General features: G+C 67.3%; 168 protein-coding genes, 1 tRNA gene, 2 pseudogenes and 1 riboswitch. Of the genes and pseudogenes, 97 read left to right on the top strand and 74 right to left on the bottom strand.

Annotated elements, in window-relative coordinates:
* The 7 genes and pseudogenes from RU01_RS16470 to RU01_RS16440 all read left to right on the top strand — a co-directional run.
* A pseudogene (locus RU01_RS16470) lies at positions 1-230 on the top strand (redoxin domain-containing protein); the annotation flags it as partial.
* 35 nt (positions 231-265) lie between these two features.
* Positions 266-967 carry a methylamine dehydrogenase light chain gene (locus RU01_RS16465; protein WP_042575613.1) on the top strand — a complete coding sequence of 234 codons (702 nt, stop codon included), beginning with the start codon at positions 266-268 and terminating at the stop codon, positions 965-967.
* Positions 964-2,274 (top strand): hypothetical protein, encoded by a 1,311-nt coding sequence (locus RU01_RS16460; RefSeq protein WP_042575612.1) that lies wholly within the window; start codon positions 964-966, stop codon positions 2,272-2,274. Before RU01_RS16465 ends, RU01_RS16460 begins: the two co-directional genes overlap by 4 nt.
* Positions 2,271-3,860 carry a multicopper oxidase family protein gene (locus RU01_RS16455; protein ID WP_042575611.1) on the top strand — a complete coding sequence of 530 codons (1,590 nt, stop codon included), beginning with the start codon at positions 2,271-2,273 and terminating at the stop codon, positions 3,858-3,860. Before RU01_RS16460 ends, RU01_RS16455 begins: the two co-directional genes overlap by 4 nt.
* Before the next feature lie 11 nt (positions 3,861-3,871).
* Positions 3,872-4,213, top strand: coding sequence for a cupredoxin domain-containing protein (locus RU01_RS16450; RefSeq protein WP_042575664.1), 342 nt, complete (start codon positions 3,872-3,874; stop codon positions 4,211-4,213).
* Complete coding sequence (locus RU01_RS16445; RefSeq protein WP_042575610.1) at positions 4,210-4,518, top strand: biphenyl 2,3-dioxygenase; 309 nt, start codon at positions 4,210-4,212, stop codon at positions 4,516-4,518. The genes RU01_RS16450 and RU01_RS16445 overlap by 4 nt, the downstream gene beginning before the upstream one ends.
* Positions 4,519-4,542: 24 nt before the next feature.
* On the top strand, positions 4,543-5,379 hold the full coding sequence (locus RU01_RS16440; protein ID WP_042575609.1) for a hypothetical protein: 837 nt from the start codon (positions 4,543-4,545) through the stop codon (positions 5,377-5,379).
* A 39-nt stretch (positions 5,380-5,418) separates the two neighbouring features.
* Here the strand turns inward: RU01_RS16440 and RU01_RS16435 are convergent, their stop codons facing one another.
* The 7 genes from RU01_RS16435 to RU01_RS16405 form a co-directional block, all read right to left on the bottom strand.
* A complete protein-coding gene (locus RU01_RS16435) occupies positions 5,419-5,844 on the bottom strand; it encodes a DUF4262 domain-containing protein (RefSeq protein WP_197074795.1) in 426 nt (141 codons plus the stop codon).
* Positions 5,845-6,034: 190 nt separating this feature from the next.
* Positions 6,035-6,796, bottom strand: coding sequence for an HpcH/HpaI aldolase family protein (locus RU01_RS16430; RefSeq protein ID WP_042575607.1), 762 nt, complete (start codon positions 6,794-6,796; stop codon positions 6,035-6,037).
* Positions 6,797-6,805: 9 nt separating this feature from the next.
* Complete coding sequence (locus RU01_RS16425; RefSeq protein ID WP_231568746.1) at positions 6,806-7,768, bottom strand: aldo/keto reductase; 963 nt, start codon at positions 7,766-7,768, stop codon at positions 6,806-6,808.
* Positions 7,765-8,598 carry an ATP-binding cassette domain-containing protein gene (locus RU01_RS16420; protein ID WP_042575662.1) on the bottom strand — a complete coding sequence of 278 codons (834 nt, stop codon included), beginning with the start codon at positions 8,596-8,598 and terminating at the stop codon, positions 7,765-7,767. Before RU01_RS16420 ends, RU01_RS16425 begins: the two co-directional genes overlap by 4 nt.
* Positions 8,595-9,422 carry an ABC transporter ATP-binding protein gene (locus RU01_RS16415; protein ID WP_052493323.1) on the bottom strand — a complete coding sequence of 276 codons (828 nt, stop codon included), beginning with the start codon at positions 9,420-9,422 and terminating at the stop codon, positions 8,595-8,597. Before RU01_RS16415 ends, RU01_RS16420 begins: the two co-directional genes overlap by 4 nt.
* 1 nt (position 9,423) lies before the next feature.
* Entirely contained in the window at positions 9,424-10,365 is a 942-nt protein-coding gene (locus RU01_RS16410; RefSeq protein ID WP_042575606.1) for an ABC transporter permease, read from the bottom strand.
* On the bottom strand, positions 10,366-11,400 hold the full coding sequence (locus RU01_RS16405) for an ABC transporter permease (protein ID WP_231568745.1): 1,035 nt from the start codon (positions 11,398-11,400) through the stop codon (positions 10,366-10,368).
* Between the two features lie 242 nt (positions 11,401-11,642).
* On the opposite strand from RU01_RS16405, the gene RU01_RS16400 reads away from it, so the two are divergent.
* The 5 genes from RU01_RS16400 (at position 11,643) to RU01_RS16380 (ending at position 18,106) form a co-directional block, all read left to right on the top strand.
* Positions 11,643-13,220: an ABC transporter substrate-binding protein gene (locus RU01_RS16400; protein WP_042575605.1), complete on the top strand. Its 1,578-nt coding sequence runs from the start codon at positions 11,643-11,645 to the stop codon at positions 13,218-13,220.
* A gap of 14 nt (positions 13,221-13,234) precedes the next feature.
* The gene (locus RU01_RS16395; protein WP_042575661.1) at positions 13,235-14,416 is read left to right on the top strand and encodes a sialidase family protein; all 1,182 of its coding nucleotides are present in this window, start codon (positions 13,235-13,237) and stop codon (positions 14,414-14,416) included.
* On the top strand, positions 14,404-15,087 hold the full coding sequence (locus RU01_RS16390) for an SDR family NAD(P)-dependent oxidoreductase (protein WP_042575604.1): 684 nt from the start codon (positions 14,404-14,406) through the stop codon (positions 15,085-15,087). Before RU01_RS16395 ends, RU01_RS16390 begins: the two co-directional genes overlap by 13 nt.
* Positions 15,088-15,163: 76 nt before the next feature.
* Positions 15,164-17,329, top strand: coding sequence for a 4-hydroxythreonine-4-phosphate dehydrogenase PdxA (gene pdxA / locus RU01_RS16385; protein ID WP_042575660.1), 2,166 nt, complete (start codon positions 15,164-15,166; stop codon positions 17,327-17,329).
* A gap of 9 nt (positions 17,330-17,338) precedes the next feature.
* The gene (locus RU01_RS16380; RefSeq protein ID WP_042575603.1) at positions 17,339-18,106 is read left to right on the top strand and encodes a DeoR/GlpR family DNA-binding transcription regulator; all 768 of its coding nucleotides are present in this window, start codon (positions 17,339-17,341) and stop codon (positions 18,104-18,106) included.
* An 83-nt stretch (positions 18,107-18,189) separates the two neighbouring features.
* Here the strand turns inward: RU01_RS16380 and RU01_RS16375 are convergent, their stop codons facing one another.
* The 4 genes from RU01_RS16375 to RU01_RS16360 all read right to left on the bottom strand — a co-directional run bounded on the left by RU01_RS16375 (position 18,190) and on the right by RU01_RS16360 (position 21,429).
* Entirely contained in the window at positions 18,190-18,432 is a 243-nt protein-coding gene (locus RU01_RS16375; protein WP_042575659.1) for a response regulator transcription factor, read from the bottom strand.
* Positions 18,433-18,578: 146 nt separating this feature from the next.
* Positions 18,579-19,595 carry a hypothetical protein gene (locus tag RU01_RS16370; RefSeq protein WP_156148957.1) on the bottom strand — a complete coding sequence of 339 codons (1,017 nt, stop codon included), beginning with the start codon at positions 19,593-19,595 and terminating at the stop codon, positions 18,579-18,581.
* The gene (locus tag RU01_RS16365) at positions 19,592-20,809 is read right to left on the bottom strand and encodes a sensor histidine kinase (protein WP_082043176.1); all 1,218 of its coding nucleotides are present in this window, start codon (positions 20,807-20,809) and stop codon (positions 19,592-19,594) included. Before RU01_RS16365 ends, RU01_RS16370 begins: the two co-directional genes overlap by 4 nt.
* Positions 20,773-21,429 (bottom strand): response regulator, encoded by a 657-nt coding sequence (locus tag RU01_RS16360; protein WP_042575657.1) that lies wholly within the window; start codon positions 21,427-21,429, stop codon positions 20,773-20,775. The genes RU01_RS16365 and RU01_RS16360 overlap by 37 nt, the downstream gene beginning before the upstream one ends.
* Before the next feature lie 136 nt (positions 21,430-21,565).
* Between RU01_RS16360 and RU01_RS22575 the strand changes: the two are divergent.
* A pseudogene (locus tag RU01_RS22575) lies at positions 21,566-21,751 on the top strand (LLM class flavin-dependent oxidoreductase); the annotation flags it as partial.
* 110 nt (positions 21,752-21,861) lie between these two features.
* Here RU01_RS22575 and RU01_RS16355 read toward each other — a convergent pair.
* The 4 genes from RU01_RS16355 to RU01_RS16340 are packed head-to-tail and all read right to left on the bottom strand — an operon-like array spanning position 21,862 to position 26,843.
* Positions 21,862-23,301: a GntP family permease gene (locus RU01_RS16355; RefSeq protein ID WP_042575601.1), complete on the bottom strand. Its 1,440-nt coding sequence runs from the start codon at positions 23,299-23,301 to the stop codon at positions 21,862-21,864.
* A 28-nt stretch (positions 23,302-23,329) separates the two neighbouring features.
* Positions 23,330-23,962 (bottom strand): bifunctional 4-hydroxy-2-oxoglutarate aldolase/2-dehydro-3-deoxy-phosphogluconate aldolase, encoded by a 633-nt coding sequence (locus RU01_RS16350; protein ID WP_042575600.1) that lies wholly within the window; start codon positions 23,960-23,962, stop codon positions 23,330-23,332.
* Positions 23,959-25,569, bottom strand: coding sequence for an N-acyl-D-amino-acid deacylase family protein (locus tag RU01_RS16345; protein WP_042575599.1), 1,611 nt, complete (start codon positions 25,567-25,569; stop codon positions 23,959-23,961). The genes RU01_RS16350 and RU01_RS16345 overlap by 4 nt, the downstream gene beginning before the upstream one ends.
* Before the next feature lie 2 nt (positions 25,570-25,571).
* Positions 25,572-26,843: an alanine racemase gene (locus RU01_RS16340; protein ID WP_042575598.1), complete on the bottom strand. Its 1,272-nt coding sequence runs from the start codon at positions 26,841-26,843 to the stop codon at positions 25,572-25,574.
* A gap of 127 nt (positions 26,844-26,970) precedes the next feature.
* Here RU01_RS16340 and RU01_RS16335 point away from each other — a divergent pair, with 127 nt between their 5' ends.
* From RU01_RS16335 to RU01_RS16315, 5 genes are read left to right on the top strand one after another with little or no spacing between them, the layout of a single operon-like run.
* Positions 26,971-27,987, top strand: a complete 1,017-nt coding sequence (locus tag RU01_RS16335; RefSeq protein WP_231568744.1) for a sugar kinase — start codon at positions 26,971-26,973, stop codon at positions 27,985-27,987.
* Entirely contained in the window at positions 27,984-28,748 is a 765-nt protein-coding gene (locus RU01_RS16330) for an IclR family transcriptional regulator (protein WP_042575597.1), read from the top strand. The genes RU01_RS16335 and RU01_RS16330 overlap by 4 nt, the downstream gene beginning before the upstream one ends.
* On the top strand, positions 28,745-29,146 hold the full coding sequence (locus RU01_RS16325; protein WP_027504901.1) for a RidA family protein: 402 nt from the start codon (positions 28,745-28,747) through the stop codon (positions 29,144-29,146). Before RU01_RS16330 ends, RU01_RS16325 begins: the two co-directional genes overlap by 4 nt.
* Before the next feature lie 33 nt (positions 29,147-29,179).
* Positions 29,180-30,523: a DUF2254 domain-containing protein gene (locus tag RU01_RS16320; RefSeq protein ID WP_042575596.1), complete on the top strand. Its 1,344-nt coding sequence runs from the start codon at positions 29,180-29,182 to the stop codon at positions 30,521-30,523.
* 21 nt (positions 30,524-30,544) lie between these two features.
* Complete coding sequence (locus RU01_RS16315; RefSeq protein WP_052493322.1) at positions 30,545-31,267, top strand: DUF998 domain-containing protein; 723 nt, start codon at positions 30,545-30,547, stop codon at positions 31,265-31,267.
* On the opposite strand, the gene RU01_RS16310 is transcribed toward RU01_RS16315, so the two are convergent.
* From RU01_RS16310 to RU01_RS16300, 3 genes are all read right to left on the bottom strand, one after another.
* The gene (locus RU01_RS16310) at positions 31,177-32,757 is read right to left on the bottom strand and encodes an alpha/beta hydrolase (RefSeq protein ID WP_042575655.1); all 1,581 of its coding nucleotides are present in this window, start codon (positions 32,755-32,757) and stop codon (positions 31,177-31,179) included. The genes RU01_RS16315 and RU01_RS16310 overlap by 91 nt on opposite strands.
* Before the next feature lie 144 nt (positions 32,758-32,901).
* A complete protein-coding gene (locus RU01_RS16305) occupies positions 32,902-33,342 on the bottom strand; it encodes an SRPBCC family protein (RefSeq protein ID WP_042575594.1) in 441 nt (146 codons plus the stop codon).
* Positions 33,343-33,350: 8 nt separating this feature from the next.
* Positions 33,351-34,385 (bottom strand): ferredoxin--NADP reductase, encoded by a 1,035-nt coding sequence (locus tag RU01_RS16300; protein ID WP_231568743.1) that lies wholly within the window; start codon positions 34,383-34,385, stop codon positions 33,351-33,353.
* 224 nt (positions 34,386-34,609) lie between these two features.
* Here RU01_RS16300 and RU01_RS16295 point away from each other — a divergent pair, with 224 nt between their 5' ends.
* From RU01_RS16295 to RU01_RS16270, 6 genes are read left to right on the top strand one after another with little or no spacing between them, the layout of a single operon-like run.
* Positions 34,610-35,431: an alpha/beta hydrolase gene (locus RU01_RS16295; protein ID WP_269430145.1), complete on the top strand. Its 822-nt coding sequence runs from the start codon at positions 34,610-34,612 to the stop codon at positions 35,429-35,431.
* Positions 35,432-36,301, top strand: coding sequence for an SDR family NAD(P)-dependent oxidoreductase (locus RU01_RS16290; protein WP_042575592.1), 870 nt, complete (start codon positions 35,432-35,434; stop codon positions 36,299-36,301).
* Positions 36,302-36,303: 2 nt separating this feature from the next.
* The gene (locus RU01_RS16285) at positions 36,304-37,224 is read left to right on the top strand and encodes a hypothetical protein (RefSeq protein WP_042575591.1); all 921 of its coding nucleotides are present in this window, start codon (positions 36,304-36,306) and stop codon (positions 37,222-37,224) included.
* Entirely contained in the window at positions 37,221-38,732 is a 1,512-nt protein-coding gene (locus tag RU01_RS16280) for a flavin-containing monooxygenase (protein WP_042575590.1), read from the top strand. The genes RU01_RS16285 and RU01_RS16280 overlap by 4 nt, the downstream gene beginning before the upstream one ends.
* A gap of 34 nt (positions 38,733-38,766) precedes the next feature.
* The gene (locus RU01_RS16275) at positions 38,767-39,525 is read left to right on the top strand and encodes a MerR family transcriptional regulator (RefSeq protein ID WP_042575589.1); all 759 of its coding nucleotides are present in this window, start codon (positions 38,767-38,769) and stop codon (positions 39,523-39,525) included.
* 35 nt (positions 39,526-39,560) lie between these two features.
* Entirely contained in the window at positions 39,561-40,574 is a 1,014-nt protein-coding gene (locus RU01_RS16270) for an SMP-30/gluconolactonase/LRE family protein (protein WP_042575588.1), read from the top strand.
* Between the two features lie 634 nt (positions 40,575-41,208).
* Here RU01_RS16270 and RU01_RS23225 read toward each other — a convergent pair.
* A complete protein-coding gene (locus RU01_RS23225) occupies positions 41,209-41,709 on the bottom strand; it encodes a DUF3558 family protein (protein ID WP_042575586.1) in 501 nt (166 codons plus the stop codon).
* 349 nt (positions 41,710-42,058) lie between these two features.
* Here RU01_RS23225 and RU01_RS16255 point away from each other — a divergent pair, with 349 nt between their 5' ends.
* Positions 42,059-42,511, top strand: a complete 453-nt coding sequence (locus tag RU01_RS16255; protein WP_197074793.1) for a hypothetical protein — start codon at positions 42,059-42,061, stop codon at positions 42,509-42,511.
* Here RU01_RS16255 and RU01_RS16250 read toward each other — a convergent pair.
* Entirely contained in the window at positions 42,489-43,142 is a 654-nt protein-coding gene (locus RU01_RS16250; protein WP_042575584.1) for an NUDIX hydrolase, read from the bottom strand. The genes RU01_RS16255 and RU01_RS16250 overlap by 23 nt on opposite strands.
* A gap of 62 nt (positions 43,143-43,204) precedes the next feature.
* Between RU01_RS16250 and RU01_RS16245 the strand changes: the two genes are divergently transcribed.
* Both RU01_RS16245 and RU01_RS16240 read left to right on the top strand, forming a co-directional pair.
* Positions 43,205-44,104 (top strand): ADP-ribosylglycohydrolase family protein, encoded by a 900-nt coding sequence (locus tag RU01_RS16245; RefSeq protein ID WP_042575583.1) that lies wholly within the window; start codon positions 43,205-43,207, stop codon positions 44,102-44,104.
* Entirely contained in the window at positions 44,101-44,616 is a 516-nt protein-coding gene (locus tag RU01_RS16240) for an O-acetyl-ADP-ribose deacetylase (RefSeq protein WP_042575582.1), read from the top strand. The genes RU01_RS16245 and RU01_RS16240 overlap by 4 nt, the downstream gene beginning before the upstream one ends.
* On the opposite strand, the gene RU01_RS16235 is transcribed toward RU01_RS16240, so the two are convergent.
* Genes RU01_RS16235 through RU01_RS16225 form a run of 4 tightly spaced genes read right to left on the bottom strand, consistent with a single transcriptional unit; the run spans position 44,580 to position 47,218 of the window.
* Positions 44,580-45,023 (bottom strand): DoxX family protein, encoded by a 444-nt coding sequence (locus RU01_RS16235; protein WP_042575581.1) that lies wholly within the window; start codon positions 45,021-45,023, stop codon positions 44,580-44,582. The two genes, RU01_RS16240 and RU01_RS16235, sit on opposite strands and share 37 nt — an antisense overlap.
* Complete coding sequence (locus RU01_RS22935) at positions 45,020-45,238, bottom strand: hypothetical protein (RefSeq protein WP_156148956.1); 219 nt, start codon at positions 45,236-45,238, stop codon at positions 45,020-45,022. The genes RU01_RS16235 and RU01_RS22935 overlap by 4 nt, the downstream gene beginning before the upstream one ends.
* Before the next feature lie 34 nt (positions 45,239-45,272).
* A complete protein-coding gene (locus tag RU01_RS16230) occupies positions 45,273-46,289 on the bottom strand; it encodes an agmatine deiminase family protein (RefSeq protein WP_042575580.1) in 1,017 nt (338 codons plus the stop codon).
* A complete protein-coding gene (locus RU01_RS16225; protein WP_042575579.1) occupies positions 46,286-47,218 on the bottom strand; it encodes a nitrilase-related carbon-nitrogen hydrolase in 933 nt (310 codons plus the stop codon). Before RU01_RS16225 ends, RU01_RS16230 begins: the two co-directional genes overlap by 4 nt.
* Positions 47,219-47,299: 81 nt before the next feature.
* Between RU01_RS16225 and RU01_RS16220 the strand changes: the two genes are divergently transcribed.
* A complete protein-coding gene (locus tag RU01_RS16220) occupies positions 47,300-47,896 on the top strand; it encodes a TetR/AcrR family transcriptional regulator C-terminal domain-containing protein (protein ID WP_042575578.1) in 597 nt (198 codons plus the stop codon).
* On the opposite strand, the gene RU01_RS16215 is transcribed toward RU01_RS16220, so the two are convergent.
* Genes RU01_RS16215 through RU01_RS16195 form a run of 5 tightly spaced genes read right to left on the bottom strand, consistent with a single transcriptional unit; the run spans position 47,889 to position 54,593 of the window.
* Positions 47,889-49,412, bottom strand: coding sequence for an APC family permease (locus RU01_RS16215; protein ID WP_082043170.1), 1,524 nt, complete (start codon positions 49,410-49,412; stop codon positions 47,889-47,891). The genes RU01_RS16220 and RU01_RS16215 overlap by 8 nt on opposite strands.
* Entirely contained in the window at positions 49,412-50,311 is a 900-nt protein-coding gene (locus RU01_RS16210) for a universal stress protein (protein WP_042575577.1), read from the bottom strand. The genes RU01_RS16215 and RU01_RS16210 overlap by 1 nt, the downstream gene beginning before the upstream one ends.
* A gap of 28 nt (positions 50,312-50,339) precedes the next feature.
* The gene (locus tag RU01_RS16205; protein WP_042575576.1) at positions 50,340-51,794 is read right to left on the bottom strand and encodes an NAD-dependent succinate-semialdehyde dehydrogenase; all 1,455 of its coding nucleotides are present in this window, start codon (positions 51,792-51,794) and stop codon (positions 50,340-50,342) included.
* Positions 51,791-53,134 (bottom strand): 4-aminobutyrate--2-oxoglutarate transaminase, encoded by a 1,344-nt coding sequence (gene gabT, locus RU01_RS16200; protein ID WP_042575575.1) that lies wholly within the window; start codon positions 53,132-53,134, stop codon positions 51,791-51,793. Before gabT ends, RU01_RS16205 begins: the two co-directional genes overlap by 4 nt.
* A gap of 28 nt (positions 53,135-53,162) precedes the next feature.
* Positions 53,163-54,593 carry a gamma-aminobutyraldehyde dehydrogenase gene (locus tag RU01_RS16195; RefSeq protein WP_042575574.1) on the bottom strand — a complete coding sequence of 477 codons (1,431 nt, stop codon included), beginning with the start codon at positions 54,591-54,593 and terminating at the stop codon, positions 53,163-53,165.
* A gap of 168 nt (positions 54,594-54,761) precedes the next feature.
* On the opposite strand from RU01_RS16195, the gene RU01_RS16190 reads away from it, so the two are divergent.
* Positions 54,762-56,282, top strand: coding sequence for a PucR family transcriptional regulator (locus RU01_RS16190; RefSeq protein WP_042575573.1), 1,521 nt, complete (start codon positions 54,762-54,764; stop codon positions 56,280-56,282).
* A gap of 1 nt (position 56,283) precedes the next feature.
* Here RU01_RS16190 and RU01_RS16185 read toward each other — a convergent pair whose 3' ends face one another.
* Positions 56,284-57,645, bottom strand: a complete 1,362-nt coding sequence (locus RU01_RS16185) for a flavin monoamine oxidase family protein (RefSeq protein WP_042575572.1) — start codon at positions 57,643-57,645, stop codon at positions 56,284-56,286.
* Positions 57,646-57,838: 193 nt separating this feature from the next.
* Here RU01_RS16185 and RU01_RS16180 point away from each other — a divergent pair, with 193 nt between their 5' ends.
* The 3 genes from RU01_RS16180 (at position 57,839) to RU01_RS16170 (ending at position 59,100) form a co-directional block, all read left to right on the top strand.
* The gene (locus tag RU01_RS16180; protein WP_042575571.1) at positions 57,839-58,312 is read left to right on the top strand and encodes an OsmC family protein; all 474 of its coding nucleotides are present in this window, start codon (positions 57,839-57,841) and stop codon (positions 58,310-58,312) included.
* 107 nt (positions 58,313-58,419) lie between these two features.
* Positions 58,420-58,803, top strand: a complete 384-nt coding sequence (locus tag RU01_RS16175) for an SRPBCC family protein (protein ID WP_082043169.1) — start codon at positions 58,420-58,422, stop codon at positions 58,801-58,803.
* 90 nt (positions 58,804-58,893) lie between these two features.
* Positions 58,894-59,100 (top strand): hypothetical protein, encoded by a 207-nt coding sequence (locus RU01_RS16170; RefSeq protein ID WP_042575569.1) that lies wholly within the window; start codon positions 58,894-58,896, stop codon positions 59,098-59,100.
* A gap of 90 nt (positions 59,101-59,190) precedes the next feature.
* Here RU01_RS16170 and RU01_RS16165 read toward each other — a convergent pair whose 3' ends face one another.
* From RU01_RS16165 to RU01_RS16155, 3 genes are read right to left on the bottom strand one after another with little or no spacing between them, the layout of a single operon-like run.
* The gene (locus tag RU01_RS16165; RefSeq protein WP_042575568.1) at positions 59,191-59,844 is read right to left on the bottom strand and encodes a DedA family protein; all 654 of its coding nucleotides are present in this window, start codon (positions 59,842-59,844) and stop codon (positions 59,191-59,193) included.
* Between the two features lie 20 nt (positions 59,845-59,864).
* On the bottom strand, positions 59,865-62,138 hold the full coding sequence (locus RU01_RS16160) for an ATP-binding cassette domain-containing protein (protein WP_042575567.1): 2,274 nt from the start codon (positions 62,136-62,138) through the stop codon (positions 59,865-59,867).
* A 32-nt stretch (positions 62,139-62,170) separates the two neighbouring features.
* A complete protein-coding gene (locus tag RU01_RS16155; RefSeq protein ID WP_052493321.1) occupies positions 62,171-63,190 on the bottom strand; it encodes a GTP pyrophosphokinase in 1,020 nt (339 codons plus the stop codon).
* A gap of 36 nt (positions 63,191-63,226) precedes the next feature.
* Here RU01_RS16155 and RU01_RS16150 point away from each other — a divergent pair, with 36 nt between their 5' ends.
* Positions 63,227-63,676 carry a hypothetical protein gene (locus RU01_RS16150; RefSeq protein ID WP_231568742.1) on the top strand — a complete coding sequence of 150 codons (450 nt, stop codon included), beginning with the start codon at positions 63,227-63,229 and terminating at the stop codon, positions 63,674-63,676.
* On the opposite strand, the gene RU01_RS16145 is transcribed toward RU01_RS16150, so the two are convergent.
* The 3 genes from RU01_RS16145 to RU01_RS16135 all read right to left on the bottom strand — a co-directional run bounded on the left by RU01_RS16145 (position 63,673) and on the right by RU01_RS16135 (position 66,243).
* A complete protein-coding gene (locus RU01_RS16145) occupies positions 63,673-65,034 on the bottom strand; it encodes a dicarboxylate/amino acid:cation symporter (protein ID WP_042575566.1) in 1,362 nt (453 codons plus the stop codon). The genes RU01_RS16150 and RU01_RS16145 overlap by 4 nt on opposite strands.
* A gap of 187 nt (positions 65,035-65,221) precedes the next feature.
* Positions 65,222-65,533, bottom strand: coding sequence for an AzlD domain-containing protein (locus RU01_RS22930; protein WP_082518375.1), 312 nt, complete (start codon positions 65,531-65,533; stop codon positions 65,222-65,224).
* Positions 65,530-66,243 (bottom strand): AzlC family ABC transporter permease, encoded by a 714-nt coding sequence (locus tag RU01_RS16135; RefSeq protein WP_042575649.1) that lies wholly within the window; start codon positions 66,241-66,243, stop codon positions 65,530-65,532. The genes RU01_RS22930 and RU01_RS16135 overlap by 4 nt, the downstream gene beginning before the upstream one ends.
* An 83-nt stretch (positions 66,244-66,326) precedes the next feature.
* Here RU01_RS16135 and RU01_RS16130 point away from each other — a divergent pair, with 83 nt between their 5' ends.
* Positions 66,327-66,881: a helix-turn-helix domain-containing protein gene (locus RU01_RS16130; RefSeq protein WP_042575565.1), complete on the top strand. Its 555-nt coding sequence runs from the start codon at positions 66,327-66,329 to the stop codon at positions 66,879-66,881.
* Here RU01_RS16130 and RU01_RS16125 read toward each other — a convergent pair.
* Genes RU01_RS16125 through RU01_RS16115 form a run of 3 tightly spaced genes read right to left on the bottom strand, consistent with a single transcriptional unit; the run spans position 66,865 to position 70,683 of the window.
* Positions 66,865-67,815 (bottom strand): asparaginase, encoded by a 951-nt coding sequence (locus RU01_RS16125; RefSeq protein ID WP_042575564.1) that lies wholly within the window; start codon positions 67,813-67,815, stop codon positions 66,865-66,867. The genes RU01_RS16130 and RU01_RS16125 overlap by 17 nt on opposite strands.
* Positions 67,812-69,278, bottom strand: coding sequence for an amino acid permease (locus RU01_RS16120; RefSeq protein WP_042575563.1), 1,467 nt, complete (start codon positions 69,276-69,278; stop codon positions 67,812-67,814). Before RU01_RS16120 ends, RU01_RS16125 begins: the two co-directional genes overlap by 4 nt.
* 7 nt (positions 69,279-69,285) lie before the next feature.
* Positions 69,286-70,683, bottom strand: coding sequence for an aspartate ammonia-lyase (locus tag RU01_RS16115; RefSeq protein ID WP_042575562.1), 1,398 nt, complete (start codon positions 70,681-70,683; stop codon positions 69,286-69,288).
* 131 nt (positions 70,684-70,814) lie between these two features.
* Here RU01_RS16115 and recC point away from each other — a divergent pair, with 131 nt between their 5' ends.
* The 5 genes from recC to RU01_RS16090 all read left to right on the top strand — a co-directional run bounded on the left by recC (position 70,815) and on the right by RU01_RS16090 (position 81,916).
* A complete protein-coding gene (gene recC, locus RU01_RS16110) occupies positions 70,815-74,120 on the top strand; it encodes an exodeoxyribonuclease V subunit gamma (RefSeq protein ID WP_042575648.1) in 3,306 nt (1,101 codons plus the stop codon).
* Positions 74,117-77,404, top strand: coding sequence for a UvrD-helicase domain-containing protein (locus RU01_RS16105; protein ID WP_042575561.1), 3,288 nt, complete (start codon positions 74,117-74,119; stop codon positions 77,402-77,404). The genes recC and RU01_RS16105 overlap by 4 nt, the downstream gene beginning before the upstream one ends.
* Positions 77,401-79,290, top strand: coding sequence for an exodeoxyribonuclease V subunit alpha (gene recD / locus RU01_RS16100; RefSeq protein ID WP_042575647.1), 1,890 nt, complete (start codon positions 77,401-77,403; stop codon positions 79,288-79,290). Before RU01_RS16105 ends, recD begins: the two co-directional genes overlap by 4 nt.
* Positions 79,291-79,458: 168 nt before the next feature.
* Positions 79,459-80,919: a hypothetical protein gene (locus tag RU01_RS16095; RefSeq protein WP_042575560.1), complete on the top strand. Its 1,461-nt coding sequence runs from the start codon at positions 79,459-79,461 to the stop codon at positions 80,917-80,919.
* Between the two features lie 49 nt (positions 80,920-80,968).
* Entirely contained in the window at positions 80,969-81,916 is a 948-nt protein-coding gene (locus RU01_RS16090; protein WP_042575559.1) for a hypothetical protein, read from the top strand.
* 4 nt (positions 81,917-81,920) lie between these two features.
* Here the strand turns inward: RU01_RS16090 and RU01_RS16085 are convergent, their stop codons facing one another.
* The 3 genes from RU01_RS16085 to RU01_RS16075 form a co-directional block, all read right to left on the bottom strand.
* Positions 81,921-83,387 carry a DUF2079 domain-containing protein gene (locus tag RU01_RS16085; protein WP_082043165.1) on the bottom strand — a complete coding sequence of 489 codons (1,467 nt, stop codon included), beginning with the start codon at positions 83,385-83,387 and terminating at the stop codon, positions 81,921-81,923.
* A gap of 62 nt (positions 83,388-83,449) precedes the next feature.
* Positions 83,450-84,256, bottom strand: coding sequence for an ABC transporter permease (locus tag RU01_RS16080; RefSeq protein ID WP_042575558.1), 807 nt, complete (start codon positions 84,254-84,256; stop codon positions 83,450-83,452).
* The gene (locus RU01_RS16075; RefSeq protein WP_042575557.1) at positions 84,253-85,260 is read right to left on the bottom strand and encodes a daunorubicin resistance protein DrrA family ABC transporter ATP-binding protein; all 1,008 of its coding nucleotides are present in this window, start codon (positions 85,258-85,260) and stop codon (positions 84,253-84,255) included. Before RU01_RS16075 ends, RU01_RS16080 begins: the two co-directional genes overlap by 4 nt.
* Before the next feature lie 213 nt (positions 85,261-85,473).
* Between RU01_RS16075 and RU01_RS16070 the strand changes: the two genes are divergently transcribed.
* Positions 85,474-86,661, top strand: a complete 1,188-nt coding sequence (locus tag RU01_RS16070; RefSeq protein WP_231568741.1) for an NAD(P)/FAD-dependent oxidoreductase — start codon at positions 85,474-85,476, stop codon at positions 86,659-86,661.
* A 3-nt stretch (positions 86,662-86,664) separates the two neighbouring features.
* Here the strand turns inward: RU01_RS16070 and malQ are convergent, their stop codons facing one another.
* Positions 86,665-88,776, bottom strand: a complete 2,112-nt coding sequence (gene malQ / locus RU01_RS16065) for a 4-alpha-glucanotransferase (RefSeq protein WP_042575555.1) — start codon at positions 88,774-88,776, stop codon at positions 86,665-86,667.
* Between the two features lie 76 nt (positions 88,777-88,852).
* Between malQ and RU01_RS16060 the strand changes: the two genes are divergently transcribed.
* The 4 genes from RU01_RS16060 to RU01_RS16050 all read left to right on the top strand — a co-directional run bounded on the left by RU01_RS16060 (position 88,853) and on the right by RU01_RS16050 (position 92,353).
* Entirely contained in the window at positions 88,853-89,947 is a 1,095-nt protein-coding gene (locus RU01_RS16060) for a hypothetical protein (RefSeq protein WP_042575645.1), read from the top strand.
* Between the two features lie 105 nt (positions 89,948-90,052).
* Positions 90,053-91,444, top strand: a complete 1,392-nt coding sequence (locus RU01_RS16055) for an OFA family MFS transporter (protein ID WP_042575554.1) — start codon at positions 90,053-90,055, stop codon at positions 91,442-91,444.
* On the top strand, positions 91,441-91,566 hold the full coding sequence (locus RU01_RS23475; protein ID WP_269430144.1) for an MFS transporter small subunit: 126 nt from the start codon (positions 91,441-91,443) through the stop codon (positions 91,564-91,566). Before RU01_RS16055 ends, RU01_RS23475 begins: the two co-directional genes overlap by 4 nt.
* Positions 91,559-92,353 (top strand): YqjF family protein, encoded by a 795-nt coding sequence (locus tag RU01_RS16050; protein ID WP_231568740.1) that lies wholly within the window; start codon positions 91,559-91,561, stop codon positions 92,351-92,353. The genes RU01_RS23475 and RU01_RS16050 overlap by 8 nt, the downstream gene beginning before the upstream one ends.
* Here RU01_RS16050 and RU01_RS16045 read toward each other — a convergent pair.
* From RU01_RS16045 to RU01_RS16000, 10 genes are all read right to left on the bottom strand, one after another.
* Entirely contained in the window at positions 92,316-93,518 is a 1,203-nt protein-coding gene (locus RU01_RS16045; RefSeq protein WP_042575553.1) for an SfnB family sulfur acquisition oxidoreductase, read from the bottom strand. The two genes, RU01_RS16050 and RU01_RS16045, sit on opposite strands and share 38 nt — an antisense overlap.
* Positions 93,515-94,735 carry an LLM class flavin-dependent oxidoreductase gene (locus RU01_RS16040; protein ID WP_231568739.1) on the bottom strand — a complete coding sequence of 407 codons (1,221 nt, stop codon included), beginning with the start codon at positions 94,733-94,735 and terminating at the stop codon, positions 93,515-93,517. The genes RU01_RS16045 and RU01_RS16040 overlap by 4 nt, the downstream gene beginning before the upstream one ends.
* A 62-nt stretch (positions 94,736-94,797) precedes the next feature.
* Positions 94,798-95,943, bottom strand: a complete 1,146-nt coding sequence (locus RU01_RS16035) for an alkaline phosphatase family protein (RefSeq protein ID WP_042575552.1) — start codon at positions 95,941-95,943, stop codon at positions 94,798-94,800.
* Positions 95,944-95,965: 22 nt separating this feature from the next.
* On the bottom strand, positions 95,966-97,285 hold the full coding sequence (locus tag RU01_RS22230) for a T3SS (YopN, CesT) and YbjN peptide-binding chaperone 1 (protein WP_052493319.1): 1,320 nt from the start codon (positions 97,283-97,285) through the stop codon (positions 95,966-95,968).
* 41 nt (positions 97,286-97,326) lie between these two features.
* The gene (locus tag RU01_RS16025) at positions 97,327-97,623 is read right to left on the bottom strand and encodes a GNAT family N-acetyltransferase (RefSeq protein ID WP_042575551.1); all 297 of its coding nucleotides are present in this window, start codon (positions 97,621-97,623) and stop codon (positions 97,327-97,329) included.
* Positions 97,624-97,633: 10 nt separating this feature from the next.
* Complete coding sequence (locus tag RU01_RS16020; RefSeq protein ID WP_042575550.1) at positions 97,634-98,389, bottom strand: ABC transporter ATP-binding protein; 756 nt, start codon at positions 98,387-98,389, stop codon at positions 97,634-97,636.
* On the bottom strand, positions 98,386-99,159 hold the full coding sequence (locus RU01_RS16015) for an ABC transporter permease (RefSeq protein WP_042575549.1): 774 nt from the start codon (positions 99,157-99,159) through the stop codon (positions 98,386-98,388). The genes RU01_RS16020 and RU01_RS16015 overlap by 4 nt, the downstream gene beginning before the upstream one ends.
* A gap of 10 nt (positions 99,160-99,169) precedes the next feature.
* Positions 99,170-100,180, bottom strand: a complete 1,011-nt coding sequence (locus RU01_RS16010) for an ABC transporter substrate-binding protein (RefSeq protein WP_231568738.1) — start codon at positions 100,178-100,180, stop codon at positions 99,170-99,172.
* On the bottom strand, positions 100,177-100,917 hold the full coding sequence (locus tag RU01_RS16005; RefSeq protein ID WP_042575548.1) for a TenA family protein: 741 nt from the start codon (positions 100,915-100,917) through the stop codon (positions 100,177-100,179). Before RU01_RS16005 ends, RU01_RS16010 begins: the two co-directional genes overlap by 4 nt.
* A riboswitch (TPP riboswitch) is annotated at positions 100,911-101,006 on the bottom strand. (Overlaps the previous gene by 7 nt.)
* A 67-nt stretch (positions 101,007-101,073) precedes the next feature.
* On the bottom strand, positions 101,074-102,471 hold the full coding sequence (locus RU01_RS16000) for a sugar porter family MFS transporter (RefSeq protein ID WP_042575547.1): 1,398 nt from the start codon (positions 102,469-102,471) through the stop codon (positions 101,074-101,076).
* 162 nt (positions 102,472-102,633) lie between these two features.
* Between RU01_RS16000 and RU01_RS15995 the strand changes: the two genes are divergently transcribed.
* Positions 102,634-103,023: an SRPBCC family protein gene (locus RU01_RS15995; RefSeq protein WP_042575640.1), complete on the top strand. Its 390-nt coding sequence runs from the start codon at positions 102,634-102,636 to the stop codon at positions 103,021-103,023.
* 24 nt (positions 103,024-103,047) lie between these two features.
* Entirely contained in the window at positions 103,048-104,595 is a 1,548-nt protein-coding gene (locus RU01_RS15990) for a carboxylesterase/lipase family protein (RefSeq protein WP_042575546.1), read from the top strand.
* A gap of 6 nt (positions 104,596-104,601) precedes the next feature.
* Here RU01_RS15990 and RU01_RS15985 read toward each other — a convergent pair whose 3' ends face one another.
* Positions 104,602-104,901, bottom strand: coding sequence for a DUF1540 domain-containing protein (locus RU01_RS15985; RefSeq protein ID WP_042575545.1), 300 nt, complete (start codon positions 104,899-104,901; stop codon positions 104,602-104,604).
* Positions 104,902-105,068: 167 nt separating this feature from the next.
* On the opposite strand from RU01_RS15985, the gene RU01_RS22225 reads away from it, so the two are divergent.
* From RU01_RS22225 to RU01_RS15955, 5 genes are all read left to right on the top strand, one after another.
* The gene (locus tag RU01_RS22225) at positions 105,069-106,043 is read left to right on the top strand and encodes an LppP/LprE family lipoprotein (RefSeq protein ID WP_052493318.1); all 975 of its coding nucleotides are present in this window, start codon (positions 105,069-105,071) and stop codon (positions 106,041-106,043) included.
* A 73-nt stretch (positions 106,044-106,116) separates the two neighbouring features.
* Entirely contained in the window at positions 106,117-106,953 is an 837-nt protein-coding gene (locus tag RU01_RS15970) for a nitrilase-related carbon-nitrogen hydrolase (RefSeq protein WP_042575637.1), read from the top strand.
* Positions 106,950-108,368 carry a dihydropyrimidinase gene (gene hydA / locus RU01_RS15965; RefSeq protein ID WP_042575544.1) on the top strand — a complete coding sequence of 473 codons (1,419 nt, stop codon included), beginning with the start codon at positions 106,950-106,952 and terminating at the stop codon, positions 108,366-108,368. Before RU01_RS15970 ends, hydA begins: the two co-directional genes overlap by 4 nt.
* 3 nt (positions 108,369-108,371) lie before the next feature.
* Complete coding sequence (locus tag RU01_RS15960; RefSeq protein WP_042575543.1) at positions 108,372-109,415, top strand: TIGR03842 family LLM class F420-dependent oxidoreductase; 1,044 nt, start codon at positions 108,372-108,374, stop codon at positions 109,413-109,415.
* 12 nt (positions 109,416-109,427) lie between these two features.
* The gene (locus RU01_RS15955; RefSeq protein WP_042575542.1) at positions 109,428-110,738 is read left to right on the top strand and encodes an aspartate aminotransferase family protein; all 1,311 of its coding nucleotides are present in this window, start codon (positions 109,428-109,430) and stop codon (positions 110,736-110,738) included.
* Here RU01_RS15955 and RU01_RS15950 read toward each other — a convergent pair.
* Entirely contained in the window at positions 110,735-112,030 is a 1,296-nt protein-coding gene (locus RU01_RS15950; RefSeq protein WP_156148959.1) for an FAD-linked oxidase C-terminal domain-containing protein, read from the bottom strand. The genes RU01_RS15955 and RU01_RS15950 overlap by 4 nt on opposite strands.
* A 354-nt stretch (positions 112,031-112,384) precedes the next feature.
* On the opposite strand from RU01_RS15950, the gene RU01_RS15945 reads away from it, so the two are divergent.
* A complete protein-coding gene (locus RU01_RS15945; protein ID WP_231568737.1) occupies positions 112,385-112,780 on the top strand; it encodes a hypothetical protein in 396 nt (131 codons plus the stop codon).
* On the opposite strand, the gene RU01_RS15940 is transcribed toward RU01_RS15945, so the two are convergent.
* Positions 112,781-113,416: a Type 1 glutamine amidotransferase-like domain-containing protein gene (locus RU01_RS15940; protein WP_042575541.1), complete on the bottom strand. Its 636-nt coding sequence runs from the start codon at positions 113,414-113,416 to the stop codon at positions 112,781-112,783.
* Between the two features lie 48 nt (positions 113,417-113,464).
* Here RU01_RS15940 and RU01_RS15935 point away from each other — a divergent pair, with 48 nt between their 5' ends.
* Positions 113,465-115,138, top strand: coding sequence for a dihydroxyacetone kinase family protein (locus RU01_RS15935; RefSeq protein ID WP_042575634.1), 1,674 nt, complete (start codon positions 113,465-113,467; stop codon positions 115,136-115,138).
* 11 nt (positions 115,139-115,149) lie between these two features.
* Here the strand turns inward: RU01_RS15935 and RU01_RS15930 are convergent, their stop codons facing one another.
* The 3 genes from RU01_RS15930 to RU01_RS23470 all read right to left on the bottom strand — a co-directional run bounded on the left by RU01_RS15930 (position 115,150) and on the right by RU01_RS23470 (position 116,588).
* Positions 115,150-115,575 (bottom strand): HIT family protein, encoded by a 426-nt coding sequence (locus RU01_RS15930; protein WP_042575540.1) that lies wholly within the window; start codon positions 115,573-115,575, stop codon positions 115,150-115,152.
* A complete protein-coding gene (locus tag RU01_RS15925) occupies positions 115,572-116,363 on the bottom strand; it encodes an SIR2 family NAD-dependent protein deacylase (protein WP_042575539.1) in 792 nt (263 codons plus the stop codon). Before RU01_RS15925 ends, RU01_RS15930 begins: the two co-directional genes overlap by 4 nt.
* A 93-nt stretch (positions 116,364-116,456) precedes the next feature.
* The gene (locus tag RU01_RS23470; RefSeq protein WP_268793336.1) at positions 116,457-116,588 is read right to left on the bottom strand and encodes a hypothetical protein; all 132 of its coding nucleotides are present in this window, start codon (positions 116,586-116,588) and stop codon (positions 116,457-116,459) included.
* A 13-nt stretch (positions 116,589-116,601) separates the two neighbouring features.
* Between RU01_RS23470 and RU01_RS15920 the strand changes: the two genes are divergently transcribed.
* Genes RU01_RS15920 through RU01_RS15910 form a run of 3 tightly spaced genes read left to right on the top strand, consistent with a single transcriptional unit; the run spans position 116,602 to position 119,494 of the window.
* Positions 116,602-117,726 (top strand): NAD(P) transhydrogenase subunit alpha, encoded by a 1,125-nt coding sequence (locus RU01_RS15920; RefSeq protein ID WP_042575633.1) that lies wholly within the window; start codon positions 116,602-116,604, stop codon positions 117,724-117,726.
* The gene (locus RU01_RS15915; RefSeq protein WP_042575538.1) at positions 117,726-118,052 is read left to right on the top strand and encodes an NAD(P) transhydrogenase subunit alpha; all 327 of its coding nucleotides are present in this window, start codon (positions 117,726-117,728) and stop codon (positions 118,050-118,052) included. The genes RU01_RS15920 and RU01_RS15915 overlap by 1 nt, the downstream gene beginning before the upstream one ends.
* Entirely contained in the window at positions 118,052-119,494 is a 1,443-nt protein-coding gene (locus RU01_RS15910) for an NAD(P)(+) transhydrogenase (Re/Si-specific) subunit beta (protein WP_042575537.1), read from the top strand. The genes RU01_RS15915 and RU01_RS15910 overlap by 1 nt, the downstream gene beginning before the upstream one ends.
* A 39-nt stretch (positions 119,495-119,533) precedes the next feature.
* On the opposite strand, the gene RU01_RS15905 is transcribed toward RU01_RS15910, so the two are convergent.
* From RU01_RS15905 to pdhA, 3 genes are all read right to left on the bottom strand, one after another.
* Positions 119,534-120,184, bottom strand: a complete 651-nt coding sequence (locus tag RU01_RS15905; RefSeq protein ID WP_042575536.1) for a hypothetical protein — start codon at positions 120,182-120,184, stop codon at positions 119,534-119,536.
* Positions 120,185-120,253: 69 nt separating this feature from the next.
* On the bottom strand, positions 120,254-121,282 hold the full coding sequence (locus tag RU01_RS15900; protein ID WP_082043164.1) for an alpha-ketoacid dehydrogenase subunit beta: 1,029 nt from the start codon (positions 121,280-121,282) through the stop codon (positions 120,254-120,256).
* Positions 121,279-122,358, bottom strand: a complete 1,080-nt coding sequence (gene pdhA, locus RU01_RS15895; protein ID WP_042575535.1) for a pyruvate dehydrogenase (acetyl-transferring) E1 component subunit alpha — start codon at positions 122,356-122,358, stop codon at positions 121,279-121,281. Before pdhA ends, RU01_RS15900 begins: the two co-directional genes overlap by 4 nt.
* 260 nt (positions 122,359-122,618) lie before the next feature.
* Here pdhA and RU01_RS15890 point away from each other — a divergent pair, with 260 nt between their 5' ends.
* The 4 genes from RU01_RS15890 to RU01_RS15875 all read left to right on the top strand — a co-directional run bounded on the left by RU01_RS15890 (position 122,619) and on the right by RU01_RS15875 (position 127,270).
* Complete coding sequence (locus tag RU01_RS15890) at positions 122,619-124,103, top strand: cryptochrome/photolyase family protein (protein ID WP_042575534.1); 1,485 nt, start codon at positions 122,619-122,621, stop codon at positions 124,101-124,103.
* A gap of 71 nt (positions 124,104-124,174) precedes the next feature.
* On the top strand, positions 124,175-125,002 hold the full coding sequence (locus RU01_RS15885; RefSeq protein ID WP_042575631.1) for an SDR family oxidoreductase: 828 nt from the start codon (positions 124,175-124,177) through the stop codon (positions 125,000-125,002).
* Position 125,003: 1 nt separating this feature from the next.
* Entirely contained in the window at positions 125,004-126,221 is a 1,218-nt protein-coding gene (locus RU01_RS15880) for an acyl-CoA dehydrogenase family protein (RefSeq protein ID WP_042575533.1), read from the top strand.
* A gap of 47 nt (positions 126,222-126,268) precedes the next feature.
* Positions 126,269-127,270, top strand: a complete 1,002-nt coding sequence (locus RU01_RS15875; RefSeq protein ID WP_042575630.1) for a phosphotransferase family protein — start codon at positions 126,269-126,271, stop codon at positions 127,268-127,270.
* On the opposite strand, the gene RU01_RS15870 is transcribed toward RU01_RS15875, so the two are convergent.
* Together RU01_RS15870 and RU01_RS15865 are read right to left on the bottom strand one after the other, a co-directional pair.
* Positions 127,224-128,450 carry a benzoate/H(+) symporter BenE family transporter gene (locus tag RU01_RS15870; RefSeq protein ID WP_042575532.1) on the bottom strand — a complete coding sequence of 409 codons (1,227 nt, stop codon included), beginning with the start codon at positions 128,448-128,450 and terminating at the stop codon, positions 127,224-127,226. The genes RU01_RS15875 and RU01_RS15870 overlap by 47 nt on opposite strands.
* A complete protein-coding gene (locus RU01_RS15865; RefSeq protein WP_042575531.1) occupies positions 128,447-128,887 on the bottom strand; it encodes an acyl-CoA thioesterase in 441 nt (146 codons plus the stop codon). The genes RU01_RS15870 and RU01_RS15865 overlap by 4 nt, the downstream gene beginning before the upstream one ends.
* A 137-nt stretch (positions 128,888-129,024) precedes the next feature.
* Here RU01_RS15865 and RU01_RS15860 point away from each other — a divergent pair, with 137 nt between their 5' ends.
* Together RU01_RS15860 and RU01_RS15855 are read left to right on the top strand one after the other, a co-directional pair.
* Complete coding sequence (locus RU01_RS15860) at positions 129,025-129,768, top strand: GntR family transcriptional regulator (RefSeq protein WP_042575629.1); 744 nt, start codon at positions 129,025-129,027, stop codon at positions 129,766-129,768.
* Between the two features lie 55 nt (positions 129,769-129,823).
* Positions 129,824-130,669 (top strand): SDR family NAD(P)-dependent oxidoreductase, encoded by an 846-nt coding sequence (locus RU01_RS15855; protein ID WP_231568736.1) that lies wholly within the window; start codon positions 129,824-129,826, stop codon positions 130,667-130,669.
* Positions 130,670-130,692: 23 nt separating this feature from the next.
* Here the strand turns inward: RU01_RS15855 and RU01_RS15850 are convergent, their stop codons facing one another.
* Positions 130,693-131,151: a PTS sugar transporter subunit IIA gene (locus RU01_RS15850; RefSeq protein WP_042575530.1), complete on the bottom strand. Its 459-nt coding sequence runs from the start codon at positions 131,149-131,151 to the stop codon at positions 130,693-130,695.
* Positions 131,148-131,378, bottom strand: a complete 231-nt coding sequence (locus tag RU01_RS15845) for a glucose PTS transporter subunit EIIB (protein ID WP_042575529.1) — start codon at positions 131,376-131,378, stop codon at positions 131,148-131,150. Before RU01_RS15845 ends, RU01_RS15850 begins: the two co-directional genes overlap by 4 nt.
* Before the next feature lie 245 nt (positions 131,379-131,623).
* Here RU01_RS15845 and RU01_RS15840 point away from each other — a divergent pair, with 245 nt between their 5' ends.
* Genes RU01_RS15840 through RU01_RS15825 form a run of 4 tightly spaced genes read left to right on the top strand, consistent with a single transcriptional unit; the run spans position 131,624 to position 135,609 of the window.
* Positions 131,624-132,844 (top strand): PTS transporter subunit EIIC, encoded by a 1,221-nt coding sequence (locus RU01_RS15840; RefSeq protein WP_082043179.1) that lies wholly within the window; start codon positions 131,624-131,626, stop codon positions 132,842-132,844.
* Positions 132,841-134,013 carry an N-acetylglucosamine-6-phosphate deacetylase gene (locus RU01_RS15835; RefSeq protein WP_042575528.1) on the top strand — a complete coding sequence of 391 codons (1,173 nt, stop codon included), beginning with the start codon at positions 132,841-132,843 and terminating at the stop codon, positions 134,011-134,013. The genes RU01_RS15840 and RU01_RS15835 overlap by 4 nt, the downstream gene beginning before the upstream one ends.
* Complete coding sequence (gene nagB / locus RU01_RS15830; protein WP_042575527.1) at positions 133,994-134,773, top strand: glucosamine-6-phosphate deaminase; 780 nt, start codon at positions 133,994-133,996, stop codon at positions 134,771-134,773. The genes RU01_RS15835 and nagB overlap by 20 nt, the downstream gene beginning before the upstream one ends.
* Before the next feature lie 32 nt (positions 134,774-134,805).
* Positions 134,806-135,609, top strand: a complete 804-nt coding sequence (locus RU01_RS15825; RefSeq protein ID WP_042575526.1) for an SDR family NAD(P)-dependent oxidoreductase — start codon at positions 134,806-134,808, stop codon at positions 135,607-135,609.
* 3 nt (positions 135,610-135,612) lie between these two features.
* Here RU01_RS15825 and RU01_RS15820 read toward each other — a convergent pair whose 3' ends face one another.
* Both RU01_RS15820 and RU01_RS15815 read right to left on the bottom strand, forming a co-directional pair.
* On the bottom strand, positions 135,613-136,431 hold the full coding sequence (locus RU01_RS15820; RefSeq protein WP_042575525.1) for a shikimate 5-dehydrogenase: 819 nt from the start codon (positions 136,429-136,431) through the stop codon (positions 135,613-135,615).
* 18 nt (positions 136,432-136,449) lie between these two features.
* Positions 136,450-137,172, bottom strand: a complete 723-nt coding sequence (locus RU01_RS15815) for an HNH endonuclease family protein (RefSeq protein ID WP_442970539.1) — start codon at positions 137,170-137,172, stop codon at positions 136,450-136,452.
* A 76-nt stretch (positions 137,173-137,248) separates the two neighbouring features.
* On the opposite strand from RU01_RS15815, the gene RU01_RS15810 reads away from it, so the two are divergent.
* The 7 genes from RU01_RS15810 (at position 137,249) to RU01_RS15780 (ending at position 146,340) form a co-directional block, all read left to right on the top strand.
* Positions 137,249-140,095 (top strand): DEAD/DEAH box helicase, encoded by a 2,847-nt coding sequence (locus RU01_RS15810; protein ID WP_042575524.1) that lies wholly within the window; start codon positions 137,249-137,251, stop codon positions 140,093-140,095.
* Positions 140,096-140,857 (top strand): SWIM zinc finger family protein, encoded by a 762-nt coding sequence (locus tag RU01_RS15805; protein WP_042575523.1) that lies wholly within the window; start codon positions 140,096-140,098, stop codon positions 140,855-140,857.
* 69 nt (positions 140,858-140,926) lie between these two features.
* Positions 140,927-142,435: a CoA-acylating methylmalonate-semialdehyde dehydrogenase gene (locus RU01_RS15800; protein WP_042575522.1), complete on the top strand. Its 1,509-nt coding sequence runs from the start codon at positions 140,927-140,929 to the stop codon at positions 142,433-142,435.
* An 11-nt stretch (positions 142,436-142,446) separates the two neighbouring features.
* A complete protein-coding gene (locus RU01_RS15795; RefSeq protein ID WP_042575625.1) occupies positions 142,447-143,586 on the top strand; it encodes an acyl-CoA dehydrogenase family protein in 1,140 nt (379 codons plus the stop codon).
* Positions 143,583-144,668 (top strand): enoyl-CoA hydratase/isomerase family protein, encoded by a 1,086-nt coding sequence (locus RU01_RS15790; RefSeq protein WP_042575521.1) that lies wholly within the window; start codon positions 143,583-143,585, stop codon positions 144,666-144,668. Before RU01_RS15795 ends, RU01_RS15790 begins: the two co-directional genes overlap by 4 nt.
* Positions 144,662-145,558, top strand: a complete 897-nt coding sequence (gene mmsB, locus RU01_RS15785; RefSeq protein ID WP_442970543.1) for a 3-hydroxyisobutyrate dehydrogenase — start codon at positions 144,662-144,664, stop codon at positions 145,556-145,558. The genes RU01_RS15790 and mmsB overlap by 7 nt, the downstream gene beginning before the upstream one ends.
* Positions 145,555-146,340 (top strand): enoyl-CoA hydratase, encoded by a 786-nt coding sequence (locus RU01_RS15780; RefSeq protein WP_042575520.1) that lies wholly within the window; start codon positions 145,555-145,557, stop codon positions 146,338-146,340. The genes mmsB and RU01_RS15780 overlap by 4 nt, the downstream gene beginning before the upstream one ends.
* A gap of 70 nt (positions 146,341-146,410) precedes the next feature.
* Here the strand turns inward: RU01_RS15780 and RU01_RS15775 are convergent, their stop codons facing one another.
* Entirely contained in the window at positions 146,411-146,941 is a 531-nt protein-coding gene (locus RU01_RS15775) for a MarR family winged helix-turn-helix transcriptional regulator (protein ID WP_042575519.1), read from the bottom strand.
* A 199-nt stretch (positions 146,942-147,140) separates the two neighbouring features.
* On the opposite strand from RU01_RS15775, the gene RU01_RS15770 reads away from it, so the two are divergent.
* Positions 147,141-147,950 (top strand): hypothetical protein, encoded by an 810-nt coding sequence (locus tag RU01_RS15770; RefSeq protein ID WP_042575623.1) that lies wholly within the window; start codon positions 147,141-147,143, stop codon positions 147,948-147,950.
* Between the two features lie 69 nt (positions 147,951-148,019).
* Complete coding sequence (locus tag RU01_RS15765; RefSeq protein WP_042575518.1) at positions 148,020-148,655, top strand: alpha/beta hydrolase family protein; 636 nt, start codon at positions 148,020-148,022, stop codon at positions 148,653-148,655.
* Here RU01_RS15765 and RU01_RS15760 read toward each other — a convergent pair.
* The 3 genes from RU01_RS15760 to RU01_RS15750 form a co-directional block, all read right to left on the bottom strand.
* Positions 148,656-148,731 (bottom strand) — tRNA-Arg (locus RU01_RS15760).
* A gap of 58 nt (positions 148,732-148,789) precedes the next feature.
* Positions 148,790-149,482, bottom strand: a complete 693-nt coding sequence (locus tag RU01_RS15755) for a DUF305 domain-containing protein (protein WP_042575517.1) — start codon at positions 149,480-149,482, stop codon at positions 148,790-148,792.
* Positions 149,479-150,369: a DUF3105 domain-containing protein gene (locus RU01_RS15750; protein WP_042575516.1), complete on the bottom strand. Its 891-nt coding sequence runs from the start codon at positions 150,367-150,369 to the stop codon at positions 149,479-149,481. The genes RU01_RS15755 and RU01_RS15750 overlap by 4 nt, the downstream gene beginning before the upstream one ends.
* 155 nt (positions 150,370-150,524) lie before the next feature.
* Between RU01_RS15750 and argS the strand changes: the two genes are divergently transcribed.
* From argS to RU01_RS15650, 20 genes are all read left to right on the top strand, one after another.
* On the top strand, positions 150,525-152,177 hold the full coding sequence (argS, locus tag RU01_RS15745) for an arginine--tRNA ligase (protein ID WP_042575515.1): 1,653 nt from the start codon (positions 150,525-150,527) through the stop codon (positions 152,175-152,177).
* On the top strand, positions 152,174-153,595 hold the full coding sequence (gene lysA / locus RU01_RS15740; protein WP_042575514.1) for a diaminopimelate decarboxylase: 1,422 nt from the start codon (positions 152,174-152,176) through the stop codon (positions 153,593-153,595). The genes argS and lysA overlap by 4 nt, the downstream gene beginning before the upstream one ends.
* Before the next feature lie 59 nt (positions 153,596-153,654).
* A complete protein-coding gene (locus tag RU01_RS15735) occupies positions 153,655-154,962 on the top strand; it encodes a homoserine dehydrogenase (RefSeq protein ID WP_082043178.1) in 1,308 nt (435 codons plus the stop codon).
* A gap of 61 nt (positions 154,963-155,023) precedes the next feature.
* Positions 155,024-155,956: a homoserine kinase gene (gene thrB, locus RU01_RS15730; RefSeq protein WP_042575621.1), complete on the top strand. Its 933-nt coding sequence runs from the start codon at positions 155,024-155,026 to the stop codon at positions 155,954-155,956.
* A 291-nt stretch (positions 155,957-156,247) separates the two neighbouring features.
* Complete coding sequence (gene rho, locus RU01_RS15725; protein WP_442970537.1) at positions 156,248-158,467, top strand: transcription termination factor Rho; 2,220 nt, start codon at positions 156,248-156,250, stop codon at positions 158,465-158,467.
* A gap of 160 nt (positions 158,468-158,627) precedes the next feature.
* Complete coding sequence (rpmE, locus tag RU01_RS15720) at positions 158,628-158,861, top strand: 50S ribosomal protein L31 (protein ID WP_042575512.1); 234 nt, start codon at positions 158,628-158,630, stop codon at positions 158,859-158,861.
* Positions 158,862-158,966: 105 nt separating this feature from the next.
* Positions 158,967-160,046 (top strand): peptide chain release factor 1, encoded by a 1,080-nt coding sequence (gene prfA, locus RU01_RS15715; RefSeq protein WP_042575511.1) that lies wholly within the window; start codon positions 158,967-158,969, stop codon positions 160,044-160,046.
* Positions 160,047-160,068: 22 nt separating this feature from the next.
* The gene (prmC, locus tag RU01_RS15710; protein WP_042575620.1) at positions 160,069-160,950 is read left to right on the top strand and encodes a peptide chain release factor N(5)-glutamine methyltransferase; all 882 of its coding nucleotides are present in this window, start codon (positions 160,069-160,071) and stop codon (positions 160,948-160,950) included.
* A gap of 71 nt (positions 160,951-161,021) precedes the next feature.
* Complete coding sequence (locus RU01_RS15705) at positions 161,022-161,684, top strand: L-threonylcarbamoyladenylate synthase (protein ID WP_042575619.1); 663 nt, start codon at positions 161,022-161,024, stop codon at positions 161,682-161,684.
* A gap of 32 nt (positions 161,685-161,716) precedes the next feature.
* Positions 161,717-162,892: a glycosyltransferase family 4 protein gene (locus tag RU01_RS15700; protein WP_042575618.1), complete on the top strand. Its 1,176-nt coding sequence runs from the start codon at positions 161,717-161,719 to the stop codon at positions 162,890-162,892.
* Positions 162,893-162,902: 10 nt separating this feature from the next.
* Entirely contained in the window at positions 162,903-163,355 is a 453-nt protein-coding gene (locus RU01_RS15695; RefSeq protein ID WP_042575510.1) for a hypothetical protein, read from the top strand.
* Between the two features lie 515 nt (positions 163,356-163,870).
* Positions 163,871-164,557, top strand: coding sequence for a F0F1 ATP synthase subunit A (atpB, locus tag RU01_RS15690; RefSeq protein WP_442970542.1), 687 nt, complete (start codon positions 163,871-163,873; stop codon positions 164,555-164,557).
* A gap of 71 nt (positions 164,558-164,628) precedes the next feature.
* On the top strand, positions 164,629-164,871 hold the full coding sequence (locus tag RU01_RS15685) for an ATP synthase F0 subunit C (RefSeq protein WP_042575509.1): 243 nt from the start codon (positions 164,629-164,631) through the stop codon (positions 164,869-164,871).
* 5 nt (positions 164,872-164,876) lie between these two features.
* On the top strand, positions 164,877-165,440 hold the full coding sequence (locus RU01_RS15680; protein WP_042575508.1) for a F0F1 ATP synthase subunit B: 564 nt from the start codon (positions 164,877-164,879) through the stop codon (positions 165,438-165,440).
* Positions 165,437-166,267 carry a F0F1 ATP synthase subunit delta gene (locus RU01_RS15675; protein ID WP_197074790.1) on the top strand — a complete coding sequence of 277 codons (831 nt, stop codon included), beginning with the start codon at positions 165,437-165,439 and terminating at the stop codon, positions 166,265-166,267. Before RU01_RS15680 ends, RU01_RS15675 begins: the two co-directional genes overlap by 4 nt.
* Positions 166,268-166,379: 112 nt before the next feature.
* Positions 166,380-168,023 (top strand): F0F1 ATP synthase subunit alpha, encoded by a 1,644-nt coding sequence (atpA, locus tag RU01_RS15670; protein WP_042575507.1) that lies wholly within the window; start codon positions 166,380-166,382, stop codon positions 168,021-168,023.
* A gap of 35 nt (positions 168,024-168,058) precedes the next feature.
* Complete coding sequence (locus RU01_RS15665) at positions 168,059-169,033, top strand: F0F1 ATP synthase subunit gamma (protein WP_042575506.1); 975 nt, start codon at positions 168,059-168,061, stop codon at positions 169,031-169,033.
* Positions 169,034-169,035: 2 nt separating this feature from the next.
* Positions 169,036-170,487 (top strand): F0F1 ATP synthase subunit beta, encoded by a 1,452-nt coding sequence (gene atpD, locus RU01_RS15660; RefSeq protein ID WP_042575505.1) that lies wholly within the window; start codon positions 169,036-169,038, stop codon positions 170,485-170,487.
* A gap of 6 nt (positions 170,488-170,493) precedes the next feature.
* On the top strand, positions 170,494-170,862 hold the full coding sequence (locus tag RU01_RS15655) for a F0F1 ATP synthase subunit epsilon (RefSeq protein WP_042575504.1): 369 nt from the start codon (positions 170,494-170,496) through the stop codon (positions 170,860-170,862).
* 45 nt (positions 170,863-170,907) lie between these two features.
* Positions 170,908-171,345 carry a DUF2550 domain-containing protein gene (locus RU01_RS15650; RefSeq protein WP_231568735.1) on the top strand — a complete coding sequence of 146 codons (438 nt, stop codon included), beginning with the start codon at positions 170,908-170,910 and terminating at the stop codon, positions 171,343-171,345.
* 9 nt (positions 171,346-171,354) lie between these two features.
* On the opposite strand, the gene RU01_RS15645 is transcribed toward RU01_RS15650, so the two are convergent.
* Positions 171,355-171,939, bottom strand: coding sequence for a cob(I)yrinic acid a,c-diamide adenosyltransferase (locus tag RU01_RS15645; protein ID WP_042575502.1), 585 nt, complete (start codon positions 171,937-171,939; stop codon positions 171,355-171,357).
* Between the two features lie 65 nt (positions 171,940-172,004).
* On the opposite strand from RU01_RS15645, the gene murA reads away from it, so the two are divergent.
* Positions 172,005-173,258: a UDP-N-acetylglucosamine 1-carboxyvinyltransferase gene (gene murA / locus RU01_RS15640; protein ID WP_042575501.1), complete on the top strand. Its 1,254-nt coding sequence runs from the start codon at positions 172,005-172,007 to the stop codon at positions 173,256-173,258.
* Between the two features lie 25 nt (positions 173,259-173,283).
* Here the strand turns inward: murA and pdxR are convergent, their stop codons facing one another.
* Positions 173,284-174,699 carry a MocR-like pyridoxine biosynthesis transcription factor PdxR gene (pdxR, locus tag RU01_RS15635; protein WP_042575500.1) on the bottom strand — a complete coding sequence of 472 codons (1,416 nt, stop codon included), beginning with the start codon at positions 174,697-174,699 and terminating at the stop codon, positions 173,284-173,286.
* 92 nt (positions 174,700-174,791) lie between these two features.
* Here pdxR and RU01_RS15630 point away from each other — a divergent pair, with 92 nt between their 5' ends.
* The gene (locus RU01_RS15630; RefSeq protein WP_042575615.1) at positions 174,792-175,493 is read left to right on the top strand and encodes a pyridoxamine 5'-phosphate oxidase family protein; all 702 of its coding nucleotides are present in this window, start codon (positions 174,792-174,794) and stop codon (positions 175,491-175,493) included.
* The last annotated feature ends 176 nt before the right edge of the window (positions 175,494-175,669 follow it).

The following is a 175,669-nucleotide window of genomic DNA, read 5'->3' as shown; positions in this document are numbered from 1 at the left end:
GTATCGGCTCGGAGATGAGCTACGTCGACGGCCGCGACGTCGGCATCGCGTACCAGGTGGGCACCACACCTTTCGGAGTGATGCTCGACCAGCACGGGAAGATCAAGGCCAAGGGCCTCTGCAACCACATGGCCCAGGTCGAAAGTCTGCTCAACGCACTCGAATCCGACACCCCGTCGCTCCAGCACCTCCATACCCGCGCCGCCGCGAACCGCGCGGGCGTCGCCTGACCATTTCCCACCCAGACTTCTTGAGCGGAGAGCACATGGACCAACACTCGCACCCACACGATCCGCAGTCCGCGGCCGGCACCGAGCAGCGCTTCCCTGTCGACGAGAACACCGTCGCCGAGCAGGCGGAGTGGATGGCAGGACGAGGCGGGAGTTTCGCCAGCAGGTCCGGTCGCAGACTGTCCGAACGCGTGTCGCGCCGATCGATGATCTCGAGGATCGGCCGCTGGACGCTGGGAGCCTCGGGGGTCGCCGTCGTGAGCTCGCTCCCGGTCTCGCGCGCCTACGCCCAGGAAACCCCCGCGGCGCCCACCCCGGAACCGCAGGTACCCGAGTACACCGGATCCAATCCGGCCGAATGCGACTACTGGCGGTGGTGCAGCATGGACGGAACCTCCTGTGCTGCATGTGAAGGCGGTGGACTCACCACCTGCGCCCCGGGGTCCAAGCCCGGTGCGGAATTCTGGGTCGGCTGCTGTACCAACCCGGCCGACGGCAAGACCTACCTGATCGCCTACTACGACTGCTGCGGTGCACCGAGCTGCTCCAACGCCTTCTGCGGCGAACCGGACATGCAGGCGACGATGTACAACCCGGTCAGCGGCAGCTACGACCAGGAAATCATCTGGTGCGTATCCGACGAATCCCAGGCGTACACGTGCACCATGGCGCCGATCGTCGGCGCCGACTGCCAGGCACGTCCGGCAGCGCGGCCCAAGGTGGGTGCGGGCTCGTGAGGCGACCACGTTCTGCGCTGCTCGTCGCAGCGCCCCTGGCCGCGCTGCTCGCCGTGACGTCGTGCAGTTCCTCGAGCGACGACACCGAGGATGCCGCGTCGTCGACCGACGTGACCTATCCCAGCGTCGATTTCACGGCGCCGGGCGACGGTATCGGACTCGGAACCGAGGATCAGGAGATCACCGGTGAGATTCCCGAACCGCTGCACGTCGGGGAGATCACGCCGATCGGCGCCGACCAGATTCTGGGTATCGAGGGCGGCTTCGGCAAACTCGAGATGACGGTCAACGCCATCGACCCGGCATCCGGGGACATCACCACCCGTGTCACTGTCGGCCCCGGTATCTGGGATCCCGTCGTACACGGCTTCGTCGGCGAGACGGCCAGTGACCCTGCCGTTCTCGCGGCCGAGGTCTGGCGCCCGCGTGGATCCCGCGGCGCTGCGGATTTCGTCGTCAGTACGTACTCCGGCAACCTGCTCGAGCCGAAGGAAGCCGTCCTTCCCGATGTAGCCCGAGTGCATTCGCGCGAAGGCTCGAACGCCGTCACCTCGGACGGCAAGTACTTCGTCAGCTGGGACGACGGCCTCTATGGAATCAGGGTGGTCGACCTGGAAGCGGGTACGGAAAGCGGTGCTCTTCGCATCGTGGGGTGTGGCCCGTTCACGTGGATGGTCGGTCACGACCTCTACAGCGTGTGCGAAGACACCCGAGAGTTGCTGCACATCAACATCGGTGACGACGGAGTGCCCACCGAGGTGGGCCGCGAGAAGGTCCTGCCCGACGACTTCGTCAGCGCCCGCAAGACGACGTTCGCTGCCGACGCGTCGAAGGCTCTGCTCGTGAGCGAGAACGGTGACGTCTTCGTGTTCGACTTCTCCGACGGCCTTCCGACCGCACCCGTCACTCCCGTCGGCAACGCCGGTGATCCGTCGGGCCGGTTCTCCGAGAATGTCATCAATGCCGACGGGACTCGTCTCGCCGTCACGTACACCGACAGCATCATTCATCCGGACTCCGCACGTGGCGGTTCGGTGGCCAAGGTGGTGGTGTTCGACGCCGCGAACCTCGCACCCGTTCGGTCGTACTCGTTGGCCGACATCGGGATCGAGAGCTTCACCTCCATGGCGTACAGCGTGGACGGTCGCACCTTCTACGTGCTGGGCGACGGCGCGGAAGTCGACGGTGAAGCTCCGCAGAAGCTGGTCGGCTTCGATGCCACCAGCGGCGAGCAGGTCTCGTCCGTCGACCTGGACGGCAACGTGAATGCGGTGACGACGCTGATCACTCCCGAGGTGATCGAATGACTCGACCGGCACCCCGGTCGATGCTCGATCGCCGACGGTTCCTGTCCTTGGCGACAGCCGGCGTAGGCCTGGCAGGAATCGGCGCACTCGGTGTGGCCGGATGCAGTTCCGATTCCGGATCTGCATCCGGCTCCGGCGAGAAGCTCGACTACATCTCGCCCACGGACCCGGAAGTTGCTGCGGCCGAGGCAGCGCGGACGTCGACGGGTCGGACCGCCTCGTTCGCACTCGCCGCGGGTCTCTCGACCGTCGACCTCGGCGGCCGACTGGTGAACACGTGGACCTACGGCGCCGGTGCCGTTGCGCCGGAACTGCGGTTGAGCGCGGGAGACACTCTGACCGCGTCGGTCAGCAACGGTGTTCCTGCCGACACCAGCATCCATTGGCACGGCATCCGGGTCCGCAACGACATGGACGGTGTGCCACCGGTGACGCAGGCAGCCATCGCGTCGGGAACTTCGTTCGACTATTCCTTCGTCGCACCTGATCCCGGAACGTACTGGTATCACTCGCACTCGGGCCTGCAGGCCGACCGCGGTCTGTTCGGTGCTCTGGTCGTCGAAGACCCGAACGATGCATCGGGTGCCGACGCGGATGCCGTTCTCGTGCTGGACGACTGGGTCGACGGGATGGGAACGACACCCGACGCCGTGATGGCCGCTCTCAACCCCGCTCTGAGCGGCGGACATGCCGGCCACGGCGGAGGCGCAGCCATGCCGGCTCCCATCGGTGCAGACGACGCCGCGGTGGCGACGTCACTGACCTCGGGCGGACACGGCGACTCCGCCGTCCTCGGCGGTATGACCCAGCACATCGCCTACCCGATGCACCTCGTCAACGGCCGACCTCCGAACGATCCGGCGGTGATCGAGGCTGCGCCGGGATCCCGGTTGCGACTGCGCATCATCAACGCAGGTGCCGAGACGCCGTATCGATTCGCCGTCGCCGGTCACCGGCTGACAGTGGTGGCAGTGGACGGTTACGACGTGGTGCCCACCGACACGGACGCCATTCTGATCGGCATGGCGCAGCGCTACGACGTCATGGTGACCGTTGCCTCCGGTGCGTGGCCCGTCGTCGCCGCGGTCGAAGGCAGGCCGGGGTACGCGTCGACAGTTCTCCGGAGCACCGACGCGGTGCCTCTCGCGAACCCCGATGTGGGGGGCACTATCCCCGAGTTGTCGCGGCAACTGGTCCTCGAGAGTGATCTCCGCCCGGCCGAGAGCGTCGTTCTGTCCCCGAAGCCGGTGGACCGCGACTACCGGGTCGATCTGCTGCAGGCGGGCGACCGCTACGTGTGGGCGATGGCCGGAGCCGATGCGGGCAAGCTCGTCATGAAGCAGGGCGAGCGCGTGCGCATCACGATGACCAACACCTCCACGATGTGGCACCCGATGCACACGCACGGCCACACTTTCGCGATACCCGACTACGGCGGCCTGCGCCGCGACACGGTCAACGTCCTCCCCGGCACCTCCCTGGCGATCGAGTTCGACGCGGACAACCCGGGGGAGTGGATGTTCCATTGCCACAACGCCTATCACTTCGAAGCGGGTATGACCGCGAACATGATGTACATCAGATGAGAGGCACAGTCATGAAGAGAATTCTCGTACTTCTCGCGATCCTGTCGGCACTTCTCGGGCTCACCGCCTGCAGCAGCGAGGAGGAGGGGAGTGCGGCACCGGCTGCGACGGTCACGGTGGAGAACATGAGCTACAACCCCGCGTCGGTCACCATCAAGAAGGGTGAGACGGTGCAGTGGGTATTCGCAGACAACGGATTGCCGCACGACGTCGTGGAAGACAGTAGCGGCCTGTTCACGAGCGAGCTCCTGACCGAGGGCGACTACTCCTACACCTTCGACGAGGCCGGGACCTTCGACTACCACTGCACACCGCACCCGATGATGCTCGGAACAGTGATCGTCGAAGAGTGAGAACCGTTGTCGCTGTTGCCGTTCTGCTCCTGGCCGTGGGCTGCACGTCGGAGCCCGATGTCGACGCGACAGTGCTGATCAGCAACATCAGGTTCGAACCGCGGGAGGTGCACATCCCGGTGGGCGGCACCGTCGAGTGGACTTTCGACGACGGGGGTCTGCTGCACGAGGTCCATGCCGACGGCGTGTTCGACAGTGGTGTCAACGGCGACAGCACCTTTCGGTTCACCTTCGAGGAGGCCGGGGACGTCGAGTACCACTGCTCCATCCATCCCTACATGTCAGGAACCATCCACGTCGGCTGACGTGACCGAAGAACTGGAGGCACCATGACCACCATCATCGACCACACCGCGCTGCAACAGGACATGCCGCAGATGCGTCCGACGCTGACCGGATCCGTCGGGGTCCGCACACGTGCCGGCCTGACTGCGGCGTTGGCAGCTGTGGGCGCAGGCGCGGCACTCGTGGCGGCACCCAGTCCCTCGGTGGGTCTGGCCGGAGCGGCAGTCGGCGCAGGCGCCGTCACCGCTCTGGCCGCCAACTGGTCGACGTGCGGCATGTCCGTCGCCGGCGTCGTCGTGGCCCCCAAACAGCCCGGCCGCGCGGGGTCGTCGACTCCGATGCGACGGTTGGGGTGGCATGCGCTGGGATCGGTAGCCACGGGTTCGGTGACCGGTGTAGCGGTCGGCGTTCTCGGACATCTGGCGCTCGGTTCAGTGCCGGTGGGCCTCCTTCTCGGCGTATGGGCAACGCTTGCACTGCTGTACGGACTGCACGAGCTCGGCGTCCTCCGTATGCCGACTCCGATGCGTCGACAGCAACTTCCGCGCCACCTCCGTCGGAGCATGGAACCGTGGAAAGTGTCGCTGCTCTTCGGCGCGATCATCGGCCCCGGCTTCCTGATCTACATCAGGTCCAGTGCCTACTACCTGATGGCGCTGGGAGTTGCCGCGGTCGGCTCGCCGATCCTGGGCGCCGCGGTCTTCGTCGCAGTCTCCCTCGGTCGGTGCATGCCCAGTGCGCTCGCGATCCTGCACACCCGACGCGGCGGATCGATGCCCGGCTTCCTGTCGTTGATGTGCCTCGTCGACCGTCGGGTCCAGGCGCTCACAGGAGCTGTCCTGGTGGGACTCGCTGTCTACGCGGGCATCGCAGCCCTGTGATCGGTCGGTGCGGCCGACGGGAATCGTCGGCCGCACCGATCAGACCCACCCCACGCCCATGAGCGGCTGCTGGTGTTCGCAGATCGAGTACTGGGGCTCCCACGGGAAGTGGCCATCCAGATCCGGCCAGACCAGCTGTAGCGCAGTAAAATTCGTATACAGGGCGTCGGTGACCACCATGTCCGAGGTGGTGACGACCTGGATGACGACGATGTCGGGCTCCTCACCCGACGCACTGTGGATCTTGATCCCCGACGTCAACCCGAACCCCGCCACCATCTGCGATGCCATGTCGTTGAGCAGACTGCCCGAGAGGTGCAGCGGAAGTCCGTAGACGATCAGCTCCGGCAGTGAACGTTCCGTGAGCCCCGTCGTATAGGCGAAGTCGGGGTGCTCGTGTCCTGAGCCCGCGACCGCCGTCACCGCCCACCCATGGCGAGCGATTTTCTTCTTGATGTCTGGCACAGAAATGCACCCGTTGCACATAAATTCCCCCCGGAAGTCGATGCGGAGGGAGAAGGTAGCGCGGTGGTCCGACAGGCCCTTCCGCGATTCGAGGGTCGCGATGTCAGCGGTGGAGTTTCTGCTCCTCTCCGCACCGAAATGCGCGGGATCCCGCGCCGAAAGTCCCCGAGAGGAGCGGAAACGCCCACTACTAGCCTTGCGCTGCCTTCAGGTGCCCCTCGGACACGGCCTTGAGGTGGGTGAGGTCCGAGGCCACGGTCGCGAAGGTGTAGCCCTGCGCCAGGCGCCGCGCAGCGACCTCGCCGGAGGGGGTGTGGATGCCGGCCGCGATACCTGCAGCGGCGGCTGCCTCCTGCACTCGCACCACAGCAGCGTCGAACACGTCGTCCACGGAGCTGTCCGAGGGGGAGGCGCCACCGACGGCGATGCGCAGATCCGACGGTCCGACGTACACGCCGTCGAGTCCGGGCACGGCGCAGATGGCCTCGACGTTCTCGAGGCCGTCGGGGGTCTCGATCATCGCGAGCACCACGACACCGTCGTTCGCGTCGGCGGGCAGGGGGCCGACGCGCAGCTGTGAGCGCATCGGGCCGTACGAGCGCACGCCGGCAGGTGGGTAGCGCACGTAGGAGACGGCGCGGGCGGCGTCCTCGGCGGTGTCGATCAGCGGCACGATGACGCCGCGCGCACCGGCGTCGAGCGCCTTGCCGATGTAGGTCTGGTCGTTGGACTCGACCCGCACGAGTCCGGCCGGGCCCTGCGCCGCGTCGATGGCGGTGAGTCCGCGCAACATCCCGTCGTAACCGATGAGGCCGTGCTGCAGATCGAGGCAGATGTAGTCCCACCCGACGTGGGCGAGCCACTCGGTGGAGACGGGGGAGTCGATGACGGACCAGTAGCCCAGTGCCCGTTCACGGGAACGGATGCGACGGGCGAAATCGGCGGCAGACATGAAGGGTTCCTATCGGTTGTAGGCAGGCATGGGACCGCGCATGGCCGCACCGACCTCGTCGCACGCGGCGACGACGTCGTCGGAGAGCGGACCGCGGCCCAGTGCGTCGATGTTGGCCTGTAGGTGGCTGGTCTTGGAGCCGCCCAACAGAATCGGCCCGGTGAGGGGCTTCGATCGCAACCAGCGCAGGGCGAGCTCGGTGAGCGGCATGCCGGCGTCCGACGCCACCGCGGACAAGCGTGTGATCGCGTCGAAGATCTGGGTGTTCCAGTACCGCTCGCGGTACATCTCGGCCAGGCGCGAATCGCCGAACCGTCCCTCGCCGGGCGCTTCGTCGAACGAGTGCTTGCCGGTGAGGAGCCCGCCGCCAAGCGGGTTGTAAACCATCGTGGTGATGCCACTGACGGCGGCGAACTCGGCGTACTCCTCCTCGATGCGGCGGGCCAACAGGTTGTAGAGCTGCTGCGCGACGACGGGTCGCGGCGCACCCACCTCGTCGCACACGCGATTCACCTCGGCGATCTGCCAGGCAGCGAAATTCGAGACGCCCAGCGCCCCCACCTTGCCTTCGGCCACCAACTTGGCGACGGTCCCGAGGGTGTCCTCGAGCGACGACGCGCGGTCGGGCTGGTGCAGGTAGAAGAGGTCGACGTGGTCGGTGCCGAGCCGGCGCAGGCTGGCTTCGAGTCCGAGCCGCAGCCCCTCGGGCGACAGGGGCGAGTGGCCGTCGGCGTCACCGAGGAACATGCCGCCCTTGGTGGCGAGGGTGACCTCGTCACGTCGACCAGCGAGCAACTGCGCCAGGATGCGCTCGGACTCGCCGCCCGCGTATCCGTTGGCAGTGTCGATGTGGGTGATGCCGGCGTCGAGTGCGGTGTCGAGCAGAGCGCGCGAACCCTCGAGGTCGACAGTGTCACCGAAGGTCATGGTGCCCAGTACCATCGGGCCGAAAGACAGGGAGCCGAACATCATGCGGGTACTCCAGAGGTAGGTGCCGGTCGACCCGACAGAACGTAGCGCGGCTTGACGCCCTCCATCGTGGAGGGGTCGAGCGCCGCGGCGCGCAGGGCTGCCGTGTACGGGTGCTGCGGGTTGGTCAGAACGTCTGTGGTGGCGCCGCTCTCGACCACGCCGCCCTTGCGCATGACGACGACGTTGTCGCTGATCTCCCGCACCACGCCGAGGTTGTGCGAGATGAAGACGTACGTGATGCCGGTGTCGTGCTGGATGGTGCGGAGCAAGTCGAGCACCTGTGCCTGCACCGACACGTCGAGCGCACTGGTGGCTTCGTCGCACACGAGGATCTCGGGTTCGGACGCCAGGGCGCGCGCGATGCCGATGCGTTGACGCTGACCTCCCGAGAACTCACCGGGACGGCGGTGCAGGGAGGACGCCGGCAGCTGGACCTGGTCGATCAGCTCGGCGGCACGTCGGGCCCGGTCCGCCTTGGAGCGAACACCTTTGAGGCGCAGCGGCTCACCGACGATGTCGACGGCCGTGAGATGCGGATCCAGCGAACCGTACGGGTCCTGGAAGACCATCTGCACGCGCGAGCGGAAGGGCTTGAGGGCTCGCTCCTTCATCCCGGCGATATCCACACCGTCGACGAGGATGCGTCCCGACGTCGGTGTCAGGAGCCGGACGATGGCTTTGGCGATGGTTGATTTGCCGCAGCCGGACTCGCCGACGATGGCAAGGGTCTGGCCTTTGTCGACGCTGAAGCTGACACCGTCGACGGCGCGGAAGGTGCCGGTGGCGACGGGATATTCGACGACCAGGTCGTCGACGGTCAACAGGCTCATGCCGGGACTCCTTGATCGGCGGGTGCGCCCGACCAGGTGCCCAGCTGGGGAACCGCGTCGAGAAGCTTCTTGGTGTAGGCGTTCTGGGGATTGCGAACCATCGACTGGGCGTCGCCGCTCTCGACGAACCGGCCCGACTTCATGACGTGGATCCGGTCGGACATCAGCCGGGCCACACCCAGGTCGTGGGTGATGAGCAGCATGCCGATGCCGGTGCGCTCCTGCAGTTCGAGCATGAGGTCGAGGATGCTGGCCTGGACGGTGACGTCGAGTGCGCTGGTGGGCTCGTCGGCGACGATGAGGTCGGGATCGGCGGCCAGGGCGCATGCGATGAGGACACGCTGCAACATGCCGCCCGACAACTGGTGCGGGTACCTGTTCAGCTGGTCCGCCGGGTTGACGATGTGGACCTGGTCGAGCAACTCGACGGCGCGGGTGGTCTGCGCGGACTTGCCGCGAACGCCGCTGTGGTGAATGGCCTCTCGCAGCTGCGACCCCACCGTGTGGACGGGGGAGAGGGCCGTCATCGGATCCTGGGGAATGAGGGCGATGTCCGTCCCTCGGACCTTCCGCAGCGCCTTGTCGTCGCCGAGGATGTCGGTCCCTTTCCAGCGTGCACGGCCGGAGAGGACCGCGAGATCGTCGGGCAGCAGCCCGAGGATTCCCATCGCGGTGGTCGACTTACCCGAGCCGGATTCGCCGATGATGCAAACGGTCTCGCCGGGCGCGATGTCGAAGGAGACCCCGTCGACGGCGCGGACGATGCCGTTGTCCGTGACCAGCTCGATCTGCAGTTCGTCGACGGTGAGCAGTGACTCGGTCATGTCAGGCCTTCTTTCCCGAGATGGCGAAGCGTCCCAGCAGAGCCTTCAGACCCGAGCCGGCGGGACGGTCGCGCAGACCGTCGCCGAGGAGGTTGACGCCGATGACGAGGAGCACGATGACGAGGCCCGGCAGGGTGACCAGCCACCACGACGTCGTGATGTAGTCCTGTCCGTCGGAGATGATGCGGCCCCACGTGGCGAACGGTCGCTGCGGTCCGGCGCCGAGGTAGCTCAGGGCGGACTCGAGCAGCACCGCCTGCGCGAGGAGGAGCAGCACCACCAGCGAGGTCTGCTTGATGACGTTCGGGATGATGTGGCGCGTGAGGATGGCGACCTTGCCGAGGCCGAGTACCCGCGACGCGGCGACGTAGGGCTTCTCGCGCTCCACGAGCACCAGAGAGCGCGTCAGGCGGGCGATTTCGGGCCACTGGGCGATCGCGATGACGAACGTGATGACCGGGATGGACGGCCCGAAGAGGGCGACGACGAGGAGCAGCATCATGAGCAGCGGCAAGGACAGCTGCGCTTCGAGCAACCGGCTGATGACGGTGTCGACCCAGCCGCCGAAGTAGCCGGCCATGGAGCCGAGGGTCAGGCCGATGAGGCCGGAGACAAGCACGGCGAGGATGCCGACGAGCAGTGACACCTGGCCGCCGTAGAGAACGCGGGCGAGAAGGTCGCGTCCGAGCTGATCGGTTCCGAACAGGTGGCCGTCGGTGAGCGGTGCGAGACGGCGGGCACCGAGGTCGGTCGCGTCCGGATCCTGCAGCGGCAGAACACGAGCGAACGCGACGGGGAGGATCACGACGAGTGCGCAGACGCTGCCCACCCAGATCTTCAGTCGGCTGTCGCGGGCGCGCCGAGTAGAGCCTGCCTTGGCGATGTCCTTCGCGGTGACCGCCGACGGGCGCTCCGCCTGCGGGGGCTCGAGTGTTGTTGTCATCTAGGACGTTCCCTTCCCCAGGCGGACGCGGGGGTCCAGAAGCGGGTAGCAGAGGTCGACGAGGAGCTGGACGAGTACGGCGAGCACCGCGGTGACGAGCACGGTGGCCTGGATGAGGGGGTAGTCGCGGGTCTCGAGCGCGCGGACGACGAGCGATCCGACACCGGGCCAGGCGAACACGACCTCGACCACCACGACACCGTTGAGCATCGACGCGAAGCGCGTGCCGAGGGCGGTCAGGACGGGGATGGACGAATTGCGCAGGGCGTAGCGCCAGATGAGTTTCCGCTCCGACACCCCGCGTGCGCGGGCCACCGTCGCGTACTGGGACCCGAAGGCGCCGACCATCTCCCGACGCACCATGCGGGAGATCAGGGCGATCTGCAGGATGGCGACGGTGACCATGGGCAGGACGAGCGACGACCACGTCGCGAAGCCGGCGGCCGGGAAGATCGGGATCACCACGGCGAAGATGGTGATGAGCATCAGGCCCGTCCAGAAGTCGGGCATGGACTGTCCTGCGATCGTGACGACGTTGGCGCCCAGTTCGCGGCGGGTGTCCGCGCGGCGTGCCATCCAGACACCGAGCGGGATGGCGAGCAGTGTCGTCAGTCCGATCGAGGCGACCGTGAGCGTCAGTGTGTAGGGGAGGCGATCGAGCACCACGTCGAAGGCAGGCGCTTGGAACGAGTACGACGTTCCGAGATCGAGCTGCAGCAGTCCCTGCAGGTACTTCAGGTACTGCGTGATGATCGACTGGTCGAGACCCATGCTCTGCCGGATCCGCTCGATGTCCTCGCTGGAGGCCAGCGGGCCCGCCATCGCGTAGGCGGGATCGCCGGGTGCGAGACGGATCAGCACGAACACCGTGGTGAGCGTCAGGAAGATCGCGAGCGCGCTCTGACCGAGTCGTTTGACGATGTAGCGCGCAGTTCCCGCGGACTTCGACTTCGTCTTCGCGGGTTCGGCGGCCGGCGCGTCGGCGGGCGTGATCATGCCGGCGGTCACCGGGTCACCGTCCGTCGGACCGCGCATGTGTTCGTGGTGTGCATCGAACGACCTTTCGGGAGATGCCTCTGCGCTGGCGGGTCACGAGCGCGGGCTTCGATGTAACTCAGCTCACAATGGCACTTGTGCGCGAATCGCGCAATTAGCAATTCGTAGTTGCGTGTTGTGTGCAGACCTGCGTACAGTCCAGGTGTGCTTGCGGTCACAGTGCAGCTCCGCTCCTGACCCGCAGCCCCTCATGACGCTCGAAGTTCGAAGAGAGGTCGACGATGACCAGATCGCCGTTCAACCAGCAGTTCTCCCGCCGCAATCTCCTGCGCGGCGGGATGCTGCTCGGTGGTGGCGTGGTGTTGGGCGCGGGTGCCAGTGCGTGCGCCACGCCTACCGGCACACCGGGCCCCACGACGGTGAGCCTGGCGCTCAACCGGTCGCTGGTGAGCCTGGACAACAAGCTCAACCAGTTCGACGCCGCCCTCACGGTGCAGCGCGGCGTGCGACAGGCGCTCATCGAGATCGACGCGAATCTGAAGCCGCAGCTCGTCCTCGCCGACCGCTTCGATCTGGTCGAGCCGACCCGCTGGTTCGTCCACCTGCGGCAGGGCGCCGTGTACTCCGACGGCTCGCCCGTGCAGGTGCAGGACGTCGCCACGGCCATCCGGATGTACAGCGAGGTCGACGGTTCGTTCGTCGGCGGCTTCTTCCCCGAATGGCCCACGGTCGAGCAAATGGACGACACCAGCTTCTCGTTGCTGACCACCAAGCCCGTTCCGGTGCTCGACTACCTGATGTCCAACATCCTCATCACGCCGGCGGCCGACAACAAGCCCGAGGAACTGCAGACCGGGCTCGGGTCCGGCCCGTACGTCGTGACGTCGGCCGACCGCGGTACCGGCAACTACACGCTCGAACGCAACACCTCCTACTGGGGCCCGGCGCCGAACATCGAGACGGTGCGCGTGCGATTCGTTCCCGAGGAGTCGTCGCGCGTCGTCACGCTGCGCAGCGGCGAGGTGGATGTCATCGACTCCATCACGCCCGATGCAGCGGATCAGCTCGAGGGCTTGTCGAACGTCGTCGTCGACCGGGTCGACGGCGTCCGGCTCAACCAGCTGTTCTACAACTTCCGCAAACCCGCGGATCACCCGCTCGCCGATGCTCGGGTGCGCCGCGCGCTGACGTACGCCATCAACGGTTCGGCGCTGATCGACCAGGTCATGCAGGGATCTGCGACCGCGTCCAAGGGCGTCATTCCCGCGATCCTCGACGGCGCCATCGAGACCGGCGAGTACACGTACGACCCGGCACGGGCGCGTGGCGAGCTCGACGCGCTCGGCATCTCCGATTTGGAGCTCAAGATCATCTGGGAGTCCGGCGAGTTCGCGGCCGACACCGACATCATGGAGTCGGTCGTCCAAATGTTCTCGGCGATCGGCGTCCGCACCACATTGCAACAGTTCGAGCCGGGCGGCGACATCATGCAGTGGCGTCAGGGCAAGGCGGGCGACTGGGACATCCTGGGCAACGGATTTCCAAGTCCGACCGGGCTCGCGATCACCATCATGCAGGGCATGTACGCCGGCACCCCGGAGAAGGAACAGACCCGAGACACGTACCACGGGTACATGTTCCCCGAGATCGCTGCGGCCATCGCGCGTGCGTCCGAGGAGGTCGACGAGACCCGACGCACTCAGCTTCTCGCCGACGCGCAGCGCCAGATCTGGGACACCGTGCCCTGCCTGTGGTCCTTCGTTCCCAAGTCGGTGATGGCGCGTCGTGAACGCATCCAGGACGTGACCCTGCGTCCCACCAACTCCTACAACCTGTCCGCCGCGACACTCGTCAGTTGATCGAGGAGATCCCCGTGACCACTACACTGGATGCCGACGGCATCGTCCGCCCCACCGCCGAGCCCGGGCGCCGTGATGCGCTGTTGACCCCGCCCGAGGTGCAGAACCACGCGGCCAATCTGGCTGTGCTGCCGGACGGTTCACTTGCGTGCGTCTGGTTCGCCGGCACACAGGAGGGCGTTCCGGACATCAGCGTGTGGTTCTCCCGACGGGACGGCGACGAGTGGTCGCAGCCGATCCGGCTGTCGGACGACGGGACGCGGTCGGAGCAGAATCCCGTGCTGAACGTGCGTGAGTCCGGTGAGATCTGGCTGCTGTGGACCTCGCAACACGCCGGCAATCAGGACACCGCACGGGTGCTGCGGCGGATCTCGCCCGACGGCGGGCGCACCTGGGGCGAGACCGACGTCCTGATCCCGGAGACCGAGGCCGGTGGCGTGTTCGTGCGCCAGCCCATGGTCACGCTGCCCTCCGGCCGGATTCTGTTGCCTGTCTTCCACTGCGTCCGTATCGAAGGCCGCAAGTGGGTGGGCGACCGCGACTACTCCGGCGTCATGGTGTCCGACGACGACGGCGCTACCTGGCGCGAGGTGATCGTTCCCGACAGCATCGGGTGCGTCCACATGAACATCGGCCGGTTGTCCGACGGTCAGCTCGTCGCCCTCTACCGCAGCCGCTGGGCGGACCACGTCTACCGTTCCGTCTCCGACGACGACGGTGATACGTGGAGCGCTCCCGTCCCCACCGAGCTGCCCAACAACAATTCGTCGGTGCAGTTCGTCGTGCTGGCCGACGACCGACTCGCCCTGGTGTACAACGAGTCCAGTCGTGAGGACGCCACGGCGCGCCGACTGTCGCTGTACGACGAGATCGACGATCACGGCATCGCGGAGAAGCAGGAGACGGTCGAGGCGGACTCGCCTCTGGACGACGGCGACCCGCGGCACGCCTTCTGGGGCGCACCCCGAGCGCCGATGGCCTTGGCGATCTCATCCGATCGCGGTGTCACCTGGCCGGTGCGCCGAAACCTGGAGGAGGGCGACGGGTACTGCCTGTCGAACAACTCCCGTGACGGATTGAACCGCGAGTTCTCGTACCCGTCCATCGTGGCCGACGGCCCGACGCTGCATGTGGCCTTCACGCGCTTCCGTCAGGCCATCGAGTACTGCGAGGTGCGGCCGGAGTGGCTGTCGTGAAGCACGCCGTCGTCACGGGCGTCAGTTCGGGAATCGGTGCGGCCACGGCACTCTCGCTTCTCGACGACGGGTGGCGCGTCACCGGGCTGAGTCGTCGGCAACCGGAGATCGAGCACGACAACCTGACGTGGGTCGAGGCCGACCTGGGCGATCTGGACGCGGTGGCATCGGTCGCGTCGGGCCTCTCCGCGGTCGATGCCGTCGTTCATGCTGCGGGACTGCAGCGTTCGGCACCACTCGGGTCGCTGAATGTCGACGACCTCCGCGACATGTGGCAGGTCCATGTTGCCGCGGCCGAGGTCCTGGTGAACGGCGTGGTCGACGCTCTGGAACCCGGTGCCCGCGTTGTCCTCGTCGGAAGTCGCACCATGACCGGCAATGCCGGCAAGAGTCAGTACGTCGCCACCAAGTCCGCTCTGACGGGCATGGCGCGGTCATGGGCCATGGAACTGGTGTCCCGCGGCATCACCGTCAACGTCGTCGCGCCCGGACCCACGGACACCGCAATGCTGGGGGATCCGTTCCGCGCGCACACTCCGCCCAAGCTCCCGCCCCTCGGAAACTTCATCGACCCGTCGGAGGTCGCGGGGCTCATCGGCTTCCTGCTCGGTCCTCTCGGTCGCAACATCACCGGCCAGGCGATCGTGCAGTGCGCGGGAGCGTCGTTGTGAATCGACTGCGCGAAACACGCAACTCAGCTACAGTTGTGTGCGTGGTTCGCGCAACAAAGGGAAGGGCGGTGCAACGATGACCTCACTCGTCGTACTGGCCGACGACCTCTCCGGCGCCGCCGAGGTGGCCGGGGTGTTCCTCGACCGCACGCCCGACGTGTCTTTGACCCTCGACGCCGTGATCGGTTCCGCGGCAGTCTCCGTCGTGGATCTCGACACCCGAGCGATGGCCGCCGAGCGGGCGGAACTGCTGGTGTCGTCCGCGCTGCGATCCGTACCCGCGGGCGGCCGGGTTCTCGCGAAGATCGACTCGTTGCTGCGCGGCAACGTCGCAGCCACGGTGCGCGCCCTGTCCGAGCGTGGGCCGGTGATAGTTGCCGGCGGCCTCCCGCTGCTGAACCGGCTCGTCCGCGACGGCGTACTCCACGTCGACGGTGTGCCGCTCGTCGACACCGACCTGTGGCATGCCGAATCCGAGGCGCCGCCGGAGTCGTTGCCGCACATGCTCGATGCTCCGCTCGTCACCATCGATGCGCTCTCCGCCGCGACCGGGGTCGTCGTGTGCGACATCGAGTCCGATGCCGATCTCGACGCGGTGGTGGCGGCAGTGGCCGACCGCCCCGAGGTGGCCCTGGTTGGCACCTCGGCGCTCGCCGCGGCTGTCGCCCGGAATCTCGGTGGTACTGCGACGCCTCACTCCGTCTCGCGTTCGGGCGATCCCGTGCTCGTCGTCGTGGGCACCGCATCCTCGGTGGCCGTCGATCAGGTGCGGCGTCTCGCCGAGGACGGCGTGCGACTGCTGGCCGTGGACGCGGGTGATGTGCTTGCCGGCCTCGCCGACGCGCGGGTTCTCTCCTCCGCCCTGCGCGACGGCTCGGTCGCGGTCACCGTGACCGGCTCCGTGGACGTCGCACGAACCCGCGACCTGTCCGTCGCCCTGGCGGAGTACGTCCGAGCCGGAACCGACGGACTGTCGGTCGACCTCGCGCTCACCGGTGGTGAGACGGCACGCGCCGTCATCACCGCGCTCGGCATCGACACCCTGCGCCCACTCGGACACGTGCACTACGGCGCCGTCGTGTCCGTCGACCCGGGCGGCCGACGCGTCGTCACGCGGCCGGGCAGTTTCGGTGATCGAGACAGCCTGTCCGACATCCACTCCTACCTCACCGGCGACTCGCCGGACACCACGCTCCGACCGAAGGACTCAGCCATGACATCGACCGATCTCCAGACTCTCGACCTGCCCGTCGTGGCCCTGACGATGGGCGACGGCGCGGGTATCGGCCCCGAAGTCATCGTCCCCGCCGTGCTCGACGCGAAGGTGGCGGGATGGTGCCGGCCCGTCGTCATCGGTGACGCCGCGCGTCTTCGCCTTGCCGCCGACGTCCTGGGTGTGCAGTGCGACATCGTCTCGATCGAGCGCATCGCAGACGCCGAGTTCACCAGCGGGCGCATCAACGTCGTCGACCTCGGGTTGCTGCCCGCGGATCTGGCCTGGGGTGAGCTGTCCGCCGTGGCGGGGCATGCTGCCTACGAATACATCCGTGTCGCAGCCGAACTCGCCGTGGCGGGCGACGTCCAGGCGATCTGCACCGCACCGCTCAACAAGGAGGCGCTGCACGCCGCCGGACACATCTTCCCGGGCCACACCGAGCTGCTCGCGCACCTCACCGGTACCGAGGAGGTGTCGATGATGCTCTCGACGCCCAAGCTCAAGGTCATCCACGTGACAACCCACATCGGACTGCTCGACGCCGTCGCGAAGATCGAGCCGGGGCTCGTCGAGCGCACCGTCCGCCGCGGGTACGAGGCGCTGGTGCGATCGGGGAACAGCAACCCGAAGATCGGCCTGTGCGGCATCAACCCGCACGCCGGCGAGAACGGCCTGTTCGGGTACGGCGAGGAGGATCAGAAGATCGTCCCGGCCGTCGAGAAACTGCAGGCCGACGGGATCGACGCCGTCGGACCGCTGCCTGCGGACACCGCGTTCTTCCTCGCGGGTCGCGGTGACTACGACCTCATCGTCGCGATGTACCACGACCAGGGCCACGGACCGGTCAAGGTTCTCGGCATCGAGGCCGGCGTGAACATCACTGTGGGACTCCCCGTCATCCGCACCTCCGTGGATCACGGCACGGCATTCGACATCGCGGGCAAGGGCATCGCCGAGGCCGGCAGCATGGTGGAAGCGCTGCGACAGGCCGCCGAACTGGCGACCAGCACCGCCGACGTCGGCTAGGTTTCGGGTATGGCGCTCAGGGAGTCACAGGCGCGGCGCGCGGAGATCGTCCGACTGGCCAAGACGAGTGGTCTGGCAAGTGTGGAGGACCTGTCGGTGCAGTTCGGCGTGACGGCCTCGACCATCCGTCGGGATCTGTCGCAGCTGACCGCCGAGGGACTTCTCGCGCGCACGTACGGGGGCGCGATCGCGCTCGACCCGCACCCCGAGTCGTCGCTGCGCCAGCGTGCGGTCGAGGGCTTCGACGCCAAGCGTGCGATCGCGAAGTGGGCTGCGGGAGAGGTGCGCCCGGGCGAGACGGTGCTTCTCGACGCCGGCACCACCGTCGGTGCCATGGGGGAGTACCTCCGTGACTCGACGGGACTCACGGTCATCGCCGCGGGTCTCACCGCGCTCGAGGCGCTGGCGGATGCCGACGACGTGCGCGTCGAGTGCCTGGGCGGCACGCTGCGTCACCTGTCGCAGGGATTCGTCGGACCGCTCGCCGAGGCGTCGTTGGCACGTGTGTCGTTCGACCGCGCCTTCCTCGGTGCCGACGCGGTGACCGCCGACCGCGGCATCTGCGAGGCCGAGCTGGAGCAGACCCGGCTCAAGGAGTTGATGATCGAACGCGCCGGCACGGTCTACGTGCTCGCGCACGCGGCGAAGCTGGGTCAGCGCCCGTTCCACGCCTGGGCGCCCCTGCCCGAGGGAGTCACCCTGGTCACGGACGCCAGTGCGACCGAGGAGCAGATGCAGCCCTTCCGCGATGCCGGGGTCACCGTCGTCGTGGTCTGACCGGTGGAGTTTCTGCTCCTCTCGGCACCAGAATGCGCGGGATCCCGCGTCACATGAGCTCGAGAGGAGCAGAACAACCCGGCTCAGAGTTCCTCCAGCGTCACGTGCCCGTCCTGCAACGCCCGCGCGACGAGGGAGGCCTTGGAGCCGGCGGGGCGGCCGACGGCGTCGTACTTGTCGCGGATGCGGGATATGTGGGTGCCGACGGTGGCGGGGGAGATGTAGAGGGTGCGGGCGACGGTCGTCTTCGAGTCGCTGATGATCCAGGCGCGCAGGACCTCGATCTCCCGCGCGCTGAGCGCCGGTCTCACTACGTCGTCGGTCATCACTGCCTGCATCGAATGGCCCCCTGCGTTCGCCATGCCGCCGTCATCGTCGACATTTCTGGAAAGACCGTACGTTTTTGTTCGGGGGATGCGGTAGCCGCGTCTTCGGGGGACCCGCATACCGGGGGCACCGTTCGCCGAGCGAACTAGTCGCCGGTCCTGCGACCGCTGATGTCGAAGTCGGTCCGTCGGGGGCCGTTCTGGTCGTCGACGAAGATGGATGCCATCACGTCCCGGCCGCGAGGATGAATGCGCACCCTGACGTCTCCGACCTCTGCACGTCGCAGTGTGTCGACGACGGAGTCGCGCACCCACTGCTGCGCGGTGTCGGCGGTGTCGTCCATGCCGTGGTCGTCGATCAGCAAAACCTCGACGCCACGACTGCGCGCGACACGTGCTGCGTCGTCGATGCGGGGGTCGGACAGCGCAGGAGCTCGGAGACGATCGCGCAGATGCGCCTCGAGAAGTTCGCAGGATTTCCGTTCCGCGTCGGTCAGCTCGGGTCCGTGGGCGATGCGTTCGAGGAGTGGGCGCGCGAGCCGGTCGAGATGGCGCAACCGGGTGTCGCGTTCGTCCATCGCGGCCTGGGATGCCGTCACCGCGGCGGCACGACGCTGCGCCGATTCACGCAGCACGAGAATCGAATTGCTGTTGGGGCGCAGGGTGAGTGACAGGAACGTCGACATCAACAGCACGCCCGCGTCGGGGAAGACGTAGGTCGCCCCGGCGACGAAGCCCTGATCGGTCAGGAAGCCCCAGGCACCGTATGTCGCTGCTGTCGCGACGAAGCCCGCCCACGCGGCACCCGGTCGTCCTCGCACACACAGAAAGCAGAACAGCGTTGCCCCCGCACCGTGGGTCCACGCCTGTAGCGGAGTGAGGAAGGGTGCGGGGAGCGCCACCAGATGACACGCGGAGGCGAGCGGACCGGCAGCCGCCACCAGCACGGTGGGGAGGCGAGGAAGTGGATCGCCCGCGAACGAGATCAGTCCGATTGTCGCCAGCGCCAGAATGATGGTTCCGGCAGCGAGAGGCCACCACGACGACGCGCCACGCGAGGTCTGCACCGTGACCAGGACGAGCACTCCGACATAGAGGGTGACGATCACCCGAGCCCATCGCGTGTGGAGGCCGAGGACTCCGCGGATGTCTCCCGCGCTCATGGTCGCGTCCATTCGAGCCGGACCGAGGTGCCCGACGCGGGCGCGGAGTCCACCTCTGCTGTGCCGCCGGGGAGCAGAGTCATCCGTCCGCGCACACTCACGGCCAGTCCGAGTCGGTGGGCCGGCACCGACGCCGGATCGAATCCGATGCCGTCGTCCGCAACCGTCATGGCGAGGTGGTCGTCCGAGACGGAGATGTCCACGCGTCGCACGGCGTCGCGACCGGCATGTCGGACACTGTTCCGCAACGCTTCCGAGGCCGCCGATGCCAGCGTGCTCACGACGTCCGCCGGGTACCTCGACTCGTCGTCGGCGGTGATCGCTGCCTGCGGCGGGATGGCCGGGTCCACGTCGGCGACGGAGTGTCGTAGCCGCGCCAGAACGGAGTGGGCGTCGAGAGTGGCGATCGGGTCGGTGTCGCCCTGCGCGAGCGTCCGCATCTCGGCCAGGGTGTTCACAGCTTGCCGAGCCACAGACGGCGTCCGGCCCTGCCGCGCCGCGGTGAGGAGAGTGGTCATCACGCCGTCGTGGGTCAGGGCGTCGAGTCGGTTCCTCTCCAGCGCTCGGGCTTCGAGGGCGGCGGCGTCACCGGCCGTCGCGAAGGCGGAGTCGCGGGTGGCGTCGAGTACCCGCGCCGAGTGGATGCCCATGACCGACGCGGCGACCGGCACCAGGCAGAACGCGAGCGTCCACGCTGCGTCGACGACCACGGGATCATCACGGCCGGGAATTCGCACCGCATGATTGATGGCGCTCACCGCGAAGACCACGGCCGTCAGGTAGACGAACGGCCACACGGGTCGCCATGCTGCGGCCGCGGTGAGTGCCGGCAGACCGACGAGCGCCTGGATCCAGATGGCGTTCGAGTCGAGAAGGTTGCCGTTCCAGCCGAGAGGCCACAACGCCAGCGCGAGCGCGTATCCCACGGCGCTGGTGGAGGCGGCGGTGCGCAGACGACCCGTCGAGGCGCGACGGACCGCGAGTATGCCGGTGGTCACGCCTGTTCCGTACACGGAGACCATTGCCAGGGCGGTCCACCACCAGGCCATGACGTCGAGGGACTGGACGATGGAGGGCAGGGTGACGAGAAGGAAGAACAGATAACCGACGCCCGCGAACAGCGTGAACTGCTGCACGATCCGGGCACCCGCGGCCTGCTCGAACGGGTGGGGAGAGCTCAGCTGCGTCGGAAGCGACGCGGAATCGGCAGCCATCCATCCTCGATCGCTCGTTTGTACAGGTCGATCTTCGTCGGCGCCGGACGTCCGACCTCGCGGTATTTGCGGCGTATGCGGTCGACGTAGTCGGTCACGGTATCCGGGGAGAGCCCTGTTTCGCGCGCCACACGCACCGTCGGTTCGCCGGCCGCGTAGAGCTGGAGAACCTGTCGCAGCCGAGGTGACAGATCGACGAAGTCCGGGTCGGAATCGATCGCCGCGGCCCAATCCATCGTGGCCACCTGGTGCCCGGCCGCCGCGGCACGCACCGCCTCGTGGATCTCCTTCTTACGTGCGGACTTGCGGAGAACGCCGAGTACGCCCGCAGCGGCGGCAAGTTGGACGAGGTACGCCTCGTCACCGGATGTGTAGACGAGCGTGTTGACGCCGGCGTCGCGAAGGGTCTCCACGTTGGTCGTGGGGGACGAACCGTCACCGAGTCGCAGATCCAGAACGACGAGATCCAGGCTGGTGTCGAGCTGCAGGAGCCCGTGCACGGTGTCGGACCCGGCGGCGAACTCCATGTCCTCGCCCTCGTCGATGATCGACCTGAGCCCCTCGACGACGGACTCGTGGTCGTCGACGACACCGATCCGCCACGGCCGCGCTCCCGTCACCTGCCCCACCCCCGCTGAGCAATCATGGCGACATCCTTGCCTAGTTGCTCGAGTCCCGCTATCCAAGAGTCGGGTGAAATCGTCTCCTCTTCGGGAAATACGAATCGCTCGCCGACCGCGATGGCAACTGTGCTCGTTCGAGGGCGGCGCCGCGGACGGGTTCAACATAATGCCGCCGTATCTGCCGGGAGGTCTCGATGTGTTCGTCGACCAAGTCGTCCCGATCCTGCAGCGCCGTGGACTGTTCCGTACCGAGTACACGCAGACCACGCTGCGAGGCCACTACGGTCTGGCGCCCCTGAGGTCGACCAGCCGGGGCTGACCGGGATGCACGACGATGCACCGGATCGCGAACGATTGTCGCGATCCGGTGCATTTCCGGACGATTACGTGGCTGTACGTGCACCGGTCCACGACGCGGCCGCACGGCGCTCAGCTGACGATCGCGAACAACACCCCTGCCACGGCGAAGCTGACGACCGACAGCACGGTTTCCAACACGGTCCACGTCTGCAGCGTCTGCTTGACGGTGAGGTTGAAGAACTTGGCGATGATCCAGAACCCACCGTCGTTCACGTGGCTGAGGATGATGGAGCCCGCCGCGATCGCCATGGCGATGAGCGCGACCGACATCTGCGAGTAGTCCTGCGCCGCGACGAGCGGTCCGACGATGCCACCGGTCGTGACGATGGCGACGGTCGCCGATCCCTGGGCGATACGCAGCGCACAGCTGATGATGTACGCGAGCACGATGATCGGCAGTCCCGCCGCGGACATGGTGTCCGCGAGTGCGGTACCGATTCCGGTGGCCGAGATGACCTTGCCGAAGAACGCGCCCGCTCCGACGACGAGGAGCAGCATGCCGACCGGGCGGAGCGATTCGCCGGTGAGAGTGGACAATTCCTGCACCGTCGAACCACGGCGGATACCCAGGACGTAGAACGCGATGAGCACCGCGATGAGCAGAGCGACCGCGGGGGTGCCGAAGAACGTGAGGACCTGGAGCAGGTTGCCCTCGTCGAGCAGGATGGTGCCGAACGTGGCGCCGAGGATGAGCACCAGGGGCACGGCGATGATGGCGCCGATGGTCGCGACGGACGGGGGAGTGGTGACCACGGGACGCTTGGTCTCGACGGCGGTGCCGCCCGACGTGTGCGGTCCGTTGTCGTCGGCATCGTTGACGAAGTCCTCGGGCACCTCGACGATGATGCGCTTGCCGATGTAGCTGCCCCACACGAGACCGGCCGCGATGAAGCCGGGGATGCCGCAGATGAAGCCCATGAGGATCAGCCAGCCCAGGTTGACCTCGAGCAGGCCGCCCAGCGCGACGGGGCCGGGGTGCGGAGGCAGGAACGCGTGCGTCATCGACAGGCCCGCGAGCATCGGAAGTGCATACAACACCAACGACTTTCCGCCCTGTCGCGCCGCGACGTAAACGAGCGGGGCGAGAACGAAGATGCCGATGTCGAAGAAGACGGGGATGCCGAAGATGAGGCCGAGCAGACCCATCGCGATGGGTGCGCCGCGATCACCGAAGACGCCGAGAAGCTTGGCGGTGAGTGCCTGCGCACCACCGGACCTCTCGAGGATGGCGCCGAGAACGGTACCCAGTCCGATGATCACGGCGATGTGACCGAGGATGCCACCGAAGCCCGTCTCGAGAATCGAGTCGCCGCTCTTGATGGCGGTACCCACGATCTGCGACACCGGAAGGCCGGCTGCGACAGCGAGTCCCAGACCGACGATGAGGAGCGCGATGAACGGTTCGAGCTTGACCTTGATGATGACGACGAGCAGGACCGCGATCGCGATACCGCACAGCACGAGGAGTCCGGGAGTGGACGTCCTCAACCAGTCGACGACGGAACCCATGAGGTTGCCTTTCGAAGTATGTGGAGAGTCAGCGGGAGAGTGAGTGGACGAACGAGGTGGCGCGTGCGGTGATGTCGTCCCAGAGCCCGGCCGCGACCGCGGCCGGTGGAACGACGTCGGTGCCCGCGGTGACGGCGACGGCGCCGCGGGCGAGGTAGTCGGCGGCATTGTCGGCGTTGACGCCGCCGGACGGAACGAGGGGAACGTCGGGAAACGGACCGCGGAGATCGCCGAAGTAGCTGGGGCCGAACAGCTTCGCGGGGAACACCTTCACCGCGGCGGCACCCAGATCGAGCGCCGCCATGATCTCGGTGGGCGTGAGCGCGCCCATCATGACGGGCACGTCCCGTTCGTGCGCCACCGCGGCGACGTCGGGACGGAGACCGGGAGTGACGAGGAAGCGTGCGCCCGCGTCGATCGCGGCGCGAGCCTGGTCCCCCGTGATCACGGTGCCCGCGCCCATCACGGCACCGGACGACGACGCGGCGCGCAGGCAGTCCAGCACGTTCGGTGTGGTGAAGGTCAGTTCGACGGCGCGCAGTCCGCCGGCGACGAGGGCATCCGCCAAGGCGGCGGGGTCGGAGATGGACGGGGCGCGGACCACGACGAGTGCGCGGTCCTCCATGATCGTGGCGAGTGCGTCGTCGAATCGGGTCGTCATGAGGTTCTTCCGTGAGAGGTGCGGCGGAGGGAGCGGCCGGCGAGTGTTCCGGTGGGGACGCCGTCGCGCACGGCGAAGGAGCCGTTGACGAGAACGTGCGCGATGCCGACGGCCTGCTGCTTGGGGTGGTCGAAAGTGGCGGTGTCCCGGACGGTGGCCGGATCGAAGACCACGAGATCTGCTGCGTGGCCCTCGCGGACGAGACCACGATCGGTGAGACCGAGTCGTGCGCCGGGCCGTCCCGTGAGGTGATGGACGCAGTCCTCGAGCGACATCAGGCCCTCGTCGCGGACGTAGTGACCGAGGTAGCGCGGGAACGTGCCCCAGGCCCGCGGATGCGGACGCTCGCCCACCAGGATGGCGTCGCTGCCGCCCATGTGGTGGGGATGCACCATGATGGCGCGCACGTTCTCCTCGTGCCCGACGTGTTGCAGGATGGTGGTGCTCAACGCATCTCGCTGGAGCACGTCGAAGAACACGTCGACGGGAGCGCGGTCCTCCTCGGTCGCGATGTCGAGGACGGTCTTCCCGACGTAGCGGTCGAGGTCCGCGTTGGCGACACCGCTGAGCTGGATCGTCTCCCATTCCACCGTGACGCCGTGGCAGCCGTCCGAGCCGTAGCGATTCACGTCGTCGGTGATGCGGCGCCGCACGTCGGGATCGTCGAGACGGCCCAGCGCCGCATCGGGTCCGCCGGACATCGCCCAGCTGGGCAGCAGCGCGGACAGGGTGGTGGCGCCGGGCAGGTAGGGATAGGTGTCGAGCGTGATGTCGCACCCGTCGTCGATCGCAGCGTCGACCATGTCGAGGAACTCGCCGGCGCGGCCCTTGTTCTCGCCGAAGTTCATGGTGGCGTGGGTCAGGTGCAGAGCGCAGCCGGTCTCACGGGAGAGGTCGATCATCTCCCGATACGCGCCGAGAGCGTTCTTGCCGTAGGAGCGAGTGTGCGGAGCGTAGAAGCCACCGAACTCGGCGACGACCTCGCACAGCGCACGCAGTTCGCCCGTGTCGGCGTACATCCCGGGCGTGTAGGTCAGTCCGCTCGACATGCCGACTGCGCCCTCGGACATGCCTTGTGCCACCAGCTCTCGCATGTGCTCGATCTCGGCAGCGGTGGCGGGACGCTGATCCGCTCCGACGGCCAGATAGCGCAACGTTCCCTGCGGCACCAGGTACGCGGCGTTGGGGGTGATGCCCCGGTCGAGCCGGTCCAGATACTCGGCGACCGAGCGCCACGTGATGACGAGATCGGTGGGATTGCCGTTCCATCCGGAGATCTGACGGCGGATGACCGCGAGCGTCTCGTCGGTGACGGGTGCGTAGGAGAGCCCGTCCTGACCCAGCACCTCGGTGGTGACGCCCTGGGTGATCTTCGGAACGTGTCCGGGCGCGGTCAGCAGTCCGAGGTCGGAGTGGGCGTGCATGTCGATGAAACCCGGTGCGACGACGTGGCCCCGAGGCACGTCGACGACGATCCGCGCGTCGGCGACGGTGCCCGGTGCCGCGACCCGCGTGATGCGTCCGTCGTCGACGAGAACGTCGGCGCGGACTCGGTCGGACCCGGTGCCGTCGACGACGTCACCGCCGCGAAAGAGGATGTCCGCCATGATCAGAAGAAGGTGTGGATCAGGTCGACGATGCGCGGGTTCGCCGCGTCGGCGTCGTCGACGACCGGAAGCAGACGCCACTTGTCGAACGCCGTGCAGGGATGCGACAGGCCGAGCCGTGCGACCGTCCCGACGGGAACGTCGTCGCGGGCCGTGCCCGGCGTCCGGAGGAAGGCGTGCTGATCGTTGAGCGCCGAGATATGGTGCCCCGCTTCCGCGTCCCGGCCGCCGATGCGCTGCGGTGTCGGCAGCCCCTCGTCGAACGGGAAGTCGCGCTTGCCCGCATCGAGCAGTGCGAGTTCGGGTTCCGGGCGCGACACCACGCGTGCCCAGCCGTGCATCGCGGAGGACAGGTGCTGCTCGCCGACGCGGGAGGCGATGAGCGGGGAGATGTCGGCGTAGAAGCCGTCGTCGTGCACCACGTAGGCGCCCGAGCGCAGCACGACGGCCGTGTCCTCGTCGACGACCGACGAGAGCCGCTCGACCACCAGGTCCTGGTACGCGCTCCCACCCGCGGTGACGATCGCCCGTCCCTCGTACAGGCCGTCGGCGGCGAGACCGGCGTGCAGGGCGGCGACCTCGTCTAGGTAGGCGCGCACGGCGTCCAGTCCTGCGGGTGTGCGGTCGTGGGCCAGCGCGCCCTCGTATCCGCCGACTCCTGCGAGGGTGACCGACGGCGATGAGGAGATCGCGGCCGCGACGCGTCGTGCCTCGTCCACGCTGCGTGCCCCGGTGCGGCCGTGCGGCCCACCGAGTTCGACGATCACCGGGATCGGTCGTGTCACGGCGCCCAGGATCTCCGTCATGCGTGTCACGGTGTCGACACTGTCTGCCCAGCAGACGAACTCGACGTCGTCGTGGTCGTCGAGGTCCGCCGAGATCCAGCGGAGTGTCACCGGGTCGATCAGGGCATTGGCGAGAAGGATGCTCTGCACGCCGAATGCGCGAGCAAGTTGTACCTGCCACCCGGTGGCGAGGGTGATTCCCCAGCTGCCCGCCTCGAGCTGCTCGGCCCAGAGCTGCGGCGCCATCGTGGTCTTGCCGTGCGGTGCCAGACGCATGCCGGCCGCATCGGCCCACCGCGCCATCACGTCGATGTTCGACGTGAGGTGGCGGCGATCCAGCGTGACGACCGGGGTCGCGAACTCGGCGAGAGTGGGCGCCGTCGCCAGATAGTCGCGCACGGTGAGGCCCCACGCGGCGGGTGGGACGGACTTGTACTCGGGGCCGAGAGTGCGGTCGTGCAGCGCCTCGACGGCGGCCTTGTCGATCATCGAATCCTCCTGCGCCGGATGCGGCGCTGTAGCGTTGCGTATGTTGCAACGCTGATTGCAAAGTGCGTTCGGTGTCGTTAGTCTGCAACGAACAGGGACAACTCGCAAGACATCGAAGGGAATTGATGTGAGATCACCCGGCGCGGCGACTCCACGGGTGGTGTGTGTCGGCGAGGGGCTCGTGGTCATGGTCGCGCAGCCCGGCCCCCTCGAACACTCGGACACGTTCGAGCGGTCGGCCGGGGGAGCCGAGGCCAACGTCGCGCGGGTCCTCGCCCAGTTGGACGTCGAGGCGTCCTGGCTCTCGCGCGTCGGTGACGACGGCTTCGGCCGCTACCTGACGGAAACGCTGCGCGCGAGTGGGGTGGACACGTCGGCGGTGATCGTCGACCAGACCCGCACCACCGGGATGTACGTCAAGGAGCGTGGTTCGGGCAGCGGTCACGCGTCCGACCTACCCGCCGGGGAGAGCCGAATGACATACTTCCGCAGCGGTTCCGCCGCCAGTGCGCTGTGTGTCGACGATGTCGTCGGTGCGACGCAGATGCTCGCGGCGGCCGACCTCGTGCACGTCAGCGGCATCACGCTCGCCCTGTCGGACACCGCGCGCGACGCTGCGGCCGCGCTGGCGTCGTCGCCCGGTCTGCTGAGTTTCGACCTCAATCACCGTCCCCGGCTGTGGACCACCCGGAGCGCTGATGTCGTTCTCGGAGAACAGGTCCGGCGCAGCGACATCGTGCTGATGGGCGCCGACGAAGCGCAGGAGGTGTTCGGCACCGGAGACCCCGACGCGCTGCGTGCCCTGTTCCCCGAGCCGCGCCGCCTGGTGATCAAGAACGACGCCCACGTGGTCGTGGGATTCGACGGCGCCGAGCGTGTCGACGTCCCGGCTCTGCGGTTGTCGGTGGTCGAGAAGATCGGTGCGGGAGACGCGTTCGCGGGTGGCTACCTGGCCGGTGTCCTCCGCGGCGACGATCAGCAGCGTGCGATCAGGCTGGGGCACCTGTGCGCGGCCGGCGCTCTCACCGCGCACGGCGACGCGGCCCATCTGCTTCCGCTGCGCCGTCTCGACGCACTGGTGACATCCTCGAACGAGGAGTGGTCGCGCATCGACTACGACGCAGAGAGGGGAATCGCCGTATGAGTCAGAGTGTGTCCCGCGCGCTCAGCCTGCTCCGGGTGTTGGCCGACGGTCCGCGATCGCTGGACGAGTTGGCTGCCCACCTCGACGTGCACAAGACCACGGTCCTGCGACTGCTGCGCGCGATGGAGGCGGAGCGCTTCGTCCAGCACGACCACGAACATCGCTACCGGCTCGGGTCGACGCTTTTCGAGCTCTCCAACCGGTCGTTGGAGCAGCGGGACATCCGGACGCTGGCGCGGCCGTACCTCGCGACACTGAACGCGGAGACCAAGCAGACGATCCACCTCGCCACCTACGAGTCCGGGGAAGCCGTCTACATCGACAAGTTCGACGCGACGCAGAGTGTGCGGATGTACTCGCGCATCGGACGCCCGGCACCGTTGCACTGCACCGCCGTCGGAAAGATCCTGATCTCCGGGCTGCCTGCGGACGAGCAGCTCCGCGTCGCCCATCGCATCGAGTACACCCGCTTCACCGACCGCACCATCGACACGCCCGAGCGCTACCTCGAGGAACTGGCCCTCGTGGCCCGTCAGGGATACGCCGAGGACCACGAGGAACACGAGTCGTTCGTCAACTGCATCGGCGTGCCGGTGCGCGACGGAACCGGCTCGATCGTCGCCGCGGTGTCGATGTCCGTGCCCGACATGCTGCTCGACCACGCCCGCGTCCTCGGCACCCTGCCGCAGGTGCGCGCGGTGGCCGAGACCATCTCCGCCGAACTCGGCTGGAGTCCGACCCCGACGAAGGAACCCGCATGACCGACAAGATCGCCGTCCTCACGACCGACGCGCCTGCACCCGCCCACACCTTCTCGCAGGGCGTGCGCAAGGGCCCGTTCGTCCAGGTGTCCGGGCAGGGACCCGTCGACCCGGCGACCAACGAGTACCTGTACCCCGGCGACGTCGCGGCGCAGACCACGCGGACGCTGACCAACGTCAAGGCCATCGTCGAGGCGAGTGGTGCGACCTTCGACGACGTCGTGATGCTGCGGGTGTACCTGACGAAGCGTGAGGACTTCGCCGTCATGAACGAGGCGTACGGCGCCTTCGTCCTCGAACACACGAAGGGTGACGTCCTGCCCAGTCGCACAACGGTCTTCACGGGACTCCCGCGCGAGGAGATGCTCGTCGAGATCGACGCGATCGCGGTGGTCTGACACGTCGACCCACCGTCAGGGCACCATGAACCCATGAGACGACGGTGGGTACGGCTGCAGGGCACGTTCTGGTTCGTTCCCGCGGTCCTGGGCGTCGTCGCCGTCGTCCTGGCTCAACTCCTGGTCGCCCTGGACCGGTGGCTCCTCGATCGGGGCATCGGGATCGGTGGGTCGCTGCTCTACCACGTGGGCGCCAGTGGCAGCCGGGACATCCTCGGCGCCATCGGCGGGTCGATGCTCGGAGTCGCGGCGACGTCCTTCTCCATCACCATCTCGGTCCTCGCGACGGCCAGTTCGACCTACGGCCCGCGACTGGTGCGCAACTTCATGGCGGACCGCGGGAACCAGGTGGTGCTCGGCATCTTCGGGGCGACCTTCCTCTACGCACTGATGGTGCTGCGCTCGATCCGGTCGCTCGACTCGGACGGCGACGTCTTCATACCCGACATCGCGGTGAACGTCGCCGTGCTCCTCGCGGTGCTCGACGTCGGCGTCCTGGTGTACTTCATCCACCACATCGCCCAGTCGATCCAGGTGGCGACGCTGTCCTCGCGCGTGCGCGACGAACTCTCCGCAGCCGTCGACGAGCTCTACCCGACGGAGCCGCCGGCCGACGCGGCGTCGGATTCCGAGGTGACGCTGCCCGACCACGTCGACACGGTGCGTGCTCCGCGTTCCGGAGTCGTCGTCGACGTGGACGAGGACGCGGCGTTGTCCTCGGCCGTCGACGCCGACGCCGTCGTGGTGCTGCTCTGCAGACCGGGCGAGCACGTGATCGAGGGAGACGCCATCGCGGAGTCACGACGGTGGAGCGGATCCGCCTCCGCGTCGCACCTGCGCGAGATCGAGTCCGCGGTCGAGATCGGCGACGAGCGCACTCCGCAGCACGACATCGAGTTCGCCGTCGAGCAGCTGGCCGAGATGGCAGTGCGGGCTCTGTCCTCGGGTACCAACGACCCGTACACGGCTCGCAATGCCCTGGACGATCTGTCCGTCGGGATGGCGACTCTCGTCGGCCGTCCGCCGCCGTGTGGTGCCCGGACCGACGATGCCGGGACGGTACGGATCGTTCTGCGTCGGGTGCCCGTGGTCGACCTGATCGACCACGCACTCGGCGCGGTACGGATCTACGCGATGGCGAGCCCCATGGTGGTCGCTGCCGGTATCCGGATGGCGGAGCGGCTCGGTGCGGCAGCGACCGCGACCGCGTCGATCGACCGCGTCCGGTACCACCTCGACCTCCTCGACGAGGCGTGTCGGCGGGAGATGACGGATCCGGCAGGGCGGGCCTCGTGCCTCGACCAGATCGACCGTGCGCGTGAGCGTCTCCCGACGGTCGCCGTGTCCGGCTCACCGTCAGGCACAGTGGAGTCGTAGATCCGCTGCCGAAAGGACCCTGTGCAGACCCGCCTCGCCTCCCTCGGGCTTCTCGCCATCCTGCTCGGCGCCGCGACGGTCGTCGTCCTCGATGTCGTCACCGCGCTCGGGTCGCCGTCGCATCTGCGCCGCACCATCAGCGAGTACGGGTTGGGCGCGCAGCAATGGGTGTTCACGGTCGGGGTGTTGCTCCTCGCCGTCGGATCCGGCGCTGTTCTCGTCGCTGCCGTCCGGCAGTCGTTGCTGCGCGCGTCGTCGGTCGCCGCGGTCGCGATGACCCTGTGGACTGTCGGCCTGATCGCAGTCGTCGCCGTGCCGAAGCAGGACTGGAGCAACGACGCAACGCTCGGCCTCGGCGGCGCTGTGCACCGCGGTGGGGCCGCGGTGGCCTTCGTCAGCATCCCGGTGGCAGTCATCGCCTTCGCCGCTCCGTGGATCCGATCACCGCAGTGGCGACGGCAGGCACGTCGGACGATGACGCTCGGCCTGCTGTCCGTGGCGGCTGTCCTGCCCATCGCGTACGCGCTGCTGATCGGCATGACGACGACTACGCCGTGGTACCGCGTCGTCACGCTCGGGTACGTCGAACGACTACTGGTGGTCGTCGAGGTGATCGCCCTGATCTCGGTGGCGTGGTGGGTGCGGACGAGTGCCTATCGGAGTTCGTCGGTGACGCGCTCGACCAGCGCCGGATCCGCGATGCCGAGGACCGACGCCCACATCGAGGCGGCATCGGGACCGTAGGCGTGGCCGTGTCCTTCCGGAACCTCGGCGGCGAGTGCCATGTCGAGTGTCACCTGCCAGAACGTGACCAGGGGAATCCACGTCATTCCCTTGTCGACGTCGACACCGCGGGGCTCCCGGAGCCAGTCCGGCTTGCCGAACAGCAGGTCGAACGACCACCAGACGATGGGGTCGCTGGGGTGCTGCCAGTAGACGACTCGGGGGCTCTCCCAGTCGACCAGCCCCGGTGCGTCGAGATCCGACGGTTCGGCGGCGAAGCGGACGTTCTGTCCGCCGTAGATCACCGGCAGGATCTCGGGGCTGCCCGGATCGCGGGAGTCGGTCACGCGAGACCACTGCTCGGAGAAGTTCGGCGTCCCCACCCACAGCGCTCCGTCGGTGCGCGCCAACATGTCCTGCACACCGGAGAAGGCGTCCTGGCCACCGTAGGACCCGAGCGACTCCCCGAAGACCAGCAACTTCGGACGGTCGTTCTCGGGCAATTCCTGCACGCGCTGGTACACGGCTTCGAAGACCGCGCGGCCGGCGATGAGCGGGGTGTCGCGGTCGGCCAGGAACGCCAGCGGGCTGGGCAGGAACGAGTACTGGATCGCCGCGATCGCACTATCCCCGCCGGTGAGGTATTCCAGCGACGACGCGACGGAATTGTTGACCCACCCGCGGCCGGTCGTCGTGGCGACAGCCAGGTACTTCCGGTCGAACGCGCCGGTGCGATCCAACTCGGCGACGAGACGCTCGGCCAGCGAGTCGACTGTCGACCGTCCGAGGCCCAAGCCGTCCGCGTCGACCGACTTGCGTCCGGCGTAGACACGGATCGGTGTGAGCGCCGGGGAGCCGGTGAGGTCGGTGATGTCCTGCGACGTCGGACCGCTCGCGACGAACGTGCGGCCCTCCTTGCCCAGGCTGTCCCACTGCTCGTTCGACTGGGGCGAGCCCGAACGCTCCGGTGCGGTGGGTTGTACGACGCCCTCGGCGCTTCCGGTGTCCGCCGCCGCAGCAGAGCCGTTCGAGATGCGGGCGATCCCGGTGGCGAGCAGTCCCTCGACTGCGAAGACCAGCACGACACCCACAGCGACGACCGCGATACCGCGCGAGACGGGAGGGGGCAGAACTCGACCGATCAGCGTGATCAGCCGGTCGGTGACCCATCGGATCCCGCGGGCGAGCAGGAGAACCAGGACGAAGAGGATGGCGGCAACGACGAAGACGCCGGCGTAGTCCCACGACCTGCTCGGTTCGATACCCACCAGGTCACGGGAGATGTTCTGCCACCACGCTCCCAGTACGAGGAACAGGGGCAGCACGATCACGGCGGCGAGGGCGATCGCGTACCACCCCCAGCGCTTCAGGCGATCCGGCCACTCGCGCGTGAGCTCCATCCGGCGGACACCCCACACCACCAGGACGCCGACGCCGTATCCGCAGGCAACCGACAGTCCCGTCGCCACGGCCTGCAGATACCAGGGCCGGGGGAGCAGCGACGGCGACATCGACCAGCAGTAGAAGACGAGGCCGACGACGAGTCCGATCGGCTCGAAGCGCGACAACCACGGCGCGAGTCTTCTCACGTCATCCTCCGCAACTCGTGCGAGGGCACAGGGAACCCGACGCCGGTGCAGGAGAGTCTAGGTGGCCTAGCGTGCTTCCAGCCGGGCTCTGAGCGTGCGATCCGTGACGGAGATGCCCTGGCTGATGAACGGCTCGACCACCTTTGCCATGGCCTTGCCGGTGAGTCCGCCGGGGAACTCGTAGCCGAACTCGACGTCCGCGACGCAATGATCGTCGTCGACGGGGGTCACGGTCCACCGTGAACTCGTCTCGAAACCTGCCACCGAGGACAGTGAGATGACCGATCCCGGAACCCATTCGACGATGTCCACTGTCGACCGGAGCGTTTTCGGGCCCAGCTTCATCTCGGCCTCGAAGCGGTCACCGAGCGCGCGCTTCACCTCGCCGACGGGTGTGAACGAGGTGACTCCGAACATCCAGTCCGGAACGTTCTCGTGGGAGGAGAGGTAGTCGAACGTCGCCTCCGCGGAGGCTGCGATCTCGACGTGTCTGGTGATGACGGCCATGTCTGTCCTTACTCGATTTCCAGTCGCAGGGAGTCCGATACGGGCACTGATTGGCATGCCAGTCGGACTCCCTTCTTCAGCTCGTAGTCGTCCAACGTGTCATTGACGTGCATGTGCACCTCACCGCTCAGGAGGGTGAAAGCACATGCACCGCAATTGCCTTCGCGGCAGACGAACGGCGCGTCGATGCCTTCGCTCAGCATCGCGTCGAGAAGTACCGTATCCGGAGGGCAATGGAACGAGTGCGTTTCGCCCTCCACCTCGGCCTCGACCGGGGTTCCGATGCCGGATCCCGTGGGAGTCGGGGCTACCGCGCGGAACGGATTGCTCGTCAGCGACGCGAACACCTCGCGGTGGATGTTCTCCTGCGACACCCCGGACGTCACGAGGCTGCGGCGAGCGACCTCCATGAACGGTTCCGGCCCGCACAGGTACGCGTCCGCGTTCTCCACCGACGTGTCCAGGAGGTCGCGCAGGCCCGCGTCGGTCGGTAGTCCCGACTCCGCCTCGTACCAGTGGGCGACGGTCAACCGCGTCGGAAAGCGGCGGAGGAGCTCGTCGAGAGTGTCGGCGAACATCACCGAGTCGCGGGAGCGATTGGCGTAGAGCAGGACGACGCGTTCTCCGTGTGACGTCAACGCCGTCTTCAGGATGGACATGATCGGGGTGATGCCGCTTCCGGCGGCGACGAGGACGAGTGGACGGTCCCACCGTGTCGGCACGAAGGTGCCTGCGGGGTGGAGCGACGTCAGCGTCATGCCTGCCGCTGCGGTGTCGCAGATCCAGTTGGACGCGAACCCGCCGGCGGTCCGCTTGACCGAGATGGCAGCGCGCTCGCGGGTGGCCGGACTGCTTGACAACGAGTAGCACCGTGCCGCCGGCTCGCCGTCCGGACTCGGGATCTCGAGAGTCAGGAACTGGCCCGGCCGGTAGTCGAGGGGGGTCGAGAACACCAGGGTGACAGCGTCGGCGGTTTCGCGGATCACCTCGTCCACCTGCAGTCGAACGGTGTGGACGGCAACGTCCACGGAGTCGATCGTCACGGCGGGGTCCCTTCGATGAACCAACAAGGATTGTTTCATTGAACTATAGGCCATTGACAAATGGCACGGTTGTCAGTGACGCTTCCGGCATGACATCGGCACCTTCGATCCCGAGCCGCGGATCCCTGCGGTCTCGATGTGCGGCGCGGTCGACCGCACTCACCCTCCGACCGCTAGCATGCCGACTCCCCTTCGGTCGCGGCGGGGAACGCGTCGCTCGGGTCATGGTCGAGATCGCGATGCGAGCGTGCGGCGGGCTCGCCCCCGGGACCACCGTGCGCAGCGTCGACGAGGACGGCGTCATCGGGGAATGGGTCGACGCCGGAAGCGTGAATCGGCCCGGCGCGATTCTCTACCTGCACGGAAGCGCCTACGCGATCTGCTCGGCGCGCACTCACCGCGGACTCGCCTCGCGGCTGTCCGCGGCGACCGGGCTCCCGGTGTTCGTCGTCGACTACCGATTGGCGCCGGAGTTCCCCTTCCCGGCGGCGGCGGACGACGTCGAGGCCGCCTACCGGTGGTTGCTGACGAGCGGATTCGACGCCGACTCGATCGTGGTCGCGGGGGACTCGGCCGGTGGGCACCTCGCGCTCGACCTGGTCCTGGACAACGCGCGCCGGTCGTTGCCGCAACCACGCGCCGTCGCGTTGTTCTCACCGCTGATCGACCTCACGTTCACGCTCGCGGAGAACCGCGAGCGGCAGCGGCGTGATCCGATGATCTCCGCCAGGGCTGCGAGGGCACTCACCTCGCTCTACACGCGGGACGAGCAGCCCGACATGCCGCGCCTCCGGCTTGCCGTGGAAGCGGGAACGACGCTGCCTCGCTTCATCGTTCAGGCCGGTGGAGCCGAGATGCTGGTCGCGGACGCCGAGCATCTGCGCGACATCCTCGTCACCGCCGGTGGTGACTGCACCCTCGAAATCTGGCCCGACCAGATGCACGTCTTCCAAGCGCTGCCCCGCATCGCACCCGAAGCCGACAGAGCGCTCCGCCGCGTCGCCGACCTCCTGGCCGTCACGTCCACATCAGAAACGAGACTGTAGATGTTCACTCGAACCAGACCCCGCCTCACCCACGGTGCCGACGCCGTCGTCACGGGTGCCGGCAGCGGCATCGGCCGCGCGTTCGCCGTCGAACTCGCCCGTCGCGGTGGGCGAGTCGTCTGCGCCGACATCTCGCTCGAGCGTGCCGAAGCCACCGTGCGGATGCTCGACGGCCCGGGATTCGCCGTGCAGTGCGACGTGTCCGTGCAATCGCAGGTCGAAGATCTCGCGCTGTTCGCCGAGCTCGAATTCGGCGGCGCACCGACCGTGCTGATCAACAACGCGGGCGTCGGTATCGGCGGAAAGCCCGTCGGCAGCATCGGTTTCGACGACTGGAACTGGGCACTCGGGATCAACCTGTGGGGCGTCGTGCACGGCTGCGAGACCTTCGTTCCGCAGATGCGCGCCTCCGGGCGCGGCGGAATCATCAACGTCGCGTCCGCCGCCGGATTCGCCGCGGCCCCGACGATGGGCCCGTACAACGTCGGCAAGGCGGGCGTGATGTCCCTCTCGGAAACCCTTGCCGCCGAACTGTCCGGCTCCGGCGTCGGCGTGACGGTGCTGTGCCCCACCTTCGTCAAGACCAACGTCGCTGTCGACGGGCGCATCACCGAACGATCCTCCGAGCTGGCGCAGAAGTTGATGCGCTGGACCGGGTTCACGCCGGAACGGGTGGCCGTTACCACCCTCGATGCGCTGGACAAGGGCCGCCTCTACGTCGTGCCCCAGATCGACGCCAAGGCGATCTGGTTGCTCAAGCGCCTCGTCCCCACGCTCTACACCCGAGGTGCCGGTCTCCTCGACCGACTTCTCCCCGGCGAGCCCGCCCCACAAGCCCTTTCCGCTGTTACCACCTCGACAGGAGTATGACGATGGCCTTCGACTTCGACGCAATGCTGGACAAGATCAAGGACCGACAGTGGTCCCTTGCCGACATCGACTGGGATGCGCCCGGCGCGGAGATGATCCCGCCGGAGCAGCACGCGAAACTCAAGCCCTTCCTCTCCGACCTCATGTGGATCGAGAACGTCGGTGCCCGCGGCTTCGCTGCCATGGCACGGAAGGCGCCGACGGAGACGCTGCGTGAGATCTACCGGTACTTCCACGCAGAGGAGCAGAAGCACGCCAATGCCGAACTGGCACTGATGCGTCGGTGGGGCATGCTCGAGAACGACGAGATTCCGCAGCCGAACGTCAACGTCAAGCTGATCATCGACTGGCTGGACAAGTACTCCGACCAGACCCCGCTCGCCGTGCTAGGCACCGTCATCCCGATGCTCGAGGTCGCACTCGACGGAGCACTGGTGAAGTTCATCGTCGACGAGATCGACGACCCGGTGTGCCAGGAAGTGTTCAAGCGCATCAACGCCGACGAGTCCCGCCACCTCGCCGTCGACTTCGAGGTGATCGACCTCCTCGGCCACGCCAAGATGCGGCGGATCCTGGTCGAGACCGTCGGGGCATGGATGCACCCGTCGCTCCTCATCGGAACCCTGCGATACATCCCGTTGCTGAACAAGATGCGCGACAACATCGTCGAGATGGGCGTCGACGAAGAACGCCTCTACACCGCGATGAAGCGCTTCAAGAAGGTCGGCGAGCGCAGTGAGTTCCCGAAGCGCCTGCCGATGTACCGATTCATCAGCTGGCACGGCAGCGTCGTCATCAACCGCGACCACCCGTACCACAAGTTCGCCGACTCGATGGTGACGCTGACGGCCAAGTACCCGAAGCGTCTGCTGCGTCCGCAGCCGACGTGGTCCAAGGAACTCACCTACGAGCCCGTCGCATGACCGAAATCCTGTCGACCGCGATCATCGGCGGTGGCTTCGCCGGAATCGGTGCCGCTATCCGCCTGCAGCAGCGCGGCATTCGAGACATCGCGATCCTCGAACGAGGAACCCGCCCCGGTGGAACCTGGCGTGACAACACTTATCCCGGTGCCGCGTGCGACATCCCGTCGCGGCTCTACTCCTACAGCTTCGCCCCGAACCCCGATTGGTCGCACACGTACTCGGGCAGCGCCGAGATCCTCGGCTACATCGACTCGATGGTCGAGAAGTTCGGGCTGGACAAGTTCCTGCGCTTCGACCACACCGTCGTCGATGTCACATGGCACGAGGAGCGCTCGCTCTGGGAGATCACCGTCGACGGACGGCCACCGGTGCTCGCGCGAACCGTGGTCATGGCGTCGGGTCCGCTGGCCAACGTGTCGTTGCCCAAGATTCGCGGCGTCGAGACGTACGCGGGCAGAATGATCCACAGTGCTCGGTGGGATCACGAGTACGACTTCACGGGCAAGAAGGTCGCGGTCGTCGGCACCGGTGCCAGTGGCGTGCAGATCGTTCCCGAATTGGTGAAGATCGCCGAGTCGGTGAAGGTGTTCCAGCGCACGCCCGGCTGGGTGTTGCCGCGCACCAACTTCCGTACTCGTGGACTCACCCGGGCGATCTACCGCACCGTCCCCGGCAGCCAGGCTCTCGCCCGCAAGGCGTGGTTCTGGGGACACGAGTCCGTCGCCCTCGGCGTGGTCTGGAACTCTCCGCTGACACGCGTCGTCGAAGGGGTGTCCAAGCTGCACCTGCGTTCCCAGGTGTCGGACCCGTGGCTGCGTCGTCAATTGACGCCGGAGTTCCGTGCCGGCTGCAAGCGACTGCTCATGACGAGCAAGTACTACCCGGCTCTGCAACAGGACAACTGCACACTGGTCACCTGGCCCATCGCGGGAATGTCCGAGAAGGGCATCCGGACCGTCGAGGGTGTCGAGCACCAGTTCGACGCCATCGTGTTCGCCACGGGATTCGACGTCTCCAAGACGGGCTCACCGATTCCCATCACCGGCCGCGACGGTCGAGTGCTGGGTGAGGAGTGGAGCAGGGGCGCGCACGCCTACAAGTCGATCGCGGTGTCGGGCTACCCGAACATGTACTTCACGTTCGGACCGAACTCCGGCCCCGGCCACAGTTCCGCGTTGGTCTACATGGAGGCGCAGATCGACTACCTCGTCGACGCGATCGCCACGGCGGTCAACCAGAACTTCGTTCTCGACGTCCGCGCCGGAGTGCAGGCCGCCTACAACGCGGACCTGCAGCAGCGACTGACGAAGACCACCTGGAACTCGGGCTGCTCGAGCTGGTACCTGACCGAGGACGGGTTCAACGCGACCATGTTCCCCGGTTTCGCCACCCAGTACGTCAAGCAACTCGAGACGGTCGTCATGGCCGACTACTCGGTGACCGCGGCAACGAGCGGTAGTGAGCCGCTCCCGACGTCGGCAGGCGAGGTTGTCGGGGCACGTTAGTCTGGTGGAAACGCTGCACGGGAGGAGTTCGTCGATGACCGAGTACCGCATCGACGAACTCGCCCGTGCGGCCGGCACGACGTCGCGCAACGTCCGTGCCTACCGTGAGCGGGGGCTGCTCCCACCGCCGCAGAAACGCGGCCGCCTCGGTATCTACGACGACACGCATCTCGCGCGTCTACGTCTGATCGACATCCTGCTGCAACGCGGGTACACCACCACCCACATCAGCGACTTCATCGACGGGTGGGAAAGCGGCAAGGACCTGACCGAGGTTCTCGGACTCCAGCGCGCATTGACCGAGCCGTGGTCGACGACCGACGATGAGATGTCCCTGTCTGTCACCGAAGCGCGCGACGCGTTGGGGGACCCGGACGGGGAGCAACTGGCCCGCCTCGTCACCTACGGACTGGCGCGCATAGAAGGCGACCGGTGCACCTTCACCGATCCGAAATTGTTGCAGGGGTTCACCTCCCTGGCCGAATACGGGTTCGGGATCCGCGAGCTCATGGACATTCACGAGCGCATGTACGCCGCCGTCGACGGAATCTCGAAAGACATGATCTCGACTGTGAAGCATCACATTGTTGCGCGGTACGGCGAAGGCTGGATTCCCGAGGGGGAGGACGTCCTCCGCGCTACCCGGATGTTGCAGATCATGCGCACTCTCGCAGTGGATTCCGTGCATTCTCTGCTCGGCCGAACGCTGGACCGAAACCTGCAGGAACAGCTCGGCGAATACCTCGAAGTGGCGATCGACAACACCCCGCGATCGGACCGTAACTCCGCCTGATCACGCTTTTCGGACTTTTGCGGCATTGTGGAGTCATGAACCGCACCAGATTGTCCGCTGCTGTCGCTCTCGCAGGCGCTACCGCCCTCGTCCTCACCTCATGCTCGTCGAGTGAGGAGACGGCGCCGAATGCTGCTGCACCTGCGCCTTCTTCGTCCAGTCCGGCCGCGTCCACTCCTGCCTCGTCCAGTGCGTCCGCGAGTGCAGCGACCGTCTACACATTGCCGGGAACAGGCGTGTTCGCCGAGGGCATCACGGCCGACGACGACACGTTCTACGTCACCTCGACCTCGGACGGCGCTGTCTTCCGCGGCACCGTCGGCACGCCCGATGTCGCCCCGTTCCTGCCCGGCGGCCAGGACGGTCGTACAGGAGCGGCCGGGTTGGACGTCGACGACAACCGTCTGATCGTGGCCGGCGGCGCCACCGGGACCGTGTGGATCTACGACGCGCAGTCCGGCGAGCTCCGCGGAAAGTTCACCAACGGACTCGGACAGGACGCCACGTTCCTCAACGATGTCGTCATCGCGGACAACGGCGATGCGTTCATCACCGACTCCCGCAGTCCCAACCTGTGGCGCATCCCGGCGGATGCATCCGGTGACGGCCGGCTCGAGTCATTCGTCGACTTCACCGGATCGCCCTTCGCCTACGGGGAGGGCTTCAACGCCAACGGGATCGTCGAAGCCGACGACGACGGAGTGCTGGTGATCGTGCAGTCCAGCACCGGCAACCTGTACCGCGTCGATCCGTCCAAGGCCGTGACCCAGGTCGACCTCGGCGGGGAGGCGCTGAAGAACGGCGACGGCATGGAGATGGAGGACGACACGCTCTACGTCGTCCGCAACCGAGACAGCCTCATCGCCACCGTGGACCTCGCCGACGACGGACGGTCCGGCCGAGTCACGGGTCAGATCACCGACCCCAGCTTCGCCTACCCCACGACAGTGGCAGACGTCGACGACCAGCTTCTGGTCGTGAACAGCCAGTTCGACAAGCGCGGCGGGGTGCCCGTGGAGCCCTTCACCGTGAGTGCTGTGGCTGAGTAGTTCCTCGGCTGGCTGCAGGGGGTGTGCACCGGTGCTGGTGAGGGCTGCAGGGGGTGTGCACACGGGTTGTGGTGAGTGCACACCCGTTGCTGCTGGCGGTAGGGGGTGTGCGCTTGGTGCAGGGGGTGTGCACTCGGCGTCCGGCTCCGTGGTGGGTGCGTTTACCGGGGCCCACGCAGGGGTGTGCACACCGGTTCTGGTGAGTGCACACCCGTTGCTGCATGCGGTGAGGGGTGTGCACTTGATGCAGGGGGTGTGCACTTGGCGTTCGGTGCGCGTATTTGGAACTGATCAGGTCAGCGTGGACCCGACTGCGTAATGTGCGACGTCACAGCGTCTTCGGTTGCTTCATACCCTGCACCGGCAGCGAGAAAAGCCTCGCGGAGATTAGTGGCGACGGTAATGTGAGCAGCAAGCGTCGAGGCCAGGGAGCCCTCAGGGCCGTGGGTGAGGTTCGAATACTTCTGCGCTAGGGCGATTCCCGATGGGAGTGTCCCAAATCCCGCGGGCCACGAACTCTCTGCAATCGTCTTCACCGTCGCATTCAAGTTCTCCACGAAGGTGTCGCAGGCCGCGGCGCATCTGCGCGCGGCGTCTTCATTGATTTCCATGGCTACCGTCCCTTGGATCGTATCTACCTAGGCAACGTCGGACTGAGAACAGAGGCGGCACTGATAGCCCTGGAACAGTTGTCGATCACGCCGGCACTGCTTGCCTTGGACTCGACGTTGACGATCACCATTCCCCGCGACCACGGGAAGCTGATGTCGCACGGTGCAGTCCCGATCGGGTCGGGTCGGCGGAGTTCGTAGGCGGTTGGTCGGCCCGGGAGTTCCACCATGCGCCTGCTTTCATAACGGGGATCGTCGATAACGGTGCCTTGCGACTCGACCGATGACAGAACCGTGAGGTAATAAGTCTCAGCGGCCCAGATGCATACGTCGGAGGTCTGATTCGCGCGCTCGCCGATGAGAGAGTCGCTTACGACGGCCGGATCAGCCCCCGCCGCACGGATGGCCTCATCAGGTACGACGGCGCAGGGATCGAACAGTTCGTTGCTCACGGGTTGTGCGGTGCCGCTGACCTCGCCGCAACCGACGATGAGAGCAGCGATTGCTACGCCCGCCGCGACCATCGCTCCACTGTTTCGCTGCACAGGGGGTTGGACGCACCGATGGGGGAGACGGTTCCATGAGTTGCGCGCTGCGCCCGTCGCTCGGAGCACTTTGCAATGTGCGCACACCGCCGTGCGCTGCGCGCGGCGCGCCCGGGTAGAAATCACGAACACCCACGCGCTGCGCCCGTCGCTCGGAGCACTTTGCAATGTGCGCACACCGCCGTGCGCTGCGCGCGGCGCGCCCCGGGCAGAACTGACGACTTCCCGCGCGCTGCGCGCGACGCGACCGTGCCGGGTACCGCACAACCGAGCGGAACCGTTTCGGGCCGGCCCACGTCGAAGGCTGTACCGACGACGGAGGGAAGTCATGACAGAAACACATGTGGACACCGGTATCCGAACACTCAGCAACGCAACACCATTGGCGGTACTTGTCGCGTTCGCGACGCAGGTCGCAGTTGCCTCCATCGCTTATGTGGTGGGGTTCGGGGCGATCTTCGTCAGTGCTCTGGCCGCATTCGCGAGTGTGGAGGCGTCGCCGGGTGCGGCGTTCGTGGCGTCATTGACCGAGGCGTGGGCGCTCCTCTTCCTGATCGCGCGAGTCGGGCATACGGTGCTAGCGGTCATGATCGTGCAGAGGCGTCGGGCGTCGCTGCTCGTCGTCACCGGCGTGAGCGTGGCGTGGCTGCCGGTGATGCTGCATTCCCCGATGGTGTGGCCGCTGGTGGCGGTGCAGGTCGGCTCGGCCGCCGTGTGGTGGGCGCACACGCTCCTACGCCACGGGGTGAGCCGGCGACCTACAGCAGAAGCGCTGCGATAGAACTGGGGAAGGTCGCATCGGGCCGACGCTCGTACAGTTCGGCCGGGCGCCCACCTGCGGCGGAGGTGGTGTCGCCCGTGCCGGTGAGCGAGTCGATGACGTGTCGACGGAACGTGTCCTTGCGCAGCGGCCTGTCGAACACCACCTCGTACAGCGTGCGTAGCTGCAGCAGGGTGAACCTGTCGGGGAGCAGGTGGGAGGGGTCGGGGCGGACGGCGTACCTGGCGCGCATGTCGCTCACCGCCGCGGACACCATGTCGGCGTGATCGAAGGCCATCGGCTCGACGGGCGCGCCGGAGTGCACCGCGACGAGTTCGGTGTCGGCCGGGAGCGAGTCCAGCGAGGCTTCCGCGCAATGCGCCATCGACAGGACCCAACCCCTGTCGTCGCGGGCGGGGTCGTCGAACATCCGCAGTTGGTGGAAGTGCAGACCCTCGATGTGGGCCTTCGTCGCCAGTGCGCGCCGTGCTGCGTCGGCCAAGGTCTCGCCCGAGTGCAGGAATGTCCCCGGTAACGCTGCACCCCAAGCTGATTCGACCACGACGACGTTGACTGCCCCGCCGTGCACGGTGAGGACCGCGACGTCCACGGCGACGGAGGGTCGCGGATAGGAGGTCAGGTCGGTAGTCATGGGTTGCAGCTTAGCGCAGCCATGCGTTATGGTTAGCGCACAATCGAGCAAAGGGGTTCGGCATGAAGCTGACCAGTGATCAGATGACTCGCGCACAGGGCGTACTCGTGGCGACCGCGGCCGGTGATGCGCTCGGTGCCGGATACGAGTTCGGGTACCCGACGCCGGACACCGTGATCGACATGATCGGCGGGGGACCGTTCGACTGGGCACCGGGCGAATGGACGGACGACACCTCCATGGCGGTGTGCATCGTGGACGCACTGGTGGAGGGCCGCGGACTGGACGGCATCGCGGAGAACTTCGTCGCGTGGATCGACACGAAACCCGCGGATGTCGGCAACCAGACACGCGCCGTGCTGTCGGCGCGCAGTGGTTCCGCGGCGGAGATGACCACGGTTGCTTCGGGGATTGCCGGTCGGACAGGCGGCAACGGATCGTTGATGCGAACTGCGCCGGTGGCCCTGGCGTTCCTGGGCGACGCCGATGCGCTTGCCGACGCGTCCGTCCGTATCAGTGCGCTCACGCACTCGGATCCACAGGCCGGTGAGGCCTGCGCGTTGTGGACGGCCGGCATCAGGCACGCCGTTCTGTACGGGAACTACGACGGGATCCGCGCCTCGGCCGGTGACTGGGCACCCCTGCTGGACGCCGCCGAGAAGGGGACGCCTGCCGACTTCGCGAACAACGGCTGGGTGGTGCACGCGTTGCAGACGGCCTGGTGGGCGATCTCCACCACGGAGGAAGACGACGACCAGCTGACCGCAGCATTGGAGAAGTGCGTTCGGGCGGGCGGCGATACGGACACCACGGCGGCAATCGCCGGTGGACTGCTCGGAGCACGATGGGGTGTATCAGCGGTACCGGATGCGTGGATCTCGATGCTGCACGGGTACCCGGGACGGAGCGGCGCGGACCTCGTCGACCTCGCTCGGCGTCTCGTAGAAGGAGCAGAAGCATGACCGTCATCGATGTGATCACCGGAGACATCACCGCCGTACGAGCAGACGTCATCGTCAACGCCGCGAACTCGACGCTCCTCGGAGGCGGCGGGGTGGACGGTGCGATCCATCGGGCCGGTGGCCCGGAGATCCTGACAGCCTGCAAGCTTATCCGCGCCACGACGCTGCCGAACGGTCTGGACACCGGCGCCGCCGTCGCGACGCCCGCAGGACGGTTGCCGGCTCGATGGGTCATCCACACGGTCGGCCCGAGGTACTCCGCCCGCGAAGATCGGTCGGCAGTCCTGCGCGCCGCGTACGAGCGGTCTCTTCTCCTCGCGCAGTCCTTGGGCGCCACCTCGATCGCATTCCCCCTGATCTCGGGTGGCGCCTACGGATGGCCCGTCGAGGTGGCGGTCGCGGAACAGGTACGCGCCGTCTCGACCGCTCCCGTGTCGGTCGATCTGGTCACTCTGGTGGCGTACTCGGCCGAGATTCAGCGGCTGACTGCGCGTGCGGTGGAACGCCTCTGACGGAACGCCGCCCACGCTCCCGTGCACCACAGAGCCCACACGACGAGCACAGGCTGGAACACCAATCGGATGGCGCGCGCTCGGTCGGTATCGAGCCCGAAGGCGTCGGTGTGGGTGACGAACTGCGAGATGTTGCCGGGGAAGACGGCGACGAAGAAGAGAGCGACGACCCATCCCACTGCCGGCGCTCGGTGGGGGAGCAGTATCAGGCAGAGTCCCAGCACGATTTCCACGACTCCGGACGCCAGCACGACCACGTCGGTGTCCACCGGAACCCACGGGGGAACCTGCGCCGCGAATTCCTGACGCGCCCAGAACAGGTGGCTCAGTCCGGCGAACACGAGAAACGCGCCGAGGACGAGTCGCCCGACGATTCTGGGTACGTGCGACCTGCGCGCTCTGCTCATGAGGGCCAAATTACGCGCCCCAGTGCGCGGTCGATCGCAGACTCGTCGGCGAAGACACGGTTCTCGCAGTACAGCGTGTCGCCGAGGCACACCTCGTCTCCGCAATCGCAGTAGCCGACGGACTCGAGATACCACCGGCCCCCGTATTCCACGCCGAGGTCTCGCGCCACTCTGCTGTCGATCTGCGTGCGTCGTCCCCGTCGATATTCGCCCATGATTCCCGTCCCCCCGGTTGTCGGTGACGTGAAGTTAGAGCAGGGGTACGACAGCCGCGGGTTGGTTCTGGGTGATGCAGTGGATGCCCCCGCCGCGGGCGAACAATGGGCGCGCGTCGACGGTGACGACGCGCCTGCCCGGGTACGCCTCGGACAGGATGCGCACGGCCTCGGCATCGTTCGGGTCGTCGAAACTGCACGCGACGACGCCACCGTTGACCACGTAGTGGTTGATGTAGCTGTAGTCGACGAACCCGTCGTCGTCGCGCAGAGTCTCCGGTGCGGGCACCGGGACGACGCGCATGCCGGCAGCGGTCAGGATGTCGGCGACCTCGCGGCTGATCTCGTGGTCGGGGTGTGCCGGATCGCGCTGATCGTGCACCAGCGCAACTCCGGGAGACGGCAGTGCCGCAACGATGTCGACGTGACCACGCGTGCCGTAGGTCTCGGAGTCGCGTGTGAGGCCTCGCGGTAACCACACTGCACGGTCGACTCCGAGTGTGCGGGTCAGCTCGGCCTCGACGTCGGCCCTCGACCACCCGGGATTGCGGCCGGGATCGCGCTGCACCGTCTCGGTGACCAGGACTGTGCCGGCGCCGTCGACCTGGAGGCCACCGCCCTCGCCGACCATGGTCGACGAGACGAGAGTCGCGCCGGATTCCGCGGCGACCAGCGCGCCGATCAGGGAGTCGTTCCCCCACGATGCCCAGTCCTGTGCGCCCCACCCGTTGAACGTCCAGTCGACGGCGCCGAGGGTCCCGTCGTCGGCAAGGACGAACGTGGGACCGATGTCGCGCATCCACGCATCGTCGAGTGGTGCGTCGACGATAGTGATGTCCGCTCCGAGATACGTTCGTGCAATGTCGGTCTCGCGCGGGTCCACTACCACGGTCACCGGTTCGAACTCGGCGACGGCGTGTGCGACGGCCGCCCAGGTCGAACGGGCCTCGTAGTGCTCCTCGGGGGAGTCGCCCAGCGAATATCCTGGGCTGGGGAAGGCCATCCACGTGCGTTCGTGGGGCGCGGTCTCTGCCGGCATCCGCCACGTCATCGTGTACTTCTCACAGGTTCGGTGAGCGAGCCGTAGGTGTCGGGGCGACGGGTGTCCAGGAACGGGAACAGCGTCAACCAGTCGCGTCGCTGATCGAGGTCGAGATCCACGACCAGAACTGCCGACTCGTCGCGCGGCGCCTGGGCCAGGATGCGCCCGTAGGGATCGGAGACGAACGACGACCCGTAGAACGTGATCGCACCCTCGTTGCCGTAGCGGTTGGGCGCCACCATGAAGGTGCCGTTGGCGATGCCGTTGCCGACGATCACCTGCTGCCACAGTGGCTGGGTATCGAAGGCGGGATGGTCGGGCTCGGAGCCGATGGCCGTCGGATATACCAGCACCTCGGCTCCGGCAAGGGAATACGCCCGGGCGACCTCGGGGAACCACTCGTCCCAGCACGTCGGCATGCCGAGCGCGACGTTCGCCGCGTGATGGACGGGGTAGGGATCGGCGGCCGGTCCGGGGCGGAAGTAGGTGTCCTCGTAGTACCCGGCGGTGACCGGGATGTGGAGCTTGCGTGTGCGAGCGAGAAGCGAGCCGTCCGGTGAGACCAGCATGGCGGTGTTGAATCCGAGGCCGTCGTCGGATGTGTCGTCCCTCTCGTACAGCGACGCGTGGACGACGATCCCGTGGCGCGCTGCAGCGTTCGCTGCGAACGCGAACGTCGGACCGGTCAGCAGATCCTCCGCGTCGCGGGCTGCATTGCGGTCGCCCCGTACGAACGCGGGGTACCGGCTCAGAGTCAGTTCCGGGAGGAACGCGATAGTTGCGCCCTCTCGCGCCGCGATGGCGATGCCCTCCTCGAGTTCGGCCTGTGTCTCCTCGTGCCACCGGTGTTGGACCACGGCGATACGGACGGGCGCACGCTCGGTGTCGCGAGTCCGCGCGGGAGAGTCGGGAGGTGTCGTGGCGGTGATGGTCAACATCGGGGTCCTCGTCCGTAAAACGAATGTGATTCGTTAAGTATGGTGTGACGACGCCCTCGACGCAAGAGGAAGGAAGTTCCGATGCCGCGCCCGTCCACCCGGTTGCTCTCCGCCGACCTCATCACCGATGCCGCCTTGGCCCTTGTCGATCAGCGTGGCGACTTCACGATGCCCGGGTTGGCCGAGAAGCTGTCGGTGCGACCGTCGTCGTTGTACAACCACGTGTCCGGGCGTGCGGCGATCGTCGAGTTGATGCGCACCCGGCTGATGGCGGGTATCGAGATCCCCCGGGACGTCGACTCGTGGAGTGAGGCGGTCACGCGTATCGCCCGCGAATATCGACGCAACTATGCGCGGCACCCGCGGGTGATTCCGCTGTTCACCGCGCACACCGTCCGCGCCGCGGTGGCGTTCGACATGTACAACGCCTTGGCGACGGCATTGACCGACGGGGGATTCTCGCCGTCCGACGTGCTCCACGCCATCACGGCCGTCGACAGTTTCGTGCTCGGATCGGCGCTCGATCTCGCTGCGCCCGAGGAGGTCTGGGCACCATCGGACGACGCCGACGTCGCGTTGCGCGCTGCGCTGGCGACGTCGGCTCCGGGCCGCGCGGACGCGTCCTTCGAATTCGGGCTCGGTGTCCTGGTGGCAGGCCTGCGAGCTCGCGTCAGCTGACGAGGTCGGATTCGTCCCTCAGTGCCTCGGTCTCGGTGGTCAACGTCTCGCCGCGGAAGAAGGCCGGCGACCGGAACCGCATGACCATCATCAGGACGGCGCCGACGATGAGGATGCCGAAGCCGAGGAAGAACACCAGTCCGATGCCGCCGATCTCGGCGCCGCTCCCGTTCTCCGGATCCATGCTCTCCTCGAGCGAGACCACGAACACCGCGAGAAGGATCAGCCCGCCGACGAGCGGGAAGATCAGGCGGAACACCGTGTTCCGGACGCTGGCGAACAGCGTGCGCCGGAAGTACCAGACGCAGGCGAAAGCTGTGATGCCGTAGTACCAGCAGATCATGATGCCGAGCGCGGCGATGGTGTCGATCAGGGTGTTCTCGGACAGGAACGTCACGGCGGTGTAGAAGACGGCGGTGATGACTCCGGCGGCGACCGTGGAGACGGACGGCACCAGGAACCGGGGACTGACCTCGGCCAGCTTCTTGGGGAACGCTCCGTACGACGCCATCGCGAGAGACGTTCTCGCAGCAGGGAGGAACGTGGTCTGCAGGCTGGCGATGGACGAGACGAACACTGCCAGGTAGAGCAGCATGCCGCCCCAACTACCCAGCACCGGGTCGGCGAGAGCACCGAACACGTTCTCGGCGTTGTCCGGATTGCCGAGTCCGAGACCGTCCTCGCCCACCCCGGCGTACATCATCGCCGCGACCGCGACAAGGAGGTAGGTCAGTAGAATCGTTGCCACACAGAGCAATCCGGCACGTCCGGGAGTCTTCTTGGGGTTCTTCGACTCCTCGCCGAGGGTGAGGCACGTATCCCAGCCCCAGAACGCGAAGATCGAGCCGGTCAGACCGATCACGAAGGCGCCCATTGTCAGACCGGTGAACGGATCGAACCAGCCGAGGTCGAACGAGAGGCCGGCGGGTGCATCACCCGTGCCGACATGCACCAGCGCGGCGACGGCGAAGGCGAGGAGCAGCACCATCTGGAACCCGACGAGCGCGACCTGCAGCTTCTCGCTGGTCGTGATGCCGCGACTCGCGATCCAGGTGGCCAACGCGATGAACACCACCGTGGTGCCGACATTGACCAGCTTGTTGCCCGGGAGATCGGCGATCGACGGAGCGTCGAAGAGCTTGGCGATGAACAGATAGAAGAACTGCACGGCGATGGCCGCCAGGTTGGACAGCACGATGATGGTGGCGATCACCATGCCCCAACCGCACATCCAGCCCACGTACGGACCGAACGCCTTGGTGGACCACGTGAACGACGCACCGCAGTCCGGTGAATCGGAGTTGAGCTCGCGGTAGGCGTACGCGGTGAGGAACATCGGGATGAATCCCGCGATGAAGATGGCGGGCATCTTCAGGCCGACGGCGGCGACGATGAGGCCGATACTCGCGGTGAGCGTGTACCCCGGGGCAACGGAGGAGATTCCCAGTACGGCTCCGGACAGGGTGCCGATGCGGCCGACCGCCAGTCCCTTCGAGGAGGTGATCTCGGTGCTCATCAGGAAGCCTCCGTGCTGTCGGAACTGCCGGTCTCGGGAAGGAACTCGGTGGCCGGGACGACCACCATGGGAACGGGAAGAACGCGCAGCATCTTCGATGCGGTCGATCCCAGGAAGAGACGCCGGGGCTGCGCCAGACGGCTGGAGCCGACGACGACCACGTCGCCGTCTTCCCAGCTCAGACTCTCGACGGCGGCCTCGACGGTCGATCCGTCCGCGACCGACGACGTCACGGTCAATCCGTCGGGCAGACCCTTCCGAGCCGAATCGTGCAGCGTCCGTGCATGCTCGATAGCCAGGGCCTCGTTGCCGGTATCGCGACGCACATCCATTCCCGACATGTCGTCCAGCGGAACCAGGGACAGCAGCCGCAGGGAGGTGTGCATTCGCTCGCACGAGCGAACTGCGGTCCGCAGCACTAGATCAGCACCCTGTCGAGTGCCCAGGGCGGCAGTCACCTCGCGGATGCGGTCGGCTCCGGACTTGCGATACCCGAAGGGCGCGAGCGCCAGCGGAATCGGGGCCGAGTGCAGCAGTTCCGTCGACACGCTTCCCAGCGAGTGTCGCCCGAGCAACCCGTCCTTCGCGCCGCCGATCACGATGGCGTCGGCGTCGAGGCGGGCAGCCTCGTCGAGCAGACCGGCCGAGAAGGACTCCGAGAAACTCAGGTGCACCTCGGTCCTGATGTCACTCGGCACCGTTGCTGCGGCGTCCGCCAACCATCGACGGCCCTTCGCGGCCAGCAGATCCTCGAAATGTGCCTCGGCGGGGACGGCCCGGTCCGGAGGCAGCACCATGCAGATGTCCAGCGTCGCATCGAGACTGCGAGCGAGCTGCACACCGAGCACGAGCCCGTCCTCCCCGCTGGGGGTGGCGAGATAACCGACGATCAACCGCATTGGAGAGCTCCCTGGGTGTCGGGCGGAATTACTGGAACGCGACGTACTTGGTGTCGAGGTACTCGTCGATGCCCTCGGTGCCGCCTTCGCTGCCCAGGCCGGACTGCTTGACACCACCGAACGGTGCGGCGACGTCGGACACGACGCCGCGGTTGACGCCGACCATGCCGGAGGCGATCTTGTCCGAGACCCGGAGTGCCCGATCGAGATCGCGGGTGTAGATGTACGCGGCCAAGCCGTACTCCGTGTCGTTCGCGGCGTCGATGCCGTCCTGCTCGTCGTCGAACCCGGTGATGGCGGCGACCGGACCGAAGATCTCCTCGCGGACGATGCGCGAGTGGGCCGGCACCCCGTCGAGGACGGTGGGGCGGTAGAACCACCCGGGCCCGTCCACGACGCTGCCTCCCGTCCGCACACGGGCACCGGCCGCGACGGCGTCGTCCACGAGCGACTCGACGTTGCGACGCTGCTTCTCGTTGACCAGGGGGCCGACGTTCGTGCCGTCCTCGGAGCCCGGACCGACCGTCAGTGCGGCGATGCGTTCGGTGAGTTTCACCGTGAATTCCTCACGGACACTGTTGGCGACGATGATGCGGTTCGCGGCCGTGCAGGCTTCGCCGCCGTTCCGCATCTTCGCGGCCATCGCACCGTCGACGGCGGCATCGATGTCGGCATCGTCGAAGACTACGAACGGTGCGTTACCACCGAGTTCCATCGACGTACGCAGCACGTTTCTCGCCGACTGCTCGATCAGGATCTTGCCGACGCGGGTGGAACCGGTGAAGGTGACCTTGCGCAGACGGTCGTCGGCAAGGAGCGGTTCGGTGACTCCCGCCGCGTTCGAGGCGGGCAGCACCGACAGAACCCCTGGCGGCACGCCGGCCTCGGACATGATCTGTGCGAGCAACAGCATGGTCAGCGGGGTGTCCTCGGCGGGCTTGACGAGGACGGTGCAGCCCGCCGCGAGCGCCGGACCGATTTTTCGAGTTCCCATGGCCAGCGGGAAGTTCCACGGTGTGATCGCCAGTACGGGGCCGACAGGGACCTTGGTCACCAGGATGCGACCGGCGCCCGACGGGGACTGCGTGTAACGGCCCTGGATCCGTACTGCCTCCTCGCTGAACCAGCGGAGGAATTCGGCGCCGTACGTCACCTCTCCCCGACTCTCGGGGAGTGCCTTGCCCATCTCCAGTGTCATGAGCAGCGCGAGATCCTCGGTTCGCTCGATCACCTTCTCCCACGCCGTGCGCAGAATGAGCGACCGTGTCCGGGGCGCGGTCGCCGCCCAATCGTTCTGCGCCGCAGCTGCACTGTCGAGCGCGCGCAGCGCATCCTTCTCGCCGGCGTCGGCGACGTGTGCGAGGACGTCACCGGTTGCGGGATCGTGCACGGCGAACGTGCCGCCGTCGGCGGCGTCGACGAAGGCACCGTCGATCCACAGACCGGTGGGGATGCTCGCGAGTAATGCAGCCCTGTCGGTCACTGTGCTGCCAGCTTCCGGACGACGGTCTCGAGGACAGTCAGCGCGTCGTCGAGAAGTTCGTCGCTGATGACCAGCGGGGGCAACAACCGGATGACGTTTCCGTACGTGCCGCATGTCAGGAGTACGACACCCTCCGCCAGTGCATGCGCCGCAATGGCTTTGGTGATGGCGGGGTCCGGTGTATCGGTCCCCGGAACCACCAGCTCGATGGCCAGCATGGCGCCGCGCCCACGCACGTCGCCGATCACGGAGGTCTGTTCCGCGAGGGCACGCAGACGCGGCATCGCGACCGATTCGATGTGCCGAGCGCGCCCTGACAGGTCGAGCGACTTCATGGTCTCGATGGCGGCGAGGGCAGCCGCGCAGGCCACCGGGTTGCCGCCGTACGTTCCGCCGAGCCCGCCCGCATGCACGAGATCGAGGAGATCTGCGCGACCGGTGATGGCCGACAACGGCATTCCGCCGGCCATACCCTTCGCCATCGTGATGATGTCGGGGACGATGCCCTCGTCGTCGCTGGCGAACCACGACCCGGTTCGGCAGAACCCGGTCTGTACCTCGTCGGCGATGAAGACGACGCCGTTCTCCCGCGCCCAGGCCTGGAGCGTCGGCAGGAAGCCGGGTGCGGGAACGATGAAGCCACCCTCGCCCTGGATGGGCTCGATGATGATGGCGGCCAACGAGTCGGCGCCGATCTGCTTCTCCATGCGGTCGATCGACGCCAGCGCGGCCTGCTCACCGGTCAGGCCGGCCTGGTCGCGGTAGGGGTACGACATCGGCATCCGGTAGATCTCCGGTGCGAACGGCCCGAAATTCGTCTTGTACGGCATGGTCTTCGCCGTCAGCGCCATCGTCAGGTTGGTGCGGCCGTGATAAGCGTGGTCGAACGCGACGACGGCGTCGCGGCCGGTCGCCAATCGCGCGACCTTGATCGCGTTCTCGACGGCTTCCGCGCCGGAATTGAACAGGACGCTGCGCTTCTCGTGATCACCGGGCGTCAGGGCGGCCAGTTGCTCGGCCACCGCGATGTATCCCTCGTAGGGCGTGACCATGAAGCAGGTGTGCGTGAAGTGACCGACCTGCTCCCGGACGGCCTCCGCAACAGCGGGATCGGAGGCGCCGACGCTGGTGACGGCGATGCCGGCTCCGAGGTCGATCATCGAGTTGCCGTCGACGTCGACGATCACGCCGCCGTCGGCATCGGCAGCGTAGACGGGGACGCTGGAACCGACGCCGGCGGCGACGGTGGCACGGCGACGGGCTGTCAGTTCCTGCGAACGCGGTCCGGGAAGTTCGGTGAGAAGGGCGCGCTTCTGAGGAAGGCGGTAGGTGATGTCCATGGTGAAGTCCTTCGGAGAGCAGTGAATGTCAGTCGTGGGAGCTCATGACGTGCTTGAGTCGCGTGTAGTCCTCGACTCCGTACGCCGAGAGGTCCTTGCCGTAGCCGGAGTACTTGAAGCCGCCGTGCGGCATCTCGGCCACGAGCGGGATGTGGCAGTTGATCCAGACTGCGCCGAAGTCCAGTGCAGCGCTGACCCGTTGGGTGATGCCGTGGTCGTTGGTCCACAGGCTGGACGCCAGTCCGAAGCGCACGTCGTTGGCCTTGGTGATCGCATCCGCCTCGTCGGTGAACGACTGCACCGTGAGAACCGGACCGAACGTCTCCTCCTGGACGATGTCGTCCTTCTGTTCGACTCCGGTGACGATCGTGGGTTCGAAGTAGAAACCGGTGTCTCCGACTCGGTTGCCGCCGGTCACGATCGAGGCGTGGGCCGGCAGGTTCGCGATCTTCGTCGTGACGGAATCGAAGTGGCGGACGTTGTTCAGCGGGCCGTAGAACGCGTCGGAATCGTCAGGGCTGCCCGGAGTCAGCTCGCGTGCCTTCTCGGCGAGAGCGTCGACGAGCTTGTCGTGGATCGACTCGTGCACCAGCACACGCGTCGCGGCGGTGCAGTCCTGGCCGGCGTTGAAGAACGCTGCTTCGGCGATGCCGCCGGCCGTCTTGTCGATGTCGACGTCTCCGAAGACGATGGCCGGAGCTTTCCCACCGAGTTCGAGATGGGCTCGCTTGAGCTGACGGGCGGCAGCCACGGCCACCTCGATTCCCGCTCGCACGGACCCCGTGATGGAGACGAGTCCGAGGGCGGGGTGCCCGACGAGGGTGGCGCCGGTCGCACCGTTGCCGAGGACCACGTTCAGGACACCGTCCGGAAGAATGCCCTTCGACAGTTTCGCGAGTACCAGCGTGCTCTCCGGCGTCGTGTCGCTCGGCTTGAGGACGATCGTGTTGCCGGCGGCCAGAGCCGGGCCGATCTTCCAGATCGCCATCATCAGCGGGTAGTTCCACGGGGTCACCTGCCCGACGACGCCGATGGGCTCACGGCGGACGTACGAGGTGAAGCCCTCCATGTACTCACCGGCGGACTTGCCCTCGAGCATGCGGGCGGCACCGGCGAAGAAGCGCAGCTGGTCCGCGCCGACCGTCACCTCCTCGTCCGCGATGACCTGCTTCAGCTGACCGGTGTTGCGGCTCTGCGCCTCGACCAGCTCGTCGGAGTGTGCCTCGAGCGCATCGGCGAGCTTCAGCAGTGCCGTCTGACGGGTCTTCGGGGTCGTCTTCCCCCAGCTCGCGAAGGCGCGTTCCGCGGCGGCCACAGCGTCGTTCACGTCGGCCTCGGTAGAGATGGGGGAGACGCCCACGACCTCCTCGGTGACCGGACTGATCAGGTCCAGGGTCTCGGTGGACGAGCTGACGACGAACTGGCCGTCGATGTAGTTCCGAAGCACGTCGTGCGACATCGGTCCCTCTCGGTTGTGGGCGCTGGTGGTTCGATCAGTGTGCGCTCGACGGCGCCTGCGGGCAGCGGACAAAACGATGATTCCCGGGGGCGCGGGCACTCCGACTTGTCCATTGCGGCCCACCTGGTGTTCGCTGTGATTCACGGGCGGAGGAAGGCGGGTCGGATCATGACGGTGTCTGTCCGCTGGGTGTTGGCGCAGAAAGCGCTCGCGATGGAGCTGCGCGCAGGCGCGAGCGGCCTCGACCGCGAGGTGTCCTTCGCGCACACGACCGAGTTGTCCGACCCGTTCCGATGGTTGTCCGGCGGCGAGCTGTTGTTGACGACGGGGCTCCGGCTGCCGCTGACCACGCCGGAGCGGGTGGCGTATCTCGGAGCATTGAACGACGCCGGTGTCGCGGCGGTGGGTTTCGGCACGGGACTCTCGTTCTCGGAGGTGCCGTCCGATCTGGTCGAGGCTGCCGACGGGCTGGGTCTGCCGATTCTCGAGGTTCCGTTGCCGACGCCGTTCGCCGCGGTGGTCAAACTGGTGATGAACCGCCTCGCCGAGCAGCAGTACGACGCTGTGGTTCGCGCGTCGCGTGCTCAGCCGCGGATGACCCGGGCGGTGGTGGCCGGAGGAGCGGCCGCGATCGTCCGCGAATTGGCGTCGGCGACATCGTCCGCCGTGGTGCTTCTCGACGACATGGGGAGAGTGCTCGAGCATCACCCTCGCGGGAGCGGTATCGGCGTACTCGACGACATCCGCGCATTGACCGAGGAGAAGGGTTCGGTGGCCAGCAGGGTCGCCATGACGAAGGCAGGCGTGTCGATCAGTGTGCAGCGCATCGCGATCGGCTCCGCCACCCACGGTCACGTCGCCGTGGTGGGCCCCGTGCTGGGAAACGTCGACCACATCCTGGTGGGGCACGCGGCATCGCTGCTGGCTCTCGATTTCGAGAAGCCGGCACGGGTGCAGTCCGCGCAGGACAAGCTCAATTCGGTTGCGTTGAGCCTGGTTCTGTCGGATCTCGACGGACTGGCGCCGGTGTGGTCGCAGATCGAGTCGGCAGCGGGCGGCGACGGAACGGTACGAGCGGTGACCGTGAACGCCGATACCGTCACCCGAGCCGAACGGGTCCTGGCGGCCATGTCCGCACGCTCCACCGAGGCAGGGCGCCAGGTGTTCGGTCAGCGCTGGAAGACCCGCGTCACCCTCGTGGTGCGCGGATCGGACGACAAGGCTTTCGTGCAGTCCACGCTGGCGTCGCTGGATGTGTCGGAACGCAGGAGGCTCCGCGTAGGAATGAGCGCGCCGCACCCGGTGGAAAGTCTCGAGCAGGCGGTGCAGGAATCCCGACTCGCGGCGTCGTCCGCGTCCGCAGGTGCGGATCCCGTCGAGTTCGGCTCCCTGGTCGGCGGAGTGCTTCTCGCGCACGCGTCGACGCGAGAAGCGTTGGCTACCGTCGGTGAGGCCACCGTGTCCCCGCTCGAGAAGTACGACACCGCCAACGGGACCGATCTGGTGGCGTCGCTACGCGCGTTTCTCGACGCCAACGGGCACTGGGAGTCGGCGGCCTCGACGCTGGGTGTTCACCGACATACGTTGCGCAGCAGGATTGCTCGTATCGAGTCGACCATCGGGGTCGATCTGGACGATGCCCGCGTGCGTGCCGAGCTGTTGCTCGCCCTCATCGCACGCGGGACCTGACTCAGCGTTCCAGCAGCCCCGAGATGACCTCGGCGGTGCGGTGACCCATGCGCACCGCGCCGTCGACGTGCTGGTAACCCTCGGCGGCGATGTCGGAGCACGAGAAGTGGATAGGGCCGACGGGCGTACGGGCGTCGCGACCGTAGCGGTGCAGGCCGCCGAGGTCGAAGCTCGCGGCATAGGCACCGCGGGTCCATTCCTCGGTGCCCCAGTCGGACTCGTAGTAGACGACGGGCTCGAGTGCCTTCGGTCCGAGGTAGGTCGCGATGGACTCGAGGATGGTGCGCTTGCGGTCCTCGGCGCTCAACTCGAACATCGCGTCGGCCTTCTCGTCGGAGACGAAGGCGACGAGCGTGCCGCGTGAGTCCTCGTGGTTGGTGTTGTCGTACACCTCCTGGGCGATCTGGTTCGCGCCGAAACCGGTGCCCGACAACCCTTCCTCGCGCCAGAACGGAGTGTCGTACACCGCGTGCACCTTGATGACGAGGCCGAGCGACTGGTGTTGATGCATCTGATGCTGGCGGCGGGGGAGGGGCGGGTCGTACGAGATGCGGGTGTAGAGGTTCGGCGGGACGGCGATGATCACCTTCCGCGCCGTCACCTGGAGATCGCCGTCGGCAAGCACGGTCACGCCGTCCTCGGACCATCGGACGGTGCGGACCGGAGCGTTCAGGTGCACGTCCTCGCCGAGGCGTTCGGCCATGCTGACCGACACCTGCTGCATGCCTCGGACCACGCGCTTGTCGAGGATGAAGCCGTCGTCGACCAGATTGGTGAAGGAGCCGGCGGACGCGGCCATGAGGATCGCCTGCAACGCGGAGAACGCGTGGGCGGGTTTGGTCAGCATGCCGCCGGCGATGAACATGCCGATGTTGGCCGTGGCCTCGGCATCGTCCGACTGCTGCGCGAGCCATCCCTCGAACGAGACGATGTCGAGCTCGCGGGCCAGCGGGTGCGCCCAGGGCTCCTCGGGACCGATCTCCGCGGCGAGTTTGTCGAGCATCTCGATCAGGCGGTCGATCTCCTTCACCGTCGACTCGGCGACGGGGAAGTTCTCGCCGGTGTAGCGCGTGGCGGTACCTGCCGGATCGACGTAGACCGACTGTCCCTCGCGGTAACGGTCGAACGTCTCGAGTCCCAGCTCGTCGAGCAGCCCGATCAGCGCGGTCTGATCGGGGGAGACCCACTGGCCACCGAGTTCGAGAATCGCTCCGTCGATGTCCTTGGTCCAGGTGCGTCCGCCGACGCGGTCCCGTGCCTCGAGGACGGCGACGCTCAGTCCCGCCTTGCGCAGTGCAGTGGCAGCGGCGAGGCCCGAGGGACCCGCTCCGACGATGGCGACGTCGCGATCGAATGAGGGCACGGTAGTGGCTCCTGTCCAGGTGGCGGTGTCGTCTCAGTCTGCCGGGTTCCGGGCGGAGCCGCGCAGTGCCGAAACGGAGTACCCGGTTCCGCCGGTCTGGACGGATCGGTGCGGTGGGGGTAACCGGATGGGCCGAGAATCACGCTGATCTCAACACTGTGCACCGTGCTCGACGTGCAGGAGCGTCGACACCATGACTTCCACCATCCGCACATCGGTCGTCCCGTTCGTCGTCGAGGCGTCGGGAACCGGTGTCGCCCAGCACCTCGTCGTGCAGGGCGATGCCGGCCACGAGTTCGACACCGACGCCTACCCCGCGTTCGGCGGCAAGGACGAGGCCCCGAGCCCGCTGTTCTTCGCGCTGGGCTCGCTGACGTCGTGCAACCAGGTCACCGCGAACCTCGTCGCGAAGGACCTCGGCATCACGCTGGGCAAGTTCACCTTCCGAATCCAGGGAGACCTGGACACCGCCGTACTGGTGAAGGGCGTCGAGGGCAACTCCAACTTCGACACGGTGACCGTCGAGGCCACCGTCGAGACGGACGCCACCGGCGATGCCTTCGAGCACTTCGTGTCCGAGGTCGAGCGTCGGTGCCCCGTCACCCAGCTCTTCGTGCGCAGCGGAACCGGATTCGTCAACACCTGGACGCGCGCCGACCTGACGTGACGGCCTCTCGAGCTCCGCGAGTACGCCGATAGTGTCGTGGGATCGCCGCTGACCACGACCTTTCGGACGTACTCGCGGAGAGCCGGTGGCGTGGTTACGCTCGGGCGATGATCAGTCGACACGTGAGTGCAGTGATACCCGCGCCGCCCGAGGCCGTGTACGACTATCTGGCCGACGTCGACAACCTGCCGGCCTGGGCCGCCGGTCTTGCCTCCGGATTCACCCGTGACGGCGACGACCTCCTGGCCGACTCACCGATGGGAACCGTTCGGGTGCGGTTCGCGCCTCGCAATACGTTCGGCGTACTCGATCACGACGTGACGCTTCCCGACGGGACAGTGGTCAACAATCCGCTGCGCGTCCTGGCCCATCCGGACGGCGCCGAGGTGGTGTTCACGGTTCGGCAACTGGACATGACCGACGACGAGTTCGAGCGGGACTGCGCCGCCGTCGCTGCCGACCTCGCGTCGGTGAAAGAACTGCTGCGCTGAGTCTGTCAGCGCACTCTCAGGTCGGGGCCGGTCGATCGTCGTAGTGTCGACCGCGGTGCGCAGGGTGCGCGCCGACACGAGGAGGACGTCATGGCAGGCATCGCCGACAAGTTCGACAAGGCATACGCGGACAAGTCGATCGAGGAACTGGCCGACGCGCCGGTCGCGGCCCTGAAGGGTGTCAGCGACGGTGATGCGGAGAAACTGAAGGCGGCGTTCAACATCACCACGGTGCGCGATCTGGGCACCAACAAGTACTTCCTGTGGGCGCAGGCAACCGCGACTCTCGCGCAGTAGGACCGTTCCCCACCCCGCGAGTACGTCGATAGTGTCGTCGGCACGGGCCGTACAGCGACACTATGGACGTACTCGCGACGGGGGTGGGGCCTAGCTGACGTCGGACGACCGTCGTCGACGCACTCGCTTGGTCACGAAGACTGCGAGCAGTACGACGACGATGCCGATGACGATGTACTGGAACACCGACGCGTACTGCTCCACGTAGTGCCAGTTCTCGCCGAGGTAGTAGCCGGCGAGCACGAAGATCGAGTTCCAAAGCAGGCTGCCCAGGGTCGTGTAGAGCAGGAACTGCGCCACGGGCATCCGCGAGATGCCGGCCGGAACAGAGATGCCGGATCTGACGACCGGGATCATGCGACCGAAGAACACCGCCGAGCGGCCGTGACGCTCGAACCATTGCTCCGCCTTGCCCAGGTCGTCGGTGTCGACGAAGGGAATGCGGTTCACGGCCGCGTACATCCGATCGCGTCCCAGTTTCAGCCCGAGCCAGTACAGCACCATCGCGCCGATCACCGAGCCCGCTGTCGTCCAGAACAGTGCGCTGAACAGACTGAACCCGCCTTGCGACGCGGTGAAGCCCGCGAGCGGCAGGATGATCTCACTGGGTAGCGGTGGGAAGAAGTTCTCGGCGGCGACCGCGAGACCGGCACCCGGACCGCCGATGCTCTCCATCAGGCCGACGGCCCATCCGGCGAGTCCGCCGAGTTCCGTGGCGGGGGCGGCAGTGACGATGTCGCTCATGGCGTCACTTTACCGTCCCTTTAGGTTCGCAGAGCTCGCGCGAGGTAGGTGCCGGTGTGGGTATCGGTCTCCGCAAGGTCGTTCACCGTGCCCGTGAAGACCACCTCGCCGCCGTCGTGACCACCGTCCGGTCCCAGGTCGATGACCCAGTCGGCGGCCGCCACGACGTCCATGTTGTGTTCGATCACGATGACGGAGCGACCTTCGTCGACCATGCCGGACAGCAGCCCTACCAGGTTGTCCACGTCCGAGGAGTGCAGTCCGGTCGTCGGTTCGTCCAGGACGAGGACGGGCGAATTGCCCACCAGTTCCGAGGCCAGCTTCAACCGCTGACGTTCTCCGCCGGAGAGCGACGTCAGATTCTGGCCGAGGGACAGGTAACCGAGACCGACATCACTGCACCGGCGCAGTACGTCGCGCACCTTCTTGACCGTGAAGAACTCCTGAGCCTCGTCGACGGACATGTCGAACACGTCCGCGATGGACACCCCGTCGACAGTGTGCTTGATGGCGCCACTTCGGAAGCGTCGTCCCTGACAGGTCTCGCACGTGCTGGACACGGGATCGGTGAAGCCGAGATCGGTGAAGATCATCCCGGTGCCTTGACAGTCGGGGCACGCGCCGTCGGAGTTGGGGGAGAACAACGCGGCGGGCTGCCCGGTCTTCTTGGCGAAGTGCGCGCGGATGGGGTCGAGCAGGCCGGTATAGGTAGCGGGAGACGACCGCCTCGACCCGCGGATCGGTGCCTGGTCGATGACGACGGCGTCGGCGCGGGCATCACGGAGGTGCCCGTGGATCAGGCTGGACTTGCCGGATCCGGCAACCCCGGTGACCGCGACGAGCACACCGAGCGGAATGTCGACCGAGACGTTCTTCAGGTTGTGGCTGGCGGCGTTCGAGATCGTGATCCATCCCGACGGTGAGCGCGGCGAGCGGAGGCCGCGACCGTCCCGCCGCAGCGCTCGCCCGGTGCGCGTGTCGGCCTCGCGGAGTTGGTCGTAGGTGCCCTCGAAGATGACCGTGCCGCCGTGCTTACCGGCGCCCGGGCCGATCTCGACGATACGGTCGGCGATGGCCATCACTTCCGAGTCGTGTTCGACCACCAGCACGGTATTGCCCTTGTCTCGCAGGGCGATCAGCATCTCGTTCAGGCGGTGGACGTCGCGCGGATGCAGACCGGTGGTGGGCTCGTCGAAGACGTAGAGCATGTCGTTGAGAGTCGCGCCGAGGTGGCGCACCATCTTGATGCGCTGCGACTCGCCACCCGACAGCGTCGAGGTCGCCCGGTCGAGACTGAGGTATCCCAGCCCCAGATCGACGAGCCGACGCAGCTGTGTCACCACTTCCCGGCGTGGGCCGTCGAGGTCTCCCAGAGTCCAGCCGTCCATGACGTCCGCGAGGTCCGACACCTGCATGGCGAAGGCGTCCGGGATCGAGATGCCTTCGAGCTTCGCGTTGTGGACGACCTCGTTGAGCCGAGTGCCGTTGCAGGACGGGCACACTCCGCGTGTGACGATGCGGTCGTACGCTTCCTTCGACTTCCCTTTGAGGGCGTCGGCATCCTTGGAGAGGTAGCTGCGTCGGAAGCGCGACAGCAGCCCCTCGTACGTCTTGAAGACGGCATCGGGATTGTTCATCTCGACCTCGCCGGGAGCCGCATCGAAGAACAGGTGACGCTCGCGCGGCGAGAACTGTTCGATCGGGACGTCGAGGTCGAACAGGCCCGAATCGGCGTAGAGGCGATACGGCCACTTACCCGGAAGGAAGTCGGGGTGCTTGATCGGCCCCTCTCGCAACGACTTCGACTGGTCCACCAGTTCGTCGAGATCGACGACCTTCGCCTCACCGAGTCCCTCGCACTCCGGGCACATGCCCGCCGGGTCGTTGAAGGAGAAGGCGTTCGCGTAGCCGATGGACGGGGTCACTCCACGCGACCACAGCATGCGCAGCCAGTCGCCGATGTCCGTGATCGTTCCGACGGTCGAGCGCGGGCTGCCGAAGAGGCGCTTCTGGTCGACGATGATGACGGCCGACAGGTTGGCGATGAGGTCCGCGTCGGGCCGCCCGTAGGACGGGAGAAAAGTCTGGGCGAACGCGCTGAACGTCGAATTGATCTGCCGCTGCGCTTCGGCGGCGATGGTGTCGAAGACCAGCGAACTCTTGCCGGAACCCGACACACCGGCGAAGACGATGAGCTGCCGCTTGGGAAGGTCGATGTCGACGTCGCGCAGATTGTTCTCCCGAGCGCCGCGCACGGTGATGGTGGACAGAGCGTCGTTCGGTGGCGTCGTCACGCAGTAGGGATACCAGAGCGATGCGACATCCGTCAGCCGGACTGGGCCTGCAGCTTGCTCAAGCGGTATCGCAGTTTGCCGGGGCGGTCACGCTCGGTGGTGAGCGACGACGTCCGAGCGATGTGTGCCTCGCCGAAACGGTCGAGCAGCAGATCGTCGACCATGCGTACCTGGCCAGGTCGGTACTGGTAGTCCATGGCGGCCGTGACGTACTCGACGCGCGACGGGTTCAGCGCCTCCTCGAGTTCCGCACCCGTGGTGATGCCGTTGGCGTTCACCAGCGTCAACAACCACTCGTAGTGGCCGCTCTTACTGGGGGTGTAGTCGGGAAGCAGATCGGTGACGACGGACCGAAGCTGTTCGGCCGTCAGTTCGAGATCCATACCGCGCGCAGCATCGGCAGCACGCAACTCGGCGATCTTCTCGGTGTGATGACGATCGGCCAGTTCGAACTGCGCATCCGCCAATTCGATGAGGCCGGCAGCGAGGGTGAACGCGCGATCGATCGTGGGCGAGCCCTGCGTGCGTGAGTTCTTGAACCGGATGTCGTGCTCGATCTCGGCCCACGCGTGCTGCAGCACCGTGCGGATCTGCACCTCGAAGCCGAGCCCCACGAAGGCTTCGCACCCGGCCGGAACATGGTCGCCGTCGGCGCTCATGATCAGATGCTTTCCGGCGTAGCCGAACACCCCCGACTCCTGCGCCAGGGACGACTTGTCGATGGTCTTGAGCAGCACGAACTTGTCCGAGATCGCGTCGACCACCCTGTCGATGTCCGAGGTCAGGTACGTGATGACACGGATCCCGACGAGGTCGGTGACCTCGACCAGCGGATCGGTGAACTCGAGCGAACCGTCGGGACGCAACCGCGCGAACTTGCCGGCAGCGGACTCGACCGACTTGGTCCGGGCTTCCACGGCATCGACATCGATGTCGGCGTCGGACACGAACTTCTCCACCGCCGACGACAGGGCAGCCGTGGCCGCGACGAAGTGGTCCCACCGCGCGCGGTACTCCTCGACGGAGCTGTGCATGGATGTCGTGCTGCGCATGGTGGGGATTCTGCCTCACCATGATCGAATGCTTGCGTGACGCTCCGTACGTACCGCGTGGTCGACTGGGACACGACGCTGCTGATCCTGGTGTCGGCGCTGATCCTGCTGGCCGCGTTGATCCTCGGCGTCTGGAAGTTCCGCCAGATGGCGACGTCCGAGACGGGGCAGGCCCATCCGTACGTCGACATCGCTCACCGCGCTGCGCTGATGTACTCGTTCGCGACCCTGGTGATGGTGCCGCTGGTCCACTTCAGCGCCTGGCCGACGTGGGTGAACCTGGTCGCGTCGGGGGCCGTCGTGTTCTTCTTCGTCGCCGCGATCGTCAGTTACGTGGTGCACGGCTTCTTACGCGACACCGACAACCAGTTCGTCCGCCCGGTGCCGGGAACGCACGTGTTCATGTACGCGCTCGCGGCCACCGAGATCGGCGGACTACTGGTGTTGATCGTGGGCTTCGTGCGCGGCCCGCTGTTCGTGAGTTAGCGCGCGAGCTCCACGTCGTCGACGAACGGATCGCCGTTGCGCGGGGCGTCGAATCCCTCCTGGTCCAGGATGCCCTCGCGCTTGGCGACGATGGTCGGGATCAACGCCTGGCCGGTGACGTTGACGGCGGTGCGGCCCATGTCGACGATCGGCTCGACGGCGAGCAGCAGGCCGACGCCGGCGAGAGGCAGCCCCAGAGTCGACAGCGTCAGGGTGAGCATGACGGTGGCACCGGTGGTTCCGGCCGTCGCGGCGGAGCCGACGACGGACACGACCACGATCAGCAGGTAGTCGGTGAGCGTCAGGTTCACGCCGTAGAACTGCGCGACGAAGATCGCGGCGATCGCGGGATAGATGGCGGCGCAGCCGTCCATCTTGGTGGTAGCGCCGAGCGGAACCGCGAACGATGCGTACTCGCGGGGCACACCGAGATTGCGCTCGGTGACGCGCTGGGTCAGCGGCAGAGTGCCGATGGACGAGCGGGAGACGAAGCCGAGCTGCGTCGCGGGCCACACGCCGGAGTAGAAGTTGCGGATCGAGAGACCGTGCGCCCGAACGATGATCGGGTAGACGACGAAGAACACGATGGCCAGTCCGACGTACACCGACACCGTGAACACGCCCAGTGAACCGATCGCGTCCCATCCGTACGTGGCGACGGCGTTGGCGATCAGCGCCGCCGTACCGATCGGAGCCAATCGGATGATCCACCACAGGACCTTCTGCACGATCGCGAGCAGAGAGGCGTTGAACGTCAGGAACGGTTCGGCAGCCTTGCCGACCTTCAGCGCGGCGATGCCGATGGCCGCCGCGACGACGAGCAGCTGCAGGATGTTGAAGTTCAGTGTGGTGCTCAGAGCACCCTCGGTCTGGCTGGTCCGGGCGCCCAGTGCCAGGAAGTTGTTGGGGACGAGGCCGGTGAGGAACGACCACCACGACCCTGTGCTCGACGGTTCCTTCCCGAGATCCGGCGAGACGCCGGTTCGCGAACCCGGTTGCGCGACAAGACCGATGATGATGCCGACGATCACGGCGATGAACGCGGTGATTGCGAACCACAGGAGGGTTTGGCCCGCCAGGCGTGCCGCGTTGGTGACGGCGCGCAGGTTGGCGATGGAGCTGACGATGGCCGTGAACACGAGGGGGACCACGGCGACGGTGAGCAGTTTGACGTAGCTCGATCCGATGGTCGAGACGGTTTCGACGAGCCAGTTGGGATTACCGTCGGCGGCGTCGGGCATGGATCGAGCGATGAGGCCGATGACGACGCCGAGGATCAACCCGGCGACGATCTGGGGCCCGAACGACGTGAGCCAGTGCGGCAGTCGACGGGTGGGGGCAGCGCTGGGCGCGGACATGGTGGAGCCTTCCGAGAATGCTGGGGCGGCCGAGGACGACAACGGCCGAAAAGGGTGCGCGGTGGACGAAGAGACCGGGGAGGAACACGGTCTATCGACAGATAGCGCTGGCCTGCAGGCGAAGGTCGACGTAGCGACGCGATGTCAGGAGCAAAGGCACTCGGACGATGCTACGCCCGTGCCCGGGTCAGCTGACGCCGAGCCAGCGCAGACCCGCGGTGACTGCCGCTGCAGCGACGACCACGAGCACGAAAGGTGCTCTGCGCCAGGCGAGGAACGCGGCCACGAGGACGCCCACGGGTAGTGCGAGGCCCGCGTCGCGGGGGAACGTCGAGGTGGCGACGAGGGCGACGAAGACGACGGCGACCGCGGTGGTCATCGACTTCTCGGCCGACGCGGACAGCTCACGCCGTCCGCGTAGCGCGATTCCGATCAGGCGCAGCGCGAACGTTCCGACGGCGAGTGCGGCAACGCCCGCGAGAATGGCCCCGGTGCTCACGAGGCGTCGTTTCTGCGCCCGAATCTGAGCACGAACGGCATGACGGCGATCAGGGCGAGCACCACGGAGACACCGGCGGGCACCACGACGCCCGCGGCGACGGCGACGGCGGCGCCGATGCCCGCGGCGATGCGAGTCACCCGATCGCGCAGAGAGGGCATCACGAGGGCGAGAAGGACGGCGGGGAAGGCGGCGTCGAGTCCGAGTGACTCCGCGCTCTCCACGCCGGCGCCGAGGCCCACCCCGGCCAGCACACCCAGATTCCATGCGACGAAGAGGAACGCCCCGCAGAACCAGAACGAGAGGGTCCTGCCCCGCCTGGTGGTCGAGGCCATCGAGAAGGCGACCGACTCGTCGGTGACCAGATGGGCCCCGAGCAGTCGTGCGGCGGATCGGTCACCGAGCAGCGGTGCCACCGAGAAGCTGAGTGGAAGCAGTCTGCCGTTGATGAGGAGTGCGCTCGACACTGCGGCCAGAACGCTGCCGCCGCTGGTCAGTACTCCGACGAAGACGAACTGTGAGGCTCCGGCGAACACCGCGATCGACAGCAGGCAAGGGAGCCACCACGGCAGGTCGGACGCGACGGCGATCGCACCGAGCGAGGCACCGACCAGGGCGTCGGCCATGCACACCACGGCGATGTCCCGCACCGCCACGTCGGGATCGTCCCGGAGCGTGAGCCACAGAGGTGTTCGCCATATCGAACGCATGGTGCTCATGGTGAACGGTCACGGGGCCGTTCGTCAAGACGAACGAGCGTAGTGTGTGACGAACACTGTGGCATCATGCAGTCATGTCCGACAGCGCACCCATCGCCGCGATCGCCGCGTCCCTCGTGCGGGAGCGTCGACGAACGGGACTCTCTCTCGCGGAGGTGGCCCGACGCGCGGGTATCGCGAAGTCGACCCTCTCTCAGCTCGAGTCGGGAACAGGGAATCCCAGCGTCGAAACACTGTGGGCGCTGAGCGTGACCCTGAACGTGCCCTTCGCGCGCCTGGTGGAACCGCCGCGGCAGGAAGTCCGTTTGGTGCGACGCGGTGAGGGTCCGTCGATCGCGGCGGAGTCGTCCGACTACACCGCGACACTGCTGTCGTCCTGCCCACCGACCGCACGCCGCGACCTGTACCTGCTCACGGCCGAGGTGGGGACGCCGCGGCTGTCCGATCCGCACATGCACGGGGTGATCGAACACGTGGTGGTGTCGTCCGGCCGGGCGGTGTGCGGGCCGGTGGACGCGACCGAGGAACTGGGACCGGGGGACTACCTGTCGTATCCCGGCGACGTGCCCCACGTGTTCGAGGCGCTGGAGAACGGGACGACTGCGGTGATGGTCACCGAGCAGTACTGATCGAGGCCAGGTCCGCTGTGACCGGTAGGCGGTTGCTCAGCAACGCGCACAGCAGGATTCGTGCCTGGGCGGGACTGAGGTCGCCCGCGGACACCGCACCGGCACGCACCAGGTCGGCGCCCCCGCCGCCGCCGCCGTAGGTCGTGAGGACGCCGCCGGAGGGCACCCGCGTCGACAGCATCACCGGGACGCCGGCGTCGGTGCATCGGCGCACCGCGTCGACGACCGCGGCGTTCGCGTTGCCCGCGCCCATCGCCTGCAGGACGATTCCGTCGGTGCCGGCGGACCGCAGTGCGTCGATCACGAGTCCGTCGACACCCGGGTAGAGCGCGACCACGTCGACCCGGATCCCGTCGATCGGACTGTCCGGCAGCGTCTCCCGAGCGGTCGGACCTATCGCCGGTGTTCCGGAGTATGCGTCGAGTGCGGTCGTGTGCGACTTGCGTACCCCGCGGGCGCGCAGCACGCGCGGACCGAAGGCGACGAGCACACCGTGCCCTCGTCGCTCGGGATCGGCGGCCACCCGGAGCGCCGACTCGATGTTGCGCGGGCCGTCACTCTCGACGTGATCCGCGGTGCGCTGAGCGCCGGTCAACACGACGGGGCGAACGTCGGTGTGGGAGAGATCGATCAGCATCGCCGTCTCCTCGAGGGAGTCGGTGCCGTGCAGGACGACGACACCGCTCACCGCGTCGTCACGCAGTGATTCGGTGACGGCGCCGCGGACGGTGTCCATGTCGAGGAGCGACATCGCGGCACTGTCGACGCACAGGACGTCGGTGACTCGGACCCGGACGCCGACGCGGAGTCCGGCATCCACCAGGACGTCGTGGGCGTGACGGCCCGTCGTGCTGACACCGTCGGGGCCGACGCGGCTGGCGATGGTTCCACCGGTGGTCAGGACGACGACCGTCGGCAGTGCGGGTGAACTCATCGGGCGACCGTTCCCCCTCCCGCACGAGCGCGCTCGCGGGCGAGCCGCTCGATGCCCGGGCGCGCCGCGCGCCAGCCGATGGCCAGCGCGGGAACGATGACGAGGAGTGAGGCGAGCGTCCAGGTGCCGATCGGGTAGTCGAAGCCCATCAGGATCAGGACGACCACCAGGAAGACCAGGGTGGCGATGCCGGTGTACGGGGCGCCGAACAACCGGAAGGACGGCCGCGCCACCACGCCCTCCTTCGACAGGTGCCAGAGCTTGAGCTGGCACAGCACGATCATGGCCCACGCGCTGACGATGCCGAGTGCCGCGAGATTCAGCACGATCTCGAAAGCTTGCTCCGGAACGACGGCGTTGAGCACTACTCCGAGCAGAGTAACCGCTGCCGTCAGCAGGATCCCGCCGTAGGGCACGCCGGCCTTGCTCATCTTCATCGCGAAGCGCGGCGCGCTCCCGGCAGCGGCCATGGACCGCAGGATGCGTCCGGTCGAATACAGACCGGCATTGAGAGACGACAGGGCCGCGGTGAGAACGATGAGGTTCATGGCCGTGTCGGCACCCTCGACTCCGATCGATCCGAAGAACGTGACGAACGGGCTCTCACCGGCTCGGTAGGCGGAGTAGGGGAGAAGCAGCGACAACAGGAGCACCGACCCGACGTAGAAGACGGCGATACGGATGATGACGGTGTTGATCGCCTTCGGGATGACCTTTTCGGGGTTCGGCGTCTCGCCCGCCGCGGTGCCGACCAGCTCGATGGAGGCGTAGGCGAAGACGACGCCCTGGATGATGACGACGGCGGGCAGCAGACCGTTGGGAATCAGACCGCCGTTGTCGGCGATCATCGACAATCCCTGCTCCTGGTTCGGTGTCCCCTTCACGAGGAGGAAGAGCCCGATGCACAGGAATGCGACCAGGGCGACGACCTTGATCAAGGCGAACCAGAATTCGAGTTCCCCGAACACTTTCACCGACACCAGGTTCAGGGACAGAACCAGCACCAGTGCGGCGAGCGCGAAGACCCACTGCGGGACCGAGGCGATCGGATCCCAGTACCGGCCGAAGAAATTCATGTACAGCGCCACGGCGGTCACGTCGACGACTGCGGTCATCGACCAGTTCAGCCAGTAGAGCCATCCGGAGACGAATGCTGCTTTCTCACCGAAGAATTCGCGGGCGTAGGAGACGAACGACCCGGATGTCGGACGATGCAGAACCAGTTCACCCAGTGCGCGCAGAATGAGAAATGCGAAGAATCCGCACACCGCGTAGGCGATGACGAGTGCCGGGCCGGCTTGCGCCAGACGCCCACCTGCACCCATGAAGAGGCCGGTTCCGATCGCGCCGCCGATGGCGATCATCTGGACCTGCCGCGTTTTCAAACCCTTGTGATAGCCGTCGTTCTCGGCGGCGTGGAGGGCCTCGTCGGCGCCCTGGTGCTCGGTGGTGGGAATCGTCATGGTGTCCTCAGTTCTGGAGGTTCGCCAGGTGCTCGGGGCGAAGGAGTTCTTCGAGTCGGTCTGCGGTGAGAAGGCCTCGTTCGAGGACGAGCTCGGCGACGCCGCGTCCGCTCTCGAGTGCTTCCTTGGCGATCTCGGTGGCGGCTTGGTAGCCGATGTGGGGATTGAGGGCGGTGACGAGTCCGATCGAATGCTCGACGCTGTCCCGCAGATGGGCCGCATGAGCGGTGATCCCGACGACGCACTTGTCGGCGAGAGTCCGGCAGGCCGCGCCGAGATGAGTCATCCCGGAGGTCAGAGATTCCATGATGATCGGCTCGAATGCGTTGAGCTGCAACTGACCTGCCTCGGCCGCCATGGTGATGGTGACGTCCTGACCGATGACCTGGAAGGCCACTTGGTTGAGCACCTCGGGAATCACGGGATTGACCTTGCCGGGCATGATCGACGAGCCCGCCTGAACTGCGGGCAGGTCGATCTCGCCGAACCCTGCACGCGGTCCCGAGGAGAGGAGTCGGAGGTCGTTGCACACCTTCGACAGCTTCACGGCGCACCGCTTGAGCACCCCGGACAGATGCACGAACTGCCCCACGTCCTGGGTGGCCTCCACGAGGTCGGTCGCGCTGATCAGAGGGAGCGACGTGATCTCACGGAGATGGCGCACGGCCGCCTCGCGATAGCCGGGGGCGGCATTGAGGCCGGTGCCGATGGCCGTCGCACCGATGTTGATCTCGTGCACCAACATCGAGGCCTCCTCGAGCCGGGCCCGGTCCTCGTCGATCATGACGGCGAACGTCCCGAATTCCTGGCCCAGTGTCATCGGCACGGCATCCTGAAGCTGGGTCCGGCCCATCTTGACGATGGTGCGGAACTCCTCCGCCTTCGCACGGAAGGCGTCCTGCAGGATGCGCATCGACTCGGACAGTTCGGCCACCGCGAGGATCGTCGCGATGTTGCAGGCAGTGGGATAGACGTCGTTCGTGGACTGTCCGAGGTTGACATGCTCGTTCGGATGGAGGTGGGTGTACTCGCCGGGACGGTGGCCCAGGAGGACGAGTGCGCGGTTGGCGATCACCTCGTTGGCGTTCATGTTGGTCGACGTGCCGGCGCCGCCCTGGATCACGTCGACGACGAACTGGTCGTGCCACAGGCCGTCGAGGATCTCGCGGGCGGCCTGCAGGATGGCGTCGCCACGCACCTGGTCGAGGAGACCCAGTTCCATGTTCGCCGCAGCGGCCGCGTACTTCACGGCGGCGAGCGCGCGGATCAGTTTCGTGTTCGACGAGATCGGTCGTCCGGTGATGGGGAAGTTCTCCGTGGCGCGCAGCGTGTGGATTCCCCAGAGCACGTCGGCGGGGACCTCGCGGTCGCCCAGCAGGTCGTGTTCCGTACGCGTGGCGGCCACGGTGATCTCCTTCGGTTCCTGTCAGGCTGTCTGACAGGTGAAGTGTGAACCACGGCACACCGGTTGTCAACGGTCGGGTGTCGGAGGCACGCGTTACGGTCGGTCCGGAACCGACCCGAGGGGAGATCGACGTGCTCGTGCTTCACCGCGCCGAACGCGCGAGCACATTGGCGGCCGGATTGGCGGACCTGCTGCGCGAGCCGCTCGCCGACCCGTTCACTCCCGAGGTGGTGTCCGTCCCTGCCAAGGGTGTCGAGCGGTGGTTGCAGCAGAGCCTCTCCGGAGCTCTGGGAACGCAGTCCGGATCGGACGGGATCGCGGCCAATATCAGTTTCCCGTCACCGTCGGCGCTGGTCGAGGACGCCGTGAGCGTGATGTCCGGAGTGAGTGTCGACTCCGACCCCTGGGCCGCCGGTCCGTTGCTGTGGACGACGCTGCGCGTCATCGACGCATGCATCGGCGAGCCGTGGTGTGCGGTGCTCGCGAACAGCATCGGCGGCGTCGGTGCAGCGCCGGACGATCACCGCCGCGGCCGGCGCTGGTCGACGGCGTCGCACGTCTCGTCGCTGTTCCGCTCCTATCAGGCGCAACGCCCGCAGATGATCCTCGACTGGGCGAACGGCCGGGACACCGACGGCGCCGGCGCTCCGCTTGCTCCCGACCTCGTATGGCAGGCCCGACTGTGGCGGCAGATCCGCGATGTCGTCGCCGTTTCGAGCCCGGCCGAGCGTCTGGACGAGGTGTGCGACGCACTCGCCGAGCGACCCGACGAGATAGGCCTGCCGTCCCGTCTGTCACTGTTCGGCGCTACGCGACTGTCTACGATGCAACGGCTCGTTCTTCGCGCGGTCGCGGTTCGGCGCGACGTCCACCTGTGGCTTCCGCACCCCAGTCCGGCCCTGTGGTCCGGTGCCGCACCGGCCGATACCCCGCGGAACGCGCGCCGGTCGGACAGCCGGATTCCGATCACGACGGGGCATCCGCTCCTGGTCAGCCTCGCGCGGGACGTCCGCGAACTGCAGCCGCTCCTCGTACCGCTGGCGGATTCCGACCACCACCTTCCTGCAGCGGACCTGCCCGACACCGTGCTCGGCCGCCTCCAGCGGGACATCGTCGCCGATCGTGCACCCGCAGCACCGGCCGTCCCCGGCATGGACGGCAGCCTCCGGATCCACGCCTGCCACGGGCCCGCGCGTCAGGTCGACGTACTCCGGGACACCCTCCTGCACCTCTTCCAGGACGACCCGGCGCTGGAGCCGCGGGACGTTCTGATCATGTGCCCGGATGTCGAGACGTTCGCACCGCTGGTGCGAGCAGCGTTCGGCAATACGGGCACCACGGAGGACGGGCCGGTCCACCCGGCCCACGGCCTCCGCGTTCGGCTCGCCGATCGGGGGCTGCGCCGCACCAATCCGGTTCTCGATGTCGTCGCCGCGACGATCGACATGGCCGGCGGCCGAGTGACCGCCACGCAGATGCTCGATCTGGCTGCGACAGAAGCAGTTCGGACCTGCTTCCGCTTCGCCGACGAGGACCTCGAGCGGCTACGGGAATGGACGCGGGTGTCGGGTGCGCGGTGGGGAATCGACACACTGCAGCGCACCGCGTTCGGGCTCCGTGACTTTCCTCAGAACACGTTCAAGTTCGCGATGGATCGGTTGCTGCTGGGCGTGGCTGCGGACGAGACCACCGGGGACTGGTTGGGTCTGGCCCTCCCCGTGGACGACGTCGACGGCAACGACATCGACCTGGTGGGCCGCTATGCGGAACTGGTCGACCGGGTGTCGAAGGTTCTGCACGAGATGAAGGGGGAGCATCCCGGACGCGTGTGGCGCGAGCGGTTGCTGTCCGTCGTCGACCTGCTCACCGATGTCCGCCCGGCCGACTCCTGGCAGCGAGTCGACGCATCGAGAGAGTTGTCGTCCGCATTCCAGGACGGCGACGACGTACCGCTCGTGATCGCCGATGTCCGCGCCATGCTGCGGGACAGGCTCGCCGGCAGGCCCACCCGGTCGAACTTTCGCACCGGCGAGCTGACCGTGTGCACGATGGTCCCCATGAGGTCCGTGCCCCACCGGGTCGTGGTGCTGCTCGGGCTGGACGACGAGGTATTTCCCCGCGCCGGTCACCTCGACGGAGACGACGCGTTGGGCCGCGATCCCCTCATCGGTGAGCGGGACGTCCGCAGCGAGGACCGTCAACTTCTTCTCGACGCGGTCATGTCGGCGGGCGACACACTGGTGCTCTTCCATACGGGCGCCGACCCGGTGACCGGAGCGCACGAGCCGCCGGCCATTCCGCTGGCCGAGCTCATCGACGTCGTCGCTGTCACAGCCGGTGTCGACCCGGTGACTCGGCATCCGTTGCAGCCGTTCGATGCCTCGCTGTTCGACGGGCGCAATCCTTTCGGGTTCGACACCGCGGCACTGGCCGGCGCCGTCGCGGCCACGCGAGCGCCGCACGAGCGTGTCGGTTTCCTCGACCGGCCACTGCCGGCGAGGCCTTCGTCCGACATCGATCTCGCGCATCTGGTGTCCTTCGCGCAGAGTCCGGTCACCGCGTTCCTGCGGCAGCGCCTGACCATCGGACTGTCGGAGTCGAACGACGATGTCGAGGACGCGCTCGCCGTCGATCCGGATGCGTTGACGACGTGGAACATCGGCGAGCGGATGCTGACGGCACTCCTGAAGGGTGTCGACATCGCCGACTTCAAGGCGGCGGAGTGGCGACGCGGCACGCTGCCCCCGTTCGAGCAGGGAGTCCGCCTGCTGACAGCGATCGAGGAGGCCGTGGTTCCCATCGCGACCGCGGCCGCCGACGTGCACACCGGGCCACCCGAATCCGTCGACATCGTGGTGGACCTCGGCGACGGCCGACGGTTGACGGGCACGGTGCCGGGCGTTCACGGCACCACCATCGCCCGCACGAGCTATTCACGGATGGCTCCGAAGCGTCGCCTCGAGGCATGGGTGCACCTGCTCGCGGTCACGGCGCAGTCGCCGCCCCATCAGGTCTCGGACTGGACGGCGATCACGACGGCGCGAGGCAGGTCGTCTCGCCCGGTGGCACGCTCGCTCCTGCATGCGCCCGAGGACCCCCGGCGCGTCCTCGCCGACCTGGTGGACCTTCGTGAACGTGGTCTGCGGGAACCGCTGCCCGCCGCGCTCAAAGCTGGTGAGGCATACGCGAGCAAGGCTGCGCGAGGTGTCAGCGAGGAGATGGCGCTGGATGCCGCTCGCTACGAATTCTCGGGCATGTTCGGCGACGTGACCGATGCGGGGATCGTGCTGGTCCACGGCACCGGGGCGGACTTCTCGCTCCTGTCGGCAGCGAGACCCACCGACGAGGAAGCGACGTGGTCGCCCGACACCACGCGGTTCGGTGTGCTGGCACGCCGTCTCTGGTCTCCGCTCCTGAACCACGAGAAGGTGTCATGAGTTCCTTCGACCTCACCGGCCCCCTTCCGCTCGGCACGACGGTGCTCGAAGCGAGCGCGGGAACCGGAAAGACCTATGCGATAGTCGGACTCGCCGCACGCTACGTGGCCGAGGGCATCACCGATATCGCAGGAGTGCTTCTGGTGACCTTCAGCAGAGGCGCCACCCGCGAGCTGCGCGAGCGCACCCGCGACCGCTTCACCGGACTTGCCGCGTCGTTGGCCGATCCGGCGTCGGCACGCGGTGATCGGGACGAACTGGTGGCCTACCTTGCCGGTGCCGACGACGTCGTGGTGGAGGAACGCCGTCGACGCCTGCTCACCGCGCTGTCGGAGTTCGATGCCGGAACCATCGCCACGACGCACAGCTTCTGCCAGCGCATGCTGGACGGGCTGGGAATCGCCGGTGAGCGTGAGCCGACTGCGACGTTCGTCGAATCGGTGGACGACGTGGTCGTCGACGTTGCCGACGATCTCTATCTCAGCCGCTACAGCAGGGAGCACGGGTCACCCCCGATGACACTCGCCGACGCGAGATCGATCGCGCGGGACGCCGTGCGAGATCGCCGTGCCGAACTGAGTCCCGACGCGCCGGCGGACACCGTCGGCGGCCAACGCGTCCGTCTCGCCGGCGCGGCCCGGACCGAGGTCGAGCGCCGCAAGCGTCGCCTGGGTGTGCGCGACTTCGACGACCTTCTCGTCCTGCTGCACGACGTCCTCACGGACCCGATCCACGGGGACGCTGCGTGCGAGCGCGTGCGGGAGAAGTTCAGTGTTGTTCTCGTCGACGAGTTCCAGGACACCGATCCGCTGCAGTGGACGATCCTGCGGCGCGCATTCCACGGGCACGGAGCGCTGATCCTGGTGGGCGATCCGAAGCAGGCCATCTATGCGTTCCGAGGGGCCGAGGTGCTCAGCTACCTCGATGCCGTCGCGGTCGCCGACAGGCACATGGCCTTGTCCACCAACTGGCGGAGCGACGCCGCGCTGATCGACTCACTCGCCCATCTGTACGGCGGTGCTGCGCTCGGTCATCCCGACATCGTCGTCTCGCCGGTCATTGCCTCGCACTCGGAGCGCCGGCTCACCGGTCCCGACGGTCCACTGGTTCCGTTGCGGCTCAGAGTGTTCGGACGCTCCGGATCGGGTCCTCTCAACGGGAGAGGCTTGCCGGCGACGGACAAGGTCCGTGTCCGCATCGCGGACGACGTGGCGCGCGACATCGTCGAGTTCCTCGACAGCGGGACGACGTTCGACGACGGCGACGGCGTCCGCCCGATCGCACCCGGAGACATCGCCGTGCTGGTGCGGACAGGACGCCAGGCGGACATGGTGCGCTCCGCGCTCGATCGAGCGGGTGTTCCCTCGGTGCTCTCCAGTGGCTCGTCCGTGTTCGAGACCGATGCCGCGGGACACTGGCTCCGAGTCGTGCAGGCGCTCGAGCAGCCGCATCGCGCCGACGTCGTGCGGCGCGCCGCCCTGTCGCCTCTGGTGGGGTGGACGGCGCAGCACCTGGACGACCGCGGCGACTCCGCGACGGCCGAGTTGAGTGCGCGGTTCCGTGAATGGAGTGGACTGGCCGCCCGTGCCGGGTTCGCGGCGATGGTCGAGAACCTCACGTCGACCATGGGCCTGCAGCAACGTCTGTTGGCCACCGAGACGGGGGAGCGCGACCTGACGGACCTCCGCCACATCGCTCAACTCCTCCAGCGGCAGTCGCTCGAGGACGGGCGTGGTGTGGCGTCGTTGGCCAGGTGGCTGGGCGATCGTGTGCGGGAACCGTCGAGCGGTTCCGTTCCCGACCGCAGCCGCCGGTTGGACAGTGATGCCGAGGCCGTCCAGATCGCGACAGTCCACGCCATGAAAGGACTCGAGTTTCCGGTCGTCTACATCCCGTACTCCTGGAGCCCCTTCGGGACGTTCACGCCGTCGTCCCTGCTGTTCCATGAGAACGGCCGTCGCATTCTCGATGTCGGCGGGGTGAAACATCCCGGCTATCACGCACGGAAGCAGGTGCACGACAAAGAGGCCGACGGCGAGGAACTACGACTGCTGTACGTGGCGCTCACTCGTGCCAAGTCGCGCATCGTGCTGTGGTGGGCGCCGACGGCCACCACCGAGACGTCTCCGCTGCACCGGCTGCTGCTGGGCCGTGCGCCCGGCGTCTCGGAGCCCGAGCCGAAAGTGAAACTGGTCGACGACGCGGCGACGCTGACCGCTCTGCAGACCCGCGCGGGCTCGTCGATCGTGGTCGAGCAGGTGGTCGGCGTACCTGTGATCGAGCGTCCGGCGCGCGTACTCGCGCGCGAGAGCGAACCGCTCGCGGCGGCGTCCTACGACCGGGTTCTGGATACATCGTGGCGACGCACGTCGTATTCCGCGTTGACGGCCGGTGCCCACGAGCAGGCCGCGGAGGCGGCGGAGTCGGACGAGGTCACCATCGGTGACGAGCCGACCGACGATCCGTTCGCCACCGCCGAGTCCACCGGACTTCCGTCGCCGATGAACGGTCTCCCGGCCGGCGCGGCATTCGGAACACTCGTCCACGAGATCCTCGAGTACGTCGACACGGCGGCACCCGATCTCGACGAGGAGGTGCTTCGTCGATGCCTTGAGGCGGCGGACGCACACGGGGCCGACCTCGACCCTGCTCATCTGGCCACGGCCCTGACCTCCGTTCTCCGGACCCCTCTCGGCTTCGGGACATTGGCGGACTTCACGCCCGCCGACCGGCTCGCCGAGATGGACTTCGAACTGCCCCTGACCGGTGGGGACGCCCCCGCGTCCGCCGTCGTGACCGTGCACTCGATCGCCGACCTGTTGGCTCGCCACCTCGAACCCGACCATGTCCTCGCGCCCTACCCACAGCGGATGCGGCGACTGGACGACCGCCGGCTTCGCGGCTACCTCACCGGGAGCATCGACACGGTGTTGAGGGTGCAGGACGGTGCGCATCCCCGATTCGTCGTCGTCGACTACAAGACGAATCGCATCAAGAGCGGCGACCTCACTGTCGACGACTTCACTGTTCCCGCCATGGCGACCGAGATGATGGAGTCCCACTATCCCTTGCAGGCGTTGCTGTATTCGGTTGCGGTACATCGATATCTGCGATGGCGGATGCCCGATTACGATCCGCGTACCCATCTCGGCGGTGTGCAGTACCACTTCGTGCGCGCGATGATCGGACCCGACACCCCGCCGGGGCGGGGCGTCTTCGAATGGCATCCCTCGGCCGACTTGGTGGCCGAGACATCCGACCTGCTGGCAGGGGTGTGGTCATGACGGCCGGTGGCATCGCGCAGCGAGGCAGGGGGATCCTGCGCGACTTCAACGACGCGGGAGCCTTCACGGCGGCGGACGTCCACGTGGCCGTGCGCCTGGGAATCCTGGGCGACGAGCCCGACGAACTGGTGCTGTTCGCGGTCGCACTCGTCGTGCGAGCGGTGCGTGCGGGATCGGTGTGTCTCGACCTGAACCGACTGCGCGATGTGACCGTGAACGACGGCGTCGATGTCGAGGCGCTGCCGTGGCCGGACGATGCGGCCGTGGTCGCGGCTCTGCGGGTCAGTCCGCTCGTGGTCGGTGGCAGCACCGGACCGTTGCGTCCCGTGATCCTGATCGATACCGCGGAAGGGCCGTTGCTCTACCTCCAGCGTTACTTCCTGCAGGAGAAGATGATTCGCGACGTCCTCGCCGAACGTGCGCTGTCGGCGCCGACGGTGGACGTCGATGCCGTGCGGACGGCGCTGCACCGCTACTTTCCCGACGCGACGGCACCGGACCGCCAACGCATCGCCGCCGCACTGGCCGCGACAGGGTGGACGACGGTCATCGCGGGTGGCCCCGGAACCGGGAAGACCCACACTGTCGCCCGCATCCTGGCGTTGCTGACATCCCTGCACGGTCCGGGACTGCGCATCGGGCTGGCGGCACCGACCGGCAAGGCCGCGGCTCGTCTGCAGGAATCGGTGTCGGAACAATCCCTCGAGCTCGGACTCGACGGGACGACGACCGCCATGACGCTGCATCGTCTGCTCGGATGGCAACCCGGAAGCCGCAGCCGCTTCCGCTACGACGCGTACAACCGGCTGCCGTACGACGTCGTCGTGATCGACGAGACGTCGATGGTGTCGTCGACGTTGATGAGTCGACTCCTCGAAGCGGTACGCGCCGACACCCGCGTCATTCTCGTCGGAGATCCGGATCAGTTGACGTCGGTCGACGCGGGAGCCGTGCTCGCCGACCTCGTGGCGCGGCCCGTGTCGGGAACCGTGTCCGCCGTGGTGTCGGATCTGGTCGGGTCGGACATCGACTCGGTGCCGGCCGCGGCGGATTCGCTGGAGCGTGCGTTGTCCGAGAGGGAGATTCGGCGTCTGGCCGGAGGCATCGTGCGGCTGAGTCGTGGTCGCCGATTCGGGGGAGCCATCGCCGACCTCGCGGTCGCGGTGCGCGACGGGAACGAGGACGAGGTGATGCGGTTGCTGGAGCGCGGCGACCCTGCTGTCGTCTTCGGGCCCGCATCCGAGCTGGGCGGCCTGGAGCACGACGTGGTGAGCACCGCGCGGGAGGTCACCGACGCGGCCCGTAAGGGCGATGCCGGCGGCGCCTTGGCGGCCATGGAGAGACACCGACTTCTGTGCGCGCACAGGGAGGGCCCGTTCGGTGTGGACCACTGGGCTCGCTGGGCGATGGATCGAGTCGGAGCCGACAGCGGAACGTTTCTCGACGCCTCGCAGTGGTACCGCGGTCAGCCACTGCTGGTGACGGTCAACGACCACGACAACCGGATCTACAACGGAGACACGGGAGTAGTCGTCGACGACGGCAAGGGTGGCATCGTCGCGGCCTTCGCTCGCGGCTCGGATCCGTTCCTGGTGCACCCGAGTCGGTTGTCCGCGGCCCAGACCGTCTACGCGATGACGATTCACCGGAGTCAGGGGAGCCAGTACGACACCGTATCGGTGATCATCCCCGACGAGATGTCGTCCCTGCTCACCCGAGAGTTGCTGTACACGGCGATCACGCGGTCCCGGTCGACGGTGCGCATCATCGGGAGCGAGGCCGCGGTTCGAGCCGGAGTTCGTCGCCGGGTGCTCCGCGCGAGCGGCCTGCGCAGAGAACCATCCGTTCCGTTCGGAGACGCGCCCACACTCGCCGCTCGTTCGTAGATCGCGAGCCGGCCCACACGTCGTGCGCGTGCGCTATATTCTCCACGACTGCGGTCGGGGAGACCGTTACAGGGGTGGGAACGGGACGGGGGTTCGACGGATGACGCATATTCACGGTCGATCGAACGTTTCCGCGCTCGGCCCGCAGGCGTCGGCGTCCGGCTTCTGATGGCGACATTCCTCGACAGGGAGTCTCCTCGCGGCGCCGGGCACGACCGCGTGCGCAGATTCGCCTCACTGGCCAGTCCATCCGGTTCTGCCGACTCGGGCATCGATCGGAACGACTCGAGGATCCTCGCCGGCGCTCTCCCGGTTCGGCATCGCATCGTGGTCGCCGAACTGGGTCTGCACGGGAACTGGAGCGTCGACACCCTCCGCGAGTTGGCCGCCGCTGTCGGTGAGCATCGCCCCGGTGGTGTCGTCGCGTGGGATCTCGCCGGTGAGCAGCAGTCGGACTCGCCTGCCCGCCGCATCGCCGCGAACGCCGACGATCTCCTGTCGCCCGAATGCGACCCCCGCGCGCTGTCCCTCTATCTCGACCACGGCGCGCGCGGGCACGAGGTACTGTCCGCCGACGCACCCCCGCTGGGCGACCTCGAGATCGAAGATGTCCTCACCGTGCTGACGCACCATCGTCAGACCGTCGTCGTTCACGCCCGCCATGGCCAGCCGTCGTTCCTGCGCCTCCTCGACGGGGCCGACGTCGTCGTCTTCCCGATGCCCCACGCCGAGGATGCCGCCGAGAGAGTGGTCACCGTCCTCGACGAGCTGAGGGAATCCGGACATGCTCACTGGACCGAGCGCGTTGTCGTCGTCAAATACGATGCGACACAGTCGATGTCGAGTCCCGGATCCACCGACATCCGCCGAACACTCGGAGAAGCCGGAGTCCGGACCGTACTCGACGTGCCTCCGGTTGCCTCGCCGGATCGCCGCGAGACCGATGCCGACGTCCGCCGCGCGTGGTCGCACGTCGCCGCTGTCGTCACCCGTCCGCGGGGACCCGTTCGGCGCGAGGATCACGATATCGACCGGTCCGGTGACACCCTGTCGAATGTCGTGGCACCGTCGTCGTCGTTCGACGTCACCACGGCGACGTTGCGGGCACGCTCGTCCGACACCGTCCGCCGGCGACGGTCGGGCCGACTTCCCGTTCTCGCAGCGCTGGTAGCACTGACCGTGGTCGGAGGTCTGGCTGCGACGGTGATGCTGCGGCAGGCCGACCCGGTTGCCGCCACCACATCTCAGTCGGTGTCGACACCTGCCGCTCCGGCAGTGGACCCGACACGGGCCAGCGGACCCGCGGTGATCACCCATTACGACGATCTGTACTACCGCGACCGAGATGCCACGGCCGCCGCGGCGTTGTGGGATCTGTCCGAGACCGGTGGGGACGCGTCGGCCGTCGCCGACCTGCAGCGCTCCATCGATGCCGTCGACCCGGCGATTCGTCACCGCATCGACATCACGGCGACGGCGAATGCCTCGGTGTTCGACGCCGTGCTGACCCTGACGCTTCCCGACGGGCGCGACTTCCGGTACGACCAGCAGTTCACCGTCAGGGACGGTGTCGACGGGTTCGAGATCGTGCGCAAGATCGACTGCACGGGCGTGTGTCCTCCCTCGTGACCGCCCGTACGCCATCCCTCCGACCTCTCGTCGAAAGAGACCACCAGTCATGACGCACCGCCTTCCCACCACACGTCGACCGGGTGTCGTGCCAGGACTGATGGCGGGCGCGATGGTGGTCGGGACGTGGGGCCTGCTGACGTGCGCGTCGGTCACGCTCGCGCCCACGGCGTCTGCCGCGCCGACCTCGACCTCGCCCGATGCGTCGATGACGTCGGCGGAGAAGTTGGCGGAAAAGCGTCGCCGGGAGGATCTGTCGGCGAAGGAACTCGCCGCGGAGGACGCAGCGCGCAAGAGGGAGCAGAAGGCAGCGGACGAGGCCGCCGCGGAAGCCGAGGCGCAGGAGAAGAGGGACGCCGACGCCCGTCAGGAGCGACGGGAGGAGCAGGCTGCCGCAGTGCAGAACGGCACGGCGCCCGCCCCCTTCGTCTGGCAGTTGCCGCCTCTCCCGTTCGAGATCCCCGGCATCACCCCGCCCCCGGCGGCAGTAGCCCCCGCGCCGCCCCTCGACGCTGCGCCGCCGACCGCTGCACCGCCGACGGCTGCCCCTCCGACCGATGCCGCCCCGGCCGCGCCGGTGGCCCCCGCAGAGGAAGAACCCGTCGTGGTGCCCGAGCCCGCGCCGGAGACGCTGCCGGCAGCGGTGGCACCCGAGCCCGAGCGCCGTCGCGAGCCGGCCCGGCCCGAGCCGGCTCCCGGACCGGGCCCGGCCCCACTCCCGCCCACGCCTCAGGTGCATTCCGGCGGGCCGACGCCCCATTCCGGGCCGGACCCCGACCGTGATCCCGTAGATCCTCCGTCACCGCCGCCCGGTGACGACGACACGGACACCGTGCCGCAGGACGCGGGTCGCGCGGCAACGATGAGCAACCCGTCGCCGCCCCCGTCGACGGCGGACACCAGCGCGCAGTCGGTGCACCCGTCGTCCGACCGCAGCAGCTCGCCGAATTCCGACCGGACGAATCCCGGCTGGACGAACCCTGTGCCGGGTCGCTAGCGCGTCATCGACGCAGGAGCAGGATGCCGTTCACGTCCGACACCACGCGGTAGCCGTCGGCGAGCGCGGCACTGATGGCCGTGTTGTCCCCGGCGCGATCCTTCGGCCAGCCGGGGGGTCGACCCATGTTGACGACGATCCAGTCGGGCACCGTGGAGTCGGTGGCTCGCTGGGGGAACACGGTGACGGGGTGATCCGACACCAGCTGAGGGACCAGGTTGTTCGAGGCCGCCACACGGTCGCCGGGCGGAATCTGCTCCGAGATCGACTGCATGGTGACGACCTGGGGGTCGACCCGCCAGCCGTCGGAGTTGGCGAGTCTCGCGAGTGGTTGGAACGGTAGCGCGACCACGGCGACCAGGGCGACGGTCGCCAACACGACGCGCTCGGCTCGCTTCGACAGATGCATGTCCCGCCGGCCTCGCACCAGCGCGTCGATCAGTGCGGCGAAGAGGATGGGCATCAAGAGGGCGTTGTAGTGGAAGATCGGCTTCCAGAAGTTGGTGTTGTCGCTGAGGAACCGCCACGCGACCGTCGGAACGGCGACGAGTGTGAGCGGTGATCGCAGCGCAGCGAACCCGGTGATCGCGAGGAGCAGCAACACCGTGGCAGCGCGGGAATCACCGCTGACCAGGCCGTGCGTCGTATCGGCGATGCCTTCGCCGAGAGGTGGGAGTTTGGAACCCTGGCCGTACTCGTCGTCCGCGCTCAGCATCGGAATGATGACTCCGACGGCCAGAACGGTCCACGCTGCACCCCATGCCGCCGTCGCGAGCCCCAAGATGCGGGTCCGGCCGGTCGTCCACCACGCCACGAGTGCGCCGATGACGATGACGGTCAGGCCCATGTCCTCCTTGACGAAGACGAGGGGCAGCGTCCACGCGAGCGCCGTGCGCCATCGACCTTCGCCCAGTGCCGCCATCGCGAAGGCCATGAGGGGCACGCCGAACGCGATCTCGTGGAAATCGAAATTGAGGGCCGACTGCAGTCCCCAGGACAACCCGTACCCCAGCGCGACGACGACGGCGGCGGTTCTCCCGAGGCTGCGCAGAGCCCAGCGAGTAAGCGGCACGACGCCCACCGCGAAGAGAACTCCCTGAGCCACGAGCAGCGTCTCGGGGCTCGGGGCGAGGCGGTAGAACGGTGCCAACAGCACGGTGATCGGGGAGAAGTGGTCGCCGAGCGTGTTGTAGCCAGTACCGAGGAGGTCCGACGTCGGCGCCTCGAGCCGAGAGTACGACGCGATCTGCTGGACGAAGATCCCCAGGTCGAAGCCCGATGTGCGGAGTTGATGCTGGCCGACGACGGACAACGCGGAGTACAGCGGGGCGAGTAGCAGGAAGGCGACGGCCGGGATCGCGACGTCTGCGCGGCGCACACGGGCTGCCGCGGTGCGGACGGACGGGCGACGACGAGACGCGGCCGCGGACGATTCCGCGGCCGCGACGCTGGAAGAAGATGTAGCCGTCACGAATCAAAGGTATTACACGACTGCGCGGTAATCGGGCCGTGATTGCGGTAGCCGATGCTGGATCAGCGGCTGACCGCATTCTTGTACCGGTTGATGGCGAAGGGCACGAAGATCACCAGGATCAGAATCGACCAGCCCAGTGTGGCCAGTACCGGATGCTGGAGCGGCCACGCATCGGGAGGCGGCATGGTCGGATTCGTGTTCCCGAAGAGCACGCGGCTGGCCTGGGTGATGGCCGACACGGGATTCCATTCCGCGATCGGTTGCAGAATGCCCGGCAGGTCCTGGCTCTGCACGAACGTGTTCGCGATGAAGGTCAGCGGAAAGATGACGATGAAGCTGGCGTTGTTGAACACCTCGGGTGTCCGGATCCACAGACCGATCACCGCCATCACCCACGACAGCGCGTAGGCGAAGAGCAGGAGCAACGCGAACCCGCCGACTGCCTCCCAGAACGACGACCGGATACGCCATCCGACGAGAAGGCCCGTCAGAGACATCACCACGAGGCTGATGACGTTGATGATGATGTCGCTGCTGGTCCGGCCTACCAGGACTGCGGACGGTGCCATCGGCAACGAGCGGAACCGGTCGATGATGCCCTTCTGCATGTCTTCGGCCAGCCCGAGTCCCGTCCATGTGGACCCGAAGATCACCGTCTGCGCGAAAATGCCGGCAATGAGGAACTCGCGGTACGACATGCCGGGAATCTCGATGGCCGATCCGAAGATGTAGGCGAAGACCAGGACGAACATGATCGGCGACAGCAGCGTGAACACGATGAGGTCCGGTACCCGCTTGATCTTGATCAGGTTTCGCCTCGCGATGGTGGCTCCGTCGCTGAGTGCCACTGCTGCGGAGTTGGTCATCTCGACTCCTTCGTCGTCGCCGGGCTCGTGGTGTCGGTGTCGGGTCGGCTCGAGTCGTGGCCGGTGAGGGAGAGGAACACGTCGTCCAGGCTGGGCTTGCCCAGCGACGCGTCTACCGGAGTGACCCCGTTCTCACGGAGAAGCACCAGAGCGTCGACGAACGTCGTCGTGCCGTCCTCGGCGCCGACGGTCAGGTGCCGGGACGCGGCGTCCTGCGTGACCTGACCGGGGGCGAACCGTTCCATCACCGACGCGGCGGTCGAGAGATCTGCCTCGTCGGCCAACACGAAGTCGAGCCGCGAGCCTCCGACTCGGGACTTCAGTTCGTCGGCGGTGCCGCGTTCGATCACGCGCCCGCGGTCGATCACGGCGATCTGGTCGGCCAGCTGGTCGGCTTCTTCCAGGTACTGGGTGGTGAGCAGCAACGTGGTCCCGCCCTCGACCAGTTCCTCGATGACCGACCAGAGTTCGAGCCGGGCACGTGGATCGAGCCCCGTCGTGGGCTCGTCCAGGAACAGAACGGGCGGGTCGGCGACCAGTGCACCGGCGAGGTCGAGCCTGCGTCGCATACCGCCCGAGTAGCCCTTGACCGGCCGGTCCGCCGCGTCGACGAGATCGAAGCGTTCGAGAAGTTCGCGGGCGCGGTCACGACTGCGCTTCTTGCCCAGGTGGTACAGCCGGCCCACCATGTCGAGGTTCTCGAAACCCGTCAGGTACTCGTCCACCGCCGAGTACTGCCCGGACACCCCGATGCGTGAGCGGAGCTCCGCGGCATCGGCGACGACGTCGAGCCCCGCGACGTGTGCGGTGCCCGAATCCGCCCGGAGCAACGTGGTCAGGACGCGGATGGTGGTGGTCTTGCCGGCACCGTTGGGCCCCAGCAGGGCCATCACGGTGCCCTCCGGTACTTCGAGGTCGAGGCCGTCGAGCGCGTCGACATTCCCGTAGCGCTTCGTCAGACCTACCGCCGTGATGGCGGGGCCTCCCGGTCCACGTGCAGCCATGTGAGATCCCTTCCGGACGGACGACGCGGTGAGCGTTCGAGGTGAGGACTCGGCCCACCGCGGAAACTCATCACAGCACGGGGTACCGACACCGGACGTGGCCCCCACCACCGCACGTTTCCCCGAGAGACCGTTCGGCTATCCGCAGTTCAGGCGACGCACGGCCCATCTCGGCCTCGTGCGCACCGAAGCATGAACAGAAGAGGGGTACACGTGTCCGAGAGCAGTTACGACTACGTCATCGTCGGCGGCGGAATGGTGGCGGACAACGCGGCCAGAGGCATCCGGGAACTCGACTCGAACGGCAGCATCGCCATCATCGGTTCCGACGCCGACGGTCCGTACACGCGGCCGGCGTTGAGCAAGAAGCTGTGGACCGACTCCGACTTCGGTCGGGACGAGGTGCCGCTGGGAACCGCCGACACCGGAGCGACGCTGATCCTGTCGACCACGGTCACGGCGATCGATCGCGACGCCCACACGGTCACCACCGACTCGGGGGACACGTACCGGTACTCGAGGCTTCTGCTGGCCACGGGCGCGTCGCCTCGTCAGCTGGATCTCGAGCCGTCGGACCGCGTGATCTACTTCCGCACCTTCGAGGACTACCGGACACTGCGCGCACTGGCGACGTCCGGCACCCACGTCGTCGTGGTCGGCGGCGGTTACATCGGTACCGAATTGGCGGCGGCGTTGGTTCAGAACGACGCCACCGTGACCTTCGTCAGCAGCGACGACGTCGTCGGGGGACATATGTTCCCCGCGGACCTCGCGCAGGCCTTCCAGAAGGATTTCGAGGATCACGGTGTCACCGTCAAGACCGGCGTGAAGGTGGACTCGGGGCGCCGACAGGGTGACTCGGTCTCCCTGACTCTGAGCGACGGCTCCACGATCGACGCCGACGCGGTGGTGTTCGGCCTCGGTGTCGCTCCGAACACGACGTTGGCCGAAGATGCAGGTCTGGCCGTCGACAACGGCATCGTCGTCGACGAGTTCCTGCGGACCGCGGACCCGGACATCTACGCCGCCGGCGACGTGGCCAGCTACCCGGACGCGATCCTCGGGCGCCGCCGTATCGAGCACGTGGACAACGCGAACAGCATGGGACAGACCGTCGGAAAGATCATGGCGGGATCGACCGAGCCGTACACCTACACGCCGTACTTCTACTCGGACGTGTTCGACAACGGCTACCAGGCCGTGGGAACGATGAGCGCCGACCTCACCATGGTCGAGGACTGGAAGACGCCCGGCAAGGAGGGCGTCGTCTACTACCTCGACGACGACAAGATCGTGCGCGGAGTGCTGATGTGGAACGTGTGGGAGGGGCTCGACACAGCTCGAGAGTTGTTGGCGAGCAACGACGCCCGCGAATCGGCGTCGTTGCTCGGCACGATCTGACCCCTATTCCACGAGAGGGTCTGCGCGTCGCAGATCCTCCACGCGGACGGCGCGGCCCGCGCCGTCCGCGAGGGGGATCCGCCAGTTCTCGTACTGGGTCTCGTCCGTCCCCGGCTGATTCTGGATCCGGTGCTCGCCCACCATGTCGACCAGCGCGACTCCGATGAGCAGCGACGGGCTGCGCTGGATCAGCCGGTACAGCGCAGACACCGTCTCGCCCGTGTCGACGTCGTCCGCCAGCAGTCCGCGTTCACGCGCGAGATCCAGCACTTCCTCGCGCTGAGCCTCGTCCTGCTCGCGTTCGTCCTCCACGTCCCGCTCGAGCAGTCCGAGTCGCGAGCGCAGATCGATGTGCTCGCCCGCCAGGTAGCCGGCGGTGGGCGGAAGGTCGTGAGTCGTCACCGAACTCAGGCACAACTCGCGATACTTCTCGGGAGCGATGGGGCCGTCCTCGTCCCGTTCGAACCACAGGATGGACGTCCCGAGAACGCCGCGCTCGGCGAGGTAGTCCTGGACGACGGGCTCGAAGACTCCGAGGTCTTCGCCGATCACCACTGCCCCGGCCAGCTCCGCCTCGAGGGCGAGAATGCCGATCAGCGCCTCGTGGTCGTACGTGACGTACGTGCCATCGGCGGGACTGTCGGCGTCGGTGGGGATCCACCAGAGGCGGAACAGACCCAGAATGTGGTCGACACGCAGTCCGCCCGCGTGCTTGAGCACGGTGCGGAGCATGTCCCGGTAGGGCGCATACCCCAACTCCGCCAAGCGATCCGGGCGCCATGGAGGCTGGTTCCACTGCTGGCCCTGCTGATTGAAGTCGTCCGGTGGCGCGCCTACCGTGACCCCGTCGGCCAGCGCCGAGCCCAGCGACCAGGCGTCGGCACCCGAAAGCTGAACTCCCACAGCCAGATCGTGGACGACGCCGATCTCCATGCCGGCACGGTGCGCGGTGGCCTGCGCCTCGGCCAGCTGCTCGTCGCAGATCCACTGCAGCCAGGAGAAGAACTCGATGCGGTGCGCCAGCTTCTCCTGCTGACGCCGCACCCACGGCGTTCCGGGACCGACCGCCTTGTCGTGCCAGCGAGGGTCACCGGGCGACAGCTTCTCGGTCAATGCGCACCAGGTGGCGAAGTTCCGCAGGCCGATTCCCTCGGCTTCCCGGAACTCGTCGAAGGCGGCCTGGCGCGAGGCGCTCCGCGGAACGAGGAAGATCGCTTCGAGCGCGCGCAGTTTCGCGCGGAACGACTTGTCACGGTCCAGGTCGTCGGTGCGGGAGTTCGCGCGATGCAGTCGACGCGCGGTGTCACGGATCCGTGCGTACTTGTCACGCGGGAGCATCGCTGTCTCGCGGATGTTCTCGATCCTGATGTAGAGCGGATTGAAGAACCGTCGCGTCGTCGGCAGGTACGGCGATGCTTCGATCGGGGGCCGCGGCGCGGCTGCGTGGAGAGGGTTGACCAACACGTAGTCCGCGCCGTGATCCGCGCCGAGAATCGAGGCCATGTCGGAGAGGTCGGCGAAGTCGCCGATTCCCCACGACTGTGCGGACCTGATGGAGTACAGCTGCGCCAGGACGCCCCACCGCTGACGGTCGGACAGGGCCCGGGTGGTGGACAGACGGGCCGGCGTGACGACCAGGGTGCACGACTCGTCGAGGCCGTCGTCGCCGCGAGCGCGCAGGGTGTGCCATCCGAGGGGAAGCCCCTCGGGGACCGCGAACGTCGCTCTCCCGACCAGCGCACCGTCGACCTCCCGAGGATCGACCCACACATCCATCTGCTCGGCGTCGCGCGTGGTTCCGTCCTCGACCTCCACGGTCACGGTGACGGCCGTTCCGTGCGGTACGTGGACTCGGACGCGCGACGACTCGTCCGCGCTCGTGACGTCCGACGTCACCACCACGACGGGCGGCAGGGTGCGGCGCCACGGAGCATCAGCATGCGCGGAGATCGCCAGTTCGATGTCGTCGTCGCTGTCGGTGCTGACGTCGAGAGCGCCGAGCACGGACCGCAGCGTGGATTCGTGCACGTCACGACGGGCTTTGTCCCAGCCCTCGTACGACGTGGCGACGCCGTGCAGTCCGGCGAGGTGGCGTAGTCGTTCGATGTTCGTCACTCCTCGATTCTAGGGGCCGGACGTACTCGCTTTCCCTCCTGTGTCTGGGACAGTGGAGGGCAAGGAGGTGTCGGACATGACGAGCGACCCCACGGACGAGCGTGCACGCCGAGCGGACACGGTGCGGACCATCACGGAGTCGACACGGGTGGAGCGGTCGACCGACCGACCCGAGCCGCTGTCGGACAGGGCTGCGGTACTCATCGCCATCGGCCGTCTGGACGAGACCACTCGTGAGACCGCGCTCGCGCGCCTGCGCGCGGGTCGGACATTCCCCGCGCTCGGCGGTTTCGGAGTGCTGCGCCTGATCACCGAGGAACTCCGATGGATCGACGACAGGCTGAGCGGCCTACGTACCGGGCCGACGAAGCTCGCTCTGCTGCAGCGGCGTGTCATGCTCGAACGGCGATTGGGATCGTTACGCACCCGCTTCGTCATGAACTCGGCGCAGTACGCGTCGGGAGTCAGAGCCATCCGCCGCGAGCGTCGTGAGGGCATCCATCTCGACGTCGATCAGAGGACCGCACTCTTCGAGGCACTGACGTACACGCCGACACCGCTCGGAGTGGGCCCCGGACCACTGGCGCGGGCCCGCGAGATTCTGGGCGGCGTCGCAGCGGAACGACTCGATGCGGTGAACGCTCGCGGCGCGGACGTCGTGCGCACCCTCGCAGGCGCGGACGCCGACCGGTTCGCCGACCGGTACGACACGATCCTGTTCCTGGCAGGTCGGTATCACGACCGCATCATGTCCTCCCGCATCTGGCGGTCGGACCTGTTCGCGGTGGCCCGCGCGCAGCTCGACCCGGGCCTGGAGTTGGTACAGATCGCGGTGGACGTGGTCGCGCTCGCCCAGCTCGACGCCGAGCTGACCGAGGCGTTCGAGGCGCAGGGTGACACCGTGGACGACGAGGGGCGTCGGGAAGTGCTCACTCGCCGCGCCGATCTGATCCCCGTCTGGGATCAGGTCATCGAGCGGGTCGCGGCGCTGTCGCGAGTGGTCGACGAAATCTCGGTCGCGGAAGTCGAGCACCGGAGTCTGGACGCGATGCAGAGGGCAGTGGGTCTGGACCACCGGATAGACGACCTGATCTCGCGGTCCGGTACCCGCGAGATCTCGGCCGACAACACCCATTCGGTCTCCGATCAGATCTCCCGCGACACACTCTGAGTCCGTACCCGGCGCCGCGCTTGTTTGGATCGAGTCCCATCGGTCCATTCCTCGTAGTACGCGGTCGTCGTCCGAGCGCGTGATCCGTGCCGGAAGGACTACTCCATGCCAGCAGTACTCGAACGTGCCCGCATCGTCGCGCCACCGGGATGGAGCCGCTGGCTCGTCCCGCCGGCGGCGCTCGCGATCCACCTGGCGATAGGCCAGGCCTACGCGTGGAGCGTGTTCAAGGCCGCGATCTCCTCCGACACCGCGATGGGGCTGAGCGGGACCGTCACCGCCCTCCCGTTCCAGTTGGCCATCGTGATGCTGGGCCTCTCTGCCGCAGTGCTCGGCACGAAGGTGGAGGAACACGGCCCGCGCTGGGCCATGACGATGTCGCTGATCTTCTTCAGCTCCGGGTTGCTCATCTCCGCGCTCGGCATGAGTCTCGGCTGGTTCTGGCTCGTCATCGTCGGCTACGGACTGGTCGGCGGCATCGGTCTCGGCATCGGCTACATCTCCCCGGTGTCCACACTGATCAAGTGGTTCCCGGACCGCCCGGGCATGGCGACGGGTATCGCCATCATGGGATTCGGTGGTGGAGCACTCGTTGCGTCACCGCTGACCACCAAGCTCCTGTCCGCCTACGGCGGTAACACCGACTCCTCGATCGCCACGACGTTCCTCACCCTCGGTCTCGGCTATGCCGTCTTCATGGCGCTCGGCGTCGTGCTGATCCGCGTCCCGGCCGACGACTGGACACCGGCGGGCTGGACACCCCCGCAGACTCCGGCAGGTGAGCACACGGCCCGCGTGTCCGCGGCCAGCGCGGTCAAGACCCCGCAGTTCTGGTTGCTGTGGGTGGTGCTGTGCTTCAACGTCACCGCCGGCATCGGCATCCTCGAGCGGGCTGCCGGCATCTACACCGACTTCTTCCCCGACCCCACCTCACCGGAGTCCGTGGTGACCGCCGCGGCAGGTTTCGTGGCGTTCCTCTCGCTCACCAACATGCTCGGTCGTTTCGTGTGGTCGTCGGTCTCGGACCTCGTCGGACGGAAGAACATCTACCGCCTGTACCTCGGCGTCGGTGCACTTCTCTACCTCTACATCTCCCTGTTCACGAACACGAACAAGGTGCTCTTCCTCGTCAGCGCGATGGTCATCCTGTCCTTCTACGGCGCCGGCTTCGCCACGGCTCCTGCGTACCTGCGCGACCTGTTCGGCACCTACCAGGTGGGTGCGATCCACGGGCGACTGCTGACGGCATGGTCCGTGGCCGGTGTGCTGGGGCCACTGATCGTCAACGCGATCGCGGACATGGGGGACGAGGGCAGCACCGGGCGGTACGTCCCCGCCTTCGTCGTCATGATCGTGTTGCTGGTCGTCGGATTTGTCGCGAACGAACTGATCAAGCCTGTCGATCCGAAGTACTCGGAGCCGGATCCGGCAGCACAGGACCCGGGATCGGCCGCGACCGACGGAGAGTCGGCGGACACGAAAGAGGCGAAGGTATGAGCGAGGCGAAGAAGGGTGCACGTGTACCCGTCGTAGCGGTGTCGTGGCTGTGGGTCGGTGTGCCGTTCGTCTGGGGCGTGTACGAGCTGATACTCAAGGCCAAGAATTTGTTCGGTGGCTGACCGGAGCGTCGATCTCTGGCCGCGACCTCCTGTCCTTCCTCGACCGGTGGTCATGGACCAACGGTGGGAGCGGCTGGTGTTCCTGCACTGGCGTGTCGAGCCGCATATCGTGGCGCCGTTGCTGCCGCGCGGCATCGCACCGGACACCTATGACGGATTCACGTACGTGGGGCTGATCGGCTTCGAAATGGTCGGTGCCGGTCTCGGGTACGGCCGGCCGGTTCCGCACCTCGGTACGTTCGGGGAGATCAACGTCCGCCTGTACAGCCGCGACGGCGACGGTCGTCGAGGGGTGGTCTTCCGGTCACTGGACGCCACGCGCGCGGCCGTCGTCCTCGCCACCAACGCAGCCGGAGTGCGCTACCGGTGGTCGCACATCGACATCCTCGACAGCGGCGTCGACGACCCCGAGCGCACGGTGGGGTACCGCTCCCGTCGCCTCGCGCCGCCGCATCGGAACGCCACCACCGACTTCGTCGTGGCGCCGGGAACGCGCGACATGTCCGACGATCCGTTGTCCGTCTTCCTGACCGCCCGCTGGGGAATGCATACCTCCGTCGCAGGACGACCCGTCTTCGTTCCCAATACGCACCGACGGTGGCCTCTGCGCGACGCGACCCTGGTGCGATGCGACGACGATCTGATCGCCGCCGCCGGTCTCGGAGCGCTCGCGACTCGGCCACCCGACTCGGTGCTCTACTCCGACGGTGTCCGTACCCAGTTCGGACGGCCGTACCTCGCGACCCCGGTCAGACCAGGCCGTGCCGAGGTGGATGAGCGCCGGTGAGTGCGTAGCGGCCGACGTGCTGCGTCTTCCACCGCACCGGATCGTGCAGGGTATGGGTCCGAGCGTCGCGCCAGAGTCGATCCAGTCTCGATGACGCTGCGGCGCTGCGTGTCCCGCCTGCATCGAACACTGCCGCGGTGGCGTCGAGCGCGGCGCGGGTGGACGACACCTTCGCCGCGGCGGTCGCGACGGATGCTGCCGCCGCGGTGTCCGCGGTGAGGGTGTGTTCGGCGTCGTCGATGGCGCTTCCGGCCTCGCGCACCAAGGCTTCGGCGCTGCGCACCGCGATCTCGATGTCGCCGAACTGCTGGATCAGCAACGGATCCCGATCCGCTGAGTCGACACCGGCATCGACCGCGGGCCGCGCCAGGACGACGACGTCGCGCGCCGTGTCGACGGCGGCGCGAGCGATTCCCGCATCGATCGCGGCGTGCAGAAGTTGAGCTCTGGCGCCGTAGGTGGTGCTGGTGTCGAAAATTGCCGAGTACGGAACCACGGCGCCGTCCGGCACGACGACATCGGTCAGAGTCACCGTTCCGCTCGAGGTCGTGCGTTGACCGAGGCCGTCCCAGTCGTCGTCGATACGCACTCCGGGTGTGTCGGCGGGGATGTACGCCAACACCTTTCGGCGCTGGGACTGCGGGTCGGCGATATCGCCGACGACTCCGCGAACGACCAGCCACTGCGCGAACAGGGCCCCCGTCGAGTAGAACTTCCGGCCGTTGGCCACGTGAGTACCGTCCGGCGCAGGCTCGAAGGTGGTCCAGTCGATCGCGATCGACGGTGTCCCGCGTTCGCTCTGCGCATTGGCGAATCGTTTGCCCGCCGAGGCTTCCGCGAAGAACCTCCGCTGTTGGTCCTCCGATCCCTGCAGTCTCAGCGCCTCGAGGAAGGTCATGTGGCTCTGTGGGATCTGCGCGATGCTGGCATCACCTCGGGCCAGCGCCATGAACACCGACGCCAGCGTCCGCACGGACACGGGTGCGCCACCGAACTCGCGGGGAACGGTGATGCCCAGCAGCCCCGACGCGGACAGCAGGTCGAGCTCCGGCCCGGGAAGGCGGCGATCCCTGTCACGCTCGTCGGCGGACGGCGCGATCTTGGCACCCAGTGCGGTCGCCACGGCGAGTGCGGCGGCGTCGTCGAGAAGCGGTGGCACGGTCACCGGGGACTCGAGGCAGGCAGGAACGGTGTGTGTCCCGCCGCGCGGGCGGCCTGGCCGGCGGTGAAGAGGCCGCGACGTCGAAGCTGCGGGATGACTCCTTCGCCGAACCAGTACAGCTCCTCGAGGTGCGGGTATCCGGAGAAGACGAACTCGTCGATGCCGATGGCGGCGTACTCTGCGATGCGGTCGGCGACCTCGGTGTGGCTCCCGACCAGCGCGGTGCCGGCTCCGCCGCGGACCAGGCCGACACCCGCCCACAGGTTCGGTGCGATCTCGAGTGCCCGCGGGTCCTTCCACGATCCGGACCGACGACTCTCCTCGTGCAGGGCGAGCATCGCCCGTTGGCCCACCGATTCACTGCGCGCGAGATTGGACTGGGCCGTGGCCACCGCGTCCTCACCCAGCGCCTCGACCAGAGCACCTGCCTGGCGCCATGCCTCCTCGGATGTGTCCCGCGTGATGACGTGCAACCGGATGCCGAACCTCACGGTTCGTCCACGCTCGGCGGCGAGGCCGCGGATCCAGTCGATCTTCGTCGCGACGGCTGCCGTCGGCTCACCCCAGGTGAGATAGACGTCGGAATGGTCGGCCGCCACCGGCCCTGCTGCGGGTGACGATCCGCCGAAGTACAGCGGGGGAGTGGGATCGGGCAGGAACGGCAGGGATGCGTCCTCCACCTGAATGTGTTTGCCCGCGTGCGTGACCGACTCCCCGCGCCACAGGCCGCGCACGATCGAGAGGAACTCGTCGGTGCGCTCGTAGCGTTCGTCCTTGGACAGATGGTCGCCGTACTGGCGTTGTTCGTGGGCCTCCCCGCCGGTGACGACGTTGAGCAGCAGCCGGCCCGGTGCATGGTTGCTGAACGTCGCGGACATCTGCGCGGCGAGAGTGGGACTGATCAGACCGGGCCGGAACGCGATCAGGAAGGCGAGCTTCTCGGTCTCCCGTGCCAGCATGGCCGTCGTCAGCCACGCGTCTTCGCACCAGGCGCCGGCGGGGGTGAGAGCACCGGTGAAGCCGAACTCCTCGGCGGCCCGTCCGATGGACGACAGGTACCCGATGCTGGCGCGGCGGTCACCACCCGCGGTACCGACACGGGTTCCGTGCCCACCTCCGACGATCGAGCGACTGTCGCCGTAGGTCGGAAGGAACCAGTGCAGCGCCAGGGGAGACGCCCCGTCGATGGTGTCGGTCGGGTCGATCTTGTCGGTAGTCACTCGCGCCAGGCTAGGACGGTGTCCCGCCGTCGACCAGGGTTGGAATCGCAGCGATCGGAACGTCAGCTCCGTGCGACGAGGAGCGGAATCGCCATCTCCACGTCGGTCAACGATCCGTGATGACCGAGCAGAGCCGACTGGTTGGGCTCGGCGCCGCGGCGCACGAGGGCGCCGTCGCCGAGCGCGAGGGCGACGACGTCGCCGATGCACGACGACACGTCCGGCCCCACCGTGGGCCCGAACCATCCGCGGGCGACGGCGTCGTCGCGCTCGACGACGAGGTACTCGGGCCCGAGGGTCTCGCGCCACGCGTCGCGCACGGCATCGGCCGCTCCGGGGGTGGCGAACACGTGGCGAGCCCGCGGTTCACCGGCGATCATCCGGACGTCCGCGGACAGCGTCGGCGACGCGTCCACATCGACCGTGGAGCCGACCTGGACCATGCCGTGATCCGCGGTGACGATCAGGGCTGACTCGGGAGGCAGCTCGCCGAGAATGCCGGCGACGATCGAATCGACCTGGGACAGCTCGAACCTCCACGCTGCGGAATCCGGACCACGTACGTGACCGGTGAGATCGAGTTCCGACCAGTAGGAGTACACGAGCGAGCGGGTGCCGCGGCGAAGTGCGTGCGAGGTCTGCGCGACGAGGTCGCCTGCCGATACCGAGGACGCGAAGTCACCACCTCGCAGAACTGCGCGCGTCAGACCGGATTCACGCTGATACGACGGGGCGACACGCGTGACTGCGATCCCGTCCTCCGCGGCGCGTTCGAAGACCGTGGGGTGTGGCTGGAAGTCCTCGGGTGGCAAGGCGGACACCAGGTCGACCTTCGGCCCCTGTCCGTGCAAGCGCCAGTGCAACGGGTTCATCGGGCGGTCGAAACCGGGGACGGCCGTCAGATATCCGACCAGTCCGTGCTCGCCCGGTGCGCGGCCGGTGCCCAGCGACGCCAGGCTGGTCGACGTCGTGGACGGAAACGTCGCGGTCATCGACCGTGCCGGGAGCGACGACAGAACGGGCGCCGCCGCGGCGTGCCCGGACAGCTGATGCGCACCGAGTCCGTCGACGAGCAGGACACACACCCGCTGCGCGCCGGAGAGGTCCAGGCCGATCGTGTCCCGTGCCTTCGGGACACCGAGCGCTCCCAGCACGGACGGGAGGAGTTCGGACAGGCTGTCGACGCCGTAACGCGGGAGAACCACCACAGTCGAAGGCTATCGGGTGCGCTCAGTCGAACAGACTGTCACCGGTGCCGCCTGCCATGTCCGTCCCGAACAGGTCCAACTGCGACCCCGTCGACCGAGACGGGTCGTGGAGGTCCGCAGCCAGCCGGCGATGAGCGGCGGTGAGAAGGGCGGACGCGGTGCGCCAGACCCGGGCATCGAGCCCGGCAGACGCGGCCGTGCGGGGATCCTCGTCGTCCAGAGTCCGCTCCAGAGCCGCCGATTCCCGTCCACGAGCGATGTCGAGATACTGCACGACGATCGCCCTGTTGTGCCCGCACATCTCGAGTACCGCCTCGCAGGAAAGGTCCGGCCCCGACTCCCACACCGATTCGACGATGGCGCGCAACCCCTCCGGTACGACGGCGGTGTCGCGTTCCGTCGGCTCACCGAAGGCGTCCAGGTACGGCCGGGCGCCCAGACCGGCCACCAGATCACCGGCCGCGTCGACCATGAATTTCTCCATGACGGCCAACATGTCCACGACCTGCTGAGGAACGAACGGGACGACCGAGACGTCGATCGTGGCCAGCACACGGTCCTCGTCCAGAAGCACCTTGATGTGCGGCCACCGGCGGTTGGCGTCGTTGACGACGACGTGAGCCCGCGCCGCATCCGTCACGCCCGCTGCCAGAGGGGCGAGGATCTGCACGAACGGTGCTCCCGGGGACAGGCACAGGTAGAGCCAGGCCGGGCCCAGCCGGAACGGGTAGTCGCCGTCCTCGTCGGGTTCGGGGACGAAGCCCAACAGGTGGCGGAGTGTCTGCTCCACCAGGACCCGACGCTCGGATGCGTCCGCGGTGCGGACCGCGCGGAAGGTGTCGAACGGGCGGGCAGGGGCCGGCACCTCGGGCAGGGCGAGCAACGGGCCCGCAGAATCCCCGCCGACGTGCACGAACGCGGGGTGCGGCACACCCCACACCTCGTGAAGAATGCGGACCGCGACGTCCGCGAACAGGTCCGCATACCGACGCGACCGGTCGAGGAACCAGTTGACCGGCACGTCCTCGTCCACCGCGTCCGGACTGTCGGTCCCCGCCCGCGCAGGCTCGACGAAACCGGCGCCGATCAACAGATCACGACCGGCCTCGGTCCACGCGCGACGGGGAGCCAGGAACTCGTCGGACAGCACCTCGCACCGCAGGGTGTCGTCGTCCCAGCCGTAGAACTGGATGCACGGTGACACCGGCTCCGCTGCCGTGGGCGGGCACGACACGATCAACGAGTCATCCGCCGGCATCGCGTCGAGATGATCGGCGAGCATCGCGCGGAAATCTGCCCACGCAGCGCCGGTCGTCGCGTCCACACTGTCCACTCTGTCCATGTCGCCGACGCTAACCCGCCCCACCGACACGTTTGCGCGGACTAGGTGACGAGGTCCGCGTACTGCTCGTGCGTCTCGATGAAGTGATGCACGTACGAGCACGACGCGACGACCGTCGACCCGGCGGCACGCGTGTCGTCCAGGGCATGTCCGACCAGGATCGCGGCGAGCCCCCGACCACGGAACTTCGGGTCCGTGACCGTGTGGTCGAAGTCCCGGACGGTCGGTGAGCTCTGGCGGTACTCGGCGAATCCGGCGACCTCGTCGCCGATCAGAATCTCGAAGCGCTGTCGCTCGGGATGATGCTCGACGCGCGGGGTGTCCTTGTCCGAAGCCATGACATCGAAGTTACCGCGTCCCGCGGCGGCGTGTGTCGCTCGATCGACCGAGGTGCAGGGCCTCCAGCAGCCGGCGCTCGTAGGCCGCGAATTCCGGCGTGGTCGTCGTCTCGACCGGACGTGGCCGGGGGAGGTCGATGGTCAGGTCGGCGACCACCCGGGCGGGCCGAGGGGAGAGCACGACGACGCGATCGGACAGCAGAACGGCTTCGCGGATGTCGTGGGTGATCATCAGGACCGTCCACCGGTACTGCTGCCACACCTCCTGCAGCCAGTCCTGCATCGAGGTCCGGGTCAGGGAGTCGAGTGCGCCGAACGGCTCGTCCAGCAGGAGGACGTCGCGATCCTGCACGACCGTGCGCAGGAGGGCTGCGCGTTGGCGCATGCCGCCGGACAGTGCTGCAGGAGAGGAATCCTCGACGCCGTCGAGACCGAACACCGGGAACAGGGCTCGCGCGCGAGCCTCGGCGTCCGAACGGGAGACACCCTGGACTTCGAGGCCGAGTGTCGTGTTGCCCAGGATCGACCGCCACGGGAACAGCAGGTCCTTCTGTGGCATGTAGGCGCACCGCGGTGTGAGAACGGTTCCGCTGTCGGCTGGTTCGAGTCCGGCCAACAGTGCGAACAGTGTGCTCTTGCCGCAGCCGCTGGGACCGATGACGGAGACGAACTGTCCTTCGTCCACCGCCAGGTCGATCCCGTCGAGTACCGGAGTGCCCGGGTAGGACTTGATCACCGAGCGCAGATCGACCACCGGTGTCGTCATCGATCGACCGCCTTCGCCGTCAGGGCCCACGGAGCGACGAGGCGCTCCGCGACGTAGGTCAGCAGGAACAGGACGATGCTGCAGACCGCCGTCACCAGAACCGCGGCGAGTACCAGGTCGGTCCGGAAGGAGTTCTTCTGCTGGGCCATGTAGATCCCCAGACCCGATGTGGCTCCGACGTATTCGGAGAACACCGCACCGACCACGGCGTACGTGATGCCGATACGCAGAGCCGTGAAGAACCGGGGCAGTGCGGACGGTACGCGGACGTAGCGGAACTGTTGGCGACGGGAGGCGCCCATGCTGCGCAGCAGCGCATCGGATTCCTTGTCCGCCGAGGCGAACCCTTCGATCAGACCCAGAGTCATCGGGAAGAACGTCACCAGCGCGATGACGAGGAGCTTGGGCGCTATCCCGAATCCGAACCAGATGATCATCAGCGGTGCGATAGCGATGACGGGAAGGGTCTGCGAGACGACCAGGAGCGGCACGAGCGCACGCCGCAGCCAGGGGGAGAAGTCGACACACGTCGCGATGACCCAGGACACCGCCAGCGACACGGCGAAACCCAGAAGCGTGACCTGGATCGTCGACGCGGCATGACCGGCGATGACGTCGCGGTTCGCCCAGCCTTGCGACACCACGCGCGACGGTGACGGCAGGACCCGCGGGGAGATGCCGCTCACGACGACGTACACCTGCCAGAACGCGACGAGTCCGCCCGCGAGCAGCAGCGCCGGACCGAACCGCCGGAATCGCTCGGACGTCATGGCCGCTCGGTCAGCCCTGATCGAGATACTCGTTCGTGAAATACGTCGACCAGTCCGGTTCGCTGGTCACGGGCGACCCGTCCGGGCCCGCCAGGACTCCGGCGTCGAAGAGAAACTTGGAGTAACCCGTCCAGCGCTCGAGCGTCTGGGTTCCGACGCGCCCGTTCTCGTCCAGCATGTACTTGTCCGCCAACATCTTCTGGCTCTCGTACACCAGGTCCTCGTCGGTGAACGCTCCCGGATTCGCCGCGATCAGATCGCGTGCGCCGGCATCGGGATCGTCGGCAGCTTTCTGGTAGCCCTTCTGCAGGGCCTGCACGAACTTCCGTGCCTCGTCGGGGTGCTCGGCCATCCAGTCGTCACCGCCGTCGACGACGATGGCGTAGGAGTCGGGGAATCCGTAGTCGGTGTAGTCGAAGTACTTCATGGGGGTGCCGGCGTGTTCTGCTTCGAGACCCTCCCACGCGAAGTAGGACACGGTGAAGTCGGCGGTGCCGGAGTAGACGGCCTCGTAGGCGGACGTTCCGAGCACGACCGTCTCGAATTTTCCGGTGCCACCGTCGTTCCGGATGACCTGCTCGAGCGAGGCGCTCTCGCCGGCGTCGCCGAATCCGGCGTAGGTCCGACCGTCCAGGTTCCGCGGGCTGCCGATGTCGGGCCGGTCGGCGCGGACTCCGATCCCGGTGGCCCAGTGCTGCAACGGCGCCATGACGGAGGTGACCTTCGCCCCGGCGGCGCGAGCGTACGTCGCGGAGCTCTGGAAGCTGATCCCGAATTCTGCGTTGCCCGAGTCGATCAGCGTGTCCGGCGACGTCGAGTTGTACGGCAGGATCTCCACGTTCAGGCCCGCGTCGGCGAAGTACCCCTCCTGCTCGGCGACGAACAGGCCCGTGTGGTTGGTGTTGGGGGTCCAGTCGAGCGCGAAGCGAATGGTGTTCGCATCCGACGCGCCCGAGGACGCGCACGCGGTGAGCGACCCGGCGGCGACGACGGCGGCGACGAGAGCCGCGAGGCGCCTCACGCGGCGGGCCAGGGTGTCGTGTTCAGGGCCGTGTCCCAGAACAGCAGTTCGTAGCGCATCGCGATCGTGAACGCCGTGGTCATCCGCTGTCGTTCCGCATCCCCGGCGACCGCTGCTGCCTCGTCGACGAGTTCGCGGGCGCGGGCGGCGGACGTCTGGAAGTCCTCGGCGTCGTAGGTAGTCACCCACCGGGCGTAGGGATGACCGGGATCGGCATCGAGTACGGCGCGCGCCGATGCCGCCAGTCCGCGGCCCACCTCGGCGTAGATCCAGAAGCACGGCAGCGCGGCCGCCGCGCCGACGGCGTACGTGTCCGTCGCGGCGGTGGCCGTCAGGAACGAGACGTATCCCAGGCAGGCCTGACTGTGCTCGACGGGAACGTCCGAGGCGCCGCCCAGGGCGTCGTCGGCAAGAAGGCTGGTGTGCAGCGACTTCTCGACGACCGCCGCGGTCGCCGCGGACGTCGCCCAGAAAGCGCCCGCCTCGGGGTCCACCGCGCGGGAGGACAGGATGGCCAACGCCTTGGCGTACCCCTCGAGGTACAGGCCGTCCTGCTCGATGTACGTCCGGAACGAGGCAACCGGCAGCGTGCCGTCACCGAGTCGGGTCAGGAACTCCAGGTCGTCGATGCGGGCGCGGAGCCCGGCGGTGCGGTCCCAGAGGTGGTCGGTGAAGCGTGCGTGGTCGGCTGCATCCGCGGTGGAGGCAGCGTCGACCGCATGGTCGTACGGCGTCATGGCCGTGACATCCCTTCGTCAGAATTACCTGCATCAGGTTCTCGGGTGTCATCTCAGCCTCGCTACGCGAAGCACCCCGTGTCAGAACTCGCCGACCATAACACCGGCCTCCCCTCGGATAAGCAAAGGGAGGCCGGTAGTGGTGAGCGGGAGGGACTACTTCATGTCTTCGAGCTCCATGCCCTTCGTCTCCGGGATCTTCGCCTTGACGAAGAAGAACGAGACGGCGGCGAAAGCCGCGAACCCGCCGTAGACGATGGACAGTCCCACCATCTCGGTCAGGGACGGGAAGGTCAGGGAGATCACGAAGTTGGCCACCCAGTTGGCGGCCGTACCGATACCGAGTGCCATGGCGCGCATCCGGTTCGGGAACATCTCGCCGAGCAGGACCCACATGATCGGGCCCCAGGTCGACGCGAAGAAGATGACGAACAGGTTCGCTCCGATCAGGGCGACCACGCCCCAGGGGTCGGGAAGCGAGACGTCGTCGCCGCTTCCGATCTGCTGGGAGAACGCGACGGCAGCCATGAGCAGGCCGACGAACATACCGATGGAACCGGCCATCAACAGGTTGCGTCGACCGACCCGATCGACGAAGAGGATGGCGACGAACGTCATGGCCACGTTGATGATCGACGTGATGACGGAGGTCGTGAACGACTGGCTCTCGCTGAAGCCGACCGACTTCCACAGCGTGGTGGAGTAGTAGAAGATCGCGTTGATGCCGACGAACTGCTGCAGCACCGCCATGATGATGCCGACCCAGACCAGCGGCTGAAGACCGAACCGCGGCCCGCGGATGTCGGCGAACGAGGACTTCTGCTCCTTGCGCAGGGTCAGACGGATCTCGTGGATACGTTCGTTCGGGTGCTTCTCACCGGTGATGTTGGCGAGGATCTCGGCAGCTTCCTCGTCCAGATGCTTTCCGACGAGGTACCGGGGAGATTCCGGAATGAGCAGGGCGAGAACGCCGTACACGACGGCGGGGATGACACCGACGATGAACATCCACCGCCATGCCTCGAGGCCCAGCCACAGATCGTTCGACGCTCCGTCGGCGCGGTCCGCCAACACGGCGTCGGACAGCAGAGCCGCGAAGATACCGATGGTGATCGCCAGCTGCTGAAGCGATGCGAGGCTGCCTCGCATGCGTGCCGGGGAGATCTCCGCGATGTACGCCGGAGCGATCACCGACGCGATGCCGATGCCGAGTCCGCCGAGAACGCGCCACAGCATGAGGTCGGGGACGCTGAACGCCAGTCCCGATCCGACCGAGGAGATGATGAAGAGGGCCGAGCCCAGGAGCATCACCTTCTTGCGGCCCCACCTGTCGGCCAGGCCGCCGGCGAACCAGGCGCCCGCGGCGCATCCGAGAAGTGCGATGGCAACGGTGAAACCGGTGAGGAACTCGCCGAGAGCGAACTTGCCCTGGATCGAGTCCACGGCGCCGTTGATGACGGAACTGTCGAAACCGAAGAGAAAGCCGCCGACCGCCGCCGCGATGGTCACGCCGATGACTTTTGCCGTGTGATTGGCTGACGCCTGAGTGGTCATCCTTGTCGCCGCCTACATGTCGGCCACCGGCCACTGACGGTCGATGGCGAAGATAGTGAAGTCAGTTTCGGACACTACGCCCGGCCATTGCGCAGCGGAACTGAACCCGGGCGTTCGACCGTCGTCGGTTTGACCCCGGGTCCCGTGGTGAATCCCGTGCGCATGAAGAAGACTCTGCGGCGGCGTGGTGACGCGTCGGTGGCCGTCGCGTGGGAGCGGTACATGGACATCTCGCTGTGGCCGACGTGGGCGCCGCAGATCCTCGGTGTCGACGCGTCTACTCCTCGTCTCGCGGCAGGGACGACGGGCACCGTGCGTGGACCGCTGGGGATTCGGGTGTCGTTCGAGGTCTTGTCCGTGGACGAGGCCGCTCGGGTCTGGTCCTGGCGGGCATGGATAGGTGCCCGGAGCGCCGGACTGACCCTGGAGCACGGCGTCGACGAGGCTCGGACCGGCTCGCAGACCTGGCTGGTCGTGGACGGTCTGGCGCCGATCGTTCTCGCATACTCGCCGGCGGCCCTCTTCGCCCTCGGCCGACTCGTCTCGGCGTAGGTCGCGACGGGTAGCGTCGGCGACGTGCCTGACGCAGCCCGGACCAGCCTCGTGATCACGACGAGGGACGGTGACGTGCGTGGTCACGGCCGCGGTGACGTCGTCAGTTGGAAGGGCATTCCCTACGCGGCTCCGCCCGTCGGCCCGCTCCGATTCCGCGCGCCGCGACCGCCCGAGCCGTGGACCGGGATTCTCGACGGAGCGAGTTTCGGGGCGATGGCGCCCCAGGGGCGCGACGGTCCGGTGCCGATGGATCCGTCCATCCCCATCGACGAGGACTGCCTGACGCTCAACGTCTGGGCTCCCACGCCCGACGGGGTGCGCCGCCCGGTCATGGTGTGGCTCCACGGCGGGGCGTACGTCCTGGGTTCCTCGGCGCAGCGGATCTACAACGGCCGCAACCTCTCTCACCTCGGTGAAGTCGTCGTGGTGACCGTGAACTACCGCGTCGGGGCACTGGGGTGGCTGGATCTGTCGTCGTTCGGCACCGACGACGACATCTTCGAGACCAATATCGGTCTGCGCGATCAGATCTTCGCGTTGACCTGGGTGCGCGAGAACATCGACGCATTCGGTGGGGACTCCGCGAACGTCACGGTGTTCGGGGAGTCGTCGGGTGGCGCGTCGGTGACGACGCTCATGACATCTCCCGCAGCGAAGGGCCTCTTCCACAAGGCCATCGCGCAGAGTGCCCCGGCCACGTCGGTCTACGGACCCGAGCGAGCGCGCGTCGCCGCGGAGCGTTTCCTCGAATTGGTGGACCTGACGCCGGAGAGAGCAGGGGAGTTGCGGGCCATGCCGGTCCAGCAACTGGTCGACGCTGCCGAGAAGCTGGTGTACGAGGTGCCCGAGAAAGTACCGGGCACACTGGGGTTCGCGCCGGTCGTCGACGGTGACGTGGTGCCTCGCTACCCGGTCGCGGCATTCCAGAAGGGGTACGCGCACGACATTCCGTTGATCATCGGATCGAACCACGACGAGGCGTCGGTGTTCCGGATGATGAAGTCGCCGCTGATGCCGGTCACGTCCGACACCGTCAGCACCATGTTCGAGGCGATCGCGGTGGACCATCCGGACCTCTCGCCCGCCCGGATCGCCGAGATCCTGGCGGCGTACCCGGATCTCCCGAAGAGTGCGGGGGCACTGGCGTTGTCGCGAGACGCGGGTTTCCGCATGCCGAGCCTGTGGATCGCCGAGGCGCACTGCCGCACGTCACCGACATTCGTCTACCGGTTCGACCACGCCACTCCGGTACTGCGCGCGGCCCGGATCGGTGCGGGTCATGCCACCGAGTTGCCGTACGTCTTCGGCAACTTCGGCACCTTCGACCGCGATCCCACGTTCTGGCTCGGAGGGCGCAAAGCCGCGCAGCAGGTATCCCGGCGGATTCAGCGACGCTGGGTGGCGTTCGCGTGGCACGGGGTACCTGCTGCACTGGACGGCTCGAAGCACTGGGCGCCCTACGACGAACGACGTCGCACCCTGGTGATCGACGCGAGGGACACCCTGGTGGAGGACCCCGATGCAGAACTGCGCGAGATCTGGGGCGAGAAGGTCCTCGGCTTCAGCTGAGGTCGATCAGGCCTTGCTGTAGGTGAGGCAGTTCGCGGTGTCCGACGACTCGCCGGCGCCGATGCGGACCGCTGCCGCGCTGCACTCGAGGTTGTCGTTGAACGAGCAGTCGACGCGCTGGCACGCACCGACCTGGGTGGAGACGGTCTCGAGACCGCCCTTGGTGCTCAACGGAATGAACGTGCCGCAATCGGCCGTTCCGTTCGAGCCTCCGACATTGATGGCGAAGGCGTGGCATCCGTCGTGGTTGTACGAACAGGCGCTGACGCTGCAATCACTGACGCGGGGCATTTCGAGGGAAGTCATGGCAATGACGGTAATACTGAAAAAGCGTTCCCACCAGCAAGGTCAGGCTGACCTAGATATGGTCACCCTTTCTGCAACAATGATGTTTCCTATTCATTCGGGTAACGGAACGGTGACGAATCCGCCGGTGACGTAACGATCGGTATGTTCGTTCGGATGGACCGATCATGAGACGAACACTCCTCGCGACCCTGGCCGTCACCGCGCTGTTCGCGAGCGGGTGCTCCGACTCCGGACAGGGTTCCGCGGCGCCACCTCCTCCGCCCGCCACCACGACCTCGACGGCGGTGGCTCCGGCACCGGGTACGGAACCCGCGTCGACGGCCGCGCCGGAACCGTCGACCGCGTGTGTGGAGGATTCCGTCGTGGCGGCGGGCATCGAGTCGCTGCCACAGTTCTTCGGTAGCGGGTGGCGACTCGTCCGCCAGGGCGATCCCTGCGCGACGCTGTCGTGGGCGCTCGCGGCGCTCGACGGGGGCACGGGGTCGAGTCCATGGACCGTCTTGTTCTTCCACGACGACACCTATCTCGGTACCGCCACCGCGTTGCCGTACTCGTTCACCGACGTCGACTCGCAGACCGACGACACCGTCACCGTGTCGTACGGGTGGCTCCGGGAGGGAGAGTCAACCGCGGAGCAGTCCGGCGGACCCGGCCTCGTCCGCTACACCTGGAACGGATCGTCGGTGGTCATGCTGGACGACCTGCCGCAGGAGGTGGTGGACGGCAACAGGCAGACCCCTGCGGATCCGTGCCTGGACGACGACGTGATCGACGCGGCGATCGCCTCGCTGCCGACGTTCTCCGGCAGCGGGTGGACGCGCGCCGGTCAGGGCGATGCCTGCAGTGTGCTGGCGTGGGCGCTGGCCGTGCCCGACGGTGCGACCGGCTCCAGCCCCACGACGGTCCTGTTCTTCCACGACGGCGTGTATCTGGGAACGGCGACCGCCCGTCCGTACGCGTTCACCGCAATCGACCCGTATGCGCAGCTGGACGACACGGTGACGGTGTCGTACCGATGGCTCCGGGACGGAGAAGCGACCGCGGAGGTGTCCGGCGGACCGGCGCTGGTCCGTTATCGCTGGAACGGCTCGTCGGTGGACATGCTCGACTCCCTGCCTCCCGAGGTGACGAACGGCTGAGGTCCCACCGGTGGACTACCCGGCGGATCGGGTGCAGGATCACCGAAAGAATGCCGATGCGGAGGTGCCATTCATGACGATCGTGCGCGCTGCCCTGGTCCAGACCACCTGGACCGGCGACAAGGAATCGATGATCCAGGCCCACGAGGTCTACGCCCGCCAGGCAGCCGAGCAGGGTGCGAAAGTTCTCTGTTTCCAAGAACTCTTCTATGGTCCTTACTTCTGCCAGGTGCAGGACGCGTCGTTCTACGACTACGCCGAGTCCGTTCCCGGGCCCACGGTCGAGCGCTTCCAGGCCCTGGCGAAGGAACTCGGCATGGTCATGGTGCTGCCGGTGTACGAACAGGAGCAGCCCGGCGTCCTGTACAACACGGCGGCGGTGGTCGATGCGGACGGCACGTACCTGGGCAAGTACCGCAAGCACCACATTCCGAATCTGAACGGCTTCTGGGAGAAGTTCTACTTCCGCCCGGGCAATCTGGGCTGGCCCGTGTTCGACACCGCCGTCGGCAAGGTGGGGGTCTACATCTGTTACGACCGCCATTTTCCTGAGGGATGGCGCGCACTCGGACTGGCCGGAGCAGAGATCGTGTTCAATCCGTCCGCCACCTCGCGAGGGCTGTCGAACTACCTGTGGAAGCTCGAGCAACCGGCGTCGGCCGTGGCCAACGAGTACTACATCGGCGCGATCAACCGAGTGGGAGTCGAGGAGTTGGGCGACAACGACTTCTACGGCACCAGTTACTTCGTCGATCCCGAGGGAAAGTTCGTCGGAGAGGTCGCCTCGGACAGTGCGGCCGAGTTGATCGTCCGCGATCTGGACCTGTCGCTCATCAAGACCGTCCGCGATCGGTGGGCTTTCTACCGCGATCGCAGACCCGATGCCTACGGTCCCCTGGTGACACCGTGACGACGACCTTCGTCCACGGGGGCATCGTCGTCTCGCCGACGGGTTCGCAGCCTCTGGACGTCCTGATCGACGGTGAGACGATCGTCGCTGTGCTGCAACCGGGTTCGACGCTTCTGGGCGCGGACCTCGCATCGTCGAGCGACGTCGTCGTCGACGCGACCGGGAAGTACGTCATCCCCGGAGGGGTCGACGGCCACACCCACATGGAGATGCCGTTCGGAGGCACCTTCGCCTCCGACTCGTTCGAGACGGGGACGCGCGCTGCCGCGTGGGGCGGAACCACCACCATCGTCGACTTCGCCATCCAGAACCCCGGGATGCGTGTCCAGGACACCCTCGCTACGTGGCACGAGAAGGCCGCCGGTTCGTGCGCCATCGATTACGGATTCCACCAGATCATCGGAGACGTCGACAGCGACTCGTTGAAGGCCATGAGCGAGTTGGTCTCCGAAGGAGTCACCAGCTTCAAACTTTTCATGGCCTATCCCGGCGTCTTCTACTCGGACGACGGGAAGATCCTGCGGGCGATGCAGACTGCCGCCGAGACCGGCGCGCTGCTGATGATGCACGCGGAGAACGGCATCGCCATCGACGTCCTGGTCGAGCAGTCGATCGCACGCGGTGACACGGCGCCGTACTTCCACGGCACGTCCCGGCCGTGGCAGCTCGAGGAAGAAGCGACGCATCGCGCGATCATGCTGGCCGACGTGACGGGAGCACCGCTGTACGTCGTGCACGTGTCGGCGAAACAGGCGCTCGAGCAGATCGCGACGGCACGAGGCAAGGGGCAGAACGTCTTCGCCGAGACGTGTCCGCAGTATCTGTACCTCTCGCTCGAGGAGCAACTCGGTGCGCCGGGCTTCGAGGGCGCGAAGTGGGTGTGCTCGACACCGCTCCGGTCCCGTGCCGAAGGGCACCAGGACGAGCTGTGGCGGTACCTCCGCACAGGGGACGTCTCGACGGTCGGCACCGATCACTGTCCCTTCTGCATGAAGGATCAGAAGGAGATGGGTATCGGCGACTTCTCCAGGATCCCCAACGGAATCGGGTCGGTCGAGCATCGGATGGACCTGATGTACCAGGGTGTGGTGTCGGGGAAGATCACGCTCGAGAAGTGGGTCGAGGTGTGCTGCACGACGCCGGCACGCATGTTCGGGATGTACCCGCGCAAGGGCATCGTGTCGCCGGGTGCCGACGCGGATCTGGTGGTCTACGACCCGAACGGCCGCACCACCATCGGAGTCGAGACGCACCACATGAGAATGGACTATTCCGCCTACGAGGGCATGACCGTGGACGGCCATGTCGACACGGTGATCTCCCGTGGAACCGTCGTCGTCGACCGCGGCGAGTACCTTGGCCGCGCCGGGCACGGCCGTTTCGTTCGCCGCGACCTGTCCCAGAATCTGGTGTGAGGGATGGACTTCGGAGTAGTGCTGCAATGCACTCCACCCAGTTCGCGGGTGGTCGAACTCGCTCGTATCGCCGAGACGCACGGCTTCTCGCACGTGTGGACCTTCGATTCGCACCTGCTGTGGCAGGAGCCCTACGTCATCCACAGTCAGATTCTCGCGAGCACCCGCAAGGTGGTCGTCGGACCGATGGTGACCAACCCGTCGACGCGTGACGTCACGGTGACGGCGTCGACGTTCGCCACGCTCAACGAGATGTACGGCAACCGCACCGTGTGCGGGATCGGCCGAGGTGACTCCGCGGTGCGCACTCTGGGTGGGAAGCCCACCACCATCGCGCGGCTCGCCGAGTCGGTGGAGATCATCCGCGAACTGGGCAACGGGCGTTCCGCACATGTCGGCGACACCACCGTCCGATTCCCGTGGGCATCGCAGTCCGAACTGGAGGTGTGGGTCGCCGGATACGGCCCTCGCGCACTGGAACTGACGGGACGGGTCGCCGACGGGTTCATTCTCCAGCTCGCCGACCCCGACATCGTCGAGTGGACGGTGGCCACCGTGCGCGACGCCGCCGAGAAGGCGGGGCGCGACCCCGATGCGGTGACCATCTGCGTGGCCGCCCCCGCCTACGTCACGGACGGGTCCGCCGACGCGGCAGCTCACGCCCGCGAGCAGTGCCGGTGGTTCGGCGGCATGGTGGGAAACCACGTGGCCGACATCGTGACGCGGTACGGGGCGACGTCGGGAGTGCCTGCGGCACTGACGGACTACATCGCCGGCCGTCACGGATACGACTACAACCAGCACGGCCGCGCCGGGAACACACATGCGGACTTCGTGCCCGACGAGATCGTCGACCGCTTCTGCATCCTGGGCTCGCCCGAGCAGCATGTCGAACGCCTTCGGCAGCTCGAGTCGCTCGGTGTGGACCAGTTCGCGGTCTACCTCCAACACGATGCGAAGACCGCGACGCTGGATGCCTACGGCGAGTCGGTGCTGCCTGCCATGATGACGTCAGAGGTGGCGACGGAATCCGGAGTCGCTCGATAACGGAGGTAGTACATGACCGACCATGTCTTCTACTCGTGGTCCGCTCAGGCGGAGTTGAATCCGATCACGATCGCGGGTGCGTCGGGGTCGTACTTCTGGGACGACAAGGGCACGCGATACCTGGACTTCTCCTCGCAGCTGGTCAACGTCAACATCGGCCACCAGCACCCGGACGTCGTGGCCGCGATCGTCGCCCAGGCGCAGGTGTTGACCACGATCTCGCCGACCGTCGCCAACGACAAGCGCAGCGAACTCGCGCGGCTCATCGCCGAGCGCGCTCCGGGGGATCTGAACCGGGTCTTCTTCACGACGGGCGGTGCGGAGGCCGTCGAGCACGCCGTGCGTTTCGCGCGTCAGCACACCGGCCGGACCAAGATGCTGGCCGCCTACCGGTCGTATCACGGTGGCACCGGTGTCGCGATCGGCCTGACCGGGGAGCCGCGCCGGTGGGGAACCGAGCCGACGAACGTCGACGTCGTCCGCTTCTTCGGTCCGTACGCCTATCGCTCACCGTGGAATTCGGCGAGTCCCGAGGAGGAGACCGCGTCGGCTCTGGCCCACCTCGAGATGGTCATCCAGCTCGAGGGCGCGCAGAACATCGCCGGACTGATCCTGGAATCCGTGGTCGGAACCAACGGGGTACTCGTCCCGCCGCCCGGCTACCTCGCAGGGGTGCGCGAGCTGTGCACCCGCTACGGCATCGTCTACATCGCAGACGAGGTCATGGTGGGCTTCGGCCGCACCGGGCACTGGTTCGCATGCCAGGCGTGGGGCGTCGAACCCGATCTGATCACGTTCGCCAAAGGCGTCAACTCGGGATACGTGCCGCTGGGCGGCGTGATCATCTCCGAGGAGATCGCTCAGCGCTACGACCATCTGCCGTACCCGGGAGGTCTGACCTACAGCGGACACGTGCTGGCGTGCGCCGCGGGTATCGCGTCGATCGAGGTGTTCGAGCGTGACGACATCCTGGGGCACGTCCGCGCCGTCGGTGAGAACGTGCTCGGTCCAGGACTGACGAAGCTGGGGGAGAAGCATCCCAGCGTCGGAGAGGTACGCGGGATGGGCTATTTCTGGGCCGTCGAACTGGTGAAGAACCCGTCCACCCGCGAACCGCTGATCCCGTTCAATGCGTCCGGCGCCGACGCGGCTCCCATGGCCGACGTCGTCGCGGCAGCTAAATCTCGCGGACTGTGGCCTTTCGCTGCCGGCAACCGCCTGCAGATCGCCCCACCGCTCATCACCACCGAGGAGGACATCCGCCGCGGGTTGGACATCCTCGACGACGTGCTCGACGTCGCCGACGCGTACGTGGGCGGCTAGAGGACGGCCCCCGGGTTCAGGATTCCCGCAGGGTCGAGCGCGTGCTTGATCCTGCGGGTCAGGTCCATGACGTCCTCGCCCACCTGGGCGGGCAACCATGCCTTCTTCAGCCTGCCCACACCGTGCTCGCCGGTGATGGTGCCGCCCAACGAAATCGCGAGAGTCATGATCTCGCCGAATGCGAGATGAGCCCGTGCCTCCATGTCCGCGTCGTCCGGATCGAACACGATGAGAGGGTGCGTGTTCCCGTCGCCGGCGTGCGCGATCACGGCGACCACCACCTCTCGGGCGTCGGAGATCTTCGCGATTCCTTCGACGAGGTCCGCGAGCGCCGGAAGCGGTACCCCGACGTCCTCGAGGAGCAGGGACCCGGTGCGCTCCACGGCGGGAATTGCGAAACGTCGTGCGGCAGCGAAGGCTTCGCCCTCGTCGGGATCGTAGGTGACGAACACTTCGTCCGACCCGGCCGCTCTGCACGCGTCGGCCATCACTTCGGTTTCCTCGGTGCGGTGGGCGCCGGGGGAGTCCGACCGCGCGATGAGCATTGCGGCGGCCGAGCGGTCCAGACCCATCTTCATCGCGTCCTCGACGGCGTTGATCGCGGTGGAGTCCATGAACTCGAGCATCGCCGGACGCAGAGACCGCGTGATGGTGAGGATGGCGTCGGTGGCGTCGGACAGCTCCGTGAACGTGGCGACGACGGTGCTGGCGGGTGGTTGAGCGGGGATGAGCCGCAGTGTGACCTCGGTGATGACTCCCAGGACGCCCTCGCTGCCGACGAACAGTTTGGTCAACGACAGCCCTGCGGAGTCCTTGAGCCTCGGGCCCCCCAGGTTCACGACGGTGCCGTCGGCCAGCACTACTTCGAGTCCGAGGATGTAGTCGGTGGTCACGCCGTACTTCACACAGCAGAGGCCACCGGCGTTCGTGGCGGCGTTGCCGCCGATCGAACACATCTCGAACGACGACGGGTCGGGTGGGTACCACAGGCCGTGTTCGGCGGCGGCAGCCTTGACTTCGGCGTTCAGCAGCCCCGGCTGGACGACCGCCGTGCGGGTCACCGCGTCGACGGTGATGTCGCGCATCGCCTCGGTGCTGAGCACGATGCCGCCGTCGACTGCCGTCGCACCTCCGGACAGGCCGGACCCCGCACCGCGAGGGACGACGGGAACCGAGTGCTCGGTCGCCCACAGCATGACGGCGCGGACGTCGGCGGTGCTGGTGGCGCGCACGACTGCCAGAGGCGTCCCGGCATCGGGGTCGCGCGCCCAGTCCTGGCGATATCCGGCCATGATGTCGGGGTCGGTGACGACGGCGGACGCTCCCACCGCGTCCACCAGGGAACTCACGAGATCGTCGATGGTCTCCACCTCTTCCGGCCGTGCGTCGGTGCATCTTCGATCGACGCTACTCCGACGTCGTCGACGAGCAGTCCGGGATCACTCGAAGTTGTTCCTGCAGAACCGGATCCACGGCGGTGATGCCGGGACGAGACCGTTCCGACGCTATTCCCATCAGTCACATGAGCCACTCTGTTATCAGATCGTGCCCCGATGGGTGGTCACAAGGGGACTTCGGAGGATTAGCGTCCGCAGAACGGTGATCGACAGTTCGGCCGGCACCGAGGGGGCGAGAAGGAGGCACTCATGGCACTGTCACACAGCTCGAAGCCTGCATCGACGACGTCGAAGTCGGTCACGAAGAACACACCGTTCGACTGCGCGGCGGCGCTGTTCTCCTACGATTTCGTCGCCGCCGGAGTCGACTACGACACTCTCGAATCGCTCCACCGCGGGGAGGTCGTCGAATGGATCGCCGCCCTCCGACGATCCGGCCTCTTCACCGATCCGGAGATGGACGCCGTCGCCCGCGCGTGGACGGAGAACCCGGCGCTGCTCCTCGATGCGCTGCTTCGCGACGCCGACGAGATGACTGTTCGACGCTGTCGCCTCGCGTGGGCGTCGATGGACCGTCTGGCGCCTTTCCAGTTCTCCGGGCCGGCCTCCGGCCTTCCCTCCATGCCGATCGCCCACAGCGGGTGATCACACCACCTCGGTGATGTCGCCGTCCGTGACGTAGACCTGATCGTCGGTGAGAGTGCGGACTGTCCGACCCGCCGCCCGACATGACGCGGCCATGGCCCCGGCTGCGCCGTCGGGGTCGAGCGCATCCGACTCCCAGTGCGGAACCAGGATCTCCTCGATGACACCGAGGCCGTCCCACAGCACGTCCTCGCCCGTGGTCGGCCGAACCTCCTCCGGAGGATCCGCGTACTCGACACCACGCAGGGTCGGGCCCATCACACACGCGCCCGCGCTGTAGCCGCCGTACACGAGGGCGTCCCGCTCGAGAAGTCGAACCAGCGCCTCGTCGGCGCCGGACGACGCCATCCGCCGACGCAGGACGAACGTGTTCCCTCCCCGAACCCACACTGCCGGGAAGGCTTCGAGAACCTCTCCGCACGTGCTGGGCTCGAGCTCCCGGAGGTCGACCTCGACCGGGAGGAACCCGGCCGACCGCAGCAGTGTGAACTCACTGGTCACCGCCGACGCTCGCGCAGCAGCCGGCCAGGAATCCGCGGCATTGGCGATCACGGCGATGCGCCCGGGTCCGTCGGTGAGGGACAGGAACCGGTCGCGGTGGGCACCGAAGCGGTACGAGGCGAGGAACAGTCGCATCTTTCGAGACGGTACCCCTGCTGTACCAGCGGCCCTAGTGTGGAAAACATGACCACGAAGAAGATCATGGATTCCCCGCGACGCTTCGTCGCGGACGCCGCCCGCGCCGCAGCGGCACGCGCCGCGGATCTGAGGTGGGTGCCGAATCCCGGTTTCTTCGTACGGCATACACCGATCCCGCACGGTCAGGTGGTGTTGATCTCCGGGGGCGGTTCCGGACACGAACCCTTGCATGCCGGATTCGTCGGAGAGGGAATGCTGGCCGGCGCCTGCCCGGGGCTGATCTTCACCTCGCCCAACGCTCTGCAGATCCGTGCTGCGACGGCGGCCGTGAATGCGGGTGGTGGAGTTCTCCACATCGTCAAGAACTACACCGGTGACGTCGTGAACTTCTCCATCGCGGCGGACTTCGCCGCCGACGACGGCATCGATGTCGAGACGGTGATCGTGGCCGACGACGTCGCGACCGAATCCGACGACGGTCCCGGTCGACGAGGCACGGCGGCGACCATCGCCGTCGAGAAGGTCTGCGGTGCCGCCGCGGCGCGCGGTGACACGCTCGCGGAGGTGGCGAGATGGGGCCGTACCGTCGCCGAGAACTCGCGGAGCATGGCGGCGGCTTTCCGGGCCTGCACCGTACCGGGTGCGGATGGTCCGTCCTTCGAGCTCGGCGACGACGAGGTCGAGATCGGCGTCGGTATCCACGGAGAGCGTGGGACGGGCCGCGTGTCCACGCCGTCGGCGAGCGAACTGGCGGCGACCCTGATCGATCCCGTCATGGACTCTCTCGGAGTCGCGGACGGCGCGGAGGTCATCGTGATCGTCAACGGGCTCGGCGCCACACACCCGCTCGAACTCGACGTGTTGTTCGGCGATGCGGCGGACTACCTGCAGAGCAAGGGGATACGCGTCCGACGTGCACTGGTGGGGACGTTCGTCACCGCCTACGACATGGCGGGAGCATCCATCACGGTCGTCGTGTGCACCGAGGAGATGCTGGAGCTGTGGGACGCACCGACCGCCGCCCCGGGGTGGCCCAACTCGCCCGCCGGTGACTTCGCGGGCATGCCGGATGCAGCCGAAGACGTCGCCGCCCTGGACTACTCGGACGACACGCCTCCGGAGGCCCACGTCACCGCGTGGGCGTCGGCGTTCACCGGGCGGGTACTCGACCGGATCGACGAGCTCACCGAACTCGACCGCAGGGCCGGCGACGGCGACTTCGGGGCCAACATGCGCGCCGCTCTCGACGCGGTCGCGATCAGCGACACGGATTCACCGTCAGCGGTCTTCCGACGCATCGCCGACGGCTTCCTGGGAAGTGCCGGCGGCACGTCGGGCGCGCTGTTCGGTGTGTGGTTCCACCAGTTCGACGTTGCTCTGTCCACCGCGGGTGTCACGACCGACGCCCTCGCCGACGCTGCTCGCGACGGAATGCGCGCCATCGTCGATCTCGGCGGCGCAGCGCCCGGTGACAAGACGATGATCGACGCCATCGAGCCGGCTGCCCGTGCGTTGGACTCGGCTCGCGGGCGCAGTCCGGCGGAGGCCCTGCGTCTCGCGGCCGATGCTGCACGTGAGGGAGCGGAGTCGACAGCCGACCTGGTGGGACGCCGCGGACGCGCCAGCTACATCGGTGACGCAGCTCGCGGTGTCACGGACCCGGGTGCACTCGTCGTCGCGTGGTTGTTCGAGGACGGCGCATCCTGCTTCGAGCAGTGACGGCAGAGCGCCTAGTTCTCGTGCGCCAACGCCTCGCGCACCACCCGAGCGACCTCGTCGAGTTCGTGCGGCCGTCGGGTGAGTAGTTGGGCGGCGAATCTGAGCTTGTCGCCGTTCCACCGCGGCACCACGTGCATGTGATGGTGGAACACCGTCTGCATCGCTGCCCGGCCGTCGTTGACCAGGAGGTTGACGCCGTCCGCGCCGATCGACGACCGGCGCAGGGCCCCCGCGATCCGTCGTCCGGCGGAGAACACGGCGTCGGCGGACGGTGCGTCGAGATCGGCGAGGCCGGACGAATGGATACGGGGAACCACCAGTGTGTGGCCGCGGGCGAGAGGCCTGATGTCGAGGAACGCCACGACTGCGTCGTCCTCGTACACCCGAGCGGCCGGAGAAAGCCCGGCGACGATGTCGCAGAACACGCAGTCGGTCATCGCGTCGTCTCCGTGACGGCAGCGACCAGCGCCGGCAACGAGTCGGCGGCACTCGCGCGCCACACGTGATGGGCCATGTCCGACACCGCCGTCTCCTCCGGATTGACCTCGACGACGACGGCGCCCGCACTGCGGGCCTGAGCCGGCAGGCCAGCGAACGGGTAGACCACGCCCGAGGTGCCGACGACAAGCACCACCTCCGCGGCCTCCACGGACGCCGCCACCGCAGCCCACTCCGCCTCGGGCAGTGGCTCACCGAACCACACGACGCCCGGACGCACCGGACTCCCGCAGACGGCGCAGGACGGCGGCGGTATGCGCTCCTCGCCGTCGGCGACGTCGTCGAGAGGATCGAGATACGGCGCCTCGCAGATCGAACACCGCACGGCGGCAAGGGTTCCGTGAACGTGAGCGAGCACGGTGGAACCCGCCCTCTCGTGCAGGTCGTCGACGTTCTGCGTCGCGATGTCCACGCGGGTTCCGGGCGGTGCGTCGAGCTGCCACCGTGCCAGGGCGCGGTGGCCCGCATTCGGCTCCGCCGCAGCGACCAGCTGCGCGCGCCGGCGGTACCAGGCCCACACCAGATCGGGATCCCTGGTGAACGCGTCCGGACTGGCGAGTTCCTCCGGGTCGTAGCGCGCCCACAACCCCGTCTGCGCGTCGCGGAACGTCGGCACGCCGGACTGCGCGGACATACCCGCACCCGTCAGAACGGTGATGGTGGTGGCATCGCGGACGGCGTCCAGTACCGCGGTGGGTACGGACGACGCGGATGATTCGGTGGTCATGGTCCGAGTGTGCCAAGTCGCACCGACAGGGGCAGTCCGTTATGACCTCGGACTCACATTCGACCGCGACGCATCCGATGTCTGTGTCGTGCGTTACCTTGCGGTGAGGCCCACCCGGCCGACATCAGGATCCTTCGTGGGAGCGAACAGCGTCACGACGTGGTCGAACTCGGCATCGAACAGCTCGACGGCACCGTCCTGCGTACCCGGACGTGCCGCATTCACAGGAAGTGCATCGCTGGTGGAAAATTCTCGAGAAGCAGGGCCGCTCGTGGGCGTCGTGCGCGAGACGAACGAGGGGGAGCGCCGGGTGGCGCTCGTTCCGAAGGTCGTCTCCGCACTCACGGCCAAGGGCGTACGCGTGGTGGTGGAAGCAGGTGCCGGGCTCGGCGCGCTCATCCCCGATCAGCTGTACGTCGATGCGGGCGCGAGCATCGGTGACCCGTACAGCGCGGACATCGTGGCGAAGGTGGCGCCGCCGTCGTCTGCGGAGGTGCGCAAGCTGCGTCGCGGATCGACGCTCGTCGGCTTCCTCGCGCCGCGCAATGCGGACACGATCATTCCCGAGTTGACGGCTGCGGGCGTGCAGGCGTTTGCGGTGGAAGCGATTCCGCGTATCTCCCGTGCACAGGTGATGGATGCGTTGTCCTCGCAGGCCAACGTCGCCGGCTACAAGGCTGTGTTGCTCGCGGCGTCGGAGTCGACGCGGTTCTTCCCGATGCTGACCACCGCGGCGGGCACGGTGAAGCCGGCGACGGTGCTGGTGCTCGGTGTGGGTGTGGCGGGGTTGCAGGCGTTGGCGACGGCGAAGCGTCTCGGTGGCCGCGCCACCGGGTACGACGTGCGTCCCGAGGTGGCGGATCAGGTGCGCTCGGTCGGTGCGCAGTGGCTGGATCTGGGGATCGACGCTGCCGGTGAGGGCGGGTATGCCCGTGAGCTCACCGAGGACGAGCGTGCGCAGCAGCAGGCGGCGCTGGAGAAGGCGATCTCGACGTTCGACGTCGTCATCACCACCGCCCTGGTGCCGGGGCGTCCGGCGCCGAAGCTGGTCACCGCCGCGGCGGCTGCCGGGATGAAGCCGGGCAGTGTCGTCGTCGACCTCGCGGGGGAGACCGGTGGCAACTGCGAGCTGACCGAGCCGGGTCGCACGGTGGTGAAGAACGACGTCATCATCGCCTCGCCGCTGAATCTGCCGGCGACGATGCCCGAGCACGCGAGTGAGCTCTACTCCAAGAACATCTCGGCGCTGATCGAGTTGATGCTCGACGAGAACGGTGCGTTCGCGCCCGACTTCTCCGACGAGGTCCTCGCGAAGTCGTGCGTGACGCGCACGGCCGATACGACCGTGAAGGCGGATGCCTGATGTACACGTCCCTGCTCGCGAACATCGCGATCCTGGTGTTGGCCGGCTTCGTCGGTTTCGCCGTCATCTCGAAGGTCCCGAACACGCTGCACACGCCGCTGATGTCGGGCACCAACGCCATCCACGGCATCGTCGTGCTCGGCGCCCTCATCGTCTTGGGCAGGCTGCCCGAGGACGCGCCGTGGGGCGTGCGGATCATCGCGTTCGTCGCGTTGATCTTCGGCACGCTCAACGTGGTCGGTGGGTTCCTGGTGACCGACCGCATGCTCGGCATGTTCAAGGGCAAGAAGGCGCCTGCTGCTGTGGAGAAGGGTGCTGATTCCTGATGAACAATCTCGTCAACATCCTCTACATCGTGGCGTTCGCCATGTTCATCTACGGCCTGATGGGTCTGACCGGTCCGAAGACGGCGGTGCGTGGCAACTGGATCGCCGCTGTCGGTATGGGTATCGCTGTGGTGGCGACTCTGATCGAGGTCCGCGACACCGCGGCGATCAACTGGATTCTCATCGCCGCGGGTCTGGCGATCGGTGTCCTGCTGGGTGTCCCGCCGGCCAAGCGCACGAAGATGACGGCGATGCCGCAGCTGGTGGCGTTGTTCAACGGTGTGGGCGGCGGCACGGTCGCGTTGATCGCGTGGTCGGAGTTCATCGAGACCGACGGTTTCTCGGCGTTCAAGCACGGTGAAGAGCCGACGGTGCACATCGTCATCGGGTCACTGTTCGCGGCGGTCATCGGGTCGGTGTCGTTCTGGGGTTCGCTGGTGGCGTTCCTGAAGCTGCAGGAGTTGCTGAACAAGAAGGTGGAGAAGGCGTTCGTGAAGAACGCGCGCATCTTCCAGCTCACCAACATCGTGCTGCTGCTTCTCGCGGTCGCGGTGTCGATTTACATCGGTCTGCGCGCCACCCCGGGCGAGGGCACCTCGCAGTGGTGGATCGTGCTGGTGCTCGTCGCGGCGGCGCTGATGGGCCTGTTCGTGGTGTTCCCGATCGGCGGCGCGGACATGCCGGTGGTGATCTCACTGCTCAATGCGTTGACGGGTCTGTCGGCTGCGGCGGCGGGGTTGGCGCTGAACAACACGGCGATGATCGTGGCGGGCATGATCGTCGGCGCGTCCGGCACCATCCTGACCAACCTGATGGCGACGGCGATGAACCGGTCGATCCCGGCGATCGTGTTCGGGTCGTTCGGTGGAGGCGGCGGCGCCGCGGTGGGTGGCCCCGACGATGCCGGCGGCACGGTGAAGTCCACCTCGGCGGCGGATGCGGCGATCCAGATGGCGTACGCCTCGCAGGTGATCGTGGTGCCCGGGTACGGTCTCGCGGTCGCGCAGGCTCAGCACGCGGTCAAGGACATGGCGTCGATCCTCGAGAGCAAGGGTGTCGAGGTGAAATACGCGATCCATCCGGTGGCCGGGCGCATGCCGGGTCACATGAACGTGTTGCTCGCAGAGGCAGACGTCGAGTACGAGGCGATGAAGGAGATGGACGACATCAACGGGGAGTTCTCCCGCACCGATGTCACCCTCGTCATCGGCGCGAACGACGTCACCAACCCGGCGGCGCGCAACGATCCGAGTTCGCCGATCCACGGAATGCCGATCCTGAACGTGGACGAGTCGCGGTCGGTGATCGTGCTCAAGCGGTCGATGAGCTCCGGGTACGCCGGTATCGACAATCCGCTCTTCACGGCGGACCGCACGTCGATGCTCTTCGGGGATGCCAAGAAGTCGGTCAACGCCGTCATCGAGGAACTCAAAGCCCTCTGACGGCTACCCGCCCACACCGCCCTGGTGTTCCGACGTCGCTCAGTCGCGTCGGAGCATCAGGGCTGCTGTGTCGAGAGGGTTCTTCCGCTCACGGGCGGCGGCGAGCGGTGAATGAGCCATGACAACCCCGGCCACGCCCCACCACAGGCCGACCACCATGAGCGACCCCACGATTCCGATGACGGTCGACCCCGCGGTGACGAACGCGGCCAGGGCCACCGCGGCGACGAGTGCGGCGCCGAGGCCGAGTACGGCGGGTCGCACAGCGCCCGGTACCACCAGTGCGGCGGAGGCGATCACCGCTGCGGCCGCCACGAGTCGGCCGTCGGGAAGTGCCGACGTCGGGATGTGATCGACCAGCCACGTCCGTCCGGCGGCCGCGGTGAGCGTGGCGCCGAGGGACAGGGTGAGGACGGCACCGATGCCGTACGGCAGTTTCCGCACGACTGCGACCACCGCCAACGCCGCGAGCAGCACCAGCACGGTGGTGACGTCGATGACGTCCAGGAGGGTGCTCGACGGTCCGTAGAGGGCTTCGAGCGTCGCCGACGCCGGCGTGTACCGAACACCGACGAACGGCACCACTGCGTACAGGATCACGAGAGCGGCCAGGCAGGCTCCCGCCAGTGCCCACCACCGCGGGGTCACGCGTCGAACCGCCAGGACGATCTGTTGCGTATCGGTACTCACGGCTCCCCATGATGGCGCACGAGGCTGGCAGATTCCTGTGACCCGGCGCAGTGGTTCCGGTGCGGCGCGTCAGCCTGCGAGAACCGTGTCGACTCCCGTGAGGATCCGATCGACGTCCGGAAGGTGATGTCGCTCGAGGCGCGCCGGTGGGTACGGAACGTGGAAGCCGGTGACCCGTTGGACAGGTGCCTCGAGGGAGTAGAAGCATTCCTGCGACACCTGCGCGGAGATCTCGGCGGCGACACCCAGGTATCCGGTGTCCTCCTGCACGACCACCAGGCGACCCGTCCGACGCACCGACGCGCACACCGTGTCGGTGTCCAGCGGCGACAACGACCGGAGGTCGATCACCTCGAGGCTGTGGCCCTCCTGCGCGGCGACGTCGGCGGCCTTGAGGGCCGTCTGCACCATCGATCCGTAGGCCACCACCGTCGCGTCGGTGCCGGTGCGGCACACGCGAGCGGCGCTCAGAGGCAGATCGGGCGCATCGGTCGCCCACTCGCCCTTGTCCCAGTACCGGCGCTTGGGCTCGAGGAACACGACCGGATCCTCCGAGTGCACGGCCTGCTGGATCATCCAGTAGGCATCGTGAGGCGTGCTCGGGCTGACCACCCGCAAGCCGGCCGTATGGGCGAAATACGCCTCGGGCGACTCGGAGTGATGTTCCACCGCTCCGATGCCGCCGCCGAAAGGAATGCGGATGACCATCGGAGCGCCGACGAGTCCGGCAGTGCGATACCGGATCTTGGCCACCTGGGACACGATCTGGTCGAAGGCGGGGTAGACGAACCCGTCGAACTGGATCTCCACGACGGGGCGGTAGCCACGGAGCGCCATCCCGAACGCGGTGCCCACCATGCCGGACTCGGCGAGAGGCATGTCGAGTACGCGCTGGTCGCCGAAGTCTTTCTGCAGTCTGTCGGTCACGCGGAACACACCGCCGAGCTTGCCGATGTCGAGGCCCATCAGCACGACCTTGTCGTCGGCCTCGAGGCATGCACGCAGACCTGCGTTGATCGCACCACCGAGGGTGCCCTTGACGTGGAGATCGGACGACGCGGTGGTCGCGCCGGCGCGGGAGAGGGTTCCGGTGGTCATCGCAGTGTCTCCTTCTGGCGGTCCACCACAGCGTGTGGTTCGGCGTAGACGTGGTCGAGCAGGGTGGACGACTCCGGATCGACGGCGGAGATCGTGGCGGAGCGCAGCCGGGCGGCGACGTCGTCCGCGGTCGCCGCGATGTCCTCGCGCACGGACGGTGTCAGGGCGCCCTCGCGGGTGAGCAGTCTGTCGAGGCGGTCCAACGGATCGCGCGCCGCCCACACGTCGCGCTCGGCGTCCGCGCGGTACCGCGTCGGATCGTCGGACGTGGTGTGCGGGCCCATGCGGTAGGTCATCGCCTCGATGAACGTGGGGCCACCGCCGGTGCGGGCTCGGTGCGCGGCGGCGCGCGTCACCGCGAGGACGGCGAGGGCGTCGTTGCCGTCGACACGCAGGGCGGGCATGCCGAAGCCGGCGGCACGGGACGCGAGCGGGAGCGGGCTCTGGAGCGCGACGGGCTCGCTGATGGCCCAGTGGTTGTTCTGGCAGAAGAACACGACTCCGGCTCCGAACGACACCGAGAACGACAGCGCCTCCGAGATGTCGCCTTCGCTGGTAGCGCCGTCGCCGAAGTAGGCGACAGTGGCGATCTCGGCACCGTCGAGCCGCGCTGCCATGGCGTAGCCGGTGGCGTGCAACCCCTGCGCGCCGACGATGATCGCCGGGTTGGTGATGTTGTACTCGTCGGGGTCCCATCCGGAGTGCGCAGTACCGCGCCACAGTGCGGTGAGCTTCTCCACCGGCACGCCTCGGCAGTACGCCACCGCGTGCTCTCGGTAGCTCGTGAAGATGTAGTCGTCGGCGGTGACGGCGTGGGCGGAGCCCACCTGGGCTGCTTCCTGACCCAGCAGCGGTGCCCACAGTCCCAGTTCGCCTTGACGCTGCAGCGCGGTCGCCTCGGTGTCGATGCGGCGCGCGACCACCATGTCGCGGTACATGTCGAGCATGTGGGCGGCGTCGACGTCGGCGACGAGTCGCCAGTGCTCGGGGTCGTGCACTCGTCGGCCGTCGGGCTGGACGAGTTGCACGGGATGCGCGATGCGATCGCCCCGCGGTGATGTGTCCGATCGGGTCATGGTCTTCCTCTCCGCCGGTGCGCGGACCTCGTCGTGAGAGGAGGGCGCACAGTGTGGACGAGCCGTGTGTGGCTCACCTCACAGCATGCTCGCCTGACCGCATTGCGCAAGTGACACCTGCGAGAGTGAGCAACTCGCTCGGTGGATGCCTCACCGACACGCACAGAACGAGCAGGATGGGCGTCGGGTGACGGTGTCGGACGGTCATGCGTAGCGGTTCCCGGCCGGTTGGCCTCGCGGAGGACGGGGAACAGCAGAGCATGTCCTCTCCGGCTCCGCTCTGGGTGTTCGCCGATCAACTCGGGCCCCACGTCCACTCGTCCGAGGAGATGGTGGACCGCGACGTCGTCATCATCGAGTCCGCACGCGCGTTGGGACGTCGACGGGGTCATCGGCAGAAGGCCCATCTGTTGCTCAGTGGTATGCGGCACCTCGCCGAGGAGCTCGGCGACCGCGCCACGTACATCCGTGCCGACACCTATCGCGAGGGCCTCGCCCGCGTCGGGCGCCCGGTCGTCGTCCACGAACCGACGTCGCGGCGTGCGGAGGCCTTCGTCCGTCGTCTGGCCGACGAGGGCCTGGTCGAGGAGATCGCGCCGACTCCGACATTCGCCCTGTCCCGTGCGGACTTCGCCGACTGGGCGGGCGGCAAGAAGTCGTTCCTGATGGAGAACTTCTACCGAGAGCAGCGTCGCCGGTTCGACATCCTGATGGACGGCGAGAATCCGGTGAGCGGCACCTGGAACCTCGATGCGGAGAACAGGGAGAAGCCGCCGAAGAAGCGGACGACCCTCGGTGTTCCCGAGCCGTGGTGGCCCGAGGAGGACGACATCGACGCCGGCGTGCGCAAGGATCTCGACGCCATGGACGTCGACTGGTCCGGGGAGGACGGACCGCGTCTCTTCGCCGTCACCACAGCCGAGGCGGCGTCGGCGCTGGAGACCTTCGTGGCCACCCGTCTCGCCACGTTCGGTCCCTACGAGGACGCGGTGATGGCCGCGGACTGGTCCATGTCGCACTCTTTGCTGTCGGTGCCGTTCAACCTCGGTGTGCTGCACCCGTTGGACGCGGCGCGCGCCGCCGAGCAGGCCTACCGGGACGGGACGGCACCGCTGGCGAGCGTCGAGGGGTTCGTACGCCAGATCCTCGGGTGGCGCGAGTACGTGTGGCACCTCTACTGGCATCTGGGCGAGGACTACATGCGCACGAACGCGCTCGACGCCGACACCCCGCTGCCCGGATGGTTCCAGACCCTCGACGCGGAGGAGGTCACCGCGGCGTGCCTGTCCGACGCCCTCGCCGGCGTGCACGATCGCGGGTGGGTGCACCACATCCCGCGCCTGATGATCCTGGGAAACCATGCGCTGCAACGTGGGTACGACCCGCGGGCGCTCACCCGGTGGTTCACCGAACACTTCGTCGACGGGTACGAGTGGGTGATGCCCGTCAACGTCTTCGGCATGAGTCAGCACGCCGACGGGGGAGTGATCGCGACCAAGCCGTACACGTCCGGCGGCGCGTACATCGACCGGATGACCGATCACTGCAAGGGCTGCGCGTTCGATCCGAAGAAGCGGGTGGGCGAGGACGCATGCCCGTTCACGGCGGGGTACTGGGCCTTCACGCACAAGCACCGCGAGCGGTTGGCGAAGAACATGCGCACGCGTCGCGCGGTCAGTTCGATGGACCGGCTCGGCGACATCGACGAGATCGTGGAACAGGAACGCACACGGACCCACTTCTGAACTCGAGGTCGACCTCGAGTTCGTGGACCCTGCGGGCCCGCCGCCGACCCCGCATGCCTACTATCTGAATGATGCGGGTCACAGACAAGGTCGCCATCGTCACGGGAGGTGGCGCCGGAATCGGTGCCGCCCTCTCCACTGCTCTGGTCGAGGCCGGGAACTCGGTCCTGGTCGCCGATCTCGATGCCGCGGCCGCCGATGCGGTCGCCGCGCGACTGGGGGAGCGGTGCATCGCCGTCGGCGGCGATGTCGCCGACGACGCGGTGATCGCCCTGATGATCGAGCGGGTCGAGGAGGCGTTCGGGCCCCTCGACATCTACATCGCCAATGCCGGGACGACGGCAGGGATGGGGCTCGACAGCACCGACGCCGCCTGGGACACCGCGCTGTCGGTCAACGTGCTCGCCCATGTGCGCGCTGCGCGCGTGGTGATCCCGCGGTGGATCGAGCGCGGGACGCACGGCTACTTCCTGTCCACCGCGTCCGCGGCGGGGCTGCTCACCCAGATCGGATCGGCCACCTACTCGGTGTCCAAGCACGCGGCCGTCGGCTTCGCCGAATGGCTGTCGGTCACCTACGGCGACAAAGGTATCGCGGTGAGCTGCCTGTGCCCGATGGGCGTCAACACGGCACTCCTGAACTCGGGCTTCGACAGTGACGCCGAGGGTGCCTCGGTGGCGGCGTCCGCCGTGACCGGCGCCGGCACCGTCCTCGAACCGGAGGACGTCGCTCGCATCGTCCTCGAGGCGATGGAGACCGAGAAGTTCCTCGTTCTCCCGCACCCCGAGGTGCTCACGTTCTACTCGCACAAGAGTGCCGACTACGACCGGTGGATCGCCGGGATGCGTCGGTACCGGACCTCTCTCGAGACGGCCGCACGGCCAGGACAGGATCGCTGACATGGATTTCGCGTACTCGGATCGGTGCAAGGACTACCAGCAGCGCCTGCTGGCGTTCATGGACGAGAAGGTCTATCCGGCGGAGGCGGTCTACGCCCAGCAGATCCTGGAATCGGGTGATCCGCACTTCCAGCCGCCGATCCTCGAAGAACTCAAGGCCGACGCGAAGTCTCGCGGCCTGTGGAACCTCTTCCACCCGGATCCCGCCTACGGCCCCGGTCTGACCAACGCCGAGTACGCGCCTCTCGCGGAGATCATGGGCCGCAGCCCCGCGATCGCGCCCGAGGCCTGCAACTGCGCCGCGCCGGACACCGGCAACATGGAGGTGTTCACCCGCTTCGGCACGGACGAGCACAAGGAGAAGTGGCTCGCCCCGTTGCTCGAGGGCACCATCCGCTCGGCCTTCGCCATGACGGAGCCCGATGTCGCCAGCTCCGACGCGACGAACATCGCGATGTCCATGGTGGCCGACGGCGAGGACTGGATCCTGAACGGCCGCAAGTGGTGGACATCCAATGCCCTGCACCAGAACTGCAAGGTGCTGATCGTCATGGGTAAGACGGCGCCCGAGGCGTCGACGTACGAGCAGCAGTCGATGATGGTCGTCCCGCTCGACACTCCCGGCGTCACCGTCCTGCGCGGTCTGCCGGTGTTCGGCTACCAGGACCGCGAGGGTCACGCCGAGGTCCTGTTCGAGAACGTCCGCGTCCCCGGCAAGGACGTGCTCGCCGGACCGGGTGCCGGCTTCATGATCGGCCAGGCACGACTGGGCCCCGGCCGCATCCACCACTGCATGCGTGCGATCGGAATGGCCGAGCGCGCACTGGAACTCATGTGTGACCGTGCGTCGTCACGCGTGGCGTTCGGCAAGCCGATCGCGGCGCAGGCGAACATCCAGGACTGGATCGCCGAAGCCCGCATCGACATCGAGATGGCGCGCCTCCTCACGCTCAAGGCCGCCTGGATGATGGACGAGTTCAGCAACAAGGAAGCGCGCGTGGAGATCGCGGCCATCAAGGTAGCCGCACCCGCGATGGCCCTGAAGATCGTCGACCGCGCCATCCAGGTCCACGGCGGCGGCGGTGTCTCCGACGACTTCCCGCTCGCCAGCATGTACGCCCACCTGCGGACGCTGCGTCTCGCCGACGGTCCGGACGAGGTGCACAAGCGGACCATCGCGCGCACCGAACTCGCGCCGTACCGCAAGGTCGACAAGTGAGCACCGGAACCACACCGGGCCTCGACGACGGTGCGGTGACGGCCTGGATGGAAAGCCTCGACATCGGGGCCTCGGGGCCACTGACCTTCGAGCGCATCGGCAACGGGCAGTCCAACCTGACGTTCGCCGTCGGCGATGCTGCCGGTGGTCGGTGGGTGCTGCGGCGTCCGCCGCTGGGCACGCTGCTGGCGTCGGCGCACGACGTCGCTCGCGAGTACCGCATCCTGTCGGCCTTGCAGCAGACCGCCGTTCCGGTGCCGACGACGATCGCGCTGACCGACGATCCAGCGGTCACCGATGCGCCCCTGGTCCTGATGAGTCATGTGGACGGGTTGGTGATCGACAGCCCGACCGTCGCGGAGACGCTGTCGCAGGCACGTCGTCGGACAATCGGTGAGGCCATGCCCGCCACGCTCGGCAAGATCCACGCGGTCGATCTCGACAGCACCGGCCTCACCGATCTGGCGAGTCACAAGCCCTACGCTGCACGGCAATTGAAGCGATGGTCGTCGCAGTGGGCGCAGTCGAAGACGCGGGACGTCCCGGACATCGAACGCCTGGCCACCGCGCTCGCGAATTCGGCTCCGGAGCAGACCGAGGTCTCGCTGGTGCACGGCGACTTCCATCTGAGCAACATCATCACCAGCGGAGTCGGTGAGAGCAGCGTGGACGACGCGATCGTCGCGGTGGTCGACTGGGAACTGTGCACGCTCGGTGATCCTCTGGCGGATGTCGGTGCGTTGCTGGCCTATTGGTCGCAGTCGGACGACGGCGCGGCGGGTCTGTTCATGTCCTCGACTCTCCCCGGGTTCCCGTCGCGCGACGATCTGGTGGAGATCTACGCACGGACCACGGGGCGCGACGTGTCGTCCGTGGGGTACTGGCACACGTTGGCGCTGTGGAAGCTGTCGATCATCGCCGAGGGCGTCATGCGTCGAGCCATCGAGGACGAGCGCAACCGGGCACGTGACGGCTCGCCGACCACGGACCTGGTCGACGGCATCATCGCACGGGCGGTGTCGACGGCGGAGTCGGCCGGGATCCTCTGATACTCATCGGCGTGCGCGCCAGACCGATGCGGACGACGAGTCCGAGAACGAGGGCCCAGAACGCCGATCCGATCCCGGCGATGCCGACGCCCGACGCTGCCACCACGAAGGTGATGGCAGCAGGGAGGCGTTCGGCCTCGTCGCCGAGTGCTGCAGCGAGCGACGCCGCCAGCGTGGCCAGCAAGGCCAGTCCGGCAACGGTTTCGACGATGCCGGCCGGGGCCATCGCGACGAGGGTGGCCAGTGCTGCGGACGCGACCGCCAGGACGAGATAGGACGCGCCGGCGGACACCGCCGCGATCCATCGACGATCCTTGTCCGGGTGGGCGTCCGGCGCGGCCGCCAAGGCGGCACTGATCGCCGCGAGGTTGACTGCGTGCACACCGGCCGGCGCCGTGACGGCCGTACCGAGGCCCGTGACGGTCATCGCCGCTCGCCACGGCACGGTGTATCCGAACGAGGCCATGACAGCCGTGCCCGGGATGTTCTGCGACGCCATCGTCACGATGTAGAGCGGCAGAGCGATGCCGACGAGCGCCTGCCACGTCCAGGTGGGTGCGACGAGGTCGAGGCTCGGCAGCAATGATCGGGCGTCCACCGCGCTGCCGTTCGTGATCAACGAGATCCCGATGACGACAGCGGCCACGGCGAATGCCGCCGGGACCGCCCACCGCGGTGACAGGCGCAGGAAGACGATCCACGTGAGCACGACGGGCGCGACCGCTGCAGGATTGTCCGCCAGGGCGCGCACGGGCTCGACGCACAGCGGCAGGATGACGCCGGCCAGCATCGCCTGCGCCAGCGGTACGGGGATGGACGCGATGACGCGTCCGAGGCCGGACCACACGCCGGTCAGCACGATGGCGAGGCCGACGGTGACGAATGCACCCACGGCTGCGGGCCACCCGCCGACGACCGCGCCCGTGCCCGCCAGCAGGGCGGCACCGGGTGTCGACCACGCGAGCGTGATCGGAATGCGGTAGCGCAGTGCGAGACCGGTGATCCCCAGCGCCATCACCAGAGACATGGCGAAGAGCCCGGACGCGGCCTGCGCCTCGCTGGCACCCACGGATCGGAGGCCGGTGAGGACGACCGCGAAGGAACTGGTGAACCCGACGAGCGCGGTGACCACCCCCGCGCCGATCGGGACCGCGAGGGACACCCGCCCCGGCTCGGTCACCGCCCGAGCGCCTCGACGACCGTGCGGATCTCGGCGGGGACCGGTACCGGGCGCCGGGTCACCGCGTCGACGTACACGTGCACGAACCGGCCCACGGCCGCCGGAGTGAGACCGTCGTCGTCGACACGGAAGATGCTCAGCGAGTACACGATCGAGGTGTTCCCGAGCCGCTCGACGGCGATACCCACCTGCAGGTCGTCGGGAAAGCTCAGCTGGCTGAGGAATGTGCAGGAGGTTTCGGCCACCACACCGATCGCCGGAAGGGCGCGGATGTCGAGGCCGGTGCTCTTCATGAGCCACCCGTTCACCGCGGTGTCGAAGTACGAGTAATAAGTGACGTTGTTGACGTGCCCGTAGTGGTCGTTGTCCTCCCAGCGGGTGGCCACGGGCCACAGGACGGGACAGTCGGCTGCAGACGGAACGGCGCTCTCGCTCATGGGGTGAGGATTCCATCCCCGTGCGCCTTTCGCGTATCCCAGGGTGCGCAAAAGGCGCGCGCGTCATGGCCACGGTAGTAAGTTGGACGGGACCAGTCCGTACCGCTCGCGCAGACAATCCGGGAGTACACGCCGTGGTGATGCCCGTCCACCTTCGCGACAGTGCCGTGCCCAAGCACGAGCAGCTCCGCACGATCCTGCTGCACCGGTGCACCAAGGAACTCCAGCCCGGCGACCTGATGCCCAGCGAGCGGCGCCTGATGGAGGACTACGGCGTCAGCCGGATCACCGTGCGCGAGGCCATCGGTCAGCTGGTCAACGAAGGCCACGTCGTCCGGGTACGCGGCAAGGGGACGTTCGTCGCCAGCCGCCCGGTCCAGTCCCGCCTCCATCTGGCGTCGTTCTCCGAGGAGATGCGCGCCCAGGGGCTCGAACCGACGACCGTCGTTCTGTTCGCTCGCCTCGAGGACCCGTCCGCCGCGACGGCGCGGGCGCTCAACCTGTCCGACGGTGGCAAGGCGTATCACATCAAACGGCTCCGGCTGGCGGACGGCGAACCGGTCAGCGTCGACGACGGCTGGTTCGACCCGACCGTGCTGCCCGGGCTCGTCGACCTCGATCTCAGCAGGTCGATCTACGACGCCATGTCCTCGCACTACGACGTCACGATCGACCGGGCCGAACAGACGGTCAGCGCCATGGCTGCCGACAACGACACGGCCACGCTCCTCGGCACGAAGCGCGGCGCGCCGGTGCTGTACTTCGACCGTGTCTCCTTCGGCGGCGAGCGTCCGGTCGAGCACACCGAGAGCTGGTACCGCTGCGACAGATATCAACTCACGATGGAGGTCCAGGGCGGTCGGCGGCCGCAGCGTCGCTGACAGCCCTCGTAGACTCGGGGGGACCGCTCACCCTCTGCAGACCGGAAGGTCCCCCGTGCCCAGTTCCAAGTCGTTGACAGGCCGCACCATCGTCGTGACGGGAGCGAGCGACGGAATCGGCAAGATCGCCGCGAGGACGCTGGCCGGGCGTGGCGCCGACGTGCTGATCGTGGGGCGGTCACCGGAGAAGACTGCCGCTGCAGCGTCCGAGATCGGCGGCCGGTCGTTCGTCGCCGACTTCGCCTCGTTCGACGACGTGCGGCGGGTCGCGGAGGAGATCTCGAACTCCGTCGACCACATCGACGTCCTGCTGAACAACGCGGGCGGAACGTTCGATCCGAAGAATCGCACCGCCGAGGGCCACGAACCGAACGTCCAGATCAATCACCTGTCGCCGTTCCTGCTCACCCACCTGCTCCTCGACCGTCTGGGCGGGAGCGCGGGCAGCCGCATCGTCAACACGTCGTCCGTGGGGAACCTCGGCGGTCGGATCGACTTGCGGGACATCGCGTTCGACGCGTCGTCGCCCGCCGAGTTCCGCGCGTACTGCACCAGCAAACTGATGAACATCGGCTTCACCTACGGCGCCACGGCGCGCTGGGCCGATCGGAACATCACCTCTGTCGCCGTGCATCCCGGCGCTGTGCGCAGCAACTTCGGCCACGACAATGTGCTGTTCCGGCTCATCTACCGCACTCCGCTCAAGTACGCGGTGTCCATCAGCGCCGAGTCCGGTGCCGAGCCATTGGTGGCGCTGGCCGCCGACCGTCCCGACGCCGAGATCTCGGGAATCTACTACAGCCGCAACAGCGCTCGCGGCCGCGTCAACGGGCAGATCGACAAGCCGGGAATCGTCGACGGCCTGTGGACGGAGTCCGAAAAGCTGGTCGGCCTCGCCTGAGTGCCTGAGCGCCTGAGCGCCGTTCAGAGGGCGTACAGCGTGTCGCCCACCGCGACCGACTCGCCGACGGACGACGTGACGATCGAGTCCGCCGGCGAGTCCATCAGCACGACGGGGCACACGTCGTCGTAGCCGGCGGCGGCGACCGCCGCCGGGTCGTAACGCACCACGACGTCGCCGGCAGTCACGGTGTCCTTCTCTGCCGCAACCAGTTCGAATCCGACGCCCTTCATCTTGACGGTGTCGATACCGACGTGCACCAGGACGCCGCGCTTGTCCGCTGTCATGACCACGAACGCGTGCGGGTGCAGTTTGAGTATGCGGCCGGACACGGGGGAGTGGACGTCGATCATCCCGGTCGCCGGAGCGGGTCTGACGGCGACGCCGGCCCCGACCATCTGGGACGAGAACACCGGATCCGGTACGTCGGCGAGTGAGATGACGGTGCCCGCGAGCGGGCTGCCCACGGCAGTGTCGGTCACAGGATGTCGTCGATGTCCTCGGCGAGGTTGTCGGCCTCGGGTCCGACGATCACCTGCACGGCCGTGCCCTTGTGGAACACGCCATGGGCGCCCGCGGCTTTGAGAGCCGCCTCGTTCACCAACGACCCGTCCTTGACCTCGGTGCGGAGTCTGGTGATGCACGCTTCGATCTCCACGATGTTGCCGGCTCCTCCGAGCCCGGCGACGATGGCCTCCGCCTTGGACATGCAGTGCTCCTTCGGTGAGATGTTCGGGTGGGCGTGCTCACATTCAGCGTTTGACATCAGGCTTCCACCTGGTCAAACTACAACTGGTTATGACCGGACAGTACCCGTGACGGAACCGGTCCACAACATTCGACGAGAAGAAGGTTGCCATGGCCGGCAAAACTGCCTCCGAATCACCGACAGCAACTCCCCCGCAGAAGGATTCCCGCGCCCTCGCAGGGCTGCAGCGCTTCGGTCGCAGCCTCATGCTGCCCATCGCAGTGCTTCCCGCAGCCGGCATCCTGCTCCGAATCGGTCAGCCCGACCTCCTCGGTCGCTTCGCACCACTCGAGACCACGGCCTCCGTGATCTCGGCGGCCGGCCAGGCGGTCTTCACCTGGTTGCCCCTCATCTTCGCAGTCGGCATCGCGATCGGCTGGGCGAAGAAGGCGGACGGCTCCACGGCCCTGGCCGCAGTCGTCGGATACATGGTGGTGGACGGCGTGTTCACGGCCATGTCCCCGGTCGTGCTCGACGGTGAGGTGGACGCGAACGGCGACCCCGCCGTCATCGACTACGGCGTGCTCGCCGGCATCGTCATCGGTCTGCTGTCCGCCATGTTGTGGCAACGCTTCTACCGTCAGAAGCTGCCCGACTACCTCGGATTCTTCAGCGGTCGGCGCCTCGTTCCCATTCTCACCGCCGTCACGGGTCTCGTTGTCGCCGTGATCATGTCGTTCATCTACCCGCTGTTCTACAGCGCGCTGAACTGGGTGGGCAACACAGTCGCCGACCATTCGGTGGTCGGCAGCGGTATCTACGGATTCGCCAACCGGATGCTCATCCCCACCGGTCTGCACCACATCCTCAACTCGGTCGTCTGGTTCCTGGTGGGCGACTACACCGACGCGAGCGGCCAGATCGTCCGAGGCGACCTGAACCGCTTCTTCGCCGGGGATCCCAGCGCCGGAGTCTTCATGACCGGCTTCTTCCCCATCATGATGTTCGCGCTCCCTGCCGCGGCGTTCGCGATCTACCGCAACGCCAAGCCGTCGCAGAAGAAGCTCGTCGGCGGCATCATGCTCTCCACCGGTCTCACCGCGTTCGTCACCGGCATCACCGAACCGCTCGAGTACTCGTTCATGTTCGTCGCCTGGCCGTTGTACATCGTGCACGCGGTGCTCACGGGAACGTCGATGGCGCTGACCAACGCCCTCGGTATCCATGACGGCTTCTTCTTCTCCGCGGGCGGTATCGACTACCTGCTCAACTACGGAATCGCCACCAAGGCATGGCTTCTGATCCCGATCGGCCTCGTCTACGCGGTCATCTACTACGTCCTCTTCAGCTTCGTCATCAAGAAGTGGAACCTGCGCACACCCGGCCGGGAGGACGACGTCACCCTGGACGACACCGCCACGGCCCCCACCGCCAAGCCCGTCGCCGACGGCACCCCCGACGCGCCGACCGGTACCGACACCGCGTGATCCGGCATCTGCGCGGCCGGGTCGTGACGGTCGATGCCGTCCTCGACGACGGCATCGTGGAACTGGACGGCGAGCGCATCTCCTGGGTGGGCGACGCCGCGGCCCGCCCCGATCTGTCCGTGCCGCGGTCGAAGTCGACGATCCTGCCGGGCATGGTCGACCTCCATTGCCACGGCGGCGGTGGAGCGAGCTTTCCCGATGCGACCGGCGCTACCGTCGGCGCGGCAGTAGCGCATCATCGTCGCAGCGGAACGACGACGATGCTCGCGTCCCTGGTGTCCGCGCCCGCCGAGGTGTTGGTACGCCAGGCCTCGATGCTGGCGCAGGTGTGGCGCGAGGGCGAGATCGCGGGAATCCACCTCGAGGGACCGTTCCTTGCTGTGAGCCGCTGTGGTGCACAGGATCCCGCGTCGATCGTTCCCGGCGACCCCGAGCTGTTCGACGCGGTGGTGGACGCTGGCGGTGGAGCGGTGCGGTCGATGACCGCGGCGCCGGAGACTGCGAACATGTCAGCGCTCGCCCGGGCGATGGAGCGGGCGGACGTGCGCCTCGGCGTCGGTCATACCGAGGCGGATGCGGCCACCGTGCGGTCGACGATCTCGTCGTTCGGCGCGCCGGTCAGCGCGACGCACTTGTTCAACGGCATGCCGCCGCTTCACCATCGTGCGCCCGGCCCGGTCGCCGCGTGCCTGGCCGCGGCGGCGCGCGGGGAGATGGTCGTCGAATTGATCGGCGACGGCGTGCATCTCGACGCGGACACCGTGTCGATGGTGGTCGACCTGGTCGGTCCGGACGCCGTCGTTTTCGTGTCCGACGCGATGGCGGCCGCGGGTATGGACGACGGTGCGTATCGCCTGGGGGCACTGGACGTGACGGTGGCCGGCGGGGTCGCGAGGTTGTCCGAGGGCGGCGCGATCGCCGGCGGGACGTCGACCGTGCTGGACATCGTTCGCCGCGCCGTGGCGGAGTCGGGTATCGACCTGGTGTCCGCGGTGAGAATGGGATCGACGACACCCGCAGCGTTCCTGGGGCTCGGAGACAGCGTCGGACGGCTCGCCGCCGGGTGGCGCGCCGACGTGCTGGTCACCGACGGTCAGCTGATCCCCACCGATGTCTACCGAGCAGGTCATCTCGAAGGAGGCGAGCCGAATGGAGATCGTCATCCGTGACGACGCGGATGCGGTGCACCGGACCGTGGCGGACATTCTCGACCGACGGGTACGCGGCGGTCCCGCGGTTCTGGGTCTCGCCACGGGGTCCACGCCGTTGGGCACCTATCGCGAACTGGGACGGCGATGCCGCGAGGAGGGATTGTCGTTCGCGCAGTGCCGCGCCTTCCTCCTCGACGAGTACGTCGGTCTGCCGGCGGAGCATCCGCAGTCCTACCGGTCGGTGATCCGGGACGAGTTCGTCGCCGAGGTGGACATCGATCCGGAATCGATCGACGGTCCGGACGGCGAAGCGTCGGACATCGCCGCCGAGGCCGCACGGTACGACGCCGCCATCGCAGCGGCGGGGGGTGTCGACGTCCAGCTGTTGGGCATCGGGACCGACGGGCACATCGGATTCAACGAGCCGGGCTCGTCCCTGGTCTCGCGCACGCGCGTCAAGACGCTCACCGAGCAGACCCGACAGGACAACGCACGGTTCTTCTCGTCGCCGGCCGAGGTACCGCATCACGTGATGACGCAGGGTCTGGGCACGATCCTCCAGGCCCGCCACCTGGTACTGATCGCGTTGGGCGAGGGTAAGGCGTCCGCGCTCGCCGATGCGGTGGAAGGTCCGCTGGCCGCGTTCTGTCCGGCTTCGGTGGTACAGATGCACGCCCACGTCACGGTCGTCGTGGACGAGGGCGCGGCGTCCGGGCTCAGGCTCGGTGACTACTACCGGTACGCATTGTCGGAGAAGCCCACATGGCAGCACTTCTGATCGGAGTGGGCGCCGCCTCCTAGAGTGAGCGCATGACCGTCGATACCCTGCGTGAACGTCTCCGCGGAAGCACAGTTCTGATCACCGGCGCCAGCTCGGGGCTGGGTGTCGAGTTCGCTCGCCGCTTCGCCACCTACGGGTGCGATCTGGTTCTCGTCGCCCGGCGGTTGGACCGGCTCGAGAAGCTGGCGTCGGAACTGTCGACGCGGCATGCGATCACCGCGACGCCGGTGGCTGCCGATCTGGCGGTTCCCGGTGCCGGGTCTGCTTTGAAGGCATCGCTCAGCCATCAGGGCATCACGGTGCATTCCTTGATCAACAACGCGGGCTTCGGCACACACCAGCCGTTCGTCGACGAGGACCCGGTGACGCTGAGCAACGAGATCGCAGTCAATGTCGGTGCAGTCGTCGATCTCTCGCGGGCGTTCCTGCCCGAGATGCTCCAGCACGGGTCCGGTGTGCTGCTGACTCTGGCGAGCACCGCCGCGTACCAGCCGCTCCCCGGGATGGCGGTCTACGCCGCGACCAAGGCGTTCGTCCTGAGCTTCACCGAAGCGCTGGCCGTGGAGACGCGTGGTACCGGCGTCACGGTCATGGCCGTCTCGCCCGGTCCGACGGAGACGGAGTTCTTCGAGGTTGTCGGCGGGGACGACGCGGCCTTCGGTGCCATGCAGACGGCGACCCAGGTCATCGACACCACGTTCGCGGCTCTCGAATCGAAGCGTCCTCCGGCGTCCGTGGTGTCGGGTGTGAGCAACAAATTGCAGTCCGCCGGCGTGCGGTTGCTTCCTCGCTGGGCAGCGCTGGAAGTGACCGCCCGCATGTTCTCGAAGTGAGGGTCAGCGGCGGGAGAATTCGGACGCGCGCTGGATCTGCTCGCTGCGCAGTGTCACGCCCGTGTAGAGCGTGAACTGAGCGGCAGCCTGGAGGGCAACCACTTCCGCCCCGGTGACGACGGGTTTTCCTGCTGCTCGCGCCGCGACGATCAACGGAGTCTCGCTCGGCACCGCGACGACGTCCATCACCCCGCGTGCCGACGCGATCTGCTCCGTCGAGAACGGGAGGGAGTCCGCGTCGGGTCCGCCGGACATTCCGACGGGAGTGACGTTCACCAGCAGGTCGGCCTCGACCTCGTCGGCTGACCTGGCCCATCGATAGCCATAGCTGTCCGCGAGCGCCGGACCCGTCGTCTCGTTGCGGGCGACGACGGTGCCGTCGGTGTATCCCGAGTCGCGCAGTGCCGCGACGACGGCCTTGGCCATGCCGCCGCTGCCGGTGACGGCCACCGACCAGGACGTGTCGAACGTCGAGCGGGCCACGAGGTCGACGACGGCCTGGTAGTCGGTGTTGTACGCGTGCAGGACACCGTCCTCGTTGACGATGGTGTTGACCGAGTCGATGGCGGACGCGGAATCGTGCATCACGTCGATGTGCTCGATGCAGGCTTCCTTGAACGGCATGGACACACCGCACCCGCGGATGCCGAGCGCGCGGATGCCCGCGACGGCCGCCGGGAGGTCGGTGGTGGTGAAGGCCTTGTAGACGAAGTTCAGGTCGAGCTCGTCGTACAGGTAGTTGTGGAAACGGGTCCCGATGTTGCTGGGCCGCCCGGACAACGACATGCAGAGTTGGGTGTCTTTGGTGAACACGCGCGACATGAACGGAAGCTTACGGATCTAGGAACAGGATTCCGAGACCGTCGCCAACACGTCCCTGTCCGCCGTGGTGATCGGCAGGCCGTATCGCACCGCGACGGTGAGGAAGCGGCCCGCGTAGAAGCAGTGGTAGGCGCCGTTGGGCGGCATCCACTCCGACGGAGTCTTGTCGCTCTTGGACTGGTTCTCCGGCCCCGACACCGCCATCAGGTTGTAGGTGATGTCGTTGGCGAAGCGGATGCGCTGCTCGATCGGCCACTGCCACGCGCCCATGTCCCAGGCGGCGGCCAACGGGTAGGTGTGGTCGATCTGCACCGCGCCGGCGTCCTGCTTGGTGAAAGGGAGCACCGAGCCGGTGAACGGGTCGTTCAACGACCCTGCGACGACGACGCAGTCGTTCGTGCCAGGACGGAACTGGATATCGGTGAGGGCGATCTGCAGCACGTTGTCGCGGGTTCCGCACCCGTCGTGACCACCGGGGCCGTCGTAGTCGTCCGTCCACGCCGGGCCGAAGACGCAGCCGTCGCCCTGCTTGCAGCTGCGTTCGTAGCCGGGGACGTCCGGCCGGGAATCGACCACCGCCGTCTGCGCGAGGAGCGACTCGATCTGCGATGTCGGCGGACTCCCCGGCGCGGGGATCGGTGCGCCCAGCAGTGTCGAGCATCCGGCGGTCAGAACCAGAACGACCACGGCGGCGAGAGCGAATCCGTAGCGACGGATCGGCCCGGTCGTGGAAGTGGTCACGGGAACCGAGTATGCCGGGTGGGTCCGACACGAACGGCACCTCCGTGCACAGGCCGCTCGATGATTGGATGGGGCCATGCTGCACGGCCTCTGGACACCCGGTTCGGGTCTCATGCTGTGGGAAGACGACGTGGCTGCCGGCGGGTCGGACGAGGCGGGCGAGCTTCCCCCGTACCTCGCGAAGATCGTCTCCCGGCGGATGCGGCACCGGGCGAACGTCACGCTGCCCTCGCCCGGCGGTCACACCGTCGTGTCGATGCCGGCCGTGGCGCTGGCCCCGGTCGACGCCGCGGAGGCGTTGTTGAGGGTGCCCACCGACCACCGCGGCATCTCCGGTGATCTCCGCTATCTCGCAGTACTCGCGGCGGGAGTGGAGCGGTGGGTCCGGGCCGGGCGCGTCGTGCCGAGGCAGACGCGTGAGGACTCGCAGTGGTGGACGCGGTGGACGCTCGTCGGCGGTGAGCCGCAACGTGCGTGGCGCGCCGAACTGGCGGCCGCGATGCCCCCGGTGCAGTCGGCGGAGGGCGGGGCGCGCGCGGTCCTCGACGACATCCTCACCGAGATCACCGACCCTGTCGTGCGGCGGGTCATCGGACGCCCCGACGTCGAGCACCCCCTGTTGGTGTCACTGGTGGAGGAGGAGCCGTACGAGGACGGATCGGCCAGATCCGAGGCAGCACTGGAACAATGGCGTGCCAGTCTCCGCAGCGACGAACCCGATCTCCTCCTCCGCCTGACGGAGCCGGAGGACGACGGGGAGGAGAACCCGCTGTGGCCCCTCGAGGTCCTCCTCCGCGCGGAGGGTGAAGCTCCGAGACACGTGGTGCTGCACCGCGGTTCGGGTGCGGTGGAGGGCGGGATCCGCGACGCGGAGTCGTTCCGGGTCGCGGTGGCCAAGCTCGGCGAGGCGATGGCAGCCTACGAGCCGCTCCGCGGAATGGACACCGATCCCGGCTCGCTCGACATGCTGCTCCCGACCGAGGCTGTCACCGACTTCGTCCTGCACGGCGTCGAGAAGCTGCGCGCGGCCTCGGTGGGGGTGCTGTTGCCGCGGGCGTGGAGCGCCCTCGACGCGTCGTTGCGTCTGAAGGTCGACACACCGCCGTCTCCCACGGCGGAGAATCGGGCCGTCGGCCTCGACGAGATCGTCGCGTACGACTGGCAACTCGCGATCGGGGACATGGTGCTGACCCCGGAGGAGATGGCACGCCTGTCGTCCTCCAAGGGTGATCTGGTCCGGTTGCGCGGCAAGTGGGTCCAGGCCGACGGTGCCGTACTCGGTCGTGCCATCGAGTACGTGAAGAAGCAGAACCGGGATCGGTCGTTACCGCTGGCAGCAGTTCTCGGTCAGCTCTCGGCCGAGGTGCCACCGCCCCTGCCCGTCGAGGAGATCGTCGCCACCGGCTGGGCCGAGAAGCTCCTCGACCCGGACAGGCGGCCGGAGCCGGTGGAGGTGCCCGCGTCCGTCGACGCCACGTTGCGGCCCTATCAGCAGCGTGGGGTCGAATGGCTGGCTTTCATGAGCTCCGCCGGACTGGGCGCCGTGTTGGCCGACGACATGGGACTGGGCAAGACGTTGCAGCTGCTCGTCCTGCTCGCGCACGAACGCGTCGGGCGTACGGACGCAGACGGGAGCCCCACGCTTCTCGTCGCTCCGATGTCGGTGGTCGGCAACTGGCAACGGGAGGCGGCGAAGTTCGTTCCCGGCCTGCGGGTGTACGTCCATCACGGGCCCGACCGCGCGTCGGGCGAGGAGTTCGCCGCCGCCGTGCGCCGTCACGATCTGGTGGTGACGACGTATGCGTTGCTGGCGCGGGACGTCGCGGAACTGTCCGCCCAGACCTGGCGCAGGATGGTGCTCGACGAAGCGCAGCACATCAAGAACAGCAACACGGCCCAGGCGCGCGCTGCACGGGCCGTTCCCGCAGCGCACCGCATCGCCCTGACCGGCACGCCGGTGGAGAACCGGCTGGACGAACTCCGCTCGATCTTCGACTTCTGCAATCCCGGCATCCTCGGTAGCGTCTCGACCTTCCGCGCGAGGTTCGCCGTTCCGATCGAGCGCGAGAAGGACGAGGGCGCGGTAGCTCGATTGCGTTCGCTCACATCACCGTTCGTGCTGCGCCGCGTCAAGACCGACAAGACCGTGATAGCCGACCTTCCCGACAAGTTCGAGATGACGGTGCGATCGAACCTGACCTCAGAGCAGGCCGGTCTGTACCAGGCGGTGGTCGACGAGATGATGCGTCAGATCTCCGAGACCGAGGGCATGGCGCGCAAGGGTGCGGTGCTGGGTGCGCTGACGCGGCTCAAGCAGGTGTGCAACCACCCGGCGCACTTCCTGGACGACGGGTCGACGATCCTGCGTCGAGGCAAGCACCGGTCGGGCAAGCTCGCGTTGGTCGACGACATCCTCGACTCGGTGCTGGGCGACGGCGAGAAGGCTTTGCTCTTCACCCAGTTCACGGCGTTCGGGTCGATGGTCGCCCCCTACCTCGAGCGACGGTTCGGTGTCCCGGTGCCGTTCCTGCACGGCGGGGTGAGCAAGGGACGTCGCGACGCGATGGTCGAGCAATTCCAGACTGCCGACGGCCCGCCGATCATGCTGCTCTCCCTCAAGGCGGGCGGGACGGGACTGAACCTGACCGCGGCCAACCACGTCGTGCACCTGGATCGGTGGTGGAATCCCGCCGTGGAGAACCAGGCGACGGATCGCGCGTTCCGTATCGGTCAGCGCAAGGACGTCCAGGTGCGGAAGTTGTTGTGCGTCGGCACGGTCGAGGAACGGATCGACGCGATGCTGACCACGAAGAAGGACTTGGCCGATCTCGCTGTCGGCTCCGGCGAGAGTTGGATCACGGAATTGTCGACGGGTGAGCTGAGGGACCTGCTGACACTGTCCGAGGATGCGGTGGGCGACTAGATGGCGCAGTTCGATCAGTTCGGTCCCCGTCGGCGCATCAGCGACGGCATCTCGGCGAAGACCACGCGCGGTGCCTTCGGTCGGACGTGGTGGGGCAAGCAGTTCGTCGACACCATCGAGTCCATCGCCGACGCCGGACGCCTCGCTCGTGGACGGACGTATGCCCGCGGCGGGCAGGTCATCTCGATGCAGATGCGTGCAGGTCGTATCGACGGCGACGTGCAGGGCAGCCAGGTCGAGCCGTTCTCGGCGTCGGTCACGATCGCCGTTCTCGACCCGTTCGATCTGGACGAACTGGTGTCGGCGGTGCAGGAGTCGCCGGGGATGCTGACCGAGTTGGCGTCGGGGTCCGTTCCGCGCGCGCTGGGCCCGCGACTCCTGCTGTCGAGTGCGTCCCAGCTGGATTTCGACTGTTCGTGCCCCGACAGCGGGTGGCCGTGCAAACACGCTGCTGCGCTGACCTATCTCGCCGCGGAGAAGATCGACGAGGACCCGACGAGGCTGTTGACGCTGCGCGGTATCGACCTCGACGCGCTGATCGGTGTGGTCGAGGAAGCCGAGCAGACGGTCGACCCGGACGACCACTTCGGTGATCGCACGGTGCTCCCGGCGCTGCCCGAGCCGGCGTTCGTCCCTGCCTCGGACGACCTCGAGGCGTCATTGCTACGCATTGCGCTCCGCACGGCCGATGTGGAGGAGAGGGCTGTCCGCTCGGGCATGAACGAGTTGGATGCTCTCTACCGACGGATGGGCGGCACGTAGCGCGTCGACTCTGGACATACATGGACGTCCGACTATAGGATTACCTGACTCAACGACGAAGGTGGATCCGTGACCCGAGAACTCACTCATTACATCGGTGGCAAGCACGTGTCGGGGGAGTCCGGCCGATTCTCCGACGTGTTCGACCCCAACACCGGCGACGTGCAGGCCCGCGTCCCCCTCGCCAGTACGGCGGAGGTCCAGGCAGCGGTGGCGAATGCCGAAGAGGCGCAGGTCGAGTGGGCGCTGCAGAACCCGCAGAAGCGCGCCCGCGTCCTGATGCGCTTTCTCGCGCTCATCAACAAGAACATGGAGCCGCTCGCCCAGCTGCTCTCCTCGGAGCACGGCAAGACCGTCGCCGACGCCAAGGGCGACATTCAGCGCGGACTCGAAGTCGTCGAGTTCGCCACCGGCATCCCGCACCTGCTCAAGGGTGAGTTCACGGCCAGTGCCGGAACGGGTATCGACGTGTACTCGATGCGTCAGCCTCTCGGTGTCGTCTCCGGCATCACCCCGTTCAACTTCCCTGCGATGATCCCGCTGTGGAAGGCCGCGCCCGCCATCGCCTGCGGCAACGCGTTCATCCTCAAGCCGTCCGAGCGAGATCCCTCCGTGCCGCTGCGCCTGGCCGAGCTGTTCCTCGAGGCAGGTGGCCCTCCCGGCATCTTCAACGTCGTCAACGGCGACAAGGAAGCAGTCGACGCGATCCTGACCGACCCCCGCATCAGCGCCGTGGGCTTCGTCGGCTCCACCCCGATCGCGCAGTACATCTACGAGACCGCCGCCGCGCACGGCAAGCGGGCACAGTGCTTCGGTGGCGCCAAGAACCACGCGATCGTCATGCCCGACGCCGATCTCGACGAGGTCGCCGACGCGCTGATCGGTGCCGGCTACGGCAGCGCCGGAGAGCGCTGCATGGCCATCTCCGTCGCCGTACCCGTCGGCGAGGAGACAGCCGAAGCCCTGCGCGCCAAGCTGGTCGAGCGCGTCGAGAAGCTCAGCGTCGGACGCAGCGACGACGCGGGCAGCGACTTCGGACCGCTCATCACGGCCGAGGCCGTCCAGCGCGTCACGGACTACGTGCAGATCGGTGTCGACGAGGGTGCGGACCTGGTGGTCGACGGCCGCGGCTTCTCTCTCGCGGGGCACGAGAACGGGTTCTTCACCGGCGCAACGCTGTTCGACAAGGTGACGACGGACATGCGCATCTACAAGGAGGAGATCTTCGGGCCGGTGCTGCAGATCGTGCGTGCCGACGACTACGAGGAGGCTCTGCGCCTGCCGTCGGCTCACGAGTACGGCAACGGCGTGGCGATCTTCACCCGTGACGGTGACACGGCGCGCGACTTCACCGCGCGGGTAAACGTCGGCATGGTCGGCGTCAACGTTCCCATCCCGGTGCCGATCGCGTACCACACCTTCGGCGGCTGGAAGCGGTCCGGATTCGGCGACCTCAACCAGCACGGTCCGGATTCGGTGCGGTTCTACACCAAGACCAAGACGGTCACCCAGCGGTGGCCCAGCGGCCGCAAGGAAGCTGTGGCGCAGAACCACTTCGTCATCCCGACGATGGACTGACGGTGGCGGACATCTTCGCGCTCGACGAGGACGAGCGCGCGATCAGCGAGACGGCAGCCGATTTCGCCGCGGAGTTCCTCGCTCCGAACGCTGTCGAGTGGGACCGGACCAAGCACTTCCCGGTGGACGTCCTGCGCAAGGCGGCGGCACTGGGCATGGGCGGGATCTACATCGCCGAGGACGTCGGCGGCTCCGGTCTGCGCCGGGTCGACGCCGTGCGGATCTTCGAGAAGCTCGCCGCCGGTGATCCGTCGATCGCCGCGTACCTGTCGATCCACAACATGGTCGCGTGGATGATCGACACGTACGGATCCGACGATCAACGGCGACAGTGGCTTCCGGCCCTGTGCACGATGGACACGCTGGGAAGTTACTGCCTGACCGAGCCCGGCGCCGGGTCGGATGCCGCCGCGTTGTCCACCAAGGCGGTGCGCGACGGCGACACCTATGTCCTGAACGGCGTCAAGCAGTTCATCTCCGGTGCCGGCGAGTCCGGCGTCTACGTCGTCATGGCGCGAACCGGCGGCGCGGGACCCTCCGGGATATCGGCGTTCGTCGTCGAGAAGGACACGCCGGGACTGTCGTTCGGCGCCAACGAGGCCAAGATGGGCTGGAACGCGCAGCCCACCCGCCAGGTGATCCTGGAGGACGTCACGGTGCCGGCCGAGAATCTGCTCGGCGGCGAGGGCAACGGGTTCCGCATCGCGATGAACGGGCTCAACGGCGGCCGCATCAACATCGCGGCCTGCTCGCTGGGCGGCGCGACGGCCGCGTTCGACATCGCGGTCCGCTACCTCGCCGATCGGCGAGCGTTCGGGTCGAGGCTTCTCGACGCACAGGCGTTGCAGTTCAGGCTCGCCGACATGCGCACGGACCTCGAAGCCGCACGTGTCCTCCTGCTGCGTGCGGCCAGTGCGCTCGACGCCGATGCTCCCGACAAGGTGCAGCTGTGCGCCATGGCGAAGAAGTTCACCACCGACGTCGGGTTCACCGTCGCCAACGACGCGCTCCAATTGCTGGGTGGATACGGCTATCTCAGTGAGTACGGTCTGGAGAAGATCGTCCGCGATCTCCGAGTTCATCAGATCCTGGAAGGAACCAACGAGGTCATGCGTATCGTCATCGCTCGATCGGTGGTGGGTGCCGCGTGAGCGACACCGCATCCGAGTCCGACGTTCTCCTCACCGTCGACCGAGGTATCGCCACGGTCACGCTGAACCGCCCCCGCGCCATCAACGCTCTCACTCACGAGATGGTGCGCAGTATCGACGCGGCACTCGTCGAATGGGAGACGGACGCGAGTGTCCGCGCCGTTCTCATCACGGGAAACGGTGAGCGCGGTCTGTGCGCCGGCGGCGACATCGTCGCCATTCACGACGACGCGAAGGCGAAGGCGGGGGAGAACTGGCCGACGGGCTCCGCCACCGCACGGTTCTGGCGGGACGAATACATCATGAACTCCCGCATCAGCCGGTACACCAAACCGATCGTGGCCATCATGGACGGTGCCGTCATGGGAGGCGGTGTCGGGATCTCGGCACACGCATCCGAGCGCATCGTCACCGAGAAGTCGAAGATCGCGATGCCGGAAGTCGGAATCGGCTTCGTGCCCGACGTCGGTGGGACGTATCTGCTCGCCCGCACTCCGGGAGAGATCGGCACACACCTCGCTCTGACCACGGCGCGCATGACGGCCGGTGACGCCATCGCCGCCGGTTTCGCCGACACGTACATCCCGACGGAGTCTCTCGCCGACTTCGTCGAGGCGCTCCACACGGGCACCGTCGACACGGCTCTCTCACTCGCCTCTCCGGCTCCGGAGTCCGCGCTGATCGGGCAACGCTCCTGGATCGACGAGGCCTACCCGGGGGAGGACGCGTCGGCGATCGTGGAGCGTCTTCGCGCGCTGGGTCACGACGACGCGGTGGCGGCGGCCGACGCGATCGAGTCGAAGTCGCCCACCTCCGTCGCCGTCACCCTGCGCTCGCTGCGCCGGGCTGCTGCCGCGTCGTCGCTCGACGAGGTTCTCGACGACGAGTACCGCGTGTCCATCGCGTGCCTCGACAGCCCGGACCTCGTCGAGGGCATAAGGGCGCAGGTGGTGGACAAGGACCGGCAGCCGACGTGGTCACCGACCCGCCTGCAGGACGTGTCCCCGGCCGACGTCGACCGCTTCTTCGCACCCCTCGGTGACGCCGAGCTGGGTCTCGCATCGAAAGGACCATCATCGTGAGCTCGGTCATCGCATTCCTCGGACTCGGTCACATGGGCGGGCCCATGGCCGCCAATCTCGCGGCCGCCGGGCACGACGTCCGCGGGTTCGACCTCGTCCCGGCGTCGTTGGAGCAGGCTCGCGCCATCGGCATCACCGTCGCGTCGTCTGCTGTGGACGCCGTCCAAGGCGCCGCGGTGGTCGTCACGATGCTTCCCAGCGGCAAGCATGTGCTCGACTGCTACGCGGAGGTCGTTCCGGCCGCGCAGGCCGGCACGTTGTTCGTCGACTCCTCGACCATCGACGTCGCGGATGCCCGGTCGGCGGCGGACGCTGCCCGTGCGGGCGGACACCGGGCCGTGGACGCTCCGGTCTCCGGTGGTGTCGGCGGCGCTACGGCCGGAACCCTGACCTTCATGGTCGGGGGCGAGGACACCGACGTCGCCGACGCGAACCCACTGCTCGAGATCATGGGTCGCAAGATCGTGCACTGCGGACAGAGCGGTAACGGCCAAGCCGCCAAGTTGTGCAACAACATGATCCTCGGTGTGTCCATGATCGCGGTGAGCGAGGCGTTCGTCCTCGGCGAGAAGTTGGGCCTGACCAATCAGGCGCTCTTCGATGTCGCCTCCACCGCGTCCGGGCAGTGCTGGGCGCTGACCACCAACTGCCCGGTACCGGGACCCGTACCCACGAGTCCCGCGAACAACGACTACACGCCGGGGTTCGCCGCCGCTCTCATGCGCAAGGATCTCGGGCTGGTCTCGGATGCCGTGCGCGCGAACGGTGTCGAGGCGGAGTTGGGGATGCTCGCGGCGAAGATGTACGACGACTATGCCGCCGAGCACGGTGACAAGGACTTCTCGGGCATCGTGCAGGAGATCCGCGAGCGGTCCGGAGGCACGGCATGAGCGGGACCCCCGAGTACGAGACCATCGAGGTCCGCACGCAGGGGCGCGTCGGCATCATCACGCTGAACCGCCCGAAAGCGCTGAACGCGTTGAACTCTCGGTTGATGACCGAGGTGCTGGCTGCCGCGACGGCATTCGATCGCGACACCGGTATCGGGGCGATCGTGCTGACGGGATCGGAGAAGGCCTTCGCGGCCGGAGCCGACATCAAGGAGATGCAGTCCAAGACCTACATGGAGGTGTACACGACGGACTTCTTCGCGCAGTGGGACGACTTCGCAGCAGTCCGCACACCCACCATCGCGGCCGTCGCCGGATACGCCCTGGGCGGTGGATGTGAACTGGCCATGATGTGCGACATCCTGATCGCCGCCGACACTGCGCAGTTCGGTCAGCCGGAGATCGCGCTCGGTGTCATCCCGGGGATCGGTGGATCGCAACGCCTGACGCGGGCCGTGGGCAAGGCGAAGGCCATGGAGATGTGCTTGACCGGTCGCAAGATGGGAGCCGAGGAAGCCGAACGTGCCGGGCTGGTGTCCCGCATCGTGCCGGCCGCCGACCTGCTCGACGATGCTCTGGCCACGGCCGAGACCATCGCGGCGAAATCTCTTCCCATCGCGATGATGGCGAAGGAGGCGGTGAACCGTGCCTTCGAATCGACTTTGGCGGAGGGAGTGCGGTTCGAGCGCCGTCTGTTCCACTCCACGTTCGCCACGGAGGATCAGACCGAAGGCATGACCGCCTTCACCGAGAAGCGTCAACCGGAGTTCCGGCACCGCTGAGTGCCATCAGCCGACGATCCGGTGCAGAATCCCTCGCTCAGCGACGGTTTTCGCACCGGATCGTCGTGCGTCACCAGCCCGATGCGCCCTCGTCGTCGAAGTCGCCTGCGCGCCGTCGTATCCCGGCGAGGATGGAGACGAGCTTGTCCAGGTCCGCGCCATCGGCACCGGGCAGTCCGAACACACGGTCGTTGAGGTCCTCGGTGGCGGCCACCGCGAGAGTTCTTCCGGTGTCGGTGATCTCGACCAGCGTGGTGCGGCGGTCGGTGGGGTGAGGCACGCGCCGGACCAGGCCTGCCTTTTCGAGTCGGTCCACGGCATTGGTCACCGAGGTGGGGTGAACCTGCAGCCGCGCACTGGCTTTCGCCATCGGCAGCGCGCCCGTCTTGGTGAACGTGAGGAGCGTCAGCAGTTCGTAGCGCGCGAAGGTGAGACCGGTGGGCTTGAGCACTTCCTCGACGCGGGCCATCATGATCTGCTGCACCCGCATGATCGAGGTGACCGCAGCCATCCCGTCCGCTGCGTCCGCCCATCCGTGTCGGAGCCACTGACGGTGAGCCTCCGCGATCGGGTCCAGCGGGAGCTTGGGTGCTGACGACATGACGTGATCTTCCCACGTCGGGGGCCTCGAGCGCCGACAGCGTGCGGGTGCCGTCGAACCACGTCCGTCACATCAGCATCATGCGACACTTTGGTATCAATGCAGTCTCGACTACCGTGACCTGACGATTCTCGTGGTCGAATCGGACCAGGCGGTTCCCCCAACCCCGCATCTGCCCCCCCAGTTCGAGGAGTACCCCATGCGTTCATCACGTCGGTCGATCGCCGTCATGGCCATCGCCTGCGCCGGAGCCCTCGTGTTCCCGGCCGTTGCATCCGCTGAACCGCTCGCCCCTGCAGCCGACCCGCTGCAGCAGGCCCTGTCCACGCTCGAAGGCTCCGCCGCTCCGGGTGATGCCGCGCTCGCGGCCGCCAGGGCCGTCGCCGGTGCTGCGCCCAGCGTCGACGTCGCGGAACCGGCCGGTACCGACCCCCTGGCCCTGCTGAACGCCGCGAACGGTCTTCTCAGCGGATTCGGCCTGACCCCGTTCTTCTACCCGACGGCTGCCATCAACTGCTCGGCGCTGCCGGGCGCACCGCTGGGCATCGTTCCCGCTGTGGCCGGCGCTGCTCCCGGGCCCTACACCCCGAAGGTTCCGGGTGTCAGCATCCCGTCCCTCCCCGGCATCGACACCACGATCGCCGATCCCGGCGAGACGCTGTACGCCTTCGTCCCCGCACCGGGCGGCATCGTCAACGACGGCGCCGACAAGTCCGGCATGCAGGTGGCGTGGTTCAACGTGAACTCCCTGAAGGGCGGGTTCGCGGACATGGGCGGGCTCACCGACGTGATCCTCTCCGAGATCATCGAGCCGCTCGGCGAACCGTTCAAGACCATCGGCCGTGACCTGCTGAACAACAACCTCTCCAAGTTCCCCAACGCCGGCGTGCGCCTCGCGCCCGTCGCGACGGGTTCCGGCACCGTGCTCTCCGCGGTCTTCGGGCAGGTGTCCCACGACGGCAAGACCTGCGCCTTCTTCCCCACCGTGGGGCTGACGCAGGTTCCCTGACATCCGACGCGCGAGCGGACGGGCATCGACCACTGCGGTCGGTGCCCGTTCTGCGTTACCGTCCCGTGGATGACTCGCGACTGGACGGCGGACGGCATCTCCGGGGTGATCCACGATCCGGTGGGGACTGTCGTCGCGACGGCAGTGCTGGCGCACGGGGCCGGAAGCACTTGTGACGCAGCGATTCTCGTGCACGTGGCCACCGAGCTGGCGGAACGCGGCATTCGAGTCGCCCGCATCGATCTCCCGTTCCGGCAGGCCCGGCCCAAGGGTCCTCCGAACCGGGCGGGCGCGGCGGCCGACCGCGCCGGAATCGCTGCCGCGGTGACCGCGATGCGATCCGATGTCCCGATGATCGTGGGAGGGCACTCGTACGGGGGACGGCAGGCCTCGATGCTCGTCGCCGAGGAACCTCGGATCGCCGACGGGCTTCTGGCGCTGTCCTATCCGCTGCATCCACCGAAGAAGCCGGAGACGCTGCGCACCGAGCACTTTCCGGACATCCGGGTGCCGACGGTCGTGGTGCACGGCTCGCGGGACACCTTCGCCACCGGCGAGGAAATGGCGGAGCACACTGCGCTCATCGGCGCTCCCGTGACCGTCGTGACGATCGAGGGGGCCGGACACGATCTGGCTCCGACCAGGAAGCCGACGGCCCGCCGTGCGGCGGATGCGGTGATGCAGATGCTCGCGGATCGCGAGTGATGGTGCCCCCGGCAGGATTCGAACCTGCGGCCTTCCGCTCCGGAGGCGGACGCTCTATCCCCTGAGCTACGGGGGCGCACCGGAAGAATTCCGGCGTGCCGTTCGGGCGGACCCAAGAGTAGCGCATGCCCGGATCAGAGCGGCGCAGCGCCCTTCTCCGTGAGCATCTGCGTCATCAACTGCGCCTCGGACGTCTGGGTGTTCACCATCGTCCGAGCCAGGTTCCGCACGGCGGGTGTCTCGGCATGGACCTCGCCGTACTGCATCATCGTCAGCCCACCCTGGTGATGACGAAGCATCAACTGCAGGAACAGGACGTCGAGCGCAGGTCCCGACGCGGCGCGGAGGTCCGTCATGTCCTGAGTGGAGGCCATTCCCGGCATCGTCTGCACCGGCCCGGTCATCGACGATCCGCCCATGCCGGACATCGAGTGCCCGCCGTCGTCCGTCATCCAGCCCATGTAGCCACCGGTAGGAAGCGGAGCGGCATCCCAGAGCGCCAGCCATCCCTGCATCTGCCCGGCCTGGTTCTGCTGCGTGGTCAGGATGTCGTACGCCAGGTTCTTCACCAGGGGGTCGGACGCCCCGCTGAGCGCGATGGTGGCCATCTCGATGGCCTGGTTGTGGTGCACGGTCATGTCCTGTGAGAAGCCGACGTCGACGGAGTCCGCACCCGGGTTCGGCGCGGCGTCGTCACGAAGGGGTGTCTGCGCGAGGAAGCCGATGGCGAATCCCACCACCAGGAGCGCGACCGCCCCGAGTACCAGGAGGGCGGAGCGTTGGCTCCGCTGCCCGGGTGGTGCGTCCTGCGTCGCCGTCGTGGTCACGGTGTGGGGACCGTCCCGCTGGGCAGCTGCACGTCACTGGGCAGCTGCAGGCCGCTGGGCAGCTGATCCGTGCCGGTGATCTCGGACGTGTCGGGCGCTATGCCCTCACCGCTCATCGGGACTGCGTCCGCGCCGGGAGCCGACGGGTCGAAGGGCGGCGGGTTGTCGGGATCGAACGTCTCGGGCGTCGTCGAGCAGCTTGCGCCGACCTCGGGGTACGCGTACCGGTTCAGGCGCAGGGCTGAGATGAACTGGTCGATGCGCGGGTCGTCGACACTGTCCAGCTTCAGCTGGTGGCCCCACGACTGCAGGGAGATGGGGGAGTCGAGGCCGGGGTACGCGGACATCAGCATGTACTGCTGGTTCTCGACCTTGGCCGACAACGTCGCGATCTGATCCTCGCTGAGCTCGTCCGGGTTGTAGGCGATCCACACGGCGCCGTGCTCGAGCGAGTGCACGGCGTTCTCGGCGCGCAGCCCGTCGGGGTACACGGTGCCCATGCAATTGGCCCAGACCTGGTCGTGCGGTCCACCGAAGGGCGGTGACTGGTCGTACGCGACGCGCTGCGCACCCGTGACGTGCAGAGCAGCGGGGTAGTCCTGCTTGACGACGCCGTCGATACCGGTCGAGGGATCCTGGTTCTGCTCCGTCGGCGCGAACTTCTGCGCTTCCGCACGGTCCTGGTACTTGGGCACCAGGTTCCAGGCCAGGGCGCCGATCAGCGCGACGACCACGACGGTCGCCGCGATCGTGAGCCACGGAATCTGACGACGCTTGCCCGACCCCACACTGGAGGGAACGCCACCCTTGTTCCGGGTGCCGGTCTTGCTGGCAGCCTTGATGGCCTTGGCTGACTTTCCAGATTTCTTGTCGGAACCGCTTGGCATGGTCGGAGCGCTCTTTCGATCGAGGAATGAGTGGCACGTACTCGAGGCAGCACCACTGTACGGAGCGAGTCTGAGCGTGCGCTGATGCGCACCGCGGACGACCAGTGGTGACCGCGGTCGGGCCGCGGTGTGGCGAGACCATAGGATAAGGCCCCGTGACTCCCGCCGATCTCGCCGAACTGCTGCGTGCTACCGCGGCGACCGTGCTCACCGAGCACGGACTCGACCCTGCCGTGCTGCCCGAGACCGTCACGCTCGACCGTCCGCGTAACCCGGAACACGGCGACTACGCCAGCAACGTGGCGATGCAGGTGGCCAAGAAAGCCGGTGTGAGCCCCCGCGATCTGGCCGGCTGGCTCGCCGAGGCCCTCGCTGCTGCCGACGCGGTCGACGAGGTCGATGTCGCCGGCCCCGGCTTCCTCAACATCCGACTCGCGAAGTCCGCGCAGGGTGCCATCGTCGAGCGCGTCCAGCGCGAAGGTGTGCACTACGGCTGGTCCGACGACCTCACGGGCACCTCGATCAACCTCGAGTTCGTCTCGGCCAACCCCACCGGTCCCGTGCACCTGGGCGGTACCCGGTGGGCTGCGGTCGGCGATGCGCTCGGACGCATCCTCACCTCGCGCGGCGCAGCCGTCACGCGGGAGTACTACTTCAACGATCACGGCGCGCAGATCGACCGGTTCGCACGCTCTCTCGTCGCCTCCGCCTCGGGACAGCCGGCGCCGGAGGACGGGTACGCGGGGGAGTACATCGCCGAGATCGCCGCAACCGTCCTCGCGCAGCGTCCGGACGTCATGGATCTGCCCGACGACGAGCGGCAGGAAGTGTTCCGCGCCATCGGGGTCGACGCAATGTTCACGAAGATCAAGTCGGATCTGCACGACTTCGGTACCGACTTCGACGTGTACTTCCACGAGAACTCGCTCTTCGAGTCCGGCGCCGTCGACCGCGCCGTGGAGACGCTCAAGAGTTCCGGCAACCTGTACGAGAAGGACGGAGCCTGGTGGCTCCGCAGTACCGAGTACGGGGACGACAAGGACCGCGTCGTCGTCAAGAGCGACGGGAACGCGGCGTACATCGCAGGTGACATCGCGTACTTCCAGGACAAGCGCTCGCGCGGGTTCGACCTCTGCATCTACATGCTCGGCGCCGACCACCACGGCTACATCGGTCGCCTGAAGGCCGCCGCTGCCGCCTTCGGCGACGACCCGGCGACGGTCGAGGTTCTCATCGGTCAGATGGTCAACCTCGTGCGCGACGGTGTCGCCGTCAAGATGAGCAAGCGCGCCGGCACGGTGATCACGCTCGACGATCTCATCGACGCCATCGGTATCGACGCCGCGCGGTATGTCATGGTCCGCTCGTCGGTGGATTCGTCCATCGACATCGACCTCGCCCTGTGGGCGAGCAGGAGCAACGACAACCCGGTCTACTACGTGCAGTACGCGCACGCCCGGTTGTGTTCTCTCGCACGCGGCGCCGAGGAACTCGGTGTCTCCGCCGACAACCCGGACTTCTCGTTGCTGACCCATGCCGCCGAAGGTGATCTCATCCGCACCATCGGAGAGTTCCCCCGCGTCGTCGCCAGCGCCGCAGCTCTGCGGGAGCCGCACCGCATCGCGCGGTACGCCGAGGAACTGGCGGGCGCGTACCACCGCTTCTACGGCGCATGCCGTGTCCTGCCCCGAGGAGACGAGGAACCGATGCCCGTCCACACCGCCCGCCTCGCCGTCGGCGACGCCACCCGCCAGGTCCTGGCCAACGGCCTCGCCATGCTCGGCGTCAGCGCACCGGAGAAGATGTGAGCGCGCATCCCGCCGGCCCGCGTCACGCGGAGCCGGCCACCGGATCCGGAACTCCCGAACGTCCCGCGAACGCAGCCGGTATGACCGACCTGCATCCGAAGGTGTTCCCTCGCAATGCTGTTCGTGGTGACGACGGTGTGGTGACGCTCGCGGGAGTGTCGGTGACGGAGCTGGCCGAGACGTACGGCACCCCGTTGTTCGTCATCGACGAGGACGACTTCCGGTCGCGGTGCCGCGAAATGGCCGAGGCCTTCGGTGCACCCGAGCGCGTGCACTACGCGTCGAAAGCGTTCCTGTGCGGGGAGATCGCCCGGTGGGTCGCCGACGAGGGTCTCTCGCTCGACGTGTGTTCCGGTGGTGAACTCGCGATCGCTCTGAACGCAGGTTTCCCGGCCGATCGAATTGCCATGCACGGCAACAACAAGTCCCGCGCCGAGCTCGACGCCGGAGTTCGCGCCGGGGTGGAGCACGTGGTGCTCGACTCCATGATCGAGATCGACCGGCTCGACGAGATCGCGGGCGCCGCGGGCACCGTGCAGGACGTGTTGATCCGCATCACCGTCGGCGTCGAGGCGCACACGCACGAGTTCATCGCCACCGCTCACGAGGACCAGAAGTTCGGCTTCTCGCTCTCCGACGGCAGTGCACTGCGCGCCGTGGCACGGGTGTTCGAGACGGACAATCTGCGACTGGTCGGACTGCACTCGCACATCGGTTCCCAGATCTTCGAGGTCGACGGTTTCGAGCTGGCGGCGCATCGCGTGATCGGTCTCCTCCGAGACATCAAGGCGGAGTTCGGACCTGAGAAGACGTCGCAGATCACGGTGGTCGACCTCGGTGGCGGCATGGGAATCCACTACGTGCCGGGCGACAATCCGCCGCCGGTGGATCAGCTCGCCGCGAAGCTCACCCACATCGTCGAGACCGAATCCGCTGCTGCCGGTATCGCCACTCCGACACTGGCTGTCGAGCCCGGCCGCGCCATCGCCGGCCCCGGAGCGGTCACGCTGTACGAGGTCGGCACCGTCAAGGACGTCACGGTCGACTCGAACCGCACCCGTCGCTACATCAGCGTCGACGGCGGTATGAGCGACAACATCCGTACCTCGCTGTACCAGGCCGAGTACGTCGGACTGCTTGCCTCGCGTACGTCCGAAGCTTCCCCAGTTCTGGCTCGAATCGTCGGAAAGCACTGCGAGAGCGGCGATATCGTCATCCGCGACACGTGGCAGCCCGAGGACCTCGGTCCCGGCGACCTGTTCGCTGTCGGTGCCACCGGCGCGTACTGCTACTCGATGTCCTCGCGGTACAACCTCTTGCCTCGTCCGGCCGTCGTCGCCGTGCGGGATGGCGAAGCACGCCTCGTGCTCCGCCGCGAAACGTTCGACGACCTGCTCAGCTTGGAGGTAGACCGGTGACCGCACCAGAAGCGACACAGTCCACGGATTCGACACAGGCCACGGGGGCCGCGGCGTTCGTGAGCCCCGTCGACAAGCCCATCGGCGTCGCCGTACTCGGCATGGGAAACGTCGGCAGCGAGGTCGTGCGGATCCTGCTCGAGCACGCCACCGACCTCACCGCGCGCGTCGGTGCCCCGCTGATTCTTCGGGGCGTGGCGGTCCGTGACCTCGACAAGGATCGCGGCATCGATCCCGAGCTGTTGACGACGGACGTCGACGCACTGGTCGCCCGCGACGACGTCGACCTGGTCGTCGAGGTGCTCGGCGGCATCGAACCGGCACGCGAACTCATCCTGGCCGCGCTCAACGCGGGGAAGTCCGTCGTCACGGCGAACAAGGCGCTGCTCGCCGAGTACACCGGTGAGCTCGCCGATGCGGCGGAGAAGCACCGCGCTGATCTGTACTTCGAAGCTGCTGTGGCCGGGGCCATTCCGGTGGTGCGTCCGCTGATGCAGTCGCTGGCGGGGGACCGCGTCAACCGGGTCGTCGGCATCGTCAACGGCACGACGAACTTCATCCTGTCGGCGATGGACGAGACGGGCGCGGACTACGCCGACACCCTCGCCGAAGCAGGCCGCCTGGGCTACGCCGAGGCCGATCCCACCGCCGACGTCGAGGGCTACGACGCCGCGGCCAAGGCAGCGATCCTGGCATCGCTGGCGTTCCACACCCGCGTCACGTCGGCCGACGTGTACCGCGAGGGCATCTCCTCGATCACCGCATCCGACATCGCGACGGCTCGTGCCTTCGACTGCACCGTGAAGCTGCTCGCCCTGTGCGAGAGAGTGACCGACGACGAGGGCAACGACCGCATCTCCGTTCGCGTCTACCCGTCCCTGGTGCCGTTGTCGCATCCGCTCGCCTCGGTGTCCGGCGCGTTCAACGCCGTGGTGGTCGAGGCCGAAGCTGCCGGGCGACTGATGTTCTACGGTCAGGGCGCAGGCGGAGCACCGACGGCATCGGCCGTGATGGGCGACCTGGTGATGGCGGCGCGCAACAAGTTCTACGGCGGCCGCGGACCCGGAGAATCCACCTACGCGAAGCTCCCCGTCGCACCGATGGGGGACACGCCCACTCGGTACCACGTGAACATGCAGGTAGCCGATCGCGCGGGCGTTCTCTCCGCCGTCGCAGCAGAGTTCGCGAAGAACGACGTCAGTATCTCCACGGTGCGTCAGGAGGGCGCGAGCGAGCACGCACGTCTCGTCGTCGTGACACACCGCGCGAAGGAATCGGCGCTGGCCGCGACGGTCGCCGCCTTGACCGAGCTCGAGATCGTGACGTCCGTGACCAGTGTCCTGCGCCTGGAGGGCACGTCCGAATGACCCGGCGAATCGGCGGACGCGCCGCGCTCCCCGAGCCGGCATAGTGAACGGGCCGCACACCGTGACGAGGACGTTGGCTACCGGAACGGTCGCCCATGCCCGGGTACCCGCGTCGAGTGCGAATCTCGGCCCGGGTTTCGACACTCTGGGTCTGGCGCTGGGCCTGCACGACGACGTCACGGTCACCGTCGCAGAATCCGGGCTGGACATCGAGGTCGACGGTGAGGGCGCGCGCGAGGTTCCCTGGGGTCCGTCCCACCTGGTCGTGCGGGCCATCGAGCGCGGTCTCGAGTCCGCAGGAGTGTGGGCCGACGGCTTGAAAGTCCGTTGCCACAACCGGATTCCGCATTCACGGGGCCTCGGCTCGTCCGCATCGGCCGTCGTCGGAGGGCTGGCCGCGGCCAACTGCCTGGCGGCGTCCGTCGATCCCTCACTGGCGCTGTCCCCGGCCCAGATGGTGCAACTCGCATCGGAGTTCGAGGGACACCCCGATAACGCGTCGGCCAGTGTTCTCGGCGGGGCCGTCGTGTCGTGGAGTCACGAATCCGGGCCGCCCGAAGGGCCTCGCTCGTATTCGGCCGAGCGGCTGTCCGTGCACCCCGACATCGGTGCGACCGTGTTCATCCCGACCGAACGGTCGTCCACCGCACAGACTCGTGGGTTGCTGCCGGACCTGGTGCCGCACCGCGATGCCGCCTTCAATGCCAGTAGGTCCGCGCTCGCGGTGATCGCGTTGACGTCCCGGCCGGATCTGCTGATGCTCTCGACGGAGGATCGGCTCCATCAGCCCTACCGCGCCTCGGCGCTGCCGCTGACGACGCGGTGGATGGAGACACTGCGCGCACAGGGCCACGCCGCCACGGTGTCCGGAGCCGGCCCGACGGTCCTGGTGCTCGGAACGTCGTCGATCGGCCAGGACCTCGTCTCCCGCGCGGAGGACGACGGCATGACCGTGATGGAACTCGACATCGCCGACGGGGTCGCGACGCGCTGACACGCGGATTCTTGCCCGTACCCGTGATCACGGCTATTGTGGTTCGCGTCCGTACATCGTGCGCAGTCAGCGCCGATTTCTCCAGGGCATTTCTTTCCGGCCTCCTGCTCCGACGGCGCCGCACTCCTCTCGGATCGGTGTCACGGTCACCAGTGATGTCACATCCTGGATCAGCCTTCGCTCTTCTGTGCGACGCGAACGTACGCGGCATCCGAGTTCGACATGCGAGTCGAACTGCGGGACGAACCCTCGATCTGCGCACCTGGCGCGCGAGGGAAGGAAAGGACCTCCGTGACCGATACGGATTTGACTACTGCGCCTGCACCGCAATCCGAGACCCGTTCGCGCACGTCCGCGCGTCGCGGCGCCGGACTGTCCGGGATGGTGTTGACCGAACTCAGGGGCCTCGCCTCCGAACTCGGGATCAAGGGAGTCTCCGGTATGCGCAAGGGCGACCTGGTCGCCGCAATCCAGTCGAAGCAGGTCCCTGCCTCGGCTGCCGCCACCGAGGCGCCGTCGCGCGCGCCGCGGGTGAGCCGATCTGCCGCCCCCGAACGAACCGACTCCGGCACACCTGCCGTCGAGTCCGCCCCGCCCGCCGAGAAGGCGCCCGTCGACTCGACACCGACCTCGTCGCCCGAGTCGACGGATTCGCGCCAGGGCACCGACGACTCCGAGGGGCCGCGCCGCACGCGTAGCCGCCGAGGAGCGACCCGCCGCGCGGGTGCCGCCGAGTCGACGTCCGACACGTCCGAGAACGGTGCCTCGGCACCCGCCGCCTCCGACGCGCCGGCTACCGCTCCCGTCGCCGACGCGCCGTCGGAGACGGACAACCGGAACGACCGCCAGCAGGCCGATCGCAACCAGGGTGATCGCAACCAGGGTGATCGCAACCAGGGTGATCGCAACCAGGGTGATCGCAACCAGGCCGACCGCAATCAGGGCGACCGCAACCAGGGCGACAACGGCCAGAACGACGGTGCCCAGGGTGACCGTCAGAACGGTGAGCGTCCCCGTCGCGAGCGTCAGGGTCGCAATCAGAACAATCAGAACGACCGCAACCAGAACCAGGGCGACCGCAACCAGGGCGATCGCAACCAGGGCAACGATCGCAACGACCGGAACCAGGGTGACCGGAACCAGGGCAATGATCGCAGCGACCGCGATCGCAACCAGGGTGACCGCAACCAGGGTCCGCGCGACAACGGACCCCGTGACGACAATCGGGGAGACGAGGACGGCGAGGGCCGCGGCCGCAGAGGTCGTCGCTTCCGTGAGCGTCGCCGTGGACGCGATCGTGACGGTGCCCCCGACGGCGGCGGCAACCAGCGCGACCGCGAGCGCGAGCCCGAACTTCGTGACGACGACGTGTTGCAGCCCGTCGCCGGAATTCTCGACGTCCTGGACAACTACGCCTTCGTCCGGACCTCGGGATACCTCGCGGGACCGAACGACGTGTACGTGTCGATGAACATGGTGCGTCGCAACGGTTTGCGTCGCGGTGACGCGCTGACCGGTGCGGTGCGGGTCGCTCGCGAGGGTGAGCAGAACGGTGCGCGTCAGAAGTTCAATCCGCTGGTGCGGCTGGACACGGTCAACGGTGCGGCGCCGGACGGCACGCGTAAGCGCGCCGAGTTCAACAAGCTGACACCGCTGTACCCGAACCAGCGACTGCGCCTCGAGACGGAACAGAACATCCTGACCACGCGCATCATCGACCTGGTCATGCCCATCGGCAAAGGCCAGCGCGCGTTGATCGTGAGCCCGCCCAAGGCCGGTAAGACCAGCGTGTTGCAGAGCATCGCCAACGCGATCGCGATCAACAACCCGGAGTGCTACCTGATGGTCATCCTCGTGGACGAGCGTCCCGAGGAAGTCACGGACATGCAGCGCAGCGTCAAGGGCGAAGTCATCGCCTCGACGTTCGACCGCCCGCCGGGCGATCACACCTCGGTGGCGGAGCTCGCCATCGAGCGGGCGAAGCGACTGGTCGAGGACGGCCGCGATGTCGTCGTGCTGCTGGACTCGATCACCCGTCTGGGTCGCGCATACAACAACAGCTCGCCGGCATCGGGCCGCATCCTGTCCGGTGGTGTCGACTCGACCGCGCTCTACCCGCCGAAGCGTTTCCTGGGTGCAGCCCGCAACATCGAGCACGGCGGATCGCTCACGATCATCGCGACCGCCATGGTCGAGACCGGCTCCACCGGCGACACGGTCATCTTCGAGGAGTTCAAGGGCACCGGTAACGCGGAGCTCAAGCTCGATCGCAAGATCGCCGAGCGTCGCGTGTTCCCGGCCGTCGACATCAACCCGTCGAGCACACGTCACGACGAGTTGCTGCTGGCGCCCGACGAGGCCGCCGTGGTGCACAAGCTGCGTCGCGTGTTGTCGGGTCTGGATTCGCACCAGGCGATCGACCTTCTGGTCGACCGGCTCAAGAAGAGCAAGAACAATCTCGAATTCCTGATGGAAGTCTCGAAGACCGCTCCCGGTTCGTCGAACGACTGACGGACAGCACTCGACGTCGGTGAGGAATACGCAGCCTCCTCACCGACGTTGAGACGATTACCAGGGCAGAGAGTGGCTCTGGCATACTGAACGGCCGAGTCCGGTTCCGGTTCACGCACTCGACAGTCGAGGCGACCCGGCGACCATGAAAGGGACACCCATGAAGGCAGGAATCCACCCCGAGTACACGGCGACAACCGTCGTCTGTGGCTGCGGACATACTTTCGAGACGCACAGCACCAACTCGGCGGATCGCATCAACGTCGAGGTCTGCTCGCAGTGCCACCCGTTCTACACGGGCAAGCAGAAGATCCTCGACACGGGCGGCCGCGTTGCACGCTTCGAGGCTCGCTACGGCAAGCGCGCCGGCAAGAAGGCCGACGCAGACAGCTAGCTCTCACACCGACGCCCGTTCCGAGATTCTTCTCGGAGCGGGCGTCGGTCGTTTCCGCACCATTTCTTGCACAGTCTTCATTCAGGGTTCGACAGGGAGAACACCGTGGCCGCCTCCGCGACACCGTCCGCGATCGACGACATCCTGGCGGAGCACGCCGGACTCGAGCGCGACCTGTCCGACCCCTCCCTGCACGACGACCCCGCTGCCGCCCGCCGCGCCGGTAAGCGGTTCGCGCAACTCGCCCCGATCATGAGCGTGCACGCCAAACTCGCCGCCGCCAGGGACGATCTCGAGGCCGCGCGTGAGTTGGCCGCCGACGACGCGAGTTTCGCCGCCGAGATCCCTGCCCTCGAGGCGACCGTGCTGCAGCTGGACACTGCGCTCACCGATCTGTTGGCTCCTCGCGACCCCCACGACGCCGACGACGTCGTGCTCGAGGTCAAGTCCGGGGAGGGCGGCGAAGAGTCCGCGTTGTTCGCCGCGGATCTCGCGCGTATGTACGTGCGCTACGCCGAGCGACACGGGTGGCGCGTGGAGATTCTCGACGCGAACATCTCCGATCTGGGCGGGTACAAGGAAGCGACGTTGTCGATCAAGGCCCGCACCGACACCGCCGACGGGGTGTGGTCGCGATTCAAGTTCGAGGGCGGTGTCCACCGCGTGCAGCGCGTTCCCGTCACCGAGTCGCAGGGCCGCGTGCATACGTCTGCGGCGGGTGTCCTGATCTACCCCGAGCAGGACGAGGTCGAGGCCGTCCAGATCGACGAGACGGATCTGCGTATCGACGTCTACCGGTCCTCGGGCAAGGGTGGTCAGGGCGTCAACACGACGGACTCGGCCGTCCGCATCACCCATCTGCCGACGGGCATCGTCGTCACCTGCCAGAACGAGCGTTCGCAGCTGCAGAACAAGGCGCGCGCGATGCAGGTGCTCGCGTCACGGCTGCAGGCCGCGGCGGAGGAAGCGGCGGACAAGGAAGCCGCGGCCGGGCGTGCGAGTCAGGTTCGTACGGTGGACCGTTCCGAGCGCATCCGGACCTACAACTTCCCCGAGAACCGCATCACGGACCATCGCATCGGGTTCAAGTCGCACAACCTCGACGCGGTGCTGGACGGCGACATGGACGCTCTGCTGGACGCGCTCGCGGCCGCGGACAGGCAGGCGCGTCTCCAGGCCGAGTGACCCGGGTGCGATGCTGACGGACGTGAGTCGCGTTCCGTTACGTCTGGCCATTCTCGAGGCAACCCGTGTGCTGACCGAGGCCGGTGTCCCCAGTCCACGAGTGGACGCGGAACTTCTCGCGTCGCATCTTCTGTCGGTTCCTCGCGGTCGACTCGGTCTGACGCCGTTGGTCGAGCCGGAGATCGCGGAGGCCTATCGCGCCACCGTCGCGCAACGGGCGAAGCGAATCCCGTTGCAGCACATCATCGGTACCTCTCCGCTCGGTGAGATCGACGTCGAGGTCGGTCCCGGCGTGTTCGTGCCGCGGCCCGAGACGGAGCTACTTCTCGCATGGGCGCTGGCCTTCCTCGAGTCCGCTGGACGGCACCCGCCGGTCGTGCTGGATCTGTGCACGGGGAGCGGGGCGTTGGCGCTGGCGATCGCGCATGCCCGCCCCGACGCCGTCGTCCACGCCGTCGAGAAGGATCCGCACGCCTTGGCATGGGCCCGGCGCAATGCCGATCTCCGTGCCTCCGACGGGGACACACCGATCACGTTGCACCACGGCGACGTGACGGACCGGACCCTTCTGACGGAACTCGACGGCACCGTCGATCTGATCGTCGCCAATCCGCCCTACATACCGGACGGGGCGGCACTGGATCCGGAGGTCGTCGACCACGATCCCCACATCGCACTGTTCGGAGGAGCCGACGGCCTCTCGGTCATCGAGCCGATGGTCGCGAACATCGCCCGGTGGCTCTCGATCGACGGGGGAGTGGGCATCGAGCACGACGACTCGCACGGCGATCGGGTCGTCGATCTCATGGAGCGACGCGCGGTGTTCGGCGACGTCTCGCAGCACCGTGATCTGGCGGATCGTCCTCGCTTCGTCGTCGCGCGTCGACGTCGCCGGGCAACCTGACCGATCGGAACGTTTCGACACCGCTCACCGGCCCGCCGTGGTCGGAGAGGCTCAGTGGCAAGATGGGCCGGGTGTCCACCGTCTACGACTGCTCCGATTCCGCCTCTCGCGCGGCAGGTCTCGATGCCGCGCACCGCGCGTTGTCGTCCGGCCGACTGGTCGTGATGCCGACCGACACCGTCTACGGCCTCGCTGCGGACGCTTTCGACAGCAGTGCTGTCACCGACCTGCTCCGGGCGAAGGGACGAGGTCGGGACATGCCTGTTCCGGTTCTGGTCGGGTCGTGGCACACCATCGACGGGCTGGTCCTGGGCGTGCGGCAGGCCGCGCGCGACCTCATCCGCGCGTTCTGGCCCGGGGCATTGAGTCTCGTCGTGCATCAGGCGCCGTCGCTGGCATGGGACCTCGGTGACGCCCGCGGAACCGTCATGTTGCGCATGCCCCTGCATCCGGTCGCGCTGGAGTTGCTGCGCACCGTCGGCCCCCTCGCGGTGTCGAGCGCGAACATCTCCGGTCGACCCCCCGCGGTCACGGCAGCGGACGCTCAGGCGCAGTTGGGCGGATCGGCAGCGGTCTACCTCGACGGTGGCCCCGCCGAACACGCTCTCGCGTCGACCATCGTCGACCTCACCGGGGACACTCCTCGCATCCTCCGGGTCGGCGCCGTGTCGACCTCCGAGATCGCCGAGGTTCTCGGCGTTCCCGCGGAGTCGCTCGTCGCCGGAAGCGCCTGACGCATGACGGCGTCGACCGCGGTCCGTCCGTGCTGACGGCGGCGCCCGCGCACACGAGTGCGCTGCTGGCGCAGTCGGACGGCGGAGCCGGCGTTCCCATCCGTGAGCTGCTGCTGGTGATGCTGACGGCGGCCGTCGTCACGTTCCTTGTCACAGGCGCGGTCCGCATCGTCGCGCTGAAGTTCGGTGCCGTCGCCATCCCACGCGAACGCGATGTCCACGTGACGCCGACGCCGCGGCTCGGCGGCATCGGTATCTACCTCGGTCTGCTGGTCGCGCTGCTCTTCGCGCAGAAGCTGCCGGCGCTGACGCGCGGTTTCGAGTTCACCACCGACGTGCAGGCGGCACTGGTCTCCGGCGCGATCATCGTCGCCGTCGGCATCGTCGACGATCGGTGGGGACTGGACGCGCTGACCAAGTTCGCCGGCCAGGTCACCGCAGCGGGTGTGCTGGTGTTGATGGGTGTCAGTTGGTACCTGCTCTACCTGCCGTGGGGCGAGGGGTCGACGCTGATCCTCGACCAACTCCAGGCAGGTCTGGTCACGGTGCTCATCGCCGTGGTGATGATCAACGCGATGAACTTCATCGACGGTCTCGACGGCCTTGCCGCGGGTGTCGGTCTGATCGCCGCCGTGGCCATCTGCATCTTCTCCGTCGGTCTTCTGCACGAGCAGGGCGGCGACGTGAGCGCGTACCCACCGGCCATGATCGCCGCCGCACTGGCCGGCGCCTGCCTGGGATTTCTGCCACACAACTTCCAGCCGGCACGGATCTTCATGGGCGATTCGGGTTCCATGGTCATCGGACTCATGCTGGCCACCGTCGCGACCAGCGCGTCGGGCCGGATCAGTCTCAGCGCGTACGGAACACGCGATCTTCTCGGTCTGCTGACGCCGTTGCTCCTGGTCGGCGCCATCACGTTCATCCCGATCCTCGACCTCCTCCTCGCGATCGTCCGACGCACACGCGCAGGTCGCAGCCCCTTCAGCCCGGACAAGATGCACCTGCACCACCGTCTGCTGCAGATCGGCCACTCGCACCGACGAGTCGTCCTGCTCATCTACTTGTGGGTCGGGGTCCTGGCCTTCGGAGCGGTCGGCGCGTCGTTGATAGACCGGCGCATCGTGGTTCTCCTGCTGGCCGGAGGGCTGGTCTTCGCCTTGGTCGTCACGGCCGTGCCGTCCATCCGCGACCCGCGGCGCCGGTAGCCTTCACGCCGTGACTTTCTCGCCCTCGCCGATTCCGTCCTCGACCGCACCGTTGCGCGCCGCCGTCCGCTACGGGGTGATCGCGTTGATCGCGCTCGCCGTCGTCGCGTCGGTCGTCGCCGTCCTGGCTGCAGGCCTGGAGGGTCTGTGGGGCGCGCTACTCGGTTCCGCCGTGGGCGGTCTGTTCATCCTGGCGACCGCGGTGTCGGTGCTGCTGTCGGCGAAATTGCAGCCCACCGCTGTGGGCGCGGTGCTTCTCGGCGGCTGGATCGTCAAGATGTTGATCGCCGTCATCGTGCTCGGGCTGCTCCGGGGAATGGACTTCTACAACCGGCCGACGCTGGGCATCGTGGTGCTCGCGGCCCTGGTGATCGTGCTCGGCGCGGAGATGTACGGCATCTTCCGTCAGCGTGTTCCGTACGTCGATTCGCCCGCGGGGGACCCCGACTCGGACGTCGAGTAGTACGACCTTTTGTAGTAGAGTCTCCGTCGGAACCACCCCCGACGCAGCGCACGGCATTGTGTTGATAAAGTTCCACTTCGAGCAAGGGCTTACCGGGCGTAACGGACACAATTGTTGCGTGCGGGACGGTTCTTGCAGGTGATCGACGTCACCGGAGCCGTTTCCTGTTGTGCAGCCCATGTGAGAGTGTGGACACGACGATGGAGCGCCCGGACGGCGTTACGTCACCGAGTCGACGAAGTCGCCGACACCCGACAGACGCGGGGCCATCATGGCCCTTCGCGGCTGACGACTACTCGAGCCGACCCGAGTCGACTTGCTAGTTCGTCCGAGCCCGATCGTGCCCGACCGCCATATGTCCGATCGAACCGTGGGTGTCCTTCGCCTGCGGCCGAACACGGGAGAGACCGCTGAGCGTCACCAACCTGGCCGCGGAGTTCCATCCGCCGTCATTGACCGACTTTTTCCCACCGGCCGTCCTGTTCGAGGGCACCCCGTTCGAACTCGATCGGTTGATGTTGGTCCGCATCCTGATGACGGTCGTGCTGCTCGCCTTCTTCAGCCTCGCGATGCGCAGCCCGAAGATCGTGCCTCGCGGTATCCAGAACGTCGGTGAGATGGCCCTGGGCTTCGTCAAGGATCAGATCGCCGACGAGGTACTGGGCAAGGAACAGGGCAAGCGATTCCTGCCCGTCATCGCGACCATCTTCTTCGCGGTGCTCTTCCTCAACTTCTCGGGCGTCATTCCCTTCATCAACATCTCCTCGAACGCACGAGTGGGTATGCCCATCGTGCTCGCGGCGCTGGCGTACGTGGTCTTCAACTACGTCGGCATCAAGAAGTACGGCTTCTTCAAGTACGTGAAGAGCAGCATCGTGGTCCCCAACGTCCCGATCGCGCTCCACCTGCTGCTGATTCCGATCGAGTTCATCTCGACCTTCATTCTTCGCCCGTTCACCTTGACGGTGCGACTCATGGCCAACATGCTCGCCGGCCACATCATGCTGGTGCTGTTCTTCAGCGCGACGCAGTTCTTCTTCTTCGAAGCGGCGACCGGCATGAAGGTCTTCGGACTGTTCTCGTTGGTCGCAGGATTCGGCTTCACGCTGTTCGAGCTGCTGGTCATCTTCCTGCAGGCCTACGTCTTCGCATTGCTGACCGCGGTCTACATAGACCTCGCTCTGCACGCCGACTCTCACTGACCCACCTACCACTCGACAGAACCTGACCCGCTGCCGTCCGGTCGTGGGCAACAGAAAGGGAACGAAACACAATGAGCCTCAGCTACCTCGCGCAGGAAGCACAGGAAATCACCGGCGGAGGCTACGGAGCCATCGGTTACGGCCTCGCAGCGATCGGCCCCGGCATCGGCGTGGGCATCGTGGTCGGTAAGGCCATCGAGGGCATCGCCCGTCAGCCCGAGCTCAGCGGCCAGATCCGTACCAACATGTTCCTCGGTATCGCGTTCACCGAGGCCCTCGCGCTGATCGGCCTCGTCGCCGGCTTCATTTTCTGATCGCCATGTCGACATTCGCAGTCCTCGCAGCGACAGAGGGGGAAGAGGACATCAATCCTCTGATCCCCGAGATCTACGACATCGTCTGGTCTGCGGTCTGCATCGCCGTCATCGGGTTCTTCTTCTGGAAGTACGTGCTCCCACGTTTCCAGACGGTGCTCTCGGAGCGGTCGGAGAAGATCGAAGGCGGGATCAAGCGCGCAGAAGAGGCGCAGGCAGAAGCCAAGGAGGCGCTCGAGCAGTACCGCGCCCAGCTGGCCGATGCACGCCAGGAAGCCGCCAAGATCCGTGAAGACGCACGCACACAGGGCCAGCAGATCCTCGCGGAGATGAAGACCAGTGCACAGGCCGAGAGCGACCGCATCGTGGCTTCCGGCCACCAGCAGCTCGCGGCTCAGCGTCAGCAGATCGTCACCGAACTGCGCTCCGACCTCGGCCGTACGGCTGTCGAACTGGCCGAGAAGGTCATCGGCGAGCAGCTGTCCGACGACGTCAAGCGCGCCGGGACGATCGATCGGTTCCTCGACGAACTCGATTCTGTCGGCGCAGATTCCGCAAGCGGGAAGTGAGCACCATGTACGCAGCGAGTCGTGAAGCTCTCGCCGAGGCCCGGACGGTCCTCGCCTCCGAGCTCGATTCGGCCTCGGATCCGACGTCCGCCGCGGCGGGCGCCGGCTCCGATCTGTTCGGTGTCGTGACCGTGCTCGACGGACAGCGTCCGTTGCGCGCAGCGCTGGCCGACGCGTCGGCAGCACCCGACGCGCGACGTGCGCTGGCGGGGAAGTTGTTCGACGGCAAGATCGGCTCGGCCGCTACCGCTGCCCTCCAGGCAGCAGTCGCTCAGAACTGGTCGTCGGCACGTGACCTCACCGACTCGCTCGTACTCCTGGGCCGTGAATCCCTCCTGCGTGCCGCGCAGGATCAGGACCAGGTGGGCACCGTGGAGGACGAGCTGTTCCGGCTCGGACGCATCATCGCCGGCGATCCTGCTCTCGAGCAGGCGCTGTCGGATCGCTCCAAGCCGGCCGAGGCGTCGGGCTCACTCCTGTCGACGTTGCTCTACGGCAAGGTCACCGCGATCACCGAGGCGCTCGCCGTCCAGGCGGTCGGCCGGTTGCGCGGTGTGGCACCGGCGACGGTGTTCGGCGAACTGTCCGCGCTCGCGGCTACCCGCCGTGACAAAGAGGTCGCTCACGTCCGCAGCAGCACCGAGTTGAGCGCCGACCAGGTCGCCCGGCTCACGTCCACGCTGGAAGGTATCTACGGCAAGTCCGTGACCGTCCACGTCGAGGTCGATCCGGAACTCCTGAGCGGATTGGTCGTCCGTGTCGGCGACGAAGTCATCGACGGCAGCGGTGCGGGCCGTCTCGCATCCTTGAGAAAATCGCTCAGGTGATCAGAGAACACCGCACCACCTAGTTCGGTACGCACGTCCCACCCACGTTCCGCGACGCGGCCGCTCATCCGGCCCGGACACGGAACAACCAGAACAGTGAGAGCAGGAAAACATGGCGGAGTTGACGATCTCCTCCGACGAGATCCGTAGCGCAATCGAGAGCTACACGGCGAACTACGCACCGGAGTCCTCTCGTGAAGAGGTCGGTCTGGTGTCCGACACGAGCGATGGCATCGCTCACGTCACGGGTCTTCCGTCGGCTATGTCGAACGAGCTGCTGGAGTTCCCCGGCGGCATTCTCGGCGTGGCCCTGAACCTGGACGATCGCGAGATCGGCGCCGTCATCCTCGGTGATTACCAGGACATCGAAGAAGGCCAGGAAGTCAAGCGCACGGGCGAGGTCCTCTCGGTCCCCGTCGGTGACAACTTCCTCGGTCGCGTCATCGATCCGCTGGGCAAGCCCATCGACGGCCTCGGCGACATCGAGTCCAACGAGCAGCGTGTCCTCGAGCTCCAGGCAGCATCGGTCCTCGAGCGTCAGCCCGTCGAGGAGCCCCTCGCCACCGGCATCACCGCCATCGACGCCCTCACCGCGATCGGTCGTGGCCAGCGTCAGCTGATCATCGGCGACCGCAAGACGGGCAAGACCGCCGTCTGCGTCGACGCCATCATCAACCAGAAGGCCAACTGGGAGTCCGGCGACGCCGACAAGCAGGTGCGCTGCATCTACGTCGCCATCGGTCAGAAGGGTTCGACCATCGCGGGCGTCAAGTCCGCCCTGGACGAGCACGGCGCCATGGAGTACACGACCATCGTCGCGGCTCCCGCATCCGACTCCGCCGGCTTCAAGTGGCTCGCCCCGTACACCGGTTCGGCCCTCGGCCAGCACTGGATGTACCAGGGCAAGCACGTTCTGATCGTGTTCGACGATCTGACGAAGCAGGCCGAGGCCTACCGCACCATCTCCCTGCTGCTGCGTCGCCCGCCGGGCCGCGAGGCATACCCGGGTGACGTGTTCTACCTGCACTCCCGTCTGCTGGAGCGTTGCGCGAAGCTGTCCGACGAGCTCGGTGGCGGTTCGATGACCGGTCTGCCGCTCATCGAGACCAAGGCCAACGACATCTCGGCCTTCATCCCGACCAACGTCATCTCCATCACCGACGGCCAGGTCTTCCTCGAGTCCGACCTGTTCAACAAGGGTGTCCGTCCCGCGATCAACGTCGGCACCTCGGTGTCCCGCGTCGGTGGCGCGGCGCAGACCAAGGGTCTGAAGAAGGTCGCCGGTTCGCTGCGTCTGGAAATGGCTCAGTTCCGTGAGCTGGAGGCGTTCTCCGCCTTCGCATCGGACCTCGACGCTGCGTCCAAGGCTCAGCTCGAGCGCGGTGCGCGCTGGGTCGAGCTGCTCAAGCAGGACCAGTACAGCCCCGTCTCCGTCGAGGACCAGATCGTCTCGATCTACCTCGTCGACGCCGGCTACTACGACACCGTCCCCGTCGAGGACGTTCGCCGCTTCAACCGCGAGCTCCTCGAGGATCTGCACCGCAACGCCTCGAGCGCCTTCGACGCCATCTCCGGCGGCAAGGTGCTCAAGGACGAGGCTGCCGACGCCGTGACCAAGGCGACGGACGAGTTCAAGCAGGGCTTCCTCACCTCGTCGGGCGAGCGCATCGTCAACGAGGCCGAGGCCGAGGCATTGGACAAGGGCGAGGTCGACCAGGAGAAGGTCACCGTCAACCGCAAGACTGTCAGCAAGTGATGCGGCTTACCTTCGAGCAGGGAGTGAGGTGACAGATGCCCAGCATTCGTGAGTTGCGCTCCCGGATCAGATCGACGAACTCGATCAAGAAGATCACCAAGGCGCAGGAACTGATCGCCACGTCGCGCATCACCAAGGCGCAGGCACGCGTCGCGGCGTCCAAGCCGTACGCCACCGAGATCACGAAGGTGCTCTCGGCCCTGGCCAGTGCGTCGGGTTCGCTCGACCATCCGCTGCTCACCGAGCGGTCGGAGCCGAAGCGTGCCGCGGTACTCGTCGTCACCAGTGACTCGGGTCAGTGCGGTGGATACAACTCGAACATCCTGCGCGAGGCGGAGGAGCTCCAGCAGCTGCTCAAGTCCGAGGGCAAGGAACCGGTCATCTACGTCCTGGGCCGTAAGGGCTTGACGTACTACACATTCCGCGACCGCGACGTCAAGGGTGCGTGGACCGGGTTCTCGCAGCAGCCGACCTACGGCGATGCCGCCAAGGCCGCGAAGCACCTGGTGCAGCTGTTCATGGCCGGCTCGGGCGACGAGATCGAGGCCCCCAACGGTGAAGGCACCGTCGAGGGCGTCGACGAGTTGCACATCGTCTACACCACGTTCGTGTCGATGCTGTCGCTCAAGCCCACCGTCCGACGGATGGCTCCGTTGGAGATCGACTTCAACGACGAGGAGATCGAACTGGGTGCAGACATGCTCAGCGACTCCAAGTCCTCCACCGAGGTCACGGCGCAGTACGACTTCGAGCCGGAGGCGGACACTCTCCTGTCCGCGTTGCTGCCGAAGTACATCAGCACCCGCATCTACGCCGCACTGCTCGACGCGGCTGCATCCGAATCGGCTGCCCGTCGTACGGCGATGAAGGCCGCGACGGACAATGCCAACGATCTGGTCAATGCCCTGTCACGCCAGGCCAACCAGGCACGCCAGGCTCAGATCACCCAGGAAATCAGCGAGATCGTCGGCGGCGTCGACGCGCTTGCCGCGAGCTCAGGAAGAGACTGAACATGACCGCAGCAGTAACCGATAGCACGGGTTCCGGCGCCAAGTCGTCCGAGAACGGGCGCGTCGTGCGCGTCATCGGTCCCGTCGTCGACATCGAATTCCCGCGCGGGTCCATCCCCGCACTGTTCAATGCGTTGCACGCCGAGATCGAGCTGAAGGCCGTCGCCAAGACGCTGACGCTCGAGGTCGCGCAGCACCTCGGCGACAACCTGGTGCGCACCGTGTCGATGCAGCCCACCGACGGACTGGTGCGCGGTACCCCCGTGCGCGACTCCGGCAAGCCGATTTCCGTTCCTGTCGGAGACGTCGTCAAGGGCCACGTGTTCAACGCCCTCGGTGACTGCCTCGACAGCCCCGGTCTCGGCCGCGACGGCGAGCAGTGGGGCATCCACCGCAAGCCCCCAGCCTTCGACCAGCTCGAGGGCAAGACCGAGATCCTCGAGACCGGCATCAAGGTCATCGACCTCCTCACCCCGTATGTCAAGGGCGGAAAGATCGGTCTGTTCGGCGGCGCAGGCGTCGGCAAGACCGTGCTCATCCAGGAGATGATCACCCGTATCGCTCGTGAGTTCTCCGGCACGTCGGTGTTCGCCGGCGTCGGTGAGCGCACCCGTGAGGGCACCGACCTCCACCTCGAGATGGAGGAGATGGGCGTTCTGCAGGACACCGCCCTGGTGTTCGGCCAGATGGACGAGCCGCCCGGCACGCGTATGCGCGTCGCGCTCTCGGCCCTCACCATGGCCGAGTACTTCCGCGATGTGCAGAACCAGGACGTGTTGCTCTTCATCGACAACATCTTCCGGTTCACGCAGGCCGGCTCCGAGGTCTCGACGCTTCTCGGTCGTATGCCGTCCGCCGTGGGCTACCAGCCCACACTCGCCGACGAGATGGGTGAGCTCCAGGAGCGCATCACCTCGACGCGTGGTCGTTCCATCACGTCTCTGCAGGCCATCTACGTGCCCGCCGACGACTACACCGACCCCGCACCGGCGACGACCTTCGCCCACCTCGATGCCACCACCGAGCTGTCGCGTCCGATTTCGCAGAAGGGTATCTACCCGGCTGTCGATCCGCTGACGTCCACCTCGCGCATCCTGGAGGCGTCGATCGTCGGTGACGAGCACTTCCGCGTCGCCAACGAGGTCAAGCGCATCCTGCAGAAGTACAAGGAACTGCAGGACATCATCGCCATCCTCGGTATGGACGAGCTCTCCGAAGAGGACAAGGTCACGGTGTCCCGTGCCCGTCGTCTGGAGAAGTTCCTCGGCCAGAACTTCATCGTCGCCGAGAAGTTCACCGGTGAAGAGGGTTCCGTCGTCTCGCTCTCGGACACCATCGAGGCATTCGACAAGGTCACCAAGGGCGAGTACGACCACCTTCCCGAGCAGGCCTTCAACAGCTGCGGTGGACTCGACGACGTCGAGGCCGCAGCCAAGAAGATCTCCGGAAAGTAGTCGGCAATGGCTGAGATGGATGTCGAACTGGTGGCCGTCGAAGAGCGGTTGTGGTCGGGAACGGCCACGCTGGTCAGCGCGCAGACCACCGAGGGCGAGATCGGCATCATGGCCGGTCACGAGCCGGTTCTCGGTCAGCTGATCGAGGGCGGCACCGTCGCGATCACCACGACCGACGGTGAGCGTCGTGTGGCTGCTGTGCACGGTGGCTTCCTGTCGGTGACGGGTAAGACCGTCACGATCCTCGCTGAGTCGGCGGAGTTCGCCGAGGACATCGATGTCGAGGCAGCACGGTCCGTGTTGTCCGAGGGTTCCGACGACGAGGAGGCGCTCGCGATCGCTCGCGGACGTGTCCGCGCGGTCGAGCGGGCCTAGGTTCCACAGACAGCCGCGGCGGGTTCCGAAGAGATGGCGTCCTGGATGACAGTGCTTGTCGTTCTGGTCGTGCTGCTCGGAGGGCTCGCCGCGGCTTTCCTGTACCGTCTCGTCATTCTGCGGCGAGGGGGTACCGCTGTGATTCTGCGGTCGATTCCGGCGTCCGAGGGCAGCGGGTGGCGGCACGGCATCGTCCGATACGGGGACGACGTGCTGCTGTTCTACAAATTGTCGAGTCTGCGACCGGGACCCGATCGTCGGATGCCCCGCCAGACCTTGGTGTTGGGCGATCGTCGTCGTCCGGAGCGATCCGAGCGCGACATCATGAGCGACGAGATCGCCGTCGTGTCGCTCGAAGCCGGCGAGCGGCGTTACGAGATCGCGTTCGAACGCGGCGCGTTCACGGCATTCACGTCCTGGCTGGAATCGCGGCCGTCCGGCCGTTCGCAGCGCCAGTTCCCCGGAGGCTGCGGCACGTCCTGATCGGTCGCGTCACTCTTCGGTCGGTCTGTTGGCCCCGGGCTTCCACAACACGTCCCCATCGGGATTCGTGATGCGCCCGAGGATGAACAGCAGATCGGACAGCCTGTTCAGATATGTGGCGGGCAGAGTTCCCGTGGTGTCCGGGTGTGCGTCGACAGCCGCCCATGCCGCTCGCTCGGCCCGACGAGTGATCGTGCGTGCGTTGTGCATCAGTGCCGACGCGGCAGTACCGCCGGGAAGAACGAACGACGTCAGCGGCGTGAGCCGTCCGTTGAAGTCGTCGCACCACTCTTCGAGTCGCGTCACGTACTCGGCGGTGATCCGCAGCGGGGGATACTGCGGATTCTCCTGAATCGGGGTCGACAGATCGGCGCCGGCGTCGAAGAGATCGTTCTGGATCGACCGCAGCACGTCCGCGACCTCGACGGGCGGCGATCCCAGGGAGAGAACCATGCCGATGGCCGCGTTGGCCTCGTCGCATTCCGCATAGGCGATGACCCGCGGGTCGTTCTTCGACACTCGGGAGAAGTCGCTGAGACCCGTGGTCCCGTCATCGCCCGTCCGGGTATAGATCGACGTCAGGTGAACAGCCATCAGGCAACCGTACCGGCAGTCGGCCGATGCACTCGTCGACCGGCCGTGCCTCTAGTCTTGTCCCCGTGAGTGAACGTTTCCTGGTGACCGGCGGCAGTCGTCTTTCCGGCGATGTGTCCGTCGGCGGGGCTAAGAACAGCGTGCTCAAGCTGATGGCCGCGGCGTTGCTGGCCGAGGGAACGACGACACTCACCAACTGCCCGGACATCCTGGACGTTCCGTTGATGGCGGAGGTGTTGCGAGGTCTCGGGTGCGATGTCGAGATCGACGGGGACACCGTGCGGATCACCACTCCGGCGGAGCCCAAGTACCACGCGGATTTCGCCGCGGTCCGACAGTTCCGCGCATCCGTCTGTGTGCTCGGGCCGCTGGTTGCACGCTGTCGGAAGGCGGTCGTCGCACTGCCCGGTGGTGACGCCATCGGTTCGCGTCCCCTGGACATGCACCAGTCGGGACTTCGCCTGCTCGGTGCGCACAGCGAGATCGAGCACGGATGTGTCGTCGCGACAGCCGAGAAATTGCACGGCGCGACGATCCGGCTGGCATTTCCGTCGGTGGGGGCTACCGAGAACATCCTGATGGCTGCCGTGCTCGCCGACGGGGAGACGGTGATCGACAACGCCGCGCGGGAGCCGGACATCGCCGACCTGTGCGCGATGCTGAACAAGATGGGTGCTCGCGTCGAGGGTGCGGGCAGTCCCACGCTCACCATCATCGGCGTCCCGAGTCTGAAGCCCACGGAACATCGTGTCATCGGCGACCGTATCGTTGCCGCGACCTGGGGAATCGCGGCGGCGATGACCTGTGGCGACGTGACCGTCACGGGAGTCAACCCCAAGCACCTGTCGTTGGTCCTGCAGAAGTTGAAGTCGGCGGGATCCACCGTCACGTTGCTGCCGGACGGGTTCCGGGTGGTCCAGGACGAACGTCCCGTCGCCGTCAACTTCGCAACTCTGCCGTTCCCGGGCTTTCCCACCGACCTTCAACCGATGGCTATCGGGCTTGCCGCGGTGGCGAACGGTACCTCGATGATCACCGAGAACGTCTTCGAGGCACGCTTCCGCTTCGTCGAGGAGATGATCCGGCTGGGTGCCGACGCTCGGACCGACGGGCATCATGCCGTGGTGCGGGGAGTGCCGCGCCTGTCCAGTGCCCCGGTCTGGTCGTCCGACATCCGCGCCGGAGCGGGACTGGTCCTGGCCGGTCTCGTGGCCGACGGTACGACCGAGGTCCACGACGTCTACCACATCGATCGGGGCTATCCCCGATTCGTCGAGCAGCTCCAGAGCCTCGGCGGAGATATCGAACGGGTGCAGTGACGCGTCGTCCGGTCGACGGCGTGCGTCAGTCGCGGTGCCGGCGTAGTTCGTCGGCGAGGACGGCGAGTGCCCGGCGTAGCTCTGCCTCGTCGACTCGGCCGTAACCGATCACCAACCCGCCCACGCCCACATTCGTTCGAGCGGACGGTGCAACAGTCGGGATCTCCACACCCTGCCGCGCGGCGCCGCGTGCAACGGCCTCGGCGCGGTCGGGGTTCAGGATCAGGGTGGTGTGCATACCGGCTCCCAGTCCTCGCAGCTCACCGAACTCGGACAGCGAATCACGCACTGCCGCATCGCGTTCGCGATATCGGCGCCGCGCCGCGCGTACTGTCCGATCCCATTCGCCGTCGTCGAGAAGCGACGTCATAGCGGTGCAGAGCGGTGTCGACGGGAAGTCGCCGACAGCGACGCGATGGTCCAGAACCGGTCGGACCAGAGCCGCCGGCACGACCATCCACCCCAGGCGTACACCGGCACCGAGGGTCTTCGCGATGGTGCCGAGGTAGACGACGCGATCGGGATCCAGGTGGGCCAGGGCGGGTAGTGGGGCGACGTCGTATCGGTATTCGGAGTCGTAGTCGTCCTCCACCACCACGGAGTCGTGTCGGCGGGCGAAGTCGATGAGAGCTGCGCGTCGTCCTACGTCGAGCGTCCCTCCGGTGGGGTATTGGTGAGAGGGGGTGACGTAGACGGCTCGTGTGCCGCGGGGCGCCGAGGCGAGTGCGTCGACTGTCATGCCCCCGGCGTCGACGGGCACGTCGTGCAGGGTCCATCCCATCGCGATCGCTGCCGATGCCGCCGTTCGATATCCCGGATCCTCCATCGCCAGAACAGGTTTCAGGTCGTTGCCCACAGAGCCGTCGTCGCGGACCGCGGCCAACGCCAGCGTCAGTCCATGAGTCGCGCCGGTCGTGATCACCAGCCGATCGGGTTCGGCAGTCAAGCCCCGCGCTCGTGCGAGCAGGGCACTGACGCTGCGCCGCAGTGCCAGGGGGCCGGCGGGATCCGGATACGCGTGCGGACTGGTGTCCGCCCCGGCAGTGCGCCACGCTCGGCGCCAGGCCGCGGTCGCCGAGGGAGGCGTCCAGGGGATGCCGGGCCGCAGAGCAATGGACGGAGTCTGCGGAGTGCTGCTGTCGGGCAAGGGCCTGGACGTGACAGTCCTCGGCGCTGTCGGCGCCGGTATGTCGGAACCGACGAACGTCCCGGACCCCGCACGTCCTTCGGTCCAGCCCTCTGCGGCCAACTGGTCGAAGGCCTGATCGACGACGCCGCGGGAAACCCCCAGGTCGGATGCAAGTGCGCGGGTAGAGTGGAGTCGGGAGCCGGGGGCGAGGACGCCGGACGACATGGCGTCCCGCAGGGCGTCGGCGATCTGCAGGGGGAGTGGTCGTGAGGAGGATCGGTCGACGCTGACGGGTAGTGCCTGCGGCGTCATGGGCCTCCTGCTCTCGTCCGTGAAGTGGCTCAGGGAAATAGTACGTAAGTGGACCGTGACGGGGGACCACATCATCGAGCAGACTGATGCTCATGACCGAAAACGCGACTGTGCCCGACACCACCTACACCGAAACCCTCTCGCCGACGGCGCGAACGACGCTGCGACGCAACAGGGTTCGGGCGCAGCTCGATCGCTCCGAGCTCGTCGACGTTCTGACGGCAGCACGGCTGTGCCATCTCGGGGTGATCGTGAAGGGTGCGCCACTGGTTGTCCCCACCGCATTCGCCTACGACCTCGACGGGCCCGATCAAGAAGGGACGCTCTACCTGCACGGGTCGGTAGCCGCCACGACCCTCGGTGTGGTGGGTGAGGTGTGCGTGACAGTGACCGTGCTCGACGGCCTCGTCCTCGCCCGATCCGCGTTCCACCACTCGATGAACTATCGAAGTGCTGTCGTGCGGGGAACGCCGAGGGTGGTCGAGGACGAGGAGGAGCGCGCCGTCGCCCTGGACCTGATCGTGAACAAGCTGGTCCCCGGCCGCACGGAGGTGGTCCGGGCGAACACACGCAAGGAGTTGGCGGCGACCCGTGTGGTGGCAGTGCCGCTGTACGAGGCGTCGGTCAAGGCGCGGACAGGTGGTCCCGTCGACGACGACGTCGACGTGGTGGCAGGGGGAGTGTGGGCAGGCGTCCTCCCCATCTCGGAACACCTGGGTGCGGCCGTGCCGGCGCCCGACCTGGACCGAGCGGGAGCAGACGCCGGGCCACATGTGAGCGGCGTCATAGTTTGATACTTGCAGCACTGTTGGCAGACTTACAGGGGTTCGGGTGCCGTCACCTGCAGAAACGCAGTCCCGGGCTCAGCCGACCTGCCGATTTGCATGACGTCGACTGCTGGCGTAACTTTCTTCGAGTCAGAGCGACACGGACACCGACCGAAGGCCTTCAGGGGCTGGGCGAACGAGGT

Source organism: Rhodococcus sp. MEB064 (assembly GCF_000834565.1).
Taxonomy (GTDB): Bacteria; Actinomycetota; Actinomycetes; order Mycobacteriales; family Mycobacteriaceae; genus Rhodococcoides.
Note: the sequence above shows the minus strand (reverse complement) of the source record. Positions and strands in the feature narration are given on the sequence as shown.

What these genes read in the sequence shown, in the direction of transcription:
- RU01_RS16320 (WP_042575596.1), top strand. Translation starts at nt 29,180, where the DNA reads ATGAGACGACGGTGGGTACGGCTGCAGGGCACGTTCTGGTTCGTTCCC.
- RU01_RS16165 (WP_042575568.1), bottom strand. Translation starts at nt 59,844, where the DNA reads ATGAGCGACATCGTCACTGCCGCCCCCGCCACGGAACTCGGCGGACTC.
- RU01_RS16440 (WP_042575609.1), top strand. Translation starts at nt 4,543, where the DNA reads ATGACCACCATCATCGACCACACCGCGCTGCAACAGGACATGCCGCAG.
- RU01_RS15665 (WP_042575506.1), top strand. Translation starts at nt 168,059, where the DNA reads ATGCCCAGCATTCGTGAGTTGCGCTCCCGGATCAGATCGACGAACTCG.
- RU01_RS16120 (WP_042575563.1), bottom strand. Translation starts at nt 69,278, where the DNA reads ATGACGATTCCCACCACCGAGCACCAGGGCGCCGACGAGGCCCTCCAC.
- RU01_RS16305 (WP_042575594.1), bottom strand. Translation starts at nt 33,342, where the DNA reads ATGGCCGTCATCACCAGACACGTCGAGATCGCAGCCTCCGCGGAGGCG.
- RU01_RS16195 (WP_042575574.1), bottom strand. Translation starts at nt 54,593, where the DNA reads ATGTCGCACGACGTGCTTCGGAACTACATCGACGGCCAGTTCGTCGTC.
- RU01_RS16000 (WP_042575547.1), bottom strand. Translation starts at nt 102,471, where the DNA reads ATGACCACTCAGGCGTCAGCCAATCACACGGCAAAAGTCATCGGCGTG.
- recD (WP_042575647.1), top strand. Translation starts at nt 77,401, where the DNA reads ATGACGGCCGGTGGCATCGCGCAGCGAGGCAGGGGGATCCTGCGCGAC.
- RU01_RS16090 (WP_042575559.1), top strand. Translation starts at nt 80,969, where the DNA reads ATGACGCACCGCCTTCCCACCACACGTCGACCGGGTGTCGTGCCAGGA.
- RU01_RS16370 (WP_156148957.1), bottom strand. Translation starts at nt 19,595, where the DNA reads ATGAGCGCGGGAGACATCCGCGGAGTCCTCGGCCTCCACACGCGATGG.
- RU01_RS16230 (WP_042575580.1), bottom strand. Translation starts at nt 46,289, where the DNA reads ATGACGTGGCGGATGCCGGCAGAGACCGCGCCCCACGAACGCACGTGG.
- RU01_RS15840 (WP_082043179.1), top strand. Translation starts at nt 131,624, where the DNA reads ATGCTGCCCATCGCAGTGCTTCCCGCAGCCGGCATCCTGCTCCGAATC.
- RU01_RS15820 (WP_042575525.1), bottom strand. Translation starts at nt 136,431, where the DNA reads ATGTCGCGCGTGTTCACCAAAGACACCCAACTCTGCATGTCGTTGTCC.
- RU01_RS15910 (WP_042575537.1), top strand. Translation starts at nt 118,052, where the DNA reads ATGAACAATCTCGTCAACATCCTCTACATCGTGGCGTTCGCCATGTTC.
- RU01_RS16155 (WP_052493321.1), bottom strand. Translation starts at nt 63,190, where the DNA reads ATGCGCAGCACGACATCCATGCACAGCTCCGTCGAGGAGTACCGCGCG.
- RU01_RS15645 (WP_042575502.1), bottom strand. Translation starts at nt 171,939, where the DNA reads ATGGCTGTTCACCTGACGTCGATCTATACCCGGACGGGCGATGACGGG.
- RU01_RS16340 (WP_042575598.1), bottom strand. Translation starts at nt 26,843, where the DNA reads ATGATCGACAAGGCCGCCGTCGAGGCGCTGCACGACCGCACTCTCGGC.
- RU01_RS15685 (WP_042575509.1), top strand. Translation starts at nt 164,629, where the DNA reads ATGAGCCTCAGCTACCTCGCGCAGGAAGCACAGGAAATCACCGGCGGA.
- RU01_RS16310 (WP_042575655.1), bottom strand. Translation starts at nt 32,757, where the DNA reads ATGTCGCCGTCGCTGCTCCCCCGGCCCTGGTATCTGCAGGCCGTGGCG.
- RU01_RS16005 (WP_042575548.1), bottom strand. Translation starts at nt 100,917, where the DNA reads ATGACGCCGTACGACCATGCGGTCGACGCTGCCTCCACCGCGGATGCA.
- RU01_RS23475 (WP_269430144.1), top strand. Translation starts at nt 91,441, where the DNA reads ATGAGCGAGGCGAAGAAGGGTGCACGTGTACCCGTCGTAGCGGTGTCG.
- RU01_RS15845 (WP_042575529.1), bottom strand. Translation starts at nt 131,378, where the DNA reads ATGTCCAAGGCGGAGGCCATCGTCGCCGGGCTCGGAGGAGCCGGCAAC.
- RU01_RS16280 (WP_042575590.1), top strand. Translation starts at nt 37,221, where the DNA reads ATGACCGAAATCCTGTCGACCGCGATCATCGGCGGTGGCTTCGCCGGA.
- RU01_RS15885 (WP_042575631.1), top strand. Translation starts at nt 124,175, where the DNA reads ATGCGGGTCACAGACAAGGTCGCCATCGTCACGGGAGGTGGCGCCGGA.
- RU01_RS15770 (WP_042575623.1), top strand. Translation starts at nt 147,141, where the DNA reads ATGCGTTCATCACGTCGGTCGATCGCCGTCATGGCCATCGCCTGCGCC.
- RU01_RS15970 (WP_042575637.1), top strand. Translation starts at nt 106,117, where the DNA reads ATGACGATCGTGCGCGCTGCCCTGGTCCAGACCACCTGGACCGGCGAC.
- pdxA (WP_042575660.1), top strand. Translation starts at nt 15,164, where the DNA reads ATGACCTCACTCGTCGTACTGGCCGACGACCTCTCCGGCGCCGCCGAG.
- atpA (WP_042575507.1), top strand. Translation starts at nt 166,380, where the DNA reads ATGGCGGAGTTGACGATCTCCTCCGACGAGATCCGTAGCGCAATCGAG.
- RU01_RS15865 (WP_042575531.1), bottom strand. Translation starts at nt 128,887, where the DNA reads ATGAGCGAGAGCGCCGTTCCGTCTGCAGCCGACTGTCCCGTCCTGTGG.
- RU01_RS16020 (WP_042575550.1), bottom strand. Translation starts at nt 98,389, where the DNA reads ATGACGACACCGGTGGTCGATCTGCGCTCGGTGATCAAGTCCTACCCG.
- RU01_RS15805 (WP_042575523.1), top strand. Translation starts at nt 140,096, where the DNA reads ATGGCGCAGTTCGATCAGTTCGGTCCCCGTCGGCGCATCAGCGACGGC.
- RU01_RS16380 (WP_042575603.1), top strand. Translation starts at nt 17,339, where the DNA reads ATGGCGCTCAGGGAGTCACAGGCGCGGCGCGCGGAGATCGTCCGACTG.
- RU01_RS15995 (WP_042575640.1), top strand. Translation starts at nt 102,634, where the DNA reads ATGAAGAAGACTCTGCGGCGGCGTGGTGACGCGTCGGTGGCCGTCGCG.
- RU01_RS16455 (WP_042575611.1), top strand. Translation starts at nt 2,271, where the DNA reads ATGACTCGACCGGCACCCCGGTCGATGCTCGATCGCCGACGGTTCCTG.
- RU01_RS16430 (WP_042575607.1), bottom strand. Translation starts at nt 6,796, where the DNA reads ATGTCTGCCGCCGATTTCGCCCGTCGCATCCGTTCCCGTGAACGGGCA.
- RU01_RS15680 (WP_042575508.1), top strand. Translation starts at nt 164,877, where the DNA reads ATGTCGACATTCGCAGTCCTCGCAGCGACAGAGGGGGAAGAGGACATC.
- RU01_RS22935 (WP_156148956.1), bottom strand. Translation starts at nt 45,238, where the DNA reads ATGGGCGAATATCGACGGGGACGACGCACGCAGATCGACAGCAGAGTG.
- RU01_RS15925 (WP_042575539.1), bottom strand. Translation starts at nt 116,363, where the DNA reads ATGACCACCGAATCATCCGCGTCGTCCGTACCCACCGCGGTACTGGAC.
- RU01_RS15875 (WP_042575630.1), top strand. Translation starts at nt 126,269, where the DNA reads ATGGAAAGCCTCGACATCGGGGCCTCGGGGCCACTGACCTTCGAGCGC.
- RU01_RS16105 (WP_042575561.1), top strand. Translation starts at nt 74,117, where the DNA reads ATGAGTTCCTTCGACCTCACCGGCCCCCTTCCGCTCGGCACGACGGTG.
- RU01_RS16410 (WP_042575606.1), bottom strand. Translation starts at nt 10,365, where the DNA reads ATGACAACAACACTCGAGCCCCCGCAGGCGGAGCGCCCGTCGGCGGTC.
- RU01_RS22230 (WP_052493319.1), bottom strand. Translation starts at nt 97,285, where the DNA reads ATGGACAGAGTGGACAGTGTGGACGCGACGACCGGCGCTGCGTGGGCA.
- RU01_RS16055 (WP_042575554.1), top strand. Translation starts at nt 90,053, where the DNA reads ATGCCAGCAGTACTCGAACGTGCCCGCATCGTCGCGCCACCGGGATGG.
- RU01_RS16345 (WP_042575599.1), bottom strand. Translation starts at nt 25,569, where the DNA reads ATGGCGGACATCCTCTTTCGCGGCGGTGACGTCGTCGACGGCACCGGG.
- RU01_RS16235 (WP_042575581.1), bottom strand. Translation starts at nt 45,023, where the DNA reads ATGAGCAGAGCGCGCAGGTCGCACGTACCCAGAATCGTCGGGCGACTC.
- RU01_RS16285 (WP_042575591.1), top strand. Translation starts at nt 36,304, where the DNA reads ATGGCCTTCGACTTCGACGCAATGCTGGACAAGATCAAGGACCGACAG.
- RU01_RS16060 (WP_042575645.1), top strand. Translation starts at nt 88,853, where the DNA reads ATGACGAGCGACCCCACGGACGAGCGTGCACGCCGAGCGGACACGGTG.
- RU01_RS16015 (WP_042575549.1), bottom strand. Translation starts at nt 99,159, where the DNA reads ATGACGTCCGAGCGATTCCGGCGGTTCGGTCCGGCGCTGCTGCTCGCG.
- nagB (WP_042575527.1), top strand. Translation starts at nt 133,994, where the DNA reads ATGGAGATCGTCATCCGTGACGACGCGGATGCGGTGCACCGGACCGTG.
- RU01_RS15765 (WP_042575518.1), top strand. Translation starts at nt 148,020, where the DNA reads ATGACTCGCGACTGGACGGCGGACGGCATCTCCGGGGTGATCCACGAT.
- RU01_RS16080 (WP_042575558.1), bottom strand. Translation starts at nt 84,256, where the DNA reads ATGACCAACTCCGCAGCAGTGGCACTCAGCGACGGAGCCACCATCGCG.
- RU01_RS15955 (WP_042575542.1), top strand. Translation starts at nt 109,428, where the DNA reads ATGACCGACCATGTCTTCTACTCGTGGTCCGCTCAGGCGGAGTTGAAT.
- RU01_RS15750 (WP_042575516.1), bottom strand. Translation starts at nt 150,369, where the DNA reads ATGCCAAGCGGTTCCGACAAGAAATCTGGAAAGTCAGCCAAGGCCATC.
- RU01_RS16405 (WP_231568745.1), bottom strand. Translation starts at nt 11,400, where the DNA reads ATGCGCGGTCCGACGGACGGTGACCCGGTGACCGCCGGCATGATCACG.
- RU01_RS15940 (WP_042575541.1), bottom strand. Translation starts at nt 113,416, where the DNA reads ATGCGACTGTTCCTCGCCTCGTACCGCTTCGGTGCCCACCGCGACCGG.
- RU01_RS16375 (WP_042575659.1), bottom strand. Translation starts at nt 18,432, where the DNA reads ATGACCGACGACGTAGTGAGACCGGCGCTCAGCGCGCGGGAGATCGAG.
- RU01_RS15945 (WP_231568737.1), top strand. Translation starts at nt 112,385, where the DNA reads ATGGCACTGTCACACAGCTCGAAGCCTGCATCGACGACGTCGAAGTCG.
- RU01_RS15780 (WP_042575520.1), top strand. Translation starts at nt 145,555, where the DNA reads ATGAGCGGGACCCCCGAGTACGAGACCATCGAGGTCCGCACGCAGGGG.
- RU01_RS16420 (WP_042575662.1), bottom strand. Translation starts at nt 8,598, where the DNA reads ATGAGCCTGTTGACCGTCGACGACCTGGTCGTCGAATATCCCGTCGCC.
- RU01_RS16130 (WP_042575565.1), top strand. Translation starts at nt 66,327, where the DNA reads ATGTCCGACAGCGCACCCATCGCCGCGATCGCCGCGTCCCTCGTGCGG.
- RU01_RS16210 (WP_042575577.1), bottom strand. Translation starts at nt 50,311, where the DNA reads ATGCGGTTGATCGTCGGTTATCTCGCCACCCCCAGCGGGGAGGACGGG.
- RU01_RS15810 (WP_042575524.1), top strand. Translation starts at nt 137,249, where the DNA reads ATGCTGCACGGCCTCTGGACACCCGGTTCGGGTCTCATGCTGTGGGAA.
- RU01_RS16465 (WP_042575613.1), top strand. Translation starts at nt 266, where the DNA reads ATGGACCAACACTCGCACCCACACGATCCGCAGTCCGCGGCCGGCACC.
- RU01_RS16415 (WP_052493323.1), bottom strand. Translation starts at nt 9,422, where the DNA reads ATGACCGAGTCACTGCTCACCGTCGACGAACTGCAGATCGAGCTGGTC.
- RU01_RS16450 (WP_042575664.1), top strand. Translation starts at nt 3,872, where the DNA reads ATGAAGAGAATTCTCGTACTTCTCGCGATCCTGTCGGCACTTCTCGGG.
- RU01_RS16095 (WP_042575560.1), top strand. Translation starts at nt 79,459, where the DNA reads ATGGCGACATTCCTCGACAGGGAGTCTCCTCGCGGCGCCGGGCACGAC.
- RU01_RS16215 (WP_082043170.1), bottom strand. Translation starts at nt 49,412, where the DNA reads ATGAGCACCGAGATCACCTCCTCGAAGGGACTGGCGGTCGGCCGCATC.
- RU01_RS15935 (WP_042575634.1), top strand. Translation starts at nt 113,465, where the DNA reads ATGACCACGAAGAAGATCATGGATTCCCCGCGACGCTTCGTCGCGGAC.
- RU01_RS15915 (WP_042575538.1), top strand. Translation starts at nt 117,726, where the DNA reads ATGTACACGTCCCTGCTCGCGAACATCGCGATCCTGGTGTTGGCCGGC.
- RU01_RS16125 (WP_042575564.1), bottom strand. Translation starts at nt 67,815, where the DNA reads ATGAGTTCACCCGCACTGCCGACGGTCGTCGTCCTGACCACCGGTGGA.
- RU01_RS15960 (WP_042575543.1), top strand. Translation starts at nt 108,372, where the DNA reads ATGGACTTCGGAGTAGTGCTGCAATGCACTCCACCCAGTTCGCGGGTG.
- RU01_RS16290 (WP_042575592.1), top strand. Translation starts at nt 35,432, where the DNA reads ATGTTCACTCGAACCAGACCCCGCCTCACCCACGGTGCCGACGCCGTC.
- gabT (WP_042575575.1), bottom strand. Translation starts at nt 53,134, where the DNA reads ATGGACATCACCTACCGCCTTCCTCAGAAGCGCGCCCTTCTCACCGAA.
- RU01_RS16365 (WP_082043176.1), bottom strand. Translation starts at nt 20,809, where the DNA reads ATGGCTGCCGATTCCGCGTCGCTTCCGACGCAGCTGAGCTCTCCCCAC.
- pdxR (WP_042575500.1), bottom strand. Translation starts at nt 174,699, where the DNA reads ATGACGCCGCAGGCACTACCCGTCAGCGTCGACCGATCCTCCTCACGA.
- RU01_RS23225 (WP_042575586.1), bottom strand. Translation starts at nt 41,709, where the DNA reads ATGGTCGCGGCGGGCGTAGCAATCGCTGCTCTCATCGTCGGTTGCGGC.
- RU01_RS16135 (WP_042575649.1), bottom strand. Translation starts at nt 66,243, where the DNA reads ATGCGTTCGATATGGCGAACACCTCTGTGGCTCACGCTCCGGGACGAT.
- RU01_RS16355 (WP_042575601.1), bottom strand. Translation starts at nt 23,301, where the DNA reads ATGGGTTCCGTCGTCGACTGGTTGAGGACGTCCACTCCCGGACTCCTC.
- RU01_RS16250 (WP_042575584.1), bottom strand. Translation starts at nt 43,142, where the DNA reads ATGACTACCGACCTGACCTCCTATCCGCGACCCTCCGTCGCCGTGGAC.
- RU01_RS15890 (WP_042575534.1), top strand. Translation starts at nt 122,619, where the DNA reads ATGTCCTCTCCGGCTCCGCTCTGGGTGTTCGCCGATCAACTCGGGCCC.
- atpD (WP_042575505.1), top strand. Translation starts at nt 169,036, where the DNA reads ATGACCGCAGCAGTAACCGATAGCACGGGTTCCGGCGCCAAGTCGTCC.
- RU01_RS16270 (WP_042575588.1), top strand. Translation starts at nt 39,561, where the DNA reads ATGAACCGCACCAGATTGTCCGCTGCTGTCGCTCTCGCAGGCGCTACC.
- RU01_RS15950 (WP_156148959.1), bottom strand. Translation starts at nt 112,030, where the DNA reads ATGGCCGGATATCGCCAGGACTGGGCGCGCGACCCCGATGCCGGGACG.
- RU01_RS15630 (WP_042575615.1), top strand. Translation starts at nt 174,792, where the DNA reads ATGACCGAAAACGCGACTGTGCCCGACACCACCTACACCGAAACCCTC.
- RU01_RS16295 (WP_269430145.1), top strand. Translation starts at nt 34,610, where the DNA reads ATGGTCGAGATCGCGATGCGAGCGTGCGGCGGGCTCGCCCCCGGGACC.
- pdhA (WP_042575535.1), bottom strand. Translation starts at nt 122,358, where the DNA reads ATGACCCGATCGGACACATCACCGCGGGGCGATCGCATCGCGCATCCC.
- atpB (WP_442970542.1), top strand. Translation starts at nt 163,871, where the DNA reads ATGTTGGTCCGCATCCTGATGACGGTCGTGCTGCTCGCCTTCTTCAGC.
- RU01_RS16225 (WP_042575579.1), bottom strand. Translation starts at nt 47,218, where the DNA reads ATGTTGACCATCACCGCCACGACACCTCCCGACTCTCCCGCGCGGACT.
- RU01_RS16170 (WP_042575569.1), top strand. Translation starts at nt 58,894, where the DNA reads ATGGCAGGCATCGCCGACAAGTTCGACAAGGCATACGCGGACAAGTCG.
- RU01_RS15880 (WP_042575533.1), top strand. Translation starts at nt 125,004, where the DNA reads ATGGATTTCGCGTACTCGGATCGGTGCAAGGACTACCAGCAGCGCCTG.
- RU01_RS16400 (WP_042575605.1), top strand. Translation starts at nt 11,643, where the DNA reads ATGACCAGATCGCCGTTCAACCAGCAGTTCTCCCGCCGCAATCTCCTG.
- RU01_RS15825 (WP_042575526.1), top strand. Translation starts at nt 134,806, where the DNA reads ATGACCGTCGATACCCTGCGTGAACGTCTCCGCGGAAGCACAGTTCTG.
- RU01_RS16275 (WP_042575589.1), top strand. Translation starts at nt 38,767, where the DNA reads ATGACCGAGTACCGCATCGACGAACTCGCCCGTGCGGCCGGCACGACG.
- RU01_RS15650 (WP_231568735.1), top strand. Translation starts at nt 170,908, where the DNA reads ATGACAGTGCTTGTCGTTCTGGTCGTGCTGCTCGGAGGGCTCGCCGCG.
- RU01_RS16025 (WP_042575551.1), bottom strand. Translation starts at nt 97,623, where the DNA reads ATGGCTTCGGACAAGGACACCCCGCGCGTCGAGCATCATCCCGAGCGA.
- rpmE (WP_042575512.1), top strand. Translation starts at nt 158,628, where the DNA reads ATGAAGGCAGGAATCCACCCCGAGTACACGGCGACAACCGTCGTCTGT.
- RU01_RS15985 (WP_042575545.1), bottom strand. Translation starts at nt 104,901, where the DNA reads ATGACTTCCCTCGAAATGCCCCGCGTCAGTGATTGCAGCGTCAGCGCC.
- RU01_RS16350 (WP_042575600.1), bottom strand. Translation starts at nt 23,962, where the DNA reads ATGACGACCCGATTCGACGACGCACTCGCCACGATCATGGAGGACCGC.
- RU01_RS16190 (WP_042575573.1), top strand. Translation starts at nt 54,762, where the DNA reads ATGACGGTGTCTGTCCGCTGGGTGTTGGCGCAGAAAGCGCTCGCGATG.
- RU01_RS22225 (WP_052493318.1), top strand. Translation starts at nt 105,069, where the DNA reads ATGAGACGAACACTCCTCGCGACCCTGGCCGTCACCGCGCTGTTCGCG.
- RU01_RS16245 (WP_042575583.1), top strand. Translation starts at nt 43,205, where the DNA reads ATGAAGCTGACCAGTGATCAGATGACTCGCGCACAGGGCGTACTCGTG.
- RU01_RS16255 (WP_197074793.1), top strand. Translation starts at nt 42,059, where the DNA reads ATGACAGAAACACATGTGGACACCGGTATCCGAACACTCAGCAACGCA.
- RU01_RS16180 (WP_042575571.1), top strand. Translation starts at nt 57,839, where the DNA reads ATGACTTCCACCATCCGCACATCGGTCGTCCCGTTCGTCGTCGAGGCG.
- RU01_RS16325 (WP_027504901.1), top strand. Translation starts at nt 28,745, where the DNA reads ATGACCGACAAGATCGCCGTCCTCACGACCGACGCGCCTGCACCCGCC.
- RU01_RS16145 (WP_042575566.1), bottom strand. Translation starts at nt 65,034, where the DNA reads ATGTCCGCGCCCAGCGCTGCCCCCACCCGTCGACTGCCGCACTGGCTC.
- RU01_RS16175 (WP_082043169.1), top strand. Translation starts at nt 58,420, where the DNA reads ATGATCAGTCGACACGTGAGTGCAGTGATACCCGCGCCGCCCGAGGCC.
- RU01_RS15900 (WP_082043164.1), bottom strand. Translation starts at nt 121,282, where the DNA reads ATGACCACCGGAACCCTCTCCCGCGCCGGCGCGACCACCGCGTCGTCC.
- RU01_RS16240 (WP_042575582.1), top strand. Translation starts at nt 44,101, where the DNA reads ATGACCGTCATCGATGTGATCACCGGAGACATCACCGCCGTACGAGCA.
- RU01_RS16075 (WP_042575557.1), bottom strand. Translation starts at nt 85,260, where the DNA reads ATGGCTGCACGTGGACCGGGAGGCCCCGCCATCACGGCGGTAGGTCTG.
- RU01_RS15775 (WP_042575519.1), bottom strand. Translation starts at nt 146,941, where the DNA reads ATGTCGTCAGCACCCAAGCTCCCGCTGGACCCGATCGCGGAGGCTCAC.
- RU01_RS15655 (WP_042575504.1), top strand. Translation starts at nt 170,494, where the DNA reads ATGGCTGAGATGGATGTCGAACTGGTGGCCGTCGAAGAGCGGTTGTGG.
- RU01_RS16220 (WP_042575578.1), top strand. Translation starts at nt 47,300, where the DNA reads ATGCCGCGCCCGTCCACCCGGTTGCTCTCCGCCGACCTCATCACCGAT.
- RU01_RS16425 (WP_231568746.1), bottom strand. Translation starts at nt 7,768, where the DNA reads ATGATGTTCGGCTCCCTGTCTTTCGGCCCGATGGTACTGGGCACCATG.
- RU01_RS15930 (WP_042575540.1), bottom strand. Translation starts at nt 115,575, where the DNA reads ATGACCGACTGCGTGTTCTGCGACATCGTCGCCGGGCTTTCTCCGGCC.
- RU01_RS16330 (WP_042575597.1), top strand. Translation starts at nt 27,984, where the DNA reads ATGAGTCAGAGTGTGTCCCGCGCGCTCAGCCTGCTCCGGGTGTTGGCC.